Annotated in this window: 224 protein-coding genes, 6 tRNA genes, 3 rRNA genes, 2 other RNA genes and 3 pseudogenes (2 of these 238 running past the window's edge); 130 read left to right on the forward strand and 108 right to left on the reverse strand. The window is 40.7% G+C overall.

What is annotated here, in order from left to right; translation table 11 throughout:
• The 4 genes from ACOFKR_RS03575 to ACOFKR_RS03590 all read right to left on the reverse strand — a co-directional run.
• Window positions 1-539: the 5' portion of a DUF4835 family protein gene (locus ACOFKR_RS03575; RefSeq protein ID WP_419802663.1), read on the reverse strand. 358 nt of this gene lie to the left of the window's left edge; the window shows 539 of its 897 coding nt (coding positions 1-539); its start codon is at window positions 537-539; the stop codon falls past the left edge of the window.
• Entirely contained in the window at window positions 536-1,738 is a 1,203-nt protein-coding gene (gene coaBC, locus ACOFKR_RS03580; RefSeq protein ID WP_419802664.1) for a bifunctional phosphopantothenoylcysteine decarboxylase/phosphopantothenate--cysteine ligase CoaBC, read from the reverse strand. The genes ACOFKR_RS03575 and coaBC overlap by 4 nt, the downstream gene beginning before the upstream one ends.
• 74 nt (window positions 1,739-1,812) lie before the next feature.
• The gene (locus ACOFKR_RS03585) at window positions 1,813-2,145 is read right to left on the reverse strand and encodes a DNA-directed RNA polymerase subunit omega (protein WP_419802665.1); all 333 of its coding nucleotides are present in this window, start codon (window positions 2,143-2,145) and stop codon (window positions 1,813-1,815) included.
• A 1-nt stretch (window position 2,146) separates the two neighbouring features.
• Window positions 2,147-3,064: an outer membrane protein assembly factor BamD gene (locus ACOFKR_RS03590; protein WP_419802666.1), complete on the reverse strand. Its 918-nt coding sequence runs from the start codon at window positions 3,062-3,064 to the stop codon at window positions 2,147-2,149.
• Between the two features lie 208 nt (window positions 3,065-3,272).
• Between ACOFKR_RS03590 and ACOFKR_RS03595 the strand changes: the two genes are divergently transcribed.
• From ACOFKR_RS03595 to rrf, 6 genes are all read left to right on the forward strand, one after another.
• Window positions 3,273-3,395 carry a hypothetical protein gene (locus ACOFKR_RS03595; protein ID WP_419802667.1) on the forward strand — a complete coding sequence of 41 codons (123 nt, stop codon included), beginning with the start codon at window positions 3,273-3,275 and terminating at the stop codon, window positions 3,393-3,395.
• Between the two features lie 518 nt (window positions 3,396-3,913).
• Window positions 3,914-5,433: ribosomal RNA gene (locus ACOFKR_RS03600) — 16S ribosomal RNA — on the forward strand.
• A 225-nt stretch (window positions 5,434-5,658) separates the two neighbouring features.
• A tRNA-Ile gene (locus tag ACOFKR_RS03605) sits at window positions 5,659-5,733 on the forward strand.
• Between the two features lie 89 nt (window positions 5,734-5,822).
• Window positions 5,823-5,896, forward strand: a tRNA-Ala gene (locus ACOFKR_RS03610).
• Between the two features lie 269 nt (window positions 5,897-6,165).
• A 23S ribosomal RNA gene (locus ACOFKR_RS03615) occupies window positions 6,166-9,049 on the forward strand.
• 170 nt (window positions 9,050-9,219) lie between these two features.
• Window positions 9,220-9,331: ribosomal RNA gene (gene rrf / locus ACOFKR_RS03620) — 5S ribosomal RNA — on the forward strand.
• Together the 16S, 23S and 5S rRNA genes with 2 tRNA genes alongside form the textbook arrangement of a ribosomal RNA operon.
• 1,002 nt (window positions 9,332-10,333) lie before the next feature.
• On the opposite strand, the gene ACOFKR_RS03625 is transcribed toward rrf, so the two are convergent.
• A tRNA-Asn gene (locus ACOFKR_RS03625) sits at window positions 10,334-10,407 on the reverse strand.
• Between the two features lie 89 nt (window positions 10,408-10,496).
• Here ACOFKR_RS03625 and ACOFKR_RS03630 point away from each other — a divergent pair.
• Window positions 10,497-11,414 carry a PfkB family carbohydrate kinase gene (locus ACOFKR_RS03630; RefSeq protein WP_419802668.1) on the forward strand — a complete coding sequence of 306 codons (918 nt, stop codon included), beginning with the start codon at window positions 10,497-10,499 and terminating at the stop codon, window positions 11,412-11,414.
• Here ACOFKR_RS03630 and ACOFKR_RS03635 read toward each other — a convergent pair.
• Genes ACOFKR_RS03635 through ACOFKR_RS03650 form a run of 4 tightly spaced genes read right to left on the reverse strand, consistent with a single transcriptional unit; the run spans window position 11,411 to window position 13,717 of the window.
• Entirely contained in the window at window positions 11,411-11,653 is a 243-nt protein-coding gene (locus tag ACOFKR_RS03635) for a cytochrome b5 domain-containing protein (RefSeq protein WP_419802669.1), read from the reverse strand. The genes ACOFKR_RS03630 and ACOFKR_RS03635 overlap by 4 nt on opposite strands.
• Entirely contained in the window at window positions 11,650-12,342 is a 693-nt protein-coding gene (locus ACOFKR_RS03640; protein WP_419802670.1) for a lycopene cyclase domain-containing protein, read from the reverse strand. Before ACOFKR_RS03640 ends, ACOFKR_RS03635 begins: the two co-directional genes overlap by 4 nt.
• Window positions 12,339-12,884, reverse strand: coding sequence for a hypothetical protein (locus ACOFKR_RS03645; RefSeq protein WP_419802671.1), 546 nt, complete (start codon window positions 12,882-12,884; stop codon window positions 12,339-12,341). Before ACOFKR_RS03645 ends, ACOFKR_RS03640 begins: the two co-directional genes overlap by 4 nt.
• Window positions 12,884-13,717 (reverse strand): phytoene/squalene synthase family protein, encoded by an 834-nt coding sequence (locus ACOFKR_RS03650; protein WP_419802672.1) that lies wholly within the window; start codon window positions 13,715-13,717, stop codon window positions 12,884-12,886. The genes ACOFKR_RS03645 and ACOFKR_RS03650 overlap by 1 nt, the downstream gene beginning before the upstream one ends.
• Window positions 13,718-13,818: 101 nt before the next feature.
• Between ACOFKR_RS03650 and ACOFKR_RS03655 the strand changes: the two genes are divergently transcribed.
• A complete protein-coding gene (locus ACOFKR_RS03655; protein WP_419802673.1) occupies window positions 13,819-15,321 on the forward strand; it encodes a phytoene desaturase family protein in 1,503 nt (500 codons plus the stop codon).
• Between the two features lie 66 nt (window positions 15,322-15,387).
• On the opposite strand, the gene ACOFKR_RS03660 is transcribed toward ACOFKR_RS03655, so the two are convergent.
• From ACOFKR_RS03660 to lpdA, 4 genes are all read right to left on the reverse strand, one after another.
• Window positions 15,388-15,927: an RNA polymerase sigma factor gene (locus ACOFKR_RS03660; protein ID WP_419802674.1), complete on the reverse strand. Its 540-nt coding sequence runs from the start codon at window positions 15,925-15,927 to the stop codon at window positions 15,388-15,390.
• A gap of 293 nt (window positions 15,928-16,220) precedes the next feature.
• On the reverse strand, window positions 16,221-17,237 hold the full coding sequence (gene murB / locus ACOFKR_RS03665; RefSeq protein ID WP_419803612.1) for a UDP-N-acetylmuramate dehydrogenase: 1,017 nt from the start codon (window positions 17,235-17,237) through the stop codon (window positions 16,221-16,223).
• A gap of 67 nt (window positions 17,238-17,304) precedes the next feature.
• Window positions 17,305-17,742, reverse strand: a complete 438-nt coding sequence (locus ACOFKR_RS03670) for a sterol desaturase family protein (RefSeq protein ID WP_419802675.1) — start codon at window positions 17,740-17,742, stop codon at window positions 17,305-17,307.
• Window positions 17,743-17,932: 190 nt separating this feature from the next.
• Entirely contained in the window at window positions 17,933-19,336 is a 1,404-nt protein-coding gene (gene lpdA, locus ACOFKR_RS03675) for a dihydrolipoyl dehydrogenase (protein ID WP_419802676.1), read from the reverse strand.
• Between the two features lie 162 nt (window positions 19,337-19,498).
• Here lpdA and ACOFKR_RS03680 point away from each other — a divergent pair, with 162 nt between their 5' ends.
• The 8 genes from ACOFKR_RS03680 (at window position 19,499) to ACOFKR_RS03715 (ending at window position 33,190) form a co-directional block, all read left to right on the forward strand.
• Window positions 19,499-25,924 carry an alpha-2-macroglobulin family protein gene (locus ACOFKR_RS03680; RefSeq protein ID WP_419802677.1) on the forward strand — a complete coding sequence of 2,142 codons (6,426 nt, stop codon included), beginning with the start codon at window positions 19,499-19,501 and terminating at the stop codon, window positions 25,922-25,924.
• A gap of 190 nt (window positions 25,925-26,114) precedes the next feature.
• Window positions 26,115-28,562 carry a TonB-dependent receptor domain-containing protein gene (locus ACOFKR_RS03685; RefSeq protein ID WP_419802678.1) on the forward strand — a complete coding sequence of 816 codons (2,448 nt, stop codon included), beginning with the start codon at window positions 26,115-26,117 and terminating at the stop codon, window positions 28,560-28,562.
• 5 nt (window positions 28,563-28,567) lie between these two features.
• Window positions 28,568-28,912, forward strand: coding sequence for a Spx/MgsR family RNA polymerase-binding regulatory protein (locus ACOFKR_RS03690; RefSeq protein WP_419802679.1), 345 nt, complete (start codon window positions 28,568-28,570; stop codon window positions 28,910-28,912).
• 114 nt (window positions 28,913-29,026) lie between these two features.
• The gene (locus ACOFKR_RS03695; protein ID WP_419802680.1) at window positions 29,027-31,084 is read left to right on the forward strand and encodes a M1 family metallopeptidase; all 2,058 of its coding nucleotides are present in this window, start codon (window positions 29,027-29,029) and stop codon (window positions 31,082-31,084) included.
• A gap of 144 nt (window positions 31,085-31,228) precedes the next feature.
• Complete coding sequence (locus ACOFKR_RS03700; RefSeq protein WP_419802681.1) at window positions 31,229-31,909, forward strand: hypothetical protein; 681 nt, start codon at window positions 31,229-31,231, stop codon at window positions 31,907-31,909.
• A gap of 28 nt (window positions 31,910-31,937) precedes the next feature.
• Window positions 31,938-32,438 carry a DUF2147 domain-containing protein gene (locus tag ACOFKR_RS03705; protein ID WP_419802682.1) on the forward strand — a complete coding sequence of 167 codons (501 nt, stop codon included), beginning with the start codon at window positions 31,938-31,940 and terminating at the stop codon, window positions 32,436-32,438.
• A gap of 115 nt (window positions 32,439-32,553) precedes the next feature.
• On the forward strand, window positions 32,554-32,985 hold the full coding sequence (locus tag ACOFKR_RS03710) for an aldo/keto reductase (protein WP_419802683.1): 432 nt from the start codon (window positions 32,554-32,556) through the stop codon (window positions 32,983-32,985).
• On the forward strand, window positions 32,921-33,190 hold the full coding sequence (locus ACOFKR_RS03715) for an aldo/keto reductase (protein ID WP_419802684.1): 270 nt from the start codon (window positions 32,921-32,923) through the stop codon (window positions 33,188-33,190). Before ACOFKR_RS03710 ends, ACOFKR_RS03715 begins: the two co-directional genes overlap by 65 nt.
• Before the next feature lie 6 nt (window positions 33,191-33,196).
• Here ACOFKR_RS03715 and ACOFKR_RS03720 read toward each other — a convergent pair whose 3' ends face one another.
• The 4 genes from ACOFKR_RS03720 to ACOFKR_RS03735 form a co-directional block, all read right to left on the reverse strand.
• Complete coding sequence (locus ACOFKR_RS03720) at window positions 33,197-33,904, reverse strand: endonuclease III domain-containing protein (protein ID WP_419802685.1); 708 nt, start codon at window positions 33,902-33,904, stop codon at window positions 33,197-33,199.
• Window positions 33,905-34,063: 159 nt separating this feature from the next.
• Entirely contained in the window at window positions 34,064-34,924 is an 861-nt protein-coding gene (locus ACOFKR_RS03725; protein WP_419802686.1) for an OmpA/MotB family protein, read from the reverse strand.
• A 149-nt stretch (window positions 34,925-35,073) separates the two neighbouring features.
• On the reverse strand, window positions 35,074-35,475 hold the full coding sequence (locus tag ACOFKR_RS03730) for a type II toxin-antitoxin system death-on-curing family toxin (RefSeq protein ID WP_419802687.1): 402 nt from the start codon (window positions 35,473-35,475) through the stop codon (window positions 35,074-35,076).
• Window positions 35,475-35,648 (reverse strand): hypothetical protein, encoded by a 174-nt coding sequence (locus ACOFKR_RS03735; RefSeq protein ID WP_419802688.1) that lies wholly within the window; start codon window positions 35,646-35,648, stop codon window positions 35,475-35,477. The genes ACOFKR_RS03730 and ACOFKR_RS03735 overlap by 1 nt, the downstream gene beginning before the upstream one ends.
• Window positions 35,649-35,816: 168 nt before the next feature.
• On the opposite strand from ACOFKR_RS03735, the gene dndC reads away from it, so the two are divergent.
• From dndC to rpsJ, 7 genes are all read left to right on the forward strand, one after another.
• Window positions 35,817-37,112, forward strand: a complete 1,296-nt coding sequence (dndC, locus tag ACOFKR_RS03740) for a DNA phosphorothioation system sulfurtransferase DndC (RefSeq protein ID WP_419802689.1) — start codon at window positions 35,817-35,819, stop codon at window positions 37,110-37,112.
• A 249-nt stretch (window positions 37,113-37,361) separates the two neighbouring features.
• Window positions 37,362-38,240 (forward strand): HNH endonuclease, encoded by an 879-nt coding sequence (locus ACOFKR_RS03745; protein ID WP_419802690.1) that lies wholly within the window; start codon window positions 37,362-37,364, stop codon window positions 38,238-38,240.
• Window positions 38,241-38,542: 302 nt separating this feature from the next.
• Window positions 38,543-39,466, forward strand: a complete 924-nt coding sequence (locus ACOFKR_RS03750; RefSeq protein ID WP_419802691.1) for a hypothetical protein — start codon at window positions 38,543-38,545, stop codon at window positions 39,464-39,466.
• Window positions 39,467-39,585: 119 nt separating this feature from the next.
• Window positions 39,586-40,008 carry a 30S ribosomal protein S12 gene (gene rpsL / locus ACOFKR_RS03755; protein ID WP_419802692.1) on the forward strand — a complete coding sequence of 141 codons (423 nt, stop codon included), beginning with the start codon at window positions 39,586-39,588 and terminating at the stop codon, window positions 40,006-40,008.
• Window positions 40,009-40,028: 20 nt separating this feature from the next.
• Window positions 40,029-40,496 carry a 30S ribosomal protein S7 gene (rpsG, locus tag ACOFKR_RS03760; protein ID WP_174290437.1) on the forward strand — a complete coding sequence of 156 codons (468 nt, stop codon included), beginning with the start codon at window positions 40,029-40,031 and terminating at the stop codon, window positions 40,494-40,496.
• 88 nt (window positions 40,497-40,584) lie between these two features.
• Window positions 40,585-42,687 (forward strand): elongation factor G, encoded by a 2,103-nt coding sequence (fusA, locus tag ACOFKR_RS03765; protein WP_419802693.1) that lies wholly within the window; start codon window positions 40,585-40,587, stop codon window positions 42,685-42,687.
• 91 nt (window positions 42,688-42,778) lie between these two features.
• Window positions 42,779-43,084: a 30S ribosomal protein S10 gene (gene rpsJ / locus ACOFKR_RS03770; RefSeq protein ID WP_022830652.1), complete on the forward strand. Its 306-nt coding sequence runs from the start codon at window positions 42,779-42,781 to the stop codon at window positions 43,082-43,084.
• 90 nt (window positions 43,085-43,174) lie between these two features.
• Here the strand turns inward: rpsJ and ACOFKR_RS03775 are convergent, their stop codons facing one another.
• On the reverse strand, window positions 43,175-43,870 hold the full coding sequence (locus ACOFKR_RS03775) for a hypothetical protein (RefSeq protein ID WP_419802694.1): 696 nt from the start codon (window positions 43,868-43,870) through the stop codon (window positions 43,175-43,177).
• A 116-nt stretch (window positions 43,871-43,986) separates the two neighbouring features.
• On the opposite strand from ACOFKR_RS03775, the gene ACOFKR_RS03780 reads away from it, so the two are divergent.
• The 30 genes from ACOFKR_RS03780 to dnaK all read left to right on the forward strand — a co-directional run bounded on the left by ACOFKR_RS03780 (window position 43,987) and on the right by dnaK (window position 62,842).
• Window positions 43,987-45,243: an NAD(P)-binding domain-containing protein gene (locus ACOFKR_RS03780; protein WP_419802695.1), complete on the forward strand. Its 1,257-nt coding sequence runs from the start codon at window positions 43,987-43,989 to the stop codon at window positions 45,241-45,243.
• Between the two features lie 403 nt (window positions 45,244-45,646).
• On the forward strand, window positions 45,647-46,264 hold the full coding sequence (rplC, locus tag ACOFKR_RS03785) for a 50S ribosomal protein L3 (protein ID WP_419802696.1): 618 nt from the start codon (window positions 45,647-45,649) through the stop codon (window positions 46,262-46,264).
• A complete protein-coding gene (gene rplD, locus ACOFKR_RS03790; protein WP_419802697.1) occupies window positions 46,264-46,893 on the forward strand; it encodes a 50S ribosomal protein L4 in 630 nt (209 codons plus the stop codon). Before rplC ends, rplD begins: the two co-directional genes overlap by 1 nt.
• 1 nt (window position 46,894) lies before the next feature.
• Complete coding sequence (rplW, locus tag ACOFKR_RS03795) at window positions 46,895-47,188, forward strand: 50S ribosomal protein L23 (RefSeq protein ID WP_419802698.1); 294 nt, start codon at window positions 46,895-46,897, stop codon at window positions 47,186-47,188.
• 8 nt (window positions 47,189-47,196) lie between these two features.
• The gene (gene rplB, locus ACOFKR_RS03800; protein WP_419802699.1) at window positions 47,197-48,021 is read left to right on the forward strand and encodes a 50S ribosomal protein L2; all 825 of its coding nucleotides are present in this window, start codon (window positions 47,197-47,199) and stop codon (window positions 48,019-48,021) included.
• A complete protein-coding gene (rpsS, locus tag ACOFKR_RS03805; RefSeq protein WP_174290448.1) occupies window positions 48,021-48,287 on the forward strand; it encodes a 30S ribosomal protein S19 in 267 nt (88 codons plus the stop codon). Before rplB ends, rpsS begins: the two co-directional genes overlap by 1 nt.
• Window positions 48,288-48,293: 6 nt before the next feature.
• Entirely contained in the window at window positions 48,294-48,722 is a 429-nt protein-coding gene (gene rplV, locus ACOFKR_RS03810) for a 50S ribosomal protein L22 (protein ID WP_419802700.1), read from the forward strand.
• A gap of 6 nt (window positions 48,723-48,728) precedes the next feature.
• Entirely contained in the window at window positions 48,729-49,577 is an 849-nt protein-coding gene (rpsC, locus tag ACOFKR_RS03815) for a 30S ribosomal protein S3 (protein ID WP_419802701.1), read from the forward strand.
• 47 nt (window positions 49,578-49,624) lie between these two features.
• Window positions 49,625-50,050, forward strand: a complete 426-nt coding sequence (gene rplP / locus ACOFKR_RS03820; protein WP_419802702.1) for a 50S ribosomal protein L16 — start codon at window positions 49,625-49,627, stop codon at window positions 50,048-50,050.
• 57 nt (window positions 50,051-50,107) lie between these two features.
• Window positions 50,108-50,317 (forward strand): 50S ribosomal protein L29, encoded by a 210-nt coding sequence (rpmC, locus tag ACOFKR_RS03825; RefSeq protein ID WP_419802703.1) that lies wholly within the window; start codon window positions 50,108-50,110, stop codon window positions 50,315-50,317.
• A gap of 14 nt (window positions 50,318-50,331) precedes the next feature.
• Window positions 50,332-50,586: a 30S ribosomal protein S17 gene (rpsQ, locus tag ACOFKR_RS03830; RefSeq protein ID WP_419802704.1), complete on the forward strand. Its 255-nt coding sequence runs from the start codon at window positions 50,332-50,334 to the stop codon at window positions 50,584-50,586.
• Entirely contained in the window at window positions 50,586-50,954 is a 369-nt protein-coding gene (gene rplN, locus ACOFKR_RS03835; protein ID WP_419802705.1) for a 50S ribosomal protein L14, read from the forward strand. Before rpsQ ends, rplN begins: the two co-directional genes overlap by 1 nt.
• Window position 50,955: 1 nt before the next feature.
• Window positions 50,956-51,297: a 50S ribosomal protein L24 gene (gene rplX / locus ACOFKR_RS03840; RefSeq protein WP_419802706.1), complete on the forward strand. Its 342-nt coding sequence runs from the start codon at window positions 50,956-50,958 to the stop codon at window positions 51,295-51,297.
• Entirely contained in the window at window positions 51,297-51,866 is a 570-nt protein-coding gene (gene rplE / locus ACOFKR_RS03845) for a 50S ribosomal protein L5 (RefSeq protein WP_419802707.1), read from the forward strand. Before rplX ends, rplE begins: the two co-directional genes overlap by 1 nt.
• Window positions 51,866-52,135, forward strand: a complete 270-nt coding sequence (rpsN, locus tag ACOFKR_RS03850; protein WP_419802708.1) for a 30S ribosomal protein S14 — start codon at window positions 51,866-51,868, stop codon at window positions 52,133-52,135. Before rplE ends, rpsN begins: the two co-directional genes overlap by 1 nt.
• Window positions 52,136-52,250: 115 nt before the next feature.
• Entirely contained in the window at window positions 52,251-52,649 is a 399-nt protein-coding gene (gene rpsH / locus ACOFKR_RS03855; protein ID WP_419802709.1) for a 30S ribosomal protein S8, read from the forward strand.
• Window positions 52,650-52,664: 15 nt separating this feature from the next.
• Entirely contained in the window at window positions 52,665-53,222 is a 558-nt protein-coding gene (gene rplF, locus ACOFKR_RS03860) for a 50S ribosomal protein L6 (RefSeq protein ID WP_419802710.1), read from the forward strand.
• Window positions 53,223-53,224: 2 nt separating this feature from the next.
• Window positions 53,225-53,575: a 50S ribosomal protein L18 gene (rplR, locus tag ACOFKR_RS03865; protein ID WP_419802711.1), complete on the forward strand. Its 351-nt coding sequence runs from the start codon at window positions 53,225-53,227 to the stop codon at window positions 53,573-53,575.
• Window positions 53,576-53,587: 12 nt separating this feature from the next.
• The gene (gene rpsE, locus ACOFKR_RS03870; RefSeq protein ID WP_419802712.1) at window positions 53,588-54,106 is read left to right on the forward strand and encodes a 30S ribosomal protein S5; all 519 of its coding nucleotides are present in this window, start codon (window positions 53,588-53,590) and stop codon (window positions 54,104-54,106) included.
• Between the two features lie 6 nt (window positions 54,107-54,112).
• Window positions 54,113-54,292 carry a 50S ribosomal protein L30 gene (rpmD, locus tag ACOFKR_RS03875; RefSeq protein ID WP_419802713.1) on the forward strand — a complete coding sequence of 60 codons (180 nt, stop codon included), beginning with the start codon at window positions 54,113-54,115 and terminating at the stop codon, window positions 54,290-54,292.
• Between the two features lie 4 nt (window positions 54,293-54,296).
• Window positions 54,297-54,743 carry a 50S ribosomal protein L15 gene (rplO, locus tag ACOFKR_RS03880; protein ID WP_419802714.1) on the forward strand — a complete coding sequence of 149 codons (447 nt, stop codon included), beginning with the start codon at window positions 54,297-54,299 and terminating at the stop codon, window positions 54,741-54,743.
• A gap of 5 nt (window positions 54,744-54,748) precedes the next feature.
• Window positions 54,749-56,092, forward strand: coding sequence for a preprotein translocase subunit SecY (secY, locus tag ACOFKR_RS03885; protein ID WP_419802715.1), 1,344 nt, complete (start codon window positions 54,749-54,751; stop codon window positions 56,090-56,092).
• 912 nt (window positions 56,093-57,004) lie between these two features.
• A complete protein-coding gene (infA, locus tag ACOFKR_RS03890; RefSeq protein WP_093328090.1) occupies window positions 57,005-57,223 on the forward strand; it encodes a translation initiation factor IF-1 in 219 nt (72 codons plus the stop codon).
• Between the two features lie 6 nt (window positions 57,224-57,229).
• Window positions 57,230-57,346 carry a type B 50S ribosomal protein L36 gene (ykgO, locus tag ACOFKR_RS03895; RefSeq protein ID WP_120181030.1) on the forward strand — a complete coding sequence of 39 codons (117 nt, stop codon included), beginning with the start codon at window positions 57,230-57,232 and terminating at the stop codon, window positions 57,344-57,346.
• Between the two features lie 66 nt (window positions 57,347-57,412).
• Window positions 57,413-57,790, forward strand: coding sequence for a 30S ribosomal protein S13 (gene rpsM, locus ACOFKR_RS03900; protein ID WP_419802716.1), 378 nt, complete (start codon window positions 57,413-57,415; stop codon window positions 57,788-57,790).
• 62 nt (window positions 57,791-57,852) lie between these two features.
• On the forward strand, window positions 57,853-58,242 hold the full coding sequence (rpsK, locus tag ACOFKR_RS03905) for a 30S ribosomal protein S11 (protein ID WP_419802717.1): 390 nt from the start codon (window positions 57,853-57,855) through the stop codon (window positions 58,240-58,242).
• 61 nt (window positions 58,243-58,303) lie between these two features.
• Window positions 58,304-58,912 (forward strand): 30S ribosomal protein S4, encoded by a 609-nt coding sequence (rpsD, locus tag ACOFKR_RS03910; RefSeq protein ID WP_419802718.1) that lies wholly within the window; start codon window positions 58,304-58,306, stop codon window positions 58,910-58,912.
• A 77-nt stretch (window positions 58,913-58,989) separates the two neighbouring features.
• Complete coding sequence (locus ACOFKR_RS03915) at window positions 58,990-59,982, forward strand: DNA-directed RNA polymerase subunit alpha (RefSeq protein WP_419802719.1); 993 nt, start codon at window positions 58,990-58,992, stop codon at window positions 59,980-59,982.
• 105 nt (window positions 59,983-60,087) lie between these two features.
• Window positions 60,088-60,651 carry a 50S ribosomal protein L17 gene (rplQ, locus tag ACOFKR_RS03920; protein ID WP_419802720.1) on the forward strand — a complete coding sequence of 188 codons (564 nt, stop codon included), beginning with the start codon at window positions 60,088-60,090 and terminating at the stop codon, window positions 60,649-60,651.
• 283 nt (window positions 60,652-60,934) lie between these two features.
• On the forward strand, window positions 60,935-62,842 hold the full coding sequence (gene dnaK / locus ACOFKR_RS03925; protein WP_419802721.1) for a molecular chaperone DnaK: 1,908 nt from the start codon (window positions 60,935-60,937) through the stop codon (window positions 62,840-62,842).
• Between the two features lie 72 nt (window positions 62,843-62,914).
• On the opposite strand, the gene rdgB is transcribed toward dnaK, so the two are convergent.
• Both rdgB and ACOFKR_RS03935 read right to left on the reverse strand, forming a co-directional pair.
• Window positions 62,915-63,496, reverse strand: coding sequence for an RdgB/HAM1 family non-canonical purine NTP pyrophosphatase (gene rdgB, locus ACOFKR_RS03930; RefSeq protein WP_419802722.1), 582 nt, complete (start codon window positions 63,494-63,496; stop codon window positions 62,915-62,917).
• A 149-nt stretch (window positions 63,497-63,645) separates the two neighbouring features.
• A complete protein-coding gene (locus ACOFKR_RS03935; protein WP_419802723.1) occupies window positions 63,646-64,149 on the reverse strand; it encodes a hypothetical protein in 504 nt (167 codons plus the stop codon).
• A 173-nt stretch (window positions 64,150-64,322) separates the two neighbouring features.
• Here ACOFKR_RS03935 and ACOFKR_RS03940 point away from each other — a divergent pair, with 173 nt between their 5' ends.
• Window positions 64,323-65,696 (forward strand): peptidylprolyl isomerase, encoded by a 1,374-nt coding sequence (locus ACOFKR_RS03940; RefSeq protein ID WP_419802724.1) that lies wholly within the window; start codon window positions 64,323-64,325, stop codon window positions 65,694-65,696.
• Window positions 65,697-65,700: 4 nt separating this feature from the next.
• Window positions 65,701-66,663, forward strand: a complete 963-nt coding sequence (locus ACOFKR_RS03945) for an AAA family ATPase (protein WP_419803613.1) — start codon at window positions 65,701-65,703, stop codon at window positions 66,661-66,663.
• Window positions 66,664-66,859: 196 nt separating this feature from the next.
• Here ACOFKR_RS03945 and ACOFKR_RS03950 read toward each other — a convergent pair whose 3' ends face one another.
• The 6 genes from ACOFKR_RS03950 to mutL form a co-directional block, all read right to left on the reverse strand.
• Window positions 66,860-67,720, reverse strand: coding sequence for a hypothetical protein (locus ACOFKR_RS03950; protein ID WP_419802725.1), 861 nt, complete (start codon window positions 67,718-67,720; stop codon window positions 66,860-66,862).
• Window positions 67,721-67,885: 165 nt separating this feature from the next.
• Entirely contained in the window at window positions 67,886-69,343 is a 1,458-nt protein-coding gene (cysS, locus tag ACOFKR_RS03955; protein WP_419802726.1) for a cysteine--tRNA ligase, read from the reverse strand.
• A gap of 33 nt (window positions 69,344-69,376) precedes the next feature.
• The gene (locus ACOFKR_RS03960) at window positions 69,377-70,498 is read right to left on the reverse strand and encodes an endonuclease/exonuclease/phosphatase family protein (RefSeq protein ID WP_419802727.1); all 1,122 of its coding nucleotides are present in this window, start codon (window positions 70,496-70,498) and stop codon (window positions 69,377-69,379) included.
• On the reverse strand, window positions 70,482-71,327 hold the full coding sequence (locus ACOFKR_RS03965) for a rhomboid family intramembrane serine protease (protein ID WP_419802728.1): 846 nt from the start codon (window positions 71,325-71,327) through the stop codon (window positions 70,482-70,484). The genes ACOFKR_RS03960 and ACOFKR_RS03965 overlap by 17 nt, the downstream gene beginning before the upstream one ends.
• 43 nt (window positions 71,328-71,370) lie before the next feature.
• Window positions 71,371-72,081, reverse strand: a complete 711-nt coding sequence (locus ACOFKR_RS03970) for a rhomboid family intramembrane serine protease (RefSeq protein ID WP_419802729.1) — start codon at window positions 72,079-72,081, stop codon at window positions 71,371-71,373.
• 27 nt (window positions 72,082-72,108) lie between these two features.
• Complete coding sequence (gene mutL, locus ACOFKR_RS03975; protein ID WP_419802730.1) at window positions 72,109-73,968, reverse strand: DNA mismatch repair endonuclease MutL; 1,860 nt, start codon at window positions 73,966-73,968, stop codon at window positions 72,109-72,111.
• 179 nt (window positions 73,969-74,147) lie between these two features.
• Here mutL and ACOFKR_RS03980 point away from each other — a divergent pair, with 179 nt between their 5' ends.
• The 9 genes from ACOFKR_RS03980 (at window position 74,148) to ACOFKR_RS04020 (ending at window position 85,120) form a co-directional block, all read left to right on the forward strand.
• Window positions 74,148-75,821 carry an amidohydrolase gene (locus ACOFKR_RS03980; RefSeq protein ID WP_419802731.1) on the forward strand — a complete coding sequence of 558 codons (1,674 nt, stop codon included), beginning with the start codon at window positions 74,148-74,150 and terminating at the stop codon, window positions 75,819-75,821.
• Window positions 75,805-77,634, forward strand: coding sequence for a serine hydrolase domain-containing protein (locus ACOFKR_RS03985; protein ID WP_419802732.1), 1,830 nt, complete (start codon window positions 75,805-75,807; stop codon window positions 77,632-77,634). The genes ACOFKR_RS03980 and ACOFKR_RS03985 overlap by 17 nt, the downstream gene beginning before the upstream one ends.
• 297 nt (window positions 77,635-77,931) lie before the next feature.
• Window positions 77,932-79,071 (forward strand): N-acetyl-alpha-D-glucosaminyl L-malate synthase BshA, encoded by a 1,140-nt coding sequence (bshA, locus tag ACOFKR_RS03990; protein WP_419802733.1) that lies wholly within the window; start codon window positions 77,932-77,934, stop codon window positions 79,069-79,071.
• A gap of 148 nt (window positions 79,072-79,219) precedes the next feature.
• Window positions 79,220-79,301: transfer RNA gene (locus tag ACOFKR_RS03995), tRNA-Leu, on the forward strand.
• Window positions 79,302-79,370: 69 nt separating this feature from the next.
• On the forward strand, window positions 79,371-80,720 hold the full coding sequence (gene tig, locus ACOFKR_RS04000; RefSeq protein ID WP_419802734.1) for a trigger factor: 1,350 nt from the start codon (window positions 79,371-79,373) through the stop codon (window positions 80,718-80,720).
• A 79-nt stretch (window positions 80,721-80,799) separates the two neighbouring features.
• Window positions 80,800-81,501, forward strand: coding sequence for an ATP-dependent Clp endopeptidase proteolytic subunit ClpP (clpP, locus tag ACOFKR_RS04005; protein ID WP_419802735.1), 702 nt, complete (start codon window positions 80,800-80,802; stop codon window positions 81,499-81,501).
• A 15-nt stretch (window positions 81,502-81,516) separates the two neighbouring features.
• A complete protein-coding gene (clpX, locus tag ACOFKR_RS04010) occupies window positions 81,517-82,770 on the forward strand; it encodes an ATP-dependent Clp protease ATP-binding subunit ClpX (RefSeq protein ID WP_419802736.1) in 1,254 nt (417 codons plus the stop codon).
• A gap of 65 nt (window positions 82,771-82,835) precedes the next feature.
• Window positions 82,836-83,699: an AMP nucleosidase gene (locus ACOFKR_RS04015; RefSeq protein ID WP_419802737.1), complete on the forward strand. Its 864-nt coding sequence runs from the start codon at window positions 82,836-82,838 to the stop codon at window positions 83,697-83,699.
• A gap of 59 nt (window positions 83,700-83,758) precedes the next feature.
• On the forward strand, window positions 83,759-85,120 hold the full coding sequence (locus tag ACOFKR_RS04020; RefSeq protein ID WP_419802738.1) for a pyridoxal-phosphate dependent enzyme: 1,362 nt from the start codon (window positions 83,759-83,761) through the stop codon (window positions 85,118-85,120).
• 78 nt (window positions 85,121-85,198) lie between these two features.
• On the opposite strand, the gene murA is transcribed toward ACOFKR_RS04020, so the two are convergent.
• The 4 genes from murA to ACOFKR_RS04040 form a co-directional block, all read right to left on the reverse strand.
• Window positions 85,199-86,503: a UDP-N-acetylglucosamine 1-carboxyvinyltransferase gene (gene murA, locus ACOFKR_RS04025; RefSeq protein WP_419802739.1), complete on the reverse strand. Its 1,305-nt coding sequence runs from the start codon at window positions 86,501-86,503 to the stop codon at window positions 85,199-85,201.
• Window positions 86,504-86,532: 29 nt separating this feature from the next.
• Window positions 86,533-87,231: a DUF4290 domain-containing protein gene (locus ACOFKR_RS04030; protein WP_419802740.1), complete on the reverse strand. Its 699-nt coding sequence runs from the start codon at window positions 87,229-87,231 to the stop codon at window positions 86,533-86,535.
• 82 nt (window positions 87,232-87,313) lie between these two features.
• Complete coding sequence (locus tag ACOFKR_RS04035) at window positions 87,314-89,578, reverse strand: ATP-dependent helicase (RefSeq protein WP_419802741.1); 2,265 nt, start codon at window positions 89,576-89,578, stop codon at window positions 87,314-87,316.
• Between the two features lie 80 nt (window positions 89,579-89,658).
• Window positions 89,659-91,077, reverse strand: a complete 1,419-nt coding sequence (locus ACOFKR_RS04040) for a tetratricopeptide repeat protein (RefSeq protein ID WP_419802742.1) — start codon at window positions 91,075-91,077, stop codon at window positions 89,659-89,661.
• Between the two features lie 173 nt (window positions 91,078-91,250).
• Here ACOFKR_RS04040 and ACOFKR_RS04045 point away from each other — a divergent pair, with 173 nt between their 5' ends.
• Complete coding sequence (locus ACOFKR_RS04045; RefSeq protein WP_419802743.1) at window positions 91,251-91,403, forward strand: hypothetical protein; 153 nt, start codon at window positions 91,251-91,253, stop codon at window positions 91,401-91,403.
• A gap of 53 nt (window positions 91,404-91,456) precedes the next feature.
• Here ACOFKR_RS04045 and ACOFKR_RS04050 read toward each other — a convergent pair whose 3' ends face one another.
• Window positions 91,457-92,413, reverse strand: a complete 957-nt coding sequence (locus ACOFKR_RS04050; protein ID WP_419802744.1) for a GDSL-type esterase/lipase family protein — start codon at window positions 92,411-92,413, stop codon at window positions 91,457-91,459.
• A 428-nt stretch (window positions 92,414-92,841) separates the two neighbouring features.
• On the opposite strand from ACOFKR_RS04050, the gene ACOFKR_RS04055 reads away from it, so the two are divergent.
• The 7 genes from ACOFKR_RS04055 to ACOFKR_RS04085 all read left to right on the forward strand — a co-directional run bounded on the left by ACOFKR_RS04055 (window position 92,842) and on the right by ACOFKR_RS04085 (window position 98,250).
• The gene (locus tag ACOFKR_RS04055) at window positions 92,842-94,218 is read left to right on the forward strand and encodes a dipeptidase (protein ID WP_419802745.1); all 1,377 of its coding nucleotides are present in this window, start codon (window positions 92,842-92,844) and stop codon (window positions 94,216-94,218) included.
• A gap of 99 nt (window positions 94,219-94,317) precedes the next feature.
• The gene (rfbD, locus tag ACOFKR_RS04060; protein WP_419802746.1) at window positions 94,318-95,178 is read left to right on the forward strand and encodes a dTDP-4-dehydrorhamnose reductase; all 861 of its coding nucleotides are present in this window, start codon (window positions 94,318-94,320) and stop codon (window positions 95,176-95,178) included.
• Window positions 95,179-95,208: 30 nt separating this feature from the next.
• Window positions 95,209-96,078, forward strand: coding sequence for a glucose-1-phosphate thymidylyltransferase RfbA (rfbA, locus tag ACOFKR_RS04065; protein WP_419802747.1), 870 nt, complete (start codon window positions 95,209-95,211; stop codon window positions 96,076-96,078).
• Window positions 96,079-96,169: 91 nt separating this feature from the next.
• The gene (locus ACOFKR_RS04070) at window positions 96,170-96,445 is read left to right on the forward strand and encodes a GNAT family N-acetyltransferase (RefSeq protein WP_419802748.1); all 276 of its coding nucleotides are present in this window, start codon (window positions 96,170-96,172) and stop codon (window positions 96,443-96,445) included.
• Between the two features lie 13 nt (window positions 96,446-96,458).
• The gene (locus ACOFKR_RS04075) at window positions 96,459-97,040 is read left to right on the forward strand and encodes a Crp/Fnr family transcriptional regulator (RefSeq protein ID WP_419802749.1); all 582 of its coding nucleotides are present in this window, start codon (window positions 96,459-96,461) and stop codon (window positions 97,038-97,040) included.
• A 107-nt stretch (window positions 97,041-97,147) separates the two neighbouring features.
• Entirely contained in the window at window positions 97,148-97,867 is a 720-nt protein-coding gene (locus ACOFKR_RS04080) for a pirin family protein (protein ID WP_419802750.1), read from the forward strand.
• A gap of 71 nt (window positions 97,868-97,938) precedes the next feature.
• The gene (locus ACOFKR_RS04085; RefSeq protein WP_419802751.1) at window positions 97,939-98,250 is read left to right on the forward strand and encodes a hypothetical protein; all 312 of its coding nucleotides are present in this window, start codon (window positions 97,939-97,941) and stop codon (window positions 98,248-98,250) included.
• Between the two features lie 115 nt (window positions 98,251-98,365).
• Here the strand turns inward: ACOFKR_RS04085 and ACOFKR_RS04090 are convergent, their stop codons facing one another.
• The 4 genes from ACOFKR_RS04090 to ACOFKR_RS04105 all read right to left on the reverse strand — a co-directional run bounded on the left by ACOFKR_RS04090 (window position 98,366) and on the right by ACOFKR_RS04105 (window position 102,925).
• Entirely contained in the window at window positions 98,366-99,439 is a 1,074-nt protein-coding gene (locus tag ACOFKR_RS04090) for a glycosyltransferase family 9 protein (protein WP_419802752.1), read from the reverse strand.
• Window positions 99,439-100,014, reverse strand: coding sequence for a D-glycero-alpha-D-manno-heptose-1,7-bisphosphate 7-phosphatase (locus tag ACOFKR_RS04095; RefSeq protein ID WP_419802753.1), 576 nt, complete (start codon window positions 100,012-100,014; stop codon window positions 99,439-99,441). Before ACOFKR_RS04095 ends, ACOFKR_RS04090 begins: the two co-directional genes overlap by 1 nt.
• Window positions 100,015-100,088: 74 nt before the next feature.
• Window positions 100,089-101,969: a glycosyltransferase gene (locus ACOFKR_RS04100; protein ID WP_419802754.1), complete on the reverse strand. Its 1,881-nt coding sequence runs from the start codon at window positions 101,967-101,969 to the stop codon at window positions 100,089-100,091.
• 11 nt (window positions 101,970-101,980) lie between these two features.
• On the reverse strand, window positions 101,981-102,925 hold the full coding sequence (locus tag ACOFKR_RS04105; protein WP_419802755.1) for a glycosyltransferase: 945 nt from the start codon (window positions 102,923-102,925) through the stop codon (window positions 101,981-101,983).
• A gap of 200 nt (window positions 102,926-103,125) precedes the next feature.
• On the opposite strand from ACOFKR_RS04105, the gene ACOFKR_RS04110 reads away from it, so the two are divergent.
• The 11 genes from ACOFKR_RS04110 to ACOFKR_RS04160 all read left to right on the forward strand — a co-directional run bounded on the left by ACOFKR_RS04110 (window position 103,126) and on the right by ACOFKR_RS04160 (window position 112,502).
• Complete coding sequence (locus ACOFKR_RS04110; protein ID WP_419802756.1) at window positions 103,126-103,800, forward strand: cytochrome c biogenesis protein; 675 nt, start codon at window positions 103,126-103,128, stop codon at window positions 103,798-103,800.
• 5 nt (window positions 103,801-103,805) lie between these two features.
• Entirely contained in the window at window positions 103,806-104,018 is a 213-nt protein-coding gene (locus tag ACOFKR_RS04115; protein ID WP_419802757.1) for a CcmD family protein, read from the forward strand.
• 152 nt (window positions 104,019-104,170) lie between these two features.
• A complete protein-coding gene (locus tag ACOFKR_RS04120) occupies window positions 104,171-105,607 on the forward strand; it encodes a Glu/Leu/Phe/Val family dehydrogenase (RefSeq protein ID WP_419802758.1) in 1,437 nt (478 codons plus the stop codon).
• Between the two features lie 157 nt (window positions 105,608-105,764).
• On the forward strand, window positions 105,765-106,178 hold the full coding sequence (locus tag ACOFKR_RS04125; protein WP_419802759.1) for a cytochrome c maturation protein CcmE: 414 nt from the start codon (window positions 105,765-105,767) through the stop codon (window positions 106,176-106,178).
• 3 nt (window positions 106,179-106,181) lie between these two features.
• Entirely contained in the window at window positions 106,182-108,644 is a 2,463-nt protein-coding gene (ccsA, locus tag ACOFKR_RS04130) for a cytochrome c biogenesis protein CcsA (protein WP_419802760.1), read from the forward strand.
• Window positions 108,645-108,661: 17 nt separating this feature from the next.
• Window positions 108,662-109,093 (forward strand): nuclear transport factor 2 family protein, encoded by a 432-nt coding sequence (locus tag ACOFKR_RS04135; RefSeq protein ID WP_419802761.1) that lies wholly within the window; start codon window positions 108,662-108,664, stop codon window positions 109,091-109,093.
• 22 nt (window positions 109,094-109,115) lie between these two features.
• On the forward strand, window positions 109,116-109,892 hold the full coding sequence (locus tag ACOFKR_RS04140) for a Rossmann-like and DUF2520 domain-containing protein (RefSeq protein ID WP_419802762.1): 777 nt from the start codon (window positions 109,116-109,118) through the stop codon (window positions 109,890-109,892).
• A gap of 25 nt (window positions 109,893-109,917) precedes the next feature.
• Window positions 109,918-110,250 (forward strand): 2Fe-2S iron-sulfur cluster-binding protein, encoded by a 333-nt coding sequence (locus ACOFKR_RS04145; protein ID WP_419802763.1) that lies wholly within the window; start codon window positions 109,918-109,920, stop codon window positions 110,248-110,250.
• 17 nt (window positions 110,251-110,267) lie between these two features.
• Window positions 110,268-110,510 (forward strand): Fe-S cluster assembly protein IscX, encoded by a 243-nt coding sequence (gene iscX, locus ACOFKR_RS04150; RefSeq protein WP_419802764.1) that lies wholly within the window; start codon window positions 110,268-110,270, stop codon window positions 110,508-110,510.
• A gap of 52 nt (window positions 110,511-110,562) precedes the next feature.
• Entirely contained in the window at window positions 110,563-111,078 is a 516-nt protein-coding gene (locus tag ACOFKR_RS04155; RefSeq protein ID WP_419802765.1) for a KdsC family phosphatase, read from the forward strand.
• A 326-nt stretch (window positions 111,079-111,404) separates the two neighbouring features.
• Window positions 111,405-112,502, forward strand: coding sequence for a hypothetical protein (locus ACOFKR_RS04160; protein ID WP_419802766.1), 1,098 nt, complete (start codon window positions 111,405-111,407; stop codon window positions 112,500-112,502).
• 64 nt (window positions 112,503-112,566) lie between these two features.
• On the opposite strand, the gene ACOFKR_RS04165 is transcribed toward ACOFKR_RS04160, so the two are convergent.
• From ACOFKR_RS04165 to ACOFKR_RS04235, 15 genes are all read right to left on the reverse strand, one after another.
• Complete coding sequence (locus ACOFKR_RS04165) at window positions 112,567-113,922, reverse strand: APC family permease (RefSeq protein ID WP_419802767.1); 1,356 nt, start codon at window positions 113,920-113,922, stop codon at window positions 112,567-112,569.
• A gap of 286 nt (window positions 113,923-114,208) precedes the next feature.
• The gene (locus tag ACOFKR_RS04170) at window positions 114,209-115,051 is read right to left on the reverse strand and encodes an oxidoreductase (protein WP_419802768.1); all 843 of its coding nucleotides are present in this window, start codon (window positions 115,049-115,051) and stop codon (window positions 114,209-114,211) included.
• Between the two features lie 82 nt (window positions 115,052-115,133).
• On the reverse strand, window positions 115,134-116,033 hold the full coding sequence (locus ACOFKR_RS04175) for a helix-turn-helix domain-containing protein (protein WP_419802769.1): 900 nt from the start codon (window positions 116,031-116,033) through the stop codon (window positions 115,134-115,136).
• 257 nt (window positions 116,034-116,290) lie between these two features.
• Window positions 116,291-117,190, reverse strand: coding sequence for an NAD(P)H-binding protein (locus ACOFKR_RS04180; protein WP_419802770.1), 900 nt, complete (start codon window positions 117,188-117,190; stop codon window positions 116,291-116,293).
• Between the two features lie 12 nt (window positions 117,191-117,202).
• A complete protein-coding gene (locus tag ACOFKR_RS04185; RefSeq protein ID WP_419802771.1) occupies window positions 117,203-118,123 on the reverse strand; it encodes a helix-turn-helix domain-containing protein in 921 nt (306 codons plus the stop codon).
• A gap of 4 nt (window positions 118,124-118,127) precedes the next feature.
• A complete protein-coding gene (locus ACOFKR_RS04190) occupies window positions 118,128-118,979 on the reverse strand; it encodes an SDR family NAD(P)-dependent oxidoreductase (protein WP_419802772.1) in 852 nt (283 codons plus the stop codon).
• Window positions 118,980-119,092: 113 nt separating this feature from the next.
• On the reverse strand, window positions 119,093-119,971 hold the full coding sequence (locus ACOFKR_RS04195) for an SDR family oxidoreductase (protein ID WP_419802773.1): 879 nt from the start codon (window positions 119,969-119,971) through the stop codon (window positions 119,093-119,095).
• 304 nt (window positions 119,972-120,275) lie between these two features.
• On the reverse strand, window positions 120,276-120,713 hold the full coding sequence (locus tag ACOFKR_RS04200; protein ID WP_419802774.1) for an SRPBCC family protein: 438 nt from the start codon (window positions 120,711-120,713) through the stop codon (window positions 120,276-120,278).
• 64 nt (window positions 120,714-120,777) lie between these two features.
• Window positions 120,778-121,359: a Crp/Fnr family transcriptional regulator gene (locus ACOFKR_RS04205; protein ID WP_419802775.1), complete on the reverse strand. Its 582-nt coding sequence runs from the start codon at window positions 121,357-121,359 to the stop codon at window positions 120,778-120,780.
• 211 nt (window positions 121,360-121,570) lie between these two features.
• Window positions 121,571-122,032 carry a MarR family winged helix-turn-helix transcriptional regulator gene (locus tag ACOFKR_RS04210; RefSeq protein ID WP_419802776.1) on the reverse strand — a complete coding sequence of 154 codons (462 nt, stop codon included), beginning with the start codon at window positions 122,030-122,032 and terminating at the stop codon, window positions 121,571-121,573.
• Window positions 122,019-122,459, reverse strand: coding sequence for an EVE domain-containing protein (locus ACOFKR_RS04215; RefSeq protein WP_419802777.1), 441 nt, complete (start codon window positions 122,457-122,459; stop codon window positions 122,019-122,021). Before ACOFKR_RS04215 ends, ACOFKR_RS04210 begins: the two co-directional genes overlap by 14 nt.
• Window positions 122,460-122,564: 105 nt before the next feature.
• Complete coding sequence (locus tag ACOFKR_RS04220; RefSeq protein WP_419802778.1) at window positions 122,565-122,927, reverse strand: VOC family protein; 363 nt, start codon at window positions 122,925-122,927, stop codon at window positions 122,565-122,567.
• Between the two features lie 514 nt (window positions 122,928-123,441).
• Window positions 123,442-123,810, reverse strand: a transfer-messenger RNA (tmRNA) gene (gene ssrA, locus ACOFKR_RS04225).
• A gap of 156 nt (window positions 123,811-123,966) precedes the next feature.
• A complete protein-coding gene (locus tag ACOFKR_RS04230) occupies window positions 123,967-125,166 on the reverse strand; it encodes a pyridoxal phosphate-dependent aminotransferase (RefSeq protein WP_419802779.1) in 1,200 nt (399 codons plus the stop codon).
• A gap of 225 nt (window positions 125,167-125,391) precedes the next feature.
• Window positions 125,392-125,790: a DUF1573 domain-containing protein gene (locus tag ACOFKR_RS04235; RefSeq protein WP_419802780.1), complete on the reverse strand. Its 399-nt coding sequence runs from the start codon at window positions 125,788-125,790 to the stop codon at window positions 125,392-125,394.
• A 146-nt stretch (window positions 125,791-125,936) separates the two neighbouring features.
• Here ACOFKR_RS04235 and ACOFKR_RS04240 point away from each other — a divergent pair, with 146 nt between their 5' ends.
• A complete protein-coding gene (locus ACOFKR_RS04240; RefSeq protein WP_419802781.1) occupies window positions 125,937-128,366 on the forward strand; it encodes an alpha-ketoacid dehydrogenase subunit alpha/beta in 2,430 nt (809 codons plus the stop codon).
• A 160-nt stretch (window positions 128,367-128,526) separates the two neighbouring features.
• Here the strand turns inward: ACOFKR_RS04240 and ACOFKR_RS04245 are convergent, their stop codons facing one another.
• The 10 genes and pseudogenes from ACOFKR_RS04245 to ACOFKR_RS04290 all read right to left on the reverse strand — a co-directional run bounded on the left by ACOFKR_RS04245 (window position 128,527) and on the right by ACOFKR_RS04290 (window position 136,808).
• Window positions 128,527-128,964: a hypothetical protein gene (locus ACOFKR_RS04245; RefSeq protein ID WP_419802782.1), complete on the reverse strand. Its 438-nt coding sequence runs from the start codon at window positions 128,962-128,964 to the stop codon at window positions 128,527-128,529.
• A 318-nt stretch (window positions 128,965-129,282) separates the two neighbouring features.
• Window positions 129,283-130,374, reverse strand: a complete 1,092-nt coding sequence (gene aroC / locus ACOFKR_RS04250) for a chorismate synthase (RefSeq protein WP_419802783.1) — start codon at window positions 130,372-130,374, stop codon at window positions 129,283-129,285.
• An 84-nt stretch (window positions 130,375-130,458) separates the two neighbouring features.
• On the reverse strand, window positions 130,459-131,760 hold the full coding sequence (aroA, locus tag ACOFKR_RS04255) for a 3-phosphoshikimate 1-carboxyvinyltransferase (RefSeq protein ID WP_419802784.1): 1,302 nt from the start codon (window positions 131,758-131,760) through the stop codon (window positions 130,459-130,461).
• A complete protein-coding gene (locus ACOFKR_RS04260; RefSeq protein WP_419802785.1) occupies window positions 131,760-132,866 on the reverse strand; it encodes a chorismate mutase in 1,107 nt (368 codons plus the stop codon). The genes aroA and ACOFKR_RS04260 overlap by 1 nt, the downstream gene beginning before the upstream one ends.
• 51 nt (window positions 132,867-132,917) lie before the next feature.
• The gene (locus ACOFKR_RS04265; RefSeq protein ID WP_419802786.1) at window positions 132,918-133,748 is read right to left on the reverse strand and encodes a prephenate dehydratase; all 831 of its coding nucleotides are present in this window, start codon (window positions 133,746-133,748) and stop codon (window positions 132,918-132,920) included.
• Window positions 133,749-133,955: 207 nt separating this feature from the next.
• Window positions 133,956-134,308, reverse strand: a pseudogene (locus ACOFKR_RS04270) (DUF86 domain-containing protein).
• Window positions 134,292-134,591, reverse strand: coding sequence for a nucleotidyltransferase family protein (locus ACOFKR_RS04275; RefSeq protein WP_419802787.1), 300 nt, complete (start codon window positions 134,589-134,591; stop codon window positions 134,292-134,294). The pseudogene ACOFKR_RS04270 and the gene ACOFKR_RS04275 overlap by 17 nt, the downstream one beginning before the upstream one ends.
• A gap of 51 nt (window positions 134,592-134,642) precedes the next feature.
• Entirely contained in the window at window positions 134,643-135,542 is a 900-nt protein-coding gene (locus ACOFKR_RS04280) for a sterol desaturase family protein (protein WP_419802788.1), read from the reverse strand.
• A gap of 1 nt (window position 135,543) precedes the next feature.
• Complete coding sequence (gene aroB, locus ACOFKR_RS04285) at window positions 135,544-136,599, reverse strand: 3-dehydroquinate synthase (protein ID WP_419802789.1); 1,056 nt, start codon at window positions 136,597-136,599, stop codon at window positions 135,544-135,546.
• Window positions 136,600-136,601: 2 nt separating this feature from the next.
• Window positions 136,602-136,808, reverse strand: coding sequence for an RNA-binding S4 domain-containing protein (locus ACOFKR_RS04290; RefSeq protein ID WP_419802790.1), 207 nt, complete (start codon window positions 136,806-136,808; stop codon window positions 136,602-136,604).
• Between the two features lie 67 nt (window positions 136,809-136,875).
• Here ACOFKR_RS04290 and ACOFKR_RS04295 point away from each other — a divergent pair, with 67 nt between their 5' ends.
• From ACOFKR_RS04295 to ACOFKR_RS04305, 3 genes are all read left to right on the forward strand, one after another.
• Entirely contained in the window at window positions 136,876-138,072 is a 1,197-nt protein-coding gene (locus tag ACOFKR_RS04295; RefSeq protein ID WP_419802791.1) for a proline dehydrogenase family protein, read from the forward strand.
• Window positions 138,073-138,154: 82 nt separating this feature from the next.
• On the forward strand, window positions 138,155-139,870 hold the full coding sequence (locus ACOFKR_RS04300) for a glycosyltransferase family 39 protein (RefSeq protein WP_419802792.1): 1,716 nt from the start codon (window positions 138,155-138,157) through the stop codon (window positions 139,868-139,870).
• Window positions 139,871-139,873: 3 nt separating this feature from the next.
• Window positions 139,874-140,917, forward strand: a complete 1,044-nt coding sequence (locus tag ACOFKR_RS04305) for a hypothetical protein (RefSeq protein WP_419802793.1) — start codon at window positions 139,874-139,876, stop codon at window positions 140,915-140,917.
• A gap of 101 nt (window positions 140,918-141,018) precedes the next feature.
• Here the strand turns inward: ACOFKR_RS04305 and ACOFKR_RS04310 are convergent, their stop codons facing one another.
• The 10 genes from ACOFKR_RS04310 to ACOFKR_RS04355 all read right to left on the reverse strand — a co-directional run bounded on the left by ACOFKR_RS04310 (window position 141,019) and on the right by ACOFKR_RS04355 (window position 149,009).
• Window positions 141,019-141,186, reverse strand: coding sequence for a hypothetical protein (locus ACOFKR_RS04310; protein WP_419802794.1), 168 nt, complete (start codon window positions 141,184-141,186; stop codon window positions 141,019-141,021).
• Between the two features lie 313 nt (window positions 141,187-141,499).
• Window positions 141,500-142,234 carry a head GIN domain-containing protein gene (locus ACOFKR_RS04315; protein ID WP_419802795.1) on the reverse strand — a complete coding sequence of 245 codons (735 nt, stop codon included), beginning with the start codon at window positions 142,232-142,234 and terminating at the stop codon, window positions 141,500-141,502.
• Between the two features lie 59 nt (window positions 142,235-142,293).
• Complete coding sequence (locus tag ACOFKR_RS04320) at window positions 142,294-143,961, reverse strand: M1 family metallopeptidase (RefSeq protein ID WP_419802796.1); 1,668 nt, start codon at window positions 143,959-143,961, stop codon at window positions 142,294-142,296.
• A gap of 1 nt (window position 143,962) precedes the next feature.
• A complete protein-coding gene (locus ACOFKR_RS04325; RefSeq protein WP_419802797.1) occupies window positions 143,963-145,822 on the reverse strand; it encodes a CocE/NonD family hydrolase in 1,860 nt (619 codons plus the stop codon).
• A 146-nt stretch (window positions 145,823-145,968) separates the two neighbouring features.
• Window positions 145,969-146,100 carry a hypothetical protein gene (locus ACOFKR_RS04330; RefSeq protein WP_419802798.1) on the reverse strand — a complete coding sequence of 44 codons (132 nt, stop codon included), beginning with the start codon at window positions 146,098-146,100 and terminating at the stop codon, window positions 145,969-145,971.
• Between the two features lie 13 nt (window positions 146,101-146,113).
• Entirely contained in the window at window positions 146,114-146,560 is a 447-nt protein-coding gene (locus tag ACOFKR_RS04335) for a pentapeptide repeat-containing protein (protein ID WP_419802799.1), read from the reverse strand.
• Between the two features lie 7 nt (window positions 146,561-146,567).
• On the reverse strand, window positions 146,568-147,128 hold the full coding sequence (gene pth / locus ACOFKR_RS04340) for an aminoacyl-tRNA hydrolase (RefSeq protein ID WP_419802800.1): 561 nt from the start codon (window positions 147,126-147,128) through the stop codon (window positions 146,568-146,570).
• An 87-nt stretch (window positions 147,129-147,215) separates the two neighbouring features.
• Window positions 147,216-147,803: a 50S ribosomal protein L25/general stress protein Ctc gene (locus ACOFKR_RS04345; protein WP_419802801.1), complete on the reverse strand. Its 588-nt coding sequence runs from the start codon at window positions 147,801-147,803 to the stop codon at window positions 147,216-147,218.
• A 113-nt stretch (window positions 147,804-147,916) separates the two neighbouring features.
• Entirely contained in the window at window positions 147,917-148,861 is a 945-nt protein-coding gene (locus ACOFKR_RS04350) for a ribose-phosphate pyrophosphokinase (RefSeq protein ID WP_419802802.1), read from the reverse strand.
• 74 nt (window positions 148,862-148,935) lie between these two features.
• A tRNA-Gln gene (locus tag ACOFKR_RS04355) sits at window positions 148,936-149,009 on the reverse strand.
• Window positions 149,010-149,225: 216 nt separating this feature from the next.
• Here ACOFKR_RS04355 and ACOFKR_RS04360 point away from each other — a divergent pair.
• Window positions 149,226-152,387 (forward strand): protein O-mannosyl-transferase family, encoded by a 3,162-nt coding sequence (locus ACOFKR_RS04360; RefSeq protein ID WP_419802803.1) that lies wholly within the window; start codon window positions 149,226-149,228, stop codon window positions 152,385-152,387.
• A gap of 188 nt (window positions 152,388-152,575) precedes the next feature.
• On the opposite strand, the gene ACOFKR_RS04365 is transcribed toward ACOFKR_RS04360, so the two are convergent.
• Entirely contained in the window at window positions 152,576-153,580 is a 1,005-nt protein-coding gene (locus ACOFKR_RS04365) for an acetyl-CoA carboxylase carboxyltransferase subunit alpha (protein ID WP_419802804.1), read from the reverse strand.
• A 50-nt stretch (window positions 153,581-153,630) separates the two neighbouring features.
• Window positions 153,631-154,161, reverse strand: a complete 531-nt coding sequence (locus ACOFKR_RS04370) for a hypothetical protein (protein WP_419802805.1) — start codon at window positions 154,159-154,161, stop codon at window positions 153,631-153,633.
• Window positions 154,162-154,314: 153 nt separating this feature from the next.
• Between ACOFKR_RS04370 and ACOFKR_RS04375 the strand changes: the two genes are divergently transcribed.
• Window positions 154,315-154,386, forward strand: a tRNA-Glu gene (locus tag ACOFKR_RS04375).
• A 250-nt stretch (window positions 154,387-154,636) separates the two neighbouring features.
• Window positions 154,637-155,167, forward strand: coding sequence for an Arm DNA-binding domain-containing protein (locus tag ACOFKR_RS04380; protein ID WP_419802806.1), 531 nt, complete (start codon window positions 154,637-154,639; stop codon window positions 155,165-155,167).
• On the opposite strand, the gene ACOFKR_RS04385 is transcribed toward ACOFKR_RS04380, so the two are convergent.
• Complete coding sequence (locus ACOFKR_RS04385) at window positions 155,164-156,147, reverse strand: IS982 family transposase (RefSeq protein WP_419802807.1); 984 nt, start codon at window positions 156,145-156,147, stop codon at window positions 155,164-155,166. The two genes, ACOFKR_RS04380 and ACOFKR_RS04385, sit on opposite strands and share 4 nt — an antisense overlap.
• A gap of 182 nt (window positions 156,148-156,329) precedes the next feature.
• Here ACOFKR_RS04385 and ACOFKR_RS04390 point away from each other — a divergent pair, with 182 nt between their 5' ends.
• Together ACOFKR_RS04390 and ACOFKR_RS04395 are read left to right on the forward strand one after the other, a co-directional pair.
• The gene (locus ACOFKR_RS04390; protein WP_419802808.1) at window positions 156,330-156,908 is read left to right on the forward strand and encodes a site-specific integrase; all 579 of its coding nucleotides are present in this window, start codon (window positions 156,330-156,332) and stop codon (window positions 156,906-156,908) included.
• A gap of 115 nt (window positions 156,909-157,023) precedes the next feature.
• A complete protein-coding gene (locus tag ACOFKR_RS04395) occupies window positions 157,024-157,290 on the forward strand; it encodes a helix-turn-helix domain-containing protein (protein ID WP_419802809.1) in 267 nt (88 codons plus the stop codon).
• A gap of 1,200 nt (window positions 157,291-158,490) precedes the next feature.
• On the opposite strand, the gene ACOFKR_RS04400 is transcribed toward ACOFKR_RS04395, so the two are convergent.
• The 3 genes and pseudogenes from ACOFKR_RS04400 to ACOFKR_RS04410 all read right to left on the reverse strand — a co-directional run bounded on the left by ACOFKR_RS04400 (window position 158,491) and on the right by ACOFKR_RS04410 (window position 160,989).
• Entirely contained in the window at window positions 158,491-159,555 is a 1,065-nt protein-coding gene (locus ACOFKR_RS04400) for a hypothetical protein (protein ID WP_419802810.1), read from the reverse strand.
• A 257-nt stretch (window positions 159,556-159,812) separates the two neighbouring features.
• A pseudogene (locus tag ACOFKR_RS04405) lies at window positions 159,813-160,511 on the reverse strand (IS3 family transposase); the annotation flags it as partial.
• Window positions 160,512-160,653: 142 nt separating this feature from the next.
• Window positions 160,654-160,989, reverse strand: coding sequence for a transposase (locus ACOFKR_RS04410; RefSeq protein ID WP_419801479.1), 336 nt, complete (start codon window positions 160,987-160,989; stop codon window positions 160,654-160,656).
• A gap of 106 nt (window positions 160,990-161,095) precedes the next feature.
• On the opposite strand from ACOFKR_RS04410, the gene ACOFKR_RS04415 reads away from it, so the two are divergent.
• The 25 genes and pseudogenes from ACOFKR_RS04415 to ACOFKR_RS04535 all read left to right on the forward strand — a co-directional run bounded on the left by ACOFKR_RS04415 (window position 161,096) and on the right by ACOFKR_RS04535 (window position 182,930).
• A complete protein-coding gene (locus tag ACOFKR_RS04415) occupies window positions 161,096-161,611 on the forward strand; it encodes a cupin domain-containing protein (RefSeq protein ID WP_419802811.1) in 516 nt (171 codons plus the stop codon).
• Between the two features lie 34 nt (window positions 161,612-161,645).
• On the forward strand, window positions 161,646-162,671 hold the full coding sequence (locus ACOFKR_RS04420) for a GntR family transcriptional regulator (RefSeq protein WP_419802812.1): 1,026 nt from the start codon (window positions 161,646-161,648) through the stop codon (window positions 162,669-162,671).
• A gap of 76 nt (window positions 162,672-162,747) precedes the next feature.
• Entirely contained in the window at window positions 162,748-163,827 is a 1,080-nt protein-coding gene (gene rhaT, locus ACOFKR_RS04425) for an L-rhamnose/proton symporter RhaT (protein WP_419802813.1), read from the forward strand.
• A gap of 25 nt (window positions 163,828-163,852) precedes the next feature.
• Complete coding sequence (locus ACOFKR_RS04430) at window positions 163,853-165,973, forward strand: bifunctional aldolase/short-chain dehydrogenase (protein ID WP_419802814.1); 2,121 nt, start codon at window positions 163,853-163,855, stop codon at window positions 165,971-165,973.
• A gap of 63 nt (window positions 165,974-166,036) precedes the next feature.
• Window positions 166,037-167,311, forward strand: a complete 1,275-nt coding sequence (locus ACOFKR_RS04435; protein ID WP_419802815.1) for a TIM barrel protein — start codon at window positions 166,037-166,039, stop codon at window positions 167,309-167,311.
• Between the two features lie 9 nt (window positions 167,312-167,320).
• On the forward strand, window positions 167,321-168,679 hold the full coding sequence (locus tag ACOFKR_RS04440; RefSeq protein ID WP_419802816.1) for an FGGY-family carbohydrate kinase: 1,359 nt from the start codon (window positions 167,321-167,323) through the stop codon (window positions 168,677-168,679).
• Window positions 168,676-169,416, forward strand: coding sequence for a (Fe-S)-binding protein (locus tag ACOFKR_RS04445; RefSeq protein WP_419802817.1), 741 nt, complete (start codon window positions 168,676-168,678; stop codon window positions 169,414-169,416). The genes ACOFKR_RS04440 and ACOFKR_RS04445 overlap by 4 nt, the downstream gene beginning before the upstream one ends.
• The gene (locus ACOFKR_RS04450; RefSeq protein WP_419802818.1) at window positions 169,413-170,795 is read left to right on the forward strand and encodes a lactate utilization protein B; all 1,383 of its coding nucleotides are present in this window, start codon (window positions 169,413-169,415) and stop codon (window positions 170,793-170,795) included. Before ACOFKR_RS04445 ends, ACOFKR_RS04450 begins: the two co-directional genes overlap by 4 nt.
• Window positions 170,767-171,381, forward strand: a complete 615-nt coding sequence (locus ACOFKR_RS04455) for a LutC/YkgG family protein (RefSeq protein ID WP_419802819.1) — start codon at window positions 170,767-170,769, stop codon at window positions 171,379-171,381. Before ACOFKR_RS04450 ends, ACOFKR_RS04455 begins: the two co-directional genes overlap by 29 nt.
• Window positions 171,382-171,554: 173 nt before the next feature.
• Window positions 171,555-171,869, forward strand: a complete 315-nt coding sequence (locus ACOFKR_RS04460; protein ID WP_419802820.1) for a transposase — start codon at window positions 171,555-171,557, stop codon at window positions 171,867-171,869.
• Window positions 171,850-172,545: an IS3 family transposase gene (locus ACOFKR_RS04465; protein WP_419803614.1), complete on the forward strand. Its 696-nt coding sequence runs from the start codon at window positions 171,850-171,852 to the stop codon at window positions 172,543-172,545. The genes ACOFKR_RS04460 and ACOFKR_RS04465 overlap by 20 nt, the downstream gene beginning before the upstream one ends.
• 8 nt (window positions 172,546-172,553) lie before the next feature.
• Window positions 172,554-172,715 carry an IS3 family transposase gene (locus tag ACOFKR_RS04470; protein ID WP_419802821.1) on the forward strand — a complete coding sequence of 54 codons (162 nt, stop codon included), beginning with the start codon at window positions 172,554-172,556 and terminating at the stop codon, window positions 172,713-172,715.
• A 137-nt stretch (window positions 172,716-172,852) separates the two neighbouring features.
• Window positions 172,853-173,182, forward strand: coding sequence for an antibiotic biosynthesis monooxygenase (locus tag ACOFKR_RS04475; RefSeq protein WP_419802822.1), 330 nt, complete (start codon window positions 172,853-172,855; stop codon window positions 173,180-173,182).
• Entirely contained in the window at window positions 173,175-173,408 is a 234-nt protein-coding gene (locus ACOFKR_RS04480) for an EVE domain-containing protein (protein WP_419802823.1), read from the forward strand. Before ACOFKR_RS04475 ends, ACOFKR_RS04480 begins: the two co-directional genes overlap by 8 nt.
• A gap of 39 nt (window positions 173,409-173,447) precedes the next feature.
• Entirely contained in the window at window positions 173,448-173,840 is a 393-nt protein-coding gene (locus ACOFKR_RS04485; protein ID WP_419802824.1) for a hypothetical protein, read from the forward strand.
• A 703-nt stretch (window positions 173,841-174,543) separates the two neighbouring features.
• Window positions 174,544-174,723, forward strand: a complete 180-nt coding sequence (locus tag ACOFKR_RS04490; protein WP_419802825.1) for a hypothetical protein — start codon at window positions 174,544-174,546, stop codon at window positions 174,721-174,723.
• Window positions 174,724-174,788: 65 nt separating this feature from the next.
• Window positions 174,789-175,451 (forward strand): hypothetical protein, encoded by a 663-nt coding sequence (locus ACOFKR_RS04495; protein ID WP_419802826.1) that lies wholly within the window; start codon window positions 174,789-174,791, stop codon window positions 175,449-175,451.
• Window positions 175,452-175,685: 234 nt separating this feature from the next.
• Window positions 175,686-176,468: an IS982 family transposase gene (locus ACOFKR_RS04500; protein ID WP_419803615.1), complete on the forward strand. Its 783-nt coding sequence runs from the start codon at window positions 175,686-175,688 to the stop codon at window positions 176,466-176,468.
• Window positions 176,469-176,475: 7 nt separating this feature from the next.
• Window positions 176,476-176,700: pseudogene (locus ACOFKR_RS04505) on the forward strand (helix-turn-helix domain-containing protein); the annotation flags it as partial.
• Window positions 176,701-177,345: 645 nt separating this feature from the next.
• Window positions 177,346-178,224 carry an IS982 family transposase gene (locus ACOFKR_RS04510; protein WP_419802827.1) on the forward strand — a complete coding sequence of 293 codons (879 nt, stop codon included), beginning with the start codon at window positions 177,346-177,348 and terminating at the stop codon, window positions 178,222-178,224.
• Window positions 178,225-178,503: 279 nt separating this feature from the next.
• Window positions 178,504-179,271 (forward strand): SDR family oxidoreductase, encoded by a 768-nt coding sequence (locus ACOFKR_RS04515; RefSeq protein WP_419802828.1) that lies wholly within the window; start codon window positions 178,504-178,506, stop codon window positions 179,269-179,271.
• Between the two features lie 690 nt (window positions 179,272-179,961).
• A complete protein-coding gene (locus tag ACOFKR_RS04520; protein ID WP_419802829.1) occupies window positions 179,962-180,327 on the forward strand; it encodes a hypothetical protein in 366 nt (121 codons plus the stop codon).
• Window positions 180,328-180,374: 47 nt separating this feature from the next.
• Window positions 180,375-180,530, forward strand: coding sequence for a helix-turn-helix domain-containing protein (locus ACOFKR_RS04525; protein WP_419803616.1), 156 nt, complete (start codon window positions 180,375-180,377; stop codon window positions 180,528-180,530).
• A 20-nt stretch (window positions 180,531-180,550) separates the two neighbouring features.
• Window positions 180,551-181,507: an SDR family NAD(P)-dependent oxidoreductase gene (locus ACOFKR_RS04530; RefSeq protein ID WP_419802830.1), complete on the forward strand. Its 957-nt coding sequence runs from the start codon at window positions 180,551-180,553 to the stop codon at window positions 181,505-181,507.
• 643 nt (window positions 181,508-182,150) lie between these two features.
• Window positions 182,151-182,930, forward strand: coding sequence for an SDR family oxidoreductase (locus tag ACOFKR_RS04535; RefSeq protein ID WP_419802831.1), 780 nt, complete (start codon window positions 182,151-182,153; stop codon window positions 182,928-182,930).
• Between the two features lie 456 nt (window positions 182,931-183,386).
• Here ACOFKR_RS04535 and ACOFKR_RS04540 read toward each other — a convergent pair whose 3' ends face one another.
• A complete protein-coding gene (locus tag ACOFKR_RS04540) occupies window positions 183,387-184,622 on the reverse strand; it encodes a DUF2264 domain-containing protein (protein ID WP_419802832.1) in 1,236 nt (411 codons plus the stop codon).
• A gap of 856 nt (window positions 184,623-185,478) precedes the next feature.
• Here ACOFKR_RS04540 and ACOFKR_RS04545 point away from each other — a divergent pair.
• Both ACOFKR_RS04545 and ACOFKR_RS04550 read left to right on the forward strand, forming a co-directional pair.
• Window positions 185,479-186,066, forward strand: coding sequence for a sialate O-acetylesterase (locus ACOFKR_RS04545; RefSeq protein WP_419802833.1), 588 nt, complete (start codon window positions 185,479-185,481; stop codon window positions 186,064-186,066).
• A gap of 18 nt (window positions 186,067-186,084) precedes the next feature.
• Window positions 186,085-186,666 carry a hypothetical protein gene (locus tag ACOFKR_RS04550; protein WP_419802834.1) on the forward strand — a complete coding sequence of 194 codons (582 nt, stop codon included), beginning with the start codon at window positions 186,085-186,087 and terminating at the stop codon, window positions 186,664-186,666.
• Between the two features lie 74 nt (window positions 186,667-186,740).
• Here the strand turns inward: ACOFKR_RS04550 and ACOFKR_RS04555 are convergent, their stop codons facing one another.
• The 10 genes from ACOFKR_RS04555 to ACOFKR_RS04600 all read right to left on the reverse strand — a co-directional run bounded on the left by ACOFKR_RS04555 (window position 186,741) and on the right by ACOFKR_RS04600 (window position 198,390).
• Window positions 186,741-187,241, reverse strand: coding sequence for a DUF3347 domain-containing protein (locus ACOFKR_RS04555; protein WP_419802835.1), 501 nt, complete (start codon window positions 187,239-187,241; stop codon window positions 186,741-186,743).
• Window positions 187,242-187,545: 304 nt separating this feature from the next.
• A complete protein-coding gene (locus ACOFKR_RS04560) occupies window positions 187,546-188,604 on the reverse strand; it encodes a cytochrome-c peroxidase (protein ID WP_419802836.1) in 1,059 nt (352 codons plus the stop codon).
• A 1-nt stretch (window position 188,605) separates the two neighbouring features.
• Entirely contained in the window at window positions 188,606-189,373 is a 768-nt protein-coding gene (locus tag ACOFKR_RS04565) for an MbnP family protein (RefSeq protein ID WP_419802837.1), read from the reverse strand.
• 192 nt (window positions 189,374-189,565) lie between these two features.
• On the reverse strand, window positions 189,566-191,911 hold the full coding sequence (locus ACOFKR_RS04570) for a TonB-dependent receptor (RefSeq protein WP_419802838.1): 2,346 nt from the start codon (window positions 191,909-191,911) through the stop codon (window positions 189,566-189,568).
• A gap of 190 nt (window positions 191,912-192,101) precedes the next feature.
• Window positions 192,102-192,851, reverse strand: coding sequence for a DJ-1/PfpI family protein (locus ACOFKR_RS04575; RefSeq protein WP_419802839.1), 750 nt, complete (start codon window positions 192,849-192,851; stop codon window positions 192,102-192,104).
• Between the two features lie 11 nt (window positions 192,852-192,862).
• Complete coding sequence (locus ACOFKR_RS04580; RefSeq protein WP_419802840.1) at window positions 192,863-195,247, reverse strand: TonB-dependent receptor domain-containing protein; 2,385 nt, start codon at window positions 195,245-195,247, stop codon at window positions 192,863-192,865.
• Between the two features lie 130 nt (window positions 195,248-195,377).
• Window positions 195,378-195,764, reverse strand: coding sequence for a hypothetical protein (locus tag ACOFKR_RS04585; RefSeq protein ID WP_419802841.1), 387 nt, complete (start codon window positions 195,762-195,764; stop codon window positions 195,378-195,380).
• Between the two features lie 324 nt (window positions 195,765-196,088).
• Entirely contained in the window at window positions 196,089-196,538 is a 450-nt protein-coding gene (locus tag ACOFKR_RS04590; RefSeq protein ID WP_419802842.1) for a hypothetical protein, read from the reverse strand.
• An 11-nt stretch (window positions 196,539-196,549) separates the two neighbouring features.
• The gene (locus tag ACOFKR_RS04595) at window positions 196,550-197,761 is read right to left on the reverse strand and encodes an ABC transporter permease (RefSeq protein WP_419802843.1); all 1,212 of its coding nucleotides are present in this window, start codon (window positions 197,759-197,761) and stop codon (window positions 196,550-196,552) included.
• On the reverse strand, window positions 197,758-198,390 hold the full coding sequence (locus tag ACOFKR_RS04600) for an ABC transporter ATP-binding protein (RefSeq protein ID WP_419802844.1): 633 nt from the start codon (window positions 198,388-198,390) through the stop codon (window positions 197,758-197,760). The genes ACOFKR_RS04595 and ACOFKR_RS04600 overlap by 4 nt, the downstream gene beginning before the upstream one ends.
• Window positions 198,391-198,838: 448 nt before the next feature.
• Here ACOFKR_RS04600 and ACOFKR_RS04605 point away from each other — a divergent pair, with 448 nt between their 5' ends.
• Window positions 198,839-199,306, forward strand: a complete 468-nt coding sequence (locus tag ACOFKR_RS04605; protein ID WP_419802845.1) for a hypothetical protein — start codon at window positions 198,839-198,841, stop codon at window positions 199,304-199,306.
• 207 nt (window positions 199,307-199,513) lie between these two features.
• Here the strand turns inward: ACOFKR_RS04605 and ACOFKR_RS04610 are convergent, their stop codons facing one another.
• The 4 genes from ACOFKR_RS04610 to ACOFKR_RS04625 all read right to left on the reverse strand — a co-directional run bounded on the left by ACOFKR_RS04610 (window position 199,514) and on the right by ACOFKR_RS04625 (window position 202,066).
• The gene (locus tag ACOFKR_RS04610) at window positions 199,514-199,933 is read right to left on the reverse strand and encodes a Fur family transcriptional regulator (protein ID WP_419802846.1); all 420 of its coding nucleotides are present in this window, start codon (window positions 199,931-199,933) and stop codon (window positions 199,514-199,516) included.
• Window positions 199,934-199,985: 52 nt separating this feature from the next.
• The gene (locus ACOFKR_RS04615) at window positions 199,986-200,408 is read right to left on the reverse strand and encodes a MerC domain-containing protein (RefSeq protein WP_419802847.1); all 423 of its coding nucleotides are present in this window, start codon (window positions 200,406-200,408) and stop codon (window positions 199,986-199,988) included.
• Between the two features lie 195 nt (window positions 200,409-200,603).
• Window positions 200,604-201,575, reverse strand: a complete 972-nt coding sequence (locus ACOFKR_RS04620) for a polyprenyl synthetase family protein (protein WP_419802848.1) — start codon at window positions 201,573-201,575, stop codon at window positions 200,604-200,606.
• A 128-nt stretch (window positions 201,576-201,703) separates the two neighbouring features.
• On the reverse strand, window positions 201,704-202,066 hold the full coding sequence (locus ACOFKR_RS04625) for a hypothetical protein (RefSeq protein WP_419802849.1): 363 nt from the start codon (window positions 202,064-202,066) through the stop codon (window positions 201,704-201,706).
• Window positions 202,067-202,213: 147 nt separating this feature from the next.
• On the opposite strand from ACOFKR_RS04625, the gene ACOFKR_RS04630 reads away from it, so the two are divergent.
• Window positions 202,214-203,479 carry a cation:proton antiporter gene (locus ACOFKR_RS04630; RefSeq protein ID WP_419802850.1) on the forward strand — a complete coding sequence of 422 codons (1,266 nt, stop codon included), beginning with the start codon at window positions 202,214-202,216 and terminating at the stop codon, window positions 203,477-203,479.
• Between the two features lies 1 nt (window position 203,480).
• On the opposite strand, the gene ACOFKR_RS04635 is transcribed toward ACOFKR_RS04630, so the two are convergent.
• From ACOFKR_RS04635 to ACOFKR_RS04665, 7 genes are all read right to left on the reverse strand, one after another.
• A complete protein-coding gene (locus ACOFKR_RS04635; RefSeq protein WP_419802851.1) occupies window positions 203,481-204,428 on the reverse strand; it encodes an acetylornithine carbamoyltransferase in 948 nt (315 codons plus the stop codon).
• Between the two features lie 236 nt (window positions 204,429-204,664).
• Complete coding sequence (locus ACOFKR_RS04640; protein WP_419802852.1) at window positions 204,665-205,822, reverse strand: aspartate aminotransferase family protein; 1,158 nt, start codon at window positions 205,820-205,822, stop codon at window positions 204,665-204,667.
• 61 nt (window positions 205,823-205,883) lie between these two features.
• Window positions 205,884-206,243 (reverse strand): four helix bundle protein, encoded by a 360-nt coding sequence (locus ACOFKR_RS04645; RefSeq protein WP_419802853.1) that lies wholly within the window; start codon window positions 206,241-206,243, stop codon window positions 205,884-205,886.
• 71 nt (window positions 206,244-206,314) lie between these two features.
• The gene (gene argC / locus ACOFKR_RS04650; RefSeq protein WP_419802854.1) at window positions 206,315-207,328 is read right to left on the reverse strand and encodes an N-acetyl-gamma-glutamyl-phosphate reductase; all 1,014 of its coding nucleotides are present in this window, start codon (window positions 207,326-207,328) and stop codon (window positions 206,315-206,317) included.
• Complete coding sequence (locus tag ACOFKR_RS04655) at window positions 207,309-207,659, reverse strand: cupin domain-containing protein (RefSeq protein ID WP_419802855.1); 351 nt, start codon at window positions 207,657-207,659, stop codon at window positions 207,309-207,311. The genes argC and ACOFKR_RS04655 overlap by 20 nt, the downstream gene beginning before the upstream one ends.
• Before the next feature lies 1 nt (window position 207,660).
• Window positions 207,661-208,854, reverse strand: a complete 1,194-nt coding sequence (gene argG / locus ACOFKR_RS04660; RefSeq protein WP_419802856.1) for an argininosuccinate synthase — start codon at window positions 208,852-208,854, stop codon at window positions 207,661-207,663.
• A 2-nt stretch (window positions 208,855-208,856) separates the two neighbouring features.
• Entirely contained in the window at window positions 208,857-209,537 is a 681-nt protein-coding gene (locus ACOFKR_RS04665) for a GNAT family N-acetyltransferase (protein ID WP_419802857.1), read from the reverse strand.
• 473 nt (window positions 209,538-210,010) lie between these two features.
• Here ACOFKR_RS04665 and ACOFKR_RS04670 point away from each other — a divergent pair, with 473 nt between their 5' ends.
• The 8 genes from ACOFKR_RS04670 to ACOFKR_RS04705 all read left to right on the forward strand — a co-directional run bounded on the left by ACOFKR_RS04670 (window position 210,011) and on the right by ACOFKR_RS04705 (window position 218,790).
• The gene (locus ACOFKR_RS04670; RefSeq protein WP_419802858.1) at window positions 210,011-210,589 is read left to right on the forward strand and encodes a 2'-5' RNA ligase family protein; all 579 of its coding nucleotides are present in this window, start codon (window positions 210,011-210,013) and stop codon (window positions 210,587-210,589) included.
• Window positions 210,590-210,752: 163 nt separating this feature from the next.
• Window positions 210,753-210,852: signal recognition particle sRNA small type (gene ffs / locus ACOFKR_RS04675), an RNA gene on the forward strand.
• A gap of 129 nt (window positions 210,853-210,981) precedes the next feature.
• Complete coding sequence (locus ACOFKR_RS04680) at window positions 210,982-211,965, forward strand: YpdA family putative bacillithiol disulfide reductase (RefSeq protein WP_419802859.1); 984 nt, start codon at window positions 210,982-210,984, stop codon at window positions 211,963-211,965.
• Between the two features lie 128 nt (window positions 211,966-212,093).
• Complete coding sequence (locus tag ACOFKR_RS04685) at window positions 212,094-213,299, forward strand: DEAD/DEAH box helicase (RefSeq protein WP_419802860.1); 1,206 nt, start codon at window positions 212,094-212,096, stop codon at window positions 213,297-213,299.
• 445 nt (window positions 213,300-213,744) lie between these two features.
• Window positions 213,745-215,079 (forward strand): OmpA family protein, encoded by a 1,335-nt coding sequence (locus ACOFKR_RS04690; RefSeq protein ID WP_419802861.1) that lies wholly within the window; start codon window positions 213,745-213,747, stop codon window positions 215,077-215,079.
• A gap of 306 nt (window positions 215,080-215,385) precedes the next feature.
• On the forward strand, window positions 215,386-215,844 hold the full coding sequence (locus ACOFKR_RS04695; RefSeq protein ID WP_419802862.1) for an RNA recognition motif domain-containing protein: 459 nt from the start codon (window positions 215,386-215,388) through the stop codon (window positions 215,842-215,844).
• A gap of 560 nt (window positions 215,845-216,404) precedes the next feature.
• Window positions 216,405-217,904 carry a glycoside hydrolase family 76 protein gene (locus ACOFKR_RS04700; protein ID WP_419802863.1) on the forward strand — a complete coding sequence of 500 codons (1,500 nt, stop codon included), beginning with the start codon at window positions 216,405-216,407 and terminating at the stop codon, window positions 217,902-217,904.
• 184 nt (window positions 217,905-218,088) lie between these two features.
• Window positions 218,089-218,790: an SGNH/GDSL hydrolase family protein gene (locus tag ACOFKR_RS04705; protein ID WP_419802864.1), complete on the forward strand. Its 702-nt coding sequence runs from the start codon at window positions 218,089-218,091 to the stop codon at window positions 218,788-218,790.
• 174 nt (window positions 218,791-218,964) lie between these two features.
• Here the strand turns inward: ACOFKR_RS04705 and ACOFKR_RS04710 are convergent, their stop codons facing one another.
• On the reverse strand, window positions 218,965-219,495 hold the full coding sequence (locus ACOFKR_RS04710) for an RNA methyltransferase (protein WP_419802865.1): 531 nt from the start codon (window positions 219,493-219,495) through the stop codon (window positions 218,965-218,967).
• A 76-nt stretch (window positions 219,496-219,571) separates the two neighbouring features.
• A complete protein-coding gene (locus ACOFKR_RS04715; RefSeq protein ID WP_419802866.1) occupies window positions 219,572-220,738 on the reverse strand; it encodes a galactokinase in 1,167 nt (388 codons plus the stop codon).
• Between the two features lie 230 nt (window positions 220,739-220,968).
• Between ACOFKR_RS04715 and mutS the strand changes: the two genes are divergently transcribed.
• Entirely contained in the window at window positions 220,969-223,548 is a 2,580-nt protein-coding gene (gene mutS, locus ACOFKR_RS04720) for a DNA mismatch repair protein MutS (RefSeq protein WP_419803617.1), read from the forward strand.
• Between the two features lie 404 nt (window positions 223,549-223,952).
• Here the strand turns inward: mutS and ACOFKR_RS04725 are convergent, their stop codons facing one another.
• The 8 genes in view from ACOFKR_RS04725 to ctaD are tightly spaced (at most 50 nt apart) and all read right to left on the reverse strand, a layout consistent with a single transcriptional unit that may run on beyond the window.
• Window positions 223,953-225,155 carry a family 1 glycosylhydrolase gene (locus ACOFKR_RS04725; RefSeq protein ID WP_419802867.1) on the reverse strand — a complete coding sequence of 401 codons (1,203 nt, stop codon included), beginning with the start codon at window positions 225,153-225,155 and terminating at the stop codon, window positions 223,953-223,955.
• Between the two features lie 17 nt (window positions 225,156-225,172).
• A complete protein-coding gene (locus tag ACOFKR_RS04730) occupies window positions 225,173-225,901 on the reverse strand; it encodes an SDR family NAD(P)-dependent oxidoreductase (protein ID WP_419802868.1) in 729 nt (242 codons plus the stop codon).
• A gap of 50 nt (window positions 225,902-225,951) precedes the next feature.
• Window positions 225,952-227,343 carry a cytochrome b N-terminal domain-containing protein gene (locus ACOFKR_RS04735; protein ID WP_419802869.1) on the reverse strand — a complete coding sequence of 464 codons (1,392 nt, stop codon included), beginning with the start codon at window positions 227,341-227,343 and terminating at the stop codon, window positions 225,952-225,954.
• A gap of 6 nt (window positions 227,344-227,349) precedes the next feature.
• Entirely contained in the window at window positions 227,350-227,856 is a 507-nt protein-coding gene (locus tag ACOFKR_RS04740) for a ubiquinol-cytochrome c reductase iron-sulfur subunit (protein ID WP_419802870.1), read from the reverse strand.
• Window positions 227,849-228,073 carry a hypothetical protein gene (locus ACOFKR_RS04745; protein WP_419802871.1) on the reverse strand — a complete coding sequence of 75 codons (225 nt, stop codon included), beginning with the start codon at window positions 228,071-228,073 and terminating at the stop codon, window positions 227,849-227,851. Before ACOFKR_RS04745 ends, ACOFKR_RS04740 begins: the two co-directional genes overlap by 8 nt.
• Before the next feature lie 6 nt (window positions 228,074-228,079).
• Window positions 228,080-228,889 carry a cytochrome c oxidase assembly protein gene (locus ACOFKR_RS04750; RefSeq protein ID WP_419802872.1) on the reverse strand — a complete coding sequence of 270 codons (810 nt, stop codon included), beginning with the start codon at window positions 228,887-228,889 and terminating at the stop codon, window positions 228,080-228,082.
• A gap of 2 nt (window positions 228,890-228,891) precedes the next feature.
• Window positions 228,892-229,443 (reverse strand): cytochrome c oxidase subunit 3, encoded by a 552-nt coding sequence (locus ACOFKR_RS04755; RefSeq protein WP_419802873.1) that lies wholly within the window; start codon window positions 229,441-229,443, stop codon window positions 228,892-228,894.
• 11 nt (window positions 229,444-229,454) lie between these two features.
• Window positions 229,455-230,686, reverse strand: partial view of a cytochrome c oxidase subunit I gene (ctaD, locus tag ACOFKR_RS04760; protein WP_419802874.1) — the 3' portion only. It continues 439 nt past the right edge of the window; only the last 1,232 of its 1,671 coding nucleotides appear in the window; its start codon lies beyond the right edge, outside the window; it ends in the stop codon at window positions 229,455-229,457.

Below are 230,686 nucleotides of genomic sequence, written 5' to 3' on the forward strand. Positions count from 1 at the left end.
CCTTTGTAAGACGAAGTTTGTGCCGCGTTAACAATGTATTGCGCCCGTTCAAAATACGGATTGCCGCCGTGTTTAGAAAAAGAATCATAATCCAAACCAACAATCACGTAAGCATAAAAAGCTAAAAATGAACTTAAATTGCTCTGGAAAAGCTGATCGTTAAAATCCAGGATTTGGCCAGCGGTGTAAGTAAAATCAAAATCTTTATCGTTAATATTGATTAAAGTAGAGTTATAATTCGAGCCAAAAACCGGCCTGCTGGATTGCACCTGCACTTCGGCACTAAAAGCGCTTGCGCCGTCCCATTGTGTAATGTTGATCACAAAGTTGCAATCAATCCGTTCCTGCGGCAATAGCTGATCGGCACTCCATTTTTTTCCGTTCAAAAAATCTTTGACCGAACTTTCCAGTGCAATAAAAGCACTTCGGTTAGTGGTCTGGATTTTGGGCGAAAGCACCTGCACGCGCGCGTTTAAATCCTGCGCACACGAAAAATTATATGATAAAAACAGTATCAGGGCAAAACTTATAAACTTCATTTTTCAAGCAATTCAATTATTTTCCGGCAAATGTCGGCAGCAATTTCGGCTTTAGTTTTCAGGCCGGTTTCGGTTTTTTGCAGATTTTTATCAATCATTGTTACTTTGTTGGTATCGGTTTTGAAACCTGCCCCGGCATCGGCCAATGTATTTAAAACGATCAAATCCAGATTTTTACGCTGTAATTTATCCAAAGCATAACGTTCGCCGTTATTGGTTTCCAGCGCAAAGCCAACCAAAAGCTGGCCATGCTGTTTTTGTGCACCTAAAGTTTGCAAAATATCAAGGGTTGGTTTCAGTTCGATCAGCAGGTTTTGATCCTGTTTTTTCATTTTCTGATTGGCCACCACCTTCGGCGTAAAATCAGCGACGGCCGCATTCATGATACAAATACGTGCATCCGGAAAATAAGTTAAGCATTCTTGCAGCATTTCTTCCGCAGAAATTACATCAATACGTTTAATGTTTTTATGCCGGGTTTCCTGGCTGGACGGGCCGGCAATCAGTGTAACGTCTCCGCCGAGATTGGCCAATGCTTCCGCCAGCTTAAAACCCATTTTGCCTGAAGAATGATTGCCGATAAAACGCACCGGATCAATTGCTTCATAAGTTGGCCCGGCTGTAACTAAACATTTTTTACCCGATAAAAGAAGCATCCGGCCTAAAGTTTCGTTCAAAAAACCAACAATGGCAGCAGGTTCTTCCATGCGTCCTTCGCCAACCAAACCGCTGGCCAACTGGCCGTAAGCTGGTTTTATCAGGATATTTTGGTACGATAAAAGCTTTTGTAAATTGCTTTGGGTAGAAGCATGTTTCCACATGTCCAGATCCATGGCGGGCGCAAAATAAACCGGACATTTGGCCGAAAGATAAACCGCCGTAAGCAAATTATCGCAAAATCCGTTGGCCATTTTGGCCATTGTATTTGCAGTAACGGGCGCAATCAGCATTAAATCAGCCCACAAACCCAAATGCACATGGTTGTTCCATTCGCCGGTTTCGGGTTGATAATATTCTGCCAAAACCGGTTTTTTTGATAAAGTGGAAAGCGTTAGCGGCGTAATAAATTGCGTTGCGTCTTTCGTCATCACAACTTGCACATTTGCACCGGCTTCAATCAGCAGCCTGATCAATGGCGCGGTTTTATAACTGGCGATACTGCCGCAAACACCAAGCAAAATATTTTTACCGTTCAGCATCTTCAAAAGTAAATTTTATACTATAAAAAAAGCCTTCCCGAAAGGAGAAGGCTTTGAAAAACAAATTTTACGGGTTAAATTTCTTTGTTTTCTTTGGATGGGTTGCGATAATAAATTTTATCTTCCAAAAACTCCTGAACAGCAATCAGCGAAGGTTTTGGCATTTTTTCGTATTGCTTGCTGATCTCTATCTGCTCGCGGTTTTCAAAAACTTCTTCCAGATTATCGTTGGATGAAGTAAATTCCGATAATTTCTGGCCTAATTCTTCTTTAATATTATTAGAAATCTGATTTGCCCGTTTAGACATTACCACAATTGATTCATAAATATTATCGGTAGTTCTGTCCAGATCGCGCAAATCACGTGTAACCGTGCTGCTGGCCAAAGTAGGTTTTGTATTGCTCATTTTATGGGGTTTTAATATCTTCTGTAGCTTGTTTTTGTCGGCTTTTTTCCTGCTCTAATTGTTTTTTAAGTGCTTTCTGCTCATTATCAACATTGGCCAGATAACGTTTAACGTTTTGTATGCCCGATTCGCATTGCCGTTTGTAAGATTCTGCCTGTTTGGCATACTGGCTGGAAGGATATCGCTCGATAAACTCATTGTAAGCGGTAATTCCTTCACCATATCTTTCTTCCTGCTTTGTGTCCAGGCTGTTTTTAGCATACAAATATTGTGCTTCAATGGTCAGGTATTCCATTTCCTCAGTGTATTTACTGTCCGGAAAATCACGCATTGAATTTCTGAAAGCAATTACTGCCGATTTATAATCCCCGATAGTAAGATAAAGCTTTGCATTTGCATAAGATTTTGTTTCTAAACGATCGTGCAGGTTTTGAATCAGTTTGCTCGCCTCGGCAACGCGTGTACTTTTTGGGTATAAGTTGATGAACAACTGCAGCTTATCAATAGAAGCCAAAGTGTTGGTTTGATCTAAAGTATAATTTGGCGATTCCAGATAAGCACAATAAGCTGACATATACCTGCATTCTTCCGTGCGCGGACTATTTGGGTAAGTATCAGCAAAGTTTTTAAAATGATAACCTGCCGAAGTGTAATCCTTTAATTTATAGTTGGCAAAAGCGTAATAATAAAATAAATCTTCTGCTTCTGATCGGCCGCGATAACGCTGCACCAAATCATCAAACAAAGCCAATGCACGTGAATAATCTTTTTTATTATAGTATTTAACGCCTTCCTGGTATTTTTTGGTGTAATCGTTGCTCGCTTTTAATTTCTCGAACTTGCTTTTGCAGCTTGTAAAACAAATGGTAACAACAAGTAGTACAGTTAAAAATTTAGTTAGATAACAGTTTTTAAACATTTTGCAAAGATAAATTAATATTGTAGATCAGTCAATGTATTTATAAGCAATATTACATAGCGTATGTACAGCATGTCAAATAATTAACATTTATTAACGGTTGTTACAGATTTTGAATATCGATTAATTTGGTACAGGCTATTAGCGGATGCTTCTTTTAGCAATATAATTTTAGCGGTTTGTGTCACCTGTTTATAAAAAATAAATTATGTTTCAACAATTTTTAGGTGATAAAAGAAGCATGGAAAGTGAATTGAACAAAACCAAATACGCTTTATATGTTGAAGAATTTACGCTGATAAAAGAAGTACAACGTAAATTTTCTCTCTAATAATTAATAAGTTATAATTTAAAACGATTTATTTAGAAGGAAATATTTGCAGTAAAAAGCTATTTTTCTACTTTTGCGCCCTGCTTTGGTGGGGATGGTGATTGATTGAAAGGGTGGACAAAGGTTTGGCTTTAATTGGGCTTGAAAAGTTTAGAAAAGCCCCTTAAAAAAATAAAAAAAATATTTTTTGGAAATGTAAAAATGGTTTTTACCTTTGCAGTCCCAAACCGGGCGAGAAAATAAGACGGCCGTGTAGGGGGAAACAAAATGGGCGAAGGGCGATCCGGAGCTAACGAATGAAAAGATTGATTTAGCTGTAGCGATACAGATAGGGATATAAAAGTGCCAAACCGTGAGGCGGGGCGAACAAGTTCTTTTAAGATATATAACATGTAGCGTAGCGGGGGCCTGATTATTTGGGTCGTCGTTTGCAAAAAGAGGAAGGGTCTGGATATAGTAATTTACAGATCCTGTTTTAATGATTAATAAAGTAGGGTCAGCATTGAACAAAACATTTTACAATGGAGAGTTTGATCCTGGCTCAGGATGAACGCTAGCGGCAGGCCTAATACATGCAAGTCGGACGGGATTGGGGGCTTGCCCCCATGAGAGTGGCGCACGGGTGCGTAACACGTATGTAACCTACCTTTATCTGGGGGATAGCCTCTCGAAAGAGAGATTAACACCGCATAAAATCACAGCACGGCATTGTGCAATGATCAAATATTTATAGGATAGAGATGGGCATGCGGGACATTAGCTAGTTGGCGGGGTAACGGCCCACCAAGGCTACGATGTTTAGGGGATCTGAGAGGATGGCCCCCCACACTGGTACTGAGACACGGACCAGACTCCTACGGGAGGCAGCAGTAAGGAATATTGGTCAATGGGGGCAACCCTGAACCAGCCATGCCGCGTGCAGGAAGACGGTCCTATGGGTTGTAAACTGCTTTTATACCGGAATAAACCCCTTTACGTGTAGAGGGTTGAATGTACGGTAGGAATAAGGATCGGCTAACTCCGTGCCAGCAGCCGCGGTAATACGGAGGATCCAAGCGTTATCCGGATTTATTGGGTTTAAAGGGTGCGTAGGCGGCCTGTTAAGTCAGGGGTGAAAGACGGTGGCTCAACCATCGCAGTGCCTTTGATACTGACGGGCTTGAATGCAGCTGAGGTAGGCGGAATGTGACAAGTAGCGGTGAAATGCATAGATATGTCACAGAACACCAATTGCGAAGGCAGCTTACTAAAGTGTGATTGACGCTGAGGCACGAAAGCGTGGGGATCAAACAGGATTAGATACCCTGGTAGTCCACGCCCTAAACGATGAATACTCGATGTTAGCGATATACAGTTAGCGTCCAAGCGAAAGCGTTAAGTATTCCACCTGGGGAGTACGCCCGCAAGGGTGAAACTCAAAGGAATTGACGGGGGCCCGCACAAGCGGAGGAGCATGTGGTTTAATTCGATGATACGCGAGGAACCTTACCCGGGCTTGAAAGTTAGTGAATGTGGCAGAGACGCCACAGTCCTTCGGGACACGAAACTAGGTGCTGCATGGCTGTCGTCAGCTCGTGCCGTGAGGTGTTGGGTTAAGTCCCGCAACGAGCGCAACCCCTATGTTTAGTTGCCAGCACGTCAAGGTGGGGACTCTAAACAGACTGCCTGTGCAAACAGAGAGGAAGGAGGGGACGACGTCAAGTCATCATGGCCCTTACGTCCGGGGCTACACACGTGCTACAATGGGCAGTACAGCGGGCAGCTACCTGGCAACAGGATGCCAATCTCGTAAAGCTGTTCACAGTTCGGATCGGGGTCTGCAACTCGACCCCGTGAAGTTGGATTCGCTAGTAATCGCGTATCAGCAATGACGCGGTGAATACGTTCCCGGGCCTTGTACACACCGCCCGTCAAGCCATGGAAGCTGGGAGTACCTGAAGTACGTAACCGCAAGGAGCGTCCTAGGGTAAAATCGGTAACTGGGGCTAAGTCGTAACAAGGTAGCCGTACCGGAAGGTGCGGCTGGAATACCTCCTTTCTAGAGCAGGCCTTTCTTTGGGCGCAAACGGCCCGCTATGCACATGTATATTTCTTAAATCAAAAAAGAAAAAAAAGAAACCCAAAAAGACAGGCCACAGTGGCTGTAACCAATTTACCGGATACAGGATAAGCATTTGGCAGTTTAAAGGTAATCAGATAGACCAGTTAGCAGTTGGCAACAAAAGCTAACTAAAAACTGAACGCTGATGACTGACAACTCAATAGTCCCGTAGCTCAGTTTGGTTAGAGCACTACACTGATAATGTAGGGGTCAGCAGTTCAAATCTGCTCGGGACTACAAGAAAAGGCCAAAGGTTAAAGGCAGAAAGGCAAGGTAAAGAGGGTACTCTGAACCGAAGGCCCGGAACCTCTGACCGAAATCTTTTAGGGGGATTAGCTCAGCTGGCTAGAGCACCTGCCTTGCACGCAGGGGGTCAACGGTTCGAATCCGTTATTCTCCACGTTTACTTTGAAACGATGATCATATCTTATATACACTATATATGGGACAATAGGTTAGCGGAGTTAGGTAAAAAAGTTCTTTGACATATTGGAAGAAGATAATTGAAAGAGAAAACAACAGTAGGTGACTACTAAGTTTTAAGTAAGCAGTTATAAGTTTTAAGTAGGATAGATGTAAATCTTGATACTTGTTACCAATAACTTTGTACGAACAAACGGAGTACGAACCAAAAAAGCATACCATGCCGGGCAAAAGCGGCATGAGTAGAAGAAAGTAAGAAAGGGCACACGGGGGATGCCTTGGCTCTCAGAGGCGATGAAGGACGTGATAAGCTGCGATAAGCTGCGGGTATTAGCAAATATGAATTGATCCGCAGATTTCCGAATGGGGAAACCTAATATACTGAAGGTATATTGCATAAAGCGCAAACCTGCTGAACTGAAACATCTAAGTAAGCAGAGGAAGAGAAAACAATAGTGATTTCCTGAGTAGTGGCGAGCGAAAGGGAAGAAGCCCAAACCGGTCTTGTTACGGCAAGGCCGGGGTTGTAGGACCACAATATATTTGACAAAGTGAAGCAGAACCGGGTGGGAAACCGGGCCATAGGGCATGAGAGCTGCGTAAGCGTAAGCGATGTTGAATTAGTGGTATCCTGAGTACCGCGGGGTCGGAGACGCCCTGTGGGAAACTGCCAGCACCATCTGGTAAGGCTAAATACTCCTGAGAGACCGATAGTGAACCAGTACCGTGAGGGAAAGGTGAAAAGAACCCCGAACAGGGGAGTGAAATAGAACCTGAAACCGTGTGCTTACAAGCGGTCGGAGCGTACAGGTTGCGTGACGGCGTGCCTTTTGCATAATGAGCCTACGAGTTACTCTTCCCTGGCAAGGTTAAGTGGTTAAGCCACGCAGCCGAAGCGAAAGCGAGTCTGAACAGGGCGTATAGTCAGGGGAGGTAGACGCGAAACCTTGTGATCTACCCATGGACAGGTTGAAGGTGCCGTAACAGGTACTGGAGGACCGAACCGATAAACGTTGAAAAGTTTCCGGATGATTTGTGGGTAGGGGTGAAAGGCTAATCAAACTGGGAAATAGCTCGTACTCCCCGAAATGTTTTTAGGAACAGCGTCGTGGTAGAGTTTTATAGAGGTAGAGCTACTAATTGGGTGCGGGGGAGTCAAATCCTACCAAATCCAGATAAACTCCGAATGCTATAAAATATACACGGCAGTGAGGCTCTGGGTGCTAAGGTCCAGGGCCGAGAGGGAAAGAACCCAGACCATCAGCTAAGGCCCCTAAATATACACTAAGTTGAACTAACGAGGTCCGGTTGCACAGACAGCTAGGATGTTGGCTTGGAAGCAGCCATTCATTTAAAGAGTGCGTAACAGCTCACTAGTCGAGCGATCGGGCATGGATAATAAACGGGCATCAAGTGTATTGCCGAAGCTATGGATTTACGTTGAAAATATACGTGAGTGGTAGGGGAGCATTCTACGGTCGGTGAAGCAGGTACGTAAGTTACTGTGGAGAACGTAGAAAAGCAAATGTAGGCATAAGTAACGATAAGGCGGGAGAGAAACCCGCCCACCGAAAGACTAAGGTTTCCTGATCAACGCTAATCGGATCAGGGTTAGTCGGGGCCTAAGGTGAAGCCGAAGGGCGCAGCCGATGGACAACTGGTCAATATTCCAGTACTTTTTATAACTGCGATGCAGTGACGGAGTAGTGACACTACCGCGGACTGACGGAATAGTTCGTTAAAGGCCGTAGTTATAGGTCCTGTAGTCAAGTACGCAGGATTTGACGAAAGCTGATAGTACGGCAAACCTTCGGGGGCGCCGATAGCGTAGGTAAGCAGACTTCCAAGAAAACCTGCTAAGCTTCAGGTTATAAAAACCCGTACCGTAAACCGACACAGGTAGTCGAGGAGAGAATCCTAAGGTGCTCGAGTGAATCATGGCTAAGGAACTCGGCAAAATGGCCCTGTAACTTCGGGAGAAGGGGCGCTGACAGCAATGTCAGCCGCAGTGAAAAGGCCCAGGCGACTGTTTAACAAAAACACATGGCTTTGCAAAATCGAAAGATGACGTATAAGGTCTGACACCTGCCCGGTGCTGGAAGGTTAAGAGGGGATGTTAGTCGCAAGGCGAAGCATTGAATCGAAGCCCCAGTAAACGGCGGCCGTAACTATAACGGTCCTAAGGTAGCGAAATTCCTTGTCGGGTAAGTTCCGACCTGCACGAATGGTGTAACGATCTGGGCGCTGTCTCAGCCATGAGCTCGGTGAAATTGTGGTATCGGTGAAGACGCCGGTTACCCGCAACGGGACGGAAAGACCCCATGCACCTTCACTACAACTTAACATTGATATCGGGTACAGGATGTGTAGGATAGGTGGGAGGCTTTGAAGCGGTGTCGCCAGGCATCGTGGAGCCAACGTTGAAATACCACCCTTTCTGTATTTGGTGTCTAACCCTGCATAGCGGGGGACATTGTTTGGCGGGTAGTTTGACTGGGGTGGTCGCCTCCAAAAGAGTAACGGAGGCTTTCAAAGGTAAGCTCAATACGCTTGGTAACCGTATGCGGAGTGCAATAGCATAAGCTTGCTTGACTGTGAGGCAGACAAGCCGAGCAGGGTCGAAAGACGGATATAGTGATCCGGTGGTTCTGCATGGAAGGGCCATCGCTCAAAGGATAAAAGGTACGCTGGGGATAACAGGCTGATCTCCCCCAAGAGCTCATATCGACGGGGAGGTTTGGCACCTCGATGTCGGCTCGTCACATCCTGGGGCTGGAGAAGGTCCCAAGGGTTGAGCTGTTCGCTCATTAAAGTGGCACGCGAGCTGGGTTCAGAACGTCGCGAGACAGTTCGGTCCCTATCTGTTGTGGGCGCAGGAAGTTTGAGTGGGGCTGACCTTAGTACGAGAGGACCGGGTTGGACTAACCTCTGGTGAATCTGTTATGCCGCCAGGTGTACTGCAGAGTAGCTACGTTGGGGATAGATAAGCGCTGAAAGCATCTAAGTGCGAAACTAGCCACAAGATGAGACTTCCATTGAGGGCCGTGGCAGACGACCACGTTGATAGGGTACAGGTGTAAAGGTGGCGACACCATAGCCAAGTATTACTAATAGCCCGAAGCTTTCTCATAGCAGGTAATCATGTCGCAAGACAAATTAACATACTGTTGTTTTCCCTACAATATCTTCTTTCAATAATATGTCATTGTTGAGTTACTGAAAAGACTGAAGACATAAGACCAGTGACATGTCCCTGCTCCTGAAACTCCGATCTAAGTTTCAAACCAACATTAAAAATATTCAGGTGCCTATATCGGCGGTGTCCACCTCTTCCCATTCCGAACAGAGAAGTTAAGCCCGCCAGAGCCGATGGTACTGCCGTAAAAGGTGGGAGAGTAGGTCGGTGCCAAAACCTTTTATTATAAAAAGCCCTTTGTCCACAAGACAAAGGGCTTTTTCGTTCCTGGCAAAAACCACAACACGCCTTTTGAGGCCAACGTATCCATGTCTGCGGTAAGGTGCACCGGGATGTCGCCAAATGGCCCAGTCAACTTCATTCGTCTCTTGAAAAATGTAGGTTTTTTATTTAAAATTTATAATGACACTAAATTTTAGATAGTAAAAGAAGCATTACACTTTTTCTGATATAAAGTTAATTCTTTAAAGTTTTGTTGTGAACTATATGCAATGTGAATGTAAACTTTATCGATTGTATCTATTATTACACTTTAAGGTTAATTATACATTAGTTGAATGCTTCGGTTAGGATGAAAGAGTAATTCTACATTGATTATAAAGCAGGCACATACAGATTTTTTTATGGTGTAACATTTTCTGTAGCATATTAAGTATCTTATTGTTATGTTAGTGATCCTTGATTGCTCAGCTAAATAAAGCACTTTACCCTTTACCACGAAAAGTGGTTTCTGCTTATGTTTTCAATTAACTTAGGCCAGCGTAAGGTAAAGCAAGACTAGTTTATTTTTTACCGTCAGCATACTTAAATTTGAACGACCCTTATTGGATTCAAAAGCAATCTATTTAAATTCAGTGTCTTATTGCTTTCTCTTTTGTTGACATATTTCTAAAGTTACGCCTTTCCATCAAATCTTTTTTTATTAAGAGTTAGGACTTCAGTTTAAATCTTGGCTAAGAGGCAATGATAAATATTGTATCAAAGTATGTTTAAAGTTTTATTGATAAGTTGACAATGCTTCTTTTATCGACTTAAAATTTGAAAAGCAAGATTTATGGTTATAAAATAATCACCGTGATTTTTTCGGCATAAATTTAAACAACTTCTGAGATATTGAGAATCTGAAATAATTGATGAATGCAACGACAACCCAGTGCAAATTCTGTGGAAATAAAAAAGCAGTTGTGATTCCTGTTTCACAACTGCCTGATTTACAAGCTCCCGAAGCTGGGCTCGAACCAGCGACCCTCTGATTAACAGTCAGATGCTCTAACCAGCTGAGCTATTCGGGAATGAGATTATTTGTTAGAGTGGTGCAAAAGTATAATTTTCGCCTTAAAATCACAATATTTGCTAAGGTTTTTTTAAAATAATATTTTTGATGAGTTTACTTATAATTGGTTCGGTTGCTTTTGATGCCATAGAAACACCTTTTGGCAAAACAGATAAGATTGTTGGTGGTGCGGCAACTTTTGCCAGTTTGGCAGCTTCTTATTTTTATGATCGGGTGAAAATTGTAGCTGTTGTGGGCGATGATTTCCCCAAAGAAGATATTGCTTATTTTAAAAGTCAGCATATTGATACTACGGGTTTGCAAATCAAACAAGGCGAGAGGTCCTTTTTCTGGTCGGGCAAATACCATAACGATATGAACAGCCGTGATACGTTGGTTACCGAACTGAATGTGCTGGCTGATTTTGACCCAATTATCCCTGATTCTTACCAGGATTGCGAGTATTTATTGCTTGGTAACCTCACACCAAAAGTGCAGCAAACTGTAATCAACCGTTTGTACAATCGCCCCAAATTAATTGTACTCGATACAATGAATTTTTGGATGGATATTGCATTGGATGATCTGTTGCAAACTTTAAAATCCATTGATGTCTTGGCGATTAACGATGCAGAAGCACGCCAGCTTTCCGGTGAATATTCTTTAGTAAAAGCAGCAGGAAAAATTTTGCAGATGGGGCCAAAGTATCTCATTATTAAAAAAGGCGAACACGGTGCTTTGCTTTTTGGTGAAGGGAAAATCTTTTCGGCACCGGCTTTACCGCTGAAAGATGTTTTTGACCCTACCGGCGCGGGCGATACTTTTGCCGGCGGATTTATAGGTTATTTGGCCCAATCTGGCGAAATTAGTTTTGATAGAATGAAAAACGGGATTATTATTGGTTCCGTTTTAGCTTCTTTTTGCGTAGAAAAATTCGGAACCGAAAAACTAAAAAATTTAACTCAGGAAGAAATTAAGGCGCGCGTGCAGCAGTTTGTACAATTAAGCACTTTTCAAATCGATTAGCTTAAAATCCCCACCAAATTTAGCCTGTTAAAAACAGTATCGGTATGCGGTGCTTCGGCCAGTTCTTTACTTAAATCCTGGCCGGCCCAATGCTGGTAATGCTTGCCGTTTAGCCACAACCGGCTTTCGGTTACATCATAAATCCGGCCTAAATACGCTATCCAAATTTCTGGTCTGTCTTGTCCGTTGCGTAAAGCAAGCTGATTTTTATTATAAACAGGAAGCGTGACTTCACTCATTTTAGGTCGATAAAAGAAGCATCGCGTTTTCTAAAATATTCAAAAAAAGCAATGTTCATCAGCAGTAAAGACATGAGGTAGAAATGATCTTCCACCGGGATCGTCCCAATCCGGACTGCTAAGTTTTCGGCGTTGTTATAACGCACGATTGGCACAGAAGTTAAAATCCCGTTTACAATATAAAACGGAATCAGCGAAACCAGATAAGCTAAGTAAAAGTGGTTCATCCAATTTACTTTAAACACAAACTGTACTAAAATCAGCAGTAAAAACAGTGTTCCAAAATTGATTAAAGTATATAATCTATTGTAATAAAAAATCAAAATGATGATTGAGACCAGCATTAGCATAAAGTTTAAAAAACTGACAATCCGATCCGCAATTTGCCATTTTACATAATAATTTAAACAGGCATAAATAAAAATACAGGAAAACGGGATGGTGAGGAAAAACAAGATTTCCTCTATAGGTAACCCAAAAAAACGGATACCTAAAATATAAGCCGGGTTGAAAGTCCATACACCTTTTAGGGTAAAAAAAACGTCCCAAACCAAAAATACAATGCCGATAAGCAATAATCCCGGCCAGATAAATTTCCAGCTTTTATAGTACCGGACGCGTGAATCAAAAGATAAAAGCAACGGAAAAACCACGCTTAAAAAATTGATCAGCAGGTAAGCATACTTCACTTTAAATTTTTGGCTTGCTGGTGTAAAAAAGTAATTTCCTGCGGGGAACATCGCCCGGAACCGATCATGAATTTAATAATGTTCTGCACAAAAAGTGAATCTGCAGAACCATAGTTTTTTTGTTTGAGCTGATGCAGGATTTGAGATTTATCAGCCTCCAAATCTTTGTTCAAGCCCAAAAAATGCGGCAGGTTGGTTTGAATGGAAAACCTGATAAACCTGATTTCCATATTGTTCGGACTAGCATTTACCGCTTGATCAACAGTTTTGCCGGATAAATTTAAAAACTTGATTTTGTTGTAAGGGTTCCAGCTATTTTTTGCTTTCAATGCTTCCAACGCGCCTAAATAAGCTATCTCAAGGGGCTGTTTAGGTGTACCGGTGTGCAGGTTTTGATATAAAGAATCCACTACTTTCGGATTGTTGATGGCACGCAGCATTTGTTTCCTCAGTTCCGGAATGATATTTTTTTGCGTGTTTGTCCCGAAGCAAAAAAACGTTCCAAAGCAAAAACATAAACCGAGTAGCAACACATTTTTCATTAGATCACTTTTAATTTTTGCTGCAAACAAGCCTGAAAATACAAAAACATTTTCTGACTGTCGGACACGCGGATCCGTTTCTGCATGATCACTTCGGCAGGTGTTTCTTTTATTTTTTTAAAAAGCTCCAGGTAATAAACGTAGGCCACGTAAACGCCAAGTTGTGCGCCTTCCGGAAGTTGTAAAATACCTTCCAGCGCATCGTCAAAATCTTTTTTAATATCAGTTTCGATCAGTTTTTTTTCTTCGGAATTGAATTTTGTAAAATCTACCGACGGAAAATACGTACGGCCACGTTCTTCAAAATCAGATTTTATATCGCGTAGAAAATTAATTTTTTGGAAGGCTGCACCTAAACTCCGTGCTTTCGGAACCAGTTTGTTGTACAAATCAACGTCTTCTTCACAAAAAATCTTCAAACACATCAACCCAACTACTTCCGCAGAACCATAAATATAATCTTTGTACCCAACTTCGCTGTAAGCCGTTTTATCCAGATCCATTTCCATCGATTTTAAAAAAGCATCGATCAAATGCAAATCAATCCCGTAAGTGTTCACCACTTCCTGAAAAGATTGCAAAACCGGGTTTAAGCTTATGTTTCGTTCAATCGCCTCAAACGTAACTTTCCTGAACTCACTGATCAGCAATTCTTTATCAAAACCATGAAAAGTATCCACAATTTCATCTGCATAACGCACAAAACCATAAACCGCGTAAATAGGATAGCGGAACCTTTTGGCAAACCTTTTAATTCCTTTGCTAAAAGAAGTACTGTATTTGTTGGTAATGATTTTACTGCACTCAAAACAAGTTTCGTTGTAAAGGTTCATGCGCTAAAAGAAGTATAACCAAAAGTACAAAAAATGCCTGCTTTTGTTTCTTTTGCAGTGGTATCGAAACAAATTGTTACAGCTAAACTTATCTTTCAGAGATGAATAAAAAGCAGCATATTGTCGTGATCGGTTCTGGTTTTGCAGGCTTATCGGCAGCATCAGTCCTGGCCAAAGATGGTTATCAGGTTACGGTTTTAGAAAAAAACGATCAGCCGGGCGGCCGGGCACGCGTGTGGGAAAAAGATGGTTTTACGTTTGATATGGGCCCGAGCTGGTATTGGATGCCGGATGTTTTCGATGATTATTTCGCTTTATTCGGAAAGAAAACTTCGGATTTTTATGATTTAAAGCGATTAGATCCGGGTTATCAGATTTACTTCGGCAAAAATGATGTGATGGAAATCCCGGCTTCAATGCAACAATTAGAACAGCTTTTTGAGCAGGAAGAATTGGGCAGCAGTGAAAAACTGAGGGAGTTTTTAAAACAGGCGGCCTACAAATACAAAGTTGGTATGGGCGAATACGTTTTCCGGCCATCGCATTCCATTACAGAATTTATTGATTTCAGGTTAATTAAAGAAAGTTTCCGTATCCAGATGCTTACGAGCATGAGTAAGCACGTGCGCGAATATTTCAAAAATCCAAAACTGATAAAACTACTGGAGTTCCCGGTTTTGTTTTTGGGTGCCACACCGCAAAATACGCCGGCCATGTACAGTATGATGAATTATGCCGATCTAGTATTAGGCACATGGTATCCGATGGGCGGTATGAACGAGATTGTAAAAGCCATGGTAAAAACAGCACAGGAGCAGGGTGTAGAAATAAAATTAAACCACGAAGTGCTGAAAGTTGAAGCTGAAAACGGTAAAGCTAAGTACGTAATTACGCAGCTCGGCGTTATCCAAGCTGATTTTGTGATTGCAGGCGCGGATTACGAACATGTGGATCAGCATTTACTGGATAAACCTGTCCGGAATTATGATCAGAAATATTGGGACAGCCGTACCATGTCGCCTTCCAGCTTGCTATTTTATATCGGCTTGAACAAAAAAGTGGATGGTATTCAACACCATAATTTATTTTTTGACGAAGATTTTGACCTTCATGCAGAAGAAATCTACACAAACCCGAAATGGCCACAAAAACCTTTGTTTTATGTTTCCTGTACTTCAAAAACAGATGATTCTGTTGCACCGCAAAATTGCGAAAACCTGTTTTTTTTAATGCCGGTGGCACCAGATTTAAAAGACGACGAAGCTACGCGCGAACATTATTTCAGTTTAATGCTGGATCGTTTTGAAAAAATAACTGGTCAGGAAATAAGAAACAATATTGTTGTAAAAAGAAGTTATTCACACCAGGATTTTATTTCGGATTATCACTCCTACAAAGGCAACGCGTATGGCTTGGCCAACACTTTAAAACAGACAGCTTTTTTTAAACCCGCCATGAAATCTAAAAAAATTAAAAATTTGTTGTTTACCGGGCAGCTGACTGTCCCTGGCCCAGGTGTCCCGCCATCTTTAATTTCCGGTCGGGTTGCCGCACAAGAGGCTAAAAAAATACTGGTAAAAGAAGCATTGCTGAAAAACCCTTAAACTAAAAAAGCCCGACGTATCGGGCTTTTCTTATTATATATCGAGTAAAAAAATTGAATTCGTTGTTTAATCTTCCATCGCATAAATCGGTTTTTTAACACCGTTGTCGTACGATTTCAAATTCTTTTTTAATAACTTACGTGCAACGTGGATGCGTGTTTTAACGGTTCCAATCGGAATAGTCAAATGATCTGCAATTTCATGATATTTATGGCCTTCAAAATACATGGTAAAAGGCACATAATATTCTTGTGGTAACTTGTCTAATGATCTTTTAATGTCATCCATTACAAATTTTGCCTCTCCCTGGTTTTTTGTTGAACTGAACACCAAATTTGCAGATGAAATTTCTTCGGATTTAGTCACAAATGTGCTCATCTTTACGAAACGACGATAGTTGTTAATGAAAGTGTTTTTCATGATGGTGTATAACCAACCTTTCAAATTTGTACCTTCTTTAAACTTATTATAATAAGTAATCGCTTTAAGCATTGTATCCTGAACTAAATCATTTGCGTCGTCTGCGTCATGGGTAAAATGAAGTGCGTAAGATCTTAAAGAACCCGCCTGACGCAATACCATGGTGTTAAATTCATTTTTTATCATTGTTCTGTTTTTTTACTGTGGTTTTAGCTTGTTTTCTGTAAAAACAGATACAATTACAAAGCCGTTTTTTCTGAAATTTTAAAAAACAGAACAAAACCCTGCAAAACCTGTGGTTAATTTTATAGTCCAGCTTTTAAAAAACTATTAAAAATACTTGTGCCGAAAAATTATTTAACTGATTTTCAGCAGGTTTTGATAAGAAATAGAGGAGGGAAAACTATTTTTACTAAATATCGTAAATCACAAGAAATCGGGGTTTTTGTATCATGTTAAATTATTGTTAAGCCTTATAGTTAATAAATATTTACTTCCCGCTGTAGTTTAACGCCAAATTTTTGATACACGCTGTCTATGATTTGCGACGATAACGCATAAATTTCTGCTCCACTGGCATTCCCATGGTTTACCAGCACCAAAGCCTGGTTTTTCCAGGTGCCGGTTCGGCCAATAGTTTTACCTTTCCAGCCACATTGCTCAATCAGCCAGCCCGCAGCCAGTTTCACTTTATCGTTGTCTGCTGGATAATTTACGATTGTTGGAAACGTATCTTTCAGATTGTCAAATTCGGCTTTTGTTACAATCGGATTCTGGAAAAAACTGCCCGCGTTGCCAATGGTAGATGGATCGGGAAGTTTAGAAACCCGGATATCAGAAACTACTTTAGAAACATCCAGGATAGATGGTTTTTCAATTCCGCGGTTTTGCAGTTCAGCTTCAATCGCACCGTATTTAATATTGATTTGAGGCTGAAGCGAAAGCTTAAACTTGACCGAAGTAATGATAAATTGATTTTTCAGTTCGGTTTTAAAAATACTTTCGCGATAGTCAAACCCACATGCTTCTTTTACAAAGGTTTTTTTATGCTGAGACGCAATTTCAAAAGCCTGGCAACTTTCGAACACATCTTGCAGCTCCACACCGTAAGCACCGATGTTTTGCACCGGCGAGGCACCAACAGAACCGGGAATCAAACTCAGGTTTTCCATTCCGGCAAAACCGTGGTTCACACAGTAATCAACCAGTTCTTTCCAGCTTTCGCCTGCGCCGGCTTCTACATAAACCTCTTCGTGGCTGATGCGGTGTTCGATGCCGCGGATGTTCATGCGGATGACCAATCCATCAAAATCCTGTGTAAAAAGCATGTTACTTCCTCCGCCTAAAACCAAACGCGGAATTTGCAGCCATTTCGGGTCGAGGAAAAGTTCGGTCAGTTCTTCTTCATGGTTAATTTCCACAAAAAACCTGGCATAGGCTTCAACACCAAAAGTATTAAAGTTTTTAAGGGAAATGTTTTCGCGGATCTGGAGCATGAAAAAGTATGCTAAAAGAAGCATCCGGCAAAATTATATAATCTTTTTAAAGAAGATTTATAGATTGTTATTTAAAATACTTCCTGCTCGCCACCAGCAACCCAAACTCTTCCGAAGGATTTTTTTGAGTTGATTTATGATGGATTTTGTGTGCTCTTTTTATGCCTGAAAAATAGCGGTTGTTCAATTTAAAAGTCTTAAAACGGTTGTGGATAAACCAATCGTGGAAGATAAAATAAACGATGCCGTAAACGCTGATACCGGCACCAATCCAGAAAGCATAACTTCGGTTTTCACGGTCAAACCACATTAAACTAACGGCGATCAACCCAAAAAGCAGACTGAAAATATCGTTCAGCTCAAAAAAACCATGACGCTCCTGATGATGCGTTTTGTGGATGAACCAAAGCGGCCCGTGAAAAAGAAACTTGTGCATCGCCCAGGAAATAATTTCCATAGCAATGATGGTAAGCAGAATAATAATTATTGGTAGAATGACAGCCATCGATGTATGATTATCAAAAAAGAACAGATAAAAGAAGCATCAGTTTTTGGCTAATGCTTCTTTTATCATGCAAAATATAAATTCTTCTAATTCTGAAACCCGATACAATGCTTCTTTTATACATTAAAAATCAACGCCTAAATTCTGTCAATTCTAAAATTCTACAAATTCCGGTTAAGACAATTCTGGTTTAGATATGGATCGCCCGATTATCCGTTGCTGCCATTGCAGCTTCTCTAACAGCTTCGGTATAAGTTGGATGTGCATGGGAAATCCGTGCAATATCCTCCGCTGAAGCGCGATATTCCATCGCCACAACTGCTTCTGCAATCACATCGGCAACGCGCGGCCCGATCATGTGTACGCCCAGCACTTCATCCGTAGCGGCATCGGCCAAAACTTTTACAAAACCGTCGGTATCCATGCTGGCGCGCGAACGACCGCTTGCTTTAAAAGGGAAAGAACCGGCTTTGTATTTCACGCCTTTTTCTTTCAACTGCTCTTCGCTATAGCCAACCGTAGCAACTTCCGGCCAGGTATAAACCACGCCCGGGATCAAATTGTAATTGATATGCGGCTTTTGTCCGGCAATAATTTCCGCCACATACGTGCCTTCGTCCTCCGCTTTGTGTGCCAGCATCGCGCCACGGATTACATCGCCAATGGCATAAACGCCCGGAACCGAAGTTTCCAGATGCTCGTTTACGGGGATTTTTTTGCCGCGTGGTTCCAGTTCGATGCCGAGTTTCTCCAAACCTAAACCTTCTGTATAAGCAGTTCGCCCAACGGCAACTAAGCAATAATCGCCTTTCAGTTCAATTTTATCGCCTTTCGGACTATCGGCCGTAACCGTAACTTCATCACCTTCAACTTTTGCGCCCGTAACTTTATGGCCCAGATAAAACTCCATACCTTGTTTTTGCAGCACTTTTTGCAGCTCTTTTCCTAAAGATCTGTCCAAAGTATTCACAATCAGATCGGTAAACTCTACCACGGAAACTTTGGTGCCTAAACGTGCATAAACCGAACCTAATTCCAGGCCAATTACGCCGCCGCCAATCAGGATCATGTGTTTCGGAATTTCCGGCAAATTCAACGCTTCGGTAGAAGTTACGATCCGCTTTTTGTCCATTTCAATAAAAGGCAAAACAGCAGGTTTTGAACCGGTGGCGATAATGATGTTTGTAGCGGTAATATTTTCTTCGGAACCATCTTCTTTTTTGATGCTGATGGTATTTTTATCCACAAAAGAACCCCAGCCCTGATAAGAAGTAATTTTATTTTTTTTGAACAGGAATGCAATGCCGCCGGTAGTTTGCTCTACTACTTCGTTTTTCCGTTTGATCATCTGCGCCAAATCCGGACGAAGGTTTTCGATATGGATGCCATGCGCTTCAAACGTGTGTGCGGCATTAAAATAATGTTCGGTAGAATCCAGCAAAGCTTTGGACGGGATGCAGCCCACATTCAAACAGGTGCCGCCAAAAGTTGAATATTTTTCGATACAGGCCGTTTTTAAACCCAGCTGTGCGCAGCGGATTGCCGCCACATAACCGCCGGGGCCTGAACCAATAACAATGACATCATATTGCATAAAAAATGTTTTTTAGGAAACGCGAATTTAAGTTTTTTTGCTGGTTAAGAAAGTCAGATTTGGGTAATTAGACATCAAAACTTATGCGGTAAAAACAGCATTGTCCACAATTTTAAAATCAAAATTTGCTGTATCTTTCGGTGCCAAAACCTACCGTTCATCATGTTTTCAAAATGCTTCTTTTATCGTATAAAATCTGTTATTACTGTTGGTTTGTTGTTTTTTTTGGCCGGAAATGTTTTCGCACAGCAAAAGTTTGGGCGGCTGATCAACAAAATTGATTCGCTTACGGCGGCCGGTTTGCCAAAATCAGCTTTAAAAGAAGTGGACAAACTGGATTTGCTGGCTAGGCAAAACCACAACGCGCCACAGCAAATCCGTGCTGCCGTTTACCGCATGAACTTGCAAACTTATCTGGAAGAAAATGCGCTGATTGCCATTATCAATCGCTTAAAACTGGATATTAAACGGGCAGAATTTCCGGTAAAACCAGTTTTACAATCTGTTTTGGCAGAAATTTTCTGGAAATATTACGGGCAAAACCGTTATCAGTTTTCACAACGATCAACTTTAGAAAAACCGGATGCTGATTTTACAAAATGGGATTTAAAAACGATTATCCGCGAAGTTGGAAATCTATATCAGCAATCGTTACAAAACACACAATTATCGCAAAATACATCAGTTTCGGTTTTAGAAGGGGTTTTGCAGGGAGATAAAAGCACACGCTATTTGCGGCCAACTTTGTATGATTTATTGTTGCACCGCGCACTGGATTTTTATCTGGCAGAAGAACCGGATTTGCCAAAACCACGATTGGCTTTTTCGCTAAATGATCCGCGGTTTTTTGGTGATGATGCTGTTTTTATCCACCTAAAACTGGCAAAAACAGATACGGCTTCGGTAACTTATCAGGGAATTAAATTATTACAGCAGGCAACAATTTTTCACCTGCAAAAGAAGCATCTCGAAGCTTTGGCCGATCTGGATTTGAAGCGATTTGAATTTTTGCACCGAAAATCAACACTTCCCGAAAAAGATTTACTTTATAAAAATGCACTGCAAAATAGTAGTCAAATATTTGTCAATCAGACCATTGCTGCGGATGGGTTGGTTTTGCTGGCGCAGTATTTTCGGCAAAAAGACAGTTTGGTTACGGCTGTTGGTTATCTGCAAAAAGCAATTAAAACTTACCCGGAAAGTTTGGGCGGAAAAAATGCGGTGCTTCTTTTACAGCAGATAAATCAGCAAAGTTTATCCGCAGAAATAGAAAATGTGAACTTGCCGGATGAGCCGGTTTTGGCAAAAGTGAATTATCAAAACCTGCAAAATGCGACTGCAACAATTTATCAGCTTAATGATAAGCAACTGACTGAAGCAAGGCATTTGCAGCAATATAATAATAGCGGAGAGCTTAATTTCAACCCGAAAATTTTGGCTTATGTGCAAAGATTACCAGTTGTGCAGCAGCAGCAAATCCGCCTGCCGGATTTAAAAGATTATCGGCAGCACGCAGCAGAATTCAAGATCCATCCGCTCAAACCCGGATTTTATGTGCTTCTTTTATCGGCAGAAAATCGGCGTGATAGTTCGCTAACTGGGGTTTCCGGTTTTCAGGTAACGAATCTGGCTTATGTTGGAAGACAAAACCCGGATGAATCATTAGAAATTAAAACGATTAATCGTAAAACCGGCGAGCTGATGAAGAATGTTAAAGTAAAAGTTGTTAATACTCAGGAAGGTACAATAGTTGGAAATGGTTTATCTGATACTGATGGAAAATTTGTTTTTCATACCATCAGAAACAATAGCCTTAAAATTAGTTTATCCGTTCCGGGAGATTTTTATACGGACAACAATAGTTTTTACGGCGCGATTGATCGTCAGGAGAAATATTCGAGCAAGCAAACTATTTTATTTACCGACCGGCAATTGTATCGCCCCGGGCAAACCATTTATTTTAAAGGTTTGCAACTTGTTAACAAAAATGGCAAAAGCGAAATTGTAGTAGATGAAGAACAGGAAGTTGAACTGAACGACAGCAACAATAAAAAACTGAGTTCGGTAAAAATTAAAACCAACCAATTCGGTACGTTTAGCGGTTCGTTCGTTTTGCCGCAATCGATGCTGAACGGACAGGTTTATCTGCGGACAGAAAACGGAGATTTAAACGTTCGCATTGAAGAATACAAACGCCCAACTTTTCAACTCATTTTTAATGTGGTAAAAGAAGCATATCGGCCCGGCGATTCTGTTAAATTGAAAGGTAAAGTTTTGGCTTTTTCGGGTTTTGGTTTGGCCGGGGCGCGGGTGAAAGTAGATATTAAATCATCACGCGTTGAAATCAGCAAACAACCTAATTCTAACAGGATAAATTCTATTAATATCACTAAAAAATCAACAGATTTTTTAAGTGATACCATTACAACCAATGCAAAAGGCGAGTTTGTTATCCGTTTCAAAGCCTTTTCCGATCCGAATTTAGAACTTTCCAGCTTTTACAATATCCAGGCAGAAGCAACAAATTCCAGCGGAGAAACACATGTTAATTCTGTTTCGCTTAACGTGGCTACAAACCCTTTAAAAATCAATTTAAATCTTCCTCAAAAACTATTGCAAACAGATTCTTTACAATTTCAGGCAGGTTTGATGAATTTAAATAATCAGTTCCAAACCGGAAGTTTAAATGTTAAAATTTTTTCACTGAAAAAACCAGATCAAACAATTACCAAAAACCGTTTATGGGAAAAACCAGATCAGTTTTTATGGACGAAAGATGAGTTTAAAAAACTGTTTCCAACTTATGCCTGGAAAAATGAAGATGAACCACGGACCTGGGAAAAAGATAAATTAGTTTCGGAAACGGATTTGAAAGCGGACAGCAACCGTTTTTCAATATTGGATTTATCGGGTTTGAAACAGGAAAACTCCGGTTTTTATCGCATAGAAATAGCGGCTAAAAACAGTATCGGCGATACGATTTCTACAATTCAGTTAGTGCAGTTTATCAACCAGAAACCGGAAATGGCCACGATGGAAAACTGGGCAGTTCCGCTGGTTGTGCAAGCTGCGCCGGGCAGCAAAGTCAGTTTTAGTTTGATGCCGGAAATCCATGTTCTGGCCGAAGTTTTTGACGGGGAAAAGATACTTTCTTCGGAATGGATTGCTACCGGAAAAACAATGCTGCGCAAGGAGATTTCGGTGCCGATGAATGCAAGCAATAAACTGCACGTACAGTTTTTGATGCTGAAAGATAACCGCGTTTATAACTTATATCAGCGCATAAATATCATCCGAAATGAACATCCGCTGTCGGTCAAGCTGCTTACTTTTCGTGATAAACTGCAGCCCGGCGAAAAGGAACAATGGAAATTACAGGTTTCCGGCAATGAAAAGCAATCGGTAGAAATGCTGGCCGCGATGTACGATGCTTCGCTGGATGATCTGGCTCCGGCGCAAAACTGGATGCAGCAGCTGCAAAATATCAATCGGGAATATGACGCCAATTATTTCAGCTGGAACATTTATAATTTCATCAATGCAAAACAAACGCAGCAGCTTTATTTCCGCTCCACCAACTTTGATTTGCTGGTCCGGGAATATGAAAAGTTGAATTTGTTGGGTTTTAATTATTATGGCGGATATAATTATGCTTTTCAGCATTTAACCAGCACGTTAGCCAACGAATTAGCTACAAATGCGATGATGGTGCAAATAAATAAGGATAATTATCAAAAAAGCGTTGCTGCCTACAAAAATGGATTTGATGTAAACGGAAGAATAATTGATGCAAAAGACAAAATTGGTTTGGCAATAGTTACCGTAACCATAAAAGGGACAAAAATTTACGTTTACACGGATAATAGCGGTCGGTTTAAGTTACATATACCGGAAAATGCTACTTTAATAATTGGCTACATCGGTTATATCAGGCAGGAAATTAGAGTAAAAAAAGGTGTTTTGCCGGTGATAAAACTCAAGCCCAGCAATAATAGTTTAAATGAAGTTGTGGTAGTTGGGTACGGAACGCAGGCAAAGCGAAGTTTAACAAGTTCGATGACATTTGTTGAGGAAAGTAATGAACTCATAAGTTTTGCAGCTGTTGAAAAAATATCTGCTGACGGAACTATTATAAGGAACGGAAAAGTTGTTCAGCAAAATGTGATGATCAGAGGGAGGAGTTCTTTGGAAGGTAAAGTTGCCGGTTTGCAAATTGCAGATGCAAATTCCAACGGGTTGTCAGCATCCAATCCAATCCTCATCCGCAAAAATTTTAATGAAACCGCTTTCTTTTACCCGCAATTAAGTACGAATGAAAAAGGCGAAATCCTGATCAATTTTACCATGCCGGAAGCCTTGACCAAATGGCGTTTCAAAGCTTTAGCACAAACACCGGAACTGAAGTTTGCTTATCAGGAAAAGGAAGTCATCACGCAAAAACAATTGATGGTTTCGGCCAATATGCCGCGGTTTTTCCGGGAAGGCGATACGATTGTAGTTTCGGCAATTGTGGCCAACTTGGATACCAAAAAAGTAGTGGTAAAAACAGTATTGCAACTATTCAATGCGATGAATATGCAGCCGGTAAAACTGCTGGCGAATGCTTCTGAAGGAAACCAAACGATTGATATTGAAGCGAATACCAATAAATCGGTTTCTTTTAAATTGATCATTCCACAAGGATTGGATGCGCTGAATTACCGCCTGACTGCTGATGCCGGAAAGTACAGCGACGGCGAAGAAAACACCATTCCGGTTTTGCCAAATGCAATGCTGGTGACGGAATCTGTGCCGATGATGGTCCGCCCAAATCAAACTAAAACTTTTACGCTCGAAAAGTTGCTGCACAACCAAAGCAGCACGCTTCAAAATAAAACTTTAACGCTGGAATATACCGAAAACCCGGCTTGGTACGCGGTACAGGCTTTGCCATATTTAATGGAATATCCGTACGAATGTGCCGAGCAAACTTTTAGCCGATATTTTGCCAATAGTTTGGCTACTTCGCTGCTGAAGCGTTTGCCGGTAATTCAGCAGGTTTTTGAGCGGTGGAAAACTTCCGATTCCAAAGAACTACTTTCCAACCTCGAAAAAAACCAGGAACTGAAATCGGTTTTGATTGAAGAAACGCCCTGGCTGCGCGATGCACAAAACGAATCGGAACAGAAAAAACGGATTGCATTATTGTTCGATTTGAACAAAATGAGTTACGAACTGCAACGTAATATTGACAAGTTGAAGGAAATGCAGTTGGCCGATGGCAGTTTTCCATGGTTTACCGGTTTGCACAGCGATCGGTATATTACACAATATATTTTAGCGGGAATTGGTCAGTTGTATAATGCAAAAGCTGTTGGCCTTCAAAACCAAACTTTAAAAAACATCAGCGATAAAGCTTTAAATTATCTGGACCAGGAATTGGTTAAGCCTCGTGATGCTGTTTTTATCGGTAAAAAATTGGTGCCGGATAATTTAAGTTCGATAGAAATCCACGGCTGGTATGCAAGAAGTTATTTTGCCGAAAAGCCAATGAGCGATGCTTTGAAAGCTGCCTGGAAAAAATATCAGCAAAAAGCAAACACCACATGGACACAGCGCAGTGTTTACGAAAAAGGCTTGATTGCTTTAACTTTCCAGCATTTTAAGCTGGTAAAAGAAGCACAGCAAATTGTTAAATCCCTGATTGAGACTTCGCAGCAATCCGAAGAAATGGGTATGTACTGGCCGAAAAACCAACTGGGTTATTTCTGGTACCAAAATCCGGTAGAAACGCAAAGTTTGTTAATTGAGCTTTTTGCTGAAGCGGGAAAATCTAAAGAGGCGGAGGAAATGAAAATCTGGTTGTTGCGCAACAAGCAAACTAACAACTGGAAAACCACCACGGCAACGGCGCAGGCTTGTTATGCTTTGTTGCTCCACGGAGAAAACTGGCTGCAGCCAAAAGGCAAAACGATGCTGTTTTTAGGTGGTAAAAATCTGCAAGAATTAAAACCTGAAATCAAAGCTGATGCCGGAACTGGTTATTTTAAAACGAGCTGGAATGAGAATCAAATTAAACCTGAACTTGGAAAAATTGAAGTTAAAAATGGAAGTAACGTAATTAGCTGGGGCGCAATTTACTGGCAATATCTGGAGAAATTAGACAAGATTTCATCGGCTAAAAACAGCATTAGTTTGGAGCGGAAATATTTTATCCGAAGTAAAAATAATGCAGGCGAAGTGTTGATTGCTGTTGATAAAAACCATCATCCAAAAGTTGGCGATTTATTAAAAATTGTGGTTTACTTAAAAACCGACCGTGATTTTGAATACGTGCATTTGAAAGATATGCGGCCAGCCGGAACAGAACCGGTTGATGTTTTGTCCGCCTATAAATACCAGGATGGTTTGCAATATTATCAGGTAACAAAAGATGTGGCCACCAACTTCTTTATCAGCTATTTATCAAAAGGAAATTATGTTTTTGAGTATGGTTTGCGGGTTGCGCAGCCGGGAAATTTTTCTACGGGCATTAGTTCGGTGCAAAGTATGTATGCGCCGGAATTTGGCGCACATTCGGAAGGAAAAAGGATAACTTTAAGCAAATGATCCCTCAAAAAAATCGTTTTTAATGTAACCTTTTCAAATTATTTTCATCTACAGAGAAAAGCGTTGGCCGGTAATTAGCTGTCTTTTTCAATTTAAAAAACTAAAGCAATAGTTAAAGTTTGTTAAATAGAAAAAGATCAGGTTTTTATCTGTTACCTTGCTTCCTAAATCAACGCTTCAATTTGCTTTTATGCTTAAATTTTTACTTTTTGCGGGATGCTTCTTTTACTGCATCAATTTTGCTTCGGCACAAAACAAAACAATTTCTATTGCGGGCACAGTTACCGATTCTGTAAAACAAACCCCTTTAGGTTATGTAACTATTTTGCTGAAAGATGCCAGCGGAAAAGCCGTTAAAAGTACGCTGACCAAAGATGATGGTTCTTTTCAACTGTTGAATGTTACGCCCGCGGTTTATCAGTTAAATGTGGCCTACATCGGTTTTGTGTCCAAAATTATACCGATAAAAGAAGCATCTGCAAAAATTGACTTGGGGAAAGTAAAACTTGCTACGTCCAGCAATCAGCTGAAAGAGGTTTCTGTTGTGGCGGCAAAACCATTGGTGAGACGCGAAGTGGACAGGATTGCTTATGACGTGCAGGCCGACCCGGAAAGTACCGTTTTAACAGTTCTGGATATGATACGCAAAGTGCCGATGCTTTCTGTAGATGCGCAGGATAACATCAAACTAAAAGGCAGCGGAAACTATAAGATTTTGATCAATAATAAAGAATCATCGCTGGTGGCCAAAAATCCTTCTGATGTGTTTAAAGCGATGCCGGCTGCCAATATCGAACGTATAGAAGTAATTACCACGCCGCCGGCCAGATATGATGCAGAAGGTTTGGCCGGGATCATCAACATCATCACCAAAAAAAATGTTGACCAAGGTTATAACGGCAGCATCAACGTACGCGAAAATTTTACTTATGGGCCAGGCGTTAATTTAAACGGAACTTTGAAAAAAGGCAAGCTTGGCGTATCTGCTTATGCCGGGATCGGAGATCAGATAAACCGTACCAATCCGTATGATAATACGCAAACTTTTACCAGGGACAATTCGGTCCTCGGCCAAAACGGAACCAATACCAACGGTGGATATTACAGCTACGGAAATGTAGAAGTGAGTTATGAAATTGATTCATTAAACCTGCTGACAGCTTCTTTGGACTTAAATAAAGGAAAATTTAAGCAGGCGAGCGATCAGGTTACTGCGCAGCGCACCGGTGAAGGTTTATTATCACAATCTTATCAATTGATAAATAATGGGACCAGCAGTTGGAGTGGTGCAGATGCAGGCATTAACTATCAGCTTGGTTTTAAAAAAGACAAAAACCGTTTGCTTACTTTATCTTACAAATTTTCGCATTCGCCCAGCGTTCAGTTTAACGATGTCAATATTACAGATGAAATTAATTATACATTGCCCAATTATCAGCAGCATAATACGGCTGGCAGCAATGTGCATACTTTTCAGTTAGATTATGTTTATCCGGTAAAAAAGTTGACTATTGAAGCAGGCGGAAAATCCATTTTGCGTGGAAATTATAGTGATTTTACAAGTGAAAATCTGGATAATTCAACAGGTCAGTACGTAAACAACCCAAATCAAACCAATGAATTTAATTATCAGCAAAACGTTTACAGCTTGTACAATTCTTACCAGTTAAAACTTACTAAATGGTCGGCAAAAGCTGGTTTGCGTTTAGAACATACTCATATCAATGCTGATTTTGCTTCGGTTAGAAGTGTTGCCAGGCAGGATTATAACAACCTGATCCCGTCAGTTTCCCTTCAGCGTAGCTTTAAAACCGGAAGTATTAATTTTGGATTTACGCAACGTATCCAACGGCCGGGCATTTGGCAGTTAAACCCTTTTGTAGATTTATCGAACCCCAAATTTATCAGTACGGGCAATCCAAACCTGAAACCGGAACTGAACAATACTTTTGAACTCAATTACAGCAATTTCTCCAAAGGTTCTGTCAATGTTGGGTTAAGTTATGCTTTCTCCAATAATTCTATCCAAAATGTTTCCAACATTTTATTGCAAACCAACGCCGCCGGAAAACAAGATACCATTACTTCAAGCACTTATCAAAACCTGGGCACCAACAAAAGCGTGGGTTTTAATGTAAGTGCAAATTATACACTAATAAAAAAACTTTCATTAAGCTTAAACACACAACTAAGCCATGTTTGGCTGGAAGGTTATTACAATGGGCAATTGTATAAAAACAACGGGACTACCGGCAATGCTTCTGCTAATTTGGGTTACAAGTTTGATAATGGTTACCGTTTCGGTGTTGATTTTGGTTATTATAGCGGAGATATACAATTGCAGGGCAGGTTTTCGCAGTACATTTATTCATCTTATAGTGCTTCTAAAGAATTGTTTAATAAAAAACTGACAATAGCCTTAGCTGCCAGCAATCCGTATAGTAAGTTTTTTAAATTTAGTGCTATCACCAATACGCCCGATTACAATCAAACCGCGCATTTTTACAACCGTTATCGCAGTTTTAATGTTAGTTTGAATTATAAATTTGGCAAACTTAAAAGTGATATCAAAAAGAACCAGCACGGCATCAATAATGATGATACCAAAAGCGGTGGAAAAAGTAACACAGGTAATTAATTTGCATGAACATCTACGGCATCAAAAATTGCAACACAGTAAAAAAAGCATTGGACTGGCTGAAAGAAAACCACATTGAATACACATTTCACGATTTTAAGAAAGAAGGCGTTTCTGTGGAGAAATTGCAGGATTGGAGCAGTAAAGCGGGTTACGAAAAACTGCTGAACAAACATGGCCTGACCTGGAAACAATTGGATGCCGATAAAAAAGCTTCCATTATTGGCGAAGCAGAAGCACTCCAACTTTTGCATGATAAAAGCAGCATGATCAAACGGCCGGTTTTGGAAATTGGTGAAAAAGTTGTTTTGGGTTTTGAGGAAAAGGTTTATCAAATGCTGTTTTTATAGAGTAAATTTTGCCTGAGTCGGTTTTCTGAAGGTTTTTGAGGTAACAATCATTTTACCTGGCAAAAGCCATGTGTTTTTTTCTTAATTATGCTTTCTTTATTGAAAACATAAAAAATGATGAAACTGAATTTTTTACCTGTAAGTGTATTGGCCTTATTCTTTTTTGCAGATGTAGTTTCGGCACAAACAACGCCGCCCGCATCGGCCACACGGCCAGCTACTGCTACTGGCCGACCGGATTATAGCCGGATACAAGAGCCGCAAATCCAAACCAATTACAATTACCACGATGCTTTTGCACCGTTTTTTTATACTAAAAATGGCAACGAATATCGCTCGGCAGGTGGCCAGCCGGGGCCGAAATACTGGCAAAACCGCGCTGATTATCAATTATCTGTTTCTTTAAATGACCAAACCAATGAAATCAGCGGAACGGAAATCCTGACTTACACCAACAATAGCCCGGATAAATTGGGTTTTCTGTGGATGCAGCTGGATCAGAATTTATTCCGTCAGGATTCCCGCGGCTCGGCCATTATTCCTACAACCGGCAGCCGCAATGGTGGCCACGGCGAAGTTTTTGATGCCGGTTACAAAATTAAGTCGGTAAAAGCAGTAGCTACAGGCAAAGGTAAATCCACAGAAACCGAAGTTAAATTTATGATCAACGATACGCGGATGCAGGTTTTTCTTCCGCAAAACCTCAATGCAAACGGCGGTCAGGTTAAGCTTAAAATCGAATACAGTTTTATCGAACCCAATTATGGCTCAGACAGGACCGGTTATTTAGATACCAAAAACGGCAAAATTTACACCATCGGCCAATGGTACCCGCGCATGTATGTGTATGATGATATTTCCGGCTGGAACATGCTGCCTTATACCGGCCCGGGCGAGTTTTATCTGGAGTACGGAGATTTCGACATCAACATTACCGCGCCGTCCAATCATATTGTGGTTTCTTCCGGAGAGTTACAAAACCCTAAAGATGTTTACACGCCGGAGCAGCTTAAACGCTGGGCACAAGCCGCAAAATCCGACCAAGCCGTGATGATCCGTAATGCCGCTGAAGTAACGGAGAAAACTTCGCGCCCGGCCGGAAAAGCCACTTTAACCTGGCATTTTAAACTAAAGAATGCACGTGACGCTTCCTGGGCTTCTTCTGCGGCTTTTATGGTAGATGCGGCCAAAATGGATTTGCCAAGCGGCCGTAAAGCGATGGCTATTTCTGCTTATCCGGTAGAAAGCGAAGGTGCTGATGCCTGGGGAAGATCAACCGAATACACCAAAAAATCTATCGAATTCAACTCGGCCAAATGGTATGAATTTACTTATCCGAATGCCACAACCGTTGCGGGCATCGTTGGCGGGATGGAATATCCGGGGATTGTTTTCTGCGGATACAAAGCAAAAGGACGCAGTTTATGGGGCGTAAACGATCACGAGTTCGGCCACAACTGGTTCCCGATGATTGTAGGTTCTAACGAAAGGCTGTACGGCTGGATGGACGAAGGTTTCAATACATTTATCAACACACTTTCTACCGATCATTTTAACAATGGCGAGTACAAGCCAAAAGCCTCGCCAGACATGCACCGGATTGGTGCCTACTTTACTGATCCGTCTTTAGAACCAATATTAAGTCCGGTTGATGGCATAAAAGAAAGGAGCAATGGCACTTTACTCTATTCAAAACCAAGTGCCGGTTTGGTTTTGCTGCGCGAACAGATTTTAGGCCCTGAGCGTTTTGACCGGGCTTTTAAAACCTATATCAACCGCTGGGCTTTTAAACATCCTGCCCCGGATGATTTTTTCAGGACGATGGAAAACGTTTCCGGTGAAAGCCTGAACTGGTTTTGGCGCAGCTGGTTCCAGAACAACTGGCGCTTGGACCAAGCCGTGCGCGATGTTAAATATGTTGACAATGATCCGGCAAAAGGTTCTTTGATTACGGTTGATAACCTGGAAAAAATGCCGATGCCGATGATCCTCGAAATTAAAACCGAAAGCGGCAAAACAAGCCGCATAACCTTGCCGGTAGAAATTTGGATGCGCAACAACACCTGGACTTTCCGCTATCCATCTACCGAAAAAATCCAGTCTGTAACTTCTGATCCGGACAAACATTTGCCTGATTTTAACCCGGACAACAACGTGTGGCAAAATAAATAACACGAAATCAAGTTTAATGCGTAGAAGAAGCTTCGGGAAACTAAGGCTTCTTTTTTGTTTTCGGCAGAAAGTTTTTTAAACCGATGCTTCTTTTATCACCTAAAATTTAACACAACTTTTAAATAGAAAGATAGTTAACAGTACATGAAACTTAGATTACTCATCACTTTTTTAGCTGTTTCGGTACTGTTTGGCCGTTTACAAGCGCAAAATGTTTTTAAAGGAACGGTGTTTGAAGGAAAATCATCCCGCAAATTAGCAGATGTTTTTGTACGAGACGTTAACTCCAAAGAAATTTCGCTTACTGATAAATCTGGTAATTTCAGCATCCGTACGGTTATCAACCATACGCTGATTTTCTCGTCTCCCGGTTACGTTTCGGATACTTTGTACCTGGTTGATCTCAAACCAAAACGCATTGAACTGGGGTTGCAAGGCATCAATTTAAACCAGGTAAACATTACCGGCAGCAAAGCTTTTAACCCGCGGGAAGAATATCCGGAAGTTTATGAACTTAGCAAATTTGCCTTGTCGCCATCGCGCATATTTGGCAAAGAAGCCAGGGACGCACGCCGTTTAAAACGATATTTTAGCCGCGAAGTAGAAGAACGGCAAATCGATTCTGCATTTAATGTGCTGTATGTAAGTAGTTTAGTGCCTTTAAAAGGCCAAGAGTTAGAAAATTTTATGACGATATACCGGCCATCTTACGCCCAAATAAAAGGTCCGCGATCTTCGCTAACCTTGTACATTAACGATGCCTATAAAAAGTTTATGGCCCTGCCGCCCGAAAAGCGTACCATCCAACCATTATCTGCAAATTAACGTTTAACTAAAAAAGTACAAATTTTATATGATAAAAGAAGCAGGTAAAACAATCGGTGGCCAAGTTATTATCTGCTGTTTGATCATATTTTTTACAACAGGCCAGGCATATAAATCATCGGCCCAGATTTTGACCACAGGCGTTTTGCCGCAAGACAGGATTGTGGGCAAATGGATGTCTGAAGAAAAAAACGTGATGGTGCAGGTTTATAAAAATGGCGATAAATATGCGGCCAAATTAATCTGGTTTGATGATTCGGACGACAGATCTAAACCGATGAACACACGTGTGGACTATAAAAACCCGGACCCGGCATTGCGGAACAGAAAGCTGATCGGGATGGAAGTGGTTGATAATCTGGATTATAACCCATCAACCAACTCCTGGGAAAACGGTATGATTTACGATGCCAAAAGTGGGCGTACCTGGAGTTCGGCGGCAAGCATCACCAGTAAAGGTGTTTTAAAAGTTACCGGCTACTGGCATTTTAAATTTCTGGGCAAAAGCATGATTTTTGATCGAAAATAAATGATGCTTCTTTTATCGGTATAAAATCAGTATAAATTTCTTTTAAGCTGATTTAAAAACGAATTATCATTTTTGATGTTCAAACATGAAAATAATACGATAAAAGAAGCATTATATGAATATCCCTCAAACCATTACCATTGCCGGCAAAAGCAAGCATCCAATCACCGTAAAACGTTTTGGCTATGGCACCATGCGCCTTCCGGGCGAAGGTGTTTACGGCGAACCGGCAAACCGGCCAAACGCTTTAAACATTTTAAAACAGGCCGTTAAAAGCGGCGTCAACTTTTTAGACACGGCCGATTATTACGGCGAAGATGTGACCAACCGTTTAATCGAAGAAGCTTTATATCCTTATCCTGATGGCTTAGTGATTTGTACTAAAGTTGGAGGCGCGCGTAAACCCGATAAAAGCTGGATTCCGTTCAACAGTCCGGAAAATCTGCGTACCAGCGTCGAAAACAATCTCCGCACATTAAAAATTGATCAAATTAAACATCTGCGAAGCGAACGAAATCCCGCTGATCCCATATTTTTCACTGCTTAATTCTCTGGGGAAAAAAGATACGCGTATTGCTGAAATGGCCAAAAAATACCAGGTAAACGAAGCACAGATCAATTTGGCCTGGATGCTGCATTATTCACCTTGGATATTGCCGATTCCCGGCACTTCATCTTTAGCTCATTTTGAAGAAAATCTGAAAGCTGTTGATATAAAATTAACAGATGAAGATATGGAATACCTGAAATAAAGATTTTTACATTGCCTGGCTGGTCAGTTTTTGGCCGGTTGGGCATAAGTTTAGCAGCACACATTGCGTGCAGGCCGGTTTGTAATGGAAGCATGTTTTTTGTCCATGGCGCATCATAACCTGATGGTTGTTATATACTTCCTGCGCGGTAAAATCCGGCGGCAACAATTTTTCTAAAACCTGATGTGCTTTGGCTTCCCCGATTTTTGCATCAATAATCCCTAATCGTGCCGCAACTCTGAAATGGTGCGAATCTACCGGTAAAGCTTTTCCGCGTAATGTACTGAAAGACAACACGGCAGCACTTGTTTTCGGGCCAACGCCTGGCAATTCTTCCAGCCATTTACGCGCGGCCGGTACATCCAGATCAGCCAGAAAATCTAAGTTTAATGTACCGCAACGCTCTGCAACCAAACGCAAAACCTGTTGCAAACGCGGTGCTTTTTGCTCCGGCCAGGTGCAGGGTTTAATTGCGGATTCTACAGCATCAATCGGCGCATCTTTCACCACTTCCCAGGAACCAAAAGTATTGCATAAATTATCAAAAGCCTGCCTGGAATCTTTGTTTTTGGTCCGATGTGATAAAAATGAAGAAACCAGTTCGCTCATCGGGTCCAAATCATGAAAATATTTAATTTGGCTGCCATAAACAGCCGATAACTGATGATGGATTTCCAGTACAAACTCTTTTTTATCAGGTATAACGATCAGCATAAATCGGATTTTACTTCTATAAATTTTAAATCACTCATAAAAATATTGCCAGTTTAACAAGTTATTTTATTTATAGGTTTGAAGGATACATCAAAATTTATGGCATAAAAAAAGCTGCTTCAACATGAAGCAGCTTTAAACTATTTTGTGTTGATAAAACTATGATTTCTTTTCCGGTGCTTTACCAATCAAATCCATAAACTGCTCCAGTTTTGGCGTGATGATAATTTGCGTGCGCCTGTTTTTTATCTTACCAGCTTCGGTAGAATTGTCCGCTATCGGATTGTACTCGCCGCGGCCGCCGGCAGTCAAACGTTTCGGGTCAACATTGTAAGTATTTTGCAACGCCTGTACCACAGAAGATGCTCTTAAAGTGCTTAAATCCCAGTTGTTACGGATGTTTTTCCCAGTGATCGGAACATTATCGGTATTGCCTTCAACCAGCACATCATAATTGCTGTAATCTTTAATAATCTTCGCAATTTTACTAAGTGTTTCTCCGGATTGGGCCGAAATTTCATAACTACCGGATTTGTACAACATGTTATCAGAAAGCGAAATGTAAACCACGCCTTTTAACACCTGCACATCAACATCTTTCATTTCGCTTTGGCTTAACGAGCGCGTTAAGTTGTTGGTTAACACCAAATTAAGAGAATCACTTTTGTTCTTAGTGTTCACCAATTGTTGGATGTATTTGTTGGAACTGTTGATCTCGTCAACTAATTTAGAGATATTAACATTTCCCTGACTGCTGCTGTTTAAGGCCTTGCTCAATGCGTCCTGCAACGATTTCGAGTTTGCTTTTTCAGAGGCCAGCTGCTCTTCCAAACTGGCCACGCGATTAGTTAAAACAGCAACATTTCGCTCACTTAATAAATATTTGCCGTTCAAATCACGGGTATTATTATCAAGTTGGTTGTATCTGCCTTGCAGGTCCTGGTACTTTTTAGTGCTGACACAGCCTTGGGACATTACGGCAATTAAGAACAGCATCGGGATAAAACGATTGAATTTCATAAATTTATGCTTTAGATTAAATAGGTAAAGAACGGGTTTTTAACGGAATATATCTGTAAAAAGTTTTTTACGTCGGAAATTGAGGCCATTACTTTGGCGGAAGGATGTTTAAGATGCTGCTTTTATCGCCATAAAATTGGTGAAAGCAATTATTTTTTCATCGAATTTTCTTTCAGCCAGCTTTGTACAGTTTCCAAAGTATGATTGCCGGAAGCAACAGAGATAATAAAATCGGTTAAAATTTGATTGGTTATAGAATCGGTGAACTGGTAACCGTTAATTTTGAGAAACAATAATCCGGCTTCAAACTCAGTTCTTTTATTTCTATCAGAAAAAACATGGTTTGCAATGATGTTGAAAAGATAAACGCCTGCTTTATCGAAAATAGATTGATACAGCGGTTGGCCGAATATTTCGGCATGTACGGCATCTATCAGATAATCTAAAGCGGACTCATTTAATAAATTATTCGGCGGAACGAAGTTACCTCCGTGCTGGGAAACAGTAAGCTGATTAATTGTGATTATCTGCTTTTTAGCAAGGTACAACATCAGGCTAAAGCCTTAAAAGTAGCGTCGTACTTCGCAAAATCTTCTTTTACTAAACGCTCAAATTCAGCTTCTTCCAGTAAAAGTAAGCTTTTCAAGGTTTCTTTTTCTTTTGGAGGAAGTGTATTTACTATTTCTAAAACTTCCTCAGCGGTGTAAGCGTGTTGTGCATCCATGATTTTTAATTTATGTTGTAAATTTAATAAATATTTTTTATGATGAGTTTCGGCAAGAAAGCAGTATATTGTTTAAAATAATATTATTTTTTTTAAGGCATAGTTTTAAATAGAAGCTATTTTTGGAAGATCAAGCGAATGCTTTATTTAAATTTTACATCATAATCAATGTCGTTAAATATAAAATTTATAGAAGGGGAGATCATCGACCAGTATTTGTATGATGAAAATACCACACGCCCGTGGATTATTGGATTTAGTGGTGGGAAGGATTCTACCATGTTGCTCCAATTAGTTTGGACAGCGATCAGTAAAATAGATGGGATTTTAAGGCAGCGTGAGATACACATAGTTTGCAATGACACCTTGGTAGAAAATCCTAAAATTGTGAAAAATATCAACTCCACGCTCTCAAAAATTCAAAAAGCAGCGGTGGAGCAAGATCTGCCAATTTTTGTGCATCAAACAACCCCGCGGTTAGAAGATACCTTTTGGGTGAAATTATTGGGCAAAGGCTATCCTGCACCAAACAACACTTTTCGTTGGTGTACAGATCGTTTGAAAATTAATCCGACTACCCAATTTATTTTGAACAAGGTAAGCGAAAAAGGAGAAGCAATTATACTTTTAGGTACTCGGTCTGATGAGAGCTCCACACGTGCAAAATCAATTAAAAAGCATGAGATAAAGGGTAGTCGATTACGAAAACATGTGCTGCCAAATGCTTATGTTTACGCACCAATTAAAGACATTACTATTGACGAGTTATGGCAATATCTGTTACAGGTTAACCCGCCGTGGGGAGGTACAAACCGGGATTTAATAACGCTTTATAGAAATGCAACCGGTGGTGATTGCCCATTAGTTATCGATGTAACAACGCCATCCTGTGGCAACAGCCGTTTCGGCTGCTGGGTATGTACAGTTGTTAAAAAAGATAAATCCATGGAAGCCTTGATTGATAATGGCGACGAATGGATGGAGCCACTAATGGAATTTCGCGAGTTACTCGTTGAACATCGTGATGACCCAACTTGGCGTGATACAAAAAGGCGCAACGGATTAGATGGAATTGGACCATACTTGCCCGAGAAGCGAGCTGAAATGCTGGAAAAGCTCTTATTAGCTCAAAAAGCAGTTCAAGAAACCCAACCGGAGGTTCAGCTAATTTCTAACCAGGAAATAGTGGCTATCCAGCTTGCCTGGTATCGCGATTATTATTTTAAAAGAAAAGCTTCTGATATTTACAACAGCATTTATAAAACTCAAATTGATATGAGTAAGAAGGTTGCAAAAATGCAGCAAGAATTGGATATACTTAAAGAAGTGTGTAATGGTGATGAGAATCAAGTTCAGTTAATTCAAGAGCTATTAACATTGCAGAAGTCTAAATCTTTAATGCTGAAAAAGCGTGGATTACAAAGTGATATAGAAAGACGCATTGAAAAAGAATTAAATTTTTAAACTGTTTAAGAATAATTATGCAATGCTTCTTTTATCATGCAAAAATCAATATGCAGTATTATTTATAAAATAGCTTGTCAATTTTTAGGTGATAAAAGAAGTATGCATTTTGAACCAAAGATAAATAGCCTTCAACTTTACCTATTATAATTGCAATAATATTGTGGCAGAAGAATTATCAAAATATCTATCATATTTAAAAAACTCAGAATAGATAGAGCACATGGAATAGCACCACATAAGCCACTAATGCTTTTGTCAGTATTGCAAGCTTTCTCCCAGAAATTATATTTAAGTTCCAAAATTTATATTACACCAGAATTAGTTGCATTATTTAAAACTAATTGGAGTCTGTTGGTTACCTCAAATCATGATTGCAATTTTGCTTTGCCATTTTATCATTTAACAAGTGATAAGTTTTGGTTCTTACAAGCAAAGCCTGGATTTGAAAGTTTCTTGCAAATCAAAACTTCAATGCGAAGTTTTTCTAATCTTAATGCAGCAGTTGATTATGCATTTGTTGAAGATGATCTTTTCAAACTTATAACAAATGAAAAAGATAATGTTGTATTACTACTCTTTTTATTAGATGAATATTTTCCAGAGACAAAAAACAACTTTGCTAATTCTATTCCTGATCAGCAAAAGTTACTTAATAATTTGGAGAATAAAATCTTGAAAGAAGATGCGGTTGAATATCGAACCGAGATAAGAAAGTTAATCCAACAAAAAGACGAAGAGGAAATATTTTTGAGAGGAAGTTTATTCAAAAGAGAAATTCCCAAAATTTATAACAATACATGCTGTATTTCTGGTATGAGAATAGACAGCACAATTAACGTATCTATGATTGATGCTTGCCATATTGTTCCATTTAGTGAAAGTTACGCTGATACAATTTCAAATGGTATTGCGCTTTGTCCGAATCTTCATAGAGCTTTTGATCGCGGTTTAATTTCGATTGGCGATAATTATGAAGTTATAGTAAAAGATACTTTCTCTGAAGAATTATCTACAAATTATTTTATACTTCCTTTTCACGGTAAACAAATTAATTTACCTAATAAAATTGAAGATTTTCCTTCTTCCGAAAATCTTTCTTATCATAGAAAAAAGTTTAACTTTTAATTGTAAATTTCTAACCTTTTTAAACCTTATCATAAATGAAATTTACTTGGATTCCTTTTTTAGATAATTTATATACTTCTTTTAGTACAATAAATACCGAAAGTCTAATAGAATATAAGAACCTATTCAAGTTTTATCAAGAAGGAAAATAATGTTTTTTACAGATAGAATCTGATATTGGTCAATTTCTATTAGTTCTAAATATTCACAATTATATGTGACAAATTAAAGATGAAAATTAATTAAATTATTTTTTGAATAGGCTTATTAGGAATTATTTATTTTTAAATATCGAATTTAGTATGATACCCAATTTACAGTTTTACTCCATCTATTTAAGTAATCACTTCAAAATAAAATCTCAAATTGCTGCTTATTTTTTGGATTTGAATGAAGATCAAACAAATAGTTTTCTATATGAATCAGGTTTAACCGTAAACCACATAGAATTTATAAAGACTATAAAAATAGATTTAATTCAAGCATTTTATCAGTCTGTTGAATCTTTATTTGGTTTAATGAGCGGATTGGAAAACTTGGATTCTAATAGAAATATTCCTGACTATTTGATCAATGCCAAAATTGGAGATCTGCACAATTTTATATCTTCTTTTGAAAAATTCGATTTTTGCTATGAGTATCTCTCAAACAAAGACACGGAGATAAATGGGAAAACTTATTCTAAAGTAGAAGTGATATTTTATTTTATTACTCTTGTTATTTCTGATTTTCCTAACACGAATCTTAACCAAATACTTGATGAAAAAAATGTTAAAGGTATTGCGCATATTTTATTCAGTATCGCGAATGCATTTAATAGAGAAGCACATAATTCAATAAAGCATGGGCTAAGATGTATGTTAATTGATAAATTGAACATTAGTGTTAATATTCCCGATAGTGATAATTCTGAACCACTTGAAATACCAGAAGATTTTACAAATTTTGCTGGTCAAAAGGATGTTTTATTGTATTACACAAAAGGACCAAAAGGAGACAACGTGGCAACAGTAGTATGTGTGCCAATTAATATTAAGCATATTTTATACTTAGAAAATTCCCTCAACCTATTAATGGCTAATATGATGGATCAAAGAGATATAGTTTTTGGAAAGGAAAAACCAGATACCTTTCAATGCAGTATTTTTGATTATGATGATTTGATTAAGAATAAATTTGATTCCAATTCGAATTTTAAGTCAATACGTTTTGGTAGTCCACAGTAATACTTCTTTTACCACCCTAAAATTCTTTTTCCCTCAAACCCTTGATTATCAAAATTAAACTTGCTATTTTTGCAGTCCTTTTAATATAAGGAAAATACTGTAAACATTTAAAAGCAAAAATGCCTACTATTCAGCAATTAGTTAGAAAAGGTAGAGTAGCTATGGTTGACAAGAGTAAGTCGCCAGCGTTGGACAGCTGTCCACAGCGAAGAGGTGTGTGCACACGTGTGTACACCACTACCCCTAAAAAACCAAACTCAGCCATGCGTAAAGTTGCCCGTGTCCGTTTAACCAACGGAAAAGAGGTAAATGCGTATATCCCCGGCGAAGGCCACAACTTGCAGGAACACTCGATCGTATTGATCCGTGGTGGCCGTGTGAAAGATTTGCCAGGCGTTCGTTACCACATTATCCGTGGTGCGTTGGATACTTCAGGTGTTGCTGGCCGTAATCAGCGTCGTTCTAAATACGGAACAAAACGTCCGAAACCAGGTCAGGCAGCTGCTCCGGCCAAAGGTGCACCAGCTAAGAAAAAGAAATAACTAACCGAGGATAGCAAGCAATGAGAAAGTCAAAACCAAAAAAGAGAATCATTCTTCCTGATCCAAAGTTCAATGATACTTTGGTGACCAGGTTTGTAAATAACATGATGTATGACGGTAAAAAATCTACCGCTTATGCAATTTTCTATGATGCAGTTGAACTGGTTGAAAAACGGACAAGCGAAAGCGGTTTGGATACCTGGAAAAAAGCATTGAACAATGTAATGCCTGCTGTAGAAGTTAAATCCCGCCGTGTTGGTGGTGCCAACTTTCAGGTACCTACAGAAGTTAGGCCGGAGCGTAAAATCGCTTTGGGCATGAAATGGCTGATCAGCTATTCACGGCGTCGCGGAGAAAAAACGATGATGGAAAAATTAGCCGGTGAAATTATTTCTGCTGCAAAAGGCGAAGGTTCCGCAGTGAAAAAGAAAGAAGATACGCACAAGATGGCTGAAGCCAATAAGGCATTCTCCCATTTTCGTTTCTAATGAAAATTAGAGCGGGGAGCGAAGATAAAAGAGCGAAAATATTAGCGTCGCTCTTCACGCTTTACTCTTCGCTCCAACATAAACAAAAATGTCAAGAGATTTAAAATATACAAGAAACATTGGGATTGCCGCTCACATCGATGCCGGTAAAACAACTACTACCGAGCGTATTCTGTATTATTCTGGTGTTAGCCACAAAATTGGTGAAGTGCACGAAGGTGCTGCAACGATGGATTGGATGGCGCAAGAGCAGGAGCGTGGTATTACTATTACTTCGGCTGCCACAACAGTAGATTGGAAATATAGAGGACAAACTTATCACATCAATATAATTGATACACCAGGACACGTAGATTTCACCGTTGAGGTGAATCGTTCTTTGCGTGTATTGGATGGTTTGGTTTTCCTGTTTTCTGCGGTTGATGGTGTTGAGCCACAATCAGAAACCAATTGGAGGTTAGCTAACAATTATAACGTTGCCCGTATCGGTTTTGTTAATAAAATGGATCGTTCCGGAGCCGACTTCTTAAAAGTTGTTAAGCAGGTGAAAACCATGCTGGGCAGTAATGCCGTTCCTTTGCAATTGCCAATTGGTGCAGAAGAAGGTTTTAAAGGTGTTATCGATTTAATTAACTTCCGTGGTATTGTTTGGAATGAGCACGATAAAGGTATGACCTTTACCGAAGTTCCTATTCCGGAAGATATGGTCGAAGAAGCAACTGAGTGGAGAGAAAAACTGCTTGAATCTGTAGCAGAATATGACGAAACATTGATGGAGAAATTTTTCGATGCGCCGGAAACCATTACAGAACGTGAAGTTTTAGATGCTTTGCGTAAGGCTGTTTTAGATGCTAAAATTGTTCCAATGGTTTGTGGTTCATCTTTCAAAAATAAAGGTGTGCAAACCATGCTGGATTATGTGATGGAATTATTGCCATCCCCAATGGATGTAGAAGGTATCGTGGGTACAAACCCGGATACTGGCGAAGAAGTTTTGCGTAAACCAGATGTTAAAGAACCATTTGCAGCTTTAGCGTTTAAAATTGCAACCGACCCTTTTGTTGGCCGTTTGTGCTTTATCCGCGTTTATTCTGGTAACCTAGAAGCTGGTTCCTACGTGCACAATATGCGTTCTGACAATAAAGAGCGTATTTCACGTATCTTCCAAATGCACGCTAATAAGCAAAACCCAATCCCGAACGTAGGTGCAGGTGATATTGCTGCGGTTGTTGGTTTTAAAGATATCAAAACCGGAGATACGCTATGTGATGAAAAACATCCGATTATCTTAGAATCGATGAATTTCCCTGAGCCGGTTATTGGCTTGGCCATCGAACCAAAAACCCAGGCTGACGTTGACAAACTGGGAATGGCTTTAGGTAAATTAGCTGAAGAAGACCCAACTTTTCGTGTAAATACAGATGAAGAAACCGGTCAAACGGTAATTTCAGGTATGGGCGAGCTTCATTTGGATATTATTATGGACCGCTTAAAACGCGAATTCAAGGTTGAAGTTAATCAAGGCGCGCCACAAGTTGCTTACAAAGAATCTATCACTGGTACTACACAGCACCGTGAAACTTACAAAAAACAAACTGGTGGCCGTGGTAAATTTGCGGATATTCAAATCATTATTTCCCCTAATGATGAAGGTAAAGCTGGTTTACAGTTTGTAAATGAAATTTCCGGCGGTTCTATTCCGCGTGAATTTATTCCATCTGTAGAAAAAGGATTTGCAGCTGCAATGGCAAACGGTGTTTTAGCAGGTTATCCTTTACAGGATATGAAAGTCCGTTTAATCGACGGATCGTTTCACGCAGTCGATTCGGATGCTTTATCTTTTGAAATCTGTGCACGTTCTGCTTATCGCGAAGCATTGCCAAAATGTAAACCGGTTTTGATGGAGCCGATCATGAAAATCGAAATCCTGACTCCGGAAGAAAACATGGGCGACGTAATTGGTGACATGAACCGTCGTCGTGGCCAGCTTTTAGGTATGGATTCCCGCGCCGGTGCCCAGGTAATCAAAGCTACAGTGCCATTGTCAGAAATGTTTGGTTATGTAACGCAATTACGTACTATTACTTCCGGCCGTGCAACTTCTACAATGGAATTTGACCACTATGAACCAGCTCCGCGCAACGTACAAGATGAAGTGATTGCCAAAGTAAAAGGCAAAGTACACGCTTAAATTTAGGTGCTAAAAACAGCATCAACATAAATTAACTTATTGTATAACCGTAACTAATAGCTCTTACGGTTATACTTTACAAAAAAACAAAATGAGCCAAAGAATCAGAATCAAACTAAAATCCTACGATTACAATCTGGTAGATAAATCTGCCGAAAAAATTGTAAAAACAGTAAAGCCGACTGGTGCCGTAGTTAGCGGTCCGCTTCCTTTACCAACAGAAAAGAAAATTTTTACAGTGTTGCGTTCGCCGCACGTAAATAAAAAGGCACGTGAACAATTTCAGTTATGTTCTTACAAACGCTTGCTGGACATCTACAGCTCCAACTCCAAAACAGTTGATGCGTTGATGAAGCTGGAATTGCCAAGCGGTGTTGAAGTAGAAATCAAAGTGTGAGACAATGCTTCTTTTAGCACACAAAAAAGACCGGTTCTTTTCAGGCCGGTCTTTTTTTATTATACAGAAATTTACCCTGTAAAAACAGCATTAATATTCGGGGTTACCAGTGATTTCTTCCAGCTTGTTCCTCACGGTTTGCAAATCACGCGAAAGCTTTTTTTCCTTATCGTTTGCTTTGGTTTTATAACCTTTATATTCTTCTTCCAAATCATTGTACAATTTAGTGCGGTAATGGGCTTCCTTTCGTGCACTTCCTGAAAGAAAAATAACTATCGCCGCCAGTGCGCCCAGCGCAATAACCAAACCCCACATAATGGTATTGTAAGTAGCTTTTGCAACATGCATCCCCAAAAAACCAATGCTGTTTACTTGGGCAGTGGTTTCGTTCAGATTTTGCTCTTTGGTGTTTACATCGGTTTGTAAAGCATTCAAATTTTTGGTTTGTGCCAATAATTTGCTTTGCATTGCAGCTAAATTCTTTCGCTGAAAGCGCAACGAATCCTGTACGCTTTTGTAAAATGTGGCAATCATCGGTTGCTGATAATGATAAACTTTGCCCATGATAAACTGATACTGGCCGCCAATACTCCTGTCTGTACTTACTGCAATCTGGCCAGGGACAAGTTGTTGTGCCGCAACTGTTGCATTTGGTTTGGCCAATATAGTTTTAACTGCAGGAGCTGGCCTTACTTTGCTTCTAAGAGAATCTTGCGCATAAGTAGCTGACAGAAAAGCAGATAAGATTATAATCTGTAATAAACGTAATGCTGTTTTTAGTGGCATAAAAGAAGCTTTAAGTAGATAGTAAATTTTTTTCGCCAGTATAATAATTTTCTGCCAACGATTGCAAACGAATATAGCAATCATCTTTAAAAATTTTTAATAATTATCTTCGCCGTATGGTTATAGGTTTTATTGGTTTGGGCGATATGGGCAAACTATATGCAAAAGCATTTGCCCAAAAGGGCCTCGAAGTTTGTGGAAGCGACTTGCCGCATCATTTTGAAACATTGTCTGAAGAATTAAGGCCGCATCAAATTAAGGTATTTCAGGATGGAAGGGAAACTGCCCAAAACAGCGATTTACTGATTTTTTCTGTTGAAACCGACCGCATAAAAGAAGTAGTGGCAAGATACGCACCCTATGCAAAATCCGGTGCTATAGTGGCCGGGCAAACCTCTGTAAAACATCCTGAAATTGCAGCTTTTGAAGAGTTTTTGCCTGCCGATACATATATCATAACGATTCATGCTTTGCACGGGCCCGGTTTTGTGCCAAAAGGACAAAAGCTGGTTGTAATCCCACATCGTTGCGAGCCACAAACGTATCAAACTATGCTTAATACCTTAGCTGTGCTGGAAGCAGATCTGGTGGAAATGGAATATCATCAGCATGATAAAATCGTTGCTGATACACAGGCCGTTACGCACGTTGGTTTTGAAAGTATGGGAACTGCCTGCGCAACAGCCGGGTTTTATCCCTGGGAAAGTGCTGCCTATATTGGTGGAATCGATAATGTGAAAATCTTGATCATGCTCCGGATTTTTAGTTATAAAGCACACGTTTATGCAGGTTTGGCCATCTTAAACCCGTACGCCAAACAGCAGGTAAAACAATATGCCGTTTCAGAATCCGAATTGTTTAAGCTGATGATCCAGGAGGATGAAAAAGAACTGCGCAAACGATTGTACTTGGCACGGGATTTTGTTTTTCACGAAAGCCGTAAACCGATCTTACTCGATGATGCGGTGATGAAAGAGTTTTCGTTATCTGCAAATTCAGATCAACGGAAACCCAATTCTCATTTAAGTATTTTGAGTATGGTGGATGCATGGAACAAATTACAAATCAACCCTTACGACAACCTGATTTGCCAAACGCCACCGTTCCGTTTACGCTTGGGTATTGCCGAGTATCTGTTTAAAAACGAAGAATTGTTGGAAGAATCCATCCAAACAGCTTTATACGATAAAACCATTCGGGGCGATGACTTGGAGTTTCATTCTGCTGTACGGGATTGGTCGGCCATCATTAATTACGGTGATATTGAAGGATATAAACTGCATTTTAATCATACCCAAAACTTTTTTAAAGACAGGTTGGAACATGGCCGGCATCAAAGCGCGAAAATGATAAAACGATTGATGAAAGATTGATAAGCTGTTTCAGATTTCTTTCAGTAAGATAACGATGCTTCTTTTACCCTATAAAAATTGGTTGCTGCACCAATAAAAAACTTAACCCCGCCATTTTTTAGTCGATAAAAGAAGTACATTAAAAATTATGAACAAAAAAATTTAAACAGGATGAGCTAAAATGCCTCTTTTACCGGTATAAATTTGGTAAGTATAATCAGTGCATTTATAAATTAGTTGTCTGCTAAAAGAAGTATTAACGTGTAATACCACAAGCCTCAATCATCATAAGAAATAACAAAAAATATATTTCTTAACTATTTGATAATTAATCAAACATTCCTATCTTTGCCGTCCCGAAAAGGGGAAAAAGTCTTGAACGAAGCCCTACTGCTACGATGGACTAAGCAACTTAATAAAGAAAATGTCAGGAATTATTGGTAAAAAAGTAGGAATGACCAGCATTTTCGATGAAGCAGGGAAAAATATTCCTTGTACGGTAATCGAAGCTGGCCCCTGTGTTGTTACGCAGGTTAAATCTGTAGAAACAGACGGATATGCTGCTGTTCAGTTGGCATATGATGAGAAAAAAGAAAAAAATACTTCAGGTCCGTTAAAAGGTCATTTTTCTAAAGCGGGCACTACTCCAAAGAAAAAGCTTGTTGAGTTTACAACTTTTCAGGATCAAAAAACACTGGGCGATACGATTACAGTTGAGCTTTTTGTAGCCGGAGACTTTGTAGATGTTGTAGGAACATCAAAAGGTAAGGGTTTTCAAGGGGTTGTAAAACGTCATGGTTTCGGTGGTGTTGGTATGCAAACGCACGGTCAGCACAACCGTTTAAGGGCTCCGGGTTCGCTGGGTGCATCTTCTTGGCCTTCACGTGTATTTAAAGGTATGCGCATGGCCGGGCAAACTGGCAACAGTCGTATTAAAGTTCAGAATCTGGAAGTTTTGAAAGTTTACACTGAACAAAATTTATTAGTAGTAAAAGGTTCTGTGCCTGGTGCTAAAGGTTCATTCGTAATTATCGATAAGTAATGGAAGTAGTAGTATTAAATGTTTCAGGACAAGAAACTGGTGCCCGGGTGCAACTTCCTGATTCGGTATTTGGTGTTGAGCCTAACGATCATGCCATCTATTTAGATGTAAAACAATACCTGGCAAATCAACGCCAGGGAACACATAAAGCTAAACAACGTAATGAAATTGCCGGTTCTACCCGGAAATTACACAAACAAAAAGGAACAGGCGGTGCCCGTGCTGGTAGTGTTAAGTCTCCTTTATTTAACGGTGGTGGTCGTGTTTTCGGTCCTCAGCCTCGTGATTATAGTTTTAAACTGAACAAGAAATTAAAATCATTAGCACGTAAGTCCGCTTTGTCATATAAAGCAATAGAAAATCATATTGTGGTATTGGAGGATTTTAACTTTGATTCTATTAAAACTAAAAACTATATTAATTTGGTGGCTGGTTTGAACTTTTTAAATGAGAAAACCTTATTGGTTTTGCCAGCTGCAAACAACAATATTTATTTATCAAGCAGAAATATCAAAAAAGCAAAAGTCATAACTGCTGATCAATTGAACACTTACGATGTTTTGAATGCAGGAAAACTTCTGTTGACCGCTGGTTCTGTTAAAACTTTGGAGGAGGCATTAGCTAAGTAATATGGAAATTTTAAAGAAGCCACTACTTACAGAAAAAGTAACGCTGTTGACAGAAAAGTTTAACCGTTATGCTTTCAAGGTTGATCCGCGTGCCAACAAAATTCAAATAAAAGGAGCAGTTGAAGCTATGTATGGCGTTAACGTAGAAGCAGTAAACACAATGAGATATGCCGGAAAATTAAAAAGTCGTAATACTAAAGCAGGTTCTGTTTCTGGCAGGCCATCTAAATACAAAAAAGCTATTATTACTTTGAAAGATGGCGAAACGATCGATTTTTACAGTAACACTATCTAATTAAGAAAATGGCAGTTAAAAGATTTAAACCGGTTACTCCTGGTACCAGATTCAGAGTTGGAGGCGATTATTCAGATATTACGACTAATGTTCCTGAAAAATCCTTAGTAGTCTCACATAAAAAATCCGGTGGACGTAACCATTCTGGAAAAATGACAATCAGAAATGTTGGTGGAGGCCATAAAAAATCATACCGTTTGATTGACTTTAAACGTAATAAATTTGATATTCCGGCTATAGTTGCCACTATTGAATATGACCCAAACAGATCAGCGCGCATCGTTTTGTTAAATTATGTTGATGGCGAGAAAAGATACATGCTTGCCCCTGAAGGTATTCAAGTTGGTCAGACTGTTCTATCAGGGGATGCAGTAGCACCAGAAGTTGGAAATACGCTTCCTTTAAAAAATATTCCTTTAGGATCTATTATTCATAATATTGAATTGAATCCTGGTCAGGGTGGGATCATTGCAAGATCAGCCGGGACTTATGCACAGTTATCTGCACGTGATGGTAAGTATGCAATTATAAAACTGCCTTCAGGAGAAACCCGGATGATTTTAGCTACCTGTTTAGCTACTATCGGAACAGTTTCCAATTCTGAAAAAGCAAATGAAGTTTTAGGTAAAGCTGGTCGTAAACGTTGGTTAGGCCGTCGCCCAAGAGTTCGTGGTGTTGCAATGAACCCGGTTGATCACCCTATGGGAGGTGGTGAAGGTCGGGCTTCGGGTGGTCACCCACGTTCCAGAAAAGGATTATTGGCTAAAGGCTTTAAAACCCGTGATAAAAAGAAATCATCCGATCGTTACATCATTGAAAGAAGGAAAAAATAATGGCACGTTCAATTAAAAAAGGACCTTATATAGATCACAACCTGGAAAGAAAAGTTCTGACCTTGAATGATAGCAATAAGAAATCTGTAGTAAAAACATGGTCTCGTCGTTCAATGATTTCTCCGGATTTTGTTGGTCATACTTTTGCTGTACATAACGGCAATAAATTTATTCCTGTTTATGTTACAGAAAATATGGTTGGACATAAGTTAGGGGAATTTTCACCAACACGTACCTTTAGAGGTCATTCTGAAAAGAAAAAATAACCAGTAATGGAAGCAACAACAAAAATTAAAAAGTCTGTATTGATCAGACAGCGCAAAGAGCAAAGTAAGGCTCAGCAAGGCGGAGCTTCTGCTGCTAAGTTGCAAAATTGCCCCACCTCGCCTCGAAAAATGCGTTTGGTAGTTGATTTGATCAGAGGAGAAAATGTAGAAAAAGCTTTATACATTTTGAAATACACCAATAAAGAAGCAGCAATTAGAGTTGAAAAGCTTTTATTATCAGCCATCAAAAACTGGGAGTTAAAAAACGAAGGTAAGCGTGTAGAAGACAATGCCCTTTTTGTTAAGGAAATTTCAGTTGGAGGTGGTCGTCAATTAAAAAGGTTACGTCCGGCACCTCAGGGAAGAGGTTATCGTATTAGAAAACGTTCTAATCATGTAACTTTAATAGTAGATTCTAAAAATGATAATATATAATTTGTAATGGGACAAAAAGCACATCCAATAGGTAACAGGTTAGGAATCATCAGAGGCTGGGATTCTAACTGGTTCGGTGGCAATAATTACTCCGACAAATTAGTAGAAGATGAAAAAATTCGTAAATATCTTTCTGTACGTATTGCTAAAGGCGGCGTTGCTAAAGTAGTGATCGAACGTACACTAAAACGAATAACTGTAACAATTCATACTGCTCGTCCGGGTATTGTAATTGGTAAAGGGGGACAGGAAGTTGATAAGATTAAAGAAGAACTTAAGAAACTTACCAAAAAAGATATCCAAATTAATATTTTTGAAATTAAGCGTCCTGAACTCGATGCGCAATTAGTAGCAGAAGGTGTTGCTAAACAATTAGAGGCACGTATATCATTCCGTAGGGCAATGAAAACTACTATAGCTTCTACCATGCGCATGGGCGCAGAAGGTATTAAAATTATGTGTTCCGGTCGTTTAGGTGGTGCTGAAATGGCTCGTACAGAACAATATAAGGAGGGTAGGATTCCTTTGCACACTTTCCGCGCCGATATTGATTATGCTTTGGCTGAAGCTTTAACTACTTATGGTAAAATAGGTGTCAAAGTTTGGATATGCAAAGGTGAGGTTTATGGAAAGCGTGATCTTTCTCCAAATATTGGTGCAAACACAGGTACAAACGCTAAAAGCGGCCGTCCTGAAGGTTCTCCAGCTTATGGTGATCGTGATCGTAGAAATTCTGGTGGTGGAGATCGCAGAAACAATGATAGAAGATCAACTGGTGGAAACAATAATCCAAGAGGCAGTAATAATTCTAATCAAAGAGAAAACGGTGGCACATCTGGTGCAAGAAAAAGATAATCACATTCAAAACGTTATAGTTTTTTAATAAGATAAGTTAAAAATTAATGCTACAGCCAAAAAGAACGAAATTTAGGAAAATGCAAAAAGGCAGAATGAAAGGCATTGCTACCCGTGGTGCTGAACTTTCATTTGGTTCGTTTGGCATTAAATCTTTGGAACCGGCTTGGATTACAAGTCGTCAGATAGAATCTGCCCGAATTGCAGTTACTCGTTTTATGAAACGTGAAGGACAAGTTTGGATACGTATTTTCCCTGATAAACCTGTAACTAAAAAGCCTGCTGAGGTGCGTATGGGCAAAGGTAAAGGTGCTCCGGAGTATTGGGTAGCTGTTGTTAATCCAGGACGGATCATTTTTGAAGCAGAGGGTGTATCTTTGGAAACCGCAAAAGAAGCCATGCGTTTGGCAGCACAAAAATTGCCTGTTCAAACCAAGTTTGTGGTAAGAAGGGATTATGTAGAAACAGAGTAGTTAATCATCAATGTTGAATCCTGAAAGCACAGGCTCTTCAAGTGTAATCATATAGAAATGAAAAATTCAGAGATTTTAGAATTGTCTACCGAAGAACTTTCAGCTCGTCTATCAGAAGAAAGATTCGGTTTGACTAAATTAAAATTTGCGCACACAGTTTCCGCTATTGAAAATCCATCCCGTATTTCCAAAATTAAGAAAGATATAGCTCGTTTAAACACAGAAATTACTAAGCGCAAATCAACTTCAGCTTCTGAAACAATTTAATTATTAGAATCGAAATGGAAAGAAATTTAAGAAAAACTAGAACCGGTTTGGTTGTATCCAATAAAATGGATAAATCAATTGTGGTTTCTGTTGAGCGCAAAGTAAAACATCCGATTTATGGTAAGTTTGTAAAGAAGACTGCCAAATTTATGGCACATGATGAAGCGAATGTCTGCGGAATAGGGGATACAGTATCTATTATGGAAACCCGTCCTCTTAGCAAAAATAAAAATTGGAGATTGATTCAAATTATAGAAAAGGCTAAATAATGGTACAGCAAGAATCAAGATTAAATGTAGCTGATAATAGTGGTGCTAAAGAAGTGCTTGTAATACGTGTGCTTGGTGGAACCGGAAAAAGATATGCTTCTTTAGGCGACAAGATTGTAGTTACAGTAAAAAGTGCTTTGCCGTCTGGCAATGTAAAGAAAGGCACAGTTTCTAAAGCCGTCGTGGTCAGAACCAGCAAGGAAGTTAGAAGAAAAGATGGTTCTTATATTCGCTTCGATGATAATGCTGCTGTTCTTTTAAATAATCAGGATGAACCAAGAGGTACCCGCATTTTTGGGCCCGTAGCCAGAGAACTACGGGAAAAACAATACATGAAAATTGTGTCATTAGCACCAGAAGTATTATAACATGGAAAAGAAAAGTAATTCCCAGATTAAATTCAAACTTCGTAAAGGTGATCTGGTAAAAGTGATTTCAGGGGATTCGAAGGGGACTCAAGGCAAAATTACTGAAGTTATGTTAAGCAATAATCGTGCTATGGTTGAAGGTGCAAATATGGTTACTAAGCACACCAAACCTAACGCTTCAAATCCAAACGGTGGAATTATCAAGAAAGAATCTTCTATTCATATTTCAAATCTTGCCTTTGTTGACCCAAAAAGCGGTAATACAACACGCATTGGAAAGAAAAAAGATGTTAATGGTAAATTTGTAAGAATATCTAAGAAATCAGGAGAGGAAATAAAATAATGGCTTACATACCGAGATTAAAATCACAATATAAAGATGACATTCGCACTTCACTGAAAGATAAATTTCAATATAAAAGTGTAATGCAAGTTCCTAAACTGCAAAAAATTGCTATCAATCAAGGTGTTGGTGCTGCTACAACAGATAAAAAATTGATTGAAACAGCAATTACCGAGATGAGTACCATTACTGGTCAGCAAGCAGTTGCTTCTAAATCAAAAAAGGATATTTCAAATTTTAAATTACGTAAAGGTATGCCTGTAGGCGTACGTGTTACTTTACGTGATAATCATATGTATGAATTTTTGGATCGTTTAATTTCTGTAGCTTTGCCACGTATCCGTGATTTTAAGGGAATTAATGATAAAGGTTTTGATGGAAAAGGTAATTATACTTTAGGTATCACAGAACAAATTATTTTCCCTGAAATCAATATTGACAAAATCAATAAGATCATGGGTATGGATATTACATTTGTTACATCTGCAAAAAATGATATAGAAGCTTTAGAGCTTTTAAAATCATTTGGGTTACCTTTTAAAAATCAAAACATTCAACAACCACAATAATGGCTAAAGAAGGTGTAAAAGCTCGTGATATAAAACGTGCAAAAACTGTTGCTAAATATGCTGAAAAAAGAGCAGAATTAAAAGCTGCTGGTGATTATGTTGCTTTAGACAAATTACCCAAAAATGCTTCCCCTGTTCGTTTGCATAATCGTTGTAAGCTCACTGGTCGCCCGCGAGGTTATATGCGCCAGTTCGGTATTTCTCGTGTTACTTTTCGTGAAATGGCTTTATCTGGTAAAATTCCGGGAGTAAAAAAGGCAAGTTGGTAATACCAAATTTATAGTGTTAAAAGAAGTATGCTGTTTTTAGCATGTTAAAATCAAATTGATAATAGGTCAGTAGGAAAGTCCTACCAGATACCACTGTCATAATTTAAGTATTAAAATGAATACAGATCCAATTGCAGATTATCTTACAAGGGTAAGGAATGCAATCAAAGCTAACCATCGTGTTGTCGAAATTCCGGCATCTAATCTAAAAAAAGAAATTACTAAAGTTCTTTTTGATAAAGGTTATATTGCTAATTACAAATTTGAAGAGACTGCGCCTCAAGGTATTATTAAAGTAGCTTTAAAATATAATCCTGTTACTAAAATTTCTGCTATACGTAATTTGTCTCGTATTAGCAGGCCAGGATTAAGGAGATATGCAGGTGTGGAAAAAATGCCACGTGTGTTAAATGGTTTAGGCATTGCTATTTTATCTACTTCTAAAGGTGTAATGACTGATAAAGAAGCTAAAGTTAATAATATTGGTGGTGAGGTTTTATGTTATGTTTATTAATCGGAAGTATAAATCATGTCTAGAGTAGGAAAAGCTCCTGTTGCATTACCGGGTGGTGTCACAGTTTCTGTATCAAATGATAATCTGGTTACTATAAAAGGTCCAAAAGGATCATTAGTTCAACAAGTTGATAATGACATTAGTGTCGAACAAGTAGATGGTCAGATTTTGGTTAAACGTCCATCCGAACAAAAACGTCATAAAGCATTGCACGGCTTATACCGCTCACTGGTCAACAATATGGTCATAGGTGTAACTGTAGGATACAAATTAGAGCAAGAATTAGTGGGTGTTGGATATAGGGCTACCAATACAGGTAATACTTTAGACCTAGTTTTGGGCTATTCTCACCATTATGTGTTTGAGTTGCCTAAAGAGATTAAAGTTACAACTACAGCTGAGAAAGGTAAAAATCCAACAATTATACTTGAATCTATTGATAAACAATTATTAGGTCAGGTTGCAGCGAAAATCCGTTCCTTAAGGACGCCTGAACCCTATAAAGGCAAAGGGATCAAATTTGTTGGTGAACAGTTAAGAAGAAAAGCAGGTAAGTCTGCATCAAAAAAATAGTCATGTTAGGTAAATTATCAAGAAGAGAACGGATCAAAAAGGGAATTAGAAAAACTCTCTCAGGTTCAACAAACCGTCCCCGTTTATCGGTATTCAGAAGTAATAAAGGTATTTATGCTCAAGTCATTGATGATTTGTCGGGAAAGACATTAGCATCTGCATCTTCTTTATCAAAAGAATTTTCTGCTGAGGGTTCTAAGTCACAGCAATCAAATGCTGTTGGCAAAATGGTAGCAGAAAAAGCAATTGCTGCCGGAATAAAAGAAGTTGTTTTTGATCGAAATGGATACTTATATCATGGACGAATCAAATCATTGGCTGAAGGTGCACGAGAAGGTGGTTTAATATTTTAATTCAATTAGCAAATGTCAACTATTAATATAAAAAGGGTTAAAACAAGTGAGGTTGAACTAAAAGATCGCTTAGTAAGTATTCAACGTGTTGCCAAAGTAACTAAAGGAGGACGTACGTTTAGTTTTTCGGCTATTGTCGTTGTAGGAGATGAAAACGGAATTGTTGGTTATGGTTTGGGTAAGGCAAAAGAGGTAACTGAAGCAATTGCTAAAGGTATTGATGACGCAAAAAAGAACTTAGTTAAAGTGCCAATTATTAATGCTTCTATTCCACATGAACAAATTGGTAAATTTTCAGGTGGCTTTGTATTTATAAAACCAGCAGCAGTTGGAACAGGTGTTATTGCTGGAGGTGCAATGCGTGCAGTTTTGGAATCAGCCGGTGTCCATAATGTTCTTGCTAAATCTAAAGGTTCTTCAAACCCGCACAATGTTGTAAAAGCTACTGTTTCAGCATTATCGCAATTACGTGATGCTTATACAGTTGCTCAACAACGAGGCATTGAAGTAGGAAAAGTTTTTAACGGTTAAAATAAAATGGCTAAAATTAAAATCACACAGATCAAAAGCATTATCGAAAGAAGTGAGCGTCAAAAGTTGACCATGAAAGCTTTGGGTTTAAAAAAAATTAGTCAAAGTGTTGAATTAGAAGCGAATTCAGCTATCATAGGTATGATACGTTCTGTTAATCATTTAGTGGCTGTAGAAAATATTTAATATTATGAACTTAAGTAACTTAAAATCAGCATACGGCTCTACTAAAACCCGCAAACGTATAGGTAGAGGTACTGGCTCAGGTCGAGGTGGAACATCAACTCGCGGCCATAAAGGTGCTGGTTCCAGATCTGGAACTTCATCAAAGGTAGGTTTTGAAGGTGGTCAAATGCCTTTACAGCGTCGAGTTCCTAAAGTTGGGTTTAAAAACCCAAACCGAAAAGAATATGTAGGTATCAATTTGGATGTTTTGGAAGGATTAGCTGAAAAGCATAATCTTGCAACTATAAATATTGATGCTTTAAAATTATATGGCTTGGCTTCCAAAAATGATTTAATAAAAATTTTAGGTCGTGGTGAATTAAATGTTAAATTAGAAATAACAGCCCATGCCTTTACCGAAACGGCTCAAAAAGCAATCGAAGCAGTAGGTGGCATTGTAGTTAAGTTATAATTTCAATGAAGAAGTTTTTTGACACTTTAACTAATATCTGGAAAATTGAAGATTTAAGGGTACGTATTATAAATACACTTTTATTTCTTTTGATATATAGAATTGGCTCGTTTATAGCAATACCAGGTGTTGATGCAAATGCTATCGACTCACAAAAAACACGAGAAGGGATTTTGGGATTATTAAATATGTTTGCAGGAGGATCTTTCTCAAGATCTTCCATTTTTGCATTGGGGGTAATGCCATATATTTCCGCATCAATTGTAATGCAATTATTAGGTATTGCAGTTCCCTATTTCCAAAAATTGCAAAAAGAAGGTGAAAGTGGTAGAAATAAAATCAATCAGTGGACTCGATACCTTACCATTTTAATTACTGCATTACAGGCTATAGGCTATGTAAAATCTCAAATACCTGTAGAAGCAAAATTGTTTTCTGAACCATTATTTACCATTTCCTCAATCTTTGTTTTAACTGCCGGAACTTTATTTGTAATGTGGTTAGGAGAGAAAATTACTGACAAAGGTATTGGTAATGGTATTTCCTTAATAATAATGGTTGGAATTATAGCCCAGTTGCCATTTGGGATTTTTTCGGAATTTACCTCAAGAATCAGTGGTAATGGTGGTTTAATAGCTTTTTTAGTTGAAATAGTTGCTTTAGTTGCTGTTGTTATGTTCACTATACTGATTATTCAAGGAACACGCAAAATTGCCGTTCAATATGCTAAAAGAATTGTAGGTAATAAACAATATGGCGGTGTACGTCAATATATTCCTTTAAAAGTAACAGCAGCTGGAGTAATGCCCATTATATTTGCCCAAGCATTAATGTTTATTCCTGCTACTGTAGCATCATTTTTTCCAAATGCTGCTTCTAACGGATTTTTAATGGCTGTATCAGATTATACTTCTTTTACCCATAATATTATCTTCGCTGTTTTAATTATTCTTTTTACTTATTTCTATACTGCTATTACGGTCAATCCAAATCAAATGGCTGATGATATGAAAAAAAATCAAGGTTTTATTCCTGGAGTTAAGCCTGGCCTAACTACATCGGAATATATTGATGCCGTTATATCAAGAATTACATTACCTGGGTCTATTTTCTTGGCACTTGTAGCAGTTATTCCTGCTGTTGCATCCAAATTTGGTGTAAATAGTCAGTTTGCAAGATTTTTTGGTGGAACTTCTTTAATAATTTTAGTTGGTGTTGTATTGGACACTCTTCAACAAATTGAAAGCCATTTATTAATGCGTCATTATGACGGTCTAATGAAAACAGGGAGAATTAAAGGCCGTACCGCTATACCTATTGCTGCTGGAACTACACCTCCAACCATCTAATTTTAAATTGGAATATTGCTATTTAAAAATCGATTATCTTAGAGTTAAAAGAAATCCTAAATGATAATGTATTAAGTTACTTAGAATATATAATAAGAGAATAAGAAAAGCGATTAAAGAAATTTAATCATTAAATTAACATAACCTTTTAGTTTGTTTAATAGTTTTCTACAGTTTAATGTTATACAGTTTGAAAGGAAATATAAATTTATTTCAGCAGAACGTTAATTATTTTTATAATAGATAATTATAAACTTAATCTAAAAATATTTAATTTTTCATTGTATCGAAGTTTAATGTAACTTATTATAATAGTTAATTCTACAACAACAATAATAATAATTATTATATAAAAACTTCAATTAATACTCAGGCAAATCAGGTGCACTCTATTTTATAATAAATTGTTTTCAATTGTAAGAAGTTTACAATTTCAACTTATAAAAAAAGTATATAAGCCTGATAAAATATATTTAGTTAGGCTCTGCATATTGTACTAAAAGACTAAAAGGTTATATATATCTAACTTACTTATAATTTCAACTTGTGCTGAATTTTTAGCAAATACACAGATTAAGCATAGTTGAGATACAGTTTGCATATTGGGTTTATGCTATTTATTTGAAAGTGAAAGGTGTGTTTTTAATTATTAAAAACTGTCATAATAAAAATTTAGATCCTATATAAAATTTGTTAATGTATTTCCTATGCTTCTTTTATCACACTAAAAATTGGCAAAATACTTGGTTTTCGATTGATTTAAATTGATGCCGATACTAACTTTTATAGAATAAAAGAAGCATAAAGTTTTTTTATCAAATAAATTTTAAATAGGTTCAATGTATCTAATAAAAAAGTATTAGCTTTGCATCCCGCTTCAAAAAAGAAGAATGAAGTAGAAATCAATAAAATATGGCTAAACAAGCCTCAATTGAGCAAGACGGTATTATAAAAGAAGCATTATCAAATGCAATGTTTCGGGTCGAATTAGAAAATGGACACGAAATTATTGCTCATATATCTGGTAAAATGCGTATGCATTATATTAAAATTTTACCAGGCGACAGGGTAAAATTAGAAATGAGCCCTTATGATTTGACCAAAGGCAGAATCACTTATAGATATAAATAAAGTAAGATGAAAGTTAGAGCATCTATTAAAAAGCGTAGTGCTGATTGTAAAATTATCCGGCGTAAAGGCAAGCTTTACGTTATCAATAAAAAAAACCCAAAGTTTAAGCAGCGTCAAGGATAAATTAAGCTTTAAAAAAGAATTATTTGTAAATATGTCTTTTTAACAGGTAAAATTATAGTATAAAATATGGCAAGGATTGCAGGTATTGATTTACCAAGAAATAAAAGAGGTGAGATTGGTTTAACATATATTTTTGGAATAGGACGGTCTACTGCTCAAAATATTCTGAACCAGGCTGGGATTGATTTTAATGTTAAAGTTCAGGATTGGTCTGACGAACAGCTTACTGCTATTCGAGGGATAATTAATGATCAAATCAAAGTTGAAGGATCATTGCGTTCTGAAGTGCAGTTGAACATCAAACGTTTGATGGACATTGGCTGTTATCGTGGTACTCGTCATCGTAAAGGTTTACCTTTAAGGGGGCAGCGCACCAAAAATAATTCACGTACCCGCAAAGGGAAACGCAAGACTGTGGCTAACAAGAAAAAAGTTACTAAGTAGTAATAAATTGTTGGCAGCTAAATAAACTTATTGTAAAAAGCTGCTAATCATCAATTAATAAAATGGCTAAAACTAAAAAAGTTACTAAAAAGCGTATTGTTGTTGTAGAAGCTGTAGGGCAAGCGCATATCAATGCTACATTTAACAATATTATTGTTACGCTTACTAACAATAATGGTCAGGCTATTTCCTGGTCTTCTGCTGGGAAAATGGGTTTTAAAGGATCTAAAAAAAATACACCTTATGCTGCAGGACAAGCTGCATCCGATTGTGCTAAAACCGCACACGATTTAGGTTTGCGTAAAGTAGAAGTTTTTGTAAAAGGACCCGGTGCTGGTCGTGAGTCAGCAATTCGTACCTTACAAACTTCAGGTATTGAAGTCACTACTATTCGCGATATAACACCAATGCCCCACAATGGCTGTCGTCCTTCTAAAAGAAGAAGAGTTTAATTAATCAATTTTAAAGCTAAGATTTGGTGCTATTTTGCACTGATACTTTAAAAAAACAAAAATGGCAAGATACACTGGACCAAAGTCTAAAATTGCAAGAAGATTCAGAGAGCCAATTTTCGGCCCTGATAAAGCTTTAGAGAAAAAAAATTATCCTCCTGGCATGCATGGAACCTCTAAAAGAAGAGGTAAACAATCTGAGTATGCAGTCCAGTTGATGGAAAAACAAAAAGTCAAATATACTTACGGAGTGTTGGAGCGTCAGTTTGAAAACTTGTTCCACAAAGCTTCATCTAAAGAAGGAATTACAGGTGAAACACTGCTGAAACTTTTAGAAGCGCGTTTAGATAATGCAGTTTATCGTTTAGGGATTGCCCCAACGCGTTCTGCTGCACGTCAATTAGTTAGCCATAAGCACATAACCGTAAATAATGAATTGGTAAACATTCCGTCTTATTCTTTAAGGGCCGGAGATATAATTGCGGTTCGTGAAAAATCAAAATCTTTGGAAACAATAACAAACACTGTTTCCGGAAGAAGAGTAAATAAGTTCAGTTGGTTAGAATGGGATCCAAATAATCTTTCAGGTAAATTTTTAAATTACCCAAGTCGTGATGAAATTCCAGAGAATATCAAGGAAAATCTGATCGTCGAGTTATACTCGAAATAATATCTTACTAAAATGTGTTTAACCGGTTTTAGCCGGTTTTTACATTTACATTTTTATCATATAATCAATTGTATATAATGGCCATATTAGCATTCCAAAAACCGGATAAAGTGATTATGCAGAAATCAAATGATTCTGATGGTACATTTGAATTTCGTCCTTTAGAACCAGGTTTTGGTATCACAATCGGTAATGCTTTACGTCGTATTTTGCTTTCTTCTTTAGAGGGTTATGCGATTACTTCTGTTCGTTTTTCTGGAGTTTCACATGAATTTTCTACGATAAAAGGAGTAGTTGAAGATGTTACAGAAATCATTTTGAATTTAAAACAAGTACGTTTTAAAAAAACCGGTGATTCTGGTGATTCGGAGAAAATTTTTGCAATCATCAATGGTCAAGACAGCTTTAAAGCGGGTGATATTACTAAGTTTTCCAATAATTTTACTGTTTTGAATCCAGAAATGATAATTTGTAATATGGATTCTTCTGTTACATTAGAAATAGAATTAACTGTAAATAAAGGAAGAGGATATGTTGCAAGTGAGGAAAATAAAAATGCCGATGCTTTGGTTGGTGTAATTGCAATTGATTCAATTTTTACGCCGATCAAGAATGTAAAGTACGTTATTGAAAATTATCGTGTTGAGCAAAAAACGGATTACGAAAAATTAGTATTAGATATTGCAACAGATGGTTCAATCCATCCGGAAGATGCTTTGAAAGAAGCTGCAAAAATATTAATCCAGCACTTTATGCTTTTTTCTGATGAAAACATGATGCTGGAAGCTCAAACAAAAGAAGAAACCAAAGAGGTCGATGAAGAAGTTTTGCACATGCGCAAGATTTTAAAAACGGAATTGGTTGACCTTGATCTTTCTGTAAGAGCTTTAAACTGCCTGAAAGCTGCAGATATCAGGACGCTGGCAGAATTGGTTTCTTACGATGTTGCCGATATGCTGAAATTTAGAAATTTTGGTAAAAAATCATTAACAGAAATCCAGGATTTAGTTAAATCAAAAGGTCTTTCTTTTGGAATGAATCTTTCAAAATTTAAATTAGACGAAGAATAGCAACAATTGCATCCTGTAAAGGATCGGATTTCTTAATCCTTTGGCATAATTCCACGAGTTTGATCTTATCACTCAACGGTATGCACGTGCACAACACAAAAAACTATGAGACACGGAAAAAAAGTTAACCATTTAGGCCGCACAGATAGCCATCGCAAAGCAATGATGGCAAATATGGCTTCATCTTTAATTTTGCACAAATGCATCACGACAACTTTGGCAAAAGCAAAAGCATTAAGAGGCTATGTCGAGCCTTTATTAACAAAATCCAAAAGTGATACAACGCACTCCCGTCGTACTGTTTTTAGCTATCTAAAAGATAAAGAAACAGTTACAATTTTATTCCGGGAAATTGCCGAAAAAATTGCAAGCCGTCCAGGTGGTTATACGAGAATAGTTAAATTAGAAAACCGTTTAGGTGATAATGCTGAAATGGCAATTATCGAATTAGTAGATTACAACACAGTTTATGTTAAGGGCGACTCAGCACCTGAAAAGAAAGCAACTCGTCGTCGTGGTTCTGGTTCCAATCGTGGTAACAAAGCTGATGAAAATGTTGATGTGGCACAAAAGGGAATTGATTCTCCAGTTGATCAAACTACACCAGCCACAACAATTCCTAATGCTGACTCAGAGGGAGAAAAACTGGCACCAGATGAAGAATTGTAACATCATTTTATTATAGACATCAAAAGCTCTGATTCATCAGGGCTTTTTTTTTGAAATGATATTATGCTTCTTTTAACATACAAAAATTAAGTATATAAAAGAAGCATTTTAAACTGAATAAAAAATATGACAGCTTGTCATTATCAAATTTGATAAAAAAATTTTGTGCTATTCAAAACTGCCAGCAATACATAAAACAAGTTTTTTTGTTGCTTGGCACATAGCTTGTTCAGTAACATTTGTAAACATATATTTTTAAAATTTAATAAAACTCAATCATATTATGGCTAAAATTATTGGAATTGACTTAGGGACAACTAATTCCTGTGTTGCAGTAATGGAAGGTAACGAACCTGTAGTTATTGCAAACAGTGAAGGAAAACGCACTACACCTTCTGTGGTTGCATTTATAGATAATGGCGAACGTAAGGTAGGTGATCCTGCTAAACGTCAGGCAATTACAAACCCCACAAAAACGATTTCTTCTATCAAACGCTTCATGGGTAACCAGTTTAGTGAGGTTACAAAAGAAGCAGAACGCGTTCCATATAAAGTAGTAAAAGGCGATGGTAATACACCACGTATTGCTATTGGCGACCGTAACTATACACCACAGGAAATATCAGCAATGATCCTTCAAAAAATGAAGAAAACTGCTGAAGATTTTTTAGGTACTGAAGTTACAGAAGCCGTTATTACAGTTCCTGCTTATTTTAATGATGCACAACGTCAGGCAACAAAAGAAGCTGGAGAGATTGCTGGTTTAAAAGTTCGTCGGATCATCAATGAACCTACAGCGGCTGCGTTGGCTTATGGCTTGGACAAAGCACACAAAGACATGAAAATTGTTGTGTTTGACTGCGGTGGTGGCACGCATGATGTTTCTGTTTTGGAATTAGGTGATGGTGTATTTGAAGTAAAATCAACTGATGGCGACACACATTTAGGTGGCGATGATTTTGACCAGGTGATAATCGATTGGTTGGCTGATGAATTTAAAAGTGATGAAGGGATTGATCTGAGAAAAGATCCAATGGCTTTGCAACGTTTAAAAGAAGCTGCAGAAAAAGCTAAAGTTGAATTATCAAGCACAACACAAACAGAAATCAACTTGCCATACGTTACTGCTGTTGATGGGATGCCAAAACATTTGGTAAAAACTTTGACCCGTGCAAAATTTGAACAATTAGCTGATTCTTTGATTAAAAGAACAATAGAACCCTGCCGTACCGCATTAAAAAATGCAGGTTACAGTACTTCTGATATTGACGAAATTATTTTGGTTGGTGGTTCAACACGTATTCCGGCTATTCAAGAAGCTGTAGAGAAATTTTTTGGAAAAGCTCCGTCAAAAGGTGTAAACCCGGATGAAGTTGTTGCTATTGGTGCTGCAATTCAAGGTGGTGTTTTAACTGGCGAAGTAAAAGATGTATTGTTATTAGATGTAACCCCGCTTTCATTAGGGATAGAAACAATGGGCGGTGTGATGACAAAGCTGATCGATGCAAATACTACAATACCGTCTAAAAAATCAGAAACTTTCTCTACTGCATCTGATAATCAGCCATCTGTGGAAATCCATATTTTACAAGGCGAGCGCCCAATGGCCGCTCAAAATCGTACTATTGGCCGTTTCCATTTAGATGGGATTCCTGCTGCACCACGAGGTATACCGCAAGTTGAAGTTACTTTTGATATAGATGCAAATGGTATTTTAAATGTGTCTGCCAAAGATAAAGCAACCGGAAAAGAGCAAAAAATCCGTATCGAAGCTTCTTCAGGTTTAACTGATGCTGATATTAAAAAGATGAAAGATGAAGCAGAAGCCAATGCAGAAGCAGATAAAAAAGCAAAAGAAGAAGTTGAAAAACTGAATGCTGCCGACGCGTTGATCTTTTCAACAGAAAAACAATTGAAAGAATACGGAGACAAAATTTCCGCCGATAAAAAAGCACCGATTGAAGCTGGCTTAGCCAAGTTAAAAGAAGCTTATGCCGCTAAAAACGTAGCTGATATGGACAATGCACAAACTGAGCTGAACAATGCCTGGAATGCTGCATCAGAAGAAATGTACAAAGCTACACAAGATGGCGGCGCACAAGGCGGTCCGGCTGCTGAAGGAAACCCTAACCCCCAGGCTGGAAATGAAGCCGATTCTGTTACAGATGTTGATTTTGAAGAAGTGAAATAATCTTCATATACATTTAAAAAAGCTGCTTCTATATTTGGAAGCAGCTTTTTTTATGCGATAAAAACAGTATGGTTATAAAGTTTGCAAAAATGCAATCAACTGTTTTAATGCTTTGCCACGATGACTGATACTGTTTTTTTTCTCCAAACTCATTTCTGCAAAGCTTTCATTGTAGCCATCCGGTTGAAAAATAGGATCATAGCCAAAACCGTGCTTACCGCAAAGCGTGGTGCGGATAGCACCGGTCACAATTCCTTCAAACCAAAATTCCCTGCCTTTCCACAACAAAGAAATAACCGTTTTAAACTGAGCTTTTCGGTTGGAAACACCTTCTAACTGATCTAAAACACGCTTGATGTTAGCTTCATGGTTGCCATGTTCGCCGGCATATCTGGCAGAAAAAACGCCCGGTTCCCCGTACAAAGCTTCAATTTCCAGTCCGCTGTCATCCCCAAAACAATCTAAACCAAATTTATTAAAAATACGGTGCGTTTTAATCGATGCATTCGCTTTGAAAGTTGTGCCGGTTTCCTGTATTTCTTCATTAAAGCCAATATCTTTTAAACTTAAAATTTTGAACTGATCGCCAACTGCAAAAGCTACTTCTTCAATTTTATGCACATTATTGGTGGCAAAAACTAATTCTTTTATCATAGAGCCTGTTTAAGATTTGTTAAATCTGTTTCATATACTTCTTTTATCACCTAAAAAAATGGTGGATTTTTTTATTTAAATTGATACGGACACAGAATTTTACAGGGTAAAAGAAGCATTGTATCTTTTCTAAAATAAATGTAAACAGGTTATAAACTTTTCATTGGTTCCCAAAAAGCTTTGGTTTTATCTTTATTGCCCAGCATTTCGGTAAAGCTGTAAGTATATAAAATTTCAAGACCATCAACCTGAACAATTCGATTTAAAGCTATTTCCGGTAGTTTTATTTTTGCAGGATTTAACCCAATAAGCACCAATTTTTGTGGCATAAAAAAAGCATTCAGGTTTTGGTAATTAAGGTTTTTTTGAGCTGAGAAATCAACCAAAGCCACATCATCCAAAGTTAATTGCTTCCGTAGAAGCGTACTTTCTAAAGCTTTTAAATGATTTTCCAGTATTGGCTCGTTGGTTAAAATCAGAAAGTGTTGCTGGTTTTTTCCAAGAAATGAAATTTCCGGAGCAGCTGGTTCCGCTAAAACCGGTTCAGGCTGAACTAAAACCTGTGTCGTGTTTTGCTGACTTAAATCGGCCTTACTCAAATACAAATCATCGTTCATCAAAATCCGTAAAGCCGCTGCACTTTCTGCTGTCATATCATAATTTTGGTTAAAAATAGTTAAACTATTTCTGGCTTTAACATAAATTAAGGAATATTGCAGCTAAAATGCGCTCTGAAAATTTATGCGGCCAGCCGGTAAATTTTTGCGAAATTTAACAAATTATGCATGGTAAAAACAGTATGCATAAAATCCTTTTAATTGTTGATATGAGAAAACTTACAATTTTGATCCTGTGTGTTACAATGAGCGTTTTTAACGCTTTGGGTCAGAAAAAAACTTTAGATAAAGTGGCCGCAGTGGTTGGCAATGGCATTATTTTAAACTCGGATATTGAAAGAGAATATGATAATTACCTTTTGCAGGGTAATCAGCCTAATCTATCGGTAAAATGCCAGGTTTTGCAGCAATTATTAACTCAAAAACTGCTGGCACAACAGGCTGTGATTGATAGTGTAATTGTAAAAGACGACGATGTGGATAATGAATTGGATAGAAGGATGCGCAGTTATATTCAACGTTCAGGCGGACAGGATAAACTCGAAGCTTTTTTGGGAAAATCTATTATTCAGTATAAAGATGAAATGCGTCCTGACATGCGCGAACAGATGACCGCACAGCGGATGCAGCAAAAAATCACCGAAAAAATAAGCGTGACCCCGCAGGATGTAAAAAATTATTTCAATTCTATCCCGAAAGATAGCTTGCCTTCTATCAACAAAGAGGTGGAAATTGCACAAATTGTTTTCGACCCAAAACTGACCAGAGAAGAAAAGCAAGTATATCGGGACAAAGCAGAAGCATTGCGCGACCGTATTAAAAAAGGGGAAGATTTCGCAACGCTGGCCACGCTTTATTCGCAGGATCCGGGATCTGCACCTGCCGGTGGCGATTTAGGCTTTGCTGACCGGTCAACGTTTGTAAAAGAGTTCGCAGCAATGGCATTTAAGTTAAAGCCGGGTGAGCTTTCGCCGGTTTTTGAAACTGATTTTGGGTTTCATTTTTTGCAGGTAATTGAGCGCAGGGGCGAGCAGGTACACGTTAGGCATATTTTAATTGTTCCGGAAATTACCCAGGCAAGTTTGGACAGGACGAAGATAAGGGCAGACAGTATTTACAATCTTATCAAAACAATGAAGTTGGATTTTTCTAACGCAGCTTCCCAATTTTCTGATGATAAAGAAACCAAGTACAATGGCGGCATGTTGCTTAATGCGGAAGATGTGCAAAACCGTTCCACTTTTATCCCAACTGATAAATTAGACCCTCAAATTGCTTTGGCCATAGATACAATGAAAGTTGGCAGCATTTCAAAACCTGCTTTGTTCACTGCACAACAAACCAACAAAAAAAGCTATAAAATTTTGTATCTGAAATCCAAAACAGATGCACACAAAGCCAACCTGGCGCAGGATTATCCTAAATTAAAAGATGCTGCTGCCGAGAGCAAAACCAATAAAACGGTGAGTGAATGGTTTGAAAAACGCCGCAAAGAAACTTTTATCAATATTGATCCGGAGTATCAAACCTGCGATCAGCTTAAAACCTGGGTAACCACAACTGCTTCGGCGCAGAGCAAATAAAATGATGCAACATCAATCGGAGGTAGAAGCCGCAGATGCTTTGGCAGCACTTTTTCGTGAAGTAAAAACCGAAATTGGCAAAATTATCATCGGCCAGGATGAAGTAGTCAAATCTGTTTTGATCGGCATTTTCAGCAATGGGCATTGTTTGCTGGTTGGTGTGCCCGGTTTGGCCAAAACTCTGCTCGTGCAAACACTGGCCCAAGTGCTTGACCTAAGTTTTAACCGGATACAATTTACGCCGGATTTGATGCCATCTGATATTATCGGTTCTGAAATTTTAGCCGAAGACCGGAACTTTAAATTTATTAAAGGACCAATTTTTTCTAATATTATTTTGGCAGATGAAATCAACCGGACCCCACCGAAAACACAAGCTGCTTTGTTGGAAGCCATGCAGGAAAAAGCGGTGACGGCAGCTGGTTTTACGCATCAGCTGGATAAACCTTTTTTTGTACTGGCCACGCAAAACCCTATTGAGCAGGAGGGAACGTACCCTTTGCCGGAAGCACAGTTGGACCGTTTTATGTTTAACATTTCGTTAAATTATCCAACGTTTGAGGAAGAATTGAACATTGTTAAAAATACTACCGGTACAAAAATCAATGAGGTAAAAAAGCTGCTTAATGCAGATCAAATACGTTATTTTCAGCAATTGGTCAGAAATATACCGATAACAGACCATGTGCTGGAATATGCCGTAAAATTAGCTGCCAAAACCCGGCCGAACACTGCTCTGGCCACACCAAAGGTAAACCAGTTGTTAAGCTGGGGTGCCGGGCCGCGGGCATCGCAGTTTTTAGTTTTAGGGGCGAAATGCCATGCGGTAATATACGGCAAATATTCGCCGGATATTGAAGATGTACAGGCAGTGGCCAAACCGATTTTGCGGCATCGTATTGTGCGAAATTATCGTGCAGAAGCAGAAGGTTTATCTGCAGATCAGATCATTGAACAGCTGTTTTGAGCTGACACCATTTAAGGCTTGTTAAAACTTACGGTGGCGTGCACAGAATGCTTCTTTTATGCCTGTAAATTTGCTTTTGTAGTTGTTGCTGATAAGAAAACCCATAAAAATAAAATTTTAGGTGATAAAAGAAGCATATAAAATATTTTGGCTAAAATCTAAACAGGTCTGTGTTAGTTGATGCTTCTTTTAGCGCCTATTTTTCATCAATCGGGGAAAAAAACTCTGCCAGGATATTCCATTTGTGGGCATTGTCCGGCTCCCAAATACGGATGTAGTTGTATTTGTTGGTAACTTCTCCTTTTTTAATGGTTGCTTTACCATAACTATAAGCCAAATCGTTGCTGGAGGCACGCCCTGCCCCGGTATTTAAAGCTTGGATAGAGATAGCCTGGTTACTTATAAACTGTAAAACTTTATCCTGACCGATCACCGGTTCAAACCCCGGGAAAAAGTACCGACTATCTAATGTTAAAAACTCTTTATAAGCAGAAACAGACGAAAAGTTAAGGGAAGAATTAAATAATTTATCCGTGGTGATAATGATGTTTTTGCCCGTAAACGGATCTTTGTTTACAGTACGCACGGCATTGGTTACCGGCTCTTTAAAATCTACAATTTGCGCTTCTTTGGTTTCCGGATGCTGCAAATCAATATTGAAGATCATTTTCAGTTTACCAGATAAATCAGGCCGCCAGATAGAAAGATATTCGCCATAAGCTTCATCATCACCGCTGTTTTTTAAGGTATAAGAACCGGCCGTAAAGGCCAGGTCGCCATTGGCCGAAATGCGTGCCATAGTTGGTGTAAGTGCAAGTTTTGCAGCCGTTTTATTTATACCGGAGTAATAAGTTTTGGCCAAAACAGGCTCGGGTTTAAAAACCATTGCATCTGCGTCCATTTCGGATAAAGAACCGTCCCGGATACCTTTTTGCGACACAGCCCGGTTGTAATCTTTTTCGGCTTCTAACACTGTTTTGGTTTGTGCGGTTTTTTGTGCTTTGGCCAGCTGTCCAAAACATAAAAAAGCCGCTATTGCAATTGATATTTTTTTCATAAGGAATTTAGAATTTGCCGCAAGTTATTAAATTTTTTTGCTGATGCGGATAATTGAAGTAACATAGAACCGATCCAAAGCTACCAGTTTCCTGATAAACTCGATCGGTTTGGTTTTAGTATAAAGTTAATGCTGTTTTTAGCATACTTTTTTTGGAATGTCATATCAGATTTTTTCCCAGCTTGTGCCTTCTTTACTGTCTTTAAGCTGATAACCAATTGATTGCAAACCTAATCTGATTTTATCTGAAGTTGTATAATCCTGATTGGATTTGGCTTCACTTCTTAAATTAATCACAAAATCTAACACTTTCGGCAACTCATCAGAAGCGGCATATTCATCTTTTAAACCTAAAATGTCCAATACAAAATGTTGAAATGTTTGCTGCAAAGTTTCCAAGTTGGATTGATCAATTTTCAGCTTTTTATCATGGATGGAGTTCACTATCCGGCACATTTCAAACAGTTCGGCAATTAAAACCGGACTATTGAAATCATCGTTCATCGCTTCATAACACTTTTGCTGCAAAGGTTTTATTTCGATTTCGCCAATAGAAGCTGCTTTTAAATTTGGTGCCACTGCAAAAGCGTTCATCAGTCTTTTAAAGCCTTTTTCAGATGCTTCCAAAGCCTCGTTCGAGAAATCCAGCGTGCTGCGGTAATGTGCCTGCAGCATAAAAAACTTTACGGTCATCGCGCTATAACCTTTGTTCAGCAGCGAATGGTTGCCCGAAAAAAGTTCTTCCGGTAAAAAACTGTTGCCTAATGATTTGGACATTTTTTGTCCGTTCACAGTCAACATATTGGTATGCACCCAATAATTGGCCGGCATTTTCCCGCAGGCAGCTTCATTTTGGGCGATTTCATTGGTATGATGGGTTGGTGCCAAATCCATTCCGCCGCCATGAATGTCAAACTGCTCGCCCAGATATTTTTTGCTCATGGCTGAACATTCCAAATGCCAGCCCGGGAAACCGATGCTCCAGGGCGATGGCCATTTCATTAGGTGTCCGGGTTTGGCTTTTATCCACAGGGCAAAATCCAGCTTGCCGTGTTTTTCTTCCTGGCCGCCCAAGTTGCGTGTATTGTTCAGCATATCTTCTAAATTCCGGTTACTTAAAATGCCGTAATTATGGTTTTGATTATACTTTTCCACATCAAAATAAACAGAACCATTTACTTCATAAGCCAATCCTTTTTCTAAAATAACTTTTACAAGTTCTATCTGCTCAATGATATGGCCGGTTGCGGTTGGTTCAATACTTGGCGGGTTCACATTGAAAATCTCCATGATCTGATGGAAATCTACCGTGTATTTCTGCACAATTTCCATTGGTTCCAACTGCGCCAGTTTTGCTTTTTTAGAGATTTTGTCTTCGCCTTCATCAGTATCACCTTCCAGATGGCCTGCATCGGTAATGTTGCGCACATAACGTACTTTATAACCCAGGTGCGTGAGGTAACGGAAAATCAGATCGAAAGAAATAAAAGTACGGCAATTGCCAAGATGTACATCACTGTAAACCGTTGGGCCACAAACATACATACCCACATGCGGCGGGTCAATAGCTTTAAATGCTTCTTTTTTACGCGTTAAAGTATTGTAAATAAAAAGGTTTTGCATGAGGCAAATTTAGATATAAAGGCCGTTTTTGACTTATTTAAGCAGCAAATCTGCCCGGATGGCATAATGATCAGAAAGCTTTTTCTTGAAAACTTTATAATTGATCACATTAAAATCAGGGTGGGCAAGGATGTAATCGATTTGAAAATTTGGAAAATCACCGTTATAAGTGGTGCAGAAGCCGGAGCCTTTTTCGCGGAAAGCATTTTTTAAACCTTTGGCCATTTTATTAACGGCAAAAGAAGCAGGCGTATCATTAAAATCCCCGGCAATAATAAATGGATAAGGTGAAGTTGCAGCGTGATTTTTAACTAAGTAAACTTGCTCGCTGCGTTTTAAAAAAGCACTTTTCAACTTGGCTAAAATGCGTCGGTAAGAATGCAGTTTTGATTCTTCAGCTTTAGAAATACTGTCGATCACCTGGTAATCTTCGGGCATAAAACGGATGGATTGCAGGTGCACCGCGTAAACCCGCACCACGCGCTTTGCTGTTTTTATATCGATAAAAATGCACTGGTTGGTACTATTTTGGTCTCCGAAGGAAATAATGCCTTTATTGATAATCGGAAATTTGGAAAATACAGCCAAACCGTTTCCTTCGTAATTGATGTCATCAACCGTAAACCGGAAGTAATAAGGTGTGTTCAAAGTTTTTTTGAGTGAATCCACCATGGCAAATTCCCCTTTTTTTCGGGAGAAAAATTCCGGCAGACAAATTACATCCGGCTGGTCATCATCAATCAGCTTTAAAATCTGTGTCCGGGTTGGTTTTACGTCCCCTGGCCCAACCCCTTTAAAACTATGTACATTATAAGTCATCAGCCTCAAATAATCCGCAGATTTTTTCGGCCCTTCCGGATAGGAACTTCGGATATTTACACTGCTGACCAGAATCGGCCATCCAACCAAAATGCTTATCAACGGGATGAACATCAGTTTGTTAAAACGCAAAAGCCAGTACAAACAGAAAATGATGTTTACGATAAGCAGCGGCGAATATGCCAGGCCAAAAAATGCCAGCCACCAGCACGTCCGCGGATCTACCACGCTGGCCAGCAAACTCAACAAAATAGAAACGGCAGCTATTAAGGTAAAAAACAAAGCTACCTTATCTATAAAATATAGTTTTTTGGATGGATTATTCTTTGCTGGCATTAAACAGGGTTTCCTTTTCTTTTTTGCTGAGGCTGGCGTAGCCCGAGTGCGAAATTTTGTCTAAGATAGAATCTATTTCCTCTTCTTTTGATCGAACGATACTGTTTTTAGCATAGTTTTTTGAGACAACCTGCATGGTTTTTGGTTTAGAAAAACGCTGAAAGGCTTCGCCAAGCATTGTGTTTCCCTGAATTTGTTTGATATAGAAAAAGCCTGCAATAGCACCGCCGATATGCGAAATTTCCCCGCCTGCATTTGGGCCGGTAATGCTGATCAGATCAAACAAAACATAAAAAAGCGCAATCCATTTCAGTTTTATATTGCCCAGAAACAGCAGCTGGATCGTATAATCCGGAAGCAATGTTGCCGTTGCCACAATGATGGCCATTACCGCAGCCGAAGCCCCTACGGTTGTGGATACTGTTTTTACATCGCTAAAAAGCGGGAAAATGTTGTAAAACAATACGTATAAAAACGCACCTGCCAAACCGCCGATGATGTATAGGTCAACTAATTTTTTTCCGCCCAGATATTCCTGAAAAATGCTGCCCAGCCAATAAAACCACAACATGTTGAACAGGATATGGAAAAAACCATTGTGTAAAAACATATAAGTCAAAGGTGTCCAAAAGCGCACTAACAATTTGGGCAGATAAGAAGGTACGGCCAGGTAGTCGTTCAGTAGGTGCGTAATAGCGGCGTTGCGGGTGGTCAGCATTTCAATCACCCCAAGCAAACTCAAAAACAAGAAAACAATAACGTTGATCCCGATCAGTAGGTTGAGCCGGTTGCCAGACCGGAAAACCTGTGTACGAATTTCTTCCCACATAAAATTATCTTTTAAATCGTTTTCGTTTGATAACGATAGATTATTAAAAATCGTTTGTGCGGTGCATCCCCCATGCCCGCAATAAAATATAGCCAAACAAAGCACCGCCCAAATGTGCAAAATGGGCAACCGAATCGCCTTGATGCTGGCTCAAACCCAAATATAATTCAACCACAATATAACCGATTACCGCATATTTTGCTTTGATCGGAATCGGGATCAGCATGATGTAAAGTTCGGTTTCGGCATACAAAACGCCAAATGCAACCAGCACACCGAACAAAGCCCCGGACGCGCCAACCATCGGGGCAGCATAAATATCACGTAGTTTTTCTGCATTTGCCGGGCTTATGTTGTATTGTATGGAAGTATCCAAAATATAACTCCCTAAAATGCCGTGCACTTCTATCGCCTGTACCAGCATCTGCAAAGCAAGCGCACCCAAACCGGTAATAAAATAATAATTGAAAAACCGCTTGGAGCCCATGTAATATTCGATGGCTGGGCCGAACATGTACAGCGCAAACATATTGAAGAAAATATGCGCCCAGCCGCCATGCATAAACATGTAAGTAATGGGCTGCCAAACCCGAAAGTAAGGTGAGTTGAAGTAAAAAGCACCCAAAATGTTTTCCAGCCGGATGCCCATATTACCAAAAACCAACGTAGCGATAAAAAACAACACATTGATAATCAGCAGGTTTTTTACAACGGGCGGGATATTGGCAAAGAACGATTGTCCGAATAAGTTCATAGTTTCTGCAGAAGCACGATGCTTCTTTTACCGGTCAAATTTTTGAAAGATTTCTTCTAAAGTATAAGTAATAATAACGGGCTTTCCGCTGAGTGAAACGTTGGGCATCTGGCAGGCAAAAAGCTGATCGATCAACTGGTTCATTTCCTCCAGCGAAAACTTTGTGCCGGGATTTACGGCCGCATTTTTGGCCAGCGTGCGCGCCAGATTGTCATGCTTGCTCAGTTTCAGGGCTGATTGGTTGTTTTTGAAACCTTCCAGCAGCTTTTCCAGCATTTCGTTTTCGCTGGCTTTAGTCAGTTCTGCCGGGATGCCTTCTACAATTACCGTGTTTTTTCCGAACTCCCGGATATCAAAACCTAAGGCACGCACATCGGTCAGTAAACTTTTCAGCAGTTCAAAATCCGAAGTGCTCAGGCCAATGCTTTGCGGGAACAGCGTTTGCTGGCTCACGCCCGAGTGGTTTTCCAGTTGCAACAAAAAGCGTTCGTACAAAATCCGCTCGTGCGCCGCCTGCTGGTCAATCAGCATAAAACCGGATTTGATTTGCGATAAAATAAACCGGTTATGGATTTGAAACAGTTGCCGCTCGCTGGTTTTGCCCAGCGTCAGGTTATCAACGATAATTTGCCTTTGCTGCGTATCAATTTCCTGTTGTTCGGCAATTTTCTCTTGCGTAATGGCGTAGAGCGTGTCCCAGTTTTGTACAAAATCCGGTTTATGCCGCTCGGCCGTACTACGGATAAAAGCTTTATCGGATACTGTTTTTACCTCCTCAGAAAAAGGGTTGAAATCCGGGTTGAATTTTATGCCCGGCGGAATAATCTGGTCCAGCGGTTTGTGGCTGATCATCTGATCGAAACCCGTTTCCTGGTCAAAGTTCAGCGAAGGCGTTATGTTATACTGCCCCAGCGAGCGTTTTACCGCCGAACGGATAATGGCATAAATCGCTTTTTCATCCTGATATTTAATTTCGGTTTTAGTAGGATGAACGTTGATGTCGATTTTGCCCGGATCGATGGAAATAAAAAGCACGTACAACGGGAAACTGTCGTCCTGCAGCAACTCTTCAAAAGCAGAAGTTACGGCATGATTGAGGTAATTATCACGTATAAAACGATTGTTGACGAAAAAAAACTGCTCGCCGCGGGTTTTGCGCGCAAATTCCGGTTTCCCTACAAAACCTTCCAGCTTAATGATGGACGTATCTTCCTGCACAGGCACCAGTTTCTGGTTGTAATTACTGCCGAACAAATGCACAATCCGCTGTTTAAGCGAAACGGCCGGAAGATGAAAAACTTCCTGCCCGTCGTGGTGCAGCGTAAAATACAATTGCGGATTGGCCAAGGCCACGCGTTGAAATTCATCAATGATATGCCGCGTTTCGATGGAATTTCCTTTTAAAAAATTGCGCCGCGCTGGCGTGTTGTAAAAAAGGTTTTTGATGCAAACGGAAGTTCCGGCAGAGGTGGCACAAGGCTCCTGGCTGATTACTTCGGAAGCTTCGATGTAAATATGCGTGCCCAATTCATCTTCGTGGCGGCGGGTTTTCAGTTCAACCTGAGCAATTGCCGCAATAGAAGCCATTGCTTCGCCCCGAAAACCCATGGTACGGATGGCAAAAAGGTCATCAGCCTTGCGGATTTTTGAGGTTGCGTGCCGTTCAAAACACATCCGTGCATCGGTAAAACTCATGCCGCAACCATTATCAATCACTTGGATCAATGCTTTTCCCGCATCTTTAATAATCAGCTGGATTTTATCGGCACCGGAATCAACGGCGTTTTCAAGCAGTTCTTTTACGGCCGATGCCGGGCGTTGCACCACTTCACCTGCAGCAATTTGATTGGCAACGGCATCAGGTAAAAGGCGGATAATATCAGACATTAATCTTGCTCAATTCTATTTCGATGCTAAATTAAAAAAATGATCGCATAACTTCGCAGCTTTGCCGCGCAGATGTAGTTTTGCATATCTATAATTTAAGTTGAAATGACAATTTTTTTGCCGATCATTATCCTGTAAAACCTTATCGCTGCAAATTAAAACGACCGACCGATCAGAACATGACCATAACCTCAGCCCTGAAACACAAATTTATACCGATAAAAACAGCATGTGCCCTGATGCTTCTTTTATCGGTGTTTTCTTGCCGTCGGAAGAAAGAATTTAATGCTGATCTACTGGTGAAAAATGCCCGCGTTTATACCGTGAACAAGCAGTTTGCCGTTGCTGAAGCTTTTGCTGTGAAGGATGGAAAAATTTTGGCTGTTGGCAAAACCGCCGACCTGGAGAAAAATTACCTGGCAAAAGAAGTATTGGATGCGGCCGGAAAATCCGTTTTCCCTGGTTTTATTGATGCGCATACGCATTTTTATCGTTATGGCATGGATTTGCAATCCGTTGATTTAAAAGGGATTGACAATTGGGCTGCATTGGTGGATTCGGTAAAACATTTTGCAGAAGCGAATACCGAAGGCTGGGTGATCGGCAATGGCTGGGACCAAAATTTGTGGAAAAGCAAACAGTTTCCGAACAAGCAGCAACTGGATGTCTTGTTCCCGGAGCGGCCGGTTTTGCTAACGCGGGTTGACGGGCATGCGGCCATTGCCAATCAGGCGGCGTTAAATATTGCAAGTATCAAACCAAACCAAAAAATTGACGGAGGTGAAATAGAAACGGTTAAAGGCAAACTGACCGGTATTTTGGTAGATAATGCCGTTAACCTGATCACGCACAAAATCCCAGCCGCTACGGATGAGCAAACCAACAATGCTTTTTTGCACGCGCAGCAAAATTGTTTTGCGGTTGGCCTGACTTCTGTTGCCGATTGCGGGCTGGATTATCCGCTGATCAGCAACATCCGCCAGTTGCAAAACCGCGGCGATTTAAAGATGCGGCTGTTTGTAATGTTGTCTGACAGCCCGCAAAACCTGGATTATCTGTTTAAAAACGGAGCCATCAAAACGCCGCGTTTAAACGTAAGTTCGGTTAAGGTTTATGCCGATGGTGCTTTGGGTTCGAGAGGCGCATGTTTGCTGAAACCATACACCGATCAGCCCAAATGGAACGGGTTTTTACGCAGTCCGAAACAACATTTTCAGGATATTGCCAAGTTGCTGGCCGATAAGGGTTTCCAGATGTGCACGCACGCCATCGGTGATTCTGCCAACCGCATGATGCTGAAAATTTATGCCAGCGTCTTAAAAGGAAAAAACGACCGGCGGTGGCGGATTGAACATGCGCAAATTATCGATCCGGCGGATTTTAAGCTTTTTGGTGAGAATAATATCATCCCGTCCGTACAACCTACGCACGCCACTTCGGATATGGGTTGGGCCGTACAACGTTTGGGAAAAACACGTATAAAAACAGCATACGCCTACCGGCAATTGCTGCAGCAAAACGGCTGGCTGCCGCTGGGCACGGATTTTCCGGTAGAAAATATCAGTCCAATTTACACGTTTTATGCCGCGGTTGAGCGGAAAGATTTAAAAGGTTTCCCCGAAGGAGGTTTTCAAAAAGAAAATGCTTTGACAAGGGAACAAGCCATCCGCGGAATGACAATCTGGGCGGCAAAAGCCAATTTTCAGGAAAACGACCGCGGCAGCATCGAACCCGGAAAACTGGCCGATTTTGTATTATTGGACCAGGATTTAATGCAGGTAAAAGGCAGCGGACTGCCAAAAGTAAAAGTGCTTCAAACTTATATCAACGGAGAAAATGTCTATAAACGTTAAACGCAAAGGATTTTACAGTTTATTGTGGGCGATAACAGCCCTGAGTTCTGCTTGTGCGCAGGTGCCAAGCCCGCATCAGCAAAACCAGGGTTTTTTAGCTGCTAAAAGAAGCATTGAAAGTTCTACGGTTTTACTGAACAACCAAAACCAGGTTGTGCCGGTCAAAAATTTGGATCAGCAAAAAATCGCCAGCGTGCATTTTAATTTTGAGAACACACTGGTTTTTGATAGTTTGCTGAATAAGTATGCAAAAGTTTCTTCTTTTGATGCCGCGGCTTATGGCAGTCCGAAAACGCTTGATAATCTGGTTTTTGACCTGAAGTTTTATACTACCGTAATCGTTCAGCTTAACAAACAGGATTTGGAAAACCCGGCCCTGATGCTGTTTTTATCCACCATAAATCAGCAAAAAAACCTGATTGTTGCCTGCTTTGGCACCACACAATTGCCCGCCAGTTTTAATGTGCTAAAAACAGTATTGGTCTGGTCGCCCGTCAATTCGCCGGTTGCGGCCAATTATGCAGCTCAGCTGATTTTTGGCGGCGTTGGCGCAACGCAAAAATTGAAAACCAGTATTGATGCAAAATACCAAAAAGGCGATGGTGCGGAAACGGTGCAAACACGTTTGGCATACACCGTTCCGGAGGAAGTTGGTATCAATGCAGATAATCTGAACAACAGTATTGATGAAATTATGGCCGAGGCCATCCGTGCAAAAGCAACGCCCGGCGCAGTGGTTTTGGTGGCCAGGAACGGAAAAGTGATTTTTGATAAAGGTTACGGTACGCACACTTATACGGATACTTTAAAGGATAAAATCACGGATATTTTTGATCTGGCATCCGTTACCAAAGTAGCGGCCACTACCATGGATGTGATGAAGCTGTATGATGAAGGCAAACTCAATCTGGATTCTACGGCTGGAAGTTATCTGGCTTTGGCCCGAAACACGAATAAAAATGACATTAAGGTGCGCGAGTTTTTAACGCATCAATCCGGCATGGTGCCAGACATTGTTACCTGGGAAAAATTAAAAGCGGAAAATAGGAGCACGGATTCCTCGGCAGCGTTCCCTACCAAAGTGGCGGATCATTTTTACCTGAAAAAAGATTATTTTAAAGATGTGATCTGGCCGGACATGCTCAAATCTCCGCTTAAAACCCGTGGAAAATATGTTTACAGTGATTTGAGCATGTATTTTATGAAGGAAATCGTAGAAACGATTTCTGCCACGCCGCTCAACGTTTTTGTACAGCAAAACTTTTATGCGCCTTTGGGGATGCAAACCGCCGGGTTTTTGCCATTAAACCGTTTCCCGCAAAACCAGATTGTCCCAACTGAAAACGATATGGGTTTCCGCCGCCAATTGCTGATTGGTTATGTGCACGATCAGGGTGCCGGATTGCTTGGCGGCGTTTCCGGCCATGCGGGTTTATTTGCCAGTGCCAATGATCTGGCCATTTTGTACCAGATGATTTTGAACCGTGGAACTTACGGCGGCGTGCAGTATTTTAAACCGGAAACAGTTGATCTTTTCACTGCAAAACAATCCGATGTGAGCCGCAGAGGTTTAGGTTTTGACCGCTGGGACCCAAACCGCGCTACACGTTATCCATCGGTAATGGCTTCCGATCAAACTTATGGCCACACCGGCTATACCGGAACCTGCTTTTGGGTTGATCCGAAATATAACCTGGTTTACGTTTTCTTATCCAACCGCGTCAACCCAAAAGTAACAAACAAGTTGTCCGATTTAGGCATCCGCAGAAGGGTACAGGATGCAATTTACGAATCCATCCAAAAAGGCTTATAAAAAAAGTTTTTAACCTCATGGCCTGTTGAAATTTTATCAGAAAAAATTGATGCTTCTTTTATGCCTGTAAATCTTGTTTTTGCATTTTATACCGATAAAAGAAGCATTGACATTTGCTGTTTTTGGGGTGATAAAAGAAGCATCTAATAAAAAACAATAAAATTTAAACAGGTTCTTAAAAGCAAAAAATCAGCAACTAAAAGTTATCGGCCTGCAAGTATTGCCCCGATGGTAAATTTACATAAGGTACATTTTATGCAAAATTTAAACATTTAGATTTGCCTATTATTTCAGATTATGAAAATAGGTATTGTTTGTTATCCTACTTTTGGTGGCAGTGGTGTGGTTGCCACCGAATTAGGGAAAGCCCTGGCAGATAACGGCCATCAGGTTCATTTTATCACCTATAACCAGCCTGCAAGGCTGGATTTTTTCTCGGAAAACCTTTTTTACCACGAGGTTGCCGTTTCCAAATATCCGCTGTTTGATTATGCCCCTTACGAAATAGCGTTGACCAGCAAAATAGTTGATGTGGTTAGGTTTGAAAACCTGGATTTATTGCACGTGCATTATGCTATTCCGCACGCTTCGGCGGCTTATCTGGCCAAGCAGATTTTGAAAACTTATGGCGTTCATATCCCTTTTGTAACCACTTTGCACGGCACGGATATTACCTTAGTTGGCAAAGACCGCACGTTTAAACCGGTTGTTACTTTTTCCATCAACATGTCTGACGGGGTAACGGCCGTTTCAGAAAGTTTGAAAAAAGACACGCTTGATTTTTTTGATATTGAAAACGAAATCCGCGTGATCCCGAATTTTATCGATTTAAGACGGTTCAGCAAAAAAGCAAAAGATCATTTTAAAAAAGCCATTGCACCTGCCGGAGAGAAGATTTTGGTGCATACTTCCAACTTCCGCAAAGTGAAAAAAACGGAAGATGTGATTAAGCTTTTTGCCATTGTGAACAAGCAAATCCCTTCCAAATTATTGATGGTGGGCGATGGGCCGGAACGTTCTATGTGCGAGCAGTTATGCCGGGATTTGAACGTAACCGATAACGTTCGTTTTCTGGGGAAACAGGAAGCGGTAGAAGAGATTTTATCTGTTGCGGATTTATTTTTGATGCCCTCCGAATCAGAAAGTTTTGGTTTGGCCGCGCTGGAAGCCATGGCCTGCAAAGTCCCGGTAATCAGTTCTAACACCGGCGGAATACCGGAATTAAACGTGGATGGCGTAACCGGGTTTATGACCAACGTTGGCGATGTAAAAACCATGGCCGAAAAAGCAGTTTATATTTTGGAGGATGACGTGCGTTTGCAGGAATTTAAAGACAACGCTTTGGCCCGCGCCAAAGAATTTGACCTGAGTTTGATTTTGCCTTTGTATGAAGATTACTACCGCGAAGTAATTGAACGCTCTAAAGTATCTGCCTAATTTTATACTGGTAAAAGAAGCATTATAGTTTAAACAGGATGCTTCTTTTATCGGGTAAAAATCAGTAAACAACTTCCTCAGAAATAAAAATTTAACATTTTATTATTCACAATAAAAATTTACTTTTGCAAAAAATAATCCTAAACAGGCGGAAGTGGCGTAATTGGTAGCCGCACCAGACTTAGGATCTGGCGCTTCACGGCGTGGGGGTTCGAGTCCCTTCTTCCGCACTTGCTTTCCTCCGTCATTTAAAACCTGGCGGAGGAATTTTTTTAACCTATAAAAACAGTTCCAACACAATGAATATCACACAAGAAAAGATAGATGATCTAAACGCCGTTTTGAACATCAAAATTAACCAGGAAGATTACCAGGCACGTGTAGAAAAAGCGATTAAAGAACAGGCCAAAAAAGCAAAAATGCCAGGCTTTCGTCCGGGTATGGTTCCGGCAGCGCATATCAAAAAAATGTATGGCAAAAGTATTCTGGTTGATGAAATCAACCATTTGCTTTCTGATTCTTTAAATAATTACATCACCGAAAACCAACTGGAAGTTTTGGGCCAGCCGCTGCCAAAAGAAGATGATAACGACAAAACTTTTAACTGGGATTTTACCGAAGATTACGAGTTTAATTATGAAGTAGGTTTGGCCCCTGACTTTACTTTAGATTTTTCTGCTGCCGATGTAGTGCCGCAATATGTTGTCAAAATTGACGATGAAACCTTGCAGGCGCGCATCAAAAACATCCGCAGAAGCTATGGTAAAATGACAAACCCTGACGTATCGGCAGATGATGACGTGCTGTATTCAGAATTGAAGCAGCTTTCCCCTGATGGTTCTGTTTTTGAAGGTGGTATAACCAATACAACCTCAGTCCGCATTGAGCAAATTGCAGATGAAGAAGTAAAAAGTTCTTTGATTGGCCTGAAAAAAGGAGATGTAGTTACTTTCGATATCAACAAAGCATTTAATAACGATGCCGCTAAAATTGCCGGTTTATTAAAGATTGAAGAAGTAGAAGCTGCGGATTTGAAATCGAACTTCCAGCTAACGGTAAAAAATGTAAACCGTTTGGAAGAATCTGATTTGAACCAGGAGTTTTTTGACAAGCTATTTGGCGAAGATGTGGTTCATAACGAAGAAGAGTTCCGTGTAAAAATTGCGGAAGAGCAGGAAGCAATGATGGCGCAAGATGCAGATCGTAAATTGCAGGACGAACTTTATAATTTTGTATTGAGCAAAGTCAACTTTGAACTGCCGGACGGATTTTTGAAAAAATGGCTGAAAGTAACAAATGAAAAAGTAAGCGACCAGGAACTGGAAGAAGGTTACGCTGATTTCGCAAAAAACCTGAAATGGACTTTGATTGAAAACAAAATCATCAAAGACAACAACATCGAAATAAAATATGAAGAAGTTTTTCAGGCGGCAAAACAACGTTTGGACGCACAATTCAGGATGTACAGTCCGCAAGCTTTGGATGAAGAGCAGTTAGGCCAGTACACCGTACAATTTTTACAAAATAAGGACAACGCAAATAAAATTTTTGAAGAAGTAAAAGCATTGAAAGTTTTTGATTACCTCAAAACAGTTGTTACTTTAGACAAAAAAGAAATCGATAACACAGCGTTTAAAAAGCTGGAATAAACTTAACAAAATTAAAAGTTAATGGTTATCCGGCTCAGTAAAACGATGAATTGGATAACCATTGTTTTTTTATAGAGATATGCAAATAGATAAAAAAGAGTTCAGAAAATATGCCGTTAAGCATCACCGCATCAACGGTATTTATGTAGATAAATTTATAGCCGGTGTAGAAAACACGCAGTTGCCAACCGGCATGACGCCTTACATCATCGAGGAACGCCAGCTAAACGTAGCCCAAATGGACGTGTTTTCGCGTTTAATGATGGACAGGATTATCTTTTTGGGTGATGCCGTGATGGATCAGAATGCAAACATCATACAGGCGCAGCTGCTGTTCCTCCAATCTACAGATGCCAAAAGAGATATTCAAATCTATATCAATTCTCCGGGCGGTTCTGTGTATGCAGGTTTGGGGATCTATGATACCATGCAGTTTATTTCCAACGATGTGGCTACCATTTGTACCGGAATGGCTGCTTCCATGGCTGCAGTTTTGCTTTGCGCCGGAACAAAAGGCAAACGGGCCGTATTGCCGCATTCCCGCGTGATGATCCATCAGCCATCTGGTGGCGCGCAAGGTGTTGCTTCTGATATGGAAATCAACCTGCGGGAAATGCTGCGTTTGAAAAAAGAATTGTACGAAATTATATCCAAGCACTCCGAACAATCGTATGAATGGGTAGAAAAATCTTCTGATCGCGATTACTGGATGACCTCTGAAGAAGCCAAACAATTTGGTATGGTTGACGAAGTTTTAAAGAGTAATAAAGCCGATAAGTAATTCAGAATAAAAATCATGAGCAAAACCAGTAAAGATATCAAATGTTCCTTTTGTGGTGCCGGTAAGCAGGATTCCTTAATGCTGATCGCCGGACTGGACGCTCATATTTGTGACAAATGCGTAAACCAAGCCAACGATATTTTGGCCGAAGAGTTAAAATTACGCAAAGTAAAATCCCCGCAGCAGGGTGGTGGAAATGGCCCTGCTACGGTTTTGAAGCCGCTGGAAATTAAAACCCATCTGGATCAATATGTAATTGGTCAGGATGATGCTAAAAAAGTTTTGTCTGTTGCCGTTTACAATCATTACAAAAGGTTGAATCAAAAGATTGGTAAAGATGAAGTTGATATCGAAAAATCAAACATCATTTTGGTTGGCGAAACCGGAACTGGCAAAACTCTATTGGCTAAAACCATTGCTAAAGTTTTAAATGTACCTTTTTGTATATGTGATGCTACCGTTTTAACAGAAGCCGGTTATGTTGGCGAAGATGTGGAAAGCATTTTAACACGCCTTTTACAAGCCGCAGATTACGATGTTACGCTGGCCGAACGCGGTATTGTTTACATTGATGAGGTTGATAAAATTGCCCGTAAAAGTGATAATCCATCAATTACACGTGATGTTTCTGGTGAAGGTGTACAGCAGGCATTACTGAAAATTTTGGAAGGAACGATGGTAAATGTTCCGCCGCAAGGTGGGCGTAAACACCCGGATCAGAAGATGATTACCGTTAATACCAGCAATATTTTGTTTATCTGCGGAGGTGCTTTTGACGGAATTGAAAAGAAAATTGCAAACCGGATGCGTACGCAAACGGTAGGTTACAAAATGAAAGGTGACGATCAGGATATCGACCTTAAAAATCTTTATAAATACATTTCGCCACAGGATTTGAAAGCTTTTGGCTTGATTCCGGAATTAATTGGTCGTTTGCCGGTTTTAACGTATTTGAATCCGCTGGACCGGAAAGCAATGCTGGCCATTTTGATCGAACCAAAAAACTCTTTAATTAAACAATATAACAAACTGTTTGAATATGAGGATGTTGAATTGAATTTTGATCAGGAGGTTTTAGATTATATTGTAGATAAAGCAATGGAATTTAAATTGGGCGCACGTGGTTTACGATCCATCTGCGAAGCGATTATGATTGACGCGATGTTTGAAATACCATCCAGCCGAGACCAGAAACAACTCGATATTACGCTGGATTATGCCAGAGAAAAGTTTGAAAAATCGGACTTGAAAAAGTTGAAAGCTGCATAAAAAAGCCCCGGTTTTAAGCCGGGGTTTTTTTATGCTTATTTTTGTGCGATAAAAGAAGCATCGTTATGAATGAAGAAAAAGACGTTAAGAAGGATCCTGAAATTGTTAAGCAATCTGATAAAATTAAAGAAGTACAAAGTCCGGTAAAATCAGGTCTAAAAACCAAAGAAGCCATTGTGGCCAACTGGCTGCCGCGTTATACCGGCCGGCCGCTGGATGATTTTAAGGAATACGTAATCCTGACTAATTTTTCTAAATACATACAACTGTTTTCTGAGTGGCATGATAATGCCCCGATTATGGGTTTAGATAAACCGATGCAAAGTGTAACAGCAGATGGAATTACCATTATTAACTTTGGAATGGGAAGTGCTCTGGCTGCCACAGTAATGGATTTACTAACGGCCATTCATCCAAAAGCCGTGATTTTTTTAGGAAAATGCGGTGGTTTAAAACGAAAAAATAATGTTGGTGATTTGATTTTACCGATTGCAGCCATCCGTGGAGAAGGAACATCAAACGATTATTTACCTTCGGAAGTGCCTGCTTTGCCTGCTTTTGCGCTTCAGAAAGCGATCTCGACCACAATTCGCGAACACGCACGTGATTATTGGACCGGAACCTGCTACACCACCAACCGCCGTGTTTGGGAGCATGATAAAAGCTTCAAAAAATACTTGAAAAGTTTGCGATGTATGGCGGTAGATATGGAAACTGCAACCGTTTTTGTTACCGGATTTGCCAACAAAATACCAACCGGTGCGCTGCTGTTGGTTTCCGATCAGCCGATGATCCCGGAAGGTGTGAAAACTGCCGACAGTGATTCCTCCGTAACCGAAAAATATGTAGAAACGCACCTGCGCGTAGGTATTGATTCGTTGAAACAATTAATCAATCATGGCCAAACCGTAAAACATTTGCAGTTTTAGTTTCATCAGACTGAATTTATACCGATAAAAGAAGCATCACCCCAAATTATCCTAACAATATGTGGTACAACAATATCCTCGAAACGATTGGAAACACGCCTTTAGTCAAGCTGAATATTATCCCGAAGGAAATTAAAGCAACTGTTTTGGCCAAAATAGAAACCACCAATCCGGGCAATTCTATCAAAGACCGGATGGCTTTAAAAATGATCGAAGATGCGGAAAAAAGCGGCAAATTAAAACCCGGTGGAACGATCATCGAAGGTACTTCCGGCAATACCGGCATGGGATTAGCCATTGCGGCGGTCATCAAAGGTTACAAATGTATTTTTACGACCACAGATAAGCAATCTAAGGAAAAGGCGGACGCTTTGCGTGCTTTTGGTGCCGAAGTGATTGTTTGCCCAACAAATGTTGATCCTTCCGATCCGCGTTCTTATTACTCGGTTTCTACACGTTTGGAGCGGGAAGTGCCGAATTCCTGGAAGCCAAACCAGTACGATAATCCGTCAAATACGCAGGCAAATTATGAGCAGACCGGACCGGAAATCTGGGAACAGACCAAAGGAAAAATTACCCATTTAATTGTTGGTGCAGGAACAGGCGGAACGATTTCGGGTGCAGGAAAATTTTTGAAAGAGCAGAATCCAGCCATCCAGGTTTTAGGGATTGATACATACGGATCTGTTTTTAAGAAATATAAAGAGACTGGCATTTTTGATAAAAACGAAATCTATCCGTATTTGACCGAAGGGATTGGGGAAGATTTTTTACCCGAAAATGTTGATTTTTCGGTGATTGATTATTTTGAAAAAGTAACCGATAAAGATGCTGCTTTGATGACGCGGGAAATTGCCCGTAAAGAAGGCATTTTTGCCGGAAATTCGGCCGGTTCTGCTGTGGCAGGTTTGATGCAGATGAAAGACCGTTTTAAGGAAGGCGATGTGGTGGTGATTATTTTCCCGGACCACGGTTCGCGTTATATGGGCAAAATGTATAACGAAGACTGGCTGCGCGAACGCGGTTTTATCAAGAATGAAAAATTGACCGCCAGAAGCATCATCAGCAAAGAACCTGACCACGACATCGTTACGATTGATGCGGAAGAAAGCATTTCCAAAGCGATCAGCATCATCAAATCGCTCAATATTTCGCAAATCCCGGTTACACAGCAGGAAATGATCATCGGCAAAATTACCGAAAGTGATATTTTGGATGCTTTGCTGGAAAACCCTTCTTTAAAATCTCATCCGGTAAAAGATATTTTTACTTCACCGTTCCCGTTTGTGGATTTGAATACTTCCATTGATAAAATTTCTTCTTTAATCAACAAAGAAAATTCAGCGGTTTTGGTAGAAGATGAGCGCGGTAAGTTCAAAATCATCACGCAATATGATATTATCAACGCGATTTCGGGATAGCGGATTGCTGATTTTTACCCCGTAAAAGAAGCATTGCCGTTATTAACAATGCTTCTTTTACCACCTAAAAATTGGTGTTTAAATGCGTTTGATGTCTGCGCCCAAAGCAATCAAACGTTTATCAATATGCTGATAACCGCGTTCTATCTGTTCAATGTTACTGATGACCGATTTTCCTTTTGCAGATAATGCGGCAATCAGTAAAGAAACACCGGCACGAATGTCCGGCGAAGTCATTTCGATACCGCGTAGTTTTACTTTTTTGTCCAGGCCGATTACCGTTGCACGATGCGGATCACAAAGAATAATCTGCGCGCCCATATCAATCAGTTTATCTACAAAAAACAAACGGCTTTCAAACATTTTCTGATGAATCAAAACCGAACCTTTTGCCTGGGTGGCAATCACCAAAACAATACTCAGCAAATCCGGTGTAAAACCAGGCCAGGGCGCATCGGCAACGGTTAAAATAGAACCGTCAATAAAAGTATCGATCTCGTAATGTTTTTGTGCCGGGATAAATAGATCATCGCCACGTAACTCAAACTTAATCCCTAAACGCGCAAAGGTGTTTGGTATAATCCCTAATTCCTGAAACTGAACGTTTTTTATGGTGATTTCAGATTCCGTCATGGCGGCCAACCCGATAAAAGAACCGATTTCGATCATGTCCGGCAGCAAACGGTGATCTGTTCCGTTTAAAGATTCTACGCCTTCAATCGTTAACAAGTTGGATTTAATGCCCGAAATTTTGGCACCCATCCGGTTTAGCATTTTGCAAAGCTGCTGCAAATAAGGTTCACAGGCCGCATTATATATAGTAGTCGTTCCTTTGGCCAAAACGGCCGCCATCACTACATTTGCGGTGCCAGTTACTGAAGCTTCCTCCAGCAAAATATCGGTGCCTTGTAAACGGGAAGCATCTACATCGAAAAACTCTTCGGTGGCGTTGTATTCAAAGCGTGCGCCTAATTTTTCAAAACCCAAAAAATGGGTATCTAACCGTCGGCGGCCAATTTTATCGCCTCCGGGTTTTGGGATAGAAGCTTTGCCAAAACGGGCCAGAAGCGGGCCAACAATCATAATCGAACCTCTTAAACCACCGCCTTTTTGTTTAAAAGCATCCGATTTAAAAAAATCCTGATTGATATCATCAGCTTGAAAAACATAAGTATCAGGTGCAGTTTGTTCAACTTTTACGCCCATATCAGCCAAAAGCTCAATCAGTTTGTTCACGTCTTTGATATCCGGGATATTGCTGATCGTTACTTTTTCTGCCGTAAGCAACACGGCAGAAATTACCTGTAAAGCTTCGTTTTTGGCACCCTGGGGCGTAATTTCTCCTTTTAAAGGCTTGCCGCCCCAAATTTCAAATGCACTCATAATCTAAAATTTACCCGGTAAAAACAGTATTAAAATTTTCTGCCCGGGTTATTGTTGGTTCGGTTTCGGTTATTGTTTTGCGCGTGCCGCGGGTTATTGTTGTTCTGGCGGCCTTTATTGTTCTGGTTTTGGTTGCTGCCTGCACGCGCACGGCTGGTGTTTTGTGCTACCGGCGTGCGGTATTCAACCCGGTTCAGGTTAACGTTTTCTTCCAGTTTCAGTTCTCCTTTTGATAAAACCCTGAGATCATTTAAAATAGTATCATCGGCCACAGAATCCTTGTTCCAGGTTACGTAAGCCATCTTCATAAAATTGGCAATTGCCTGTACCATGTGCTGGCGGCGCGGCCCGTCTTCAATCGTCCGGGCTTTTTCAATCATCAGTTCAATTGTTTTGCCATAATGTTTAAAGCTGATCCTCTGGTTCGGATAGTTTAAAGGTTCCGGCTTAAAATGGATGGCTTCCTGCGTTGGCTTTGGGTAAGGCGCGTCCACATCGATCTTAAATTCCGAAATAATATGCAAATGGTCCCAAAGTTTATGTTTAAAATCTGCCACATCGCGCAAATGCGGGTTCAAAAAACCCATCAAATCAATCACTACGTTGGCATAGCGGTTGCGTTCTTCTTTGGTGGGCAGCGCAACGATGTATTTAACCATGTTTTGCACGTTGCGGCCATATTCAGACAGGATTAATTTGCTGCGGGATGAATTATAATCAAAAGTCATTTTTTCCAATTAATGGTAATGCTTCTTTTATACGGAAGAATTTGTTTAAAGCGTTAATTTACTTTAAACAGGAATAAAAAAGCTATTCTACAATACGAAGTTTTGCAAATTTAAGCAACAATTGCTTCTGTCCAAGTTCTTTAAAAAATATTGTTGCTTTAATGTCCGGTTTGTTGCCTTCCAGATTGATTACTTTGCCAAAACCAAAACGTTCATGTTCCACTTCCATTCCGGTTTGCAGCTTGTTCATGTCTGATGGCGCAAAACCAGCAGTTGGCACATGTGCTTTTGCCAAAACCGAAGTTGTTTTTGGTGCCGAAGCCATTTTCGGTTTAGAAAAAGAATCACTGTTGCCAGGTTTCGGGCTATCAAAAAACGGGTTTCCGGAAGAAACCGGTTTTGCGCTGTAATCCAGTTCTAAAAACCTGGCATCGATTTCATCCAAAAAACGGCTTGGTTCGCAATTGATCAATGTTCCGAATTTGAAACGGGAAGTTGCGTAACTTAAAGTCAGTTTGTGTTCCGTCCGTGTAACGCCTACATAAAACAAGCGGCGTTCTTCCTCCAAATCACTTCTTGAATTGAGCGACAGTTGTGATGGAAATAAATTTTCTTCCAGGCCAACCACAAAAACATGCGGAAATTCTAAGCCTTTTGATGAATGAATTGTCATTAGCGAAACCGTATCTGCATCCGGTTTTTTGTCGTTGTCATCGTTGGTGAGCAGCGCAATATCCTGCAAAAAAACATCCAGGCCTTTTTCTTCAATATCTTCGCGTTCAGAAAATTCTTTGATACCGTTCAGTAATTCCTGGATGTTTTCGTGCCGGTTCAGGCCTTCTACCGATTTATCTTCGTACAAATCTTTTAACAAACCCGAATGCTGGGCAATGTGCAAAGCCGCTTCATAGGCCGACATGGTTTGCGTAATCACTTGGAAACTTTGGATCATCACCACAAAATTGCTTACAGTTGTAGCCGTGCGCCCGTCCAAATATTTTTCCGGATCGGTAATCGCTTCCCACAAACTGATCTGGTTCTGATTGGCGGCAACAATCAAGCGGTCAACCGTGGTGTCACCGATGCCTCTTTTAGGATAGTTTATTACGCGTTTCAGTGCCGCTTCATCATGCGGATTGTAGGTTAGCCGGAAATAGGCAATCAAATCTTTGATCTCTTTACGCTGATAAAAAGACAAGCCGCCGTAAATTTTATAGGGGATATTAAGTTTGCGCAACGCTTCCTCCATAGATCTGGATTGCGCGTTGGTGCGGTATAAAATAGCAAAATCGTTCCAGCGGATACCTTTATTGGCATGTTCCTGCTGGATACCTTCGGCCACCATTTTACCTTCTTCATTATCGCTGAAGGCACGCATTACTTTAATTTTGTCGCCGTGTTCTTTCTCAGAATAAACCGTTTTTTTAAGCTGATCTTTATTGTTAGCGATGATGCTGTTGGCTACGTTAACAATATTTTGGGTCGAGCGATAATTCTGCTCCAGTTTAAATACATTCAGATCAGGATAATCCTTCTCAAAATTTAAAATATTCTGGATGTTTGCGCCGCGGAAAGCATAAATACTTTGCGCATCATCACCAACCACACAAATGTTTTCGTTGATGGCCGCCAGTCTTTTCACAATTAAATATTGCGAATAATTAGTGTCCTGGTACTCATCAACCATTAAGTATTTAAACTTATTCTGGTATTTGTACAGCGTTTCCGGATGCGTTTTCAGCAGTTCATTAGTTTTAAAAAGCAAATCATCAAAATCCATCGCACCGGCACGAAAACATCTAACGGCATAAGTTTCATAAATTTTGCCTAACTGCCCGCGTCCGCCCGAAAAATCATCCGCCTGGATCTGGTCGTTCTGCTGATATTCCTGCCAGGAAATCAAATTATTTTTGGCGGCAGAAATCCGGTTGTAAACAAAGTTGGCACTGTATAATTTATCGTCCAGGTTCATTTCTTTCAGGATGGCGCGCAATAAACTTTTGCTGTCATCGGTATCATAAATGGTAAAGTTTGACGGGTAACCGATTTTATTAGCCTCCACCCGAAGCAGCTTTGCAAAAACCGAGTGGAAAGTGCCCATCCAGATATTCTTTGCTTCGGTGCCAACAACGCTTGTAATCCGGTCGCGCATTTCGCGTGCCGCTTTATTGGTAAAAGTTAAAACCAGTATATTAAAAGCATCAACGCCTTGCCTGATCAGGTGTGCCACACGATAAGTAATTACTCTTGTTTTGCCGGACCCTGCACCGGCAATGATCATTACCGGCCCTTTTACACATTCCACAGCAGCTCTTTGCGAAGGGTTTAAGCCTTTTAAATATTCCAAAATAATCTCCTTAATTTATACGCAAAATTAAAAATCTGCGCCGGAGTTTTGGCAGCGATGCTTCTTTTATCAGGGTAAAATTATATTTCGTCCGGGTTAAGGTTCGGGTTGTTGTTCAGGTTTTTGTTCATACTGATGATTTCCTCATCAATATTAAAAACACATTTTCTGATCAGTTCAATGCATTCTTCCCGGTCGATCAGCTCATTTTCCTGCAAATAAATAATACCTTTTAACGTGGCAATCGGCCCGCGGACATGGTGTGATAAATGCAGGGAATATTCCGACAGGGTTTTGTTTTTTTCTGTTAAATCTTTAGTGCGTTCCTTAATAATGTCTTCCTGCCGGTGGTTAATTTGATCCAAATTTTCTTTTTGGGCCGAAACTTCCAGGTTTAAACGGGTAAGTTCCTTGTTGCTGTCCCTGGTTCTTTTGATATTGATAATCATTAAAAAAACAACAGCAGCCAATAGCACGGCCACAATTGCTGCCGCAGTTAAAAACACACTCACATATTTTTGATGTGCAATAATACGCTCGTTTTTTCGGCGGTTTTCCAGCTGGTTAAACAAATCTGAAGCCAAGCTGATCCTTCTTGAAAACGCTTGCCGATAATAGGCACTGTCCTGACTGTTGTTTTTTTTCAGGTAATTTAAAGCCGCAAAATAATTTTTTTTCTTATATTCTAACTGGAAGAAAGCATAGTTGAAATCGTTTTGCAGATCGTGGTTTTTTGAAGTCTGGGTATATTTATAACCATTTTCCAATGCTTCTTTTGCCGCCTCAAATTTGTCCTGCCGCAGATAAACGTTTGCTAAACTCAGTTCAATACTGCCGATGGTGTAATTAAAGTTCCGGGCTTTGGCTTTTACCAATGCTTCATTTAGTACAGCTTCTGCTTTTTGATATTGTTTTAAACCGTTGTAAGCCTCTCCAAAATCCTGCAGGCACTGGATAATCAATTCTTCGTTATTCTCTTCCCTGAATGTTTTTAAACTGATTTCAAATTTTTCTAAAGCGGCATTATAATCTTTCTTTTTGGTTTTGATAATGCCAATGTTCAAATAGATGCCGGCAACCGCTTCGGGGCTGTACTTTTCGGCAAGTGCCAATGATTTGTTATAATATTCTAAAGCCTTGTCGTAATCATTTAAAAGATACAAGTTGCCAATGTTGTTGTAAACTTTCCCTACACCTTTGTAATTGTTGTTTTGCTCAAAAGAAGCTATTGCTTTTAAGTAGTTGTTTAAAGCTTCCTGATAGTCGCTTAAATAATAATTTCCAATCCCGATCACCCTGCAAGCTTCGCCTTCACCATCTAAGTAATTGATTTTCTTTGAAAGAAACAATGCTTCGTTTGCAACTTTAATTGTTTTATGCGGATCTGTTAACCGGTAGCTAAAAGCATCTTTATTAATTGAATCAATGCGCAGGATTGCCTGGGCTTGTTGTGATTTTTTTTTGCCATCAGTATTTTGTTCATCTTTTGTAAAAGACAAAAACAATAAGCTAAATATCAAAATTTTGTATTTCACTTGAATTGGCTTGATAACAACAAACTAAAGAAAATTTTCAATTATCAACGTTAAGTTTTTACTGCAACCGGTAACATATAACATAAACGTTACGTACAAACTTGTATATTGATTTTAAATCTAACAACATCAAATTTATGAGAAAGTTTATTATTGTGATTTTTGCATTTGCAACTGTTTGTACGGTATCTTGCAAAAAAGAAAATGTTGAGCCAACAAATGATTTAATTAAAAAAACTATAATGAAAAGTGGCGGCGGTGATAAAAGGCCAAGCGGAACTTATGATTAAACTTTACAAAAATTTTATAACTAAAATTAAAAACGGTTTGTAAAAGATGTTTATCACCGTCCGATCACAACCATCTTTTTAACAAATTGTTCTGTTGGGGTTTGCATGGTATAAATATAAACTCCGGGCATAAAACCCGAAGTGGAAACTTCAATTTCATGATATCCGGAATTGAAATAGGTATTTGCAAGTGTTCTTACAATTGCGCCTGCCATGTTGTACATCGTTACCGTAACTTTGTTGGATTGTGACAAGCTAAAGCCAATGTTGGTTTTTCCAACAGCAGGATTTGGGTAATTTTGGTTTAAGCCTGAAAGCAAAAATTTTTGCTCTATGACCGTATTAATGGTATCAAACCAGGCGTAGGCGATGCGCATGTTTCCGGCTGCATTTGGGTGTACAGGATCTTGGTACAAGTTAAAATCTTTTCCTAAAGTTGCATTGATATCTGAAAGATAAACTTTTTTGTTTGTTGCAATCCTCCTGTAAATTATGTTGATCTGCCGGATCACAAAGTTTGCATTTTGATACCGTTTGTTATTTGCAGCGTTTAAATATTGTATTGTCCCGATAACTGGTATTAGATTGTAAGCCAAAGCAATTTCAACCATCTTGTTCATGTTGCTTTGTGTTTCGGTAATTTTCATTTTTTTGTCAACAATTGCCAGCGCATCATTTAAACCTATTAAAATTAAAAGAAAACCTTTTTTATTTATTATGGTGGATTCAAACCTGGCCAAACCTTGCGTGGTAGTTTGCCCCGGAATGCCAAAGTTTCCGACTATTACCGTTTTGCCCGGATAGCAGGCTTCAAAATCTGCTTTTAAAAAGGGCTGAAATTGTAATCCGTTTATTCCTGCTACAGTACTTGCGCCAAAAGTTGTGATGTTGATGCTGTCTTTACTATATAATTTTGAAGACAAAGAACAACTTGGTTTTTGCGCCCTGACTGTTGCTGAGGTAAAACCGGCAATAATCAAAAGCAGCAAACGAACAGACCTGAAAGCCATTTATTTTTATGATTGCTATGAACGAAACCCGGTAACGAATATAGGTTTATTATGCCTGTTTACTAAGGTTTGTTGAAATTTTGTTCAATATATTTTATGTGCTTCTTTTATCACCTCAAATTTGGTTGTTTTGGTGATTTTTTATTTCAGCAACAATTATAAGGGCAAAATTTAGGCAGTAAAAGAAGCATTGTGAACTTGCCGACAGCAATTGAAATAGGAAATAAAATTTATACAGCGAATTCAATACATCTTCCTGTCGGCTTTTTTTAAAAGGATCAGGAATTGTTTCAAAAAGTACCATGCTTCTTTTATCGCCTGTTTTTTGGGATGAACAGCACCTGGAGAAAATAAATCTGCAGCGAAAGGCTTCAACCCAAAATAAACCCCGTAAAATTTTTGTGTAGGTTTGCTCAAAACTTATACTGATGCAAATTATCAAAGATTATATTGCAGCTAACAAAGACCGGTTTTTGACCGAACTGTTTGAACTGCTCCGTTTTCCTTCCGTTAGTGCAGACCCGAAATACAAACCCGACGTTTTACACGCAGCAGCATACGTGGCCCAAAAGCTGCGTGAAGCCGGTGCAGAACAAGTTGAAGTTTGCCAAACGGCTGGTTATCCGGTGGTTTATGGTGAGAAAATAACCGATCCAAAAAAACCAACTGTTTTGATGTACGGCCATTACGATGTGCAGCCGCCAGACCCGTTGGAGTTGTGGAAAACGCCGCCTTTTGAACCAACCATCCGCGATGGTAAAATTTATGCCCGCGGTGCCTGCGATGACAAAGGACAGTTTTATATGCACATTAAAGCTTTCGAGCTGATGGTGCAAACCCAAACTTTGCCCTGCAACATCAAATTTATGATTGAGGGCGAAGAGGAAGTTGGCTCGGATAATTTGGGCATTTTCGTTCAGCAAAACAAAGAAAAACTGAAAGCAGATGTGGTTTTGATTTCCGATACCTCAATGATCAGTATGGAAAACCCATCGTTGGAAACCGGTTTGCGCGGCTTGTCTTATCTTGAAGTGGAGGTTACCGGCCCAAACCGAGATCTGCATTCGGGCGTTTACGGTGGCGCGGTGGCCAATCCGATCACCATCCTGGCAAAAATGATTGCTTCGCTGCATGATGAAAACAACCACATTACCATTCCTGGTTTTTATGATGAAGTGACCGAACTTTCCGCCAACGAAAAACATGCCCTAAACGAAGCACCGTTTGATCCGCAGGAATACAAGAAAGATCTGGATGTGCAGGAACTTTGGGGCGAAACCGGCTATTCTACTTTGGAACGTACCGGCACGCGCCCAACGCTGGAGCTGAACGGCATTTGGGGCGGATACATCGGCGAAGGTGCCAAAACGGTGCTGCCATCCAAAGCTTCGGCCAAAATTTCGATGCGTTTGGTGCCCAATCAAACTTCGGCACATATTACCGAACTGTTTACCCGGCATTTTAAAAGCATCGCCCCAAAATCCGTGAAAGTAAAAGTTACGCCGCACCACGGCGGCGAGCCGGTGGTTACGCCAACTTCAAGCGTAGCATTTCGGGCGGCAGAAAAAGCAATTGAAGCGTCTTTTGGTAAAAAGCCAATCCCAACGCGCGGCGGCGGCAGCATCCCGATTGTGGCTTTATTTGAGCAGGAATTAGGCATAAAAACAGTATTGATGGGTTTTGGGCTTGATAGTGATGCGCTGCACTCGCCAAACGAAAAATATGATATTTACAATTATTACAAAGGCATCGAAACCATCCCGTTGTTTTATAAATATTTTGCAGAATTGTCCGCAGAAAACTAACCTGAACAGGAATGCTTCTTTTATCGTACAAAAAATTGTTGTATGATTGAAGTTTGAAGGCTTATTTTCAAAAACAGATCATAAATTCAATCCAACCAAATGAGTAAAATAATTGTGTTCGGTGCTTCCGGTCAGCTTGGCCAGTGTTTAAAACAGGTTGCTGCCGAAATGGACATCACCGATATTGCTTTCCCTAATGAAACGGAAGGCAATATTTTGAACCCGGAAGCTTTGCAGGCACTTTTTGCCAAACATCAGCCTAAATATGTCATCAATTGTGCTGCTTATACGGCTGTGGACAAGGCCGAAGAGGAGCTGGATTTAGCCCGAAAAATCAACAAAACCGGTGTAGAAAATATTGCCGCTTTGTGCAGGCAGTTTGATGCTGCTTTGGTGCAGATTTCTACTGATTTTGTGTTTGAAGGCAATTCGCCGCATCCGCTGGTGGAAACCGATCCGGCAAACCCGATCAGTGTTTACGGTTTGACCAAACTGGAAGGCGAGCAAATAATAGCTGATTATACCGAAAAATACTTTATCCTGCGCACCAGTTGGCTTTATTCTGAACATGGAAACAACTTTGTGAAAACCATGCTGAAGTTGGGGAATGACCGGGACGAACTGAAAATAATTGCCGATCAGATCGGTTCGCCAACTTATGCAATTGATCTGGCTTCGGCGGTTTTGCAGCTCATCGAATCAGGAAGTAATGCATACGGGCTTTATCATTACAGCAACGAAGGCGTAACTTCCTGGTATGATTTTGCGCAGGGAATTTTCGATATTAGCAAAACCGATGTGAAAACCTATCCGATCCGTACGTCAGAATATCCGACCAAAGCCACGCGTCCGGCTTATTCGGTGATGGACAAAGCGAAAATCAAAAAAACGTTCGGCATCGAAATACCTTACTGGCGCCATAGTTTGGAGCGGTGTATCCAAGCTCTACAAAATCAATAATCAACCCAAATTTACCCCGATAAAAACAGTATGAAAGGAATAATATTGGCAGGCGGTTCCGGCACGCGTTTGTACCCGATCACCAAAGCCATCAGCAAACAATTGATGCCGATTTACGATAAACCGATGATTTATTATCCGTTATCGGTTTTGATCCATTCGGATATCCGCGAAATCTTAATCATTACCACGCCCGAAGACAGTTCCAGTTTTAAACGTTTGCTGGGCGATGGCAGCGAATTGGGCTGCCGATTTGAGTTTGCCGTGCAGGAAACGCCAAACGGTTTGGCTCAGGCTTTTGTAATTGGCGAAGAATTTATAGGGAATGATAAAGTGGCGTTGATTTTAGGCGATAACATTTTTTACGGTACAAATTTCGGCCGTTTGATGCGTAAGTTTAACAATGTTGACGGGGCGGCCATTTTTGCTTATCAGGTTTCCGACCCGGAACGTTACGGTGTGGTGGAGTTTGACGGAGATTTTAAAGCTTTGTCTATCGAGGAAAAACCTGACCGGCCAAAATCCAACTATGCGGTGCCGGGATTGTATTTTTATGATAACGAAGTGGTACAGATTGCCAAAGATATCCCGCTTTCCCCGCGTGGCGAATACGAAATTACCGATGTAAACAAAGTATATCTGGAACGAAAAAAATTGCATGTCGGCGTGATGGACCGCGGCACGGCCTGGCTGGATACCGGTACTTTTGATTCGCTGAGTGATGCCACCGAGTTTGTACGCGTGATTGAAAAGCGCCAGGACACCAAAATTGGCTGTATAGAAGAAGTGGCTTTCCGCCGTGGTTTTATGAACGAAGAACAGTTGCGCATAATGGCCGAGCGGTACAAAAAAAGTGGTTACGGTGCATATTTGTTAAAATTGCTGCATAATACAAAGTAAATTTAGTGATCAGCAATTAGTTGTTAGCTCTCAGTGTTTACTGATTGCTGAAAACTGATTGCTCATAGCCTTCAGCATAAAAATTAAGATCATGAACGAAAAAATCAAGGTAAACGAAGCAACAAACCAATTTGAACTGGAAACGCCGGAAGGGCTCGCCTTAATTACTTATGAAATACAAGGCAACGCGATATCTATCATGCACACCGAAGTGCCAGAAGCTGCCGAAGGACAAGGTATCGGTTCTGAACTGGCCGGGTTTGCATTGGATTATGCGCGGCAAAAGCAGTTGAAAGTGCAGGTTTACTGCAAATTTGTGCAGGCTTATTTGCAAAAGCATCCGCAATATCAGGATTTGATCAGCTAATAATTTCCAGCTTATGTTTACCGGATTTGATAGAAACTTAACCAGTTATGTTGATTTATCAGCCGGTGAACTGACTTTGATACACGAACATTTTCAGCATAAAACCTACCGGAAAAAAACATTATTGCTGAGCAGCGGCCAGGTTTGCGATTTTGAAGCTTATTTGGTTAAAGGCTGTTTAAAAAGGTATTATATTGACCCAAATGGCGAAGAAATAATTTTGCAGTTTGCCGTAGAAGATTGGTGGGTGAGCGATATGGTGAGTTTTACAGAACAAATCCCTTCGCATTTGTACATTGAAACCATTGAAGAAACCGAGCTTTTACAAATTTCCCATCAAAGTAAAGAATTACTTTTTCAGCAGATACCAAAACTGGAGCGTGTTTTCCGTTTACTGGTGCAGCGTGCTTATGCTGTGTTGGAAAACCGTTTTTTTACGGCTATAACTGCTTCTGCAGAAGAGCGTTATCTCAACTTTATCAAAAAATACCCAAATTTACCTCAGCGCGTACCGCAATACCAGATTGCGTCTTACATTGGTATCACGCCCGAAGCTTTAAGTCGTATCCGGGCTTCGTTGCTGCGCAACAAATAATACTTTATTGATTTGTGTCAACAAATATGCATGTTATAACACGTATATTTGTTCAGCTAATCAAAATCATCAATTCCTGATGTGTAAAAATTAGCGGTAAAAACAGTATGGCAAATACCATTTTTCATCCGGCCGATAGTCGTGGCCACGCAAACCATGGCTGGCTAAACAGTTATCATAGTTTTAGTTTTGGCGGATATTATAACCCGGATCGGGTTCAGTTTGGGGCATTGCGTGTATTGAATGATGACACTGTTGCCGGTGGCAGAGGTTTTGGCAGTCATCCGCACGATAATATGGAAATCATCAGCATTCCGCTGGAAGGTGATTTACAGCATGAAGACAATCTGGGCAACATTGGTGTAATCCGTAAAGGCGATGTGCAGTTGATCAGTGCAGGGACAGGCGTTTTTCACTCCGAAAAAAATAAAAATGCCAACCGGCAAGTGCAGTTTTTGCAAATCTGGCTGTTCCCGAACAAACTAAACGGTGCGCCGCGTTACGATCAGGTTTCTTTGGATGTGAACGACCGGCACAATAATTTCCAGCAAATTTTATCACCAAACCCAAATGGTCCCGGCGTTTGGGCGCAGCAGGATGCCTGGTTTAGTCTGGGTAAATTTGATGCAGGTTTTACCACAAATTATCAGCTTCAAAAACCCGGAAACGGCGTTTATGTATTTGTGATTGAAGGCGATGCAACCATAAACGGAAAGCAATTGAACCGTCGGGATGGTTTTGGTATCTGGGATGTTAGTCAGCTGGAAATCAAAGCTGATTCTGCCGGTACAGAAATTTTGCTGATGGACGTACCCTTGAATATTTGATCCGATAACATATTTCCCTTTTTAATGGTCAACCGGAAGATTAAACTTCCGGTTTCTTTCGTTATAAAAACATGCACCGTTTAAATATCCTCGCCATCCACCGCGATCCGTTAATTTTAGCTACTGTTTTGAGGCTGATCAACACTAATGAAAAATGGAACGGTATCGGCGCAAAAACCGATGAAGAAGCAATCCAACTATTTCAGCAGCAGCGTGTTGGCATTGTATTGTTTTGTGCTGGCATCGAACCGGAAAGTGAAGAAAAACTGAAAGCTGTTTTTAGCACACAAAATCCGCCGCCAATATTTTTGCAGCATTATGGTGGTGGCAGCGGTTTGCTCAGTGCCGAAATTTATGAAGCTTTGGCCAAGCAAGGCCATTAGGTTTTTCTGTTATCTTCGTCTGTTCCGGGATTTTTTTATAAAAATCTTGGATGTTGGATTAAAATATTTTTCTTTTGATCAGCCCAAAATTATACCTGTAAAAGAAGCATCTGTTTTAGCGGTGCCTAAACAACAAAAGTGCAGAAACTTCATTCATAATCTCTTCAGCTTCAATGGTTTCCGGTACGTTTTCCTGATGGTTCTGTACAGATTTCAACACTTCGTTTTTGCTTCTTAACGCTTCCGGAACGTTAAAATAAAGCACTTTTGAAGGTGTTTTCCAGGGCGTGTGCTGCGGATTGGTTTGCGCATACAAAACCACTACCGGCGTTAGCGTGGCCGCGGCAATATGCACCGGCCCGGTGTTGACTGAAAGCAGGAGCGGCGTTTTATTGATCAGGCAGATAAACTCGTCTAAGCTGAATAAACCAGCCATTGAAAAACCATTGGTGCCGATGCCTTGCCGGATTTCGTCGGTCAGTTTTTTTTCGGAAGCAGAGCCTGTCAGCAAAATCTGATAACCTAAATCAGTCAGTTTTCTGCCGGTTTCGATCCAGTTTTTGGTTGGATATTGTCTTTTTAGTTCGCTTACGCCCGGATGCAAAACCAGCCAGGGTTTTTGCAGATCAATGCTGTTTTTAGCAAGTATTTTTTGGGCTGATGGCCAGGCTTCCGGTATTTCGAGCGATAAAAAGCTGCTGGCGGTTGTGGCACCAACACTTCGCACCAAATCCAGGTCACGTTCTACCTGGTGCCTGATAAAAGTGTACGGTTCCGGGTCGGGCACCCAATCTGTTAATAACTCGTACGGATTTTCCCGGCAATAAGCCAGCCGGTTGGGTATATCGGCCAGATAAGTGAGCATGATGGCCGGCATCGGGTTCTGGCTAAAAACCGTGAAGATGACCGTTGCATCAAAGTTTCTGGCTTTTAAAACCTCGGCCAACACCAAAAATTCATGGCTAAAAGAAGCATTGTTGGTTTTTACCCAGGGCACGTTAAAGGTGATGATCTCATCAATTTCAGGGATATGGTGCGCAATACCGGCCGCCATAGAAGAAGTTAAGATAGTGATCCGGCTGCCAAAACTTTCTTTTAACGCACGGATGGCCGGCGTTGACATCAGCAAATCGCCCATGTTATCCAGCCGGACCACCAAAATATTTTTACAGTTATGCCAGTTTTCCATCAAATCCCAAAATCTGTACTGTGCACATCGGTTATGTAAATGGCCGCCTGCAAAAAATCCCGGGCTTTGTAATCCGGTGTCCGGTATTCTCCTGCAAGCCATTCGGTTTCGTTGCCGTTATCAATCAAAACCGTTTGGCAGCCAGCCCGTTTTCCTGCTTCCGCATCGTTCAAAATATCACCGATCATCCATGAATTTTTCAGGTCGATCTGATGTTCTTCCGCAGCCTGCAAAATCATACCGGGTTTTGGCTTGCGGAAATTGCATTCTACGGTGTATTTTTCAACAGTTCCCTGCGGATGGTTGAAGCTCCAGTAAAAATCTTCAAACTGCAGATCATCTGCCAAAAGCAAACTTTGTACTTTGTTTTTTACGTTGATTAAAGCCGGTTCCTCAAAAAAACCACGCGCCACACCGGATTGATTGGAAATCATGATGAACATAAAACCTTGCGCTTTCAGCAATTTTAAACCTTCAATTACGCCCGGGTTCAGCGTGATCAGATCCGGGTTGACGTTGTAAGGGATATCCGGGATCAGCGTTCCGTCTTTATCAATAAAAATGGCCTTGTTCATTCAGGCTAAAGTATCAAACATTCTGGTTTTAAATTTCAGTTGATAAAATAAATGCTTCTTTTATCGACCAAAAATCAGTGTTGTTTAATTGAAACCGGTTTTTTAACTGCTATATTTTTGGTTTTTCTGCTGAACAAATTATTTTCTACCAACCGGGAAACTGTGTGCAAAAGATGTAGATGAACTTCCTGGATACGGTGCTGGTTATTGGAAGGCACAATAATGTTCAAATGCGCATAAGTGGCAGCATCACCGCCGCCTTTTCCCAGCAAGGCAATGCAGGTCATTTGTTTTTTGTGGGCAACTTTTATGGCATTTACTATATTTACCGATTGGCCGCTGGTGCTTAAACAAAGCAGAATATCGCCTTTTTTGCCGTAAGTTTCAATCTGGCGCGAAAAAACATCGTCAAAACCACTATCATTGGCAAAACCGGTAACTACAGAAGTATCGGCGGCCAAGGAAATGACCGGTAAGCCCTGTCGGTCCGAACTTTCAAAATAGCCCATCATTTCAGATGTAAAATGCAAACTGCCGGCTGCACTGCCGCCGTTGCCGCAAACCAATAGTTTTTTATCGGTGGCCAAAGCATTGCTAATCAGCGTGGCGGCTTTGGCAACCGGAATGCGCAACGCTCTTTTTGCACGCATAAATGTATCGGCTGCCTTATCAAAAGCCTGATCGATTAGTGTAAGCTGGTTGTCTTCCTCGCTCAATAAATTATTGCCATGAATGATTTTTTCATACATGCTGATGGCCATTTCCGAGATTTTATGCCAGGTAAATAAAGCATTTACGCGGCGGATAGCGTTATCGCGCATATCGTTCAGCAGTTTTTTATTGCTGATGAGTTCAAATATTTTTTGTGCCAACGCATCCGGGTTATTTGGCGGGACCAGGAAACCGGTTTTGCCATCGGCAATACTGTGTTTGATGCCACCCACATTTGCCCCAACAACCGGCGTTCCGCAGGCCATTGCTTCCAGCGGCGTAATGCCAAAAGGTTCGTACCAGGGCGTGGTGATGAAAATATCCGCGGCAGCATAATAATATTTTAAAATATCGCGGTTTTTGCGGCCAACAAAGGTAACATCTGCTGTAACGCCATGATCGGCAGCTAGCTTTTTCAGGCGCAGCATTTCCGGGTTTTGATCGCTTTCGGGATTGTCAGATTCGCCCCCAACCACCACCAAACGCAAAGGTGTATCCGTTTTTTTAACTTTTACCAAAGCCCGGATCACGTTGTCAATTCCCTTGCGCGGAACCATCCGGCCTAATTGCAAAATAATGTTTTCGTTGGTCTCGAGGTTGAGGATCATCCGCGCCAGCTTTTTATCAATCGGATAAAATTCTGTCGGGCAAAATCCGCAGGGAATGATCGTAATGTTCTCCGGATCGGCATTGTAATAATTGATCAGATCTTCTTGGTCCTGAGGACATTCGGCCACAATCTGATCGGCCTGGCGTGCAATTTCTTCTTCAATTAAAATCCGTTCTTTCGGAAACTTGTCCTGCTCGCCCTGATGAATGCGCCGAACATGGCCCAAAGCGTGATAAGTGATTACAAAAGGCAATTTTAACTGCTTTTTAAGATTACAAGCCACCAGGCCCGACATCCAGAAATTGGCATGGACCAAAGCATAATCTATTTTTTCGCGGGCGATAAAAGCAATCATTTCTGCCGTAAAATCCGGCATATATTGCAGCAAATCTTCTTTTACGACAAAAGTTTCCGGGCCGGCAGTTACATGGATTACCCGAACACCCTGTACCCAGGAAACGATTTCCGGAAAACGGACATCATCGCGCCGGGTAAAAATATCAACTTCATAACCGGATTGCGCAATGTGCTTGGCCAGTTCGCCTACATAAACATTTTGGCCGCCGCTGTCCACACCGCCCAGTGTGGCCAGCGGCGAGGCATGTTCACTGATAAAGGCTATCCTGTTTTTCATAATCAGATAATTTAAACAATTAAATTGTGGTTGGTAATAGTGCTTTTGTAAGCAGTACGCGCAAATAATTGGTTCCAATCGGCTAAAAAACGGTTTAAAGTATAGAGTGAGGTTGCAGTTTTCTGTGCATTTGCCCCAAGCTGCACAGCTAAGCGTTGATTGTTGAGCAGGTTTTTCATCTGGCTCGTCAGGTAGTTTAAATCAGTATGTGCAAAGCCGGAAACTTCATTTTCAATCATAGCTGGCAAAGCGGTTGTGCCCAAACCAACAACCGGTATGCCCAGCATTATGGCCATAAAAACCGAAAACTGCGGACTTTGATAGCGATCCGCACAAAACAGAAAACGGTACAGGCAAAGTTTTTCGGGCAGGTTTTGGTAAGTTACGCCATCTTTACCGATTTGGATAATTTCTATCGGCAATGCTTCTTTTACCTGCCTAAAAATGTCCATCCCGGTCACGCGGTCATCTGCCGGAAATTCTTCCAAAACAATTACACCTGCCGGTTTTTCCCCTGAAAAGGAAATCGGGGTTTCGGGCACGCCATTTTCAATTACAGTAACATTCAACTCATGGTTGTCCCACATCAAAGCATTGTAAGGATTAACATGAACTAACTGAACGTCAGCATCTTTTACAAAATGTTTGGCATTTGTGGGATGTTGTTTAGGCGGATGATGTTCTAAATAAATTTTCGGAAGCTGACGTTGCTGCTCTGATAAAATTTCAAATTGCCGGGTTTGATAACCTGCTTCGTCCTGAAACAAAACCAGATCAAAATCCAGGTTTTTTAACTCAGGAAGTGCAACTTCTGTTACATTTTTTTGTGCCGAAAATTGTGCCTTAAAAGAAGCATTTTGTCCTTCGGGAACAAAAAAATCAACCTCGCCCTGCGCCAATGCAAACATATATTGCTGATGGACAGGCCAGGTAAAAACTTTGTAACGTTGCGCCATGTAAAAAATTCAATCAAATAAGTTGCTAAACTTGTTGTGTGTTTGCTAACACCGTAATATTTTGTTTGGTTTTTAAATTCGGTCGAAAATTATTGGTGCACCGCTCTCGTGCTTCTTTTATCGCATAAAAAAACAAACGGTCAGTCGGGAAATTATCTGGTTTGAGATGCAAGTGCTACCTTTGCGCAACAATTTTCAAAATGAAATTCATTTATAAAAGCTGGTGGAAGGTGCTGGCTGTAGTTATGGTAATCTATACCTTGATTGCAGGTTTGTTACTGCACGTACCCGCACTGCCAATCCTGCACGAAACCATCCGCAATTTGTATTTTCATGTGCCGATGTGGATGGCGATGCTGGTGATTTTTAGTATTTCGGTTTTTTACAGCATTAAATATTTGCGCACAAATAAAGAAGAATACGATTTGATTGCTGTAGAATGTGTAAACACCGGTGTGGTTTTTTTTATTTTCGGCTTGCTCACCGGCATGATCTGGGCAAAATATGCTTGGGGCGAATTTTGGAGCAATGACCCTAAGCAAAATAGCGCAGCCATCGCTTTCCTGCTTTATTGTGCTTATCTGGTGTTGCGGAATTCGATTGATGAAGAGCAAAAACGGGCAAAAATATCCGCGGTGTACAACATTTTTGCGTTCCCGATTATGATTGTGCTGATCTTTATCCTGCCGAGATTAACCGATTCCCTGCATCCCGGCAACGGTGGAAACCCGGCTTTTGGCAAATACGATCTGGACAGCCGGATGCGTGTGGTGCTTTATCCGGCCTTTATTGCCTGGCCGCTGATTGCCGTCTGGATTGCCACTTTACGTTACCGCATCCGCCTTATTGAAAACAAAAGAAACACTATAGATTAAGCCTGATGAAAAAAATATTGCTTCCGTTTTTGATACTGTTTTTATCTGCCTTTTTTTCGTTCGCGCAGCAAACCAATGAGGTAGAAATGGCCGATCAGATGCGCAGTTCCGGGAAAATTTATGTGGTAATTGCAACCATAGTGATTATTTTTGTGGGACTGGCAATTTATCTTTTCAGCATAGATCGGCGTTTAAAAAAACTCGAACGCGAGAACTAAGCTTCTTTTATCAATCAAAATTACAAACCCGGCCGGATGTTGAAACGTATACCTTGGATTTATTAAAAAATGCGAAAATTGCGAAATTGGAAAAATTTGCACCAAATTTGCATGCCTTTTTATTAAACCAATTAACGTAACAATATTTTATTATGAGTAATTCAATAGTTCTGCCGGAAACAGAAAATCACTTCTTTGGGGATGTTTGTCAGTTTTTTGATCACGCCGCACAATTTACCCATCTTGATGCCGGTTTGCTGGATCAAATCCGGTCATGCAACAGCGTTTACCGTTTTCGTTTCCCCATTCGCAAAGGCAACGGCTTTGAGGTAATTGATGCCTGGCGGATAGAACATTCGCACCACCAATCGCCCACAAAAGGCGGTATCCGTTACAGCGAAATGGTAAATGAAGACGAAGTGATGGCCCTGGCCGCTTTGATGACGTACAAATGCGCTATCGTAAACGTACCATTTGGCGGCGCAAAAGGCGGCATCAAAATCAACCCAAAAAAATACTCTGAACAAGAACTGGAAAATATCACCCGCCGCTACACGGTGGAGTTGATCAAGAAAAATTTTATTGGCCCAAGCATTGATGTTCCGGCACCGGATTACGGTACCGGAGAACGCGAAATGGGCTGGATTGCAGACACTTATGCCACAATGAACCCCGGCCAGGGCGATGCTTTAGGCTGCGTGACCGGAAAACCGATTGCCTTGCATGGCATTGCCGGACGGCGGGAAGCAACCGGTCGTGGCGTAGCCATTGCCACGCGTGAGTGTGTGAGCGTTGCCGAGGACATGAAAAAATTAGGGTTGATGCCAGGCATTACCGGTAAGCGCGTGATTGTGCAGGGAATGGGCAACGTGGGTTTTTATTCGGCTAAATTTTTGGCTGAGTTTGGTGCATTGATTGTTGGTATCTGCGAATTTGAAGGTGCTATTTATAATGAAGACGGCCTGGACATAGATACTGTTTTTGAGCATAGAAAAGCAACCGGTTCTATTTTAGGTTACCCGCTGACCATGCAGGAATTTAAAAACTCTGGCGAAGGTTTGGAGCAGCCATGCGATATTCTGGTTCCGGCTGCGCTGGAAAATCAGATCACGGGCGATAATATTGGCCGAATTCAGGCAAAAATTATTGTTGAAGGTGCAAACGGGCCAACTTCCCCGGAAGCCGAAGCCATATTTACAGCACGCGGCGGCATTATTGTGCCGGATATGTATGCGAATGCTGGCGGCGTTACCGTTTCTTATTTTGAATGGCTGAAAAACCTGTCGCATGTGTCTTTCGGCCGTATCAACCGCCGTTTTGAAGAAACAGCCAGTTTAAATTTAGTCAACATGGTGGAAGGTTTAACGGGTGTGGCTTTAACGCCGATGCAACGTGCAACTATTGTAAAAGGCGCATCAGAATTGGAATTGGTAAACTCCGGTCTGGAAGATACCATGATCCGTTCTTACCATGAAATCCGCGAAACCTATATTTCTAACCCTAAAATCGATACATTGCGTACGGCAGCATTTGTGGTTGCAATTAATAAGATCGCGGTATCATACAAAAACCTGGGCGTTTGGCCATAAACTATTCCAAATTTTACCCGATAAAAGAAGCATCGCCAAAACCAGGGGACGCTTCTTTTATTTATAATGTTTCTAAATAAGATATACAAACGGTAAAAAAAATAATCCGGGGGATGTTTCGTATTTTCGTGGCGTTAATAAACCGGAAAATATTCTGATGAAAAAAAGTTCAATTTTAGGTATTATCGTGATTGCCGTTGCAATCTGCATCATCATTAGCACATATGCAGATACCAGTACGTATGGTTCTTTCAAAGAAGCAAAAACTACGCAAAGCGAATTGCATGTGGTTGGTCATCTCAACAAACAAAAACAACTGATTTACGATGCAAAAAAAGATGCCAATTATTTTTCTTTTTTTATGAAAGACAATAAAGGCGAAGAATGCAAAATCGTGTTTACCGGTACCAAGCCGCAGGATTTCGAACGTTCGGAACAAATTGTTTTGACCGGGCAAATGGTTGGAAACGAATTTCATGCCTCAAAAATCCTGATGAAATGCCCTTCAAAATATACACAGGACAAATTAGACGTTACTGAGGCAAAAGCATCCAAACAAGCTTCAATTTAATTAATGGAGACTCATTTTACAGGCGAGCACCTTTTTCCGGGCCAGCTTGGTCAAATCTTTGTGGTGCTGGCTTTTGGTTCTGCACTGTTTTCTGCCATTAGTTATTACTTTGCGACGGTTAACAAAAACCAGTTAGATTCTTCTTGGAAAACTTTTGCGCGTTACGGGTATTTTATCAACACACTTTCGGTTATTGGTATTGGTTCTTGCCTGTTTTATATCATTTATACGCACCTTTTCGAGTATCATTATGCCTGGGCGCATTCCTCCAAAACGTTGCCTGTTTACTATATCATTTCCAGTTACTGGGAAGGGCAGGAAGGTAGCTTTTGGCTTTGGGGATTTTGGCAGGCAGTTTTAGGAAATATTTTAATCTGGAAAGCGAAATCTTGGGAAAACTCAGTAATGACAGTTGTTGCTCTATCACAATCTTTCATTGCTTCCATGTTAATTGGAGTTGAGATTTTTGGAACCAGGGTTGGTAGTTCTCCGTTTATTCTTTTAAGACAAGCAATTGAGGCACCAATATTTAGTCGACCGGATTATCTAAATTATATTAAAGACGGCAATGGTTTAAACCCTACATTGCAAAATTACTGGATGGTGATTCACCCGCCAACGTTGTTTTTGGGTTTCGCTTCGATGGTTGTGCCGTTTGCTTATGCGATTGCCGGTTTATGGCAGCGCAGGTATAAAGAATGGGTTCAGCCCGCTATTTCCTACGCACTTTTTGCAGTGATGGTTTTAGGGACCGGTATTATCATGGGTTCTTTCTGGGCTTATGAATCGTTAAATTTTGGTGGGTTTTGGGCTTGGGACCCGGTGGAAAATGCTTCTTTTATCCCCTGGTTAACGCTGATTGGCGGCGTGCATGTTTTAATTGTTTTTAAAAATACTGGTCATTCTTATTTTACCGCTGCGTTCCTGGTCATTATCAGTTTCATACTTGTTTTATATGCTTCTTTTTTAACCCGGAGCGGCATTCTCGGCAACACTTCTGTACACGCTTTTACAGAGTTAGGTATGAACTTACAACTGCTGATTTTTTTGTTTGCCTTTATCGCTATTTCGGTTTGGATGCTGGTTTCCCGCTGGAAGGAACTGCCCATCACCAAAAAAGACGAAGAAACTTATTCCCGCGAATTCTGGATGTTTGTGGGTGCAATTTTTCTGGCTTTATCATGCCTGCAACTGGTTATCGTTACTTCCATCCCGGTTTGGAATGCCATTTTCGGTACTAAAACCGCCCCGCCAACAGAGCCTGTACGCTTGTATAATATTGTACAATCTGCTTTTGCAGTCGTAATTACACTGCTGATTGGTTTTGCACAGTTTTTAAAATACAAACGGTCTGATGCTACTACTTTCCTGATCCGCTCGGTGGTTTATTTGCTGTTCGCGGCATTGATAAGCGGGTTGATTATCTGGTCGTCGGGTTTGTATCATACGCAAACGGTTTATATGCTGGTGATATTCGGTTCAGTTTATGCCATCCTGGCCAATACCAAATACCTGGCTGATCTGTTTAAAGGGAAAACAAAATTAGTGGGTTCGGCGGTGGCGCATATCGGTTTTGCCCTGCTGCTGGTTGGTGCCGTTATTGCTTCCGGAACGAGTAAAGTCATTACCATAAACAATAGTGGTGTTGGTTTTGGTGAAGCGTTTGAAAAGGTTGGAAATTCGCGCGAAAACCTGCGTTTGGATTTTAATACGCCGGTAAAAGTGGGGCCATACACAGCAACTTATGTCGGTGATTCTTTAAACGGCCCGAACCATTACTTCAAAGTAAATTATAAACGGGTTGATGATAAATCAGGTAAAATAATTGAGAATTTTAATTTGCTGCCAAATGCGCAGGCCAACCGTAAAATGGGTTTGGTTTCTTCTCCTGATACCAAGCATTATGTGTTTAAAGACATGTATTCTTACGTAAGCATTGCCTGGCCGATGAAATTTCAAGACGATCAAACTGCTGAAAGCGAAGGACATGCGGAAAGCAACGATGATAAAGAATATGCCAAACCGGTTGCCCACGAAATGAAAATTGGCGATACCATCCGCTACCGCGCCGGTTTGATAATTTTGAAAGCTATTAAAAAAGATGCTAAAGTGCGCGATATACCGATGGCAAAAAACGATGTTTCTGTTGGTGCACAATTAGAGGTGCAAAGCAATGGCAAAGTATTTACCACCGAACCGATTTTTATGATTAAAGGCGGCAGCAAGTTTGATTTCAGCAAAAAAGTGGACAGTGCCGATCTGAAAGTACGTTTCTCCAACATTTTGCCGGACAAAGGCATGATGGAAATTACCACGTATGTAAAACCTGAAGGCGAAAAACCTTATATCGTGATCAAAGCGATCGAGTTTCCATCCATCAACTTTTTTTGGTCCGGTACGATCATCATGGTGATTGGTTTTGTACTTTCTATTTTCCGCAGAAATAAAGAGTTGAAAACAGTTTAACGCATACTTCTTTTACCATGAAAAAAATTACCGGTTTATTTTTTATGCTGATGATTGCCGTTTCAATGCAAACAGAAGCGCAAAGCAAAGAAGAGAAAAAGGTTGCTGCGGCGGTCAAAACCTTAACCAAAGCGATGATTGACGGCAACCGGTCTGCTTTAGAAAATATTGCTTCGGATGGATTAAGTTACGGCCATTCCAGCGGGAAAATCCAAAACAAAACAGAATTTGTAGAAGCGATTGTGAGCGGCCAATCTGATTTTGTGACGATCAACCTTACCGATCAAACCATCAATATAAAAGATCAAACAGCCATTGTCCGGCATAAATTTTCCGCAGAAACCAATGATGGCGGCAAGCCCGGGAATGTAAGTTTAGGCATTATGCTGGTTTGGGTGAAAGAAAAAGGTAACTGGAAGTTGCTGGCAAGACAGGCTTATAAACTGTAATGCTTCTTTTATCACCTAAAAAATGCGCATCACGATAATTGGTTCCGGCAATGTGGCCACTCATCTGGGCGCGGCTTTAAAAAACGCCGGGCACAAAATTGTGCAGGTCTGGAGCCGTAATTTGCAACATGCCGCTTTACTGGCTTATCATGTAAAAGCAGAACCGATTGATCGTTTAAGCGAAATTTCTGCGGAAACCGATCTGATTATAATTGCTGTAAAAGATGCTGCTGTAGAAGAGACTGCCTCTTTTATCCCCATAAAAACAGTATTGGTGGTGCATACATGCGGCGCGGTCGGGTTGAATATTTTGGAAAAGTATTTTGAAAATTGCGGTGTATTTTATCCGCTGCAAACGTTTTCTAAAACGCGCGGGATGGATTTTAAAACGGTGCCGCTTTGCATAGAAAGTACCGATAAAAACAGTATGCAGCTTTTGCTTGAACTGGGCAGGACGATCAGCAATAACGTACAAATCATCAATTCCGATCAGCGTAAAACTTTGCATTTGTCGGCGACTTTTGCGTGTAATTTCCCCAATTATTTGTTTGCGGTTGCGGCGGATTTGCTTCAGCAAAAACAAATGGATTTTGATTTGTTAAAGCCGCTGATTTTGGAAACCGCGCTGAAAAGCCAGGAGCATCAGCCTAAAAACGTACAAACCGGGCCGGCCATCCGCAGGGACGTGAACACAATGCAAACGCATTTGGGTTTGTTGCGGCAACAGCCCGATTTGCAGGAAATTTACCGGCTGCTTAGTCAGGGTATTATCAAAATGGGCGAAGGGGATTCTGCCTAAACTAAAATTACTACTTTTGCACGTCATGGAAATTTATAGCGTCAGGATCAACTTTGAAGAAGCAGGAATGCAAACCGTTGATTTGCCAATTGCCGAAGGGGAATCTGTACTGGATGTTTGCCTGGAAAACGGCATTGATCTGCAACATAATTGCGGCGGCGTTTGCGGCTGCAGCACCTGCCATGTTTACGTAAACAAAGGTATGGACAGCGTGCAGGAAATATCTGATAAAGAGGAAGATTTTATAGACCGGGCGGTAAACCCGCGCATTACTTCGCGTTTGGGCTGCCAATGTGTGATGATTGACGGAAATATTGAAGTAACGATCCCGGATCAGTCCCAATTTCTGGGTCATTGATCACTGAAAAATATTTTATGAACAACAAAGATTTTGCCCTCCCGATACACTGGAACGATTATGAAGACATTGCCATGGAACTTTACGAAAAGTTTGGTGATGCTTTTGATGAACCGAAAATTTACCGTTTGCGTTTCACCGATTTGCTGGAATGGGTGCTTTCGTTACCAAATTTTGTGGGCAAACGCGAGGAAAGCACCGAAGGCCATTTGGAGCAGATACAAACCGCCTGGGCTTATGAATGGCGTGATAATCAGTAGGTTATAGTTTCCGGTTTCTGTCAACAATCAACTGAAAACTAACTTCTTCCTCATGTTCCTCGAAAAATTAAAAAACGTAAAAGCTTTTATTTTTGATGTGGATGGCGTGCTCACCAACGGCGACATTACCGTAACCGCTGATGGCGACCAAATGCGGCATTTCAACGTAAAAGACGGTTACGCCATCAACCACGCCATCAAATGCGGCTTTTATATCTGTACCATTTCGGGTGGTCATTCGCGCGGCGTTTTATCGCGTTTAAATGGTTTGGGTGTGAAAGATGTTTTTATGGGGATCAGTCATAAACTCGAAGTTTTTGAACGTGTAGTGGCCGATATGAACCTCGATCCCGAAGAAATTTTATACATGGGCGATGATGTCCCGGATTTGGATATCATGCAAAAAGTTGGTTTGCCAACCTGCCCGGCCGATGCCTGTGAAGAAGTAAAAGCCGTTGCTGTATATACTTCCCCGGTTTTGGGCGGAAAAGGCTGCGTGCGTGATGTGATCGAAAAGGTGCTGAAAATCCAGGACAAATGGATGAAGGCAGATGCCACAAGTTTCTGAAAAATACCCGGTAAAAACAGCATCAGCAAGTTATTTCAGGCATATTTCCCTGTAGCAAAAAATCCCAACAAAATTTTACAGCGGTTTAAGTATTTCAAAAATTTGTCTCCCGTTTGTAGTTCATTTTCTTTTTTGTGTTGAAGTAATGTAAAAATACGGCAGATGTATTTGGCCAATACTGTTTTTACCCCTGTAAAAACAGTATGTTGATTATAGCCGAACTTATCCGGTACTTTTCGTATAAAGTATTTTTTTAAATGCTGTTTTTATCGGGTAAATTTTACTTTGATAAACGTAAAGCATATTGCAGAATCAATCCATAACTGATGAGACAAAAACCTGTTGATACCCAAAGATTTATTTACCTGTTTTTCCTGGCAACACTGCTTGCTTTTACTTCCTGCAAAAAAGATAAAAACCAACCTGCCCCAAGTTCGGCCAAGCCCGTTTCGGTGGGTTTAATCCAGTTCGGAAACAACAACAACAAACGGCTTTTTATCCCGATCACTAAAATCGGGACACAAAACGTAAACTATTTCGGTGTTTTTGATACCGGTTCTTCCGGGATGACGATGGATGCAAACGGCCTGCTGCCCGCCAGTATGATCAACAGTTCGGGCATTACCGTGACCGGAGATTCGGTTGTGATTAATGGCATCACCGTTACTTCGCAGCAGGCGGTGATCAGTTTTGGCGATAAATTAAACTCAACTAAAGAATACGGAAACCTGGCTTACGCCGCTATAACCGTTGGTGATGCAAACGGAAACTTAGTTTTAAAACGCGTACCGTTTTTTTTGTATTATAAAATTACAGATGGCAAAGGCAACCAGCTTCCGGCACACTCCAGCGATGTTTTTGGCGTTGGGCCGGGCACCAATTATGCCAGTAATACCATCGCCAGTCCGTTAAGTTATCCTATCCCGGAAGCCGGTTTAACCAAAGGTTTCCGGCTGGCATTGCTCAATAATTCGGGTTTTAGCACAACAGGAACATACGTGGCCGGTTTGCTAAAAGTAGGTTTAACCGCTGCCGACCTGACTTCAAATTCGTTTGTTTTGCATCCGTTAACTTACTATACATCAGGTGGTTACTCGCCGAACATTCCGGCTACGATTACCTATAATGGAATCAGTACTGCCGCTTTGGTTTTGTTTGATACCGGTACGCCATCGGTAACTTTGATCGAAGATCCGAAAGCGACAACCGGTGTGGGCAGTTTGCCGGCAAATTCTACCGTAAAAGTAGTTACCAATCAGGGGTTTACTTATCAATATAACACAACTGCGGCCAGTAATTTAACAGCAGTTCAAAACCCAAACAATACCGGCGATTACCGCACCATTTTCAGCATTGATTTTTTTATCAACAATGAGTTTTTGAGCGATTATACCAATCACAAAATCGGTTTAAAAAATAATTGAGCTTTGGGCCGATGCTGTTTTTAGCAGGTAAAATTTAGGGTGATAAAAGAAGCATCCGCATCAATTAAATAACCTGATTTTCTTTTATCAGCATAAATGGCCACTCTTTGTTGATTTTTGCTTTAATGAAATAAACCGCCGTGCCGATAGAAATGGTCAGTAATCCGCCCAAAACCATTTTTGTTCCGGTAGAGATCAAAATGCCGAACCAAAGCAAAACAGCCAGGTAAATGGGCAACGGAAAAAAAGGCATTTTGTAAGGAAAATCTGCAGGGTTTCGGGTTTTTCTCAGGATAAGCAAACCAATGGCCTGAGAGATAAACTGGATCAGGATCCGCATGGCCAGTACGGCACTGATCACGTCGCTCAGCTTAAAAAGCAAACTAAACACAAACGCAATCGCCCCTAAAACAATCAAAGAAACATAAGGGAAGTTGCCTTTGGGGTGCAGTTTGGCAAATACTTTAAAAAAAGCACCATCTGCAGCAGCGGCATAAGGCACACGGCTATAGCCCAAAGTTGCCGAAAAAACAGATGCAAAGGCCACCAGCAAAATCAGGCAGGTTACAATTTTTGCGGCTGTTGGGCCAGCCAGGTGCTGCATAAATTCGCTGATGACGAACTGACTGTTTTTGGCCTGTTGCCAGGGGATTACACTAACCACGCTAATATTCATCATCAGATATAAAACCGCAATGCCGACAATGGATAAAAACATGCTGCGCGGAATATTTCTGGACGGGTTGATGATTTCGCCGCCCAAATGGCAAACATTATAATAACCCAGATAGCTGTACACGCTTTTTACACTGGCAAAACCGATTGCTGCCACAAAAGCATAGTTAAAGCTCAAACCATCATTAACGTGTTGGACGGGATGCAAAAAGTTGCCATGCGCCAAACCGCCGCCGATAATCCATAAAATGGTGAGGATGACCGCCACCCAAAGCACTACGCTTATTTTGCCAATATCTTCGATTTTACGGTATAAAAGCAGTATGATACAAACCACTACGCCACCGCTCATCATTTTTGATTCGAGTGGCGTAAGCGGAAGTAAATAAGAAAAATAAGCCGCAAAACCAATGGCCGCGGAAGCGATAACCAGCGGTGCCTGGATCATGGTTTGCCACACAAACAGAAAACTCATTAATCTGCCCAAGCCATTTTTACCATAAGTTTCTTTCAGGAAATTGTAAGAACCGCCGGCCATCGGGAAAGCCGCGCCCAGCTCGCCCCAAACCATTGCATCAACCATAGATAAAACGGCACCCGCCAGCCAGGCGTACAGAAAGTAGGGGCCGTTCATCATCCCGATCACCATGGGCAAGGTAATAAACGGACCGATGCCTACCATATCCGTCATGTTGATGGCCGTAGCATGAATCAGCCCTAAACTTCTTACCTGATTTTGCGCCATTAATACTGTCTTAGTTTGAATTGATTTAGATGGATAACTGCTTCAACCCAAGCGAAGATAGATTTTTATGCGATAAAAAAGTATTGTATAGCATCGATTTAAACTAAAAAAACCAACTGTTATTAATGTCTTCCCGAAAAACCTGAATAGTGTAAATTAGAAAAGCGGGCAATTTTAATTGTAAAACAGTAAAAATTATCTTGAAGAAAAGTAAGTTTACACGGGCGCAAACCCTTTTAAAATCTGTCCTGAAATTACGGTTGTCTAAAAACGAATTATTGCTCTTCTAATCTGCAAAATCCGTAGATAGCGTCAACGATTTCCATGCTTCTAAATCTTTTTCTAAAGATTTTATTTTTTTGTGACCCATATCATACGCATCGCTGCCCAAAAATAAATGTAGCGGCGGATTTTGCTCTTCTACAATTTTCATAATGGCGGTCACCGCTTTTTGTGGGTCGCCCGGTTGATTGCCGCTAATCTGATTTTGATGCATATCTTCCGATTCGCGTACGGCTTCATATTCATCCATTTTGTTTTCGGGAAGGGATAAAGAACCTGCAAGAAAATCCGTACGGAAATAACCAGGCTCAATGAGCGTAACTTTTACCCCAAAAGGCGCAACCTCTGCCGCCAAAGATTCGGAAAAACCTTCTACCGCAAACTTGCTTGCACAATAAACGCCCCATCCCGGAAATGCTCCGGTGATACCTGCAACAGAAGAAAGGTTTAAAATATGACCCGATTTTTGTTTTCGCAATTGCGGCATCGCTGCGCGGATCACGTTGATGCTGCCAAAAACATTGACATCAAAATTGGTACGCGCTTCTTTGTCTGACAACTCTTCCAAAGTGCCGAGTTGCCCATAACCGGCGTTATTGACTACAATATCAAGGTTTCCAAAATGTACAATGGTTTTATCGATTGCATTGCTCACTTTTCTGCTGTCCGTTAAATCCAATTCGAGGGGAAGGAAATTTGAAGATTCTTTACCAATTTCTTTTACCAAAGCATCTTTAGTACGTGATGTTGCTGCAACCTTACAACCAGACTCAACCAATTTTTTAACGAGTAAAAGGCCGATACCTTTAGATGCGCCGGTTACAAACCATACTTTTTTATTGTCCATAATTTATATTTTTTATTATGGAACAAAGATAGGTTCCGGTTGACAGGATAGATAACGAAAAACAAATGCTTAATTACGAAAATCAATCATTTCTAAATTGTGTTGGGTTTAAGTTTGAATGTTTTTTAAAGAAGTTGTTAAAGTGTGTTACCTCTTTAAATCCCAAAGTATAGCCAATTTCAGATATATTCCATTGCGTATGTTTCAATAAAATCTTTGCTTCTTGTAACAGCCGTTCCGAAATAATTTCTGATGTAGATTTCTGCGTGGTTTTTTGCAAGGCTTTATTCAGATGGTTGACATGAACAGACAACTGATTTGCAAAATCTGAAGCTGATTTTAACTGTACTCTTTGCCTGCTGTCTTCAATAGGGAATTGCCGTTCCAGCAATTCTAAAAACAACAGCAATATTCTGTTGCTGCCATCAATCTGTTTGCTCGCTTCCCGTTCAGCCGGTTGCGCTTTTACGGCTTTATGTATAATTTCGAAAACCAGATTACGCAGCAAATCATACTTGTGAACGTATTCGGAACTGATTTCGATGAACATTCGCTGAAATATTTGTTTAAATTCATCAGCTTGTTCATCAGTTAATTCAAAAACAGGGTTGCCTATAGGTTGGAAAACGCTATAATCTGTGAGCGAACCAAAATTATGGAAGAAGGAAGGTGTGAAAACACAGAAAAAACCGCTCTGTTCTTCGCCTGCCGCTTCCCAGGTGTAGGGTATTTGCGGATTGGCAAAAAACAACGCCTGTTTTTTTATTTCGATAACCTTGTCTGCATAATAGACTTTATTCTTCCCGAAAATCAAACTGATTTTAAAAAAGTCTTTTCGGCTATACGGAGTAGGTTTTGGACGTGGCCCTACAAAATCATCAAGTTTGAAAACATTAAAATGTCCAATTTCTTTTTTTAGATTATCAGGAACTTTGTTCAGCTTTGCTTTGTAAAATTCCTCTATTGTTTCCGGCTTTTCCACAATGCAATATTACGAAATTCAAATGATTTTTTTGTTTCCTATCAATGAAGCCCGTCTGCTTGCTAAATCCGTTTTTACTTTCGGTGTGATAAAATGCATGTGTAAAATTTTATGATGCTTCTTTTATGTCCGTAAATTTTGCTTTTGCAATTATTGCCGATAGGATAAACTTATAAAATCAACCAAATTTCAGGTGGTAAAAGAAGCATATAAAAATTTGAGGCAAAACTTAAACAGGCTCTAAACTTAGCTAAAAATTATTGGTTGTAAGCAGCAGCAAATTCTTTTGCAAAATCGCTTAATTTCACTTCACCAAATTCCGGTGTGTGCTTATTATAGTCTTCAAAAATTTCTCCAGTTCTCTGCTTTGCCTGCATTTCTATAAAGCCCTCTGCAACCGCTTTGTTCATTCCTATAGATAGCATCCCCTGTAATAATTGCTCATCCGGAATACATAACCATTTCAACTCGGGTTTTCCAATGGCATCGCCTAAAATTTTGGCAACTTCGTTTGGTGACAATTCTTCACTTGCGATGTAGCGGATGCTTTTTCCATTAAAGGGCAGTTCCATTTCTTTGGCAATGGTAGCGGCAATATCTTTTGGCGAAACCCAGGGCTCTTTTTTATCGCCGCCATAATTTGAAATAATGGCACCCTGCATTTTAATGCTCTGCATAGAACGGTATAAATTGCTAAAAAACCCTACCGGGCGCATAATTTTCACACCTACATCTTCAGGCAAAGTTTGCATCACTTTTTCCGCTTCGTGGTGCATCTTCATTAAACCAAAACCTTTCTGTGCATGAGCACCAATGCTACTAAGATGCACAACTTTTTTCACGCCCGCTTTATTAATTGCCTGCACAAATTTTTCTGCAATGTGGATATAAGCAGCTACAATGTCAAAATCAGGATTAAACATTTCTGCTGTGGCAACGGCTTCCATACAAAAAACAACGTCTGCATTGCGAAAAGTTTTCGTAAGAAAATCCACATCTTCTATAGAACCGATTGCTGCTTTGGCACCCAGGTTTTCTATCTCTTTCTGCCTTTCTGCATTGTTGCTGATTACCGTTACGTCATGCTTTTTTTTCACTAAAATTTCTGTCAATGGTTTTCCTATGTTCCCTAAAGAACCTGTAAGTGCTATTTTCATTTTTTATTTTATTTAGTTAAAAGAGGCTCTGAATTCCTGTGGTGTTTGTTTTGTTTTGCTTTTGAACAGTTTATTAAAAGATTGGGGAAAGTCAAAGCCAACCGTATAGGCAATCTCACTTATAGATAAGTTGGAAGTTGAAAGTTGTTCTTTTGCTTTTTCAATAATTTTATCCTGAATAAACTGTTTCGTGCTTTTGCCAGTAAGGGTGGTTAACAGTCTGCTTAAATAGTTAGGCGAGATATTTAGATTTTCTGCTACGTTTTGCACGGTTAGCATACCTTTGCTTAACGGTTCTTTAGCATCGAAATAGGTTGCAAAAAGTTGTTCCAATTGTACCAATACCTGATGATTGGTTTTCTTTCTTGTTATAAATTGACGCTGAAAAAAACGCTCTGCATAATTTAGCAGTGACATAATTTGTGTGGCAATTATTTCCTGACTAAAATTATCAATGTTGCTTTCATATTCCTGTTCTATCATGCCAACTATGTTAGAAATTGTGGCTTCCTCTCTATCAGAAAGATGCAAGGCTTCATTAACCGAATAATCGAAAAAATCAAATTTTTTAATGGCAGTTGCCAAAGCCGTGTTCCATAAGAAATCGGGGTGGAAGAGTAGTGCCCAACCGGTTGGCTTTTCTTCTGTGTCATAATTATCACCAAAACTAAACACCTGTTTTGGGGCCATAAAAAATAATGTTCCTGTATTAAAATCGTAGTCTTGCTGCCCGTAATTGAATTTTAAACTGGTATTTTTCTTTAAGGCGATGCAATAAAAATCATAAACCAATTTTACGGATTTATCAAAAGGGATTCGATGCACCGTTTCCAAATTGATTACCGATACTAATGGATGTAACTGTCTTTGGTGCCCCATTATTTGATGGTATTCGCTAATGGTTTTAATGGTTACAAGGTTGGATTTAGGCATATTATTATTTAGTAGAAATGAATGCTAATTTTTTGCTTCCTTCCCATAATGCCTCGCCAATCTGAGCATTAAATGTTTCTTCAAGACCTACAATTTTTCTATTGTGTTGAAAAAACTTTCCGGATATGCCCTGAACGTCTTCGGATGTGGATAAATACGTGGTGACATCGCAAACTTCCTTTTCAGAAAACTTAAATAGCAACGCCAACAGTTTCAAATACCAGGGGGAATTTGCCGTAAGATTAGATTTGATTACGCCTGGGTTAAATGCGTTTGATGATACGGAAGTCCCTTCTAATCTTTTGGCCAATTCAAATGCAAAGAATAGTCTTGCATACATAGCGTTTTGTGTAGCCTTAAGCGGACTAAAATTTTTAACGCATTGTAAATCATCAAAATCCAACTTTGCATTTTTTAAAAAAGAAGGATTACCTGTTACCGTAAGAATTCTTGATGCACCACTTGCCTTAATAACATCCAAAAGCTCTGTAGTGAGCCAAAAATGAGACATATAATTAACGGCAAAAGTTCTTTCTATCCCTTCTGAAGTCATTTTCTCTTCGTTAAAAATGGCACCCATACAGTTGACTAAAACATGAAGATTTTCGTATTTACGTTTAAATTCGGTCGCAACGTTTTTTACGGAAGACTGTAAAGAGAGGTCGGCAATTAAATATTCTCCTCTGTTATTTCCGGTGCGGCGGGCAATTTCCTGCAGAACATTCTCTGCTGCTTTATGTTCCCGGCTAATAATGACTATTTTCGCGCCTTTTTGTGCCAAGCCAAGCGCAGCTGCTTTCCCTACGCCCGAAGTACCACCTGTTATAAGAAAAATTTTTTCTTCCTGATTATTCATCCAGTTTTTTATTTTAATACACAAAGGTCTGTTATAATACAAAGTTTTTCTTCTCCAAACCTATCTTTATCTACATCAAAACTGACTTTTAATCCATTATTGGAATGTTGCTGTTAAGAATGTGAAATTTTAAACTTCTGCAAATATTCACTCAAAAAACTGTCAAAACTTCGGGGTTCATTTCCTGTAATTTCTAACACATTATTGCTTACTTTTTCTGCTTCGCCGCGGGCATAGTGTGCGTAATCTTCTATCAGTCCATCTGCTTGCCAATCAGGGAAACCTGCGCTTCTTAAAGCAGAAACCATTTGCTTATCATCAACGTTTACATATTCCACTTTTTTAGAAAGTGCATCAGAAAATTTATCTGCAATTTCATAATGTGTTAGGGATTCCGGCCCCGTTAAATCGTAGGTTTTATTGTAATGCGTGTTTCCTTGCAAACATTCTACAGCAACGCTTGCGATATCGCGTATATCAATCAAACTTATTTTAGCATTTCCAACGGTGGCAAAGAATTTGCTTTGATAAATTATCGGGTCTTTGAAACCAAGTAAACCCTGCATAAATAAATTAGGACGTAAAAACGTATAATTGATTTTTGCGTCTTTGATGGCGTTTTCTACCACTGCGTGATACCGCAGAAACCGTACAGGCGAATTTTCGTCTGCATGCAATTGCGATAATTTTACCAAATGTTCCAGTCCCGCCTTTTTTGCTGCTGCTACAAAATTGAGTTGCAGTTGTTCTGTCTTTTCGGAAGAACTTGTCAATAAAAAAGCTTGCCTTATGCCTTTTAACGCATTCTTTAAACTTTCAGGATCGTTAAAATCTGCTATTATAATTTCTGCACCTTCAAGTTCTGCAATTGGTTTTGCATCTTTGGCAGAGCGGGACATTGCCTTAAATGGTATTTTTAGTTTTGATAATTGTCTGCAAATTTCTGAACCGATTGTGCCGGTTGCGCCTGTTATTAAAATTTCTGTGTTCATTATTTTGATTTTTTATGAGCATCAAAAAATCTTGATGGATAATTTTAGTTATTAAAGAGCCTGTTTAAAATTCTGTCTAATAGTTATGCAATGCTTCTTTTACCCTATAAAATTTATGTTTGGGTTTTTATACCGATAAAAGAAGCATAGCGTCTTTCTTGTTTTTTATGTGGTAAAAGAAGCATATAAAATATATCTATCGTAAAAGCAGGCTCAGTAGAAATAAAGTTTCGATGGCAACTACAGGATGCTTCTTAAATCTTCTTTTGTCAACCAATATTTGCTTATTACGCTCACTCGTAATTTATTTATTTTCAACAATTTTCTTCAATTTCTGATTCATTGCATGGAACCCATTTTTTGTATTGACTTCCAACTGTTTTTTAAATAAGGGCACTAAAACCCCAGTAAATTTTTCTCCTTGTTTGAAGGTGGTTGTGCCATTTTTATTGTCGGCCAATTGCAGTTTATGATGTCCGTCAAAAATACCGCTAAACAATAATTGCCCAAGCCAACTGATTTCTTTATTGGGTACAAAAGTTAAAACCTTGGGTTTAAAAGTATTTACGCTTGCTCCGGGAGGCTCAATGCGAACGGTAATTTTATTTCCCACGTTTACGTCGCCGGTAAGCAAAGTAATAAATGGATTCCATTTTGGATAGTTGCTGAAATTTGTAAGCGTTTGCCAAACTTCTTCGGGATTTGCATTGATAAGGATTTCTGTGTTGATTTCTACGGACATGATCTGAGGTTTTTATTTTTGTCGTAAAGGTCAACGGTTTCAAATTGTCTTTTCTTGACAAATATCAAGAAGTTGGCACGGTTGCTTTTTTTCTTATTCTACTTAAAGTTTCCGGCGTCATCCCGAGCATCGAAGCCAGAAATTGTAAAGGAACCTGATTAAATAATTCCTTATTTTGCGAGAAATAGAGGTTGTAACGTTCTTCGGCCGACATAGATAAATGCATGAAAATCCGATTTTCTACCGAAGTAAAGCAATTAACGAGAAAGTTTTTTTCCAGCACTGGCCATTCCGGTAAAATTTCTGAAATTTTTAAATAGTCGCTTTTAGAAATGATAAATAAATCGCTGTCTGTTAGTGCCTGAATATACCAGCGCGAACGATTGTTAAAAAAGAAACTTGCGAAATCAGTCCCTAAATAGCCTTTGGTAGCAATCCATTGAGTAATATCTTTACCATCTGCCAATGCATACACTCTTAAAAGTCCGCTTTTAATGAAGCACATCTGCCTGCAAACCTTGTTGATTTCGGAAAAGAAATCCCCTTTTTTCAAGGTTTTCAATTCAAACAAATCACCTATTTTGGTAAGTTCTTCTTCACTAATATTTCCAAATGCAGTTTTTATATAGTGTTCTAAATCTGTCATTTCGTAATCATAAAAACTTCGGAACAGTTGGATTCAGAACCTGTTTAAATTTTATTAAATTTATTTCCTATGCTTCTTTTATCACCTAAAAAACAGAAAATTTTTAAACTTTTTTAGGGGTGTATATTACGAAAACAAAATTTACAGGCATAAAAGAAGCACTATAATTTCCGCTGATATAAATTTAAACAGGCTCTTAATTTAAAAAAACCTACCCTTTATTTTCTTTGATCAGTATTGCCATTTTTGCATTAAAAGAAAAAAGCCCATCATCAATAAAGCTAAAAAAATCTTTATCTGCCTTTTCTACCGCTACAATTGCTTTTTGTAAAATAGTAGAACCATCTTTTGTAAGTTCAATAGTTTTTGCTCTGGTATCGGTTTTATGCGGCTGTCTTGATACTATTTTTTTCGCTTCTAAAGTCCTTAAAACCTTGGAAACCATCATCCTGTCAAAATTGGTTTGCGTAGCAATATCAATCTGGGTCACGTTTTCAGATTGTTTTGCAAGCCAGCCAACTGCCGCCATTAAAGCAAATTGAGTAGAAGTTAAATCCAGCGGATCCAATACTTTTTTTTGCTTGCGCTGCCAAAGCAGGGTTAATTGTGCCAGCAAATATCCCGGACTGTCATCAGGATTTTCAAAGTTAAAAACCAAATCAGTTTTTATCATTTTGCAGCATTTTTGCAGAAATCAAATCGAAATCTTCTTTAGGGATTTCCAGCATTCCAAAACGAAAAGGTGCCCCCCATTTTTCTTTGTTTTTGATGAAATGCAAATGCTTTATTAAAGGAAGTATTGAAACATCTTCGCCCTCAAAAAACTCGGCCTTTCTTCTAAAAGGTGCAAAATCTTCTGATATTTTTACCTGAAAAATTTCATCATCCTGTATTTTGCCGATGGCCGTAAATTCCTGACACTTATCCGGCTTGCCTAAAGTTTGTTTCCCTGAATAATACAGGACTAAATCACCTTTTTGCATTCTTTTCAACGGCGCTGTTTTGCCGTGCGAAGCCTGTACAACCCCTTGCGAAACCCCATCTTTTACATGGTCTTTGGAGGCGGTAATAATCCAGTATTTTGTTTCCCGGTTTTCCATTTATTTGCTTGAGTGATGTATCCAAATTTCGTTGTAGGCCACAGGTTTTAAATGCTATGGCAAAAAGAGGCTGCTTTCACAAGCTTTATTCCCAAAATAGCTTTGTTATTTACCTTCTAAAAAAGTAATGGTATAACCATTTGGGTCTTTTACCATGATGGTTTTTCCAAAAGGTGTATTTGTAACTTCGCCCACAACAGAAACGTTTTTTTTCGCAAATTCTGTTTTTAAATCTTCAATTGTTCCATCAATGGTAAACCAGATGGAAACACCCAGCCCCAAATTTTTATCTTCAATATTTCCGATTGGATTCCTGATGGCAAAACTTGCGTCGCCTTTTTTGTATGCAAAAACAACAGCAGCCGGATTTCCGGTTTCCATAATTTCAAAGCCCAGTTTTTCGGTGTAAAACTTTTTGGATGCTTCCAGATCCAAGACTTGAAGTGAAACAAATTCTAATCTTCTCATGATAAATATTTATTGTTGTCGCAAATATAGTAGATACGACAACAATAAACAAAATCTTTACCAAAAGATTTTATTTATTGTTTACGGGGCAAAACTAAATCTATTTAAAATTTCATCAAGTTTGAGGTAAAATCTATGAGCCTGTTTAAAATTTATATCGAAAAAATATGATGCTTCTTTTACCGTATAAAATTTAGTGTTTGCATCAGTTTTAAAATAAAAAACTTACCATTTTTTAGGTGATAAAAGAAGTATCTAAAACATTTTGAACAAATCTTAAACAGGCTCTATGTTGATAAATTCCGACTTGTAAATTTACGCTATGACGAAATTGTATTTCAGATGTCTCTGATCGTTTGCCTTGAAGCTCTTCCTGCCGTCCGTACTTGTGGCTGCCGTATTGTTGTTGCCATCCACCAATAGTCCCTCTGGAAAACTATAGCAATTGAAAAAGATTTTGAAGGCGCCTGTTATCTGGTCATGAAAAAAGGGATGATTTTTCAATCATCCCTTTTAGTGGACCCGGAGAGATTCGAACTCTCGTCCAAACATGGTATAAGGTAAGCCTTCTACATGCTTAGCTGCTGTTTAATTGTCGGGAAAGGGAAGGTCAGCCGCGAACCTGTACCGTTTTCCGTAGGTGCTTTATCTCGTTTGCTGATCACACCGGCAGCAAACCAGTTTCTTATTTCGACGTTCCTGGTGATGGCCCTAAGAAACAGCAAACCATCGGAACGAAAGCTATGCTAACTCTAAGTTAGGCAGCTAAGGCGTAGTTATTTTCGCCATTTGAAAGTTTGAGCGTTCAGATTAAAGCGCTAATTCACCCAACGCGCTGCATGCTTACTTACTTATCTCCATCCTGTCAATTCCGGTCGGGCCCATATTTAAGGTAGAAAGGTTAAAGACAAAAGGTTTTAAGTGGGTACAAAAATACTGTTTTTAATGGGATAAAAAAATTTTCAGTTGCAGGTTTCCCGTTGTCTGTTCATGGCGCATTTAACTTGCCACCGATAACTGTCAACTCACAACTGCCAACTTACAACTTCCTGCCCGGATACGCTTTCAATCCTTCCTCCAAACAAATCATCGCTTTTGCCAAATCATCAGCATTTAAAACATACGCCAAACGCACTTCATTTTGCCCGGCACCCGGAGTACTGTAGAAACCGGTTGCCGATGCCATCATCACCGTTTGGTTTTCGTAACTGAAACTTTCCAGCATCCACTGGCAAAACTTGTCGGCGTTATCAATCGGAAACCTGGCAACCACATAAAATGCACCGCCCGGGTTTGGACAAAATACACCTTCAATTTTATTCAGCGATGCTACCAGAATATCCCGCCGTTTGGTGTACTCGTTTTTTACGTTGATAAAATAACTGTCCGGCGTATCTACCGCAGCGGTTCCAGCCAGTTGCTCCACCATCCCGGGGCTTAACCTCGCCTGCGCAAACTTTAAACCGGCCGCAATCACGTTTTTATTTTTGGTGATGATGCAGCCCAAACGCGCACCGCAAGCACTATATCTTTTAGAAACGGTATCCAAAACAATCACGTTTTCTTCCAGACCGTCCAAGTGCATCGGCGAAATAAACTTGCGTCCGTCATAACAAAATTCGCGGTAAGCCTCATCCGAAAACAAGTACAAATCATACTTTAAAGCCAACAATTTTAGCGCTTCCATTTCCTCACACGAGTAAAGATAACCGGTCGGGTTGTTAGGGTTGCAAATTATAATGGCTTTGGTTTTCTCCGTAATCAATTGCTCAAAATCAGCAATCGGCGGCAGCGCAAAACCGTTTTCAATATAAGATAAAATGGGTTTTACCGTAACGCCGCACTGATGCGCAAAACCGTTATAATTGGCGTAAAAAGGTTCGGGGATAATAATTTCATCACCGGCATCCAAACAAGCCATCATCGAAATCGTGATCGCTTCTGAACCACCGGTTGTAACCAGAATGTCCTCAGCATCAATGTCATAACCTAACTTATTGTAATATTCGGTCAGTTTGGTGCGATAAGAAAGCGTGCCTTCGGATGGCGTATAAGCCCAAACTTTAAAATCGATGTTTTTAACGGCATTAAGCATGATTTCCGGGGTTTCAATATCCGGTTGACCGATGTTTAAGTGATAAACTTTTTTCCCGCTCAGCTTTGCCTGATCTGCAAAAGGCGTTAATTTACGGATGGGTGATGCCGGCATGTGCTGGCCTTTTTCGGATATTTTTGGCATGATGCAAAAGTAGAAAAATTTGCCTGTTGCCGGTTTTGAGTTGTGGGTTTTAGAGACGAAAATCTGATGCTTCTTTTATCGGTATAAAATCAACACACAACAATCTAACCAAATTTTAGTCGATAAAAACAGCATGTCAGCCATAAATCAACTATTGCTTAAAGCAAAAAACTCCGGCCCGAATAAACGAACCGAAGTTTTATGTGCTAAAAATAGTATCTATTATTAGCGCGTTGGCGTGGCCGCTTTGGTTACTTCACCCACAATCACCAGATATTTTGTTGGCGTTTTGGCGTTGGAAGTTACCACAATTGTTTTGTTGAACGGAGCTTCAACCGCTGCATTGTAAGTAATTTTGATATTACCTTTTTCGCCTTTTTTAACCGGCGTTTTGGTATAATCGGCAATGGTGCAGCCGCAAGTCGGTTTTACTTCGGTCAAAATCAGCGGTTCTTCGCCAATATTGGTATATACAAAATCCGTTGTAACCGGTTTCCCTTGCGGCACTTTACCGAAATCGTGCTTTTCTTCAACAAATTTAAATTCGGCTTTGTTATCGGTTTGTGCCGATGCGCTGATGGCAAATCCCATAACCATGGCGCAAATCATCATTAGTTTTTTCATCGTTTTCTTTTAATCAGACGGTTAAAACAAATATAAGTCAATTTTAATAAATAAAATTATTGATACGTTAAAATCCTTTCCCGGTTAGGTTTTTCTAAAAAAAACTTTGGCATTAAACACTATTTTTGCTGATACAAAAACCACCAATGCAGGAAATAGCCTTTACATTGACCGAGCCGGAACAAGCTGAATTAAGTTTTGCAGATTTTAAAAAATTGGTGCTGCGCGATTACCGCATTGCCGTAGAGAGCAGGCAGACCAGTATTTTAGGCCGGAAAGAAGCACTGACCGGACGGGCAAAATTTGGCATTTTTGGCGACGGAAAGGAAGTTGCGCAGCTTGCCATGGCAAAAGCTTTTAAAAAAGGCGATTGGAGGGCGGGTTATTACCGCGACCAGACTTTTGCTTTTGCCACCGGGATTTCCAATGTAACCGAGTTTTTTGCACAATTATACGCTCATCCGGATATTGAACATGAACCTTCATCCGGTGGCAGGCAAATGAACAGTCATTTTGCCACGCGTTCCATCAACGAAGACGGCAGTTGGAAAAACCAGGTGGAAATGAAAAATTCTTCGCCTGATATTTCTACCACAGGCGGACAAATGGCGCGGCTGATTGGTTTGGCCTGGGCTTCTAAGTTTTATCGGGAAAATAAAGAACTGGCTGCGATGGATAAATTTTCCATCAATGGTAACGAAGTTGCTTTTGGCACAATCGGCAACGGTTCTACCTCCGAAGGTATCTTTTTTGAAGTGATCAATGCGGCCGGTGTGTTGCAGGTGCCAATGGCGGTTTCTGTTTGGGATGATGGTTATGCCATTTCTGTTCCGTCTAAATATCAAACCACAAAAGAGGATATTTCTGAAGTTTTAAAAGGTTTCCAGCGGGATGAAAAGGCCGAAGGTTTTGAGATTTTTAAAGTGCCCGGCTGGGATTATCCCGGTTTGTGCGAAACGTACGAAAAAGCAGCAGAATTTTGCCGGACAGAGCATATTCCGGTTTTGATCCACGTAACCGAACTGACGCAGCCATTGGGTCATTCTACTTCCGGTTCGCACGAAAGATATAAAAGCAAAGACCGGCTGAAATGGGAAAACGAGCACGATTGCCTGCTTAAAATGCGTTCCTGGATGATCGATTCTGACCTAGCCAATGCCGAAGAACTGGATGAACTGGAAGCGCAGGCCAAACTATATGTACGCGATTGCCAGCGAAAAGCGTTGGATAACTTGCGGGAAGAAATCCAGGTAGAAAAGGAGCAAACTGTTAAACTGATCCGGGATTTGGTTTCAGTTTCTGAGCAGCAAAAAGCTTTGGAAACACTAATGAAATTGGTGGAAAATGTGGTTGATTTAGGCCGGAAAGATTTGGTTTCCATCGTGCGCAGATCGCTTTGGCTAACGGCCGGAACATCGTCTCCTGAGCGTGATATGCTGTTGCGGTTATATCAGCAGGAAAATGAAAAAAATGCTGTTCGATATCATTCGCGTCAGTTTAGCAATACGCCGCATTCGCCTTTAAACATAGCTGCTTTGCTTCCGGTTTATGCTGAAAATGCTAAACCGATAGATGGCCGCGAAATACTAAATGCCTGTTTTACGGCCAATTTTACCCGCGATCCACGCATCATCGCTTTTGGCGAAGATGTAGGTGCCATTGGCGATGTAAACCAGGGTTTTGCAGGTTTGCAGGAAAAGTTTGGCAGTTTCCGCATTACCGATACCGGCATCCGCGAAAGTACAATAATTGGCCAGGCGATTGGGTTATCATTGCGCGGTTTACGCCCGATTGCGGAAATCCAGTACGTAGATTATCTGCCATACGCAATGAATGTGCTGATGGACGACCTGACCACGATGAGTTACCGCACTTTTGGCGGACAAATTGCGCCTGTTATTGTTCGTACACGCGGCCATCGGCTGGAAGGCATCTGGCATTCTGGCTCGCCGATGGGAACAATTGTAAACGCGCTTCGCGGTATGCACATTTGTGTGCCCAGAAACATGACGCAGGCCGCCGGCATGTACAATACTTTGCTTCGCGGAGATGAACCGGCTTTGGTGATCGAATGCCTGAACGGTTATCGCCTGAAAGAAAAATTACCGGCAAACGTAGGCGATTTTACCGTTCCTTTAGGGAAAGCCGAAATTTTGAAGCAAGGAAAAGATATTACCATTGTTTCCTACGGTTCTACGTTACGGTTGGTGCAGGAAGCCGCCATTGAACTGGAAAAAATGGGGATTTCCGCAGAAATTGTGGATCCGCAAACACTCTATCCTTTTGATTTGGATCAGCTTTGCGCTTCCTCCGTAAAAAAAACCAATAAATTGCTGGTGGTGGATGAAGATGTGCCCGGTGCCGCCTCAGCCTATATTTTGCAGCAGATTGTAGAAAAGCAAAATGCTTATTATTATCTGGATAGTCAGCCGCGCACGTTAACCGCAAAAGATCATCGTCCGCCTTACGGTTCTGATGGCGATTATTTCAGCAAACCATCTATTGACGATATGATCGAAATTGTTTATGAAATGATGGGCGAAAGCAAGCCAGATCAGTTTCCAAAGATTTATTGATGCTGTTTTTATCAGTATAAATTCTTACTGCAATTATTGATCTGGAATACAATTATCTGCTTAATCCAAACCATGCTTCTTTTATCGGTATAAAAATAGTCAAGGTTGAGCGGTTTAGGTTTGATGTGCGGTTGAAAGGGAATTTGTAGTTTGAAGAATCTTATTTGAATCGTACTGTAATACTTTTAAAAGTTTTTGAAAAAAAGGAACCATCAGTTTCAATCCAATAATTATTAGTTTCCATTGAATCTAGATTGCCTGTTTTTAGTAGATCTTTAACATTGTCATATTCTGTAGAAGAAACAATAGAATATTCACCGACCTTTCGAGTATGAACATTATAAAATATCATCAAATTTTGATCATTTTTATGATATTGAATTACATAATATTCTTTTTTAAGATCTGTAGGTCCATAAGGACTTACTGACGGTTTACCTAAAACTTTCCTTACTTCATCAATATTCTTTCCAATTAAAGTAGGAACATCAAATGTAACTTGAGGTGGTTTTTGCTCTCTACAACTTGTGCAAATTAAAAGCAGGAGATAGAAGAAATGCTTAACTGGTTTTAAGCTGTTAAATTCAATATTCATCATATTTCTTTTTGTTGGATTTGTAATTCCATTCTTTATACGGAGAATCTTAAATATTGAATTTACAATTGAATAAAAAATTAGATGCTTCTTTTAGCACACTAATTTTTACTCGATAAAAGAAGTATCAACGTTTAACATAAAAGCATAAAAAACGCTTTAAAGCTGATAATGTGGTACGTCTTAAATAGAAATTCATTTGCGTATTCCCACGAAATGGACACAGCTTTAAAGCGTATAACAAAGATTGTAATTTGTAAAATGTAAACCAAATGCTTCTTTTAGCACCCTGATTTTTATCCGATAAAAGAAGCATTAACCTTACAACTTCGCACCCAAATTCCGCAACCACAAATCAGCCAAAACCAATGCAGCCATTGCTTCTACAATTGGCACGGCGCGTGGAACTACGCAAGGATCATGGCGGCCTTTTCCTTTAATTTCTGCGGAATTACCTTCAGTATCAATAGTTTCCTGGTTTTGCATAATGGTGGCAACCGGTTTAAAAGCAACTTTAAAAGTAATGGGCATTCCGTTGCTGATGCCGCCCTGGATTCCGCCCGAATGATTGGTTAAAGTCTGTATATTTCCTGCTTCATCTTTTCGGAAAATATCGTTGTGTTCCGAACCCAGCATTTCGCTTCCGGCAAAGCCAGAACCATATTCAAAACCATGAACAGCGTTGATGGAAAGCATGGCTTTGCCCAGATCAGCATGCAATTTATCAAAAACCGGTTCGCCCAAACCAACGGGACAATTTAAAATGGTACAACTGATTTTGCCGCCAACGGTATCACCTTTTTTGCGGATATCATCAATATAATCGATCATTTTTGCTGCTGTTTCCGGGTCGGCGCAGCGAACAATATTTTCTTCGCGGATACGGATAAAATCCTTCGGATCATCAATCTTGATTTCCGGTGCATTCATTTTACCAACACTGGTTACGGAAGCTATAATTTCAATTCCCTGCGCCTGAAGCAACAGTTTGGCAACCGCGCCTGCCGCAACTCTGGCAGCAGTTTCCCGCGCAGATGATCTTCCGCCGCCACGATGATCGCGGATGCCGTACTTCGTTTGATAGGTAAAATCTGCGTGCGATGGGCGAAAAGTATTTTCGTTGTGCGAATAGTCTTTAGACCGCTGATCTTCGTTCGGAATGAGCATGGCAATTGGCGTTCCGGTCGATTTTCCTTCAAAAACTCCGGACAGAATTTGTACCGTATCGCTTTCTTTTCGTTGCGTGGTAATCTTGGATTGTCCGGGTTTGCGCTTGTCTAATTCCGACTGGATAAACTCCAGATCAATCTCCAAACCAGCCGGACAACCATCAATAATAACGCCGATGGCCACGCCATGAGATTCGCCAAAAGTGGTGATGCGGAACGCTTGTCCGAAGGTATTGCCTGCCATTTGAGGTTTGGGGTTTGGAGGTGAGAGGTTAAAGGTATGGGGTTTGAGGTAAAAGTACGAAAAACGATAGATTTGAGTAGGGGGCTAATTGGTGATGCCTCTAACCTCATACCTCACTCCAAATCCTGCTTTTTGAAGATCATCCCAAAAACCAGGATACGATTTTTCAACCACTTTAAAATCTTCAATTTCCAACTCCGGAACGATCAAAGCCAGCGGTGCAAAAGCCATAGCCATGCGGTGGTCTTCGTAAGTTTGGATGAAAACTTTTTCGGGAATGCTTCTTTTAGCACAGTTTAATTTGTAAACCTGGCCTTTTTCAATCAGTTCCACACCAATTTTTGCCAGTTCATTTTGCAGCGCTTTTATGCGGTCTGTTTCTTTGATCTTTAACGTTTCTAAACCGGTAAAAGAAGCATCATGACCTAAAGCCGCACAAACTACAATCACGGTTTGCGCCAGATCGGGGCAGGTTTTAAAATCAAAGATCTTGCGGACAACGGCTTTTGGTTCTTTTTTCAGCCAAACCCCGCCATCTTTAAACTGCGAAGTGATGCCGAAATTGGCCATAATTTCCGTAATCGTGCTGTCGCCCTGCAAGCTATACAAGGTTAATCCTGGCAGAAAAATCTCCGCTTCATCGCACAAAGCCGCAATAGCATACCAGTAAGAAGCTGCGCTCCAATCGGGTTCTACATAAATAGTTGCCGGTTGAAAAGGTTGGTTTTGGATCGAAATAACATTGCCATTCCAGTGATGTTGGATGCCGCATTGTTGCAACATCGACAGCGTCATCTCTACATAAGGCCGCGATGTCAATTCACCTTCTATATGCAAATTTAAACCCAGCGGCAATTGTGAAGCGATCAACAATAAAGCAGTAATATATTGGCTGCTGATATCGCCTTTGATGCTAATTTCGGCGGTTTTTTGATCAAATCCTCCGGTAATTTTGATCGGTGGAAAACCTTCTTTTTCCTCGTAAACAATCTCAGCACCCAAACTTCGCAAAGCATCCACCAAGATACCAATTGGCCGTTGCTTCATCCGTTCGCTTCCCGTCAAAATTACCTGATGCTGTTTTTGCAGGCTAAAAAATGCCGTTAAAAAACGCATGGCCGTGCCCGCGGGGCCAATGTTGATTTCGGGTGCGGGGTGCGGGGGTTGAAGTGCGGGGACTTGGCCTGGTACCTCATACCTCGTACCTAATACCTCCTTCAACGTAACCGTATCTGCTGCTTCCGATAGGTTTTCGACCCTGACTTTTCCTTCACTTAAAGCCGAAATAATCAGCGCGCGGTTGCATTCGCTTTTAGAACCGGTCAGTTTGATGGTTGCATTTACAGCTTTTTCTGGCTTGGTCAGGATTAAATTTCCGGCTTTCATTAATCTGCTGCAACGGTTGTGTGGTTCATGATTTCCGTTTGCTTGCGGATAGATTCATGATGCATCAATTCCAGCAATTTTTCTGTAAAATCCGTGCTTAAATTTAATGCTTTGGCGTAAGATGTGCGTTTGTGCAGGATTTCGTCCCAGCGGTTTACCTGCAAAATGGTAACGTTGTTATCGCGTTTATAATTACCTATTTTTTCAACCACAGCCATTCTTTCGGCCATTTTAGAAATGATCTGGTCGTCAATTTTATCAATCTGTGCGCGCAATTCGGCCATTTTATCTTTTACGGCCTCATTTTTCACTTCCGGTTTTCTTTGGGTAAGATGATCCATCAGTTCACTCAAAGCTGCTGGTGTCAACTGCTGTTTGGCGTCCGTCCAGGCAACGGAAGGGTCTAAGTGCGATTCGATCATCAATCCCTGCATGTCCATGTCCAACGCTTTCTGAGAGATGTACGGGATCAGTTCGCGGTTGCCGCAAATATGGCTCGGATCATTGATGATCGGCAATTCTGGTGCTAAAGTTTTTAAGCTGATGGCCAAATCCCAATGCGGTTCATTACGGAAAGCCGTTTTTTCAAAAGAAGAAAACCCGCGATGGATAGCCGCCAGTTTGGTGATTCCAGCAGCATTTATCCGTTCCAAAGCACCAATCCAAAGCGAAAGGTCAGGATTTACCGGATTTTTTACCATCACCGGCACATCAACGCCTTTTAAAGCATCGGCAATTTCCTGTACGGTAAACGGGTTTACAGTTGAGCGCGCCCCAACCCATAAAATATCAACTCCGGCATTCAACGCTTCTTCCACGTGTTTAGCGTTGGCCACCTCGATAGCGGTTGGCAAACCGGTTTCGTCTTTTGCGCGCTGCAACCATTTTAAACCAATGCTGCCGATCCCTTCAAACTCGCCCGGCCGTGTGCGTGGTTTCCATATTCCGGCGCGTAAAGCAGTAACTTTACCAGTTTTAGCCAGCAAATGTGCAGTGGCAACTAACTGCTCTTCTGTTTCTGCGGAGCAAGGGCCGGCAATTAACAAAGGTTCGTTTTTTGGGGTGATCCAGGAGCTAAGCGGTTGTATTTTTAAGTCGAGTTTCATAATGGAGGTTTTTGAGGATGAATGATGAAATTTATAGGGTAAAAGAAGTATTTAAATTTTGTCGTTTTTGCGGTATTCGCCTAAAATATTAAAATTGTGCGTATGCTTTAAAACCTGTTTGATAGCGGCATCGTATTGTTTGGGTTCGCGCCATTCCACATCCGCATAAAACATATATTCGCTGCGTTTGCCTAAAACCGGCATAGATTGTATTTTGCTGAGGTTAACTTCATGTTCTGCAAAAATATTAAGCACTTTGGCCAGCGAGCCAACCTCATTCCCGGCCTGAAAACCGAGGGAAGCTTTATTCGGTTCGGCCACTAAACCGTTTTGTTTATCGGCCAGGATCAAAAAACGCGTATAGTTTTTTTTGTTGGATTCGATCCGTTTTTCCAAAAAATCCAGTTCATATAATTTAGCAGCCATGGCGTTTGCAATAGCCACGGTATCAGTTAGTTGCTCATCATGAACACGTTTGGCACAAGCGGCCGTATCATTGCTTTCGATGATTTTGATCTGCGGATATTCTTCCATAAAATCCACGCATTGGCGCAAGGCTATCGGGTGGGAAATGGCATATTTTACATCTTCCAGCTTTACACCCGGATAAGCCAGCAAGTGCAATTGTATCCGCAAAGAAACTTCGCCAACTACCGGAAAATTGTAGTTCATCATCAGCGAATAGTTCGGCAGTAAACTGCCGGCAATGCTGTTTTCAATTGCCATTACTACATAATCGGCTTCTTTGCGGCTTAATGCTTCAAACGTTTGTTTAAAAGAAGTGCATTCTACCAATTCGATATCTTCGCCGAAAAACTTAACCGCCGCTTCCTGATGAAATGATGCTTTGATGCCTTGTATGGCTACACGTGGTTTGTTCATGCTGTTTTTATAATGCAAAAAGTCCCGGCTTGTGAGCCGGGACTTTTTGATATTTTGTTTCTTTATAAAGATTTACATATCAAACCCGGCCTTTACCACTAAAGTAAAAGTAAAAAAAGCCGAAAAAGAATGTGTTGTTAAAAGTCATTGTTGTATTGCGTTTTCAAATGTACACGGAAAAAGGGGATTGTCAAGAGGAAAGTTAGATTATTTTTCTGTCAAAATATTTAGTAGCATTTTAAATTGAAGCTGTAAAGGTTGGACACTGGTTTGAATAATATCCCAAATGGTAAAAAGATCGACACCGAAATATTCGTGTACCAAATGTTTCTTAATCCAACTAATTGCTTCCAGGGAATATCCGGAGAATTAGTTTTTGTAGATTGCGATATGTGATTTGAGGCTTCACCAACTATTTCTAATAATTTTATGGCAGCTAATTGAAAAGCAATTTCTGATTTAAAATCTTCAAATGATTTATTTTCAGATAGTTCAATCAATTGTTCAATTGCATCCAAAACATGGTTTACCCTGATTTTATCTTTATGATAAACGCTCATAAACCAATTGTTTATCTTTTTCTATAAAAGGTTTGATGTAAGGAGAAGCACTGTTGGTGGTTACCAAATCCACATCCAAATTCAGCAGTTCTTTCAATTGCTCAAACCAACCGTAAAAAGCCAAACCCGTGTTTTGCTGATAATCCAATTCCAGGTACAAGTCTAAATCGCTATTTGTTCGTGCTTCTCCACGGGCGAAAGAACCAAATACATAAACTTTTTTTACAGGTTTATCTTTAAAAAAAGATCTGATTTTCTGGATCATCAAAGCATTTGGTTCCATAATCAAACTTAATTAAAATATCAAACCAATACTTCTTTTACAAGCAAAAAATTATTGTTGACCCTTCAACTCCGCATAATACTCAGCCTGCATCACCTTGGCAACCTGGGTGCTGCCATCATGACTCCAGCCGGGCGGCATCACCAGATATTTAACTTTATCGCTAAAAGTTGGTGCTTTTTTTACATCTGCAATTAAGGCTTTCCACTCGTGGAAGATGATGTTGGATACGCCTAAATCGTCTGGTTGTGTGGTTAATCCGTATTTAATCGGTTCCGGTAAATCTTCCTGAAAAGTGCCAAACATCCTATCCCAGATAATAAAAAGCATCCCCATATTTTTATCTAAATAAGGCACGTTTGAAGCATGATGAATGCGGTGATGTGCCGGTGTTACAAACAAATAACTGTACCATTTGGGGAAGTTGATTTCAGCTTGCGTATGCACCAAATTTCCATAAAGTTGTGTCAGCAAATAAGCATACAAAATATCCATTGCCGAAAATCCAAATAAAGCAAGCGGCAAATAAAAAAATACACGATAAAGCGGTTCAAAAACGGTAGAACGGAAACCGGTTGTTAAATTAAAATGTTCGGAAGAGTGGTGCGTGACGTGCATCGCCCAAAACATACGGCTGTAATGGCCGACGTAATGCAAAACCCAATACAAAAAATCCTGCACAGCAACCAGCACCAACCAGTATAAAATCACGTTTTTGATCTCGAAAAAACGAAATTGGTAAAAATAATTCAGCACAAAAAAAGTAGCCCCTTTTACCGCCAGATTGATAAAAAACGTGATGGAAGTGAGGTAAACATTTGTCCAGGTATCGCGTTTTTCGTAGTATTTCCGGTCTTCGCGATAGCTGAAATACATTTCCACCAGCGTCAGGATAATCAGCAAAGCAAATAATCCGGCGGCAGCTTCATTTTTCGGGTCTAAACCAAGCATCTCAACAATTTATATAAAATTTTAAACTCTGGCAAAGTTCCTCTTCGGTGCAGAAATAATCAATAGCACATTGTCCGATCTGCGTCAACAACGAGCAGTTGATATGGCCCGAAGCATTCTTTTTATCACTTTTCATCAGTTCGATCAAATCCAGGACCGATGCTTCTTTTATCGTATGTTTTTCATAAAAAGTTTTAAACGTGGTTACGATTTCCTGCAAATCCGCGGCGGACAAACCAGTTTTTTGGGTTGATAAAAACGCCTCGCAAATCATCCCGATCGCAATTGCTTCGCCATGCGTTAAGGCAATCTGATCGTTTTGAAGAGAAAAACTTTCGACTGCATGGCCAATTGTATGACCGAAATTCAGGATTTTGCGCAATCCTTTTTCTTCCGGATCCTGCAAAACCACTTTATTTTTGATTTTGATGGAATGATGGATCAAGGCCGGATCAATGTTTTCGGGCGATGCTTCTTTTAGCAGGTAAAAATAGTTGCGGTCTGCAATCAGGCCATGTTTCAGCATTTCGGCAAAACCGGAAACCAACTGTCGCTGCGGTAAAGTTTTCAGCAAATTTGTATCGATAAAAACAGCTTTCGGCTGCGCAAACGTGCCGATGATGTTTTTTAAATGATCCATATCGATGCCGGTTTTGCCGCCAACCGAAGCATCCACCTGCGAAAGTAAAGTGGTTGGAACCTGCACAAAATCAATCCCGCGCTTAAAAGTTGAGGCCGCAAAACCGCCCATATCGGTAATTACGCCGCCGCCAACATTGATGAGCAAACTGTTCCGGTCGGCACCAAAATCAATCAGCATTTTCCAAATGCCGATACAAAAATCAATGTTCTTGTTTTCCTCGCCCGAAGTAACTTCAATCAGATCGTATTCCTGTATACCAAGGCTTTCGACCAGCAAAGGCAGACAATATTTTTCGGAATTTTCATCCACCAGGAAAAAAACCTTACTATATTTTTTCTCTGACAAAAAACGCTTCAATGCAGCAAAACCATCATTAAAAACCACCGGATAAGAAATGCTTTGTATCGTTTCCATGCTCATACAACCTGGATTTTTTGGCTGTTAAACGTAATGATATCGCCCACGCGCAACTTCAACCTTTTGCGCAAATCCACTTCGCCGTTGTATTTTACCTTTCCTTCGGTTACCATCAGCTGTGCCTCGCCGCCAGTTTGCACCAATCCGGCCGCTTTTAGCAGTTGGATCATTGTGATAAATTCGCCTTGTAACTTAAATTCAATCATGTGCCACAAAAATATAAAATTGAACGCAGCAGACGTTATTCTATCGTTCAATAGCTAATTTTGTAAGATGGAAATCCGCCCGGAAGCAGTAAATACAAAACCGTTATCTTTTGAAAATACCGAAATTGCTTTTAAACATGAAAGCAATACAGATTTGCGCCGCGCTTACTGGTTATTTAAAATCATAAATTTGAATTTTTTGGTAAAAATCGGTCCGCCGATCACCAATTTCGCCTTCAAAATCGGATTACCGATCAAACCGCTGGTCAAATCAACCATTTTTAATCATTTCTGCGGAGGCGAAACCATTGCTGAATGTGAGCCGACGATCCGAAACCTGCAATCCGGAAAAGTGGGGACGATTTTGGATTATTCTGTAGAAGGCGAAAACGACGAAACCGTATTCGATGATACGCGCGACCAGATTATCGCCACTATCAAACGGGCAAAAGGAGATGCGGCCATTCCGCTTACGGTTTTTAAAGTTACCGGCGTGGGCAGTTTTGAGATTCTGGAAAAGGCAGACGCCGGGTTAAGTTTTTCTGCGAAGGAAGAAGCGGCCTGGCAAAAAATATTCGACCGCGTAGATACGATCTGCAAAACAGCTTTCGACCTTGATGTTCCGGTGATGGTTGATGCCGAAGAAACCTGGATCCAACGCACAATAGATCTGCTGGCGTTGAACATGATGCGGCAATATAACCAGCAAAAAGCGATCGTTTACAATACTTATCAGCTTTATCGCCATGATAAATTAGCTTCTTTAAAAGCTGATTATCAGGCTGCTGTGGAAGAAAATTTTTTGCTCGGTGCCAAATTGGTACGCGGCGCATACATGGAAAAAGAAAATAAACGCGCTGCCGAAAAAAGTTATCCAACGTTAATCCAGCCGGACAAAACCGCAACTGATCGTGATTATAACCTGGCTTTGCGTTTTTGCGTGGAACATTTGGACCGGATTGCTTTTGTGTGCGGCACGCACAATGAGCAGAGCTGCAAACTGTTGGCCGATTTGCTGAACGAACATGAAATCAGCCATAATCATCCGCATGTACATTTTTCACAATTGCTGGGTATGAGTGATAACCTGAGTTTCAACTTGTCTGATGCCGGTTATAATGTGGCCAAATATGTGCCTTTTGGACCGGTAAAAGCAGTTTTGCCTTATCTTTTCCGTCGTGCACAGGAAAACACGGCCATTGCCGGGCAAACCAGCAGGGAATTGAGTTTGATCAGCAAAGAAAAAAAACGACGTAAAATTTAGGCTGGGTTTTGCATACTGTTTTTATCGCCTAAAAAATGTTATTGCCGAATAATTACCTTTGCCGCTCATGATCCGGTAAAATATGGCTGAAACAGTAGATCAGCATCAAACTTCATCCGATAAAGTTGTCAGGTATTTTTTGCTGGTTTGGGCATTGCTGAATTTCCTGCAAAGCTATTTTACCCAACTCCACCCGGACGAAGCTTATTACTGGATGTATTCGCGGTTTTTGGATTGGGGCTATTTCGATCATCCGCCGATGGTTGCGCTGTTCATCCGCGTAGGCAATTCTTTGTTTCATAACGAACTGAGTTTGCGCTTGCTTACTGTTTTGAGCGGCACATTTTCCTGGTGGGTTTTATGGCAAATATTGAAAAAATATCAGGTAGAAGCCAAGTGGTTTGTGCTGATAATCAGTTCAATATCCATTTTCCATATTTTTGGTTTTACCACCACGCCGGATGCGCCGCTGTTTTTTTTCGGCACGCTGTTTTACTTCTTTTATCAGCAATATTTAGAAAAAGACAGATTTGGGACAGCTTTTTTGCTGAGTTTGGCACTCGCCGGCGCGTTGTACAGCAAATATCACGCAATACTATTGGTGGTTTTTACACTGATGGCCAACCCAAAATTATTCCGCCGCAAATCTTTCTGGCTGGTTGCCGCATTTACGCTGATACTGTTTTTACCACATATTTTTTGGCAAGTCAACCACGATTTTCCGTCCATCAAATATCATCTGGTAGAGCGCGAAGCCGATCATTACCAGTTTCAGTTTACATACTTATTTTTGATCGGACAACTATTTATGGCCGGGCCGCTGGTTGGCTGGTTTTGGTTTTACCGGATTTCCAGGTTCCGAGCAACCGATATTTTTACCCGCACGCTGCTCTTTAATTTTGTGGGCACAATTATTTTTTTTCTGCTGAACACGCTGAAAGTTGCCGTGCAGCCGCATTGGACGCTGATTGGTTTTTTGCCGATGGTGATGCTGGTTTTAATTTCGCTCCAACATCAGCATAAACCAAAATGGCTGCAGCCCGTGCTGTTTTTAAACCTGTTTTTATTGTTGCTGATGCGTTTGGGTTTGATGGTAAAAAACCCGGTCAGCATGAAAATTGGTGTGGTAAAAAGTTATTTCGGCAACCCGGAATGGGCAAATTCCATCCAACAAAAAGCCGGAAATGCATATGTAATTTTCCCGGATAATTTCCAGAACCCTTCCTGGTACAGCTATTACACCAATTCGCTGAAAGGTTTTTCGTACGATTCGCGCTTTTACCGCCGCACACAATTTGACATCTGGCCGATAGAAGACAGTTTGCAGCAAAAACGCATATATTTTGTAACTGATGAGCCACTTAAAAATACTGCTTCGGATAAATTGAACACGGCAAAAGGCGTTTTTTATGGCCAGTGGATTGCGCAAATGCGTTCGTATCAAAAAATGCTGGTGGAAGTTGATTCAGCCCAAATCAAAAGTCTGGTTGGCAAAACAGTTCCGCTTCAGCTAAAAATCAAAAATACCTATCCAAAAACAGTAAGTTTTAGCAACCACGGCCAGCAGCTTCCGGTAGTTTTGCGGGCGTATGTGATGCAAGGTGATTCGATGATCAGCAACCAAATGGCCGGGCTTAGTTTCAACCAGCTTCAATTCAAACCCGGCGAAACCAAAACCTATCCTTTTAACCTGAAAATGCCAGTTAAAAAAGGCGCATATACACTGTTGTTTTCTATCAAATCACCGCCGTTTGCCGGTCCGCGAAGCAGTAAAATCATCAACCTCAACATTCAATAATTTATGAAACATACGTTACGCAGTCTGATTTTTTTTATGCTGATGCTATTTTTAGGCACTATAAATTGTATTGCCCAAAACAATAATCTCGACATCCATTTCCAGGGTTACGGTTTTTTCGACAACCGCGAATATCGTGCTTTTCCGGAGCGTTCGCACACGTTTTCGGGCGCACGTGCAGCACTGGATTTGGGTGTAAATTTGGATTCCGTCAACCATTTTCGTTTTGGGGTGAATGGGATTCATGAATTTGGGGCGAACCCGTTTTTTGGGAAAGTTGATCCGGTAATTTACTATAATTTCACCGGCAAAAAAGGCTGGACATTTGACATTGGTGCTTTCCCGCGCGAAGGTTTGATCAGCGATTATCCGCTGGCGTTGCTCAATGATACGCTGCAATATTACCGGCCAAATATCCAGGGTTTGCTCACCAGCTACGAAAGCCCTTGGGGAAAAGAAACGATTTGGATTGATTGGGTGAGCCGCCAGACCGCAACCGACCGCGAGCAGTTTATTTTTGGGGCTTCCGGCAAATACTTGCCAAACCCGTATGGTCCGTTCTTTCTGTCGCATTATTTTTTGTTGCTGCATGATGCCGGTGCCGCGGTTTTGCTGCCGAACGATCACATCAATGATAATGGCGGCGGCCAGTTGCGCGTTGGGTTGGATTTCAGTCATAAAACTTTTCTGGATTCGTTAAATGTTTCTGCGGGAGGCATGATTTCTTTAGAGCGTACGCGCGGCATAGATGGTTTCCAGATACCAAAAGGCTTTGTGGCCGAGGTTTTTCTCCAAAAAAAACACTTTGGTTTGCGCGATAATTTTTATGCCGGTAAAGGAAGCAATATTGTTTACGGCGATTCTTTTTACAGCAAAAAAATGTACAACCGGCTGGATTTAATTTACACGCCGTTTATTTACAACCAAATACGCGGAAGTTTTATTTTGAGCCTGCATCAATCTCCGGGAAATCTGGGCGATAGCCAGCAGGCGTTTCGGTTAGTTTACGATATTGGGCGGAAAAATTTGGTGCGGTTTAAGGATTGAAAACAAAAAAGCGATTAACCTATTTGGTTAATCGCTTTTTTAAGGGGGTACAAGCAGTAAAACTTTTTAATTTCTATTAAAAGTTATACTGCTTTTTTACTTTACGGAAATATTATAATAAAGTTAGAATTAATAGCCTCATCTTTTCCTAAAGCAAGTTCACGTATTTTGGCTACGATTTCTCGCACACTAGCAGAATCAGGTTTAAGATTTAATAGTCCGCTAAGTTTTATTGCTGTCTCTTTTGGCAGCCAGATGAAAGCGTCCAAAGTTAATTGGTTTAACCTATTTTTGTCATCAGGATACGATAACCATTCAGCAAACAAACTAGACAAAAGCACAACTTTCTGCCTTCTGTTATCTTCTATTTTATAATCTTCAAGTTTTTTGTCGAATGTATGTTGTAAAGATGCTTTAAATCTCTCTTGAAAAATAAAAGTAAGAATAGCTACACATCCAGCTGATGTTAATCCTGTTATAAATGAATTAATTAACCTATTTAACTTGAATTATAGAGGTATATTTAAAACTACGAATGGTAAAATAGTTAATCGCTTTTTAGGTGGTAAAAACAGTATCAGCTTACGACCCGGAAATATCGCCGGAACCATGTGCCGATTTAGAAACACTTTTTGGATGGCCGCCGTAATGCACATCGCCGGAACCGGAAACCACAGCATCCAGTTTTTCGCTGGCATAAACATTGGCATCGCCAGAACCGGAAACCCGGATAGCGGTAGATTTTGTGATCAAATCGCCTGCACTAAAATCACCTGAACCGGAAATACCAACCGTTGATTCTTCTGCTTTACCGGAAATCTTGAAATCGCCCGAGCCTGAAATAGAAACAGCAACTGTTTTTACATTGATTGCTCCCATAAAATCGCCGGAACCACTGATTCGTAAAGCTAAATTACTGGCATTAAGCTGATTATCTATTTTAAAATCACCAGAACCACTTAAACTGATATTGTCCAGGTTTTTGGCTGTCACAAAGATTTTAACATGGCGGTTGTTCCAAAAATTGCCCCAGTTATGTGTGTTTTTAGAATGAATTTGCAAGGTGCCGTTTTTTACTTCGGTCACGATCTCATTAATCACTTCGGCATCGGCATCAACTTTTACTGCTTCGGTATTGCCTTGGCGTAATTCTACATCAAAAGAACCGGAAGAGGAAATGGCGTGGAAACCGCCCACATTACGGTTTTGGGTTTCCATCGGACCGGTAACCGCAGCTTGGTTAAATTTTGAATACGTAAAAGAGCCAAATGCGATCAGCACAAAAGCGATCAAAAAGAAGTTGCTAATTGGTTTCATGTTTAAGTTTTTTTGATAAGATGCTGTTTTTAGGCGATAAGTTACAGCAAAATCAAAAATTAATCAATCAACACACCGATGTAGTAATTAAATGTATCGGTTTCCAGGTTTTCTTTAGTGGCCGTTGGCAAATTTACAGGGCTAAAAGAAGTACCCAAATTAAAAAATTGGTATTCTCCACCTTTAATCCGGATTTTGGCAGGCATGGCAAAACCGTTCACATCAGAAATCCATCTGCCCAGAAGCTGCTTGTCCTGAAAGCGAAACTCTAAAACCGGGATATTTTTATAACGCAGATATTGATCAAAAACCGTGGTCAGATCCATGCCGGATTGCTTGTTGATGTAACCCACAATATCTTCAGTAGTAACCGTTTGATGGTAAAAAGTTTTGTTCAGCCCACGCAAAATCTTCCGCCATTTTTCATCGTTGTTGATGATTGTGCGGATCATGTTCAGCATGTTTCCGCCTTTGTAATACATATCGCCGGAACCTTCTTTGTTTACGTTATAAGGTGCGATGATCGGTTCGTCATTTTGGATGGCCCGGCGCGTTCCGTGCACATATTCCTGTCCGGCCTGTTTGCCGTATTGCTGCTCCACAAAAAGCGATTCGGAGTAGTTGGTAAAGCTTTCGTGGATCCACATATCCGCCAAATCTTTGGAAGTAATGTTGTTGCCAAACCATTCGTGGCCGCTTTCGTGCACAATGATGAAATCCCACTTCAAGCCCCAGCCCGTTCCTGATAAATCACGGCCCAGATACCCATTTTGAAAGTGATTGCCATAAGCCACACCGCTTTGGTGCTCCATGCCCAAATGCGGTGCTTCAATCAGTTTATAACCATCTTCATAAAAAGGGTAAGGGCCAAACCAGTGCTCGAAAGCGGTAAGCATTGGTTTTACATTTTCGCCGAACTGTTTTTTTGCTTTGTCCATATCCTGGGGCAAAAACCAGAAACCAAGCGTCAGTTTCCCTTTTTCACCGTTAAAAACATCCTCAAAATGCACGTAATTGCCAATGTTGGCTTCCACATCATAATTATTGATCGGGTTTACAACTGCCCAGTCAAAACGCGTGTAACCGTCTGCCAGTTCTGTTACTTTTCTTAATCTCCCGTTGGAAGCATCTTTTAAACCCTTTGGCACGCTAATGCTGATGAGCATACTGTCCACCTCATCTGCCTGATGATCTTTTGTTGGCCACCAAACACTCGCGCCCAAACCCTGACAAGCTGTTGCAACCCAGGGTTTGCCTTCGCTGTCTTTGGTAAAAACAAAACCGCCGTCCCAGGGCGCGCGCTTGGCCACGATCGGGTTACCGGAATAATAAACGGTAAATGCTTCTTTTATGCCACTTTTTATGGTGTTCGGGAAGTTCAGGAAAACCGCATTGCCATCACGGGAATAAGTTAGGTTTTTACCATGAAAAACTACTTTTTCGATTTTTAAATTGGCGAACAGATCGAATTGTAATTTCTTGAAATCCTGTGTGGCCGTAAACCGGAACTCGTTGCTGCCACTGATGAATTTCCGGTCGATATTTACCTTCACATCCAAATGATAATAGTTGATATCGTAGCAGGTGCGCAGCGGCGTCAACATGCCGCGTAATGTATCGGCATGGGTAAATTTCTCTTTAGGCTGAAGCAATTGTGCCCGACTGTCCATTACAATCAGGCACAAAAAAAAGAGTGGTAAAAGAAGTATCGGTTTTTTAAAAATCATGCTATTTCAACACTTCCACATCAATAAAACTATCGTTAAACACGGTTTCTGTTGCTTTAACGTAATCACTTTCAGTAGCTTTATAAGGGTTCTCCACAAATTTCTGCGGGTTGCGCGCAAACAGCGGGAAGCAGGTACTTTGCACCTGGACCATCAACCGGTGGCCTTTTTTAAACGTATGCAGCACATCCTGCAAACGTACGTTCACATCCGTTTTTTGGTTGGGGAGCAAGGCTTCAGGTTTTTCAAAGCTGTTGCGGAAACGTGCCGGCATCACCTCCGAGCGCACCATTTGCTGGTAGTTGCTCATCAAAATATTTTTGTTCGGGTTGTACGGGTTGTTCGGCTCGTCAGGCGGGTAAACATCAATCAGTTTCACCACAAAATCAGCATCGGTTCCGGTGGATGCTATTTTTAGGTGGGATAAAATTTCTCCGCCCAACGTCATGTCATCCTGCAAAACATCGGTTTGATAAACCAAAACATCAGGGCGGCGGCCGGCAAAACGCTGATCTTCGCTCATGTAATTGTGCGGCGTAAAACCCATTGTGGTGGTGTTGTCTTCGGTGTACGGAACGGGTTTTGCCGGATCACTGATGTACGACATGGAGCCGGTTGAACCCGGAGCCGTCATGCTGATTTTACCATTTGCATTTAAGTATAATTTCTGGTGCGTGGCGTTTGCGGCCGGCCATTGGGCAAATTCCTGCCACTCTTTTTTACCGGTGTTGTACATGTATGCTACCGGCAAACCGGAGTTTTTATCACCGTTGCCTTTTAAAAAGTGATTGAAGAATTTAGCTTCGATGTTTCTCTGGTAAAAAGTAGCAATGCTGTCGCCAAAATAAATATTACTGTGTTGCGTGTGGCCGGTTTCGCGCGACCATCTGCCATGGCCAAACGGACCCATCACGATCGTGTTGTAAGCATTTGGATCAGTTTTATGGATTTTTTTGAACATATCCAGCGGCCCGGACAAATCTTCCGCATCAAACCAGCCGCCTACAAACATTACGGCCGGTTTTACTTTACCAAAATGGCGCGGCAAGCTCCTTTTCTGCCAGAAATCATCATAATTTGGGTGGTTGATGGTTTCCTGCCAGAAAAAATTGTTTTTGTAATATTTATCGGCATTGCTCAACGGACCCAAATCCAGCAAAAACTGATAACCGTCTTTCGTACCGGGATTGATGATCTGGCTGGTGTACCAGGCTTTGCTGGTGGTGTCCGTTTTTTGCACACCAAAAACCGGATAAGTGAAAAAATAACTTTCCAGCAAAGAACCATTGTGGTGGAAATCATCAAAAAAGAAATCAGAAATTGGTGCCTGCGGAGAAGAAGCTTTTAAAGCCGGATGGTTGCTCAAAATCCCGGCAGCGGTATAAAAACCGGGATAGGAAATGCCCCACTGGCCAACTCTTCCATTGTTATTTGGTACGTGTTTTACCAGCCAGTCAATCGTATCATATGTGTCAGAACCTTCGTCCACATCTTTTTTGGTTTTGTGTTCTACTACCGGCGTCATGTTCGTCCAGGTGCCTTCGCTTTCATAACGGCCGCGAACATCCTGATAAACAACGATATAACCTTCTTTCATCATAGTTTCCGACGGGCCTAAAGTTCTTGGAAACTTATCTGCGCCATAAGGTGCCACGCTGTAGCAGGTGCGCTGCATCACCATCGGGTATTTTTTTTGCGCGGATGCATCTTTCGGCGTGTAAACCGAAGTAAAAAGTTTAATACCATCGCGCATGGTGATGTAGTAATCTTTTTTGGTGTAATTGTCTTTGGCGTAAGTGTTTTGTGCCGATGCCGATCCGCAGCAGATAGCAAAAACCAGGAACAGGTAGATAGTTTTCATGTAGCAAATTTTGATTGGCTAATTTATAAAAATCCGGCTGCTATACAAGTAATGTACTTGTTACGTACTGTTTTTATAGGTATAAATTTAGTGGCGGTCGGAGTTTTCTGTTTCGGTTTTTAGGGCGATAAAAGAAGCAATAGCTTTCAGTCCACAATCTTCAGCCCAAATTTTTCTAATAAACCTGGCAAACCGGCCACCGAAAATTTAGCTTTTTTGATGCGGTTATTTTCCGGGTCGATGGAAAAATTATAAGCAGAACTGAAATCAGCTTCCACCAAAATTGTGTTGCTAAAAGAAGCAGTGAGGTCGCAATCGGGTGAGGTCGCAATCTGCAAAAACACTTCCGGTCAAATCGCTTTCTTCAAAGTTGGTTTCCTGCAGTTTACAGTGCTGAAATCTGGTTTTGCGCAATTTTTTATGGCTAAAAGAAGCATAATCCAAAATGCAATTCTCAAACGAAACGGCAAAAGCAAAATCGCGGGTTTTGGCAAAATCAACGCCCAGCAGTTTGCAGTTTTTAAACCGGATTTCACTTAAACCAACATTTTTAAGTTGTGCCAAACTAAAGTTACAATCTTCAAAAACCGAATCAGAAAAAATACAATTCTCCATTTTGCAATTGCCAAAATCGATTTGTTTAAAATGGCAGGTTTCAAATTCAATCCCTTTCAAACTTTTTTCCACATAATTTAATCCGGCAAAAGTTTTTTCCGCATAAAAATTTTCGGTTTGCATACTGTTTTTACCGGTTAAATTTCGTCATGGTCAGTTCCGTTCCTATGGTGGCAAAACTTTTGATCATCTCGATGGAGCGGTCAATCAGTGCGGGCAATTCCGGTTGTTCCTCTTTGTCAAATCCGCTCAAAACATAATCTACTTGCCGGCCTTTCGGGAAATGATCGCTGATGCCGAAACGCAAACGCGCATAATCACTGTTGCCCAAAGTTAACTCAATATGTTTTAAACCGTTGTGCCCGGCCGCGCTCCCTTTTGGTTTTAAGCGTAAAGTACCGAGCGGCAAAGCCAGATCATCTACCAAAACCAGCACGTTTTCTGCGGTGATTTTCAGTTCTTTCATCCAGTAAGCCAGTGCTTTACCGCTTAAATTCATATAAGTTGTTGGTTTGATGAGGTGCAGCGTGCGCGATTTATAATTCACTTCGGTATAATAAGCCAGGCGCATGTTAAAAAACTGGGAAGATTCCTGGCGGGCCAGTTCATCCAAAATCATAAAACCGATGTTGTGGCGTGTATCGGCATACTCCGGGCCAATGTTTCCGAGGCCAACAATCAAATATTTCATCGGCGCAAAGGTAATACTGTTTTTATGGCATAAAAAAAGCCTTCAGTTTTTATGCTGAAGGCTTTTGCAAGATAAAAGAAATATCGCTTACTTTTTGCCTGGCGTTGCAGCTTCCTGCTCGGCCTGACGCAATGCACGTGAAGTAGTTACCGAAACAATGGTATCTTCCGGAGAATTGGTGATCGTTAAGTTTGGCAATTTGATTTCGCTAACTTTTACAGATTTGCCAACTTCCAGTGTTTCGATGCTTACCTCGATAGCATCCAAAAGATCTTTCGGGAAGCCTTTTACACGCAGTTTACGCAGTTTTTGCACTAATTTACCACCGGTTTTTACGCCTGGCGAAGTACCTGTCAGCAATACCGGGATTTCCATTGTGATGACTTTATTTTCATTCAGCAATAAAAAATCCACGTGCAATAACTGGTCGGTTACCGGATGAAACTGCGTGGCTTGTACAATGGCCTGGCTTTTTACACCGGCAACTTCTAAATCGATGAAATGAACTTCGGGCGTGTAAAGCACCGGTTTCAAATCAGCTGCAGACACAGCAAAGTGGGTTTGGGTATCCCCACCATAAAGAACTGCCGGCACCATGCCCTGATAACGCAGCTCTTTAGCGTCTCTTTTCCCTACGTTCTCTCTTGAAGAACCGCTAATAGCAATTGATTTCATTTGTGTTGTTTGTTTATTTATTAATATTTATTCATTGTTGATGGTTAATAGTTCATGGTGCTTGCAAATTTGCTATGGCTATCAACTATAAACCATTACCTATTAACCTTCTCTCATTCCACATTAAAAAGCTGACTGATCGATCCATGTTCGTTGACGTTGGTAATTGCGCTTGCAAATAATTTAGCGGCCGAAAGTACCCGTATTTTACTGCTTTGCTGTTTTAGCGGGATGGTATCTGTAACAATCAGTTCTGTTAAAGCCGATTTTTCGATCGTGTTATAAGCATCACCGGATAAAATGGGATGCGTACAAACGGCTCTTACGCTCCGGGCACCGCGGTCCATGATCAAACCGGCCGCTTTGGCCAGCGTTCTGGCGGTATCGCACATATCATCAATCAGCACAATGTCCTGGTCGGTTACATCGCCAATGATCGTCATTGATTCAATTTCGTTGGCGCGCTTACGTTGTTTATCGCAGATAACTACCTCTGCATTAAAGTATTTGGCAAAAGTTCTGGCCCGGTACGAGCCGCCCATATCCGGCGAAGCAATAGTTAAACGCTGTAAATTTAAGCTCTTGATATAGGGCACAAAAATAATCGCCGCATCCAGATGATCTACCGGAACATCAAAGAAACCTTGTATCTGGGAGGCGTGCAAATCCATCGTCATGATGCGATTGATACCTGCCGCAACCAGCAGATTAGCAACTAATTTGGCACCGATGGCCACACGCGGCTTGTCTTTCCGGTCCTGCCGGGCCAAACCAAAATACGGGATCACAGCCGTTACATAATGTGCCGATGCGCGGCGTGCGGCATCGATCATCATCAGCAATTCCATCAAATTATCGGTTGGCGGATTGGTGGACTGGATCAAAAAAACATCCGATCCGCGTACCGATTCATTAAAATAAGGTTGAAATTCGCCGTCACTGAAACGCGATAAAGTTACTTTGCCCAATTCTTTTCCGTACGAATCCGCAATTTTTTTAGAAAGTTCCAGTGTGCCGGAACCTGAAAACAATTTTATGGGATTGAACTGAATCGGCATGATGCGTAAAATAGGGTACAGCCTTCAAAAAAAGAAAGCAGACAGCCAAACTTCAGCTCATCTGCTTTTTTAATTGGTTGCCCGACCAGGATTCGAACCTAGACAAACGGTACCAAAAACCGTCGTACTACCTTTATACTATCGGGCAAGCTGCTTTTCGTTCAATATCAAACCTCCCGAAAAGGAATGCAAATATAGGACGATAAATTAAATTGTCAAATCCATTTTTCAAAATTTTACCTGCTAAAAGAAGCATCCGGATTTTAATTGTTAAAACCTGTTAAACTATTTTCCGGCGGTGTAAAACTTCGTTATAGTTTATTAATTTCGGCACCTGATAAATATGCCCAGAAATTTTACCTCAATGAAGTATCACAAGATCAATAACCTGTTTGGCTGGCTGGCCTTTTTCATTGCTGCCGCCACTTATATTTTAACGCTCGAACCGTATGCCAGTTTCTGGGATTGCGGCGAATTTATTGCCTGCGCATACCGTTTGCAGGTGGCGCATCAGCCTGGTGCACCGCTGTTTACGATGATCGGCAAAGTGTTTTCGCTGCTGGCCGCGGATAGGACCAAAGTGGCTTACATGATCAACATGAGTTCCGGATTGGCCAGTGCCGCCACGATCATGTTTTTGTTTTGGACGATCACCGCGCTTGCCAAAAAAATAGTGGTAAAAACAGCATCAGAGATTAGTTTAAACCAAACCATCCTCATTATTGGTGCCGGTTTGGTTGGCTCGCTGGCTTATGCCTGGTCGGACACGTTCTGGTTTTCGGCCGTAGAATCCGAAGTTTATGCACAATCTTCATTATGTACCGCTATTGTTTTTTGGGCGATCATGAAGTGGGACGCACACGCCGATGAGCCTGGGGCCGATAAATGGATCATCTTTATTGCTTATGTGATGGGTTTGTCCATCGGCATACACCTGTTAAACCTGCTGGCCATCCCGGCAATTGCCTGTGTTTATTACTTCCGCAGAACACCAAAAGCTACAGCACGCGGCACCATTGCAGCACTTTTTGTTGGGGTGATTATTGTTGCAGCGGTTTTGTGGGGGATTATACAGTACGTGGTCAAAGGTGCGGCTTATGCTGATTTGCTGTTTGTAAACACTTTTAATTTCGGTTTCTGGAGCGGTGCCACCACGTTTTTTGTGTTGATCATCATCACCATAACGGCCGGGATTATGTACACCCTGAAACCGGCCAGGCCAGCCATCATCGTGGCGGCAGTTGCTTTTATTTTGGTGCTGCTGGTTAGCGGCGGTATCATCGGTGCCATTGTTGGGGTTGCAATTGTGGCTTTTCTGGAATATGTGGTCAAAATCAGAGAAAAACGTGTTGCGCTGAACATGATACTGACCTGTACTGTTTTTATCCTGTTTGGTTATAGTTCTTTTGCGATGCTGGTGATCCGCGCCAAAGCGCACACCAACCTGAACAACAGCGAACCGGACAATGCTTTTGCTTTGCTTAGTTACCTGAACCGCGATCAGTACGGCGATACACCATTGTTGTACGGCCAGTATTATGATTCTAAAGCGGTAGATCAGAAAGAAGGTGCCACGCTTTATCGAAAAGGAAAAGAAAAATATGAGGTTTCGGGCAAAAAGCAGGTGCTGGTTTATGATCGGAACACGTTGTTCCCGCGCATGTTTAGCGATAAACCGGAGCATGTTGGTTTTTATAAAGACTGGATGCACATCGGCGAAGGCCAAAGCCCGACTTTTGCAGATGATTTAGGCTTCTTTTTTAGCTGGCAGGTCAACCAAATGTACACCCGTTATTTGCTGTGGAATTTTGTTGGACGCCAAAATGATGCCGACGGACAAAGCAATAACATTACCGATGGCAACTGGCTGAGCGGCATTAAACCAATCGATGCGCTGCGTTTGGGCAACCAGAGTGCTTTGCCGCCAACCATAACGATGGACAAATCCTACAACCGCATGTTCTTTCTGCCGCTGATCTTAGGGTTGATCGGTGCTTTTTATCACTTCAAGAAAAATCAAAAAGATGCTGGCGTAGTTGGTTTACTGTTCTTTTTTACCGGTATTGCCATTTTGCTTTACCTTAACCAGGACCCGCTGCAACCGCGCGAACGGGATTATGCCTACGCCGGTTCGTTTTACGCTTTTGCCATTTGGATTGGGCTTGGTACTTTGTTTATCGCCGAAAAATTGCGAAAGTACGCCAACCCGCAAACGGCAGCCATTGGTGCAACCGTAGTTTGTTTGTTGGCCGCGCCGGTTTTGATGGCTTCGCAGGAATGGAACGACCATGACCGCTCCACCAAAACCACGCCGCGCGATATGGCTTATAATTACCTCAATTCCTGCGCGCCAAATGCTATTTTGTTCACTTATGGTGATAACGATACGTATCCGTTGTGGTACATTCAGGAAGTGGAAAATGTGCGCCCGGATGTGCGGATAGTGAACTTAAGTTTGCTGGGGACCGATTGGTACACGCGTCAAATGAAGCAGAAAATGAATGAATCTGCACCGTTGCCAATCACGATGCCGAACGAAAAATTTGAAGCTGGTGTGCGTGATATGACTTATTACAATGATTCTAAACTTCCGGGAAACGTAGAGCTAAAAGATGTTTTCGATTTTATGACTTCCGATGACCCTCGCGCCAAAGTAGAATATGAGAACGGACAAAGCATGAATTATCTTCCCACTAAAAACCTAAAGTGGACGGTTAATCCGGATGAAGTTGTGAAAACAGGTACTGTTCCGGCTTCGGAAAAAGGAAGGATTTTGCCGGAAATAGATTGGAAATATCCAAGTAATTATGTTACCAAAGATAATTTGGTAATGATGGACATCCTTTCGCACAACAACTGGAAACGCCCGGTTTATTTTGCCATCACCGTTGGCAATGATAATATGATGGGTTTGGATAAATACATGTACAACGAAGGTTTTGCTTACCGCCTGATGCCGTTGAAACCGGATACCGCAGCCGGCACTACTGAAAGGAGCAATACTTTGCTGATGTACAACAACGTGATGAACAAATTTCGTTGGGGAAACATGAAAAACGCTTCGTACCTGGACCACGAATCACGCACAATGTTTTATCCGGTGATTTTGCGCACGTTTTTAAGCCTAACCGAAAACCTGTACAAAGAAGGCCATCCGGACCTGGCCAAAAAGGTGTTGCACAGATATCAGGAAGTAATGCCGGATTTAAACCCTTACACCGATATTGCTATTCGTAAATTTTACCTGGCCGATCTGGCTTTTCAGTTAAACGAGCGTAAAGTTGGCGAAGATATGGTGAACAAAATTATCAGCTACGTTTCGGGGCAGATGAATTATTTTGCTTCGATGAACGATGACAACAAACGCATGTCTGGCCGCGATATTCAATTGTGCCTTTCTGTAACCAATGAACTGGTCAAGCTGACAAAAGAGAACAACGAACCTGCATTGAACAAAAAAGTAACGGCCATGATGGCGGATTATCAAACCAAATTCGGGGCGATGTTTCAGCAGCAACTGCAGTAAAATTTACCTGCTAAAAGAAGCATTCAACAAAAAATCCCGGATTGTTTTCCGGGATTTTTTTTATTTGGTTTATGTTGAAACATGTTATTTTAACACGATAAAAGGATTTTTTATTTTAAATCGGCTTAATTTTTACCTGTAAAAGAAGCATTATGCTTTGAAAAAGTATTTCCTCAACAAAAAGACACTTATTCTGAAGGTGTTTCTTCTTCCGAAGCTTCCGGCAAATGAAATTCACTTTCATCAATTACTACGCCCATTGCACAAAATTTTTCAATCCGCTCGTTCACCATTTCATCCACGTTTTTGGCTTTTAAGTTAGCCAGATCATCAACCAGCACTTGCTTTAAAGTCGCAATCATCGCTTCCGGGTCTTGGTGCGCGCCACCGAGCGGTTCTTCAATAATACCGTCGATCAGCCTGTTTTTATACATCTCGGCAGAAGTCAGTTTTAAAACTTCTGCGGCTTTTTCCTTATTGTCCCAGTTTCTCCACAAAATAGAAGAGCAGGATTCCGGCGAAATTACTGAATACCAGGTATGTTTAAGCATGTAAACCTTATCGCCAATGCCAATCCCTAATGCACCGCCGGAAGCACCTTCGCCAATAATCACACAAATTACAGGAACTTTGAGTACAGACATTTCCATCAGATTACGTGCGATCGCTTCGCCTTGCCCGCGTTCTTCGGCTTCCAAACCCGGATAAGCGCCCGGCGTATCAATAAAAGTGATGATCGGTTTGCCAAATTTTTCCGCCATTTTCATCAGGCGCAGTGCTTTACGGTAACCTTCCGGATTGGCCATCCCGAAATTACGGTACTGGCGCATTTTGGTGTTGGCCCCTTTTTGATGGCCGATGAACATCACTGTTTGCCCCTCAATCGAGCCAAAACCGCCCACAATCGCTTTGTCATCACCAATGTTGCGGTCGCCATGCAGCTCAATAAAATCCTTGCTCATCGCTTCAATATATTGCAGCGTGTAAGGGCGTTCGGGGTGGCGGGAGATCTGTACATTTTGCCAGCCGTTTAAATTACCATAGATTTCTTCTTGTTTTGACTGCAAATTCTGGCGCAGTTCTGCCAGCGCGGCCGACATATCGACCTTGTTTTTCTCTTCCACCTGCTGCACTTTCTCAATCTGTTGCTGCAGTTCACCTATCGGCTTCTCAAAATCAAATGTAATTTTCATGCTCTTTTATGGGCTGCAAAGGTATAAAATAGGGTTTGCAATTCGGGTTGTCAATTCTGCAACAGCACTTTATATTTTTTTATCTGGGTTGAAGTCAGTACCGCTTCGGTTTTAACGCAGGCCTGCAACAAAGCGTTCCGTAGTTCGCCCTGGTACAAACCGTATCGGTTGGTATAATAAATCAGCTTGCCATTGTTTATTTTTTTGTAGCGGAAAAGGCTGTCCAACGTCCGTTCGTTGGTAATCAAAAAGTTGTTCATTTCAATAACCTTTCGTTTCAGTTCCGTGTTTATTTGGTTGATGACAAATTTTTGCCGGTCGTTCAATTGCAGTTGCTTTTGCCAATTCAGCACGTTTTGGGGCGATGGGTACTGGTTGTGGTCGGCCACATCCAGCAAGCCCGGCTGGTTTTTACTAATCTGGTAAGCTTGAAATTTTTGCAAAAATGCTTCTTTTACCGGTATATTTTCAGGCCGTTTCAGACTGTCGGTTTGTGCTTTAGCCTGATCGAAAACAATGATCAGCAGTAACCCTGAACACAAGATTCCCCAACAAAAGCCCGAAGTAGATTTTAACCCCATAAAAACAGTATGCCAATAACCGCAAATTTTGAAACGAATAAAGCGGTTTAGATGCAAATCCGAAGCACAACGTATTGAAAAAAATATTTTTTATTTCTTTTTTGATATTCCGGTTTTACGTTTATCTTCGCCTTCCCAAAACGGAAACAAATTGGCCCGTTCGTCTAGGGGTTAGGACGTTAGATTTTCATTCTAGAAACAGGGGTTCGATTCCCCTACGGGCTACAAAAATCGATGTCAAATCATTCAAAAAGCTGTAAATCCTTGGTTTGCAGCTTTCTTTTTTTCCGACAAAAACCCGTTTTATTCACCAAATCGTATCGTTGAAGTGAGTAATTCGGTGAGCCGGAAAAGTTAAGCTGGTGACTCACTGAAAACCATGTAACTTATTGTATTACAAGGTGTTCGATTAACGTACATCTTGTAACTGAGGTAGCTGCAAACTTATTTTGTTTCACAATTTAAGCTTGTTTTTATGGAATTAGGTTACAGTCTGCTCTTTTATCTGAAAAAGCCCAAAAACTACACATCGGGGAATATTCCTGTTTACATGCGCTTTACGGTTAATGGGATACCTAAAGAATGTGCCACTACCCGGACCGCTGATCCTGAAAAGTGGTGCTCTAAAACCAACCGGGAAGGCGGCAAAACCGAATCTACTAAATCCCTGAATTACCACCTGGATGACCTTCAACAAAAGGTGCATAATGCACATGCGCTACTGGTACGGGAGGGAAAGCACATTACCGCTGCTTGCTTAAGGGATAAGTTCCTTGGTAGGGACAAACCACAAAAAGTTCTGCAACTATTAGAAATTTTCCGTTTGCACAATAAGCAAATGCAGGAGCTGATCGGGAAGGAATTCGAGGAGAACACCTTAAAGGGATATCGTACTTGCCTACTCCACCTGACCGGCTTTATCCAAAAAAACTATCAATCGGATGATCTGGCGATCAATTTGCTTGATTACAATTTTATTAATGATTTTAACGTGTTGTGCGATTAAAAAGCCAAATCATATTTTAGATGATTTAGCGGTTTGTTATTGTTGTTATTAATGAATTGCAGACAGGTTACAGCAGTAAGTTTAGTCAATATCCGTACTGATAAACCAGCAAGCGATTTTGCATAATTGCGTTTGAGCATAAACTGATCGCAGAGTTGGGCAAATAAGGTCTCCATACGCTTTCTGAACCGCCTGAAGATAGGTTGGAAACGTTCTTTATTTTGCTGATTGTTACGCATAGGCGTTTTTAGATCAACTTTAACGGAGTGAAAAAGGTCAGACTGCCAGGTTTTGGATAGATAACCTTTATCTCCAATAAGGGTGCAATTATTTAATCCTGAATGCTTTACCTCGTTGAGGTAATGAATATCATGGACGCTTGCCTTACTTAAATCCATCGAATGAAATATGCCCCTGACAGATGTTACAAGGTGTAGTTTGTAGCCGAAATACCAGGCTTTGTTCACGGATGAATAGCCTTTGTCGGGCGCAGTCTCAAAATTTTCCCGACAAATTTTCCCCGACTTTTCCCGGGCGGTCTTGCAAATAGGAACTGGTATGGAGTCTATAAGAAATGTACTTTCAGATTGGTTCATGCCATCGGCAAGCAACTGATTTAACTGCTGAAGATATGGGCCAAGTATTTTCCTGCGCCGGTTAAAATTACAGCGGTGGATGAGGTTAGGAAAATCGGCTTTATAATCCTTGTTAAGTTTGCCAAAAAGGTAGCTTTCGGAATCGATGCCTACTGATTCAGCCGTGATACTCAAAGCAATGATCTGACAATCAGACAATTTCGGCTGTCTTGGATAGAACTTAAAGTTACCATCGGAATTGATAGAGGATTTAAAAACAGATTTGGTAATATCTAAAAATAAATAGAAATTGCTCGAAAGGTTGTGCATAAAGAAACATTTAATTGGAGTTAAATATTCTTTAATATATTGATTATTAATATAATGCACAACTTTTTCTTTCATTCCATTATCCTTTTTTAATCGCACAACACGTTAATGATTTTAACCATTATCTCAAACTAGCTTGCAGTATCCAACCTATATCTGCTGCCAAGTATTTGAAACATCTTAAAAAGGTGGTCAACAACTATATCCTTAAATTTAAGCTATTAAGGGATAATCCTTTTTCAGAATTCAAGACAACGGTGAAAGTCAAGGAACGCGAACTCTTAAGTCAGCTGAAGCTTAACCGGCTGATGAAAAAGGAGTTTAAAATAGCACGGGTCGCAAATGTCAGGGACGTATTTGTGTTTTGCTGCTATACCGGCTTGTCCTACGCTGATGTGAAAAAATTATCCCACAATGAGATTACTAAAGGAACTGATGGCGGGCAATGGATATTTACGCGCCGAAAGAAAAATGATAATTCTTCCCGAATCCCTTTGTTAAAACCTGCCTTGCAAATTATTGCGAAATACAAAGACCATCCGAAATGCGTTCATGGGGATGTTGTGTTGCCAGTTTTAAGTAACCAGAAAATGAATAGTTATTTGAAGGAGATTGCAGACGCCTGCGATATTAAACAAAACCTGACCTTTCATTTATCAAGGCATACTTTCGCCACAACGGTGACCCTGACTAACGGGGTCCCGATTGAAAGCGTAAGTAAGATGCTCGGTCACGTAGATATTAAAACAACCCAACATTACGCAAAAGTCATCGATACAAGGGTCAGCCAGGATATGAAAAAGCTGAAACGAAAACTGGATAAAATAGCCAGCTAACCATGATCTTAATTGCCATGCAGGATTTCTACATGGCAATTATTCTATACCAACATTTGAAAGTTGGCAATACCGCTCTTATTCAATAGTCAATTTTGAGTTTTGATTTACTACCATGGCCCAAATTGATCTAATTACCAAAGAAGACCTTGAACTGCTTAAGCAAGATTTAATCAGGGAACTTTCCATAATTGTAAAGCAGCCGCAAAAGCATGATCCAAAACAGTGGTTACGGAGTGTTGAAGTCAGGAAATTACTGCATATCTCCCCAGGCACCCTCCAAAATTTCCGGATTAATGGCACGCTTTCTTTCACGAAAGTTGGTGGCATATTCTTTTATAAATACGATGATATTTTAAAGGTGCTGGAGAAAAAGGGGTGATGAGTAACAAACAGTTCCAATTTTTGATGCGTTTTCTAAATCGGATGACTAATGATAAGCGTCTTAATACTTCACACATCAGTCTTTGTTTTGCACTTATTATCTGCTAGGATCAACAAAGGCATAAGCTACCATTCAAAATAAATCAAAAGGTGTTAATGGAATATAGTAAGATATTCTCTATTAGTACCTACCATATTTGTATTAAAGACTTAACCAGATTTGGGTTTATCAAGTATGCCCCAAGTTATAATTGCTATCAAGGGACTTTAGTTACCCTTCTCATAAAAACAGATAGTTGATTTTTTTTTCAGGCAGGTACGATTTGCCCTTTTAGGGGGGTAGGTTTATAGCAACTCCACTTATGCATGTCTAAATAGCCAATTTCAATGCAGCTATTAACATTGATGCATCTTGCTGAAGGATTGATGCAAGTATTACGTCCGCGTATTACATTTAAACGCAACAAAAACTTGAATACGTGTAATTTAATTCGTGTAACAGTAAAACATAATAGTTAAAGGTTAAAAAAGCCATTTCTGGAAACTTGTTAGCCGTTGACAATAATTCCTTCGTTTTTTTGTAATAGATAGATCGTTAGATGTTTGCGCTTCTTCAAAACAATTATTATATATCTGCAAGTAAATTCCCCTCATTTGAATTATCGTTTTGCATATTGAATCTAATATCAAGAAAGTTTTTTACAGCTAAAAAATTGGGAAAGTTAGCTTTGTTTTCCAATCCATACGAACATAGAATCAGCACAAGCGCATGATTTAACTCAAATTGAAACTCTTCTGATTGAAAGCGCTCAAAGGAAATTCCATGTAGCAGTCTTTTTCGTCGGTATGCAGCAGTTTATGAAATAGTTCCTCGAAAGCTTCTTGATATTTATTTTCGTTCTCAAATTCCTTATCTGAAAGTTGATACCGGTTTTTTGCATTCAACACAAAGTTCATGATGGCAATGGTGATTTGCCAGTCCTGCCAACCTTTGCTACGTAAATCGTTTACTAATTTTGGAAACCTTTTATCTTGCTTTAGTTTATCAATAGTTAAGTAAATGCACTCGTGGGAATTTTCAAAACGTTTCTTTATATTTTGAATTGCTTCGTCCTGATTATACTATTTACTGTGATCTCCTTTCCATTTCATTACTGGATTAACTTCAGGCAAACTCATAGATAAAGAATCTACAGGTTCAAAAATGTTGCCGCTGTAAGCTATCAAACTTCTGTTGTCCGAAAACAACGCGATACATTCTTTGATAGGAGCCAAGCACCAATGTTTTCCTCGCTAAATTACTTTCTGTGAATAGTTTTTGGAATAATTCTTCAAACTCTATCTTAGGTAGCAAACTAATGGATTCAAGAATATACATAAGAGCAGTTGCGCTTCTGGCAGTGTGAATGTTAATTTCTTTAGGCTCAGTACTGTCAAAATATTCAAGAAATACTTTCCATTTCAATTCATTATTTGAGGAAGGCTGTTCAGGTGAAATACAGTTAGGATTAATCTCAACCTCCAACTTAATAGTGCTACTTTGCACCAAGTGATAGTCATATTTAGATAAAGCAATTTCAGCAAGCATCACTTGCATAATTCCGCAAAATTCTTCCGCAATTGGAGTAGTGTAATAATCATTATTGAATGAAATCTCCCAGGTGCTGCCTAGTGCATTAAAACATACAGTTCTTTTTTTACCAACATCGTTTAATGGTTCGTCAGTTAGCCTGCGTTCAAGCAAACCGTTCAATGATGTATCGGTTGAAAATTTATCTTCAAGTTTAAGAATGAGCGGTTTAATAAAATCATCGCCTAAATCTCCAAGCATTGCAGTATGTGTATCAACTAAGACTTTCAATTGAGGCGATAGTTTGGGAGTTGAGTGAAGAATGAGAGCGAACTCCGCCATTGCCTTAAATGGCATCTCGTCAATTTCAGGGTCAAGAGGAGTTCCTTTGAATTCATTTCTTGCATTCATGTAGTCAGCGAACGAAATAATTGCATTCATCCATGCACCTTGTCTGAAATCAGCCTGAAATATTAAACCAAAAGCATCAGCAATTCTTTTTAGTAAGTGCCTTTCCCCATTGTGTGTGCTTACCCATGCTGCACCCATTGCATAATACTTAGCAGCTAAATTCATTCCTATTGCAGAATAAAGTTCTGCAATGTTCAGCAGCGCTAAAACAAATCCTTCAATGTATTCCTGACGAAACCATAACGTTTTAGCTTTGTGGAAATGATTCAGTGCTTTGAGCAACAGATTTGGTTTATTGATTCGCAGGTATTGATACCCCTTTTCAACTTCAACCTTTGCCGCTTTATATGCCCCGTCTCATTGCTCAATAATCGGGTTTAAATTTTCAGTAAAAGTTTCAATTGCTTCAATCAGTTCTGCATTTTCTTCGGGGGACGTCTCATTGAGCAAACCAATATATTTGTTTAGTCGCTCGCTTAAAGCTATAGCATTATAAGAATCTGCTTGATTGAACTTGCAACAAATAAGTGGACATTCAGTTAAGCTGCGATAATTTGTTTGTTTAGTTGTTTTTCAAAGTCCTGCGGGGACATGTAACCAAGGGCAGAATGTAACCGTTTACGGTTGTACCAGATTTCGATGTATTCAAAAATCATCAGTGCTGCCTGTTCTTTGCAAGTAAATTTGTGCTGATAAACGCATTCTGCTTTTAAGGTTTTGAAGAAGCTTTCTGCCACTGCGTTGTCCCAGCAGTTTCCTTTTCTGCTCATACTTCTGGTAATTAAGGCATTCTTTCCCAACAAATCCCTGAATTCGTTACAGGCATACTGCACGCCACGGTCAGAATGAAAAAGTAGGTCATTCGTGATGGGCCTGTTCTTTTGTGCCATTTTAAAAGTCGGAATCACTGTTTCTGTTGCCTTCATACCAGAACTCAATGCCCAGCCGATTACTTTACGGTCACCCAGATCAATTACGGTAGTCAGATACAGCCAGCCTTGCCCCGTTTTGATGTAAGTAATGTCCGATACCCAAACCGTACCGGTCGTGCCGGGCTTGAAATTCCGCTCCAACATGTTTTCCGGTATAGTATACTGGTGTTCAGAATCCGTAGTGGCCTTAAACTTTTTCTTAATAAGGCTCCTGATGTTTTCTTTTTTCATCAGCCGGGCCACCTTTTGCCTGGATAATATAATATTGCGTTGACCAAGTGCGCGGGATATTCTTGGGCCTCCATATGTTCGTTTGCTCTAGTGATAAACCAGCTTGATTTCTGACAGTAATTTCATATCCGACTGTGACCTTTTAGATTGAGTGCACTTTAACCAGCTATAAAAACCACTTCTGCTCACTTTAAACATTTTACACATCTTCCCGATATTAAATATTGTCCTGTTGTCTTTTAGGAACCGGAATATTTGCCATCGCCCCTGGAGAAGATGCCATGGCCTTTTTTAAGATGTCGCGCCCCTGTTGCATGTCGAGCAGCTCTTTTTTTAGCCGGTGTATTTCCGCCTGCTCCGGTGTATAAAGTACTTTGCCCTGTCCCGGAAAACTCGTTCCTGCCTTCGTTTCCAGTTCCTTGCGCCAACGGTACAACAAAGACGGTTTAATTTCCAGTTCTTTTGATAGCACGCCCAGGTCGGAACGCCCCTTGCTCAATTCTACAGCCATCACCTTAAATTCACGGTCATATCGTTTTCTCGTTTTTGACATATCTTAAAGTTAAGTTTTTCCCTTAACCTTTTGTCCACTTATTTGTTGCAAGTCCAAAACTGTTTTACTACAGAATCCTTTTAAGCAGAGTAAATTCATTGTAATTATGAAAAAACAAAAAACACCGCCGGTGACTGTCGGCGCGGACCAAGGAGAAACCTTGTCCGTAGTCGGCGACACCTACCGAATTCTAGCCAGTGGCAAGCAAACTGATGGCCAGTTTGCCACCATCGATATGCTGATCCCTCCTGGTGGCGGTCCGGGGCCGCATGCACATGCTAACTTTCAAGAAACTTTTTATGTCATCGAAGGAACAATCGAAGTTACTTCTGAGGCAGGGTCTTATCTAGCCATGGCAGGGTCATACGTCGCAATACCTAAAGGCGGCATTGTTCACCAGTTCAAAAACAACACACAGGAAATAGCACATCTGCTTTGTACTGTCATTCCATCAGGATTGGAAGCCATGTTTATAGAGATTGGTAATCCTGTTTCACCCGGCACGTTTTTACCTCCACCATCGATGGATGAGAACGCGGCAAAGCAGCTTCAAACCGTCGCAGAAAAATACGGTCAGCAAGTTTACCCGTCTAATTTCTTTAACAATACCTACCCCCATTGATTCCTCCTTTACCATCATAATTGATGGATATCGCATGAAAAACTTTCTTAAAATATTAAAGATAGATGAGTCATCCTTAACACCATATTACAGGCAATTATGTAATGCTATTTTGCAGGGTATCGACGAGAAACTGATCAGTGAGCATGATATTTTGCCATCAATTAATGACTTGAGCATTGCGTTAGACATTTCCCGGAATATTGTGACCAAAACATACAATACTTTAAAAAAAAGTGGAGTAGTAAGTTCTGTGCCTGGTAAAGGTTACTTTATATCCAACGTAAAGCTTGACAAACCGGTAAAGGTTCTTTTGTTGTTTAATAAGCTTAGTACTCATAAAAAAATAATTTATGACGCTTTTGCCGAAGCTTTGGGCGATAAAGCTTCTATTGATTTTTACATTTATAACAGCAGCTTTAATTATTTCAAAAAGATATTACTTGAAAAACAGGATAAATACGACAAGGTGGTTATTATTCCGCATTTTATTGATAAAATAGACAACGCCTGTGATGTTATCAACCAGATACCCAAAGAAAAACTAATATTAATGAGCAAGCTTGTAAAAGGTGTGGAAGGTGATTTTGGCGCTGTATATGAAGACTTTGCCAATGATATTTTTGATGCTTTAGAGCAGTTGTTGCCTAGCATCAGGCGTTATCATTCATGCACCATCATTTTTCCTAAGAATAGCTATTTCCCAACAGATATCCTTATCGGTTTCTTAAACTTTTGTAAGCAATATAATTGCGAATACGATATTGTTTCTGACCTCCGTAGTGAAAGCATGTGTAAGGACACCCTTTATATTTCGCTTACCGAAGATGACCTGGTAGAGCTAATTAATTTACTTTTGGAGCAAGGCCTTAAAATGCAGGAGGATATAGGGATCGTATCCTACAACGAGACGCCTTTAAAGAAGTTTATTCTAAACGGTATCACAACAATTTCAACCGATTTTGAATTTATGGGACGTATCGCTGCATCGATTGTATTAAATAATTCTCGCGACCACATTAAAATTCCGTTCCATACCATTATAAGGGAATCACTATAGTATACAGCTGGTAACAGTTAAGCCGGTTTATAATAATATTATTGTTCTTCTTATAAACCAAGTACGCGTTACTGTTATGCAGATATTTTTTGGGATTTTATTCCACTTCATAGGCGGCTTTGCGTCCGGTAGTTTCTACATTCCTTATAAAAAAGTTAGAGGATGGGCGTGGGAGAGTTTCTGGATAGTTGGTGGTATATTTTCATGGTTGATCGTTCCGCCGGTAGCAGCATGGTTAACTATTCCGAATTTTATCGATATTATAAAAGTTACAAACGGGCATATACTGATGCTCACCTACTTTTTTGGCTTGCTATGGGGCATTGGAGGCTTAACTTATGGCTTGGGGGTGCGTTATTTAGGGGTGTCGTTAGGCAGCACAATCATACTTGGTTTATGTGCGGTATTTGGTTCCATCATCCCATCTGTTTACTATAACTTTTATCCGCAAAAAGGCAAAGATACTTTTAGTATGCTTTTAAACAGCCATTGGGGCCAAATGGTGCTGTTGGGGATATGTATATGCACCATTGGTATTGTTATTTGTGGCAGAGCAGGAACTATTAAAGAATGCGACCTTGCTAAAAACCGACAGGCAGAAACTTATAATAAAGATTACCGTTTTGGCCTGGGCATTTTTGTAGCGATCATATCTGGCGTGCTTAGCGCTTGTTTTAATTTTGGTATAGAAGCCGGTAAAACAATGGCCGATGATGCCAACAGTACATGGCAGGCAGCACATCCGCATCAGGGAAATTTCCTTTTTTCAAATAATGTTACCTATATCGTAATTTTGTGGGGAGGCTTAACTTCTAACTTTATTTGGTGCATAATACTTAACGCCCGAAACAAAACCTTTGGCGATTATACCAACAAACAAAAGCCTTTACTTAAAAATTATCTCTTTTGCGCTCTTGCAGGCACCACATGGTTCCTTCAATTCTTTTTCTATGGCATGGGCGAAAGCAAATTAGGTAATGGTGCCAGTTCCTGGATATTGCATATGGCATTTATTATCCTGATTGCCAACAGCTGGGGGTTATTCTTAAATGAGTGGAAAGGCGTTAGTAAAAAAGCCGTCTATACCGTAATTGCGGGTATTATAACAATTATCATATCGGTTCTGGTTGTTGGTTACGGCAACTCCATTAAATAAATATCAAAAGCATAAAATCAATAGTATGTCTTCTAATACAAAACAATTTAAACACTTAAGTTACCTTTGGGATGATGATAAGGCGGCGGCATTGGTCGGCGATGAAGTTGCCCTGCTTATCTACCGTTCCAACCTTTTAGGTGCCGATCTTCGCCTTACTAATTACGGTGGCGGCAATACCTCCTGTAAAACTAACGCTAAAGACCCGCTTACCGGCCAGGATGTAGAAGTGATGTGGATCAAAGGATCAGGTGGTGATATTGGCACTTTAAAAAAGAGCGGTCTGGCAGCTTTATACGTTGATCGTTTGCGCAGCCTAAAAAACGTTTATAGAGGAATAGAACACGAGGATGAAATGGTGGAGCTGTTTAACCACAGTATTTTTGACCTCGCTTCTAAAGCACCATCAATAGATACCCCACTACACGGTTTTTTGCCCTTTAAACACATTGACCATTTGCACCCTGACGCAGCTATTGCTATTGCGGCAGCTAAAGATGGCGAAAAGATAACTCAGGAATTATTTAGCGGCGCCATAGGCTGGGTGGGCTGGCAGCGCCCTGGTTTTGATCTCGGCCTACAGATGAAGCAATGCTATGATGAAAACCCGGGCATCCGTGGTATTATGCTCGGATCGCATGGGTTATTTACGTGGGGCAATACAGCTTTCGAAAGCTACATTAACACTCTGGAAGTTATTGAGCAATGTGCCGAATACCTGGAGAAAAATTATGGCAAAAGAGGCCCTGTATTTGGTGGCCAGAAAATTGAGAGTGCTACAGAAGAGAATCGCAAAAAGCAGGCAATCGCTGTAGCGCCGATACTGCGTGGCTTCTGTTCGTCAAATACAAAAATAATAGGGCACTTTACAGATGACGCCCGGGTACTGGAATACATCAATTCAAATGACTTGGAAAGGCTGGCACCCCTGGGAACCAGTTGCCCCGATCACTTTTTGCGCACCAAAATCAGTCCGCTGGTTTTAACGCTTAAGGCGGAAGATGATTTATCAGATACTGCCGCTATCAAAGAAAAGCTAACACCTGCTTTTGAAGAATACCGCAAAATGTATGGCGATTATTATAATACCTGCAAGCACGACAACAGCCCTGCTATACGTGATGCCAATCCGGTAGTGATACTTTATCCAGGTGTGGGTATGTTCACTTTTGCTAAAGACAAACAGACTGCACGTGTTGCTGCCGAGTTTTACATTAATGCTATTAATGTAATGAAGGGTGCCGAGGCCATATCTGAATATACTTCCTTGCCAAGGCAGGAAGCTTTTGATATTGAATATTGGCTCTTAGAAGAGGCTAAATTGCAGCGTATGCCTAAGCCCAAGCCCTTGTCGGGTCGGGTTGCGCTGGTAACAGGTAGCGCTGGCGGGATTGGTAAGGCTATAGCTAGAAAGTTTGTGGAAGAAGGTGCTGTAGTGGTGTTAAATGATATGAATGCAGAACGCCTTAATAGTGCGGGGGAAGAATTTAAAAGTTTGTATGGTAAGGACAGTGTAACTACTACGTTACTAGATGTTACCAAACAAGACCAAATAGACCAGGCCTTCGCCGAAACTGTACTGGCTTTTGGCGGAGTAGACCTTATTGTTAACAATGCAGGCTTATCAATCTCTAAAACAATTAGCGATCATGAAGAAAAGGACTGGGATGCGTTATACGATGTGTTAGTAAAGGGGCAGTTTTTTGTTACTCGAGTGGCCGTAGCTATTATGAAGAAACAGGGCAAAGGTGGCGATATTATCAACATTGTAAGTAAGAATGCACTGGTAAGTGGCCCCAATAATGCCGGTTACGGCAGTGCAAAAGCAGCACAATTGCACCTGAGCCGATTAAACGCGTCGGAGCTTGGTGCAGACAAGATCCGTGTAAATGTGGTAAACCCTGATGCGGTTATAAGCGACAGCAATATATGGTCCGGCGGATGGGCCGAAGGCCGCGCTAAAGCATATGGCATCACAGTAGATGAATTGCCTGGTTATTATGCAAACCGTACTTTATTAAATGAGGTGATTTTGCCTGTAGACATTGCAAATGCCTGCTTCGCCTTTGCCGGCGGACTATTGAGCAAATCAACTGGGAACGTTTTAAACGTTGACGGGGGCGTAGCGGCAGCGTTTGTAAGATAAGCTGATTAACAAATGACCGGGTTAACCTCCAGTCGTTTATTTACCTTTTGAAGAGAAGACCAAATGCAACTAGATAAAAACCAGATAGCTGATGCTAACCAACAGCAGTTAAAAAAACATAACACTCGCCTAGTGCTTGTTGCTGAAGATATAAACGATGTTGAAACTGTACTGCAAAAGCTAAGTGCTTTTAACATTGCTATCCCAAGTTGGGCATTAGGTACTGGCGGTACCCGCTTTGGCCGTTTTAGCGGAGGTGGCGAACCACGCTGCCTGGAAGAAAAACTGGAAGATGTGGGCGTTATCCATTCGCTTAACAGATCAAGCAATTCTATATCATTGCACATCCCCTGGGACATTCCTGATGATGCTGCATCTATAAAAGCTCTGGCCTCTCAATTAGGCTTGCATTTTGATGCCGTAAATTCCAATACCTTTCAAGATCAGGCAAATCAAACGCATAGTTACAAATTTGGTTCCCTGCATCATGTAGATAAACAGGTGAGAGAGCAAGCTGTAGCACACAATATTGAGGTAATCAAATATGGTATGGATTTAGGTTCTAAAGCGCTTTCTGTTTGGTTGTCTGATGGATCAAATTTTCCGGGTCAACTAAATTTCAGAGAGGCTTTTCAAAACACACTGGAAAGTTTACAGGAGGTTTATAGTGTGTTGCCGGACAACTGGAAGGTATGGGTGGAATACAAGCCATATGAGCCAAACTTTTACTCAACCACCATTGGCGATTGGGGCCAGTCCTACCTATTAGCAAGTAAATTAGGGCCAAAAGCCAGCACATTGGTTGACCTTGGCCATCACCTTAACGGTACCAACATAGAACAAATTGTTTCCATCCTATTGATGGAGGGCAAATTAGCTGGGTTTCATTTTAACGATTCTAAGTACGGTGATGATGACCTTACCGTAGGAAGTATTAATCCATACCAGCTATTTTTAATATTTAACGAGTTGGTTGAAGGCATGGATGCGCGCAATTTAGATCACGCTACCGGTATTGGCTGGATGATAGATGCATCACACAATGTCAAAGATCCTATAGAAGATTTACTGCAATCGGTACAAGCTATTAAGATTGCCTACGCTCAGGCTCTGCTGGTTGATAAAGCCGCATTAAAGGCTGCCCAACAGCGTAACGATGTAGTACTTGCACAGGAAATATTACAAAAAGCCTATCGTACAGACGTTCGCCCTTTAGTAGCAGAGGCAAGCCTTAGGATGGAGGGGGCAATAGACCCGGTAAATACATTCCGGCAGTTTAGGGTAAGAGAAAACTTGATCAAAGAACGTGGGTTAAACACCGTAGCTACAGGTTTGTAGTCTTTTTGTATGGACGCCATACCAGTAATAGCCATATTTGATGTTGGGAAGACCAATAAGAAACTGTTTCTGTTTGACGAGAACTATCAGATCGTTTTCGAGCGATCGGCACGTTTCGCCGAAACAATAGACGAAGACGGGTTTTCTTGTGAAAATATAGAAAGTTTGCGTCTGTCCATTTTCAATTTATTAAGTGAGGTATTCCGCATAAAGGAATATAGGGTAAAGGCCGTGAATTTTTCGGCGTACGGTGCCAGTTTTGTTTATGTCGGTAATGACGGCAGGCCACTTACCCCACTCTATAACTACCTTAAAAAATATCCTGAAGCACTTAAAAACCAATTTTATAACGAATATGGAGGCAAGGATGCACTAAGCATTTCCACCGCTTCGCCTATATTGGGCAGCCTTAACTCCGGCCTGCAGATATACCGTATCAAATACGAGCGGCCCGAGTTGTTCGCAAAAATAGCAAATGCCTTGCACTTGCCGCAGTACTTAAGTTTTTTGCTCACAAACCAGCCTTTTTCAGAACTAACTAGTATTGGCTGCCATACCCACATGTGGGATTTTACCGCTAACAGTTATCATGAATGGATTCAGCGTGAAGGTATAGCATTAAAGTTGCCGCCTATTGTATCATCGGGCAAGGTGATGCAGGCTCTCTTCCTTGGAAATAATTATAAAGTAGGGGTTGGCTTGCATGATAGTTCGGCAGCACTTATCCCGTATCTGGTTAACTTTCATGAGCCGTTTGTCTTGATTTCCACAGGTACGTGGTGTATCAGTTTGAATCCTTTTGACGACTCGCCATTAACAATTGGCGAGCTTAAAAATGATTGCCTTTGCTTTATGCAATATCAAGGCAAGCCTGTAAAAGCTTCAAGAGTATTCTCTGGCTACGAGCATGAACGGGAAGTTAAAAGGATAGCTGCTCATTTTAACAGCAACTTTGTCAAATACCGTAACATGGCTTTTGATATTGATGTTATTTCAGGTTTGAAAAAGAGCCAACCGCAAAACTTGAGTTTTGAGCAAAGAGAACTTAGCAGTTTTAATGATGATAGCGAAGCTTATCATCAGCTCATACTTGACCTTATGTACCAACAAATAAACTCTACACAACTGGTGCTAAAAGGCACTATGGTAAAAAGGATTTTTGTGGACGGAGGCTTTAGCAAGAACAGTATCTATATGCACTTATTAGCTATGGCTTTCCCGGTCGTAGAGGTGTTTTCGGCATCTATGGCACAAGCTTCAGCCGTTGGTGTGGCTTTAGTAATCCATCAGGAATGGAACAAGAAAGCTATACCAAGTAATATTATTGAGCTTAAATATTATTCGTCGAATCAAGGCATTACAATATGAAAGTTGGCTTATTTGTTCCTTGCTACGTCAACCAGTTTTATCCGGGCGCAGCTATTGCAACTTTGCAGTTACTAGAAAAACTGGGCATAAACATAGCTTTTCCACCTAACCAAACGTGCTGCGGGCAACCAATGGCCAACTCTGGTTTTGAACATTTAACGCAAGGCTGCAACGATTTGATCATTAAGGATTTTGCAGATTACGATTACATTGTTTGCCCTTCGGGGAGTTGTGTGCTGCACATTAAAGAACACATCAAATCAGAAAAAGAGCCTGTAAAAGCAGCATCCGTCAGCCACAAAATCTATGAACTGGTAGAATTTTTAACCGATATTTTGAAGGTTGAAAATTTAAATGCCCATTTTCCTTACAAAGTTGGCGTACACCAAAGTTGCCATGGTCAGCGCGGATTAAAGCTTTCGCAAATGAGCGAATTGGTAGAACCAGATTTTTCCAAGCCAATGCAATTGTTAAATATGGTGCAAGAACTGGAAATTATCCCGCTTAATCGTAAAGATGAATGCTGCGGTTTTGGCGGAACTTTTTGTGTTGTAGAAGAAGCCATTTCCGTAAAAATGGGAAAAGACCGCGTGGCAGATCATCTAAGTCATGGTGCGGAATACATTACCGGAGCCGATATAAGTTGTTTAATGCACATGGAAGGCATTTTACGCCGGCAAGGCAGCAAAACCAAAGTAGTGCATATTGCAGAAATTTTAAATGCCGAACGCGTATGATGAGTGAAAACCAGGACCACGCCGAACTGGCGGAGGTTTTTAATGAAGATGAAGAGCGCGTAAACTGGCACGACGAAACCTTGTGGTGGGTTCGGCAAAAACGCGATAAAGCGGCACATCAAATCCCGGAATGGGAGTTGTTGCGCGAAACTGCTTCTCAAATCAAAAACAATGTTTTAAGTAATCTGGATAATTACCTGGTTCAGTTTGAAGCACAAGCCAAAGTAAATGGCGTAACGGTACATTGGGCGGCAGATGCGGAAGAACATAACCAAATTGTGCTTTCATTGCTAACCAAACACGGCATCAACCGAATGGTAAAAAGCAAATCCATGCTAACCGAAGAATGCCATTTAAATGATTATTTAAGCAAACATGGCGTGGAAGTAATCGATTCTGATTTGGGCGAACGCATTGTGCAATTAGCTGATGAACCGCCGAGCCACATTGTTTTGCCTTGCATCCACAAAAAGAAAGAAGAGATTGGCGAGCTTTTTCACAAGCATCTCGGTACGCCAAAGGGCAATTCAGATCCGCAGTTTTTAACCGAAACCGCACGGCAACATCTGCGCGAAACTTTCCTTACCCGAAAAGCTGCTTTAACCGGCGTTAACTTCGCGATAGCAGAAACCGGAGAATTTGTGGTTTGCACCAACGAAGGCAATGCAGATATGGGCGCGCATCTTGCTAATATCCACATTGCGAGTATGGGCATCGAGAAAATTATCCCGCAAAGGAAGCATCTCAGCGTTTTTTTACGTTTGCTTACGCGAAGTGCAACCGGCCAGCCGATCACTACTTATTCCAGTCATTTTAAAAAGCCGCGTGCCGGACAGGAAATGCACGTGATTTTGGTTGATAACCAACGCACAGTTCAGTTAGGCCGAAAAGATTTCCGCAATTCTTTAAAGTGTATTCGTTGTGCAGCTTGCATGAACACTTGTCCGGTTTATCGCCGCAGCGGCGGCCACAGCTATCATACGGCAATTGCTGGTCCGATTGGCTCTATCCTCGCCCCAAACCTGGACATGCGCAAATTTGCTGATCTGCCTTTTGCTTCTACGCTTTGCGGTTCGTGCTCCAACGTTTGTCCGGTGAAGATTGATATTCATCAGCAATTATATAAATGGCGGCAGGTTTTGGTAAAAGAAGGTTACGTAGGAACAACCAAAAAAATTGGCATGCAGGCCATGACTTTAACTTTATCTTCTCCGGGATTTTTTAAAACTGCCGGGAAAATTGGCCGTTTAGTAATGCGTTATGCTCCTTTTGCGGTTAGTAATCAGTTAAACCCGTGGTATAAACAGCGCGAAATGCCCGTGCCGCCGAAAGAATCTTTTGGCGAATGGTATGCAAAAAACAGAAACAATGGAAAATAGCCGCGACCGTATTTTAGCCGCAGTTACAGCTAATAAACCTGATTTACTGCCGTTGCCGGAGATTCCGGTATTTAATCCGGAAAGTGATGATGCTTCTTTTATCATAGAAAAATTTCATTCTACAGCCACCACAATTGGTAGTAAAATTTTTATGGTGAAAGATTTAGAGGAAGTAAAAGATGTAATACGAGCGCAATTTCGTGAAGGACGAATTGTTACTACGATCCCTGCATTAGCAGATATTGCAGAAACTGATTTAAAAACCATTATTGATCCGCATACCTTAGAAAACATCGAATTGCTAATTATACAAGCACATCTTGGTGTGGCCGAAAACAGTGCTGTTTGGGTAACAGAAGATTTAATGCAGCAACGCGCTGCACCTTTTATTTGTCAGCATTTGGCTGTAATTTTAAATGCTGCGGATATTGTGCCAACTATGCACCAGGCTTATAACCGTATCGGTTTGGCAGATTATGGTTTTGCCGCATTTATTGCTGGCCCATCAAAAACAGCAGATATTGAGCAATCTTTGGTGCTGGGTGCGCACGGGCCGCATAGTATGACGTTGTTTATAAGTCAATAAGTCAAATTTATTATAACTGCCAATAAACCACGTATTTGATGCTTACATGTTTTTGATAAAAGTTTCGAACTTAAATGTACGTTTAAAACCATGATCTGTTATATCTTGGAGTTACTACCTTTGGTTGGAGGGAATATATAGGCAGATTTAAATAAGGATTAAATTTGACTATTATGAAAAAGCGCGTGTATGACGTGGAATTTAAGAAGATGGCTGTAGAGCTATCGGATGCAAAAGGATCAGTGAAAGAGGCGGCAGAAGAACTGGATATAGATCCGGGACGGATTAGTAACTGGAGAAATCATTATAAGAGTGCTCATACGAGCACTGCTTCTATTAGCAATTTAAGTGCGGAGCAAAAAGAGATCAGAAGACTGCAAAAAGAGTTAAGGGAGGCACAGCAGGAGCGTGACATTTTAAAAAAGCGGTCAGCATCTTTTCCAGGGGAGACGGGAAGTATTCAGATTTATAAAGGCCAAACGGACTAAATATACCGTCGAAAAGATGTGCAAAGTGTTGAGTGTAAGTTCCAGCAGTTATTATTATTGGCTAAAACATCCGGTAAGCGTCACTGCACTTAAAGCGCAAGAATTACTAGGACATATCTATAAGGTTTACCAAAACAGTAAAGGCCGTTACGGTAGCCCGAGAATTACAATAGAACTCAAACAAGCGGGTATAACTGTATCAAGACCATGCGTAGCCAGGGCCATGAAAAGAGCAAACATAAAGAGTATTGTCAGAAGAAAATATCGCATTCAGACTACTGATTCCAAGCATACTTATGCTGTTTCTGAAAATTACTTGCAGCAGTACTTTCAGGCAGACAGGCTAGCCCAGAAATGGGTATCAGACCTTACTTACACTAAAACTGGCGAAGGATGGCTTTATCTAACCACAATTATAGATTTGGCAGACCGAAAAGTAATTGGTTGGGCATTAAGTGAATCGATGAGGGCATTGGATACAACCGTTGCAGCATTTAGGATGGCTGTGAATAACAGACCAGTAGTACAGCCGCTTTTATTTCATTCCGACAGAGGTGTGCAGTACGGTTGTGGCGAATTTACCGGGCAGCTAAAGAAATGGACAGTCAGACAAAGTATGAGTAGAAAGGGCAATTGCTGGGACAATGCGGTAGCCAAAGCTTCTTTAAAACCATGAAAACAGAAATGGTTTATCACAGGTCGTTTTCAACCAAAGCAGTAGCAAAACTGGCCGTGTTTGAATACATAGAAGTCTGGTACAACCGCCGAAGGAGACATTCGGCACTTAATTATATAACGTCATGCCAATATGAAAAACTACTATTAAACAACAAAATGTCTGCCTGATAAATCTCTCCAATAAACTATTGCAATTCCACCATAACGGTGAAGGACAAAAACGGAAAAACCGACAGCTCTTCGTATTGCGATGTATGGCAATTTCGGGATGGTAAAAATTTTTTTAAAAATCAAATTATACAATCATGACAACAATTGACAGCAGCAAAAAAATCTGCACGCTTATTAACGTTTTTACCGTTGAACCGGAAAAACAAAAAGAATTATTCGATAGCCTGGTAGAGGCGAGTGAAAAAGTGATGTGCAAAATGACCGGCTACATATCCGCTAATATTCATATGGGTGACGATGGCAAAACGGTAACCAACTACGCGCAGTGGGCTTCACTGCAGGATTATCAGAAGGTGCTGACTGTCCCGGAAGTAATGGTACACTTAAAAACGGCAGCAGCCCTTGCCATAAAATTTGAACCGGTAACCTACAATACAATTTGGACAGATGGTGCCAATGACTAAATACTTTCTCATCTGTGCCAGTCGCGACCATGTGTTAAAAGGCGTAGAGGGCGGTTTTGCACAGGCGGGGAATGGCAGAAAAGATTTGATGAGCAAGCCATCAAAAGGCGATTGGATTGCGTTTTATTCAGCGAAAGATAAATTTGAAAATGGTAAGCCGTTACAAAAATTTACTGCTATTGGACAGTTAGTTGACGAAGAACCGTATCAACCTGATGCCAACTAAAATTTTAAACTATACCGGCGAAACGTCAAGTTTGAAAAAGTGGCGGAAACAGAAATTCGCCCTTTACTAGGGCAACTATCTTTTATAAAAAATAAAAAGAAATGGGGTTTTTATCTCATTAGCGGTTTCTGGGAGCTTTCAAAAGAAGACTTTGAAGTGATAAAAAGTGCTATGAAATTAAGGCAGAGCCATGAAGGGGGCTTCGGACATTCCAGCTTTGCTAGGGTTACCGTTCCGATTTGCAAACAATCAAAGGTTAATATGGCAATAAGAAACAAACAGACAGTTTACGACCGGACAACTGGACGACCACAAGTTACTGAAATCAATTTCAGGTTTTACAGACCATTGCGAAGAAGTAAATGGTATCAATCTGCATTTTGTGCAGGGTGGACACGGACATTTTTTAATCTTGCTTCTTGGCTATCCTGAAACCTGGTGGGGAAACCCAAACAATACAAAAAGGCAAATAAGAGGGTGTTGATTTACAGTATAATTAGAAATATTTGGAAAAATTGTATGTTTGTATAATATTTGAGTTGTGTGCTATTTTGCGAAGCCCTGCGAACTATGACAGAACTTGAACAATATATCAAATCTTATTTTGAAATTATTTTGCCAGACGAGTTGAATAAACTTAGTTCTTTCTTTAAACCAATTACTTTAAAAAAGGGCGAATATTTTCTAAAGAAAGGAAAAATTTGCAATAAACTTTGTTTCATTAAAACAGGATATTTAAGAGCCTGTTTTAATTTCTATCAGAAGAAATGCCAATGCTTCTTTTACCCTATAAAAATTGGTGTGTGCATAGTCTAAAATAATCAAAAACCATATACTAACTATTTTTTAGGCGATAAAAGAAGCATAGAAAATAAATTGAATAATTTTTAAACAGGCTCTAAGGGTTTTTGAAATTTTTGAAGATAAAGAAATAACACATTGGATTGCAACTAAAGGATATTTAGGGACTGATTTTTCTAGTTTTTTCTTTACACAAGTTTCACGCTGGAGTATTCAGGCATTAGAAAATACAGGGCTGTTTGTAATTACAAAAGACAATTACGATAAAATTGGTAATGCTATTCCACGATGGTATGAATTGGAGAGAACATTTTTGATTAAATGCTTTATTATAATGGAAAGCAGAATTTTTGATCCTCTATCTATGACGGCAGAAGAGAGATATGATTTATTTTTTTCAGAAAATAAAAACCTGTTTCATCAAGTTGCCTTACAATATATTGCTTCAATGCTTGGAATGACACTTGAAACATTTAGCAGGATAAGAAAAAAACAATTCAAACAAAATTCTTGATTTTTGTCAAGAGCATGTTTAGCAGTTAAATATAATTTGCACCATAATTAACTAACAAAAACACTATGTTTATAGGACACTTCGGAGTATCTTTTGCAGCTAAAAAAGCAGTCCCTAAAATTTCTTTAGCCATACTTTTCATTGCTACTCAATTCGTGGACATACTTTGGCCCATTTTGGTTATGCTTCATATTGAAACTGTAGATATAATGCCAGGCTATACAAAATCAAATGCTTTTGAGTTTCTTCATTTTCCCTATACACATAGTTTACTTATGGGTATTGTTTGGGGTGTTGTTATTGCTCTTTTATATGCATTTTTTAAAAAAGATACTCGAGGCGCAATAGTAATTGGACTATGTGTACTTAGCCACTGGTTTCTAGACCTTATAGTACATACTACTGACTTACCAATTACTCTTTTTGGTAATACCAAAGTTGGACTGGGATTGTGGAACCATGTAGCAGTTGCTATGATACTTGAGACTATTATTTTCTTAGCAGGTGTGTTTATTTATGCTTCTATAACAACCCCCAAAAACAAAAAGGGTTTTTGGGGATTATGGTTACTGGTTGTATTTCTTTTATTGATTTACCTATATAATACTTTTGGTCCTCCCCCAAAAGAAGCAAGTACGAATTTATTCATGTCTCTTTTCATACTTATGGTGATTATTGTCCTTCTTGCAGGTTGGGTTGATAAAAACAGAGTATTAAAGAAAATATAAAATAACGTGTAGTGCGATTAAAAGATAAGTGTTAAGTGTGTAAAAGGTTGTGCTTACTACAGAAAATGAGTAATTTAAAGAAGAATTACGATCAAGTAAATACTTCTTTATGCACAACCTTTCGAGCAATTTCCGTTTATTTTTAGACATCACCAAATCTGTTTTTAAATCCGTTGTTCAGTCGGACGATAACTTTAAATTTTATCCCAGAAGCCTAAGTTATCTGATTGTGAAATACTTGCCCTGGCCTTGATTGCCGAATCGATAGGGATTGATTCAGAAACATATTTATTTGGAAAACTTAACAAAGATTATAGGGCCAACTTTACTAACCTGGTCCACCGTTGCAATTTCAACCGGCGCAGGAAAACACTTGCTGCTTACCTACAGCAGTTGAACCAAAGCCTGGCAGATAGGATGAATGAGGGAGAAAATGTATTTATTGTAGATTCTGTTCCTGTTCCCATTTGTAAACTTGCCAGAGAAAAACCATCAAAAGTTTGCAGGGAGTGTTTCGAAACAGCACCTGACAAAGGCTATTCTGCAGTAAATAAGCCATACTACTTTGGTTATAAACTGCATTTGGCCACTTTGGCTAATGGCGTGTTCCATGCTATGGATTTAAGTAAGGCCAGCGTACATGACATTCATTATTTGAACGACTTAAAAAAAAACGGATTGAGTAATTGTACCTTGATTGGCGATAAAGGCTATTTATCAAAGAGCCAGCAGTTAGACTTGTTTACTGTAGCTAAGATTGAACTAAAAACACCTATGCGAAGCAACCAGGCAGGCGCACAGCCTATGATACCGATTTTTAGGAAAGTTCGGAAATGTATTGAAACATTGTTTGCCCAACTATGCGACCAATTTATGCTTAAAAGAAATTATGCAAAAACAGTAGCCGGATTATCGGTTAGAATATTAAACAAAGTCACGGCCGTTACCTGTCTGCAATTTGTTAACAAACAAAATAACAAACCAATAAGCCACCTTAAATATGCTTTGGCTTGTTAATCGCACTACACGTTATTTAAGTAATTTATTACGAGTACTGACAGGACAAAACACACAGCAGCATATTCATGATAAACTGATAGAAAAAGCCAAAGAAAAATTATCGGCCACCAATCTAACAGTAAGTGAAATTGCTTACGAACTGGGTTTTGAACATTTGCAGTCGTTTAGCAAATTGTTTAAAACAAAAACAAAATTTTCGCCTTTGGCATTCAGGCAGTCGTTCAATTAACATATAAAAAGAACACACGAATAAATTGCTATCGTTAACAAGATGCCAGATTAAAGGCATAATTTCTAAATTGAGCATTTAAAATTCCACCTGGCACTTGTGCCATTAGTTTATCCACTTCGGCAACCCGCAACCGAAAATAATTTTAATAACCGTTTTGAGAATGGATAACGACAAATACAAAAGTATTACGGATGCAATAAGCAGTTTTTGCGCCGTGAGCGAACCTGAAATGGCAGAAATTATAAAGCTTTTTACTGTGGCCTATCTCAAAAAAAAACGAATACTTTTTGAAAGAAGAACAAGTATGTAAGAAAATCGGGTTTTTGAATACGGGATTGATACGTCATTACTATGCTACCGATCATTATGAGGTTACCAGTTGGATGTCGTTGCCCCATGATTTTACCACCTCGTTGCGGAGTTTTATTTTACAGATATCAAGTATTTAAAATTTGCAAGCTGTTATAGATTGCGAGTTGATCGTACTCGACAGAAAAGCTTTTGATTATTTAATCCAAAAAAACAGGGCTTTTAAAGCCTTTTATATTAAAGCATTAGAATATAATTACCCGTAGTGCATATAGTAAAAGTTGTGCAAACTGCTAAAAAGCAGTAAATTGGAGTTACGACACAACGATTTAGATGCCCAACTTTAGGGTGAATTACGATAAAATTTTGGAAGTATTAAAGGGTTTAGGTTTTCCAAGCGAAAGTTTTCTGCATCAGATCAGAAAGCCCAAGTTGTCAGATTTAGGGGTAATCGCTTTGACATTTACTGCTGAATATATGAGCATAGATAGCGAACATCAATTGTTTTGGATATTACCTTTTGATTTGCATTTCTTGATTGAACGGAGTGTTTATAACAGGCGGAAAAGGAAGTTGTTTTTTCAAATTGAATTGGTAAGGAAAAAACTGGCGGAGATTTTAGGAAAAGGTGAAAACTGTTTTATTGTGGATAGTATGCCTTTAGAAATATGCAAACTGTCCAGGAGTGGCAGGAGCAGGATTTGTAAGGAAACAGATTATGCCCAGCCGAATAAAGGCTATTGTGCATCTCAAAAGCTGCATTATTATGGCTATAAATTACATGCGGTTTGTTCGGCAAAAGGCATTTTCCAAAGTTTGGATATCAGCCCAGCATCTGTACATGACGTGCAATACCTGAAAGATATCAAGATACAGCTTCGAAGTGGTCTGCTTTTAGCAGACAAGGGTTACCTGTCGGCAGTTTATCAACTGGATTTGTTCGAAAGCAGGCAAATTAAACTTGAAGTCCCCATGCGCGAAAACCAGGCTGATTACAAAACACATCCTTTTGTGTTCCGAAAATCAAGAAAACGTATCGAAACACTATTTTCCCAGCTATGCGACCAGTTTATGATCAGAAGAAATTATGCGAAAAGCTTTGCCGGTTTTAAAACCAGAATTCTATCAAAAATAACAACCCTGACAATCATTCAGTACATTAACAACAGTCTAAACCGAAACATCAACAACCTCAAAATCAATATTGCCTAAATGCACTACGGGTTATAACTATATTACTGTGGAAGACTGTATATTCAGCCTGATAGAAAAATCGGCGGAAGAACGGTTTCTATGGATGGCAAAAATCCAACTCCGGTTCATCCAGCAAGTGCCGGTCATGTTCACCGCATCCATGCTCGGTATCACACCCAGGCATTTGAGCCGGTTGCGGAAGAAGCATGCTGTTTAATCTTCCTTTCCCGTTTTCGGACAAGTGTCCTTTCTGGCCGCCTTCCGCCTATCTACCTATGTTTTTGAAAAACAAAGATCATGAATACTAAAAAAACAATCATTATAACAGGCGCTTCAACCGGAATAGGAAAAGCAACCGCCCTATATTTCGCGCAGAAGGGCTGGAATGTAGCCGCCATCATCCGCAACACAGACGATATCAATGGTTTTGCTGCCTATCCTTCTATCGTTACGTTCAAACTCGATGTTACAAATGGGGAAAGTATAACCGATGCGGCATCCCGGATACTGCAAACGTTTCCGGATATTGACGTGTTGTACAACAATGCCGGCTATGCCCTTACCGGTGCTTTTGAAACAACCACGGAAGAACAGGTGCGAAAACAGTTTGAAACAAATTTGTTCGGTGTCATGAATGTTACCCGCGCTTTCCTGCCTCACTTTCGCAATAAGAAAAAAGGAATCATTTTAAATACCACATCGTCAGGCGGCATTTTAACCTTCCCATTTTATAGTGTTTACAACAGCTTCAAATGGGCATTGGAAGGATTTATGGAAGCCCTGCAGTTTGAAGTGAAGCCTTTTAACATCCGGATCAAAAATATTGATCCCGGCACTGTAAAAAGCGAGTTCACCGATAACATAGCATTTGTTTCCAACCCGGACTACAACAACTATGCAAAAAAAGTACAGCACAACACATTAGCAGGTTATAAGAATGCGCCAATGCCTGATGTGGTTGCTAAAACTGTTTTTAAAGCTGCCACTGACAATAATTTCAAACTCCGGATCCGGCTACACCGCAGGCAAGATCTGTTTTCTTCTTCAAATGGCTGTTGCCCTTGAATCTCTTTAATAAGATGGTGGCTGCACCCGTGGAAAAAGAAATAAAAGCGAACGATAAAGTTGCCAAAATAAGTCTGGCGGTGTAAGCCGGGAAGAAACAAGGATCACCTTATTATTTAAAAACAACGAACATGATAACAGAAGAAGAAAATTGTTAAAACATTTGTGGAATTGATGACTACGCATCAATCTCAAAATTTCGGGCAGGTGCTTGCTAAAAATTATCATCAGCACAACCCGGATGTAAAGCAAGGACTTGAAGGCATTATTTTATACCTATAAAAATGATCATTAGTTAATGCCTATCAGTAACAATCGTTATGACAGTTTGTTTGAATTTTGTAACATTGCAAAATGAAGGGTGGAAGCAATAGAAGAATTTTATAAAACCAAACTTCATGGTATTCCCGATAATATCCAAAAAGAGATGAATCATTTTAACGTGTTCAAATTGGATGATTTTGTTGGCAGTAATTCCAAACCCATTCCTTACAGCAGGAAAGATTTTTTTAAAATCAGTTTAATTATAGGTAGAAACAAAGTGTTCTATGGTGATAAGGTAATTGAAATTAAAAAACAGGCGTTGTTATTTGCCAATCTGCAAATTCCCTATAACTGGGAGGCAATAGACGGCTGTCAAACCGGTTTTTTCTGTGTATTTACCTCTGCATTTTTCATCATTTCGGAAATTTGGAAAACTATGATATATTTAAACCCGATGGCACACCGGTTTTTGAACTAACTGATGATCAGACTGATAAAATGCAAATTTTATTTAAGCGTATGTTTGAAGAAATCAATTCGGACTATGTTCATAAATATGACGCATTAAGAAACCTGGTGTTTGAAATTTTACATAATACATTAAAAATGTACCCGGCAAAAAAAGCTAAAAACCAGCAAATAAATGCTGCTCACCGGATATCAATCTTGTTTTTAGAATTATTGGAAAGACAATTTCCCATTGAAGACACAAGGCAGCGGGTACGTTTTAGTTCTGCATCAGATTTTGCCAATCAGTTCTCCACTCACGTCAACCACCTAAGCCGGCGGTAAAAGAAACGACTCAAAAAACTACTTCCACAATCATTGCCGAACGCTTGTTGCAGGAAGCAAAAATCCTATTAAAACAAACCGACTGGAACGTGTCCGAAATCGCATTTTCATTAGAATATACTGAAGTTACCCATTTCAATAACTTCTTCAAAAAACATTTGGATACTACTCCTACTCAATTCAGAAATGTTAGATTTTCGTAAGATCCGTTTAGTATTTTGTTATGCTGCCGGATAAAACCGTTCTACCTTTGTGTCATTATAAAAACAAAAAATATGGGCACAAAAAAAGTGTGGTTTGTAACAAGCGCTTCCAAAGGTTTGGGGCTCAAAAATTACTGAATGAAGGCTTCCGGGTAGTTGCCACCACCCGCAATATTCAATCTCTGGTAATCGATGTAGGCGACGCTTTGGATGTTATCCTGCCGCTTGAGGTGAACTTAACTGATAATGAAAGTGTAAAAAATGCCATCGCCAAAAGCGTCTCGCATTTTGGGCAAATTGACATAGTGGTCAACAATGCAGGATACGGGCAAATAGGCGCTTTGGAAGAACTGACCGATGTAGAAGTGAAAAGCAATTTTGACGTAAATGTTTTTGGTTCGTTAAACATCATCAGAAATGTGATGCCTTATTTGCGAGATCAAAAATCAGGACACATTTTCAATATTTCTTCAATAGGTGGTTTCATTGGCGGTTTTGCAGGATGGGGTATTTATTGCGCTACTAAGTTTGCGGTAGCGGGTTTAACTGAAAGTTTAGCCGAAGAAGTAAAGGCATTTGGCATTAAAGCCACGGTTGTCTATCCGGGCTATTTTCGTATTGATTTTCTTTCCAAAGGTTCCGTCAAAACACCTGCCCATTCCATTGAGGATTACGAGGCAGCCCGCCAATACGAAAAGGCACACCTCAACGACATTAATGGTAATCAACCCAACGACCCGGAAAAAGCAGCCGACGTACTGATTGCAACAAGTAAAGAAGAGAACCCGCCTGTACATTTGTTCCTGGGCAGTAATGCGTATGAAATGGTGTACAATGAAATAGGCATAGTAACCAAAGGAACCGAACAATGGAAAGATTTTCACCTTATCAACCGCATTATAATTCTGACAATACTTTTGACTAACCTTGGTTGTGTATTCAATAAAGCTACTACAATGGAAAAGTCTGAAAAATAGTTTCTAGCCAATTTGAGAAATGGAGAAATGAGGAAGTGAATTTAAGAGCCTGTTTAAAATGTGCACTTCTATTTGTGGTTATGGAGTATATATCCCTCAGGTTCAGTTTATCACGCCACCAAACGGGCTTCGGAAGACTGGTGTGAAAGTGTATCCTACGAATTAAAAACAATTTGGAATAATGGTAAAGACGGTGATGCTCGGACTGTTGAATACCGCCTTCCTTTCTATTTTGCTGTGGTACAGCATGTATGATTTGTTACATTAAACCCTCTTTTTAAAAAGCTTATGGTGACAACGCCTGCAATCGTTTAAGACTGCTTTCAGGTTGAGTTTGCCGAGGCCATATATGGGGTTATGAAAAAGTTCATCATACATTCTATACCTCAACCTATTTTTTTAACGAATCATTTGAAACATAAAAAGGAGTAGGAGCCTTAGGCTGCCGCTGTGATTTCTTTTTTAAAAAAATTATGACGCCGCAGGAATGGTTGCAGATTACGAGGCTAAGCCAACATGTAACACATGACTTGCCTGACACATCAATTAACAGCTGAGAAAGTGCTTGTTGTTACAATCACCAAAGACAAATAAACCTTTCGTGAAGTTTAGTTGTTAATTGTAATTATTAAAGTATTTAACCATGAAACTTTCTGGCAACACCATTCTTATTACAGGCGGAAACGGAGGCATTGGCCTGGCACTTACAAAAGCCTTTACTAAAGCAGAGAATACCGTAATTATCTGCGGAAGAAATGAGGCATCATTGCAATTTGCAAAATCCGGCAATGATAACATCATTACAAAACAGTGCGACTTAACCCAACAGGCTGAACGCGACGAACTGGTGCAATGGATATTACAGAATTACCCGTCGTTTAACGTTATTATCAATAATGCAGGCATATTTGAAGAAACAGACCTGCTAAGTGATTCATTTGATTTGGATAAAATCAATAAGCAGCTTGTTATAGACTTGCAGGTGCCCATTGAACTATGCCTGCGCTTTTTACCTCATTTAAGAAAACAGCCCCATGCTGCCATTGTAAACATAACCAGCGGGCTTGTTTATGCTCCGGAAGCGGGGGCTCCTTTTTATGGAGTAGCAAAAGCAGGCGTTCATGCATTTACGCAAACTGCCCGCTACCAATTACGCGATACAAAACTAAAAGTATTTGAAGTGTTGCCGCCGCTTGTTGACACTGGTGGCGTAAGCAAACAATTGGATATAGAAAAACTGGGAGGCGCTATGGATGCGGACGAAACTGCTGATGAGATATTAAAAGGATTGTCCCACGATACAGAGGAAATCAGAATTGGCGACATTAAATGGCTTTATGCTGCTTCGCGCATTGCTCCTGAGTTTACAAATAAAAAGGTTAACGAAAAAGCTGAAAAAGCAAGGCAATCTGATAATCATTAGAACAGATACTGGCGGCGCATCCAATTGTATGATGAACTTTTTCAAAAGCCCATATGTGAAAGATTGAAACTTTTTCAAAAGCCTATATTTTGTCCTGAAAGTTTACATCATACATTCTATACCACAAATAGAAACGGTTGTGTTCTGAAATGTATGATGAGTTTATTTGAGCTAAGAAAATAGAGAATTTTGAATAAATTGTTTCAGTGTTTTATAGATAGAAAGAGTTGCTGTTGTGCGGAAACATTATATGCTTTTATAATCATCATATATTTGAAAACAGTACCTAAATTTTTACCGGGAAATCTCCATACTTCTTTTATGCCACATAAATCAGTATTTTCTATATTTTCTGATTAAAAAAGATCAGCCCAAATTTTAGTCGATAAAAGAAGCATCGCAATTTTAATCTCCAAAAATCTAAACAGTTTTAAATGTTTTTTACGTTGAGTTTCCCTAATTCTGTGCATGGTCAATAGGCACTTCCAATCCTTTCCATACTTTTTTTGAAGTCCAATCCAAATCCGGTCCCTGCCAAAAAGAATCTGTTGCAGGCAAACCCAGGATTAAAAAAGCTTCCGAGCATAAATAAAGGCTTCCGGTAGAGATATAAGCTTCACCAAGATCTGGCTGATGGCCGTAAATGCCAATCTGCAGCCAGCCGTTTTTATCAAAAGTTCCGGGTGCTTCTACCTGTTTTTTGATGACCGTATATAGCGCGGCGCGTACTTGCCGGGGCTTAATTTCTTTGTCGAGTTCGTGCATCAGCGCAATTTTTGAAAGCAGTTGGAACACGCCAAAACGATAGGACAAGGAGCGGCCAATCGGCGGATAAGTGCCTTCGGGAGAGATTAAACGTTCCTGTACGGTTGCATATCGTATAGACCGGCTTAATATCAAATCATAAGTTTCCTGCTGTGTTTTGTCCTGCGCTGCCCAGGTTTGCAATACTTCCAACAGCATCGGCTGTATCACAAAACTGTTGTAATAATCCCAGTGGAAATTTGGCCCGTCGCCATAAGCACCGTCGCCCTTATACCACAACAATTGAGATTTAACGGCATAATCCATGCGCATTTTATCTCCGGAATGATCAAAACGCATTAACGCAGCTTCAATAACAGCACTGAAAAGCAGCCAGTTATTGTAAGACGGCGTGATAACCCGGGATGATTTTAAAGCGGCGATCACATTTATTTTTGTCTTGCTGTCAAGCCTGTCCCAAAGCTGGTGCGGTGCCCTTAACAAAGCCTGCGCCAGGAAAGCGGCATCGACTAAAGGCTGTCTTCCCTGGTTAAAGTTCATGAAATCAGCTGCGGCAGGATCAGTTGCATTGTGCAGACAGATGAGTGCCAGATCGATGTATTTTTTACGCAGCTTTCCTTCCGCGGTTTGGTCTGGGCCAAGCTCTAACCATGGTGCCATGCCAGCAAGCAATCGCCCAAAAGCCTCCAGGTGCGTGGTCAGTTTGTTATGTTCCGGTACTTTAGCTTCCACAGGCATCAGTTTTTTAAGCTCATTTTTGCTTAAGGCGATTAAAACCGGATCTGCAATACGCGTTAAAATTTGAACCAGATATTGCCGCTCGGCCACCGCATTTTCAGAAGAATCAGCCAAAGCGCGTGCCTGTAATTGCTGCCAACCTATCGTCAGGAACATCATTGTAGCTATTGGTCGTAGTTTTTTCATCATAAAGTAGATAATTTAGTTAAACAACAGCTTTAAAAACTACTGTTTTTATCGGTTTAATTATCGGTTACATCTTTTGCCCAACCAGCTGTCTGATGATCGTGTTGAAAAGTTGTTTTATTTCAAGCCAGGTTTTTACCAAAACATAAATATAGTTAATGCCCGGCAGGGCAACTGCCTGCACATTAGTTTGATACAATAACAGTGTAAATATGAACTATGTACCTTGTATATGCCCGATAATTATCTGTTCAGGTTGTTTGATCTTTTACTTTGAACAGGGGTTTTTCCGGTAATTCAACTTTCGTCCGCCTAACCATTTTCTTAAAAAGACCGGCCAAAATTTAGCTGATAAAAGAAGCATCAAAAAAACCGGCAGGAAATAAAAACCTGTTTAAGTTTTTGTATGATTGTTTTTCGATGCTTCTTTTACAACCTAAAAATCATTGGTTTTTTCTGCGGAATGGTTAGGGGATAAATAGCATATTTCCCTCATAAGCGATATTTATTGAACCATTTTGCATGTAAATCTGATTTAAACAACTTGTACCGGCCAGCTTGTTTAAACTTAATTTAGAAGGGATTTCAGCAGCGGGAAAAAGTGTAAATTACTTATAAAACAGATCAGATGAGAAACAGCAATTACGCCAAATCAGCTTTCCTAACTTTATTTTTTTTGCAGGCGTTTGCCCTTAGCGCAATGGTTAAGCTCCCGTCTGTTGTGGGCAATAATATGGTTTTGCAGCAACAATCGTAGGCCAAATTATGGGGATGGGCAAAAGGCGGCGCACAGATCAGCATCAACACTTCCTGGGACAATAAAATATATAAAGTTAAAGCAGATGCTGCAGGAAAATGGATGGTAAAAGTAGCAACGCCTGTTGCAGGCGGCCCTTATAAAATAACGTTCAACGACGGCGATTTGGTTACTTTACACAATGTTTTGATAGGCGAAGTTTGGGTTTGTTCGGGGCAATCCAACATGGAAATGCCTTTAAGGGGCAATTCTTCGCCCATCCTCAACGCAAATGATATTATTGTTGATGCCGATAACCCGCAATTACGTTTGTTTACCGTAGGCCGGGCGGCAGCTTTATCACCTCAAACAGATTGCAAAGGGCATTGGAGCGAATCCACTTCCGAATCAGCGCGGGATTTCAGTGCCATTGCTTTTCAGTTTGGGGAGATGCTCCAGAAAAAACTCCATGTACCGATTGGGTTGATCGTTTCAAGCGTAGGCGGAACGATGATCGAATCCTGGATGGGCAAAAACAGTTTGGCCGGTTTCCCGGAAGTAAAAATCCCGGTCAGTATCGATACCGTTAAACAGCCTTACAAACTGCCCACAACATTATTTAACGGGATGATTGTGCCATTGCTAAACCTTGATATCAAGGGGTTTATCTGGTATCAGGGCGAAAGCAACCGCCACGAGCCCAAATTGTAAGGAAAACTTTTCCCGGTTATGGTGGCCGATTGGCGGAAACAATGGCAGCAGGGCGAACTGCCTTTTTACTTTGTGCAGATTGCGCCTTATGGTTCATCAGACAAAAGCAGGAGCGGCCCGCTTTTAAGAGAGGCACAATTGAAGGCGATGGGCATTATCCCAAATTCGGGCATGGCATCAACCATGGATGTTGGAATGGAAAAAAACATCCATTACATGAACAAAACCATACCGGCGCACCGGCTTGGGTATTGGGCTTTGGGCAAAACTTATGGCATTAAAGGCATTGGCTACAACGCACCGCTGTATAAATCCATGACTGTTGACGGTAACAAAGTTACACTCAACTTCTATTTTGCAAATTATTTGACCTCTTTTGAAAAACCCCTTACACTTTTTGAAGTAGCCGGTAAAGACAAAATATTTTACCCCGCAAAAGCAGTATTAAAAGGCGGCCAGGTAATATTAGAAAGCGACCAGGTTAAGGCACCGGTGGCTGTGCGTTATGCTTTTAAAGAATTTGTTATTGCCGAGTTGTACAATAACGACGGCTTGCCGGCATCATCTTTCAGAACTGATGATTGGGACGATGTACGGTAAAATCAACCTGAACAAAAATAATTATTTGCTGGTCAAGCCCTGTCGTTTGTTTAAATACACCTGTTCTGATCGATTTATTTTTTGGCTGCGGGCAACGTTTCGGTTACTTTACTGCAATTGGCCATGCCCATATAAGGGTCTTTGCCTTTGTCAGATTCGCTTAAAAAATAACGCCTGGTCATGCCGCAATACTGTCGGTAAAGTACAATGTTGTTCACTTTCAGCTTCTTAATTAGTGTGTATAAATTGTTGGAAAGACTGGCAAAATGTTCACGTTGGTGCGGGATATTATTGACCTCGCTGATGTGCCTGCTGTCAAACTCAAGCTTTAGCAATATGGCTAATTCATTGGTGGTCAGGCCGGTTTTCGGCACAGTCCTTATTGAGGACAAAAGCGTTTTCGCCTTTGCTTCTGCTGCCGCTCCGTTTCCGGTCACCAGTGCATCTTTTAAGGCCAGATAATCGGTAATCATGGTATTCACTGGCGCGTTCAACGCTTTGTCCTGCGCTTTGGCATTTGCGGTCAACAATACAACGGCCAGGATGGCAAATAAAGTGTTTTTTAAGGTTTTCATGTTCGGATCTGTTTAAATTTTGTCTGATATATTTTCTGTGCTTCTTTTATCGGTATAAAATTCAAATACAAAATTTATAGGCTAAAAGAAGCACTGTGAGTTTTTAATATTAAAGCTCGTTTAAAATTTGTTGAATAAGTTTTAGATACTTCTTTTACAACCTAAAATCTGGCGGTTTTAATAAATTTTTTATTGGCAATAATTACAAAAGCAAAATTTATGGGCATAAAAGAAGCATCATATCACTGTTCAACAGGATTTTAAACAGGCTCTTAATGTATCAAAATTGGTTTTATTAAATGAATTAATGAGGTGCCTGAAATCTCGGATCGTTGACAAACTCCCTGTCTGTCAGTGTTTTTAAAAAGGCGATCAATTGATTTTGTGCAGTGGCCGACAAAGCTATCCCCAAACGGCCGTTCTTCTGCAGTTCCGGATCGAGGTTCGCATGGTGCTTAACACCTGAATTATAATGTTCAAGCACTTGTTTGAGGTTATCAAAACGGCCGTCGTGCATGTAAGGGCTGGTCAGCTCGATGTTGCGCAAAGAAGGGACCCGGAACTTTCCGCGGTCCGCTTCAAGGTGTGTTATGCTGTCCCGGCCCATGTCGTCAGGTTTCAGGTCGAGGCCGTTACTGCGGTAAGAAAAATCCGTGAACAGCGGCTCTTTATGACAGGTACTGCAATTTTTTTGAAATATGGCATAGCCCGCCGCTTCTTCTGTTGTAAATGCTGCGTCCCCTTCGTGCCTGATAACTTTATCGTATTTAGAATTGGCCGATATCAGCATACTTGTGAACTGTGCCAATGCCCGGAAAGTACGCTGCGAGTTGATCTCGGTTGTGCCAAATGCCGCTTTAAATAAGGCAGGATAAGCAGTTGAAGCTTGTAGCCTGGAGGTAATGGTATTCAGGTCAGTTGCCATCTCGCAGTGGTTGGTCATGGCATTCATGGGCGAAAGTTCGATGTGATGTACGCCGCCGTCCCACATAAATTCTTTTTGCCAGGCCAGGTTGAACAGTGGCGGTGCATTGCGTGTCCCCAGGCATTCGTCCACGCCATGGCTAACGGCGTGGTCAAGGTTGGCAAAGGCGGCAAAAGACTGATGACAGTTGGCGCAGGAAATCGATTTGTCTTTTGAAATGACCGGGTCATAAAAAAGCACCCGTCCTAATTTGAAACCATTGTCCGTTACCGGATTATCTTTAAAGTCGTAAACCGGTTTAGGGAAATTGGCAGGTATGGCAAATCGAACGCTATCTGCCCCGATACTGTATTTAATCCCTTTAAACTTGTAAGTATATGCCGTACTGACCGTAATTAAAAACAGCAGCACTAAAAAGACAACGCCTTTTGTTTTCATATCAGTTTTTGATTTTTACTATTTTAAACAGGCCATTGGCATAATTGTCTGCCACTACAACTGAGTTTGGGCCGCCCATGGTAAAGTTGAGTTTGGCAAAGTCGATCGTAGTTTTACCGCGAAACAAAGCGGCTGCGTTAGCAACTATTTCCATTTCCGGCAGTTTGCCATCGCTGATCTTTAATACTTTAGGAAACTTTTGTGCAAAGGTGCGAATGGTATTGTCCGGGTTTTTTGCACCACCGATATGAAACGTCAGCCGGTTTTTTTTAGCAGTTGATCTGGGCGATTCGCCTTCCAGTTTCAAAAAAATATAACCGCTGTTCCAACTCCAGAACATTCCTTTTGCAGGATCAAGCGCGCCGGTTTGTGCCCCTGCAAAGTTCCTCACGCTGTCCACGCCGATGGTAAAACTGATACCGGTGTATTTACCTTCCGGTATGCCCGAAATTTGCTGGTCAAGCGTGGCCGAATCTGCCGCATTCACCAAAAAGTACGAATCCGGGATTGCTGTTTTACCGCCATCTTTTTTAATCAGGTTTATGTTGCTGATGTAGTATTTAAAAGTGGTCAATCTAAATGCATCACCATTTTTGTTTTTATACAACTCAATTGAATCAGTCAGCTTCAGGTCCTTATTATCCACCATATTTTTAAAATGTATTGCTACACTGCCTTTTTTTGTGGCTTTAGGATTGTTCGGTTTTGGCACGGCACGAGCAGTAAGCGCGAGGGCTGAAAATATCAGCAGGCCCATTAGTTTTTTCATGTTGTTTTGAGTGTTAAGTTTTCAATAAGCTGTTTAAAACGATCAGAACTATTTGTCATGCTTCTTTTATCACCTAAAATTTGATGGTTTGATGTTCGGTTTTTTTGATTGGCGATAACCGGAAAAACCCAATTTTACTGGCATAAAAGAAGCATCTGATTGTCTCCGGTGAAAGTTTGAACAGTTTTTTATTTAAAATTTTGCTATTAAAGTCGTTCCGTAAGTCCTGGGTGCCCCTAAAAGGAAGGTTCCGAAAGAGCCATAAGCAACGTATTTTTTATCAGATACGTTTCGCGCCCAGAAATCAAGTTCAAAATGCTTACTGGTTATACCGGCCTTACCATTAAATAAACTATAGGCGGGCTGACTTAAACCGTTTACAAAATCAAAGTAATATCTGTCAAGGTAACGGTATTCGCCCCTCACAAATGCGGATAACTTCTGCCTGCTGCCCGCAAAATCGTAGTTATATTGAACCGCAAGCATCGAACTGACTGGCGGAGTATTGATTGGCTGATCGCCTTTGTAGTTTACAACTGCTTTTGCATCAGCACTATACAGCAGGAGTGAAGTGTACCGTGCATACGAATAACTCGCGTTCCAGTCAATTTGCAGACCTTTTACGGGCAGGGCGGTAATTTCCAGTTCTGCACCTTTATTGTGCATTTCGCCTACATTAAGGATAAGTTGGTTTACGCCGTCGTGGGAAGTGCTGATCTGCTGGTTGTGCTGTTCGAGGTAAAAAGCGGTCAGGTTTAATTTGAGTTTATTGTTGAAAAGCATATTTTTCCATCCGATCTCGTAATTGTCAGAATGTTCGGGCTGGTAAGGGACTTGTGCAGGGGTTGGTGCATTTGTATTTAAGCCACCTGCCCGGAACCCGCGCGCATAACTGCCGTAAAGCAGCATATTGTCCTGAACCTTATAACTTAATACAAACTTCGGTGTAACTGCGTGAAAGCCGGCCTGATAATCTGCGTTGGGCGTTTGTAAAACCGGCGGATCAGGTTCCTTCTGATAATCAGTATATTGGCCAAGCTTTCGCTTTTCGTGATCATAACGCATCCCTGCGGTAAAGTCCAGCTTTTTTGTAAGCGGGTAAGTGGCCTGCCCGAAAAAAGCATAGCCCTTATTGGTTCCCCGGCTGATATCGGTTGTGGTAAACGGGGCACCGGACGTGGGGTCAATTTGTAAATAATCCGACCCGAACAAAGTTGGCGAATTGATATGGTTATCCTGTATAAAACCATAGGCACCTGCTACCCATTTCAGCTTATTATGGCTTGCGGATGGCGAGGCAAACCGCATTTCCTCGGCATAAACGTGCTGGCGGGTATCCGGGCCAACGCTAAAAATATTCAGCGGGCTAAAATCGTAATCGATACCGCCATCAGGGTAATACAATCGATAATCAATGTAAGAAGATACCGAAGTGAAATTAAAATCCCTGCCGTAATAATTGGCGGCCAGCGAGGTGTTGAAGTTGTTCCGATGTTCTACATTGGCATTGTTGGTATTGACCTGATAAGGTTTGGAAAACACTTCCTCAAAAGAAGTTACCCAAGGGAAGCTGCCGCGGTCATTGTCGTTTTCTGTTTTCACGTTCAGGGCCAGCGACCAGTTGGCCGATGGCAGGTAGCGCAGGTTAAAGTTGCCCGAATAATCTTTCCTTCGGTCAAAACCGCTTTTGGTAAACTCATTATAATAGATTGAACCGCGGTGGTTGTAAGTAAAAGAACCACTGGCGAACAGCTTATTTTTAATGATCGGTTCTGAAAGGCTGACCGTGTAACGCTGCTGCCCGTAATTTCCAAAAGTCATTTCCGCATAACCGGAAGGTGTGTTGCCGGGCTGACGTGTGGTAATACTGATTACACCCCCAAACGCATTTCGCCCGTATAGCGTTCCCTGCGGGCCGCGCAAAATCTCAATGCTTTCTATATCGTTAAACAATGGTGGTGCAGAAAAATAATCAAACTGGTAAACACCATCTACATAAGTGGCAACGGCCTGCTCGTTGGAAAAGCCCATCACGCCCCTGATATTCACGAAATTAGAACTGGTGCTGTTGCCATGTTCAACAGTAAATAAATTTGGGGCAATGGCCGTGAGGTTGGTGATGTCCCAAAGACGGTAATCCCTGATCTGTTTCGCATCGAGCACTGTTACAGCGGCCGGGACTTTTTGCACGTCCTGCTGGTTTTTTTCTGCAGTTACCAGCACTTCGTTCAGTTGCCGTCCGGTGGCCTGAAGTTGAACCGTTAAATTTATCACCGTTTTATTGCTGATGCTGACCGTTTTAAACTGCGTTGCAAAACCAACCGCGCTGATGGCCAATTGATAATTGCCTTCGGTCAGCGTTAAGATAAACTGGCCTTCCCGATCAGAAGCAGTTGCCATTGTACTGTTCAAAACAGTAATTGTAGCTGAAGGTACAGGCGCACCGGTTTTGGTTTTAATAGTTCCTTTGATGGCCTGGCCAAAGGCAGATGCCGTAAATAAAAGGCATACGATGAATATTATGGTTTTTAGTTTCATTATAAGTAGGGCCGGGTTAAATTTTTGTGTTGACAGGTTTCTGATGCTTCTTTTATGCCTGTAAATTTTGTTTTGTAGTTTTTGCCGATTAAGAACTTTTTAGAAAAATCCACCGGATTTCAGGTGGTAAAAGAAGCATGGAAAATTTTTTGAAATTTTTTTAAACAGGTGCTCATCAAAACATTAAATATCACTGGGCAAGCAAACCCATTTTTTTACGTTTATCGCGGTCAAATTTCATTCCGCCTATGGCTTCCGGCCATTTCTCGTGTTCGTGCATAGTGTATTGTATAGCGCCTTCAACCAATTTTTCCACCTGCTGGCCGCTAAAACGGGCAACAAGGTGCAGCGATGCGTCTATACCTGAGGTTACGCCAGATGCCGTAATCAGTTTGCCTTCATCCACAAAGCGAACGTCTTTGACTACAGTTGATTCAGGAAATTGAGCCTGCAGGTCATCAGCCTGAAAAAAATGGGTTGTTACCTTATGTCCGTCAAACACACCGGCCTGCCCAACGAAGTATGCGGCAGTACAAACCGACATCAGCACTTCAACTTTGTTTTGATATTGTTGTATAAAATTGATCACCTGCTGATCGCGGCGCATCGAATCCGCTAAACCAACCGTTCCTCCCGGGAAAACAAGTATATCCGGTTTGGGCATATTGGCTGTGGTATAATCCGGTATAAGTTTTAAGGTGCCGCCCTGCGTTGTAATCATCGCCGGTTTAAACGCAACGGTGTAAACCTTGTATTGTCCCTTTGTGATGCGGCCCGCTTTGGTAAACACATCAACAGGCCCGTCCAGGTCTCCTAAACCAACGCCCGGGTAAATAAATACAGCCACGTTTAATTGTTTTGTGTAAGCAGGTACGGCCATTTGTGCTTTCAAAGCAGAATTTACAATTAACAGCAGGACAATTATTTTAAAGTTTTTCATGTTTTTTGTTTTTAGAATCTGATTGCCATGTTCATCATAAACCTGCGCAGCATCCCGGGCGTAATAAACCCGAACCCGCCATAGTAATTTTGTTTATTCGCCAAATTATCCAGGTTGAACCCAACCCGGTATTTGGGTTTATTATAGAATAATGCGGCGTTCAGCAAAGTATAAGCGTTTGTATAAAACTGCCCGTTAACAGTGTTGTTGATGATCAGGACCCGATCGTAATAATTACCGCCTAATCCGCCTCCCAAGCCATTTAATTGCCCTGCCGGGACGGTATAACTTGCATACCAGTTAGCCGTTTTAGCAGGACCTGAATTTACCGGACGCTGGTTGTTCACAGTTGCATCAGCAGAGGTTAGCAGACTGTTGTTATAAGCAAAACCTGCACTCAGCAATAAGCCGGTTACGGGCCTTGAAAACAGATCTGCCTCAACACCTTTACTGTATTGTGCTCCTTCCTGAACCGTATAAGTCGGGCGGCCGATATCAGGGCGCAAAGTATTTTCTACCTTAATATCATAATAGCTAACGGTTGCATTTAACCAATCCTGAGCCAGGTCAGCCTTAATACCGCCTTCTAGTTGGTTACCGTATTGCGGTTTGAAGGTAGAAACTGTGCCGTCTGGTTGAGTAACCGGGGCAACGTTTTGAAAACCGCTGGTATAGTTACCAAATAAAGAAATCTTGTCCTTAATGATCTCATAAACTAAACCTAATTTAGGAGCTAACGCAGTCTGGTCATACTTGCCTGTGGTTAAATCAGTGGTCAGATTGGTTGTGCCTGTATTGTTAAAACGATCAACCCTTAAGCTTAACATAGCCGATAACCGGTTAGTAAGGTTCAGTACATCTGATGCGTAAACGCTATAAGTGTTTTGCTTCGAAGAGGTATAGGCAGGTATTAAGCCGTTCAGTTTAGAATTAATAACATTCGGGCTGATTAATTCATAGTTTGGCATGGCATGTTTCACGCTCAATGTGTCAAATGCTTTTCTGCCTGCGCGGCCGTTCAGGGCATTTGACGATGAGGAATTAATAAATTGGTAAAAATCCAATCCCAGCACCAAACGGTTTCTCAGTCGGCCAATCTTAAAATCGCCTGTAAAGTTTTGCTCGATTTGGCTAATGGTAAACTGCGAGGCAGTGTAATTGGATATACTCCTGACTAATAAACTGTCGCCTTTCAGTAAATTAAAAGTTAAGTAGTTGCCAGTGTTTTGAGTCCACGTCCGCACAAGGTTGGTTTGCGATACCCAACGATCAGATAGCTTATAAATAACTTGTCCGTAAAAACTTTGGTTAGGGTCTTTCAGCGTAACGCTGTTGTTGGAGTAAGAGCGCTTGTAGTCTGTAAACAATTCTGACGGGTTATTGGCTCCCGGTTTAGTTCCCCCCGGTTGTTTAAAGCCAATCGGCGCAATTTGCTGTAAGGAAGTCCCTTCACGTGCAAAAAATTCTGCCTCTAAAGATAAAGTAAGGCGGTCGTCAACTTTATAAAGCACGCTTGGGGCAACAAACGTACTGCGGATAAACCCTGCATCCTGAAAGCTGCCTTCATAATGTTGAGCTGCGGTAATGCGGAATAAAACCGTTTTTTCTTTATTTAACGGGGTATTGAGGTCTGCCGTAAAGCGGCCGAGCCCATAACTGCCGGCCTGGTAACCAATTTCTACACGAGTGCTGTCAAAAGGTTTTTTGGTAATTCGGTTCAGTAAGCCTCCAAATGAAACCAACGAGCTGGTAAACAGCGTTCCGGAAGGCCCTTTTACTGCCTGCATCTGTTCAACGTTAACCGGGTCGAGGTCTGATGTTGAATAACTGTCCACGCCATTGCGCACATAATTACGTGTGTTAAATCCCCGGCTGCTGTAATAGGGCGAAACAGATGACCATTGCTTTACAACGCCAGGCAGGTTACGGACAACAGAGGGAAAATCGGTAGCAGCCTGCTCCGTAATTACCTGATTAGAAACCGTGTTGATGGTTTGAGGGTTTTCAATATTTGCTAAGGGCAACCGTGCTGCCATGCTGCTTGCCATGTCCCGCTGGCGGTTCTTACGACCACCAACAACAACTTCGGATAACAGCTGCGTAGCTTTATCAAGTTCAAGGGTGAGAAAACTGTTCCGGCCGCTTACCACAACCAAATTGTGTTTGGTTGCAAAATAGCCAACGCCGGAAGCAACTAAAGTGTAAGTTCCGGGTTTCAGGTTTTTTAAGGTAAAATCACCATTTTCTGTAGTACGTGTGCCCAATGTTGTCCCCTCCAGTTTTACACTGATGTTGCTTAATGGTTCGCCCTGGTTTGAAGTGATGTTACCTCTGATATTTTGCCCGGAAACAGGCACAGAGAATAAAAATAAAATTATAACAGATAAAAGTTTCATTAACGCGCTGTAAAAGCCGGTTAATTCCTGTATAAGCATATCACTCAGGAAATACCATGGCCGGATAAACCTTCCCGGTACAATAAATCATAAATAAATTGCTGGCCGGTTTTAAAAAAATACTTGAAAATTAAGCGGCTTGCTTAGGCGGTCTGAAAATGGTTTCGATATAGCGGCTGCTATACTGATAGTTGTAAGCAGAATATGGTTTTTTGCGAAAGTTTAAGGCAATCGGTTGAGGAAAATCAAGGCTGAAAAGCTCGCTGCAAAAAGAAATTTCCTGCCGGTTCAGGTTATCTTTGGCCGTTTGTTTCTTTTCGTTTTCTTCGGCCTGCTTTACCTTTTTCATCAAGTAACACTTGCCGTTACAGTGCAGCCAGGGGCGTGCTTTATTGATGCAAAGGTTTTCGGCAATGTACTTTTTATTCAGTTCAAACCCGGCGTATACAAAAAAGCGTGAAAAGTTGGAACTGATCAGCACTGCAAGAAGGGATATGGCAATTATCCGTTTGAACATTTGCGACAAAAGTAGAAATTATAAAACCAGAAGCTAACTTTATTTTGTGTTTTATTGTATTTAAACCATTGCCTGCTTTAAATTTTTGTCTGCAGGTTTGCAATGCTTCTTTTATGCCATAAATTTTGCTTTTTGTAATTGCTGCAGATAGAAAAAACCCCAAATAAAAACCGCTAAATTTTAGGTGATAAAAGAAGCATGGAAATTAATGCGGGCGTTAAACACATCATCCGCAAAAAATAAAACCGTTGTGGCCGGTTAGCCTATAATTTTATCTTGTAAAAAAAGCATTATTTGTTTTGTTGGATGTTTACGGCCTGTTTTTTATAAATCCAAACTTGCGTTTTCCAAACTAACGGGCATATCAACCGCCATGTTTTTATTGTCCAGTTTAAGTGTCCCTTTTACTTTTACGGTCTTGAAAGTGAAATCCACCGGCCGGTCCAGATTGATCAAAACCATGATCGGGTTGCCGTTTTTTCCGCAGAAGGCACACTGGTTGATGGGCAGGTTAGACAGCAGAAACCTGTTTTGTTTGCGGCCGCCTTTTAACGGTATCATGTAGCCTTCCAGCTCAAAAGCCCGGTTGTCAAAGCGCATCACCGTTTCATCATAAACCGGGTAAATTTCGGTCGGGCTAACCTGTCTGAACTTCACCATACTGATGATCCCCCAGTTAAAAGAATCCATCTGATCAGAGGCTTTGTGCTGTGCTTTTACCAAAAACGGCAGCAGCAAAAAAACAACCGATAAAAGAAGCATTGTTTTTTTCATTTTGCAAATGTTTAAAAACCCGACAACGTTTTGGAAATATCGGTTTGGTAAGCTTCGGTAGCGGGCACCACAGCGGCGATGATGCCAATGCCAATGCCTGCTGCCACAAGATAAATTTCATCCGGTAAAAACAGCATTCCGGTTAGTTTTGCCTGGGAGGAATCCTGATAAAAACCAATTATCTGCATAATCAAATGCCCGAAGAACAAGCCCGCCAGCGTTCCGGCCACTGTTAAAATTACGGCTTTTAAAATAATCAGCGTAAACAAAGAAAACGGCGATGCGCCCATGGTGCGCATCATGGCCAGGTCGTAGCGGCGTTCTTTTAGTGAATTGTACAGGCTGATGAAAACGCTGATTGCCGAAATTCCCATGATAAAATATGCAAACCAATGCAACGTATCAAGGCCAACGCCAATCAAACTGAAAAGCCTGGCGCTTTCCATGGCCGGAGAAGCTGCCTGCATATTGGTGGACTGATTGACCATCCGCGGAAATAAAATCACCGACATGGGCGAGCGGTACTGGATCAATAAAGCGGTAATTTCGCGTTCGCCACTTTCAAAAGGCTGCGGTTTGCCCTGTCCGGATGCGGAAGGTCCGGGTTCCTGCTCGTGCATCCGCCAAATGCTGGCCACGCCGGTGAGCACAAGGTTGTCTGTTACATTTTGCTGAGGTTTCAAAACCCCGACAACGATATAAGCGTGGCTTTTATGAATATCACTGCTCCCGGTAAGGCCATGCGCCCCAAAAAACCGGCTTCCAACCTGTAAATGTGCGGCAGCGGCCACATTCTGGCCAACCGTTACTTCAAAATCGTTGTGCCAAAACCGTCCTTTTTGCAGGCTGAGGTGATAAAGGTTTACAAAAGAAGTATCCGTTCCGGCAATTCGGTAACCGTTGTAATTATCCCCTAAAGCCAGCGGTACGGCGCGTTTTACCATCGGGTTGTGCGCCAGTTGTTCGGCATCTTTTAGCGGGATGTTGCCTGTCGGGAAATCGATATAAAAAATACTGCTCAAAATCAGCTGCAGCGGACTGCCTTTTGCGCCGACCACCAGGTCAATATCTTTTGCGTTTTGCTCCAGCTTATTGCTGATCTGCGTACTGCCAAGCAGCAAAACCGTTAAAATCGTGATGCCAAAAGCGATCAGCAGCAGGTTAAGAAACGCGGTGAGCGGTTTTGCGCCAAGCTCTTTTAAGGCAATGCCGAAGACAGTCATCCGTTTAGCGTATATTGTAGTGTAAATTTTTCTTTCACCCGATGATCGTGTGTGGCAATAATCAGCGTGGCATGGTTCAGTTCAGATTGTTGGATCAGCAAATCCAGAACTGCTTTTGTGTTCACATCGTCCAGGCTGGAAGTTGGTTCATCAGCCACCAGCAAGGCCGGTTTGTTGATTACAGCGCGGGCAATAGCTATGCGCTGCATTTGGCCCTGACTTAGCTGCTGCGGCTTAATGCTTCTTTTATCGGCCATATTTAAGGAAACGAGCACTTCTTCTATCCGTTTTTTATCCTGTGGCAGCCCGGCAAAATGCTGTGCAATCAGCAGGTTTTCTGTTACCGTAAGGCTGCTGATCAAATGTGGCTGCTGAAAAACAATCCCGATGTTGCGGCCACGAAAAGCATCCAGCTTTGCGGCCGGTAACCCATAAACCAGCTGATCGCCGATAATTATATCACCCGCTGTAGGCTTTAACAAACCGGTAATAATGTGCATCAATGTAGTTTTGCCACTGCCCGAATTGCCCAGCAAAAGCCATTGCTCGCCCTGGTTGACTGCCCAGTTTTGAAACTGCAGCGGTGGCTGCCCGTTATATTGATGCCAAACAGATTGAACCCGGAGCATGTATGTTTTTTTAAGAAGAAATTTTGATCAGTTGCTTTTGAAGCTATTGTTTATAAACACTGTGCCTGCGCTATACGGGCCTGTACGGCACAAAACCAATATCGCGCAAACCAGAAATCCTTCGCAGCAGGTGTTTAAGCATTTTAATAAGATTATCATCAACAAAACTGAAATAAAGCAACGATATTGCGTTTTATGTGATGGATTTTGATATTTATTTTAATCATTAAAAACCTTTGTTTAAAGCCAGTGGCCGGTTTAAATTTGATTTAAAACTTTTTAAATGCTTCTTTTATCGCCTAAAATCCGGTGGTTTATTATCAGCGGCTATTATCAGATCAAAATTTGTGCGATAAAAGAAACATGTAAATTTATCCGAAAAAATTTGAACTGGCCCGATGAAATCCCGGATTACCGGTTTTGATAATTAAATTTGTAAAAACATATCATGGTTAAAAAAAGAAACCTGTTTATAATTTTGATCTTGTTTCAGTGTACATCCTCTTTTGCGCAACAAACCACAGATGAACATAACCGGTTGATCACGCCCCTTTGGCAAATGATTGCTTTTAGCAACTACCGGCATATTTACAATTCCAACAAAAAATTAGTGCCGGTTTTTAAACCGGAACTAAAGGTTTTTGATCATAAAACGGTTGTGTTGCCGGGTTACATCATTGCCGTTAAAGCAGGTATGATGCACGAGATGTTCATGCTGTCGGTACTGCCTGTTGCGCAGTGTGCCTTTTGTGGTGCCGGGAGCATTCCGGCAATGGTAGAAGTGCATATGCACCGTCCGGTTGAATTTACGGACAGGCCTGTAGAACTTCGCGGTATTTTAACATTGAACAACTCCGGAGACCTTCGTTCGGAATTTTATTTAATGGATGCCGAAATGCTGCGTGTGATGAACTAATGGCGCGTTTAAGTTTCTGTCGGTCAATTTATAATGCTTCTTTTATGCCATAAATTTTGCTTTATTTAATTGCTGCGGATAGAAAAAACCCCAAATAAAAACCGCTAAATTTTAGGTGGTAAAAGAAGCATATAAAATTTTATGAAGAAATTTAAACAGGCTTTAAACCTTGTGCGTAGTAATATTAATATTTCCTGTTTTCAGCTATTACAGGTTACAATCCTTGCAAACACCGGTTATGGACAAGTTTAGCGTTTCTGCCAAAAAGCCGGGCGGAAGGGCAATTGCCGGCAGATGAAAATCATTCATACAATAAACTTTGTGGCAGTTGCTGCAATTGAAGTGAAAATGTTCGTCATGGTGCGCATTTGCAGAGCAGTTTGACGAACAAATGGCATAATTGGCCGTTCCGTTCAAGTCGATCACTTTATGCAAAATACCTTTCTCTTCAAACGTTTTTAAAATGCGGTACAGCGTTACCCGGTCTATCTCGTTCCCAAGCACCTTTTCCAGCATCGGCTGCGAAGTGGCAAACTGTTGGTCGGCAATCAATCTCAATACGCTTAACCTTGGGTTTGTAATTTTAAGTTGATTATCGCGCAGCAGCACTTCAAAGTTCCTTTTCATAATTTCGACTGTAAAATTAGCAATTCTTTTAGCCCTTAAAAACCTTCGTCAATCATTTTGTGGTTGTAATTACCGTATTTGGGATTGTAGGACGACCGTGGTTGCACGTACAAACATAAGTGTGGTTGAAATAGTGCGCCGAGGCAATGGTCAGCCCTCCCGCAGGCAGCACAAACGGCTCCAGTTTTTCTTGCAATACTGAATGGGCAAGCACGATTAAACCAATTCCAATCAGCAGTAAAATTATTGGCAAACGTTTTTGATGAAGTTTGTAGGATGGTGCCAGGGAGAAGCCTGCAATCAGGACAGAGGTTACGATCATGAAAACTTCTACCCAGTCTTTCATCAGAAACCCGATCCCAAGCAGCGGAAACAGTGTAATCAAAACCGGCAGGAGCGCGCAATGTGCGGCGCAGAGCACTGAAGCAGAAATCCCCAGTTTGTCCCGATCAATATTTATTTTTAACCAGTTCATTTAATTGCATCTTTGTTGCTTTATCAAAAGTATGATTAAAATCTGTCAAACAGAAAGCCTGAGGATGTAATATCTTATAAAAAAAACATAATTGCATTATTACAACCCTAATGGCTCAAAAATCCTTTTTCAGGCCAGCGAAAATTCTTTTGTTTTGAGCCAAGCAAAGGGCAACGCTAATGCTTCTTTTACCGGCTATTTTTTGCGCTCGGTGGTAAAACGCACCAATTGCTCCAGGCCTGTGCGAAAAGCGTTTTGCGGGAAATTGTTTAAAATATCAAAAGCTTCTGCCTGATAAGCGGCCATTTGCGTAGCTGCATAAGCTAAACCGCCGGATTCTTTCACAAACCCAATCACTTCAGCTACTTTTTTAGGGTCATCATTATGGTTTTTCACCAGGTTGATGATCTTGTTCCGGTCCGTTTTTAATGCTTTGTTTAAGGCATAAATTAAAGGTAACGTGATTTTTTTTTCCTTAATATCGATGCCCAGCGGTTTGCCCACATCATCCAGACCAAAATCAAACATGTCATCTTTAATTTGAAAAGCAATGCCGATTTTCTCACCAAAAAGCCGCATTTTTTCAACTGTTCCGGCATCAGCACCGGCCGAAGCTGCACCGCAGGCACAGCAGGAAGCAATCAGAGAAGCCGTTTTTTGGCGGATCACTTCGTAATAAATCGGTTCGCCAACATCCATTTTGCGCACTTTTTCAATCTGCAGCAGTTCGCCTTCGCTCATCTGCTTTACCGCTTCGGATACTATTTTTAGCAGGTGAAAATCATTATTATCCAGCGAAAGCAGCAAACCTTTCGATAACAAATAATCGCCCACCAAAACCGCAATTTTGTTTTTCCACAAAGCATTGATAGAGAAGAAACCCCGTCGCTGGTAAGAATTGTCGACCACATCATCGTGCACTAAAGTTGCGGTGTGCAAAAGCTCCACCAAAGCGGCACCGCGATGCGTAGATTCGTTAATTCCGCCGCACAAACCAGCACTGAAAAAAACAAACATCGGCCGGATTTGCTTGCCTTTTCGCTTTACGATATAATGCGTGATACGGTCAAGCAACGGCACCGAACTGTGCATGGAGGCTTTGAATTTACTTTCAAAAACATCAATTTCAGCAGCTACAGGTTTTTTTATCTCGTTGATGCTGAGCATTTACAGCTTTAAAGGTTGAATCATAAATTGCAGGTAAAGATACTAATCCCTAAAATAAAAAAAACACAATAAGCAGGGTTCCGTAGCAGAACGCTCATTGTGTTTTTTAAGCAGGAAATAAGAAAAAATTATTCCTCTCCGCCAACTTTTAGCTGGTCCGGCTCTTCGTGATAGCCGGTTCCTTCTGTTTCAGGCTGAACAAAAGTTTCGTCTTCCTGACCTTGGTTGGTAGACGGGGATTTCACTTCTTCCAGTTGTTCTTCCGTCAGATTAGTGCTTCCGCTTTGGTTTTCCCATGGCTTTTCGCCTTCTTGTTCTATCGTCATTGCTTTTGGTATTTCGTGTCCGGGTTCAGTTGCAGAAGGTGTTGCGTCGCCTTCGGTATCTTGCTCTTCATCACCCAAAAATCCGGCATCGTTATGTGTCCGGTTGTTATCATAGGCCGCCTGATCGTCAATGTCGCGGAAAACCTTGTCTTTAGGATCTATCATGATTGTATATTTTAAGTTTGATAATTATAGATTTTTTAAAAGCATTTAATTGCACGTATTGTTTGTATGGATGTTTATTTAGGGTAAAAACATGTGGTAAAAGAAGCATGGGCAAAGCATTCTTCAAATGCATAATTATATTTGTCCATGGATAATTTTACAATTATAACCATCCTGGTTGTAGTAAGTGCCGTTTTCTCTTATATCAATGCACGTTTTTTTAAATTGCCCGGCGCAATAGGCGTCATCAGCATTGCGGTCGTCGTTTCTGTTGTTGCCATCTTCACCGGCGAGGTATTTCCGGTTTTGTTCAAATCGATCACCGGCCTGAACAAAAACATCAATTTTTCGCAAACGCTGCTCAATACGATGCTGGGTTTCCTGCTCTTCGCAAGCGCGCTGCGTTTTGACTGGGCGGAACTTAAAAAGCAGGTTTGGCCGGTTTTTGCGTTAAGTACGATCGGCGTTTTTCTTTCCACATTGATATTCGGCGTACTTTTTTATTGGCTTACCAACGGGCTCAAGCTCAATATTCCTTTCAAATATTGTTTGCTTTTTGGTGCGCTGATCTCGCCAACCGATCCTGTCGCGGTATCGGCAGTGTTAAAAAATTCTAAAATCCCAGAGCATCTCAACACGATCATCAAGGGAGAATCACTTTTTAACGATGGCGTCGGTATCATTTTGTTTTTGAGTATTTTAGAATTTATCACCCAAAATGAAGAAAAGATCAACACTATGGAAATAGCTTCTTTATTCGCAAGGGAAGTTTTTGGTGGGATAGTTTTGGGCGGCGTAAGCGCATTTATCATCAGTAAAATGATGAAAAAAATCGAAGATTTTCAAACTTTGGTCATCATTTCCCTTGCTTTGGTGATGGGCATTTCCGTGGTGGCCAACAAATATCATTTATCTATTCCGCTGGCCGTTGTTTCTGCCGGTTTAATTATCGGAAACCTGCGTTTCGGCAAAGACCCTTCCGGTAAAATGAACGAGTTTTTAGAAAAATTCTGGACCTTAATCGATGACCTGATGAACACGGTTTTATTCGTGATGATTGGTTTGCAGATCGTGATGATGCCTTTTTTAACTTATTATTGGTTTGTTTGCCTGATCGGGATTTTCATCATCTTGTTTTCAAGGGTTTTAAGTGTTTTGGTGCCGGTCGTTTTTCTGCGGAGGACGCTCAACCTCAATTACAATTATATCGGTATCTTAACTTGGGCAGGCGTGCGCGGAGGGATTTCCATCGCGCTTGCCTTATCGCTTCCAAAAAGCCAGTATAAAGAAGTGATCGAAGCCGCTTGTTATTTTATCGTGATATTTTCTGTCGTTGTTCAAGGTCTCACACTTAATAAAGTGTCCAACTATTTCGTAAATAACAAACCCTTTCATCTGCCTGCAGAAGAGTAAATTACAAGCTTTCCAGCATTTGCTTTAACACCGCCTGCGCCGCCCATTCGCGGTTGGATGCTTCTTTTATCACGATAGAATTTGGGCCGTCCAATATCTCTGCGGATAATTCCAGGTCGCGGCGCACGGGCAAACAATGCATTACTTTTGCGTTATTGGTTATTCGGAGTTTATCGTTCGTCAGCATCCAATCTTCGTGGCTGGGAATTACTTTGCCATAAGGTTCAAAAGCCGACCAGTTTTTTACATAGATAAAATCAGCATCTGCCAAAGCTGATTGTTGATTATGGGTAATGTTTGCACCTTGCGTAAATTCCTCCGAAAGTTCTAACCCCGCCGGATGCGCAATTGTAAAATCAACATCTGCCTTGCACATCCATTCCGAAAAAGAATTTGGAACGGCCTGCGGCAAAGCTTTTACATGCGGCGCCCAGCTTAAGACCACTTTTGGACGGGGTTTGGTTTTGAGTTCTTCAATTGTAATTAAATCGGCCAGACTTTGCAGCGGATGCCGCGTTGCCGATTCTAAACTAATTACCGGAACGCCGCACAATTCCACAAATTTGTTAAAAATCTCTTCACCATAATCTGCTTCGCGATCTTTTAAACTTGGGAAAGAACGCAAACCCAAAATATCCACATATTGCCCCATCACGGCCGCTGCTTCGCGGATGTGTTCTACAGAGGTGCCGTCCATTTTTACGCCATCGCGCAGTTCCAAAGCCCAGCCTTCTTTGTCGATATTCAAAACCATCACGTTCATGCCGAGGTTTGTGGCCGCTTTTTGCGTACTCATCCGCGTGCGCAAACTTGGGTTCATAAATACCAAACCAATGGTTTTATTTTTACCCAAATGCTGGAAAGCGAAAGGGTTCTTTTTGAGTTCCAATGCTTCTTTTACCAGGTAATTTATGTTGGCAACGTCATTAACGGAGGAGAAAAGTTTCATTATTTGTATGGAAGAAATTTTATTAAGATTGCAAGATTGCCGCTTTGTCATCCCGACGATTGGAGGAATCTTTACGGAATAAGAAAAAATTTTAAGAGCCTGTTTAAAGTTACATCGAAAACTCATTTGCTTCTTTTAGCCCTATAAATTTGTGTTTGAATTTTACATCGATAAAAGAAGCATTAGGCTTTCCTGTTTTTTAGTTGATAAAAGAAGCATAAAAAATAAATTGAACTTTACATGGAAGGATGTAACTCTGCAACCGGTGCATTTTTCAAAGCCAAACTAAACGCTTCCAAAAAACGGTCCGCATGAACTTTAGTTAAATTCAAAGCCGGCAGTAAACGGATCACATTTGGTTTTGCTTCGCCGGTAAAAATATGATACTTAAATAAAAGTTCCGCTTTTACATGGGCTAAAGTATCAGGCAAATCAATCCCGATCATCAAGCCGCGGCCGCGTACTTCTTTTATCTGGTCAAATTTCTTTAATTCTTCAATTAAATAAGCACCAACTTCCGCAGCATTTTGCATCAAATTATCGCGTTCCATCACTTCTAAAACCGCTAATCCTGCGGCACAAGCTAAATGATTTCCGCCAAAAGTAGTTCCCAGCATATAATAAACCGGTTTTATTTTTGGAGAGATAGAAATCCCGCCAATCGGGAAACCGTTGCCCATTCCTTTCGCCATCGTATAAATATCGGCATCAATACCGGCAAAATCATGTGAGTAAAATTTCCCTGTACGCCCGTAACCACATTGCACAGAATCAGCGATAAAAACAGCATTATATTGATCGCAAAGCGAACGGATTTTTTGCAGAAAACTTTCCGGTGCAACTTGTATTCCGCCAACACCTTGAATTCCTTCAATTATGACTGAGCTGATTTCGTTTTCTGCAAAAGCTTGTTCCAACGCAGCTTCATCTTTCCAGGGAAGAAAAATTACATTATCCGTTTCATTAACAGGCGCAACAATTTTAGGATTATCGGTAACAGAAACCGCTAAAGATGTACGGCCATGAAAGGCTTTGCGGAAAGCGATAATTTTCTTTTTACCATTATAAAAAGAAGCCAGTTTTAACGCGTTCTCATTTGCTTCTGCACCAGAATTGCATAAAAATAACTGGTAATCTTCTTTGCCGGAAACTTTCCCCAACTTCTCCGCAAATTCCCTTTGGATCGGGATTTCGATGGAATTACTATAAAAACCAAGCTGATGTAACTGATCTTCTAATCGTTTTACATAATGCGGATTGGTGTGGCCGATGGAAATTACAGCGTGACCGCCATATAAATCCAGATATTCCTGGCCTTTATCGTCCCAAACCAAGCTGCCCTGGCCTTTAACAATGTTGATATGGTTGATTGGATAAACGTCGAATGGTTTCATTTTTTGGAGGTAAAAGGTAAAAGGTATTGAGGTAAAAGGATAAAGGTGAAAAGCAAATCTGTTAATTGGTGCGAAGATATTTAATAAACGAGATCAGCATTGCCTTAACTTCATTTATTGCTTTATGGATTACGTCATGAAGATCAGACAAGATATACGACAAATCAAAAATCAAAAGGCAAGTATATTCAACTTCATTTGCAGAACCTAAAGCAATATCTAAATAATGAACAAAATCTTTATTCGTGTTTTTGCCACATCCTTCTGCAATATTTAAGGGAATAGAATAAGTAGAACGGCGCAACTGACTGGTTAAAGCAAATTTTTCTTCAATCAGCATTTTAGCCAAAACTTCTTTATAAATAAACAAAGTAAGCTGATGGGCTTTCGACCAAACTTCCAATTTTTTGTAATCTCTCATGCTATTTTTATCAACCTCTTTTTGTGTAAAGTTAATTTTTGCCTTTAACCTTTCAACCCTTTGCCTTTCATCTAAAACGCGTTTGCTTTTAATTTTAAGCCAGTTGTCTCTGCAAGCCCAAACATTAAATTCATGTTTTGTACAGCTTGTCCGGATGCGCCTTTTAACAAATTGTCCATAATGCTGATCATGAAAATTTTGTTCCCGTGCTTTTTAATTTGAATAAAGCATTTATTGGTGTTCACAACCTGTTTTAAATCGATATCACGATTTGTTACATGTGTAAACGGATGTTCGGCGTAAAAATCGATATAAGTTTTCAAGGCTTCTTCTTCGCTTAAAGCACATTCGGTATAAATGGAAGCCAAAATGCCGCGTGTAAAATCTCCGCGGTAAGGAATAAAATTCAGTTTGTTTTTATCGCCTGGATAAATTGGAAAATCAGGCTGTAACTGATTAAGCGACTGGCTGATTTCGTGTAAATGCTGATGGTTAAAAGCTTTATAAACCGATAAATTATCGTTCCGCCAGGTAAAATGCGAAGTAGGGGATAGGCTTTGCCCGGCACCGGTAGAACCTGTTGTGGCCGAAATATGTACTTCGTTTAACAGTAGATTTTTAGCCGCTAAAGGAAGTAAACCTAATTGGATACAAGTTGCAAAACAACCTGGATTGGCAATATTAGATGCTGTTTTTATCGATGTTTTATTGAGTTCGGGAAGACCGTAGATGAAGGTGCGGGGAGCGAGGTTTGAGGTGTCGGCTAAACGGAAATCCTGACTTAAATCAATAATTTTAACATGATCAGCAATTGGATTCATTTCCAGAAATTTTTTTGCGTCGCCATGACCAACACATAAAAACAGCACATCAATATTATCAGATAATTCGCTGGAAAATTTCAAATCTGAATCACCAAAAAGATCCTTGTGCACTTCATAAACATAATTCCCGGCGTTGCTGGAACTGTTTACAAATGCAATTTCCACGTTTGGATGGTTGAGTAGAATACGTAGCATTTCGCCGCCGGTATAACCTGCGCCGCCAATAATTCCTGCTTTAATTTTAAAGCTCGGTTCTGTCATTTTTTGTGGATGGATAGGAATATAAAATAAACTCTAAGTCTGAATTATTTTTATTAGCAATAAAATGCTTTTGCCCGGCATTTATTTGGATGCCTTGCTGTTCGCTTAATTCCGATTCCACACCATTAACTGTAAAAACAGCGCGGCCTTTTAAGATGAAAAATAGCTGCGTAGCATTTTTATGGTAATGCAGTTTTTCTGCAGTATCTGGCGGCATCAGTTCCTGCTTAACCAACAATTCTTCGGTATCAATAAAGTTCCATGCATGGCAATCTTTGCCCCAAGTATTGTGCGAAAGGCATTCACTTTTTGAAAATGCTAAATTTTGCATTTTAATTACCGCCGTTTACTTTGTGATAAATAACCGTTTGATTGCCAAAGATTTTAGAAAACCCTTTCACATCATCGCCGGTCCAGGTATTGTTCATTTCGCCGTAGCTGCCAAATTTGTTCGACATTAAATCATGTTCCGATTCTATCCCTAAAACCTGGAAACGGTAAGGGTACAACTGAACAAACACTTTACCGGAAACTTGTTGCTGCGTATCGCTTAGAAAAGCTTCGATGTTGCGCATCACCGGATCATGGAACTGGCCTTCATGCAGCCAATTGCCGTAAAAAGACGAAAGCTGGTCTTTCCAGCTCAACTGCCATTTGGTAAGCGTGTGTTTTTCTAAAGTATGATGTGCTTTGATGATTACCATTGGCGCGGCAGCTTCAAAACCAACGCGACCTTTGATCCCGATGATGGTATCGCCAACATGAATATCGCGGCCAATGGCATAAGGCGAAGCAATTTCCTGCAGTTTCTGGATCGCTTTAGTCGGATGATCAAAAGTTTCGTCGTTAACGGCAATCAGTTCGCCGTGTTTAAATTCTAAGGTTACTTTTTCTGAACCTTCTTTACTGAGTTGCGTTGGCCAGGCATCATCCGGCAAACCTTCGTGGGAAGTCAGCGTTTCTTTTCCGCCAACAGAAGTTCCCCAAATGCCTTTATTGATAGAGTATTTGGCTTTTTCAAAATTCATTTCCACGCCATGCTCTTTCAGATATTTAATTTCAGCTTCGCGGCTTAATTTTAAATCACGAATTGGCGTCAAAATTTTTACTTCCGGGATGATGATGTTAAAGATCATGTCAAACCTAACCTGATCGTTGCCCGCGCCCGTGCTACCATGTGCCACATAATCTGCACCGATTTTTTTGGCGTACAAAGCAATTGCCGTGGCCTGACTAACTCGTTCGGCACTTACAGAAAGCGGATAAGTGTTGTTTTTCAACACATTACCATAAATTAAGTAGCGTACGCAGGTATTGTAAAAGTTCTCTGTTTCATCAACCACATGGTGCGAAACAACACCCATTTTATAGGCGCGACGTTCGATATCGGCCAATTCTTCTTCGCTAAAACCGCCTGTATTTACAATTACAGAACGCACTTCCAAACCCAAATCCTGCGACAAATAAATACTGCAAAACGAAGTGTCCAAACCTCCGCTAAAAGCTAAAACTACTTTTTCTTTCATGGTTAAATATCTGTTAGTTTGGTAATGCCCAAGCCTAATGTTTCTATTGTTTTGGTTGATTTTTTCAGCGCGCCTTCAATCCGTTCCAGCAAAGTGGCTTTGTGGCTGAGGTTTTTCATTTTTTCCTCGATTTCCCGTGCCTTTTCTTCCGGGTCAAAAAGCATGGCGGTGCACATACAGTTTTTGCGTTCTTTGCTCATCAAAATATCATAATTTACGCAGCTTTTACAGCCTTGCCAAAAGGCTTCGTCCTGTGTTAATTCTGAGTACGTAACCGGTTCATAACCTAACTCGGAATTGATTTTCATCACGGCCAAGCCAGTTGTCAAACCAAAGATTTTTGCGTCGGGATATTTTTTCCGCGAAAGTTCAAAAACTTTATGTTTGATGGCTTTTGCCAAGCCGACTTTACGGAAAACCGGGTTGACGATCAAGCCCGAATTGGCCACAAACTGCCCGTGGCTCCAGGTTTCGATATAACAAAAACCAGCCCAGGTGCCGTCTTTATAAATGGCAATTACGGCTTTGCCTTCCAGCATTTTATTTGCCACATACTCTGGTGTGCGTGTAGCAATGCCGGTGCCGCGGGCTTTGGCAGATTCGGACATTTCATCGCAGATTTGCGGCGCGTAATCTGCATGTTCGCCGGTGGCTACCTGTATTTTAAAATCTTGAATTGTCATGTTGGGAAAAACAAAATTTCCATTAAAATAAAAAGGATTTAAAAGGAGACGGAAGAAAATCAATAAGCACCATGTATGCTCTTTTATCCCGATAACTAAAACTAAATTTAATTAATTCAAAGTCTGGAAATAAAAAACTGTCGTCGCCTTAAAGGGAAGAAAAGCGCAGAAACAAAAACAAACGCGGCAGCTGCCGGAGCAAAAACGGCTCGTACAGCAGTCATCAAAAAGCGTTGTGGTTTCATTATTTATCTAAATTAATCTTGCTTAGAAAATGCTGCAATTATCGTTATTTTTTTGGTTTATACTATGCGCTATTTTTAAAAGTTACATTACAGACAAATTTCTTATCACGAAGTTTAATTTCAGTTCATTAATCCAATATAAAAGTTGGTAAATCAGGAAATTTGGATTGTTGATAAAATGTGGATAAATTAATTGATTTCATACTAAATAAATTAGTAATTATGTGAATGAAAATATTCAAAACAGATTCTTTTACCAAGATAAATAGCCAGGACTATTTGCTTGTGATCACACCTAGCGAAGAAGTGATAACAAAAGTTTGTTCTTTTAAAGATAAGGCGAAAGAACTGATTGGCTATTTTCATTCTTTTAACAGCAAAGCACACATCACCGTAAACCATTATTATGATAAGCGGGCTTTGTTTATGGAGGAAAAACTGACTTATTACGATCAAAAACTCGGGCAGGAAAAACCTGTGGCATTACAAGTTTGCGGTTTTGATTACTTTGAACATCAAAACATCTATACCATTTATGCCAAAGTTGCTTTAAATATTGAAGCAGAAGCTACTTTTGCCAGGTTTAAAAAAATATTAGGCCCTGGCGTCCCAAGTGTTCCGCATATTACAATTGCCAGATCACTTTCTGCCAAAAACTTTGAAAAACTTTGGGCTTATTTTGAAAACCTGCCGTTTGAATGCTTCTTTTATGCCGATAAAATTGTTGTTTTAAAAACGCCAACGCGCAGGTTCAACAACAATCCGATGACAGTTGAAACAGAACTTCGGTTAAAAAACGCGGTTTAAATTCCATACCAAAATTTTACATGCTTCTTTTATCAGCTAAAATTTGCTGTGTTTTATTTGATTTTCAATCACAAACACAAAATTTACCGGCATAAAAGAAGCATTTGAGAAATCTGTTTTTTTAAAAGCTGGTGTAATTTAAAAAAAATCCTACTTTTGTGGCGGGTAAGTCTTTTACGGCCAGCTCCTTTTGAACTCCCCCAGGGTGGGAACGCAGCAAGGGTAGAAGGTTGTAGCGGCGCGATAAAAGTAGCTTACCCACTTTTTTTTCAAACAACCCCGTCGTTTTTAAATTATACTTGCAGCCGGTTTTTCCGGCTTTTGTTATAATGATTTTTTACCCGTAAAAGAAGCATTGATTTGCGGATACTTCTTTTATCCCACAAAAAACTATGTTTGATTTGTTGATTATCGGGGGCGGCCCGATTGGTTTGGCCTGTGCGCTGGAAGCCCAAAAAGCAAATTTAAAATACCTGATCATTGAAAAAGGTACGCTTGTAAATTCGCTTTATAATTACCCTTCGGGGATGACTTTTTTTTCCACTTCGGAGAAACTGGAGATTGGCAGTGTGCCTTTCGTGTCCAACAGCATCAAGCCAACACGGTCAGAATCATTGGAATATTATCGCCGCGTGGCCACTTCCAACCACCTCAATATTCGTTTGTTTGAAACCGTCCTGAGTAATCAGCCTGAAAGTGGCGGTTATAAAGTGACAACGAGTAAAGGTGTTTACCAAACCAAAAACATCATTATCGCAACCGGTTTTTACGATATTCCGGTAAAAATGAATATCCCGGGCGAGGATTTGCCCAAAGTGCGGCATTATTATAAGGACCCAAGTTTTTATACGATGCAAAAAGTACTGGTAGTTGGGGCAAGTAATTCTTCGGTAGATGCCGCGCTGGAAACTTTTAGAAAAGGGGCGGAAGTAACCATGGTGATCCGCAAAGATGATATTAACGAGCGTGTAAAATACTGGGTCCGGCCGGATATTATCAACCGGATTAAGGAGGGAACGATCAAAGTTTATTATCAATCCCAACTGGCTGCCATTCGTGAATTTGAGGTTGATATTAAAACGCCGGAAGGTTTGGTAACCATTGCCAATGATTTTGTGCTGGCCTTAACCGGTTATCAGCCGGATTTTGATTTTTTAAAAAAGATGGGTATTTCGCTTTCTGCGGATGAACTTTGCCTGCCGCAATATCACGCGGAAACGATGGAAACCAACGAAAAAGGCGTTTATCTGGCCGGTGTGGTTTGCGGCGGTATGAACACGCATTTGTGGTTTATCGAAAACTCCCGGATCCATGCTGAGCAAATTGTGGCGGATATACTGCGAAAACTTCCTCAGCCTGAAACCCAAAAAATGTAATGCTGTTTTTATATGGGTAAATTTATACCGGTAAAAGAAGCATACAGAAATATCTGCCGGAAAAAACCTACATTTATAAAATTTGCAGCAGTTACCAAAACCAATCACCCCAAACAAGCCATTTACTTTTGACATTTACTGATTTTAACTTCGATCCAAAACTACAGGAAGGTTTGGACAGCATGGGTTTCAGCAAACCAACGCCTATCCAGGAGCAAGCCATCCCGATTATTCTCGAAAAGCACGATTTAATTGCCTGCGCGCAAACCGGTACCGGTAAAACGGCGGCTTACCTGCTGCCGATTATGCACCAGATTTGTGTTTCTGAACAAAAAAGTTTAGTTAATACGCTGATATTGGCCCCAACACGTGAGCTTGTCCAGCAGATAGACCAGCAAACAGAAGGGCTGGCATATTTTGCAGGCATCAGTTCGATTGCGGTTTATGGCGGAGGCGACGGCATCAGTTACGAACAGCAGCGGCGGTCTTTAAACGAAGGCGTGGACATCATTATCGCTACGCCAGGCCGTTTGATAGCGCATTTAACTTCCGGAACGGTAAAATTAAACCAGTTGCAGCATTTGATTTTGGACGAGGCCGACCGGATGCTCGATATGGGTTTTTATGATGACATCGTCAGGATCATTAGTTACCTGCCTCAAAAACGGCAAACACTTTTGTTTTCGGCCACGATGCCTCCTAAAATCAGGACGCTTTCTTCTAAAATCCTTCAAACACCGCAGCAAATCAATATTGCCCTTTCTCAACCGGCCGTGGGTATTTTGCAACAGGTTTATATGGTTTTTGATCACCAAAAACTGGCTTTAATAAAAACTATCCTGGCAGAAGGAAATTATGCCAGTACGATTGTTTTTGTATCAACCAAAGAAAAAGTGAAGCAGTTGTATCAAATGCTTTTCCGCGCAGGAATGAAAGTGGAAGCTTTTCATTCTGACTTAGAACAGGAACAGCGTGAAAATATTTTGCGTGCCTTTAAAAGCAGGCAGTTGCCGGTTTTGATCGGTACAGATGTTTTATCCAGAGGAATTGATGTGGAAGGGATCAGTTTGGTGATTAATTATGATGTGCCGCATGATCCGGAAGATTATATACACCGAATTGGTCGTACGGCCCGGGCAGAAACTACCGGCACAGCCATCACGTTTATCAACGAAAAAGATCAGCGTAAATTTAAAGGTATCGAAAACCTGATCGGGCGGCCAATTGAGCGCATGGCTATGCCCGCAGCATTAGGCGAAGGACCTGTTTATCAGCCAGAGTTTAAACGACCATCAGGACATAGAAAACCTTGGAAAAAAAAGCAAGTACGATGAGCTGATTACTTATGCTTTTGTAAAGAATGCTTCTTTTATCAACCTAATTTTGTGCATAAATAGGTTACTGCAGGTAACAGCTTTTGTCATAAAAATTAAATCCTGGCAATTGCAATTTGTCAGTAAATCTGACAAATGTTCTGAATTGCTGGCAAAATACTATTATACCAAAAACGTTTTTAGTACAATAGTAGTCATAAATAGAAATTTGTACATTTAATTAGTCAGTTATACCTTAAATTAGTTAATCATCTGATTAACATTCCTGACATATTTATAGTAAATTTTGCCCTTATCAATCAAACACTTAGGTTACAGTAGCTGAATTTAACATTTCGGCTTTTAACTTTGGCAGCATTTTTTAGGGGATAAATATATCGTTGCTTGTATAATGACCATTTTAGAAAATAGGTACAAGCTGAATTTAAAATAACAACTAAAAAAAATGAAATCAAAAATTACAAAGTTAGCCCTTACCTTATCTGCGGTTGGGTTATCCACATCGTTATTTGCCCAGAGCATGGATCAAGACACCAGCAAGCGTTTTGATAAAAAACATTTCCGCACTTGGTCTATTGGCTTAAATGGTGGTATGCTAACCCACTTTACACCTTTTAACAGTGCTGCAAATGGCGATTTCCGTACTCCTGAAGAAACTTGGGGTTATGGTGCGTACATTAAAAAACAAATTTTGCCCTCTTTTGGCATTCAGGCCGATTTCTTGGGTGGTAAAGTAAGAGGTTATCAGGCTAATTCACTTCCTTCCCCAACAGTGGCTCAAAACAATAGTAGTTTTACAACTAATATTGAGTATGCAGGATCAGTAAGCGGTAACTTTACAATCGCTAACATGAGTTTTAACCACAAACGTTCAGCCTTGTCACCATATTTTACAGCCGGTGCAGGTTACATGTCTTATAGCCCGAATGTACAAGGTGTTGCAGGTAACGAAGGTGGTTATTACCGACAAAATTTCTTTGTACCGGTTGGTGCAGGTTTAAAATTTGGTTTATCTAAAACGATCAATATTGATTTAGGTTATAATGTTTACTTCATGAAAACACCAACTTTTGATGGTGTTAGAGGTGCAAACAATGACAGGTTTTCATATGCTCATGCAGGTTTAGAATTCTCATTAGGCAGGAAATCTTCATCTCAATTGGCAAACTACAGTCCAATTGCTGCTTTGCGTGAAGAAAGTGCTGCAGAATCTGCTGAGTTGAAAAACATGTTGGCAATGTCTGAAGCTAACCGGATGCGTGAAGAACAGGCATTGAAAGATCAGTACGCAAAAGATTTGGGCGATGACGATGCTGATGGTGTAGCTAATAAATTTGACAAATGCCCTGGTACACCTTCCGGAACTGCGGTAGATGGTTCAGGATGTGCTTTACCGGTCAACAAACCAGATGTTAAGGTTTACGTAACTGAGGAAGACAAAAGAGTTGTTGCCGATGCTATCAAAAACTTAGAGTTTGATTTAGGTAAATCTACAATTCGCGAACATTCTTATGAAAGTCTGGACCGCGTAGCTAACCTGCTCATTACCAAAAACTTTAGCTTAAAATTAGCTGGTCACACAGATAATACCGGTTCTGCGGCTTTAAATATGAGACTGTCTAAAGATCGTGCAGAAGCTGTAAGACAATACCTGGTTAGCAAAGGTGCAAACCCATCACGTATAGACGCTACAGGTTATGGTCAGAGCCAGCCAATTGCCACAAATAAAACTGCTGCCGGACGTCAACAAAACCGTCGAGTAGTGTTCACATTATTTTAAACATAAGCTTTAATTAATTTGAAAAGGTGTATCAACAATGTTGGTACACCTTTTTTTTGTAAAGAAAAACCATAATTTTATTAAAGCTTATGTGTGCTTCTTTTATCACCTGAAATTTAGTGATCCTTACTAATTTCCTAATTAGAAACATTAAAAAAAGCAAAAATTCGGGCATAAAAGAAGCATTTAATGCTCCTCAACAAAAATTTAATCGGTCTCTAAAAAAATTAAATTTATTTAATAGTAAAGTTTAGATTTAATATAAGTATTTTTGAAATAGATATAAAATCAAATTAAAAATCAATAATGAACATTTTTGTAGGAAGCCTTCCATTTGCTTTGGAAGAAAGCAGGTTAAAAGAAGTTTTTGAAGCTTATGGTGAAGTATCATCAGTAAAAATTATCATTGATAAGTTTTCAGGAAGAAGCAAAGGATTCGGATTTGTTGAAATGCCGGATGATGCCATGGCACAAAAAGCCATAGATGAGCTAAACGGTTCATCTGTTGAAGGCCGTTCTATCGTGGTCAACAAATCTGAAGACAAAAGAGACGATTCCAGAAAAAGCTTTGGTGGCAACAGCGGTGGCGGTGGCTACAAAGGTGGCAATGGTGGTGGTGGATATGGCGGCGGCGGTAGCAGCCGTGGTGGTTATGGTGGTGGCGGAAGCAGCAGCCGTGGCGGTTATGATAAAGGGGGCTACAAAGGTGGAAGCGGTAGCGGCGGCGGTGGCTACAAAGGCAGCGGCCGAAACGAGGAGTATTAGGAGTAAAAACTTTCAGTATTAATCCAGCAGCTATCTGGTTTAAAATTAGTTACATATTTTAAGGTTTAGGCAGATAAAAACAGCATTTTGTTTTATCTGCCTTTTTTTGTAAATGTGTTTTTGAAGTAATTAAGGAACTTGATACAATTTTGTAAAATTACAGGTCTGGCTGATTTTTACAGTTCGACAAAGAATCGAAGGTGGCTGGAACGGTTTATTTTTATACTTCTTTTATTACCTAAAAAAACGGAAATTTTCACGCTTATTTTATCGGCCTAAAATTGGAAAAACAAGCTTAATGGTCATAAAAGAAGCAGCGTGTTTTTTCTCGGCATAAATTTAAACAGTTTTTAAATTTGAAAATATCCCGATGCTTCTTTTATGCCTGTAAATTTTGTTTTGATAATTATTTCGGATAGATAACCTCATAAAAAATACACCAAATTTCAGGTGGTAAAAGAAGCATAGAAAATATGTCGGACAAAATTTAAACAGGCTATTATAATTTTTATAATTTAACAGAATTTTATAATAAACTGAAATCTCCAATTTTAAACAACATGAACTCATTTTATTTGCGGACCGGCATACTGCTGTTTTTCTTTACCTGTTGCGGCAATTCTTTTGCACAAATTACTAGCGTAACTTCCGGAGCCATTTATACGCTGAAATCAAAAGATAACAACAAATTATTAGATGTAAAAAATGCTTCAATGGAGAATGGTGCCGTTGTTGATTGCTGGGCCGATACCAGATCTGATGCTCAGCGATGGAAAATCACGCTTGTTAAAAAAGGTGTTTATACTTTAACAAACATGGCAAGTGGAAAATTTCTGCATATCTCCGGAATGTCATCTGATACTGCAAAGATAGATCAACATGATAACACCAACAACAATGATGTGCGATGGAATATTCAAAAAACCGGAAACGGATATTATTTACGATCTGTTGCCGACTCTAAATTTGCACTAAATCCGGCAACGGCTGACACAACCAACGGCACAACTGTTGGCTTAAGCCCGCTTTCTGCAAAAAAACCGGGAGAATGGATACTCCGGAAAGAAGCACCACAAGCCGCCGCCCCTACGGCTGCCATTGCAAATAAGGTATTTGATGCCTGGTACACGCAATACAATGTAGAAACCGCAAAAGGTTTTTGGGACAAGGCTGAGATGATGGAAATCGTTTTAGACGCTTACGAGGTTACTAAAGATGTTAGATACATCAACCGGTTTAAAAATATGTATGATGTTTTCATCACAGAAAACAAAGCCGACTGGATGTACAACAAATACAACGACGACATTACCTGGGCCGTACTTTTCTGCGTTCGCGGCTATCTGCTTACCGGCAACAAAACTTATCTTGAAAAAGGCAAAGAACAGTTCGATAAAATGTATGCCCGTGCCGCTACCGATGCTTACGGAGGCGGATTGAACTGGTACGAAACCAAAACATCCAAAAATTCCTGCATCAATGGCCCTGCCATGGTGGCCTGCTGCTACCTGGCCCAGGCAACCGGCGATAAAACTTATTATGATAAAGCCATTACCTTATACAACTGGTCCAAAACATATTTATTTAACCCTGCAACCGGTAAAGTAAACGACAATGTTGATATAGACAAAAAAACCGGATCGCCCAGGATTAGTTCCTGGAGTTCAACTTATAATCAGGGAACTTATTTGGGTGCCGCCGTTATGCTTTACAAATACACCAAAAAAGACAGTTATCTGGCAGATGCAGAAAAAATTGCCCAATATACCAGGGACAATATGTTTAACAACAGGGTGATGGACAATGAAGACGGGGGAAATGATTTGCCGGGTTTTAAAGGAATTTTTGTACGTTATGCACGCATGTACACGATCGAAGGTAATAAAACTGATTTAGTCAACTGGCTTCGCTTGAATGCCAAAGTGGCCTACAACAACCGAAATTCCAATAATATCATCCAAACAAAATGGGCAACCAGGACAAGTGAAGTCAATCCGCATTCAAGTTTTGGGGCTTCCACAGCTGTTTCGCTGATGATGAACACGTTTCCTTTAAAATAGTAAGAGGCTATTTAAAACTTGTTGAGTTTGTTTTGAGATGCTTCTTTTACCACCTAAAAATTAGTGTGGCTGTTTGGATAAACCAGGTCAGTCCAAAAAGCGAATTTTGTGGGCTAAAAGAAGCATCCTAAAACAAGCCGGACATGATTTGAACAATTTGTTATCTTTCTTAAATTTTTAAAACATGCTCAATTTATCAACTATCACCAAGAAATTATTGCCTGCACTGGTACTGCTTTTTGCCACTGCTACTGCCAACGCGCAGGACTGGGCCAACATCAAAAAATATGCTCAGGCAAACAGTAAAGTGCCTCCGCCTGCTGCCGGAGAGAAACGGGTAGTGTACATGGGCGATTCTATAACAGATTTCTGGATAAACAACGACTCTACTTTTTTTGCCGGAAAACCATATTTCGACCGCGGAATCAGCGGGCAGACGACTGGGCAGATGCTGGTACGCTTTCGGGAAGATGTGATCAATCTGAAACCAAGCGTTGTGGTGATCCTTGCCGGGATCAACGATATTGCCGAAAATAATGGTCCGTCGAAACTGGAGGATGTGTTTGGCAACATCGTTTCCATGGCCGAACTGGCAAAGGCCAACCACATCAAAGTAGTGCTTTCATCAGTAATGCCGGCTTTTGCTTTCCCTTGGCGGCCAGCCATAAACCCGGTGCCAAAAGTTGCGGCACTTAACGAAATGTTAAAAACTTATGCTGATAAGAACGGCATAACTTACCTTGATTATTTTACAGCGATGGCCGATGCAAGAAAAGGACTGCCTTCCAATCTCTCTAAAGATGGCGTACACCCAAATTTGCAAGGTTATAGAATGATGGAACCGCTTGCAGAAAAAGCAATTGCTTCAGCTTTAAAAAGAAAATAAACAATATCTAAAGCCTTTCTGCTGTTGTAATGCTTCTTTTAGCACTATAATTTAGGAATTGTGTGTTCATCCGTTTAAAAACCGGACACTTTACCATTTTTTAGGTGATAAAAGAAGCATGATCAAATAAACCCAATCAAATTTAAACTGGTTTTGAAAGGATTTAAAGAAGGCTCAAAGGTTCAGTTTCGCAAAAAAATCCCACAAAACAATACCCGCCGAAACCACAATGTTGAAAGAATGCTTGGTGCCAAACTGCGGTATTTCAATGCAATAATCAATCATCTGCATCGCCTCATCACTCACGCCATTAACTTCGTTGCCAAAAATTAACGCATATTTTTCTTCGTTTTTGGGTTGAAACTGGTTCAGGCTGATACTGTTTTCGGCCTGTTCTATGGCAATTATCCGGTAACCGTCTTCCCGGAGTTTTTGCAATGCTTCTTTTATCAGCTCAAAATACGTCCAGCTTACAGATTTGGTGGCACCTAAAGCCGTTTTTTCAATTTCGCGGTGCGGCGGTTGTGCCGTAATGCCGCAAAGCACCAGCTGTTTTACCGCAAAACCATCCGAAGTGCGAAAAACAGAACCCACATTGTGCATACTGCGCACACTGTCCAAAACGACAACAACCGGCAGTTTTTCCTGCTGATGAAAAGTGGCCAAATCAACCCGGTTTAACTCGTCGAGCTTTAGTTTACGCATGGTTTAAGTTGAAAAGGAGCGGAGAGCAAAGAGAAAAACACGTTTTAGCTGAGGGTTTATCATAATTTGCCAATAGCTAAACTTCCTTCACGCCGTCTCCGATCAAAGAATTATACACTTCCGGCTGATAACCGATAATGGAAGTATAATATTGGATAATGTTTTTGGCAAAATCATCATAACCGTTTTTTTCAACCAAAGCAATCGCGCAGCCGCCAAAACCTGCGCCCGTCATCCTTGCGCCGGCAACCGTTTTTTGTTCTTTGCAAAACTCAACCACGGTATCCAATTCTTTGCCGGTAACTTCATATAAATTTTTTAAGGAAGCGTGCGAAGCGTAAAGCAGTTCGCCAAAACGGTGCAGTTCGCCATCGGCCAAAACTTTTGTTGCTTCTTTTACCCGGTCATTTTCTTCAATCACATGGCGCGCCCGTTTTTTCACCGTTTCATTGCTGATCAGGTGCGCGTGTTTGTTAAACGTTTCGGTATCAATTTCACACAAATAATCTAAGTGCAGCTCTTTGTTCAGCTCTTTCAAAGCGGTTTGGCATTCTTCCACACGTTCGTTGTATTTGGATTCTGACAGTTTGCGCGGTTTTTTGGTGTTGATGATCGCCAGTACATAATCCTGCAGGTCGCAGTTTACGATTTTATATTTCAGCGTATCACAATTCAGTTCGATGGCTTTGTTTTTTTCACCAAAAGCAACCGCAAACTGATCCATAATACCGCTGTTCACGCCGATAAAATCGTTTTCCACACTTTTGCCCATTTGCACCAGTTCCAGCTTTAAAAAACCCGATTTGTAAGTTTCGTTCAGCGCAAAAGCCGTTACAACTTCTACCGAAGCCGAAGAGGAAAGCCCGGACGCGACCGGCACATTTCCCTGAAAAAGCATATCCAAACCTTTGATGCTTTTTTTATGCCCTAAAAATTGCTGCATCACACCAAGCGGATAATTGAACCATTCTTTGCCTTGCTTTTCGTATTTTTCCTGAACTGGAATATCAAGCTGATCTTCAAAATCCAAACTTCTGAAACGAAAAACGCCTTCTTTATTTTCGGCAACCAGCAAATTTGTACCGAAAGTAATGGCGCAGGGCAAAACCAAACCGCCGTTATAATCAATATGTTCGCCAATCAAATTCACACGGCCGGGCGCAAAAAAACCAGCGGTGGCAGGCTGATTAAACAATTCCTCGAATTTTTGTTGCAGATCAGGTTTCATGGGATCAAATATCATAATAAAATCAGATTTCGATTATCGATAAAAATATTTTTGTGCGCCTTGATTTTAAAGCTGATGCTTCTTTTAGCAGGTAAATTTCGGTATGACCGTAAGTTGATTTTTTTGCCGATACTTCTTTTATCCACTATTTTTTGCCGGTTGCGGTAAAAAGCTTTCCATCAATTAACTTTACGGCTAAATTGATTTAAAATTTGGGAAAGAAAAATCTGGCAGAAACACCTTTAATGCAGCAGCACGGCCAAATCAAGGCCAAATATCCGGGCGCGCTGCTGTTGTTCAGGGTGGGCGATTTTTATGAAACTTTTGGGGAAGATGCCGTTACCACTTCGCGCATTCTGGGGATTATCCTGACAAAACGGGCAAACGGCTCCGGAACTTCCATCGAACTGGCCGGTTTTCCGCACCATTCGCTGGATACTTATCTGCCAAAACTGGTCCGTGCCGGTCAGCGTGTGGCCATTTGCGATCAGCTGGAAGATCCGAAAGCCACCAAAACCATTGTTAAGCGCGGCGTTACCGAACTGGTTACGCCCGGAGTTTCTTACAACGACAACATCCTCAGCCAAAAAGCCAATAATTATTTAGCCACGCTGCATTTTGAAAAAAACCAGATCGGTTTGGCTTTGCTGGATATTTCTACCGGCGAATTTCTGGCAGCCCAGGGCGATCCCGATTATATCGATCAGCTGCTGCAAAGTTTCCGGCCCAATGAAGTGGTCTTTTCCAAACAAAAACAAAAAGAATTTACCGGGTTTTTTGGCGAAGGGTTTTATACGTATTGCCTGGACGATTGGGCTTTTACCACCGATTTTGCGTCCGAGACCTTGCTCAAACATTTTGAGGTCAAAAACCTGAAAGGTTTCGGTATTGATCGGCTTGCTTTGGCCATCGTGGCGGCCGGCGTAACGCTGCATTACATCAACGAAACCGAGCACCGGAATCTGCAGCATATTTCGGGCATCGGCCGGATCGAACATCAAAAATATCTGTGGCTGGACCGCTTTACTGTCCGCAATCTGGAACTGCTGGATTCGGCCAATGAAAACGCCGTTACGCTGTTTCAGGTGCTGGATCAAACCGCATCGCCAATGGGCGCAAGGTTGCTGCGGAAATGGATTTTGATGCCGCTGAAAGAATTGAAACCGATACAGGAACGGCTGGAAGTGGTTGATTTTTTATATGTAAAAGAAGCATTGGCCGAACAGCTGCTGCACCAGCTTAAGCAAATTAGCGATCTGGAAAGGTTGATTTCCAAGATCGGTTTGCAAAAAGTAAACCCACGCGAAATTATACAGCTAAAAAGGGCATTGCTTTCCATTGCTGAAGTAAAACTGCTTTGTGAACAATCCGAAAACCTGTTTTTACAGCAGCTGGCCGAGCAGTTGAACGCCTGCATCTCCATCCGCGAAAAAATTGAAAAAGAAGTTGCCGCGGAGCCTCCGGTTTTGCTGATGAAAGGCGGCGTAATGGCCGATGGCGTGGACGAAGAACTGGACCGGCTGCGTAAAATTGCTTTCGGCGGAAAAGATTTTTTGCTGGAAATACAACGCCGCGAAGCAGAAGAAACCGGCATTCCTTCCTTAAAAGTGGCTTTTAACAGCGTATTTGGTTATTATCTGGAAGTTACGCACACGCATAAAGATAAAGTTCCGCAAGGCTGGATCCGCAAGCAAACGCTGGTAAATGCCGAACGTTACATCACCCCGGAACTGAAAGAATATGAGGAACAGATTTTGGGTGCCGAGGAAAAGATTTTAACCATCGAAACCCGTTTGTATGCTGATTTGCTGCACAGCATCAGTTCTTACATCAAACCGATCCAGCTTAATGCCCGCATTTTGGCACGGCTGGATGTGTTGCTTTGTTTCGCAAAAATTGCCCGTAAAAACAGCTATCACAAACCGCTGGTCGATTTGGAAGACCGGATCGATATCAAAGGCGGCCGCCATCCGGTGATCGAAAAAAACTTGCCTCTGGGCGAAGAATACATCACCAACGATGTTTTCCTGGATGCCGAATCGCAGCAGATCATTATCATCACCGGGCCGAACATGGCCGGAAAATCTGCCATTCTGCGCCAAACCGGTTTAATTGTGCTGATGGCGCAGATCGGCTGTTTTGTACCTGCAAAAGAAGCATACATTGGTTTGGTTGATAAAATTTTTACGCGCGTTGGTGCTTCCGATAATTTAACTTCCGGCGAATCTACTTTTATGGTGGAGATGAACGAAACGGCCAGCATTTTGAACAATATTTCTGACCGAAGTTTGGTTTTGCTGGATGAAATCGGCCGCGGCACTTCAACTTACGACGGGATTTCCATTGCGTGGTCTATTGCCGAATATCTGCACAATTATTCTTCTGCAAAAACATTATTTGCCACACATTACCACGAATTGAATGAATTGTCGGGCACTTTTCACCGCATTAAAAACTTTAATGTTTCGGTAAAAGAGGCCGGACAAAAGATTATCTTTCTGCGCAAACTCGTCCCCGGCGGCAGCGAGCATAGTTTTGGCATCCACGTGGCCAAGCTGGCCGGTATGCCGCCAAAAGTTCTGTCCCGTGCAAACGAAATTTTAAAGAAACTGGAAGCCGAAAGGACTGGTGGCGAGAATATTAAAGAAAGCATCAAAAAAGTACAGAAACAAGCCATGCAGCTGCAGATGTTTTCTATTGATGACCCGGTGCTGATAAAAATCCGTGATGTGCTGAACGCCCTGGATGTGAACACGTTGACACCGGTAGAAGCTTTGATGAAACTGGATGAAATACAGCGGTTGATAAAAGGGACCAAAAGTTAAAACTGATAGACTAAGCCTGTTATTTTCTACTGAAAAGGAAAGTTTTTTTGAAGATTTTGTATTGTTTTCTCAGCTTTAAAAATTAAAGTCAAGTTGCGGTTTAAATTTCAAATGATCCGTTTACAATGCTTTTTTTATGCCATAAATTTTGCTTTTGTAATTGTTTGCGGATTTTAAAAACCCAAGTAAAAAACACTAAATTTTATGTGATAAAAGAAGCATATAAAACTTTAGAAAGAAATTTAAACAGGCCCTGAATTTTCACCGTTTTGTTTTCCATGCTTCTTTTATCACCTAAAAAACAGTTAAGTATATTTTGGTTTAATGGAAGCTGCAGCACAACCACCAAATTTATAGTGCTAAAAGAAGCATTTGGTTTTTAAAGAACCAGATGCAGGAAACCTTTATAAATACTTCTGCAAACCAAAGTTTTCTTTTTCCAGCACCGGCCTCCACAATTCAATCAGCTTTTTATAGGCTTTTCCGGCAGGGCGTATTTTGCGGTTCAGATCGTACAAACCAAGCGGATTTACGTTGCCGGCATTGTTGCGCAAAGCAGAATCCCAATCCACCTGATCCAGCAGACTGAACCAGGTAAAACCTAATATCGGAAAGCCATCCTGCTTAAACCGGTAAATGTTGGCCCATTCTTTTTTGAGCCAGCTAACAGAATTGGGTTCACTGATATTGGTTTCTGTATGCATCACCGGCAGGCGGTAGCGTTCGTAATATTGCTGGGTGATGATGTAATAACCAAATATTTCCCCAGAGGCAGAGGTGCTCCCATCTGCATGTACCAAGTGTTCATTGGTGGCATAATAATCATTGCCCATAATGCATTTTGCTTTTATCACATTATTATCCATAAACCACCGATACTCTTCATGGGTCATGCCGTTGGCCAGCAAGTACAGATACATATCTACACTCACCGGGTGTCCATAGGAAAGGTCAAGTGCCAGGAACCTTTTCTGGTTTAAAAAATCTGCCTTTAGCCTGCAATCGGGGTCTTCAGCATGAAAATATTCAGAAGACTCACTTTGGATAAAAGTGGCATTGGGCTGCACTTCGGCAATGGCCTGCATAGCCAGTACATTGGCTTTACAAAGGTTTTTAAGTGCTGTAACAAATGCCCTATCCGTTTTCAGGCATTCGTTCCACCAGCCATATTGTGCAGAAAACATGGCGCACACATAAATTTCATTTACCGGGGTGTAAAACAACTGCTCGGGAAAGCGCTGCGCAAATGCACGTGCATATTCTGCAAAATAATGCGGCCAATCTGTGTTCTGGAAATCCCCGACCCAATCCGGCACCCCGAAATGGCAAAGATCCAATATTGGCGTGATGCCCAAATTTTTCAGTTCCTTCAGCGTTTTGTCTGCTATGTCCCAGTTATAGCTGCCCGGTTTGATATGCGTGGTATAATAAGGCGGCCCGTACCGTAAAAACTCAATCCCCAATTGCTTTACTAAGCTGAAATCTTCTTTCCAGTGGCCATAGTGGCCGGTTTTTTCCATTTCATCGATACGGATTTTTTTACCCTCGCTCCAAATAGTGGGATAACTGTTCTCGATACCGGTGGCGAAGATAAATTTGTTATTCATGGCCGATGATTTACAGGTTAAAGGATATCCAGTCTACCGCCATCTGCCACAAGTGTGGTACCGTTTATAAACCGTGCTTCGTTTGAGGCCATAAAACATATAGCTGCCGCCAAGTCTTCCGGTTGGCCAACTTCACCGGTAATTTTTTCGTCTCCGTCTTTCACCTCAGGGTTGGACCACAGCATCGGTGTATCTACGGCACCCGGGGCCACGCAGTTAAACCTTGCTTGTTCAGGCTTGTACTCCCGGCTTAATCCTCGGGTAAAAGCCTCAATACCGCCCTTGCTTGCGGCGTAAGGCAATACGGTAGGTTCTGTTTGGAAGGCATGAACCGAACTAACGTTGACCACCGCTCCGCCCTTCATGTGCGGCAGGCAAAATTTGCAAAATACAAATACCGAACGCAGATTTACGCTTTGTACCTTGTCCCAATCAGCAATTGACAAATCCACAATTTTTTGAAAGGTCATCATTGCAGCATCGTTCACAAGTACATCTACTTTTTTGTATTTCTCTACTACTGTTTTTACACATTGTTCAATTTCATCCGGCACGCCAACATCAACCCGGATGAACAGGGCATGACCGTCTTTTTTTGTAATGACATCCACTGTATGCTGCCCGGCCTTACTGTCCCGGTCAATCACGATGACGGTGCCGCCTTCCGCTGCTAATTGCAAGCAAGTTGCTCTGCCGATACCTGAACCTCCGCCCGTCACCAGGCAAACTTTGTTACTGAATCTCATACTCTTGGTGTTAAAAGTGGTTAAAAATATATTGTATGGGGGTTGGCCGTTTACTTCCTGCTTTGCAAAAAAGCAAGAATAGCTGTCAATTCTTTTTTATTGAGTATGCCGCCATAAGCCGGCATGTTATTCCCGCCGTTAACAATGCGTATGGTCAAATCACTGTAGGACAACCGTAACCCGACTTGTGTCAGGTCCGGCCCTTTATAGCCGCCCTGATTATCAATTTTGTGACAATACAAGCAGCCTTTTTTGTAAAACAATGCACCACCGGCTATCACTTCCGGATTGGTAGAATGAATGTTGGCTGCGGTTATCGGTTGTGATTTAAACCGGGGTGACCAGGGTGATTTTTCACCCAGCAGGAATAGGGCAAATACAAATATGATGACACAGGCTGAGCCAAAAACAGCCCATGGCCGCCTAATTGGATGCCGTTCCCCTTTATTAGATACAAATGGCAGGGCCAATAAAATAATGATCGTGAGCATTGGCCCGATAATGATCATATAAGATTCAATCTTGGGCGGCATCAAAGCAAACAGGGAAAAGATAGACAGCATGTACCAATCGGGTGCCGGTGTGGTGTTTAAATGTGATGGGTCGGGCGGTGTGGTTAGTTCCGGCGGGCCGATAAAGTAAGCCATACCGATAATAACGATAATGGTGGCAGCCCCAAACAAAACATCTCGCCAGGCAGCATAAGGCCAAAAAGGCACGCCTTTGCTTTTAAGTAAATTTTGATACCATTGCCGATAGGTTTTAGGGTCAACAACCCTGCCTGCTTTTGGTGGTTCGGAAATGCCATTGCGTATAACCAGCATCAGATGATACCCTACAAATAAAAATATGATAATCGGTATAATAAACACATGATAGGAGTAGAAGCGGCTGAGGGTATGTCCGCCAATGGTATCGCCACCAAGTAGCAAACGTGCTGCCCATTTGCCAATAAACGGCAACCTGCCTAATTGCTCCGCCGCAACTACAGAAGACCAAACCCCATTAGAATCCCAGCGTAGTAACTGCCCGGTAAAGCCCATCGCAATGGTTAAAAAAAACAACAGTACGCCGCTGATCCAGGCCATTTCACGGGGAAATTTATAAGCAGCAGTAAGATAGACCCTTATCATATGGATACTAACCATAATGATCATCCCGGAAGCACCAAAGTAGTGCATACCCCGAAGTATATGACCAAAAGCTGCCTGATGAGTAATAAATTGTAACGACTGGTAAGCCTCAGCGGAAGAAGGCTGGTAAAGTAAGGACAATGCTACTCCGGTAACCACCTGTAATATTAAACAAAATAAGGTTGCGCTTCCAAACACGTAACTCCATTTTGCACCAGGTGGCACCAAATGATTTAACAGCGGCCCAAATATCTCCGTGAACCCGCTTCGGTCATCAATCCAATGCCAGATTTTTTTCAAGGTGTTCATGCCTGGTTATGCACTAATATTGGTTATAGGTATTGGCGAGGTTTGTACCTGTACCTGGTTTCTGCTGATCCGTACCGGATATTGAACCAGTGATTTTGGGGGTGGCCCGGCGGCTACAGAACCATCTTTATAATACACACCGCCGTGGCACGGACACATAAACAACTGTGCATCATTTTCCCACCTAACTGGGCAGCCAAGGTGTGTGCAGTTGGCAGCAAAGGCAGTAAATTTGTTTACTGCATCCCGCCTGAGCCAGGCTGCAGTATGTGTGGTAACACCAGCCCAGGTTTCTGCATTTGCATTTTCAAAAGTGACTAATTTTGTAGTGCCGATCTGAAAATTATCCAGCAGGCCCACATTACGCCATACTTGGGGTGTTTTTTCAATTAGCGGTGCAAACAGTGCGGCTAAAACCGGTATGCCGGCCACTACAGCAGTCAAGCTGGCTACGCCAAGGCTAAGCTTAATCAGAAAGCCTCTGCGTTTTTCATCTGTTGTGTCTTCACTCATGGCGTAAAAGGTTAATCCATCCTGTTAGGGAAATTATAAAAATTAATAAACCAGCTATCAGTACCACCCAAGTAGTGAGCAAGCCCCAAAAGATAAAAGCAAGACCCATGGCTAAAAAGAACGGCCAGTACGTAGGTTTGGGCAGTACTTCGGGTTTAGCTTTTTCCCAATCGGCACCAGGGTTAATATCCGGGTAAGTATTATTAGACTCGGTCATGAATTATTAAGTGTTTAAATGAACATGGATATTTTTTGATGAAACCTGACCTTCGGCAAACCAGCGTTGTAGCAGGTAAATACACCCGGTAAGGTAAACAAAGCAGCAGGGAACCCACATAATGAGTCCGGCAGCCTGTTGGTCGGTAGTTGGTGAGATTTGCCAGGGATTAGCAGCACCCATAATCATGGCATTGCCCACATAATGATGATAAGTGGTTAGTGGGGCAAAGGTAATCAGTAAGCCTAACAAGGAACAGCTTACGCAGGCTGTAAATAAATACATTACACCTAACAATGGATGAACATGTAAACTTTTGTCAGGGCCAAATAACGGCCAACTAAAAATCATTCCGGCTAACAGCATACTACCCCCGTGTAGAAGTGGAACAGGGCTGAGCCAACTACTCATGTGCACAAAAGAAGCATCAAATATCACCGGGATATGCCAGAACCACATTATAGCCACTCCACTAAACCATGCAAGCCAGCTATGCTTATTGAAAAAGCCAGACAAAAGGACTACAGTTTTGTCAGAGCCGGAAGATGCCGGAATACTCATCACCAGTAATGGCCCGCAAATAAGCAGCAGTATTACGTGGGTAATCATATGAGCACTAAAGTAATAGTGCATCCCTAAAAAGTGCAATGGCGAACATTCAGTTATTAGAAACAAAAACAGTGCAGAAAAAAATATAAGGTTACTTTTGTTATGTTTAAAACCTGATAGCCGGTAGTACATATAAGCTAAACCTACCGCAAGCAAAATAATCGCCGGATTAAAATGCCACTCCCATAAAATGGGTTTTGTTTGCATGATCATATAAAGTGAGGTGCTACGTAAACAATCAAAAAAACTACAGCCCATACTATATCCACAAAATGCCAGTAGATGCCTATCGTTTGAACGATATCAGATTTTTCATGGTTATAATCACCTAAAAAAGACAAACAGAGAATGATACTGATAATAACCAGCCCTGCAAAAACATGCAAGCCGTGAAATCCTGTAAGCGTAAAAAAACTGGTGCCGAATGAACTGCTGCTGATACTGACATGTGAATTAAGCAACTTCAAATATTCGCTGCCCTGCCCGAACAGGAAAACTATGCCCAAAATTAAAGTCATTATCAGCCATAATTTAAAACGGTTTATTCGTCCATTTTCATAGTTGCTTTCTGCACGCCAGTAGGTAAAGCTACTGGCAAACAGAAGCATAGTAAAAATCCCGGTGCTTTTAATATCAAGGTGTTGGAGTAATTGTGTTTTAAAACCCGGGCCAAACGAGAAATAAACAAACGCCATTATCAGCGACAGGAAAAACATTGCCTCAGTGCCCACAACCAGTTTAATCATCAGTTTATTTCCCATTTACAATACGATTATTTATTTAAACGGTTCCAGTCTGCATCGTCCGGCCTTTTGTAGTCGCGGTAAGGCCGCGCACTTTTCACTGGCATTACAGTATCAAAATTTTTCAAGGCAGGCGGCGAAGACGTCATCCATTCCAAAGTATTGGCATCCCAGGGATCTGCAGGTGCTTGATTGCCCGTACGGATAGCTTTTAAAATTATATAGATAAGCAATGCCACAGCAATTGCCATTAAAAATCCGCCTGCGGTTGAAATCAGGTTCAATATGCCCCAGCCAGGTAAATCAGGATAAGTATAAACCCGGCGCGGCATCCCCATAACACCCAAAGCATGTTGCACAAGGAAAGTAAGATTGAACCCTGCCACCATCAGCCAGAAAAACCATCGGCTCAAATGCTCATCCAGCATCTTGCCGCTCATTTTCGGAAACCAATAAAATAAACCGGAAAACAGGCCGAACAAACTTCCTCCGATAAATACATAATGGAGATGTGCAACCACATAATAAGTATCAGTTAGTTGCCAATCAATAGGTACAATGGCAAACGATACGCCGCTCAGGCCTCCGATAGTAAACTCCACCAGGAAAGCAATGGCAAACAGCATAGAAACCCGGAAACGGATAGCACCGCCATACATTGTGGCCAGCCAGTTAAATATTTTGACACCGGTAGGTACACCGATCAGCAGGCTGCTGGCCGCAAAAAAGCTGTTTACAGTATTGCCAAGGCCTGTGGCAAACATATGATGCACCCATACACCGAAGGCCAGTAAGGCAATAGCAATGCCCGAACCCACAATGAAAGCATAGCCATATATAGGTTTGCGACTGTACACCGGAAATACCTCGGAAAAAATGCCGAATATAGGAAGGATAAGGATATATACCTCCGGGTGCCCGAACAGCCAGAACAAATGCTGCCATAATATAGCCGAACCCCCGCTGGTGGCACTGAAAAAGTGGGCATGGAGTTGCCGGTCAAGCAACAGCATAATTAGCGCGGCGTTGAGCGATGGAAAAGCCGCCAGCACTAAAAAAGAGTTGATCAATATCATCCATACAAATAACGGTAACTGTTTAAGGCTCATAGAACTGACCCTGTATTTAAGTATCGTGACGATAAAGTTGACAGAAGCTGTTACCGTACCAATTCCGGCAAAAAGCAGCCCCATGCAATAATAATCAATGCCCTGAGTAGAGGAATAATTAAACTGGTTAAGCGGCGCATAATTAAACCATC

The organism is Mucilaginibacter sp., assembly GCF_965201005.1.
Classification (GTDB): domain Bacteria; phylum Bacteroidota; class Bacteroidia; order Sphingobacteriales; family Sphingobacteriaceae; genus Mucilaginibacter_A.

What these genes read in the sequence shown, in the direction of transcription:
- ACOFKR_RS04710 (WP_419802865.1), bottom strand. Translation starts at nt 219,495, where the DNA reads ATGCGTAAACTAAAGCTCGACGAGTTAAACCGGGTTGATTTGGCCACT.
- ACOFKR_RS04430 (WP_419802814.1), top strand. Translation starts at nt 163,853, where the DNA reads ATGTCTTCTAATACAAAACAATTTAAACACTTAAGTTACCTTTGGGAT.
- ACOFKR_RS04220 (WP_419802778.1), bottom strand. Translation starts at nt 122,927, where the DNA reads ATGAGAAGATTAGAATTTGTTTCACTTCAAGTCTTGGATCTGGAAGCA.
- mutL (WP_419802730.1), bottom strand. Translation starts at nt 73,968, where the DNA reads ATGTCTGATATTATCCGCCTTTTACCTGATGCCGTTGCCAATCAAATT.
- bshA (WP_419802733.1), top strand. Translation starts at nt 77,932, where the DNA reads ATGAAAATAGGTATTGTTTGTTATCCTACTTTTGGTGGCAGTGGTGTG.
- rpmD (WP_419802713.1), top strand. Translation starts at nt 54,113, where the DNA reads ATGGCTAAAATTAAAATCACACAGATCAAAAGCATTATCGAAAGAAGT.
- ACOFKR_RS03645 (WP_419802671.1), bottom strand. Translation starts at nt 12,884, where the DNA reads ATGAAAAATGTGTTGCTACTCGGTTTATGTTTTTGCTTTGGAACGTTT.
- ACOFKR_RS04210 (WP_419802776.1), bottom strand. Translation starts at nt 122,032, where the DNA reads ATGATAAAAACTGATTTGGTTTTTAACTTTGAAAATCCTGATGACAGT.
- ACOFKR_RS04495 (WP_419802826.1), top strand. Translation starts at nt 174,789, where the DNA reads ATGTTTATAGGACACTTCGGAGTATCTTTTGCAGCTAAAAAAGCAGTC.
- ACOFKR_RS04670 (WP_419802858.1), top strand. Translation starts at nt 210,011, where the DNA reads ATGAAAATATTCAAAACAGATTCTTTTACCAAGATAAATAGCCAGGAC.
- ACOFKR_RS04360 (WP_419802803.1), top strand. Translation starts at nt 149,226, where the DNA reads ATGAAGTATCACAAGATCAATAACCTGTTTGGCTGGCTGGCCTTTTTC.
- ACOFKR_RS04630 (WP_419802850.1), top strand. Translation starts at nt 202,214, where the DNA reads ATGGATAATTTTACAATTATAACCATCCTGGTTGTAGTAAGTGCCGTT.
- ACOFKR_RS03690 (WP_419802679.1), top strand. Translation starts at nt 28,568, where the DNA reads ATGAACATCTACGGCATCAAAAATTGCAACACAGTAAAAAAAGCATTG.
- ACOFKR_RS04070 (WP_419802748.1), top strand. Translation starts at nt 96,170, where the DNA reads ATGAACGAAAAAATCAAGGTAAACGAAGCAACAAACCAATTTGAACTG.
- ACOFKR_RS04560 (WP_419802836.1), bottom strand. Translation starts at nt 188,604, where the DNA reads ATGAAAACAAAAGGCGTTGTCTTTTTAGTGCTGCTGTTTTTAATTACG.
- ACOFKR_RS04045 (WP_419802743.1), top strand. Translation starts at nt 91,251, where the DNA reads ATGAGAAAGTTTATTATTGTGATTTTTGCATTTGCAACTGTTTGTACG.
- ACOFKR_RS04180 (WP_419802770.1), bottom strand. Translation starts at nt 117,190, where the DNA reads ATGAAAATAGCACTTACAGGTTCTTTAGGGAACATAGGAAAACCATTG.
- argC (WP_419802854.1), bottom strand. Translation starts at nt 207,328, where the DNA reads ATGACAGAACCGAGCTTTAAAATTAAAGCAGGAATTATTGGCGGCGCA.
- ACOFKR_RS04125 (WP_419802759.1), top strand. Translation starts at nt 105,765, where the DNA reads ATGAAAAAAAGTTCAATTTTAGGTATTATCGTGATTGCCGTTGCAATC.
- ACOFKR_RS04170 (WP_419802768.1), bottom strand. Translation starts at nt 115,051, where the DNA reads ATGGACAATAAAAAAGTATGGTTTGTAACCGGCGCATCTAAAGGTATC.
- ACOFKR_RS04345 (WP_419802801.1), bottom strand. Translation starts at nt 147,803, where the DNA reads ATGAAATCAATTGCTATTAGCGGTTCTTCAAGAGAGAACGTAGGGAAA.
- ACOFKR_RS04730 (WP_419802868.1), bottom strand. Translation starts at nt 225,901, where the DNA reads ATGAGATTCAGTAACAAAGTTTGCCTGGTGACGGGCGGAGGTTCAGGT.
- ACOFKR_RS04235 (WP_419802780.1), bottom strand. Translation starts at nt 125,790, where the DNA reads ATGAAAAAACTAATGATGATTTGCGCCATGGTTATGGGATTTGCCATC.
- ACOFKR_RS04260 (WP_419802785.1), bottom strand. Translation starts at nt 132,866, where the DNA reads ATGAAACTCGACTTAAAAATACAACCGCTTAGCTCCTGGATCACCCCA.
- ykgO (WP_120181030.1), top strand. Translation starts at nt 57,230, where the DNA reads ATGAAAGTTAGAGCATCTATTAAAAAGCGTAGTGCTGATTGTAAAATT.
- ACOFKR_RS04735 (WP_419802869.1), bottom strand. Translation starts at nt 227,343, where the DNA reads ATGAACACCTTGAAAAAAATCTGGCATTGGATTGATGACCGAAGCGGG.
- ACOFKR_RS04105 (WP_419802755.1), bottom strand. Translation starts at nt 102,925, where the DNA reads ATGGCGCAACGTTACAAAGTTTTTACCTGGCCTGTCCATCAGCAATAT.
- tig (WP_419802734.1), top strand. Translation starts at nt 79,371, where the DNA reads ATGAATATCACACAAGAAAAGATAGATGATCTAAACGCCGTTTTGAAC.
- rpsK (WP_419802717.1), top strand. Translation starts at nt 57,853, where the DNA reads ATGGCTAAAACTAAAAAAGTTACTAAAAAGCGTATTGTTGTTGTAGAA.
- ACOFKR_RS03590 (WP_419802666.1), bottom strand. Translation starts at nt 3,064, where the DNA reads ATGTTTAAAAACTGTTATCTAACTAAATTTTTAACTGTACTACTTGTT.
- ACOFKR_RS04640 (WP_419802852.1), bottom strand. Translation starts at nt 205,822, where the DNA reads ATGAAACCATTCGACGTTTATCCAATCAACCATATCAACATTGTTAAA.
- ACOFKR_RS04305 (WP_419802793.1), top strand. Translation starts at nt 139,874, where the DNA reads ATGAAACATACGTTACGCAGTCTGATTTTTTTTATGCTGATGCTATTT.
- ACOFKR_RS04620 (WP_419802848.1), bottom strand. Translation starts at nt 201,575, where the DNA reads ATGCTCAGCATCAACGAGATAAAAAAACCTGTAGCTGCTGAAATTGAT.
- rpsD (WP_419802718.1), top strand. Translation starts at nt 58,304, where the DNA reads ATGGCAAGATACACTGGACCAAAGTCTAAAATTGCAAGAAGATTCAGA.
- lpdA (WP_419802676.1), bottom strand. Translation starts at nt 19,336, where the DNA reads ATGCAATATGATGTCATTGTTATTGGTTCAGGCCCCGGCGGTTATGTG.
- ACOFKR_RS04680 (WP_419802859.1), top strand. Translation starts at nt 210,982, where the DNA reads ATGTTTGATTTGTTGATTATCGGGGGCGGCCCGATTGGTTTGGCCTGT.
- ACOFKR_RS04280 (WP_419802788.1), bottom strand. Translation starts at nt 135,542, where the DNA reads ATGCTTGGTTTAGACCCGAAAAATGAAGCTGCCGCCGGATTATTTGCT.
- rplP (WP_419802702.1), top strand. Translation starts at nt 49,625, where the DNA reads ATGCTACAGCCAAAAAGAACGAAATTTAGGAAAATGCAAAAAGGCAGA.
- ACOFKR_RS04200 (WP_419802774.1), bottom strand. Translation starts at nt 120,713, where the DNA reads ATGTCCGTAGAAATCAACACAGAAATCCTTATCAATGCAAATCCCGAA.
- ACOFKR_RS04020 (WP_419802738.1), top strand. Translation starts at nt 83,759, where the DNA reads ATGTGGTACAACAATATCCTCGAAACGATTGGAAACACGCCTTTAGTC.
- ACOFKR_RS04450 (WP_419802818.1), top strand. Translation starts at nt 169,413, where the DNA reads ATGATGAGTGAAAACCAGGACCACGCCGAACTGGCGGAGGTTTTTAAT.
- ACOFKR_RS04110 (WP_419802756.1), top strand. Translation starts at nt 103,126, where the DNA reads ATGAAATTCATTTATAAAAGCTGGTGGAAGGTGCTGGCTGTAGTTATG.
- rplN (WP_419802705.1), top strand. Translation starts at nt 50,586, where the DNA reads ATGGTACAGCAAGAATCAAGATTAAATGTAGCTGATAATAGTGGTGCT.
- ACOFKR_RS03685 (WP_419802678.1), top strand. Translation starts at nt 26,115, where the DNA reads ATGCTTAAATTTTTACTTTTTGCGGGATGCTTCTTTTACTGCATCAAT.
- ACOFKR_RS04580 (WP_419802840.1), bottom strand. Translation starts at nt 195,247, where the DNA reads ATGAAACTTTTATCTGTTATAATTTTATTTTTATTCTCTGTGCCTGTT.
- ACOFKR_RS04555 (WP_419802835.1), bottom strand. Translation starts at nt 187,241, where the DNA reads ATGAAAACCTTAAAAAACACTTTATTTGCCATCCTGGCCGTTGTATTG.
- rpmC (WP_419802703.1), top strand. Translation starts at nt 50,108, where the DNA reads ATGAAAAATTCAGAGATTTTAGAATTGTCTACCGAAGAACTTTCAGCT.
- rhaT (WP_419802813.1), top strand. Translation starts at nt 162,748, where the DNA reads ATGCAGATATTTTTTGGGATTTTATTCCACTTCATAGGCGGCTTTGCG.
- ACOFKR_RS04075 (WP_419802749.1), top strand. Translation starts at nt 96,459, where the DNA reads ATGTTTACCGGATTTGATAGAAACTTAACCAGTTATGTTGATTTATCA.
- ACOFKR_RS04715 (WP_419802866.1), bottom strand. Translation starts at nt 220,738, where the DNA reads ATGATATTTGATCCCATGAAACCTGATCTGCAACAAAAATTCGAGGAA.
- ACOFKR_RS04665 (WP_419802857.1), bottom strand. Translation starts at nt 209,537, where the DNA reads ATGACAATTCAAGATTTTAAAATACAGGTAGCCACCGGCGAACATGCA.
- ACOFKR_RS03725 (WP_419802686.1), bottom strand. Translation starts at nt 34,924, where the DNA reads ATGAAATTCAATCGTTTTATCCCGATGCTGTTCTTAATTGCCGTAATG.
- ACOFKR_RS04135 (WP_419802761.1), top strand. Translation starts at nt 108,662, where the DNA reads ATGAAAAAAATTACCGGTTTATTTTTTATGCTGATGATTGCCGTTTCA.
- ACOFKR_RS04165 (WP_419802767.1), bottom strand. Translation starts at nt 113,922, where the DNA reads ATGGCGCAAAATCAGGTAAGAAGTTTAGGGCTGATTCATGCTACGGCC.
- aroC (WP_419802783.1), bottom strand. Translation starts at nt 130,374, where the DNA reads ATGGCAGGCAATACCTTCGGACAAGCGTTCCGCATCACCACTTTTGGC.
- ACOFKR_RS03650 (WP_419802672.1), bottom strand. Translation starts at nt 13,717, where the DNA reads ATGAACCTTTACAACGAAACTTGTTTTGAGTGCAGTAAAATCATTACC.
- ACOFKR_RS04395 (WP_419802809.1), top strand. Translation starts at nt 157,024, where the DNA reads ATGGCCCAAATTGATCTAATTACCAAAGAAGACCTTGAACTGCTTAAG.
- infA (WP_093328090.1), top strand. Translation starts at nt 57,005, where the DNA reads ATGGCTAAACAAGCCTCAATTGAGCAAGACGGTATTATAAAAGAAGCA.
- aroA (WP_419802784.1), bottom strand. Translation starts at nt 131,760, where the DNA reads ATGAAAGCCGGAAATTTAATCCTGACCAAGCCAGAAAAAGCTGTAAAT.
- ACOFKR_RS04095 (WP_419802753.1), bottom strand. Translation starts at nt 100,014, where the DNA reads ATGAACAAGGCCATTTTTATTGATAAAGACGGAACGCTGATCCCGGAT.
- ACOFKR_RS03710 (WP_419802683.1), top strand. Translation starts at nt 32,554, where the DNA reads ATGAATATCCCTCAAACCATTACCATTGCCGGCAAAAGCAAGCATCCA.
- dnaK (WP_419802721.1), top strand. Translation starts at nt 60,935, where the DNA reads ATGGCTAAAATTATTGGAATTGACTTAGGGACAACTAATTCCTGTGTT.
- rpsH (WP_419802709.1), top strand. Translation starts at nt 52,251, where the DNA reads ATGAATACAGATCCAATTGCAGATTATCTTACAAGGGTAAGGAATGCA.
- ACOFKR_RS04300 (WP_419802792.1), top strand. Translation starts at nt 138,155, where the DNA reads ATGGCTGAAACAGTAGATCAGCATCAAACTTCATCCGATAAAGTTGTC.
- ACOFKR_RS04455 (WP_419802819.1), top strand. Translation starts at nt 170,767, where the DNA reads ATGCAAAAAACAGAAACAATGGAAAATAGCCGCGACCGTATTTTAGCC.
- ACOFKR_RS04120 (WP_419802758.1), top strand. Translation starts at nt 104,171, where the DNA reads ATGAGTAATTCAATAGTTCTGCCGGAAACAGAAAATCACTTCTTTGGG.
- ACOFKR_RS04605 (WP_419802845.1), top strand. Translation starts at nt 198,839, where the DNA reads ATGGTTAAAAAAAGAAACCTGTTTATAATTTTGATCTTGTTTCAGTGT.
- rplE (WP_419802707.1), top strand. Translation starts at nt 51,297, where the DNA reads ATGGCTTACATACCGAGATTAAAATCACAATATAAAGATGACATTCGC.
- ACOFKR_RS04570 (WP_419802838.1), bottom strand. Translation starts at nt 191,911, where the DNA reads ATGAAACTAAAAACCATAATATTCATCGTATGCCTTTTATTTACGGCA.
- ACOFKR_RS04625 (WP_419802849.1), bottom strand. Translation starts at nt 202,066, where the DNA reads ATGATAGATCCTAAAGACAAGGTTTTCCGCGACATTGACGATCAGGCG.
- ACOFKR_RS04155 (WP_419802765.1), top strand. Translation starts at nt 110,563, where the DNA reads ATGTTCCTCGAAAAATTAAAAAACGTAAAAGCTTTTATTTTTGATGTG.
- ACOFKR_RS03670 (WP_419802675.1), bottom strand. Translation starts at nt 17,742, where the DNA reads ATGGCTGTCATTCTACCAATAATTATTATTCTGCTTACCATCATTGCT.
- ACOFKR_RS04050 (WP_419802744.1), bottom strand. Translation starts at nt 92,413, where the DNA reads ATGGCTTTCAGGTCTGTTCGTTTGCTGCTTTTGATTATTGCCGGTTTT.
- ACOFKR_RS04545 (WP_419802833.1), top strand. Translation starts at nt 185,479, where the DNA reads ATGGTAAAAGTAGCAACGCCTGTTGCAGGCGGCCCTTATAAAATAACG.
- ACOFKR_RS04315 (WP_419802795.1), bottom strand. Translation starts at nt 142,234, where the DNA reads ATGAAACCAATTAGCAACTTCTTTTTGATCGCTTTTGTGCTGATCGCA.
- ACOFKR_RS03630 (WP_419802668.1), top strand. Translation starts at nt 10,497, where the DNA reads ATGAGTTTACTTATAATTGGTTCGGTTGCTTTTGATGCCATAGAAACA.
- ACOFKR_RS03915 (WP_419802719.1), top strand. Translation starts at nt 58,990, where the DNA reads ATGGCCATATTAGCATTCCAAAAACCGGATAAAGTGATTATGCAGAAA.
- rpsL (WP_419802692.1), top strand. Translation starts at nt 39,586, where the DNA reads ATGCCTACTATTCAGCAATTAGTTAGAAAAGGTAGAGTAGCTATGGTT.
- ACOFKR_RS04590 (WP_419802842.1), bottom strand. Translation starts at nt 196,538, where the DNA reads ATGAAAAAAACAATGCTTCTTTTATCGGTTGTTTTTTTGCTGCTGCCG.
- pth (WP_419802800.1), bottom strand. Translation starts at nt 147,128, where the DNA reads ATGAAATATTTGATTGTTGGCCTCGGAAACATTGGCCCGGAGTATGCC.
- ACOFKR_RS04700 (WP_419802863.1), top strand. Translation starts at nt 216,405, where the DNA reads ATGAACTCATTTTATTTGCGGACCGGCATACTGCTGTTTTTCTTTACC.
- ACOFKR_RS04445 (WP_419802817.1), top strand. Translation starts at nt 168,676, where the DNA reads ATGAAAGTTGGCTTATTTGTTCCTTGCTACGTCAACCAGTTTTATCCG.
- rplX (WP_419802706.1), top strand. Translation starts at nt 50,956, where the DNA reads ATGGAAAAGAAAAGTAATTCCCAGATTAAATTCAAACTTCGTAAAGGT.
- fusA (WP_419802693.1), top strand. Translation starts at nt 40,585, where the DNA reads ATGTCAAGAGATTTAAAATATACAAGAAACATTGGGATTGCCGCTCAC.
- rplD (WP_419802697.1), top strand. Translation starts at nt 46,264, where the DNA reads ATGGAAGTAGTAGTATTAAATGTTTCAGGACAAGAAACTGGTGCCCGG.
- ACOFKR_RS04325 (WP_419802797.1), bottom strand. Translation starts at nt 145,822, where the DNA reads ATGAAAACTATCTACCTGTTCCTGGTTTTTGCTATCTGCTGCGGATCG.
- ACOFKR_RS04185 (WP_419802771.1), bottom strand. Translation starts at nt 118,123, where the DNA reads ATGCCTAAATCCAACCTTGTAACCATTAAAACCATTAGCGAATACCAT.
- ACOFKR_RS04530 (WP_419802830.1), top strand. Translation starts at nt 180,551, where the DNA reads ATGCTGCCGGATAAAACCGTTCTACCTTTGTGTCATTATAAAAACAAA.
- ACOFKR_RS03780 (WP_419802695.1), top strand. Translation starts at nt 43,987, where the DNA reads ATGGTTATAGGTTTTATTGGTTTGGGCGATATGGGCAAACTATATGCA.
- ACOFKR_RS03655 (WP_419802673.1), top strand. Translation starts at nt 13,819, where the DNA reads ATGAATAAAAAGCAGCATATTGTCGTGATCGGTTCTGGTTTTGCAGGC.
- ACOFKR_RS03775 (WP_419802694.1), bottom strand. Translation starts at nt 43,870, where the DNA reads ATGCCACTAAAAACAGCATTACGTTTATTACAGATTATAATCTTATCT.
- coaBC (WP_419802664.1), bottom strand. Translation starts at nt 1,738, where the DNA reads ATGCTGAACGGTAAAAATATTTTGCTTGGTGTTTGCGGCAGTATCGCC.
- ACOFKR_RS04080 (WP_419802750.1), top strand. Translation starts at nt 97,148, where the DNA reads ATGGCAAATACCATTTTTCATCCGGCCGATAGTCGTGGCCACGCAAAC.
- ACOFKR_RS04190 (WP_419802772.1), bottom strand. Translation starts at nt 118,979, where the DNA reads ATGAATAATCAGGAAGAAAAAATTTTTCTTATAACAGGTGGTACTTCG.
- rpsG (WP_174290437.1), top strand. Translation starts at nt 40,029, where the DNA reads ATGAGAAAGTCAAAACCAAAAAAGAGAATCATTCTTCCTGATCCAAAG.
- rplW (WP_419802698.1), top strand. Translation starts at nt 46,895, where the DNA reads ATGGAAATTTTAAAGAAGCCACTACTTACAGAAAAAGTAACGCTGTTG.
- ACOFKR_RS04470 (WP_419802821.1), top strand. Translation starts at nt 172,554, where the DNA reads ATGGTTTATCACAGGTCGTTTTCAACCAAAGCAGTAGCAAAACTGGCC.
- rfbA (WP_419802747.1), top strand. Translation starts at nt 95,209, where the DNA reads ATGAAAGGAATAATATTGGCAGGCGGTTCCGGCACGCGTTTGTACCCG.
- ACOFKR_RS03660 (WP_419802674.1), bottom strand. Translation starts at nt 15,927, where the DNA reads ATGATAAAAAATGAATTTAACACCATGGTATTGCGTCAGGCGGGTTCT.
- ACOFKR_RS04690 (WP_419802861.1), top strand. Translation starts at nt 213,745, where the DNA reads ATGAAATCAAAAATTACAAAGTTAGCCCTTACCTTATCTGCGGTTGGG.
- ACOFKR_RS04475 (WP_419802822.1), top strand. Translation starts at nt 172,853, where the DNA reads ATGACAACAATTGACAGCAGCAAAAAAATCTGCACGCTTATTAACGTT.
- rpsE (WP_419802712.1), top strand. Translation starts at nt 53,588, where the DNA reads ATGTCAACTATTAATATAAAAAGGGTTAAAACAAGTGAGGTTGAACTA.
- ACOFKR_RS04385 (WP_419802807.1), bottom strand. Translation starts at nt 156,147, where the DNA reads ATGAAAGAAAAAGTTGTGCATTATATTAATAATCAATATATTAAAGAA.
- ACOFKR_RS04725 (WP_419802867.1), bottom strand. Translation starts at nt 225,155, where the DNA reads ATGAATAACAAATTTATCTTCGCCACCGGTATCGAGAACAGTTATCCC.
- ACOFKR_RS04615 (WP_419802847.1), bottom strand. Translation starts at nt 200,408, where the DNA reads ATGAACTGGTTAAAAATAAATATTGATCGGGACAAACTGGGGATTTCT.
- rpsJ (WP_022830652.1), top strand. Translation starts at nt 42,779, where the DNA reads ATGAGCCAAAGAATCAGAATCAAACTAAAATCCTACGATTACAATCTG.
- ACOFKR_RS04535 (WP_419802831.1), top strand. Translation starts at nt 182,151, where the DNA reads ATGAAACTTTCTGGCAACACCATTCTTATTACAGGCGGAAACGGAGGC.
- rdgB (WP_419802722.1), bottom strand. Translation starts at nt 63,496, where the DNA reads ATGATAAAAGAATTAGTTTTTGCCACCAATAATGTGCATAAAATTGAA.
- ACOFKR_RS04415 (WP_419802811.1), top strand. Translation starts at nt 161,096, where the DNA reads ATGAAAAAACAAAAAACACCGCCGGTGACTGTCGGCGCGGACCAAGGA.
- ACOFKR_RS04440 (WP_419802816.1), top strand. Translation starts at nt 167,321, where the DNA reads ATGGACGCCATACCAGTAATAGCCATATTTGATGTTGGGAAGACCAAT.
- ACOFKR_RS04610 (WP_419802846.1), bottom strand. Translation starts at nt 199,933, where the DNA reads ATGAAAAGGAACTTTGAAGTGCTGCTGCGCGATAATCAACTTAAAATT.
- ACOFKR_RS04365 (WP_419802804.1), bottom strand. Translation starts at nt 153,580, where the DNA reads ATGAAAATTACATTTGATTTTGAGAAGCCGATAGGTGAACTGCAGCAA.
- ACOFKR_RS04575 (WP_419802839.1), bottom strand. Translation starts at nt 192,851, where the DNA reads ATGAAAAACTTTAAAATAATTGTCCTGCTGTTAATTGTAAATTCTGCT.
- aroB (WP_419802789.1), bottom strand. Translation starts at nt 136,599, where the DNA reads ATGGAAACGATACAAAGCATTTCTTATCCGGTGGTTTTTAATGATGGT.
- ACOFKR_RS04370 (WP_419802805.1), bottom strand. Translation starts at nt 154,161, where the DNA reads ATGGGGTTAAAATCTACTTCGGGCTTTTGTTGGGGAATCTTGTGTTCA.
- ACOFKR_RS04510 (WP_419802827.1), top strand. Translation starts at nt 177,346, where the DNA reads ATGCCCAACTTTAGGGTGAATTACGATAAAATTTTGGAAGTATTAAAG.
- ACOFKR_RS03970 (WP_419802729.1), bottom strand. Translation starts at nt 72,081, where the DNA reads ATGAACTTATTCGGACAATCGTTCTTTGCCAATATCCCGCCCGTTGTA.
- ACOFKR_RS04205 (WP_419802775.1), bottom strand. Translation starts at nt 121,359, where the DNA reads ATGACAGATTTAGAACACTATATAAAAACTGCATTTGGAAATATTAGT.
- ACOFKR_RS03735 (WP_419802688.1), bottom strand. Translation starts at nt 35,648, where the DNA reads ATGGATGCACAACACGCTTACACCGCTGAGGAAGTTTTAGAAATAGTA.
- ACOFKR_RS04380 (WP_419802806.1), top strand. Translation starts at nt 154,637, where the DNA reads ATGGAATTAGGTTACAGTCTGCTCTTTTATCTGAAAAAGCCCAAAAAC.
- clpX (WP_419802736.1), top strand. Translation starts at nt 81,517, where the DNA reads ATGAGCAAAACCAGTAAAGATATCAAATGTTCCTTTTGTGGTGCCGGT.
- ACOFKR_RS03945 (WP_419803613.1), top strand. Translation starts at nt 65,701, where the DNA reads ATGCAACATCAATCGGAGGTAGAAGCCGCAGATGCTTTGGCAGCACTT.
- rplF (WP_419802710.1), top strand. Translation starts at nt 52,665, where the DNA reads ATGTCTAGAGTAGGAAAAGCTCCTGTTGCATTACCGGGTGGTGTCACA.
- ccsA (WP_419802760.1), top strand. Translation starts at nt 106,182, where the DNA reads ATGGAGACTCATTTTACAGGCGAGCACCTTTTTCCGGGCCAGCTTGGT.
- ACOFKR_RS03985 (WP_419802732.1), top strand. Translation starts at nt 75,805, where the DNA reads ATGTCTATAAACGTTAAACGCAAAGGATTTTACAGTTTATTGTGGGCG.
- rplC (WP_419802696.1), top strand. Translation starts at nt 45,647, where the DNA reads ATGTCAGGAATTATTGGTAAAAAAGTAGGAATGACCAGCATTTTCGAT.
- rplR (WP_419802711.1), top strand. Translation starts at nt 53,225, where the DNA reads ATGTTAGGTAAATTATCAAGAAGAGAACGGATCAAAAAGGGAATTAGA.
- ACOFKR_RS04290 (WP_419802790.1), bottom strand. Translation starts at nt 136,808, where the DNA reads ATGATTGAATTTAAGTTACAAGGCGAATTTATCACAATGATCCAACTG.
- ACOFKR_RS03720 (WP_419802685.1), bottom strand. Translation starts at nt 33,904, where the DNA reads ATGCTGATCGTTATACCTGATAAAAAAGAGTTTGTACTGGAAATCCAT.
- ACOFKR_RS04055 (WP_419802745.1), top strand. Translation starts at nt 92,842, where the DNA reads ATGCAAATTATCAAAGATTATATTGCAGCTAACAAAGACCGGTTTTTG.
- ACOFKR_RS04090 (WP_419802752.1), bottom strand. Translation starts at nt 99,439, where the DNA reads ATGGAAAACTGGCATAACTGTAAAAATATTTTGGTGGTCCGGCTGGAT.
- ACOFKR_RS04420 (WP_419802812.1), top strand. Translation starts at nt 161,646, where the DNA reads ATGAAAAACTTTCTTAAAATATTAAAGATAGATGAGTCATCCTTAACA.
- ACOFKR_RS03695 (WP_419802680.1), top strand. Translation starts at nt 29,027, where the DNA reads ATGATGAAACTGAATTTTTTACCTGTAAGTGTATTGGCCTTATTCTTT.
- ACOFKR_RS04490 (WP_419802825.1), top strand. Translation starts at nt 174,544, where the DNA reads ATGGAAAGCAGAATTTTTGATCCTCTATCTATGACGGCAGAAGAGAGA.
- ACOFKR_RS04015 (WP_419802737.1), top strand. Translation starts at nt 82,836, where the DNA reads ATGAATGAAGAAAAAGACGTTAAGAAGGATCCTGAAATTGTTAAGCAA.
- mutS (WP_419803617.1), top strand. Translation starts at nt 220,969, where the DNA reads ATGCAGCAGCACGGCCAAATCAAGGCCAAATATCCGGGCGCGCTGCTG.
- ACOFKR_RS04645 (WP_419802853.1), bottom strand. Translation starts at nt 206,243, where the DNA reads ATGAGAGATTACAAAAAATTGGAAGTTTGGTCGAAAGCCCATCAGCTT.
- ACOFKR_RS04240 (WP_419802781.1), top strand. Translation starts at nt 125,937, where the DNA reads ATGCAGGAAATAGCCTTTACATTGACCGAGCCGGAACAAGCTGAATTA.
- iscX (WP_419802764.1), top strand. Translation starts at nt 110,268, where the DNA reads ATGAACAACAAAGATTTTGCCCTCCCGATACACTGGAACGATTATGAA.
- ACOFKR_RS04750 (WP_419802872.1), bottom strand. Translation starts at nt 228,889, where the DNA reads ATGCAAACAAAACCCATTTTATGGGAGTGGCATTTTAATCCGGCGATT.
- ACOFKR_RS03940 (WP_419802724.1), top strand. Translation starts at nt 64,323, where the DNA reads ATGAGAAAACTTACAATTTTGATCCTGTGTGTTACAATGAGCGTTTTT.
- ACOFKR_RS04245 (WP_419802782.1), bottom strand. Translation starts at nt 128,964, where the DNA reads ATGATGAATATTGAATTTAACAGCTTAAAACCAGTTAAGCATTTCTTC.
- ACOFKR_RS04565 (WP_419802837.1), bottom strand. Translation starts at nt 189,373, where the DNA reads ATGAAAAAACTAATGGGCCTGCTGATATTTTCAGCCCTCGCGCTTACT.
- ACOFKR_RS03980 (WP_419802731.1), top strand. Translation starts at nt 74,148, where the DNA reads ATGACCATAACCTCAGCCCTGAAACACAAATTTATACCGATAAAAACA.
- ACOFKR_RS03700 (WP_419802681.1), top strand. Translation starts at nt 31,229, where the DNA reads ATGAAACTTAGATTACTCATCACTTTTTTAGCTGTTTCGGTACTGTTT.
- ACOFKR_RS04745 (WP_419802871.1), bottom strand. Translation starts at nt 228,073, where the DNA reads ATGACCGAGTCTAATAATACTTACCCGGATATTAACCCTGGTGCCGAT.
- ACOFKR_RS04540 (WP_419802832.1), bottom strand. Translation starts at nt 184,622, where the DNA reads ATGATGAAAAAACTACGACCAATAGCTACAATGATGTTCCTGACGATA.
- ACOFKR_RS04265 (WP_419802786.1), bottom strand. Translation starts at nt 133,748, where the DNA reads ATGAACAAACCACGTGTAGCCATACAAGGCATCAAAGCATCATTTCAT.
- ACOFKR_RS04410 (WP_419801479.1), bottom strand. Translation starts at nt 160,989, where the DNA reads ATGTCAAAAACGAGAAAACGATATGACCGTGAATTTAAGGTGATGGCT.
- ACOFKR_RS04550 (WP_419802834.1), top strand. Translation starts at nt 186,085, where the DNA reads ATGGTGGCCGATTGGCGGAAACAATGGCAGCAGGGCGAACTGCCTTTT.
- ACOFKR_RS04585 (WP_419802841.1), bottom strand. Translation starts at nt 195,764, where the DNA reads ATGTTCAAACGGATAATTGCCATATCCCTTCTTGCAGTGCTGATCAGT.
- ACOFKR_RS03730 (WP_419802687.1), bottom strand. Translation starts at nt 35,475, where the DNA reads ATGTTGTACCTTGCTAAAAAGCAGATAATCACAATTAATCAGCTTACT.
- ACOFKR_RS04515 (WP_419802828.1), top strand. Translation starts at nt 178,504, where the DNA reads ATGAATACTAAAAAAACAATCATTATAACAGGCGCTTCAACCGGAATA.
- secY (WP_419802715.1), top strand. Translation starts at nt 54,749, where the DNA reads ATGAAGAAGTTTTTTGACACTTTAACTAATATCTGGAAAATTGAAGAT.
- rplO (WP_419802714.1), top strand. Translation starts at nt 54,297, where the DNA reads ATGAACTTAAGTAACTTAAAATCAGCATACGGCTCTACTAAAACCCGC.
- rpsM (WP_419802716.1), top strand. Translation starts at nt 57,413, where the DNA reads ATGGCAAGGATTGCAGGTATTGATTTACCAAGAAATAAAAGAGGTGAG.
- ACOFKR_RS03965 (WP_419802728.1), bottom strand. Translation starts at nt 71,327, where the DNA reads ATGTGGGAAGAAATTCGTACACAGGTTTTCCGGTCTGGCAACCGGCTC.
- ACOFKR_RS03705 (WP_419802682.1), top strand. Translation starts at nt 31,938, where the DNA reads ATGATAAAAGAAGCAGGTAAAACAATCGGTGGCCAAGTTATTATCTGC.
- ACOFKR_RS04635 (WP_419802851.1), bottom strand. Translation starts at nt 204,428, where the DNA reads ATGAAACTTTTCTCCTCCGTTAATGACGTTGCCAACATAAATTACCTG.
- rpsQ (WP_419802704.1), top strand. Translation starts at nt 50,332, where the DNA reads ATGGAAAGAAATTTAAGAAAAACTAGAACCGGTTTGGTTGTATCCAAT.
- ACOFKR_RS03960 (WP_419802727.1), bottom strand. Translation starts at nt 70,498, where the DNA reads ATGCCAGCAAAGAATAATCCATCCAAAAAACTATATTTTATAGATAAG.
- ACOFKR_RS04755 (WP_419802873.1), bottom strand. Translation starts at nt 229,443, where the DNA reads ATGGGAAATAAACTGATGATTAAACTGGTTGTGGGCACTGAGGCAATG.
- rplV (WP_419802700.1), top strand. Translation starts at nt 48,294, where the DNA reads ATGGAAGCAACAACAAAAATTAAAAAGTCTGTATTGATCAGACAGCGC.
- ACOFKR_RS04140 (WP_419802762.1), top strand. Translation starts at nt 109,116, where the DNA reads ATGCGCATCACGATAATTGGTTCCGGCAATGTGGCCACTCATCTGGGC.
- rfbD (WP_419802746.1), top strand. Translation starts at nt 94,318, where the DNA reads ATGAGTAAAATAATTGTGTTCGGTGCTTCCGGTCAGCTTGGCCAGTGT.
- ACOFKR_RS04030 (WP_419802740.1), bottom strand. Translation starts at nt 87,231, where the DNA reads ATGACTTTTGATTATAATTCATCCCGCAGCAAATTAATCCTGTCTGAA.
- ACOFKR_RS03635 (WP_419802669.1), bottom strand. Translation starts at nt 11,653, where the DNA reads ATGAGTGAAGTCACGCTTCCTGTTTATAATAAAAATCAGCTTGCTTTA.
- ACOFKR_RS03585 (WP_419802665.1), bottom strand. Translation starts at nt 2,145, where the DNA reads ATGAGCAATACAAAACCTACTTTGGCCAGCAGCACGGTTACACGTGAT.
- ACOFKR_RS04215 (WP_419802777.1), bottom strand. Translation starts at nt 122,459, where the DNA reads ATGGAAAACCGGGAAACAAAATACTGGATTATTACCGCCTCCAAAGAC.
- dndC (WP_419802689.1), top strand. Translation starts at nt 35,817, where the DNA reads ATGTCGTTAAATATAAAATTTATAGAAGGGGAGATCATCGACCAGTAT.
- ACOFKR_RS04705 (WP_419802864.1), top strand. Translation starts at nt 218,089, where the DNA reads ATGCTCAATTTATCAACTATCACCAAGAAATTATTGCCTGCACTGGTA.
- ACOFKR_RS03745 (WP_419802690.1), top strand. Translation starts at nt 37,362, where the DNA reads ATGCTTTTGTCAGTATTGCAAGCTTTCTCCCAGAAATTATATTTAAGT.
- ACOFKR_RS04275 (WP_419802787.1), bottom strand. Translation starts at nt 134,591, where the DNA reads ATGGAACCAAATGCTTTGATGATCCAGAAAATCAGATCTTTTTTTAAA.
- ACOFKR_RS03750 (WP_419802691.1), top strand. Translation starts at nt 38,543, where the DNA reads ATGATACCCAATTTACAGTTTTACTCCATCTATTTAAGTAATCACTTC.
- ACOFKR_RS04435 (WP_419802815.1), top strand. Translation starts at nt 166,037, where the DNA reads ATGCAACTAGATAAAAACCAGATAGCTGATGCTAACCAACAGCAGTTA.
- ACOFKR_RS04100 (WP_419802754.1), bottom strand. Translation starts at nt 101,969, where the DNA reads ATGAAAAACAGGATAGCCTTTATCAGTGAACATGCCTCGCCGCTGGCC.
- ACOFKR_RS04740 (WP_419802870.1), bottom strand. Translation starts at nt 227,856, where the DNA reads ATGAGTGAAGACACAACAGATGAAAAACGCAGAGGCTTTCTGATTAAG.
- cysS (WP_419802726.1), bottom strand. Translation starts at nt 69,343, where the DNA reads ATGCAAAACCTTTTTATTTACAATACTTTAACGCGTAAAAAAGAAGCA.
- ACOFKR_RS04160 (WP_419802766.1), top strand. Translation starts at nt 111,405, where the DNA reads ATGAGACAAAAACCTGTTGATACCCAAAGATTTATTTACCTGTTTTTC.
- ACOFKR_RS04195 (WP_419802773.1), bottom strand. Translation starts at nt 119,971, where the DNA reads ATGAACACAGAAATTTTAATAACAGGCGCAACCGGCACAATCGGTTCA.
- rpsC (WP_419802701.1), top strand. Translation starts at nt 48,729, where the DNA reads ATGGGACAAAAAGCACATCCAATAGGTAACAGGTTAGGAATCATCAGA.
- murB (WP_419803612.1), bottom strand. Translation starts at nt 17,237, where the DNA reads ATGCTCCAGATCCGCGAAAACATTTCCCTTAAAAACTTTAATACTTTT.
- ACOFKR_RS03680 (WP_419802677.1), top strand. Translation starts at nt 19,499, where the DNA reads ATGTTTTCAAAATGCTTCTTTTATCGTATAAAATCTGTTATTACTGTT.
- ACOFKR_RS04695 (WP_419802862.1), top strand. Translation starts at nt 215,386, where the DNA reads ATGAACATTTTTGTAGGAAGCCTTCCATTTGCTTTGGAAGAAAGCAGG.
- ACOFKR_RS04595 (WP_419802843.1), bottom strand. Translation starts at nt 197,761, where the DNA reads ATGACTGTCTTCGGCATTGCCTTAAAAGAGCTTGGCGCAAAACCGCTC.
- ACOFKR_RS04295 (WP_419802791.1), top strand. Translation starts at nt 136,876, where the DNA reads ATGGAAATCCGCCCGGAAGCAGTAAATACAAAACCGTTATCTTTTGAA.
- ACOFKR_RS03595 (WP_419802667.1), top strand. Translation starts at nt 3,273, where the DNA reads ATGTTTCAACAATTTTTAGGTGATAAAAGAAGCATGGAAAGTGAATTG.
- ACOFKR_RS03950 (WP_419802725.1), bottom strand. Translation starts at nt 67,720, where the DNA reads ATGAAAAAAATATCAATTGCAATAGCGGCTTTTTTATGTTTTGGACAG.
- ACOFKR_RS04350 (WP_419802802.1), bottom strand. Translation starts at nt 148,861, where the DNA reads ATGCCGATTCAGTTCAATCCCATAAAATTGTTTTCAGGTTCCGGCACA.
- rplQ (WP_419802720.1), top strand. Translation starts at nt 60,088, where the DNA reads ATGAGACACGGAAAAAAAGTTAACCATTTAGGCCGCACAGATAGCCAT.
- ACOFKR_RS04320 (WP_419802796.1), bottom strand. Translation starts at nt 143,961, where the DNA reads ATGATTTTTAAAAAACCGATACTTCTTTTACCACTCTTTTTTTTGTGC.
- argG (WP_419802856.1), bottom strand. Translation starts at nt 208,854, where the DNA reads ATGAAAGAAAAAGTAGTTTTAGCTTTTAGCGGAGGTTTGGACACTTCG.
- rpsS (WP_174290448.1), top strand. Translation starts at nt 48,021, where the DNA reads ATGGCACGTTCAATTAAAAAAGGACCTTATATAGATCACAACCTGGAA.
- rpsN (WP_419802708.1), top strand. Translation starts at nt 51,866, where the DNA reads ATGGCTAAAGAAGGTGTAAAAGCTCGTGATATAAAACGTGCAAAAACT.
- ACOFKR_RS04230 (WP_419802779.1), bottom strand. Translation starts at nt 125,166, where the DNA reads ATGCCAAAAATATCCGAAAAAGGCCAGCACATGCCGGCATCACCCATC.
- clpP (WP_419802735.1), top strand. Translation starts at nt 80,800, where the DNA reads ATGCAAATAGATAAAAAAGAGTTCAGAAAATATGCCGTTAAGCATCAC.
- murA (WP_419802739.1), bottom strand. Translation starts at nt 86,503, where the DNA reads ATGAGTGCATTTGAAATTTGGGGCGGCAAGCCTTTAAAAGGAGAAATT.
- ACOFKR_RS04655 (WP_419802855.1), bottom strand. Translation starts at nt 207,659, where the DNA reads ATGCAAAATTTAGCATTTTCAAAAAGTGAATGCCTTTCGCACAATACT.
- ACOFKR_RS03935 (WP_419802723.1), bottom strand. Translation starts at nt 64,149, where the DNA reads ATGACAGCAGAAAGTGCAGCGGCTTTACGGATTTTGATGAACGATGAT.
- rplB (WP_419802699.1), top strand. Translation starts at nt 47,197, where the DNA reads ATGGCAGTTAAAAGATTTAAACCGGTTACTCCTGGTACCAGATTCAGA.
- ACOFKR_RS04085 (WP_419802751.1), top strand. Translation starts at nt 97,939, where the DNA reads ATGCACCGTTTAAATATCCTCGCCATCCACCGCGATCCGTTAATTTTA.
- ACOFKR_RS04335 (WP_419802799.1), bottom strand. Translation starts at nt 146,560, where the DNA reads ATGCAAACCGAAAATTTTTATGCGGAAAAAACTTTTGCCGGATTAAAT.
- ACOFKR_RS04600 (WP_419802844.1), bottom strand. Translation starts at nt 198,390, where the DNA reads ATGCTCCGGGTTCAATCTGTTTGGCATCAATATAACGGGCAGCCACCG.
- ACOFKR_RS04145 (WP_419802763.1), top strand. Translation starts at nt 109,918, where the DNA reads ATGGAAATTTATAGCGTCAGGATCAACTTTGAAGAAGCAGGAATGCAA.
- ACOFKR_RS04115 (WP_419802757.1), top strand. Translation starts at nt 103,806, where the DNA reads ATGAAAAAAATATTGCTTCCGTTTTTGATACTGTTTTTATCTGCCTTT.
- ACOFKR_RS04480 (WP_419802823.1), top strand. Translation starts at nt 173,175, where the DNA reads ATGACTAAATACTTTCTCATCTGTGCCAGTCGCGACCATGTGTTAAAA.
- ACOFKR_RS04460 (WP_419802820.1), top strand. Translation starts at nt 171,555, where the DNA reads ATGAAAAAGCGCGTGTATGACGTGGAATTTAAGAAGATGGCTGTAGAG.